The organism is Streptomyces lasiicapitis (assembly GCF_014646335.1).
Lineage (GTDB): Bacteria > Actinomycetota > Actinomycetes > Streptomycetales > Streptomycetaceae > Streptomyces > Streptomyces lasiicapitis.
In genome coordinates, this window is sequence record NZ_BMNG01000015.1 from 1 (window position 1) to 230686 (window position 230686).

Consider the following 230686-nt stretch of genomic DNA (forward strand, 5'->3'; position numbering starts at 1 on the left):
CAGACCGCCTTCCCTGCCCCGCTCGCCGCCGCGGCTTGACTTCTAGCGACGTGAGGCGTCTTTCAGCAGCTTCTCCAGCTGCTCGTCGAGGTCGATCTCGCCGCGGGTGACGGCGTTCTCGATCCAGTCGGCCGCGGCGCGTACCCGCGAAAGTCCGCGCCCGATCGTCTCGCGCTCGCCGTCGTCGTAGTGCTCACCGCGCAGGTTCGGCACGATCCGGCCGGCCGTCGCGACGAACTGCGCGCAGGCCGCGACCAGGTCCATGAACTGTGCACTGTGTTCCATGCGCTGCAACTGCGGGGCAGCCTCCTGGTGCACGAACTGGGCCTGCTGGCGGAACCGGTCGAACTGCGCCTCATTAACGGCATGCCGAGCCGTGTCATCGGCCATGGCCTTGTTGGCGACCGCCGGACGGCGCAGGAAGTCGGTGGTCACCACCCGCCGCGACCGCGTCGTCGGCGGCCAGGTCATGGATCGCCTCCACCTTCTCCTGGACGCTCTCCGGGGAGTCGACCTTCCAGCCCACCACCCGTTTCGCGCTGTCGTGCGTCCACCTCGGCGGACCACCGCGCGGGTTGGGCGGGGGGTTGTTGACCGCCTCGAAACGCTCCTGCTCATCGGGGATGCTGGCCAGGACCTTGTGGATGGTGTGCGAGACGTCCGCCCGCCGGCGCTCCTTCGGCCAGCGCGAGGACACCCACCGGTGTCCCCGGACCGTCGTATAAGCCAGGCCGACGTCTTCGGCGAACATCCGGATGGCCTCGCTGACGGTGAACAAGTCGTCCTTCCCGGACGGATTCGCACCCCCATACGAGCGCATCGGCTCGATCTCCATGGCCGCATCCCCGAGGCGCCACTGGGCGCTGCTCATCGTGGCCACCCAGTCCCGCCCCAGCTTGACCAGCTCGTCGTAACGATCCCGGGTCACACTGCCGACGTTTCCGGACATCCGCACCCACCCCCACGGGCCGGGCGCGGCGCCCTTCATGCCGTCAACTCGCCGCGAACACCCGTCACTTTGCACCATCCGGCGGTCCGGGAACGGTTGCCAGGGCGCACGGGCCCGGCGCGTGGAGCAGCCCTGCCGTGACGGGGCGCGCGGTCTCACACCCCGCCCGGCCGCGTGCGCCGCCGGATTAGGCCCGTTTGCGGCAGCAGGGAGAGCAGTACCGTGCCGAGACGGGATGTTCCATCCCAACCGTCCAACTCGCCCCGCACTCCGGACAGTTCACCGTCCGGGCCGCCTGGACCGCCTCGGTTCCCGCCCGCGTGCGCCGCAGCCGGCGCCAGTGCCTGGAGCGGCACGCCGACGAACAGAACGCCGCCGTCGACTTCGCCGACGGCATCAGCGGACCACCGCACCCCCGGCACAACCGCGGCCCATCATCGCGGTCGTCCGTGACCACAACCAGCCTCAGCCGAGGAACGCCGTCCCTGCGCATGCGGCCACCGTACGAAACGAAAATGGCCGTCGGGAATCCCCCACCGCGAGGCTATCCGCGGTTCGAGTCATAGCCCCACCGAGCCCGGCCGTCTTTGCCCATGAAGCATTTGGCGGGCCGTCCGTCTTCCGTGGTGCCGAGAGCGCCGACGGGGGAGCAGGCGTATCCGAACTGGACATCCGTCTGGCCGCCAGAGCTGCTCCCGCCGCTTGTCCCGCTGCTGCCGGAGCCGTCGCCGCTGCCTGCGGCGGGCTGTGCAGTGACGGTCACCTTCACCGTCTTTGTCGCGGTGACCGTGGGCGCGGGCTTCGCCTTCGCCGTCGCGGTGGCGGTGGCGGTGGCGGTGGCGGTGACGGTCGGGCCAGGGCTGGCCGTCGCGGGTTTCGCGCCGTCTGTCGTGTTGCCGTCGCCGCTGGCTCCGGCGCCGATGCCGATGCCGAGGAAGAACGCGAAGCCGAGCGCGGGCAGGACGTACCTCTTGCGCGCCCATCTCGGAGCCAGGCGCGGCGGCTGCTGCGGTCTGGGCGGCCACATGTACGGGGTTGGTCATCTCGTCCCCCTGCGGGCGGTTCTGGAGGGGATGACGGTACTGCCGGGGAGATGATGTGTCCGCTATCTGCGGGAGCAGTGGCCATCCTGTGATGGTCTGTCGCGCTCGTCCGCTACTGATGAACCGCATCGGCCGGCACGGCGGCTGGAGCGACTGCTCCACAATCCTGACGTCGACCGCTGGGGCGACAACCTCCCCATCGGCATCGGTCTATAACGGTCTGTCACAATCCGGCACCGAACCACCGATCCTCCCCCAAGCCCACCGCGAGCCGGGACCATTCCGTGCATGAAGCGATCGCGGACCCGCCGGGTAGCCGTCACCTATGCTGCCCTGCAGATCGCGACCGCGGCGCTGGCGCTGTGGCTGACCAAGCAGTTCCAGGTGGCGCGGATGTCCGCCACGCTGATCGCCCTGGCCCCGACCCTGCCCGGCGCCTACCTGACCTGGGCCGCCTACCACAACGACCGCCGCGAGGCCGCGGCCGACACCGACGCGAAGGCCACCATGCTGGCCGCCGCGGTGGCCCCCGCCGAGACCCGGCAGCGCGCCCAACTGATCGGGCCCGGCGCCCACCGCATCGATGTGGCCTTCCACTACCGGACCGAGCCCGCCAACAACGCCACCGGCGCTGCCCCTGAAGGCCGCCTCACCAACGTCGTCGCCTACTACCGCAACCTGCGCCCCGCCCGCCTGGTGATCACCGGCGAACCCGGCGGCGGCAAGACCCTGCTGGCGCTGGACCTCCTGCTCGGCCTGCTCACCCACAACGCTCGCACCGCCGCCGACCCCGTCCCGGTCCGCCTCTCCGTGGCCGGCTGGGACACCGACCGTCCCCTGCCCGAATGGCTCGCCGACCAGATCCACCAGCAGTTCCGCGACCGCGGCCTCACCGCCGCCGACGCGGGAATGCTGGTGGACCAGCACCGCATCCTGCCGGTCCTGGACGGCCTGGACGAGATGGACACCGACACCACCCCGGCCGCCCGCCGCCGCGCCGTCGCCGCCCTGCAGCAGCTCAACGCCTACCAGCACCCCACCGGCAGCGCCCCGGTCATCCTCACCTGCCGCACCACCCAGTACGAGCAACTGGCCGCCCTGGACATGCGGATGCGCGAGGCCGCCCACATCCAGATCGCCCCCGTCCCCCCAGCCCAGGCCGCCGCGTATCTGACCGCCCGCAGCACCCGCCCCACCCGCTGGAGCCCCGTCATCGACACACTCAACACCGCGCCCGGCGGGGCCCTGGCAAAGGCCCTGAGCACCCCCTGGCGGCTCAACCTCGCCGCCACCGCCTACGAAGAACGCCACCCCGACACCCTCGGCTACCTCCGCGACCCCGCCGACCTGCTCACCCTGCCCTCGCCCCACGCGGTCCGCGACCACCTCCTCGCCCTCTACCTGCCCGCCGCCACCAGCCAGCACCCCACCCGCCCCGGCCGCTACCCGCCCCACCAGACCCACCGCTGGCTGGCCGCCCTGGCCACCCACCTGGCCACCACCGACCCCGCCTCCCCCGGAAGCGGCACCGACCTCGTCCTGCACCAGCTGTGGCCCATGGCCGGCGCCCACCGCGTCCGCACCACCGACGCCCTCCTCATCTGCCCTCTCGCTCTTGCCTTCCCTGCCCTGTACCTGGCTACGACCCCTGTCGACTTCTCGCTCCGCATGTTCCTCGGCACCGCACTTACGGCATGGCCACTTGCGGCTGTCTGGCAGGCCAGCCGCGCCACCGTCCGCACTCCCCATACAGTCCACCTCCACAGGCTCCGGAGCCCTACTCACCTCCGCCGCCTGGCCAGAGATCTCGGGTTCGGCCTCACGCTCGGGCTTGCGTTGGGGCTCGTGGTCGAGCTCGTGGCCGGACTCGTAATCGCGGTCGCGGTCGGGCTCGCCCTCTGGCTCAAGGATGTCCTTACGGAACCACTGAGCTGCGACGCTGCGCCCACGGACCCTCGCTATCCAGTACGCGACGATCTCGCCGTCGGGCTCGCGTCCGTGCTCGCGGTCGGCCTCGCAATAGGGCTCCTTTCCGGGCTCGCGAACGGGCTGACGGTCGGGCTCGCAATCGGTTCGATGGGGCTCATAGTCGGGGTCCCGCTCGGGCTGTACGTCTTTTCCGGAGCAGGCCGCCGCTACGTGGTCTTACTCTGCTGCTCCCGCGGCCGACTGCCCTGGCGGCTCGGTGCCTTCCTCCACTGGGCTTACGAGGCGGGCCTGCTGCGGATCTCCGGCATGGCGTACCAGTTCCGTCACCGAGAACTGCAGGACTGGCTCGCTGCCCAAGCCCGACTGCGCTGAGGGCCTGATCCACACCGGAAGATCACTTAACTTGTCATGCAGGGCTCAGACACAGCTTCTGAGCGTCGTGGGCCTGGGCGTCGTCGCCGTCCCGGCAATGGATCTGCAGCTCAGCCTGCCCGGCGACGAAGCACAGCCCACCTCGACCACCCAGCGCCGCGCCTATGACGCCCTCGCCGACGGATTCGGCCCCGGCTTCAACGGACCCTTGACCGTGGCCATCGACGCCAAGAAGGCCGATGACCCGAAGGCTGCCGTTGCGCAGGCCACAAAGACCCTCAAGGCCACCGACGGCGTGGTGGACGTCTCACCGGCCATGTTCAACAAGGCCGGTGACACCGCCATGGTCTCCGCCGTGCCCAGTACCGGCCCCAGCGCCACCGCAACCAAGAACCTCGTCACGACCATCCGCGACGAAGCGGACAAGGTGGAGGCCGACGCGGGCGCATCCATGCTGGTGACCGGTCAGACGGCGATGAACATCGACGTCTCGAACAAGGTCACCGCCGCGCTCATCCCCTACCTCGCAGTGGTCGTGGGCCTCGCCGTCCTGCTGCTGATGATCGTGTTCCGTTCTGTGCTCGTACCACTCAAGGCAGCGCTGGGCTTCCTGCTCTCGGTCGCCGCGGCATTCGGCGTGATCGTCGCGGTGTTCCAGTGGGGATGGCTGGCCGATCTGCTCGGTGTCACGCAAACCGGCCCGGTGATGAGCATGATGCCGATCTTCCTGATCGGCGTGGTCTTCGGCCTGGCCATGGACTACGAGGTCTTCCTGGTGACCCGCATCCGGGAAGCCTACGTGCACGGCGAGCGGCCCTCTCAGGCCATCGTCACCGGCTTCCGGCACAGCGCCCGGGTCGTCGTGGCCGCCGCCGTCATCATGATCGCGGTGTTCGCCGGCTTCGTCGGCATGACCGACTCCATGATCAAAATGATGGGTCTGGGCCTGGCCGCCGCTGTCTTCTTCGACGCCTTCATTGTCCGGATGACCATCGTCCCGGCGGCCCTCGCCCTCCTGGGCCGCACAGCATGGTGGCTGCCGCGCGGGCTGAGCAAGGTGCTGCCGGACGTGGACGTCGAGGGCGAGAAGCTCACCCGGCGCCTCAAAGCCGATCCCGCCCTCCCGGCACAGACCACACCCCGGGAGGAGGAGCCGGTGGACGTATAGCCCGCAGCCGCCCCGCCGGGCTGCCCGCGCCACCACGGGCAGCCCGGCGCAGCCCGCTGCGGGCCCGACCGCCAAGAACCCAAGCCGACGATGAAGCAACGACCGGCCAAGGAGATCGCGTGATCGCCGACCTGCGGCCGTGGGCCCGCGGCCATCCCCGGATGGCCGATGCCACGCTCACCGTGGCACTCTTCGGCATCACGGCCGTCTCCACCGCCATGGACCAACCACCCCGCATCGCCCAATGGCCGCCGCTGCCCGCTGCGGTCATCGCCGCGGTCTCGGCCGCCATCTTCCTTGCGCACCGCAGGTTCCCGCGCCTGACGGTGACCGCCACCACCGCATGCAGCGCCGCCCTGGGCGCGATGGGCCCCTGGCTGGGCTACGAGTTCGGCTCCACCATCGCCGCCACCGCCATGGCGGCGCTGTACTCCCTTGCCCTGCGCACCGACCGACGCACCGCCGGGCGGGCCACCGCCGCCTGCGTCCTTGCCCTGCTGGCCGTCTCCGTCATCTGGGCACCGGACGACACGCACTTGCAGCCTGAGCAGGTCGGACTCGTCGGCTTCACGCTCCTGTCCAGCGCCGTGGCCGACTCCACGCGCAGCCGACGCGACTATGTCATCGCCGTGGAAGCACGCGCCGAACTCGCCGAACGCACGCGCGAGGACGAAGCGCGCCTGCGCGTCAGCGCCGAGCAGATGCGTATCGCCCGTGAACTCCACGACGTCGTCGCCCACCACATCACCCTCGCCCACGCCCAGGCCGCCACCGCCGACTATCTGCTGGCCGCCAAGCCGGACACGGCGCAGTACGTGATGCGCAACCTCACCACCACCCTGGTCTCCGCACTCAACGAACTCCGGGCAACGGTGGGACTGCTGCGCGAGGCCGGCGATGCCACGGCCCCGGCGGAACCCGCACCCGGCCTGGCCCGGCTCCCCGCGCTCCTCGACTCGTTCGAGCACGCCGGCCTGACCGTCCACCTCACCTGTGACGGCACTCGGCAGCCACTGTCACCGGGTGTCGACCTCACCGCGTACCGGATCGTTCAAGAGGCACTGACCAACGTCACCAAGCACGCCCTGACGACCACGGCCTCGGTCCGCCTCGCCTACACCGGCCGCCTCCTGACCCTCACCGTCAGCGACGACGGACAGCAGCAGGCGCAGACACGTGCGGCCGGCTACGGACTGATCGGCATGGGGGAGCGCGCCCAGGCCGTCGGCGGACGCCTGCGCGCCCGACCGAAGTCCGACGCCGGATTCGAGGTGGTCGCGGAGCTCCCCACCGACGCTCCCCACTCCGCAGACGTCCCGCTCACCGCCCACGAGGACAAGGACAACGCATGACCATCCGGGTGCTCCTCGCCGACGACCAAGCACTTCTTGTCGGCACCTTTCAGATCCTCATCGACGCCAGCGACGACATGGACGTCATCGGCGTCGCGGGCGACGGCGCCCAGGCTGTCGAGGTGACCCGCGCGACCACACCGGATGTCGTGGTCATGGACATCAGAATGCCGGGACAAGACGGTCTGGCCGCCGCAGAAGAGATCACTGGCGACCCGGCCCTCGACGACACCCGCGTCCTTGTCCTCACCACTTTCGAGACCGACGAGTACGTGACCAGAGCATTGCGCGCAGGTGTGAGCGGCTTCCTGGGCAAGGGCGTCGGCCCCGCCGAATTGCTCAGCGCCATCCGTACCGTAGCGGCCGGGGACATGGTCCTGTCCTCCCTGGCGACCCACGCCGTGGTCACCCGCTACCTCGCCGGCCCCGACGCTGCCGTCGCAACGCCAAACGAACTCCAGTCCCTCACCCCCCGGGAACGTGAAGTCCTGGCACAGGCCGCCAAAGGCCTCACCAACGATGAGATCGCAGAAAGCCTGTACGTCAGCCCACTGACCGTGCGCACCTTCATCCAGCGCATCATGACCAAGCTCGGCGCCCGCCACCGCGCCCAACTCGTCGCCATCGCCTACCAAACCGGCTTCGTACGCGTACACCAACCGCACACGCAACCGGGTACGAGTACATGACACGCCTACCAACAGGCCCCGCCGAGTTCACCACCAGACCTTGCACGAGCATCAGCATCGCTGCCTTCCTGGTGCTGGTCGCGGGCCGGTCGGTCTCGCGGTGCTCGGCCCGTTGTGGATCGTGATCGTCACCAGCCTCTCTCCCAAACCCGTCATCGACCGGGTCGGCGGCCTGGTCGCGATCCCCCAGGACATCACCTTCGTCAACTACACCGAACTGCTCGGCGGCGGAGGGGTTTATCTGTAGGTGTCAAGTGAGCACACAGGTAGCAGCGTTGAGAGCAGAATCAGCTATGTAAGGCACGAGGCGCTTGTCACCTTATCCGCTCTGCCGCAGGGCGGTTCAGCCACGTTCGGTGGGTGTCGGCGCCGGTCGCGCGGTCGAGGGTGCTCTACGCGATGCAACTGCGCGATCTTGCTCAGCGAGGTTGCAAAGGCAGCCGGATTCGGTTCACCTGCCCCAGCGGCGCCGCACCCGAGGCCCCGCCACCGGGAGTAGCGGGTGTTGCAATGGCCCGCCGGACGTCATCCGTGAGGCCTGCTCGACGAATCCCGCGCCGTTGGCGACGGCGCCGCCCGCACTGACGGTGTTGACCACACGTGGGGAGCGCAGGTTGGTCGCGATCAAGTTGAGTGTCGGTGAAGCACGCTAATCTCCCAGATACTTCCATTGCAATCTGTTAATGAAGGCGGCGCGACGGGCTCCCCCTGCGTTCCAGTCGTTGTTCGGATCCAATGCGCCTCCTGGACCATGGCATTGAGCGCAGAACTGATTGACGTTCTCCCCGTTCTGAGATCGCTGCATGTTCCTCTCCATCAACACCGGGTCGATGGCGACCCAGCCTTGTGGTCTCATCTCGTAGACCATGATGGGGACGGCAATTATCAGCCCAACGCCGGATGCGGCTGCGCCCACTTCTGCTACGCCTGCCGCGCCGAACGCTGCCCCACCAATCTGCAGGCCTCCACCTACCAGACTGGCGTTCCCACTCGTGATCTTCCCCGCGGTGACGATTCCGGGGTCCCTCTTTCTGTCCACGCTGGCGAGCATGAATACGCCGCCGACGGAATTCAGGGCGCCCGCGCCGCCGACGAACCATCGCGCCGACGAACTCATCCCCGCTGCTTCAGAGAAAGGCAAAGCAGACGGTCCCGGTTCTCCCGTCATGACCCATCTTGCTTGTCTACCCGCCGCCTCTGCTACCTCCGCAGTGGTAGCACCTGGGTTCACGGCGCGTATCTGGTCTTCGATTTGAGGAATGAGGAATCGATCGGCGAACTTGTGTTCGTTGCCGTAGACACTCCCGCTCAGGGCAGAGTATGTCGTTCCTCCCCCAGCGGGATCAACCAGCAGCGTGGTGGCAGGCAATGCGTTGCGGGACTGTAACGGCGACAGGTTCAGGTTCATCACGGCCGGGTCCATGTTCGAGGCCGCCGCGCTTAGCTCTTTCGTCCAATGCTGCACCTGTGTCCCGGGGGGCATCACGTTGGCGAGTCGATAGGCTTGCCGTGCCTGTGCAGCGGCCGCAGCAAAATCAGTTCCAGGCGCCGCCACAGGCATGCCAGCGGCGGCCACCGGGGATGACGGAGCGGCGGAGCGCAGGAGAGTGCCGGCCAAGGAGAGTCCCCCGCCGACGCTGGAGGAGCTCGACGAGAGGGAAGAGCCGGGTGGCGACAGGTTGCGCTCACTCTCCGGGAGCGACTGCTGCAGCGCCGCTTCACGCGCCGTGGGCTGCGTGGGGTCGATGCACGACTGCAGTGTCGGATCGCAGGTCGTCCCGGTCGGGTCGCTGAATGTCAGCGGGTTGTTCCGGCCGTAGGAGAAGAGATTCACTCCGTCGGCCATGCTGTCCGGGTCGGCGCTTGTCCAGCGTCCCAGCCACGGCGGGTAGTACCTCGCCCCGTGATAGTAGAAGCCGCTCTCCTCGTCTCGCTCCTTCCCCGTGTAGCGATACCGCTTCGTCGTTTCCGTCTGGCTGCGCACGGCTTGATAGGTCGAGGCGCCGTAGGGTGCGTATTCCTCGTAGGAGATGATCTGCGCGTGATCGTCCAGCTCGAGACTGGTCGAGCCGAGATGGTTGCCGAGCTGATACCGGATGAGACGCCTCGGCGCCTGGTCGCTTCCCGCGCGGTCGAGCGTGCGCGTCTCGACGAGCGCCAGGCGGCCGGTGTCGTCCATCACGTGCAGCGTCTCGCGCTCGAACGTCGACGTCTGTTCGCCGTCGAGGTTCTCGCGCCTGCGAAACAGCTCGAACCCGCCGAGGTAGATGCGCTCTTCGACGAGGCTCGATGTTTTCTCCCAAACCTTGCGCACGCGCTGGCCGGAGGCGTCGTAGACGTAGTAGGCTCTGCCGCCGCCACCAAGATCCGTCTCGTGCAGCTGATCCCTGTAGTCCCAGCGCATGTTGGGTTCCGGTGAGCCGCTGCCGAGGTGCGGCATACGAAGCATGTTGCCGTGGGCGTCGTAACCATCGGCGCCGGTGCTGTACGTCTCTGTCGTCGCCCCGATCGTGGTGCTTGTCAGGCGGTTACTCTGCTTCCCAGGCTCGAGCTGGCTCGTCTCATCGTAGGCGTAGGTCCTCGTCCACCCGGATCGAGCCGGATCACTGCCGCGGTGTTGCATCGAGAGGATGTTGCCCGCGACGTCGTAGGCGTACCGCTCGAGGTAGTGCCCCATCGCGTTGCCGTCGTTGGGGTGCGGCAAGCCGACGCGTGGGGCGTCGTCGTAGGAGTACGCGTTCGGCGTGCCCGCCTGCCCCACGTGCTCGCGCCCCGTGGCCTCGATCAGTCGGTAGATGGCGTCGTAGGTGTAGTCGGCGCTCGGCTCCACGCGGGTGTTGCGGAAGTAGATCGTCTGCTGGGCTTCGTCGCGGATGGAGGTGATGTTGCCCGCCGCGTCGTAGGCGTAGTGGAGATTCTGCACCTGGCAGCCTGGCCAGCCGGCCGGCGGCGGCTGCGGGCAATCGCCAGGAAATGTGGCGGCATCGCGGCGGGTGAGCAGTTGCGTGAGGCGGAAGGTCAGCAGGTCGTAGGTGTAGGTCGTCGTGGCGCCGTTGCCGTGGACGATCCGCACGCGTCGACCCTTGGCGTCGTAGTCGATGTCTGTGACCGCGTGCAGGTCTGCTGTGGTGGGATCGAGGAGATGGCCTGGCTCGGCACGCTGGTCGAGCCAGGCATCTACCTGCTCCAGGAGGTTGGCGTCGTTGTAACGGTGCTGAACGACGTTGATCTCCGCCCCCGGCTGATCACTGTGCGGCGCGATCGACTGTGTCACACGGTTGAGGGCGTCGTAGCGGGTGTGGCCCGTAAACGTCTGCGGCTCCAGCGGCAGGGCCCCGGACCAATCCAGCACCGCGCTGTACTCCACCGCCAGACGGCGGCGGCTTTCCAGCAGATTGCCTTTGAAATCGAAGCGGTCGCTCGCGACGACGCCTGCCTGGTCGTCGACCTCGGCTACCTTGCCGCGCAGGTTGTCGTCCTCCGGGTTCGGGCGTCCCTCACCGTAGATGTTCCGCACGACGACCAGCTCCGGGCCTCCGGCTTCGCCCAGCAAGGAATCTGTTGGCCGCCGCAGCGGGTCGTAGGCGATCCGCATGCGGCGGTCGCGGCTATCCCAGGCGTAGAGCGACTTGCCCGCGACATCGTTCAGCATCCAGCGCTCGCCGGCCTCCATGCTGGCTTGGTGGACCGGGTTGCCGAGCATGTCGTAGGCGTAGCGCATGACGACGCGATCTCTGGCGTCGATGATCTCGCGCTGGTTGCCTTCGATGTCGAGGAAGACGCGCGTCGCGTGGATTTGCTCGACGGGCGGATCCGTTGTCGGCGTATCGCTGTACTTGGCCTTGTTGGAGGCCACCGTGAGGAAGGTGCGGCCCAGCGGGTCGGTGTGGGCGACGGTCGGCGTCGCAGAATGAACTCGCGTCTTCTCGGCGGCCCGCGTCTCGTTCGCGCGATCGGTCGGGTCCGGATAGCGCGCCGCAAAGGCTGCTCCGTTGGCCGTATCGGTGCGCAGCGCGTGCCAGGTCGGCAGGTAGTCGGCGTTCGGTAGGCGGGCGAAGAAGTCGGCCACATCGGCATCGGTCTTGGGGTCGGCGATCAGGACCGTGTCGTTGACGTCCCAGGTCTCCTGTCGCCAGGTGTCGAAGATGGCCTTGTCCCAGGTGTGCTCGGGGTGCAGGGTCGCGATCGTTCGTTCGACCGGGTCGTAGAAGAGTACGGGGCTCACGCCGATCTTGACGTCGAACTCGAAGTGGTGGGTGTCGGTGAAGAACGGCTCGTACTGGCGGACGGGCTTGCCCTTGTTGTTGAAGACCGTCCAGTCGCTGCCGACCCAACGAGGGCTCACATCGTGCGGCGTCGTCAGGGGGTGGTCGTCCGGGCCCAGGATGATTCTGCCACTGTCGTCGCGTCGGGGCACGGGACCTGACTCGGCCTGGATCTTCTTCTGGATCTCCCGGCCGAAGCCGTCGGAGTACGAGAGGCTGACCTGGATCTTTGACTGCTGGCCCGCCGGAAGGTCGCTCAGGTGGGTCTCGCGGGCGATGGTGGCGGCCACGGCGGGCGGCTTCGTGGCTGGGTCGGGTTCGCGCCAGTACGCGGTCAGGTCATAGATCACGCGGGTGGTGGCGTCGGCGAGCAGGGTTGCCGCGACCGGGCCCCTCGGATCGGCCAGGAACTGGTCGATCTCGGCGTGGGTGAGGTCGGGGGCGAACCCGTCCAGCGCATCACCCTCCACTGCGGCCGGCGTTGGCTTGCCCATGACCGCGGTGCCGACGACCATGCCGAGGGCGTCGAAAGCGACCGCTGACCGGTTGCGGTTGGCATCCATCAACAGCTCGGGCTGCAGCACACGGTAGTCCTGCGCGCGACGGACGAGCCGCTGATCGGGGCCGGCGTCCCGCTCACCTGCAGTGACCCGGTTGTCCAGCGCGTCGCGCGTCTCTTCGACCAGGAGGTCGTACGCGTCGTAGGCCACGAAGCTCTCGGAACTGACCGCATCGGTATGGAATGGATCGCGGTACCGGTGTGGCAGGAAGAAGTGCTGCCGGGCGTACGCCAGCTCCTGTGCGGGCGTGTCGCCCGAGTCGCTGGAATAGAAGACCCGCCCGGACGGAATCCACCAGTTGCCGTCGCTCTCGGTGTGCACGTAGCGGCCTTCGTTCGCCAGCATCGCGTCGAGGACGCGGCCGCCGTAGACCTCGGCGACCAGGCCTGGCGTGAAGGCGAGCTTGTAGCTTTCGTAGGGCAGCGCCAGCGACTGCAGCACGCCTTGCGGTAGAGACCCGCTGAGGTCGTTGCGCCGGTAGTAGGTGCGCACGTGCTCGATCAGACGCTTTTCCAGACGGCCGGGGGTGGCCTCCTGCTCGTAGTCGAGCGGAACGGCCGTGGACGCCGCCTCCAGGACTTCGTTGAAGGTGAAGCGGCCGCGCCCCGGCAACAGCCTCAGGCCGGTCAGCTCGTGGGTGCGCGACTCGCACGAAACCGGTATGCGGTGATGATCGGCCTCATCGACAGCATTCGTATAGGTGGTCTCGGTCGCCGAAATCCAGGTCTTCGCCTGCGCCGCCTGAGCGATCGGGTCCAGTGCCGGGTCTGGTTGACGCCGTCCGTATCCCACGGTGGCCGACTGTTCCACGTTCCCGTAGTCGTCGACCGCGAGCGTGAACGCGTGAGTGGTGCGCGGATCCGTCGGAATGCGTTCGTAGTGGCGGGAGATCGCCTCCAGAGGGTGGGTGAGGAATACGGCATGCCGGTTCGGGCCGCGGTCCTGCAGCAACCGGATCGTCAGGTTCTGCTCCGTGACCGTGTACGGGTGGACGGACTGCGGTGTGCCGTCGTCGGCGTAGACCTCCTGGCGCAGCATGGATCCCTTCAGGGCCCGGCAGGCCTCGCGCCGTGCGCCGGTGTCGAGCCCCTGCGGCAGCACCGTGTCGGGCAGCAGCATCGCTGCTGCCTCGGCGTCGGTCAGCCCCGGTTCGCGGTAGTACTCGGTGGCGAGGTGGGCCGAGACTTGTTCGCCCGGGCGGAAGACCCCGGTGTGGTACCAGGTCACCGTACGTGCTGGCGGCACGTGGGAGGCCTCGTCCTCGTTCGTCGCCGCGGTGCCCCGGGCCAGGTCCCGGTAGGTCTCGGTGTCCGACTGCTCGATGCGGCCGAATCCACGGAACTCGCGTTCGACGCCGTCGAAGTATCCGTGGGCGTAGCGGAACCGGCTGACGAACCGGTTGCCACTGATCCGGTCGATGGTCTCAACCCTGCTGACGCAGTGCACGGGGAACGGAAGCCGGGTGGCCCACGGCCGGCCGGCCTTCAGATCATGGAGGTAGAAGCGGGTGGACGGCGCGTACTCGACCGCGGTCTCGCTGCCGAGGTTGTTGACCGACCGGATGAGGAGATGCGGTTTGGTGCCGCCCATCAGGTCGATGTACCGCACCGGCGTCCGGCTGTCTGCGGGCGCAGGCGAAGACCACACGAGGCAGGCCGTGCCGTTGCCGAGCAGATCCGCGACCTGGACCGCGCTGAACTGACTGACGGGCGGAAAGCCCCGCAGGCGAAGCGGATCCGTCAATCGGTTGCCGGATTCATTGACATACAGCCGTACGCCGTCGCGGCCGAGGTAGATGATGTCCGTCGCGTTCGAGCCGTCGATGTCGGCGAGCCGGATCCGCCGCTGGTCGAAGGCCTCCGTAGTGTCGAACCAGGGCGAGTTGCGCAGGATGATGCGCGCCCCGAACCGGCCGTGCCCCAGACTCGGCCAGTAGGCGACCTGCCCGTTGCGGATCCGCACCAGGTCGACGAGCCCGTCGCCGGACATGTCGGCCAGGTACACCGCCTGCTCGGCGTCGGCGAAGACCAGTCGCGGCCCAGCACCATCATCGTCCGGCTGCGGAACCCGTTGTCCGGCGGCGAACCCGCCTTCACCAAGCGATCCGTACCAGGTGAACGAGTCACCTTCAGTGACCAGGATGTCGGCCAGTCCGTCGCTGGTCAGGTCGACGAACCGCAGATTCGGATCATCGAACCGGACCGCGGGGACAGCGCAAAGTGCTCGGTACGCCGTCCAGCTGCCGTCCTCAGTGCGGCTGCTGAAACCCGGCGAAGGCCCGTCCAGCACGGCGGCGTCCAGGCGTCCGTCGCCCTGCAGGTCCAACAGTTGACCGCGGCCGGTGCCCGGAGTGACCGCGGCGGGCGCATCGCGCAGCGGAGTCAGCGGCCCGAGCCGACCGTCACCGAGATTCGCCTTCCAGTACCAGGTTCCGCTCTGCACCGTCAGCGCCCCCGGCAGGCCGACGCCGTCCAGGTCGATCCACTGGTAGACGTGCCCATCAAGGCCAATCGGCAAGTTGCGCTGGCTCTCGTCGTCCAAGGTGTGCACGGTCTGGTCGATCGTCGGCTTGCTGTAGGTGAACTCGACCGGCGGCATGGAACTGCGCAGGTACCGGCCGTCCGGCTGGCGGAGGTAGCCGGACTGGGTGACCGACATCAGGAACGACGCGATGCGCGTGCTCCCTTGATGGGCGAGTTGCTCCTCGGGAGCCACTTGGCTGTCGGCCTTGAGGTCGCGGTAGCCGAACTCGGTCGACCGGACCAGGTAGGGGTCGGGGCCGAGGTCCGGGATCCGGTGGAACATCAGCACGGCCGCGCAGCGGCGATGGGTCCGGATCTCGAATCCTGCCCGGTAGCTGGAGAACGGATCGGGCCGCACCGGCCACGTGCCGGACGCATCGACCGATGCGTCGGCGTAGTGGTGCTGTGCGTCCGCCGGCACTCCGGGATCGGGTGGGCGATGCGTGAGGTGACCTTCGGCGTAGTCGAGAACGGCTTCGAACATCCAGTCGCTGGCATCGGCCTGGACCAGCCGCGAGGTCCGGTTGCCGTAGAAGATCCGCTTCAAATACCGCATGCGGACGTGGTCTCGGACCGTACTGCCCGGCAGTGGCGGCTCGACGCCGCGGTCGTCCTCGGGCACGTACTCGTAGACGATCGCATTGCCCCGGTCGTCATAGCTCTCGCAGATCAGCCACTCAAAGGTCCGTGCACCGTCCTCGATCCGGCTCTCGAGGGTGCGGCCGTAGAGCGTGGTCACGTTGTCCCGGCTGATCGAACGCCAGTGTGTCTCGCCGGTCGCCGTGTCCACCCAGCGCTCGATCCGGGCGAAGAGCCCCTCGATCCGCGGGCGGTACCGGTGGACCCTGAACCCCGGGAAGGTGGCGGTGTCGGCGTGCCGCGTGCCATCGGTGTTGAGCACCGGCACGAGATCCTCGGCACCGGAGAGGAGGAACACATCGGATTCGTCCGCATCCGCGTATCGCGGCAGTCCCTTGTCGGTCTTTCGCCTGATGGCCGGTGTGTTCAGGGACCAGCCGAATCCCCACACGCCGTTGCCGTTGCCGGAGTCATAGCCGAGAGAGAGCGATGGCCCGAATCCGGACCGCCCGGGCGACAGCGGGATCGGGATGCTCATCGAGGCTGTGCCGGTCACCGGATTGGTGCCGAATTTCTCGCCGATCCCCTTGATCGCGCCGCCTCCCTTCGGCGTGCTGATGACGGGAAGCGCGGGTTGCGGGCTCGCTCCGGTACCGGTCTCCGCGGTGCTGCCGGAACGAATGCCGGCGCCGGAGTAACCACTCGGTTGGCCCGGCGAAGGCGTGCCCGGCTGGCCCGGGTTCTCCGGGATCGCACCGGGCAGGGCTGGGCTGGCCATCACCGGAGGGTGAAGCGCTCGACGACCCAGACCTGGCTGATGCTCGCTGTGAGATCGGCGATGTTCAGCTTCAGGCTGGTCACGGGCGCTCCGACATCATGCGCCGCGAAGACGGCAAGGGCATCTCCGGCCGGCGCACCGGCTGTGAAGGAAACATCGACGCCCCCCTGGACGGCAGTGACCTGGTCCGGCGTGAGATCGCCTTCAACGAACAGGTAGATGTCGCTGGCCACGACCTCCTCCGGGTCCCGCCCCTGGGTGTAGAACGGCAGGGTGCGCGTGATGTCGGGCAGCTCGACGACCCGCTCGGTGGCGGCCGCCGGTGGGTGCATCCCGGCGTACCAGGCATCCGCGAACTCGTTGATCACGTCGAAAGCCGTGAAGAGCCCTTCGGTCTGGCTCAGGTCCTCGACGTCCTTGCCCCAGTCGAGCAGAGCACCCTCCGCCGCCGTGCGCAGCGCGTCGCCGCCGTCTCGGCTTGTGTACCGCAGCCGCATGGTGACATCGGTGATGGACCGGTAGTCGAACTGGCGGAAGTTCCGGGGGAGTTCGAGCCGCCAGGAGCTGATCACGCCGGCGCCCTCCCCGAACAGGAAGCGCTCGCTGTTCAGGTTGAGGTCGAAGGCGCCGCTCTCCGATTCGGCCGAGCTGAACGCTGCCGCGGTGAGCGGAATGTTGGTGGTGGCGAAGCGCGGATCGTCCTCATCGGTGCTCTGCGGGTAATCACCTGCGTTCCTGGCCTCCGGTGTGGCCCGGTACTGGTGCTTGAGCAGCCTGACGGTCGCGTTCAGTCCGGTGTGGGGGCCGATCGTGCACGGGATGCTCAGGCCCACGGTCTTGATCCGACGCTGGTAGTGCCCGCAGTAGTCCATGTCGAAAAGAACTTCCGGCAGCGAGAACTCACAGACACCGGTCTCGCGCAGGGTCATCAAGGCGGCGGGATCGAGCTGGCGCAGCGAGATCGACTTGGTGATCTCGAAGTCGTGGCCGCGGGAGTTCTGGTAGGCCGACTCCAGTTGTTTCAGCCCCTGCCAGAGCTTTTCCCCGGCGAGCAGCCCGTCCCGGGCCGGATCCCAGTAGCCGAACTGGATGAACCCCGGGCCTGTGTAGGCACGTTCGAAGCGGAACAGTTTCTCGGCCTTCTTCGCCAGCTCGTAGGCGAGTGTGTAGGCCTGATAGTGCAGGCCACTGAGCTGGCCTTCCATCCAGGTGTAAAGCGCCGGCCCGCTGTATTTGCTCTCCAGGAAGTCCAGCACCGCCTGCGAGTTGTCGATCGCGGCCTGCTGGTTGGTGATCTCCTTGCTGGCGATGTCGATCCGGATGTCCTGCGCGACCATCTGCTTGTCGATGTTGGTGATCTCGTGCCCGGCGATGTTCGCCTGCTGGACCCGTTCCTGCAGCTGCCTCTGCAGGGCCGCCTTGCGCCCGGCGTTGGTCGACTCGAACGACGTGCTATTGGCCGCGACCTGCAGCTCGCGCGCGATGGCCTGGGTGCCATTGCCGAGATTCGCACCACCCCACTTGATTCCAGCGCCGACGCCGATCGGCGCCGCCTCGAGGGCAAAATTCGGGATGGCATGGAACACGCTGGCCAGTGCCTCGATGTGCCCGATCACGGTTTGCCAGTCCCGCGCCTCGGCGGCCTTGTCCAGCTCCAGCTTCTCAAGCGCATTGACCTTGAGCCCACCGACGTCCACCGGAGCCTCGATGAGGTCGGGTAGTTCAGCGTAATCGGTGGTCTCGCTGGGCAGCTTCGACAGATCCTCACCGAGCAGGTTCAACTGGTGGGTGAGCCGGTACACGGCCGCCCCCCGGCTCGCCGCCAGGGTGTCCCGCGCCTTGGTGGCCTCTTCCAGTTGCTGCGTGCGCACCTCCATGACCAGGCCGTTGATCGCGTGTTCGTGAACTGTCCGCAGATGCTGGAGTGCCTCACCGTCGCCCTTCTCCTTCGCCGCGATGAATGCCGCGCCGAGCGATTTCAGCTCGCTGCAGCTCTCCAGCGCCTTCTGGATCAGGTATACGAATCGGTAGTCCGGGATCGGCGTGTCCAGATCGTTGAGCACGCTCGAGATACTCAGTCCTGCCGCTGCGGCCGCCACGAGCAGGTTCGGATCCAGTGGGGCCTCGAACAGGGGCAGTGGCGAGTAGACGCCGTTGATGTCCTGGCACGCGCGGATTTTCGCCAGTCGGTCGTCGATCGTCGTGCGCAGGGCTTGGATCTCGGGGTTGGCCGGGATGCAGAAGTACAGACTGGACGCCGACCCGAACAGGTTGGCCGGTTGCGGCTCGGTGACCGGCTGGCCCTCCGGAAGATCCTTGGGGTCGGGCAGGTCGGGCTGGTTGGTGAACGGGAAGGCCAGCTCCAGATCGACCAGTGCATTGCTGAACGCGTCCCACCGGTCAAGCAGCGAGCGGTACGTCGCTGGCTCGGTCTTCCCGCGCTTGGGGATCTTCTGCCCGGCCGGGCCGTAGAGGTGTGACGCCATCACGTAGCACTGGATGGCCATCGGGATGGTCTCGAGTGTGTTCTGCCGGAAGTAGTAGTCGCCGTACTCGATCCAGATCCGCACGTACTGCATGGCTGCCCAGCGTTTGTAGGCCGAGATGCGGCCGCGGGCCACGACATGCGGGTTGAACGGGTTGTCGCGCCATTCGCTGAGGTCCTGATCCGGTGTGTTCGGCTGCAGTCGCAGGAACAGGTCCTGGGCGTCTCGGTCGATCTCGGTCAGCCGCAGGGGAAGGAAGCGCCATACCGGATCTTGTTCGGTGCCTTTCGCCATCGGACTGACGATCCAGTGCATGACGCTCAGCGCGTCGTCGAACTGTCGCGCGGTGAGTAGTCGCTGTGCCAGCAGCATGAGGGCGTGGAAGCCGAGTTCCCAGGTGTAGAGGGAGACTGGCGACCGCAGTTCGTGGAAGAGCGAGACGGCGTTCTGCCCGTACTGGCCGTAGCGCTCGTCGAACGGTGCGGCCTGGAGGTAGTAACGGAACAGTCCCTCAACGCCCTGCGTGTTCAGTGTGCCGAGTAGGGGTGGGACGTCCGCGTGGTCCAGGTGGTCATCGGCGTTCTTGTAGTACAGCACCATCGATTGTGGATCCCGCACTGCGAAGGGGCGGTCCGTGTACACCGGACCGCCGGTTTCCAGTGCCTGCATGGACCTGAGCGCATTCGCACGGTCCCAGTGGAAGGTCAGTGGCGGACGGGAGGCCCACTCCGCTGCGGTGCCCCTCGCGCTCACATGGTGACCGCTGAAGACGAACCGCCCCCCTGTGCCCCCGTCGCCTGCATAGACGTCGATCAGCGCCGAGTCGCGGGTGATCCGTGGCACGAAGATGTAGGCGCCGATGTCAGGTAAAGCAGCAGCCTTCTCCGAGTACAGCGCGCCGGTGGACAGCCGCTTCGGCGACCACTTTCCGTCGCGGAACTCGCTGTAGTTGAGCTTGATCTCCCAGGAGAGCAGGCTCTGGGCGTCCCCTACTGCTTGGCCGCCCACCGTGTTGAAGGAGTCGCTCGTTGATGCTGCGGCCGGCGGGTCTGTTTTGCGGTTGAACTGTGGAAAGAAGATCAGCAGCCGGCCCCGGAAGACGACCGGAATGAGGTAGCAGCCATTCCGGTTCGCCTGCCCCCGGAGCACGTCGTAGCTGGGCACGTCAACCGGAACCCGCTGCCAGGGGTGCCAGTGGACTTTTGCCGTGTCCAGGACCCGGTAGTAGAACAGGTGGGGCGCGGACTGGGTGCGGGCGAAGATGTGTACCTTTTGCGTCGTGTCGTCGACGAAGAGGCCGGCCGGTTCGAGCCGGGCAATCTCGTCCAGCCCATCGATGTACGCCCGCAGTGCCGCTTCGATCGTGTCTTGGGTGATGTCTTTCTGCAGTAACTGTGCCTGCAGTGCGTCGTAGATTTCGGAGGTGTCGTCGCGTAGTTCGGCCCGCAGATAGCTCTCCGGGTTGACGGCAACTTTCCGGTTGGCCTCCCAGACGCGGTACTTCTGCATCCATGCCCAGCGGCCTCGGTCCAGCACCGTCCCGTCGACTCCGTGGTCCCGCTCCAGGCCCAGCAGGCACCGCTGGATGTAGGACTGCACACTGGAGATCGCCTGTTTGATCCGTGAGGTGTCCCGGCAGGTGCCCATCTCGACGTCGATGAGGAAGAACTCGAAGAGGCTGTCCGAGTCGGTCACGCCCCAGTCACGCAGTTCGGGTTGGATGACGAGGTAGTCGACCAGGGCGCGGCGCTGATGTGCGCGCAGTTCGTCGTACAGCGGTTCCACCGCCTTCTCCCAGTCCTCCTGGGTGAACCGGCCTCGGTAGGCGGCCTCGATGCTGCTGGCCAGTGCGTGTGCGGGCCAGAACCGCGAGCCCGGATCGGCCCACGAGAACAGCTGCGGCACCTCGGCCCGGGTGGCCTCCACGACCTCCAGGGCGCGGGCCATCCGGATCAGCGTGATCTCGTTGCAGAACGACGCGGGATCTTGGACGTTGAATCCGGCCGGCGCGAGCAGGGCCGAAACCGGGGCTGGATCCCAGCCCGTCGCTGTCACGATCCGGTCGGTCAGCTGCGCCGGGTCGGGCGCCGTGCCGGTGGCCCAGCGAAACAGACCGGTCATGGCTTCGCCGTTGCTCGTGATCGTATTGCGCAGGTGGGTGTACGCGGCCAGCCGCCGCCAGCCATCGAGCCTGGGGCGATCGAAGTCCCAGCCGCCGAAGTCGCTTTGGTGCTGGTCGAGCCAGCTCGTCTCATCGCCGCCGAGGCCGTGGGCGTTCACCACAATGCCCGTGCGCCAGAGCTTGACGAGCACCTCGCTGACTCCGGCCGCCATGTGCTCGGCGAGCAGGGCCGATCCGGGAATGGCGGCGGTCGGGTGTCCGGCGGTCCGCCACTTCAGCTGAGCTAGCGGGATGTCGTGGGTGTCGAAGGGGATCAATGTGCCGGAGCGCAGGGAGATCGGCTGGCTCAGCCACACATTGGAGGGGTCCTGCTGCTGGGTGTCCAGTGGCAGAGCAGCACCACCGATCGACAGGGCGGCCGGCTCGGTGTCGAACCCTGCGGCCTCGAAGACGTAGTCGTCAGTGGCGGGCACCGTCAGGTATCCGTGGAACCCCGCTCCCGCCGACCCCGTGTTCTTCAGGGCCAGCAACGCGTCCATGGCTGATCGGCCGGCCGCGGTGGTGAGCACGGTGGAGAGCAGGACGTCGGTCACCGGCCCGTCGATCCCCGAAGCGCCGGAGACGGTGTCGACGATGAGCTTGTGCGCCAGGCGCTTGCGCAGTTCCGGAAGCAGCACCTGCAGGAACGCCAGCCGCTTCAGCACCGCGGTTAAGGGCTCGGTGGCTGGCGGTTCGCCCGCGCCGGGTACCGGCCAGACGTCGCCGCCCAACAGGAGGTCGGCCAGCGCCTGCTGTGCTGCCTGATCCGCGGCCAGCGGCGCTATCACGGCGTCGAAGAACGTCTTTGGCTGAACCGCGAGCCGATTCAGGGCGGCACGCCATCCCGGGAGCGGGGAGAGCGCCTCCACCAGGGCGCGGTCGTTGTCGTCGAGGATCCCGGTCACCGAGAGGGTGCCGGATGGCGCGGGCTGTCCCGGCTGGGCGGCCGGTGATGTGTAGGTGACCCGTCCCGCCAGTGCTGGCGGGAGCTGGATGGCCAGGCCGGCGGGCGCATTGGTGGTCCAGGACCAGCTTCCCTGCAATAGGCCCTCGATCTGGTTCACGACCGGCTCGTCGAACAGCAAGCTGGCCTCGGTGCGGGCGCGCTCCAGCGTCGCGAGCGCCTCGTCGTCATCGCCCAGATCCGTGTGCTGCTGATCGATGGTGGTCAGTCCGTCGGCGAGCGTCTTGGTCAGGCGGAGCACCGTGATCACTGACGGTGCGAGCGGGCGCCGGATGTCATCGTGTGCGGTCAGAGCGAAATCGAGCTGTCGCAGCGACAGTCCGGCCTCGTCGGCGCGCTGCCAGTCCTCGAGGAAGGTCCAGGTCTTCTCGGCGCTCACGAAGGGATCACCGAACACCGCCCGGAGCCGGATGAGGTCTGGTGTCTTGAGCCTCAGCCAGCGGCCCAGCACGGCGTAGCGGAACAGCGCGGACAGTGTGTGGACCGTGAGCTCGTCCGGCAGACCCAGTTCGGTGATCAGGGCGGTGGTGTCCTGCGCCCCTAGTCCGAGCGCGGCCTGGAGCCCGGCGAGGTGATCTGTGATCGGTCCGGCCGCCGTCAGGAACTGGCCGTGGGCGTTCGGGCGGAAGACGTCATCGGTGCCCAACACGTTGTGGCGCAGGAAGACCCGCGTATAGAGCGAGTCGTCCCCTGCTGTGTCGATGTCATTCCAGAACGTCAGTACGCGGTCGAGGTCAAGGCCGGTCCGCTCCATGATGCGGTGCACGAAAGTGATCTCGTGCAGGAAGCCCGTACTGATCCGGGCCCGAGCAGGCAGCGGCGGGCATCCGGCTTCGTGCTTGCCGCAGTCTCCGGTCGCGCATTCGCAATCGTCCTCGAGCTCCCAGGCGAGGGAGTCGGTCTCGTCGCTGTTCTCGATTTCGTGCGGATCCTCCTGCGCCGGGTTGTCGCTGGTGCCCAGTCCGGCCAGCGCCTGGTCCGTTTCGGGCACCGTCCAGCCAAGTGCCCGCCACAGCCGGGCGAACCGCTGGATCCGTCCGTACTCCGCCTCGGTGACTGCGGACCCGTCCAGGTGGATCAGCCGCACCGGGTCCAAGTCGCAGGAGTCAGCCGGCGGCAGCCAGCGGATCCGTGTACCCGGCAACATCCCACCGGGTTCTCCCCAGCGGGGCGAGGGGGGCCGGACCAAGAAGCCGTTCTCGTCAGTCCCGCCGATCACGAGCCCCTCGGGGCTGAGGATCTGGATGCTGCTCAGCACTGCCCCGGCGGTAAGAGCCGCCTTGCCCTCCGGGTCCACGCCCCCGATGGGAGCGCCGTCGAGGTCGGTGATGGTGCCAGCATGGTCGAGGTGCCCGATCTTGCCCCAATCCTCCATGCCAATGGGTCCGTACAGGTCACCGGCGATCGGCAGGCGCGGGCGTTCGCCGGAGTCCAGGACAATCAGCCGGCCGAGCCGCTCGAACCAGCAGTGGACCCATGCGGTGATCTCCGCGCGGGTGAGCCTGTCCGCCTCCGTAGGCGGTCCGCACGCCTCGTCCTGGCTCAGCCGCCGCCAGAGCCCCGAAACCACACTCTGCTGGGAGACCAGGAACTCGATGACCTTGGCGAACCGCCGCTTCGGATCGACGGTTCCGGTGTCGAGCAGGGTTTGCAGGAACCGGTAGCTCGCCTGGATCGCCAGCGTCAGCCTCAGCGCGGGCCCGCTCGGCATCACCGGGTTGACGAACCGGGTCCGCAGGATCTCGACGAGTTCGCCGTAGGTCAGGCCGGTCCGGGGCAGCAACTGGTCCTTCACGAACGTGAGCCCCAGATGGCGGGTCTCGTCGGCATCCAGCATGTCGGCCGCGGACCCGTACCCGAAATACTCGTGCGTCGCACGGAAGCCGATCCGCCGTCGGTACTGCCGGGGACTGATCGTTGCGCCACTGCACAGCTCGAGATAGGCCCTAGGCGGAAACGCCTCACGGGTGAGGATGACGTACTGCTCCTGGGTAAGACCGAGGAACTCCGCATCCGCCGCGCGCTGCCGCAGCGCTGCCCAGAGCTCCCGCATCCTCGGAAGGTCGTCCGGGTCCGCCTTCTTCGTGTCTTTGGCCGGCGGTCCGCTGCGGAACCGGTCGAGCACGTCGAACCGCGTGGTCTGCATCGCACGCAACCAGATCCGCATCCGGTCGATCGGCTGGTGATAGGGCAGACCGATCGGGTAGACCGCGCTTTTCAGGATGCAGTAGGCCTCCTGGCTGATGTGCTGCGGCTGCGCCTGCAGTTCACCGCTGGTCTCGGTGCGCACGTTGAAGGTTTCGAGCGTGACCTGCTTGGGGTCGTGCGTGTCCTGAGCGTATTCGCCGAGATGGACGACGAAACTCTCCATGATCTCGTTGACCAGGTCGATGTACGGCAGCACCACATTGGTGTTCTCACAGGTGAGTTCTAGGCAGCCCAGATCCGGCCGACGCCGCAGCAGCTTCTCCAGCGGTGTCCCCGCGATCCCCGGCACGGCCGGCTGGTCCGGGTCCAGGTTGTTGTTCCGCAGATACTGCAGCAACTCCACAAAATAGGCGGCCGGACTGTAGACCGACAGGCAGTCGTCGCACGCGCAGAAGTCCAGATCGCCGAACAGGCCCTGAACGTCGAGGGTGGCCCCGGTGGTGTCGGCTGCTGTCTGCACCCGCTCGAGCCGCTCGCGCTGAGAGAGCGTGCCGTCGGCCAGCTGCATCCCGGAGCCGGTGATCTGCTGGCGCATCGCCGCGAGCGCGTCCTCGTTGCGGATCTGCACCCGAACCGCGTTCTCGTGCGTCACAACGGCCGTCGCCGGATCCAGCTGGCCCCGCACCCGGCGGAGGAACTGGTCGCGCGGCGTCATCGCCACGGCCATGGCTGACCGGTTGCCAGTGCGGATCACCGCAGCTACGGCTTCCGGCGTGGGACTGATCGCCTGCACGCGTTGCAGAGTCTTGAGCCCTTCGATCACGCCCGCCCGCTGGTCCTCCGAGACACCGTCCAGGGCATCCGGGGCCTGGAGGGCGGAGGTGAGTGAGTTCTGCCGCAGATCGAACCCGGCGCCCAGATTGTCGAGCACCCGCACCACTCCGGCCTGCTCAGCGGCATCACCCACGGAGATCTCGTCGTCCTGCACCATCCGCTGCAGGACCGCGGTGGGCTCGCGCCGGAACAGTCCGGTGCGAAGCTGCTGGGCGAACGCCCTACGGCGTTCCTGTGGCGTGTCGCCGGGCAGAGCAGTTGGCGGCCTGGAGCTACCGAGCGCTGCCACTAGGTCGTCGAGTCCGTTCTGCAGGGCGATCGTTCGGAAGCTGGGCACGGTCCCCGGAGCCGCCAGCGCTGCCTCCAGCGGCCGATGGGCGCCGCTCCAGGCGACAAACTCTTCGGCGGCAGCGACCTCGTCGGGCTTGGTGTCGTCTGGGGCCAGCCGACGGATGGCAGCATCACGAGCATCCATGTGCAGTCCCCGTTCGGCTCTTCCCGGTCGGTTGAAGCAGGCCTGGACTGACCAGGAACAGCGCTTCGATCGTGGTGTCGCGAAGCACGTCGGCCAACGCGGCCGAGGCCCGGAACGAAGCGTTGAGCGTCAGTTGATCCCTGTCCGTGTCGGCGGGCGGTAGCTCCCTGGTCTGCGGGAAGGTCTTCGGCCGTGGGACTCCTACCGACAGGGACCATTCCGCTATGTCTGCTTTCAGACGGGCCTCGATATCTACAGCACTGGTGAGTCCGCCATGGGCAGTTGGTGTCCAGCCAGGGTGGTACGCCACGGCGCCAGGACCGTGGACCGTGAGGGAGGGAGTGCGCTCCAGGCCGGTCTCGCAGCCGGTCTGCGGTGACCGGGCACGCATGATCAATCTGTTCACAGCCATACCGCGCCCTCCCCCCATGACGGCCACGTCGAGTTCCTACGTTCCCGCAGTGTGGCCGGGAGCCGGAGCCAGGACAATGCGACGTTCGGCGTATGCGCGGGCAGATCAATTTTCGCCTACACCTGAGGGCGAATCGCTCGAGACTACCTGGTGCAAACGCAGCGCCTGCGCCCCACTGGCGCCACATGTTTTTGCATCCTTGTGAACAATCAGAGGTCCAGGCGCACGCTCGCCTACGCTTTCACTAGCCATGGGAGCCGAGTGTGGTCGTTGAGATCGGTCCGTGTTCCCTTCCAAGCAAGGCACACTCCGAGGTTTCCGGCTGCCCGACCATTGACCACGCTGAGCTGTCGCAGCACAGTGTCCAGCATGGACCGATCAGCGGGGCCCTTCTGGCCCGGCAGCGCGCGCTCGGCACTACTCGCAGTGCCGGTGGTACTGATCGGCTTGCTGATACTGCTCGGCGTGATGCGCGCGAGTATGGACTGGCCGAGCGAAAGAAATGAGGGGAAGATCCTGATCGGGATCTTCTTACTTGCGATTCTGCCGGTATTGCTTGTTCTCTTCGGAAGCCTGGCCGATGGCGGAGAGGTTGAGGCATTCGGTATTCGCGTCCAGTTCCCGGCTGCGGAGCGTCAGGCTCGAGAAATCGCAGTCTCACCACGCATGGGCCTTGCTCCCGGAGTTCCATTGAACGACAGCAGTACCGCAGCGATCCTGGACACTCTGCAAGAAGCGGCACGAAGCGACGTGGCGGTTGTTGACCTGGAGGACGGTAGGGCATGGTGGGAGACAAGGCTCTTGGTGCTCTGTGCCGGCGCCGTGCGGCTTGAACGACCCAAGGCGATAGTCTTCTTGGCGACCGTCGGCGATTCCGGTGCGGGCACTTTTCAGGGTTGGGCTACGCCGGCTGCACTTCTGGACCGATTGCTTTCCCGCCCGGCTCTGCGCAGGTCGTACGAGCGGGCCCTGGCTGTGAGTCGTCAATGGGACCAAGCCATAGCTGGCACTGAAGGCGGCATTCCCACCCTCCCCTTCGCCTCTCCGGCCGCCATTGGATACGCGCATTTCTTCTTCCCCGGTCCGGGCGGGGAGCGAAACCCGTTTGCCTCCGAGCAGGTCCTGGCTGTCGAAGTCGGAAATCTGGAGAGCAGGCGAGAGCACGGCGTCCTCACCACCACACGCCTCAAGGAACTATTCCAACCTGTGCTACGACGCGAAGCCGCTGTCGTTGACGCGCGTCCGAACAGCCCCGAGTCCTGGCAGCAGAAAACACTGGACACGGACGAGCAGTTCATTCCGCTCGTGCATAAAAGGGGGTGCTACGAGTGCCTTCTCTCCAGGGAGCAAGCCCTGAATGAAATACTGCGAGCTCTCACCACGGTCGAGACGAACTGACCGAGCTATTACAGCGTGACCATTTACCAAGTGGCCGTCGAGAGTTCCTGTGCATAATCGAAGGTCACCGGTTCTCGGCCCGAATCATGTGACGCAGACTTTCCCGGGCGCCCACGAGATCGTCCTGGGTCTCGCTAAGCTGCTCGTTCAGTTGCTTGACCTGAGTCAGGGCGTTGTCACGCTCAACCTGCAGACGCTGGTTCTCCGCGGTGAGCTCATCGACGCGGGTGCCGAGGTCGGCGGCGCCGAACTGGTCGAGCTGCTGGCCGAGGTGGCGGCGGACGGCGCCCTTGAGCCGTTCGACTTCTTCGCGCAGGCGTCGGTTGTCATCCCGGAGGAGCTGCTTCTCCAGCTTCCATCCCGCCGGCTCCCTGGCGCCCGCGCGGGCACTCCCGGCTGCGGCGCGTCCCTGACGGTGCCGGGCGGCCTCGATGTGCTCGCGCATGCCGTCGGCGTAGACGAGCCAGTGCGAGACATTCGCGGCGCGAGCGACCCCGGTGAAGGTGACCGGTTCGCCGTCTGCGATCAGCTGGTCGACAACAGACAGAACACGGGCACGTTTGTCGCGTGAGTCCTTCTGCCGCGCCTCGCGCAGCACCTGGGCGGGGGTGCGGGGTTCACTCATCAGTGCTTCTCCGGGCGGGGATGGAGGGGACGGGCAGGACAGGCGTGGAAGCCGCGGCACGGACCTTGCGCAGGACGGCGGAGGCCTCTTCGAGGTGGCGGCGATCATCGTCCGGCATCAGCTCGATCTGCTGGCGGAGGCTGGTGACGACGCTTTGGAAGGAGTCGATCTGGTCGCTGAGGTTGCGCACGACGAACTTTGCGGTCCCCAGTGCCATGGCCATCTCACGGTCGGCTTTGAGGGCCCGGATGTGATCCTCGACCGCGGGAAGGAAGGAAGGGTCGGGGCGATAGAAGGCGCACCCGGAGCACTGAAACCGGATCGGGCAACGGCCCCCGCCAGCCTTCACGTTGGACGGCTCGGTGCAGTTCCCGAACGGCACGGCGACCGAGCGGGCCTCGTACGCGGTCGCGGACGGTGTCGGCGCTGGATTGCCGGACCGGTCGACGACGTGCTGGCGCATCGTCTCGACGGCCTTGCGGCGCTTCTCCAGCGAGACTTTGAAGTAACCCATGGTGGTATCTGCTGATTTATGATCCATGAGGTCGCGCAGAGTGTTCAGTTCGGTGCCGGCGTCCGCGTGCCGCTGGGCGTAGGTGTGGCGGAAGGCGTAGGCGAAGATCCGGCTGCGGTCGAACGGCAGCAGGTCACCGTCCTTGTCCACAGTGTCGGTGAGCAGTTCCGGCAGCCCGTCGACCCAGCGCCGGAGCATCTTGGCGACAGTGTCGGCATCGATGCACGCGTCGTATCCGTGGCGTGCGGTGGGGAACAGGAAGGTCCTCGATCGGGCGGAGACCTTCAGGGTCCGGCGGATCGCCAGCCACTCCTGGATGGCGAAGGCCGTCTCCCTGCCGATCTCCAGGCGGCGTCGATTGCGGCGGGCCTTGTGGTTGTCCCATATCAAGATGTACTCGCTGTCCTGCGCTTCGAGGCAGTCCATCCGCAGCCAGCGCACTTCCCACGGACGGCGGCCGGTGTCACGCAGCAGGATGTAGACGGTGCGCAGCATGGCCTTGACCACATCGGGCGCCATGTCGCCGTAGGCAAAGTCGTCGCCGATCAGGTGAATTTGCGCGTCGAGCTGGGCTACGACGCACTCCGGGATGGCCTTGCCTGCCATGTCCTCGGCGGGGTCCTCATAGGGGATCTTGTGGTGCGGGTGGCGGGCGAACACGGAGGCGACATGGTCGAGGATCTGAAGGCGCCGTCCGAAGTCGAGCAGTTGGCAGAAGTGTGAGAGAAGTTCAGCGCGGGATGCGTAGGCGAGGGTGGCGGTACCGTCCTGGCGCTTTCGGTCGCGGATCGCGGCGACGACCGCGTCCATGTCCGTGACCTTCAGCGCGCCGGGATCGTGCCCGCCGCCGGGGCGCGCGGACAGAGCCCGTGATGCCGACAGGCAGCCCTCGAAGGTGCGCCGGAAGTCGTTGTTGTCGGGGGTGGCCTCCTTGACCCAGTCGGCGAGCAGGCGGCGCAGCCACTCCTGTCGGATCTGCGTGACGTCCAGACGGCGTGAGTGCACGCGAACACCGGATCGTGTGCGTGAGCGCAGCCCGAGGTCGCCGAGTTCCCAGACCGGCCGGTCCAGCGGGTCGACGCCGCGGAAGCGGTCGAAGGCTCCGCGTATGAGTCGTACGACGTCGTTCCAGTGGGCCTCGCAGTTGCGATCGAGGTATCCGAGGTCACCGAGCCTCTTGTCGGTGAGCTCGGCGATGGACGTAACTCCTTCGAGTCCCCGGACCATCAGCCGCATGGCGACCGGGCTGAGGGTCGGGCGCTGCTGGTCACGTTCCGCCAGGGCGAAGCGGAGTTCGTGGCGCAGCACTTCGGGCAGGGCGACGAGCGAGAACTGGAAGCCGGTCAGCCACGGCGGCTGTACGGCGGCCCACTCCTCCAGACCGTCGTGAATCGACCCCTTCATACCCGTCGCGTTCCGGTGACGGCGCCAGCGATCACGGTGGTACGTGCACAGCAGCACCCGGCCATGGGCGCTGCCGGAGCAGGCCCCGACCAGGCACGGTGCGCCCGGTGGGAGCGGCTCGGCCTCGGCCTGAAGCCACGCCTCCAGCGCCAGGGCCGTCTTTCCACTGTTCCGGTGGTAGCGCCATTTCACATAGTGCGGGGTGCACGCGCCCCGCGACTGGGCCTCCAGGGCGCAGCGCACGCCGTCACGCTCGACCGAGCACGGCGGCCGTTCCCCGGGCAGGGAACGAACCAGGGCCCGGCGGCCGACCTTGGCGAACTCCTCGCGGCTCAGACCGCTTTCAAGGAACTGCTCGTAACAGGACCGGCACAGGTGCCGTGTCGCGCGGACTGCGACGTGGCAGCCGGCGCTGTTGCATCGCCATATCGCGGTCTCGACCTTGTCCGGATCCCCGGTGAACAACCAGTTCACCGCGTCCCATTCATCCGGCCGCCAGTCTGACTCAGTGTTCTCGATCAGCCAGGCCATCCACCCTGCGCGGTCTACGGGCAGCGTTACGACGCCGACCTCGGCTATGGCGGCCGTCATCTCGAGGCTCATCGCGCCATCTTCCGGCGCCAGGCGTCCGCGCGCTCGACCGCGGCCCGTCGGCTTCCCTCGTCGACATGCACGTACGGGGCCATGGACGACTCGGACATGTGCCCGAGGAGGTCGGAGACCACCGACCGGTCGGTGCCCTGGCGAATCCACTCGGTGGCGGCACTGTGACGGATCATGTGGGGCCGGGCAGTCAGGTCCGCCCGCCGAGCGAGCCGGTCGAACAGCCCCTTGACCCCGGAGTACGTCATCGCCGCTCCGAGCGGCTCCCGGAAGAGGTTCACCAGCGCCTGCTCGGTGAAGTCGGCCTGCGGGACCGCCATGCGCTCGTGGAGGTAGTCGGCGTAGCAGATGCCGAGCTCGGCAGTCACTGGGACGGCGCGCGGCTTCCGCGACTTCGCCCACGCGCCGTTGCTGTTCAAACGGCGCCGTACGTGCACATGGGGGCCCTTGACCTGGCAGCCGAAGGCCTGCGAGTCGGCCAGTAGATGCATGTCCTCACGGCGCAGCCCGAGCGCCTCGCCGATCCTCATGCCGGTGCACCACAGCAGGAGCACCAGGAAGCGGTCCCGCGCGTGCCGGGTCGCATCGATGAGGCGGGTGATCTGCTCGACCGTCAGCCACTCGATCCCCGAGTCGACGCCCCGGAGCTTGAGTATTCGCGAGCGGATCGTGCGGTGCTGGTCGTTCTCTCCCGGGTTGAAGCCCTTCGGCAGATACCGCAGATAGCGGGGCTCGGTCAGCTGCTCGGCGAGTTCGGGATCGACCCACTGCATGCGTACGCCGAAGCTCAGGAACTCGCAGACCGTGCCCACGATGGCGTTCGCGGTGTTCTCGTCGCGGAACCGCTCCGGCCCGCCCCCGCCGCGGGCCCTCGACGGCAGCGGCTCTTCCACCAGCCAGTGCAGGAAGCGCGCAAGCTGCCACACGGTGATCTGGGCCCATTCCAGGCGGTGGAAGGTGCAGTACGACAGGTACAGCGCCGCCCGCCCGGCGTACGTCCTCTCCGTGTTGTAGGCCCGGCCGGCGTCTCGCAGCCCTGCGAGAAACAGCGAGCCTTCGCGGTGGAGGGCGTAGTCATCAGCTCCTACGATCACCCACCCTGTCTTGTCCTGGGCCAGAGTCGCCCGCTCTGCACGAAACGACGTGACAAACGTGCCTGTGATGCCGAACACCCCTTTGGATACCGATGATCCGGCCAGTTCAGCATGCATGTGGCTGACGTGGCTGTTGGAAAGATCACGGTGAAGATAACCAGGTCAGCAGGGCGATCATGGTGTCGGTCGGTGTCACGCTCTTCGGCAAGCTGTTCTCGATGGCGGTGTCTTCGGGGCCGGGCTCATTCCGACGTACCTTCTGGTGCAGTCGCTCGGCCTCACCGACACCTATCTGTCGCTGGTCCTGCCGAGCGCGGTCAGCGTCTTCAACATCCTCGTCCTGCGGGCCTTCTTCATGGGCATCTCGCCCGAACTCACCGAGTCCGCCCGCATCGACGGGGCCAGTGACCTGCGCATCCTGCTGACCATCATCATGCCGCTGTCGCGCGCGGTCCTTGCCGTCATCTCGCTGTTCTACGCGGTCGGGTACTGGAGCGCCTGGTTCAACGCCTCCATCTACCTCACCGACCAGGAGATGATGCCGTTGCAGAACGTGCTCATCCAACTGGTCCAGAAGAACACCGAGGCACCCACCGGCCTCCAGCAGGCGGTCCGCACCGGTCAACTCTCCTCGCTGGGGCTGCAGATGGCCGTCATGGTCCTCGCGCTGATCCCCGTCGCGGTCGCCTCCCCCTTCGTCCAGCGGCACTTCAAGAAGGGCATGCTCACCGGAGCCATCAAGGGCTGACACCCTTTGGCCCGGGTCCCGGACTCCTCTCCGGCGTCGCGGAGCCGATCGATCTCGTCGCCGGAGAGGACCACGTCCTCGGCCAGGGACGTGGTAGCACCCCCACGATTCACCCTGTCGCGTGAGCAGGTCTACCGCTTGGTGACGCAGCCGCCCAGCCGACGCCGAGCCAGGCTCGTCGGACATGGCGGCGCCGACCCGGCTGAGAGCTGCCGCGGAGCTGCGCACCGACCGTGACCGGTCGGTGCGGACTCGGTCTACCGGTTCGCGGCTTCGCGAGAGGCGATCCGGTTCGTGCGACCGACCGCGCGGCCCAGCGCGTTGCGCACCGCGAGGCCCGGCCGGGTGCGGGGCACCATGAGCCTGGAGAGCAGACCGACGCGTCGCTGGCGCGGACCTACCTCACGGCGGAGCCGCGACTCGTAGGCGGCGAAGGCGCGGGCGTGATCACCGGGATGGGCGGCGAGCTCTTCCGCGAGGGCGTACGCGCCCGCCATCGCCATGCTGGACCCGTCACCCAGCAGGGCTGTCGCCGCCGCCGCGTCCCCGAGCAGTACGACCCGTCCGCGGGACCACGAGGGCACCCGGATGGTGGTCAGGGGGTCGAAGAACGGAGCCGGGTGGTCGAGGAACGCCGCCACGAGTTCCGGTGCCCGCCACCGCACATCGGCGTAGGCGTCGGCCACGGTCTGCTTGTGAAGGGCGATGTTCTTGCGGTCGTGGGGCGCCGGCTGTGCGGCCCGGAAGGTGAAGATCGCGAGCGGAGTGGTCCGCGAGGGGTGGACGACCAGCATCCGGTTCGGCACGGTCAGCATCGTCATCTCGCTCGGGTCCTCGATGGCGTCGGGTTCCAGCGGCACGGTCGCGCCGTACAGGCCCAGGTCGCCCGCGAACTGCCGCTCGGGTCCGAATACCAGGCGCCGTACGGTGGAGTGCATCCCGTCGGCACCGACCACCAAGTCGAAGCGCCGTGGCGCGGACCGCCGGAAGGTGACGTCGACCCCACCTCCGTCCTGGTCGAGAGCGGTGACCGTGTCGTCGAACAAGAACTCGGCCTCGGTCTGCGCCGACCGGTGGAGCACCTCGGACAGGTCGGCTCGGGTCACCTCGACCGTCGGCGCCTCGTCCGAGGTGAGCGGGAGTCGCAGGATTCGCCTGCCGCCGGGGTCGAGCAGGGTCAGTGACCGATTGCGGGTGGCGAGCCCGCGGAGCTGCGGGAGTATGCCCATGCGGTCGGCGACCGGGATCGCGGGCCCCTTCACGACGATCGCGCTGCCACCGGAGCGCAGCTGCCGGGCATGTTCGACGACCGTCGGCCGGTAGCCGTTCCGGGAGAGCCAGTACGCGAGTGCGGGCCCTGCGATTCCGGCTCCGACTATCAGCACCTCGGGCTTCTTCATGACGATGACCTCTCGGAGTGTCGATGACCAGGTCCCCGGCGAGTGCCGGGGCAGGGTCTCAGGGCGCGGCGGCACGGGGCAGCGCACTCGGACCCAGGTACGAAAGATTTCGTACCTCAGTGGAGCACGGCCTTCAGGTACGATTCAAGTCGTACCTGAAGGGGGTGCCGCGTGACCGGGAAGAACCTGGTCGGCCCGGAGGCCGATGCGCTCGATCTGGGTGCGGTGTTTCGCGCCCTCGCCGACGAGCACCGTCGTTCGGTGTTGACGCAGTTGGCCGCCGACCGCAGCGACAACGAGCGGGGCTGCAACTCGTTCGATCTTCCGATCTCGAAGCAGACCCAGACCCACCACTTCCGCGTCCTGCGCGAGGCAGGTCTCGTTGACGAGATCGACTACGGCAACCGCAAGGGCATCCGCCTGCGACGCGCGGACATCGAGAAGAGATTCCCCGGGCTGCTCGCCCTCCTGGGGGCAGAGCCTCCCGGCGATACCGCTCCTCGCTGAACACAGGTGAGCACAAGTGTTCGCGCTATGGCCCCTCGGCCCCTGTCGTGTCCGTGTACTGAGGTGCCGGTGCCCTGATCGCCTGGGAGGTGGCGATCAGGGCACCGGCCGGGTAGGTCAGGATTCCTTGACAGCCGTGCCGGAGACCGAGCCTGCGGACTTCGTGACCTTGTACTTCACTTTGGCGCCGCTGTGGAAGTGGAAAGTCAGCGTCGCCGGTTCGCCGTCGCGCAGTGACTTGAGGAATGCGGTGGTCAGGATGATCGTGCCCTTCGGGTAGTCCGGGGAGAAGGCCACGTTGAACTCCTGGTACGGAGTCCAGTCGGCCGGGCCTGCGTTGGTGCCGTCGGCGTACGTGGCCTCCATGGTCGCCAACTGGTCACCTTGGTGCTTCGTGGGAAGGGCGAACTTCTCGGCCGTGCCTGTGGCGTGAGCGCCGGTCAGCCGGGTCAGGGCCGGTGCCGTGAGGGTGAGCCGGTCCTTGAAGACGGTGTAGTCCCGGCCCTCGGCCAGCTTGGTGTCTCCGTGCCACAGGCCCCGGAACTGGGTGCCGTTGCGGTTCAGGGTGAGCGACTTGGCCGTGATCGGGCTCGACTTGGCCACGAAGACCTTGTCGAAGGAGGCGGTTCCCGAGCGGGTGGTCCAGCTCGACTTGATCCAGGCGAAGAGCGCGGGGTCGCGCCACTTGAGGGTGTCCCGGTTCAGGTAGGCGAAGCCGGGGTCCCACAGCGCGGTGGTGACACGGGCGGCGCGTGCCGCGTGTCCGACGTGCTCGTAGTACTTCAGCGCCTCGCCCCGCTCGATGCGGGAGGGGTGGTTGTCGTCGGGATAGGAGAGCAGGCCGTACTCGCCGAGGTAGACGGGGATGCCCTTGGCGACGAAGGTGTCGTGCATGCGGGCGAAGGCGTCGTCCAGGTCGTTGCGGGCGTCGTCGCCGTACCGGGTGCCGCCGGCGATGTTCACGCTGAACGGGAACCAGCTGTAGTAGTGCACGGTGGCGACGACGTTGGTGTCGCGCAGCCCGCTGATCGTGGTGTACAGGTCGTCCATGAGGTCCTGGGAGGGAGTGCCGACCTGCGTGGTCAGGATGAGCAGGCGGTCCTTGTTCCCACCGCCCGAAGCCCGGACGATTCTGTGGAACGAGGTGTTCAGCTCGTTCATGAACCGGGTCTTCTGCGCGGCCGTGGCGTCGTCGAAGGTCGGTTCGTTGACGCCTTCGAGGAGCAGGGTGCGCGGCTCGTCCCGGAACGTCGCGGAGATCTGGGTCCACAGGGCGTTGAAACGGGCGAGTACGTTGTCGTGGTCGGTGGAGATCTTCGAGATCCACTGCCATGAGTCGTGGTGGACGTTGAGCACGACGTAGAGGCCCTCGGCCTGTGCCCAGTCGACGACCTGCTTGACGCGGCTCATGTACGCGGCGTCGACGGTGTAGGGCGCGGCGGCAGACATGTGGTCATGCCAGGTCACAGGGATGCGCACGCTCCGGAAGCCCTGCCCCCGGACGGTCTGGAACAGCTACCTGGTGGCCTTGGGGTTGCCCCAGGACGTCTCGTCCGGAATCGCGTCCAGGGTGTTGCCCAGGTTCCAGCTCGGCTGCATCGCCGCGACGGCGTCCATGGCGCGCGCCGGGACTCTGACCGTGGATTGTGCCTGCTGCGCCGTACCGTCGGGTGCGGCGAGCGCGGTGCTGCCGGACAGTCCCAGGACGACGAGCAGCGCCATCAGCAGGCCGGCCAGGCGTCCGGGGCCGCGGCCGCGGCGGTGTGCGGGTTGTCGTATGTCCGTCATGCGGTGTCCCTTACGGTCGGTCGTGCCTTTCGGACGGTGGGTTCAGCGGTCGAGGGGCTCGTAGTCGAACCAGTCGAAGTGGACGGTGCCTGTCGCGGCGTACACGCCGATGACCCGGCCGGTGAAGCCGCCGGCGACCTCGGTCGACAGGTAGCGGCCGTCGAGGGTCGCGAGCTCGGTGAACGTGCCGTCCGGCTCCTCGATGCCGAGGGAGACGACATCGGGTCCGGTGCACGGCCCGTGGGGTGTGGGCGGTCGCGTCGTGACGGCGAGGACCACCGGTCCGGCGGGCACGGACCGTGCGGCCACGACCGTGCGCAGCGAGCCGACGCGCGCGACCACCCGCACCCGCGTGCCGGACACCTCGATTTCGTAGTGGTGCCGCTCGTCGAGCCGGACGGCGAGGCCACCGCCTCCCTCCGCGGCGTCGACCAGAGTGCGCGCCCGGCACGACAGATGCTGCTGGCGCCGTCCGGTGAACACCACGTCGGGCTCGTCCAGGGAGCCGCCGCGTGCGTGGAGCGTCAGCCATCCGGGGCGCTCCTTGGTGGTGCAGTGTTCCGCGGGCCGATCGCGCACGGAGATCCAGGACGGCCGCAGTTCGGCGAGCTCGAAGTCGTCCCGGTGCTGCTCGACCGGGCCGGGGGAGAGCGGCCACGGGATCGGGCAGGTCCAGGGCGACCTCGCCGACGACCGGCCAGTCGTCCACCCAGGTCACAGGGGCCAGGAAGGTCTCCCGGCCGAGCACGTGCCAGCCCGGCGTGCCGCCGCCCGGCCGGACGCCGAGCAGCACCATCCACCAGGAGCCGTCGGGGCCCTGGACCAGGCAATTGTCGAAGCGCTTCGCCTCCTAGCGCAAGCTAACGGACAGGTTTCGTGGGGACAAGGGTATTTGCCGCGTACTGCCTTTCCCCGCTGGGTAATTGGCAGCCCGCAACGGCAATGGCAGGCATGAATCGCATCGACGGGCCGGGCGCTCATTCTCGATCCGGTATCAGGAGCTCCTACGGAACGTCTTCCCGTAAGTGAAGTCGGCGGGGAGAATGGTTGAAGCGCTTCGAAAACATTGTGGACACGCTCGGAGGGTGCCCCGTAGGGTCGGTGCGTCCGAGCACCCCAACTGGCGTTTCGCAGCGAACGACGCACCGCCTGCAAGCTCAGGAGCCGCCGCATGGTCACCCTCGCCGAGGTCGCCCAGCACGCCGGAGTCTCGGCCAGCACGGTGAGCTACGTCCTCAGCGGCAAGCGCTCCATCTCGCTCGGCACCAAGGAGCGAGTGGAACGCAGCATCCGCGAGCTCGGCTACCACCCCAACGCCGGCGCCCGCGCGCTCGCCAGCAGCAAATCCAACGTGATCGCCCTGATGGTGCCGCTGCGTACCGATATGTACGTCCCCGTGATGATGGAGATCGCGATCGCCGTCGCGACCACGGCGCGCGCCCACGGCTATGACGTGCTGCTCCTGACCGGCGAAGAAGGCGCTCCCGCCGTACGCCGCGTCACCGGGAGCGGTCTGGCCGACGCCATGATCGTCATGGATGTGGAGCTCGACGACGAGCGCCTGCCGCTGCTGCGCGCGGGCGACCGCCCCTCGGTCCTCATCGGACTGCCCGCCGACACGGACCAACTGACCTGTGTGGACCTGGACTTCACGGCCGCGGGCGCACTGTGCGTCGAGCACCTCGCCGGACTCGGCCACCGTGACATCGCCGTCATAGGCGAGGACCCCGCCGTCTACGAGCGCCACACCGGCTTCGCGGAGCGCACCCTGGACGGACTGCGCACCCGCGCCCGCGATCTGGACGTACGCCTTCTGCACCGGCCCAGCGTCGGAGGCTATGACGCGATGGCCGCGACGCTCGCCCGGATCTTCGACGAGCGCCCCGCCACCACGGGCTTCGTCGTGCAGAACGAGTCGGCCGTCGAGCCGCTGCTGGCTCTGCTGCGCCAGCAGGGCCGCGCTGTTCCCGAGGACGTCTCGGTGCTCGCGATCTGCCCCGACCAGGTCGCGCTGCAGGCGTCCGTCCGGCTCAGCTCGGTGTCCATCCCCGCCGAGGAGATGGGCCGCCAGGCCGTCGAGCGGGTCATGGCCAAACTGCAGGCCGGCGGCGAGGGCGGCGTACGACTGCTCGCGCCGGAACTGACGGTCAGGGCCAGCACGGGGCCCGTCTCCCGGTGACCGCCGGTCGACGCGGCGAGTGCGCGTCGGGGAGAGGGCCACGGTCGCGTGCCCGCCGTCCCAAGCCAGGTCCAGGCGCGCCCCGAACCGGGTCCGCATACCCCGCAGTTCGCCCGTGGGCGCAAGGCGCGGCGGCGAGCAGCAGCAGGCGGTGGTCGGGTGTGGACTGGACGAGGCCCTCGATGAGGACGGCGGGCAGGGTGTGGGCGGCGTCCGCGTTGTAGACGTCGCGGCGTGGATAGTGGGCGCTCATCAGCGAGTCGTGGAAGAAGTCGCCCTTGAGCACGGCGGCCAGGGCGTTCGCCAGTTCCTCGGCCAGGCTGGAACTCACCTCGCTTCGGCTTCTGGAGCCATGACATCGGCGGCTTCGAGGGCACCCCCGACCCCGCGGTGTTCAAGCGCTGGCTGGCCTTCGGCCTGCTGTCCTCGCACAGCCGGCTGCACGGCAATGTCTCGTACCGCGTGCCCTGGGCCTTCGGGGACGAAGCGGTGGACGTGACACGGAAGTTCACCCGCCTCAAGCACCGCCTCATGCCCTATCTCTACGGGGTCGCGGCCGAGGCCCACCGCACCGGCGTACCGGTGATGCGCCCGATGCTCCTGGAGTTCCCCGGCGACGCGGCCTGCCGCGGCCTCGACCGCCAGTACATGCTCGGGCCCGACCTCCTCGTCGCTCCGGTGTTCAGCGCCGAGGGCGAGGTCGAGTTCTACCTGCCCGCCGGCACCTGGACCCACCTGCTCACCGGCGAGACCGTCGAGGGCCCCTGCTGGCGCCACGAGGTGCACGGCTTCGACAGCCTGCCGCTGTACGTACGCCCCGGCGCGCTGCTGCCCTGGGGAGCGGACGACAAGCGCCCGGACGGCGACTGGCTCGACGCGCTCACGCTGCTGACCGGCGCGGATCTGGGGGAGGGCGCGTGCACGGTGCCGGGGCCCGACGGGGAACCCGCGGCGGTCTTCCGCGCGGTGCGCGAGGGGGACGGCGTACGGGTACGGGCCGAGGGAACGCGGCGGCCCTTCACCGTACGGGAGGCCGCCGCCGGGGTGGAGGAGCTCTTGCTGCACCCTTAGAGCCCGTCTTTTGAACCCCCGCCTGCGCACCGACCGCCGCTGCGCCCGCGCTCCGCGCGATCGACGGGGGTTCACACAGTTCTCACCGGTGCGACCGGCATCTCGATCGTGTCGGGCGCGCGCACGGCGATGCGCTGTGGGTCGACCGTACTCAAGCCCGGCGGCCATCAAGCCAGGGCGTGCGGCCTGCCCGCCGTTCGGCCCATGTTCGAGCCCTCCTGACGTATGGCTGGGCGGGGCGTGCACCGCCACGCTGTGCGGAGGTCTGGCGAGACGGTGTCGGGGGTTCGCATGGCGTGGTGCTTGAGGGGACTCTTCGCCGTGCTCTTGGTCGGGCTCCTCTCTGGCTCCGTGGTGACGGAGGCGTACGCAGTGGTGTCGTCGACCACGTCCGATGACTCCTGCGACGCTCGCGGACTGCTAACGGCGACCGTCGCGGCACAGCTGCGCATCGACCATGAGGACCGCACCTACGCCAAGGCCTCCGCCACCATGACGCTCACGGTTCCCATGTCCTGGAAGCCGGCTGCCCACCTGCTCCTCAGCACCGGATCCGACAGGTACCGGCGGGCCATGCGCTGCCTGGCCAGGGGAGACCACGACGGCGTGGAAACCCGCTGGGAGGAGTGGCGGGCCAAGGACCCCGCAGTGACCCCCGCGACCGCCCCCTCCGGTCAGGAGTCGTCCCGCAAGAGGTGGTTGGAGGTCCGCCTGTCCGCCCACGCCTGGGTCGCTCAGCGCGGCACCGTCCGGGTCGGGCCCTGGACCGTGGAGGTGAGCAAGGCCCGCTGGGACGTCCGGTTGGCCCCGCCCGAGAGCTTGAACCAGGCGCGGTGGCACGAAGTCACCGTGGACCCCGGCCGCCCCGGCGCCCGCTCGGCCGCGCCCCGTGCCACCACGAAGGAGGACGGCGGGGCGCTGGTGTGGCGGCCCACCCGCGCCCATGGAGCCCCATCGGTCGAGGTCAGGATCGAGCCCGCCTGGCCCCGCTCCTTCTCGGCCCTGGACGACTCACCGCCGTACGCGGTGTACAGCGCCGTGGGCGGCCCGCTCTGGCCGATCGCCGTCGTCGTGGCGGTGTGGTGCGCGCTGATCGTGCTGCCCCGGCACGGGGTGCCGGATCCCGTCGAGAGCAAGGCCGTCAGCAACCTGCGGAACTGGAGCCTGACCCTGCTCGGCGTCGCGCTCACCGTCCAGGGCCGCGACGTGTACCTCGCTGCGGTCGGTGCCTTCGAGAACACACCGGACTGGGCGCGCAGTGCGGCGTACGCCCCCTACGCCTGGCTGACCTCCGCCGTGGCCGGAGCGCTGCTGCTGCGCTTCGCCCGGCCGCCCCGCGCCGTGGCCCTGCTCGGTGCCGTGCTCGGTGTGGGCGCCGCAGTGCCCGTCCTGCTGCCCGGGGTGGTGGGGCTCGACCCGGAACGGTTCGTGCAGCCGTCCGGCCCCGGGTACTTGACTGTGGGCGTCGTGTGGGGCGCCGCTGTCTGCTCGTTCGCCCTGCCGCTGCTGGGCGGCGCGCTCGCGGTGCGTCGTGTGGCCGTGGACGGCGGCCTGTGGCGGCCGCGACACCAACGCCCCCGTACCTGGCTGCTGATGGCCGGGGTCGGCGCGGTCGTCGCAATCATCGGCATCTGCTACGCCGCGACCGCCGAGCGGGACTGGAACCGCGCCAGCTGGCTCTCCCCACGCTTGGATCCGACGGGGGGCTACGGTGCCTGGCACCAGGCGGAGCTGCGCAGCAGCCTGCTGTGGTTCACCGAAACTTCCCAGTGGTGGTGGTTCGGGATGTGGTGGGTGCTCAGCGGTCTGGCCATCCTGGCCGTGCTGCGCAGCCGGGCAGTGAGGGCCGCGCGGGCCACCACCCTGGCGCGGCGCGGCCCCAAGGCCGTGGACCGGTTGCTGCTCCTGCTGCTGTTCCCGGTCATGGCCGCGATGGACATCGGCGTGTACACGGGCAGTGAAGTCGTCGCGTGGTCGTGGTTCTTCCTCAACTTCTTCGCGCTCGCGGGCATCCTGCGCCTTACGGGGCGCCGAGTGGTCCCCGCCCGGCCGTTGAGCGTGTCAGGGGAGCCGCTCGCCACGACGCTGTCCGCCACGCACCGCGCCCGGCTGCTGGACCGGGCCCGCCGCTACCGAGAATTGCACGCCGGGCTGCGAGGCGCGGCCTCGGGACAGACCGACGAGGGCGCGGCGGCACGCCGCGACATGGAGACCCGGCTGCGCCGACTGCATCGCTGGCGCGCGTCGACAGGGAGCCCCGACCGGCTGCCCCGCGACGTCTCCGTGGTGGATGCCGCCCTGGCGCTGGGACCCTGCGACACCTGGTGGGAGAACGGGGTTCGGGCGGCCCGCTTCACCCAGCCGGTCGCCCTGGCGTTCAGCGGCGTCCTGGTCTGGGACAAGCAACTCCGCGGCGACGCCCTGACCAACACCTTGTACGACCGGCTCGGACTGCCGGACGTGGTCACCCAGTTCGTGCTGTGGCAGGTCGGGTACGCGGCGGCCGGATTCCTCCTGGGCGCGCTGTGGCAGGAACTGCCCGGTCGGCGCGGCCCGGCCAAAGCCCTCGCGCTCGCCGCCGCCTACGCCATGCCGATCGGCCTTTTCGCCCTCGGCAACTGGAGCCTGGGGGAGGAACAGACGGCCCTCGCCTTCGCCGCGGCGTCCATGCTGCTCATCCTGACCCTGACCGGCGTCCGGATGGACTTGGAGACGTTCCGCAGCGAGCTTCTGCCCGGGCGCGGCAGCCTGAGCCTGCTGCCCGTGGTGTACCAAACGCGCTACCTGTCCATCCAGTTCGCCTGGGTCCTCGCGCAGGCCGCGGCAATCGCGACGATCGCGCAGTTCTTCGCGGACAACGGCGGTCCGCCCTGGGCGTTCCCCGGCGTCAGCCCTTGAGCCCCGCTACCGCCCGGGGGCGACGTGCGGCGAGCGTGCGTGCCGGGACGAGGTTTGTGACGGTTCTTGTGAGCCCTCGTCGTATTTCAGGGGGATGTCCGCGCTGCTCTGCCAGCGGCAGAACAGCGGCCGGACCGGGCTCGACGATCACTACAGTCCAGTCTCATGACGACGATTACGACGCGTACGGTCGAGTACCCGGCCGACGGTCTGACGATGATCGGGCACCTCGCGCTCCCGGCCGGTGTCGACCGCCGGCCCGCGGTGCTGCTCGGACCAGAGGGCACGGGGCTCAGCGACGTCGAGCGCCGCCGGGCCGATGCTCTCGCCGAGCTGGGATACATAGCGCTGGCCTTCGACCTCCACGGTGGGCGCTATTTGAGCGACCCCGAGGAGATGCTGGCCCGTTGCATGCCACTGCTCTCTGATCCCGACCGGATGCGGGGCATCGGCCATGCGGCGCTCGACGTGTTGCGCGCCGAACCGCGGACCGATTCCGACCGGATCGCCGCCGTCGGCTACGGCACCGGGGGCGCCGTCGGGCTGGAACTCGGGCGCGACGGCGTCAACCTGCGCGCGATCGCGACAGTCAACGCAACTACCACGGGCCGACCGGGCGAGGCGGCGCGCATTCGCTGCCCGGTGTGGGCCGGGGTCGGGTCGGAAGACCCGATCATGCCGCCCGCGCAACGGAACGCGTTCACCGCTGAGATGCAGGCCGCGGGCGTCGACTGGCGCCTCGCGGTCTACGGCGGCGCCTTGCATGCCTTCCACCATCCGCCGGTCGACCACCCCACGGTCCCCGGCGTCGGCTACCACCCGCAGCACGCGCAGCGAGCCTGGCGCGACGTCGTCGACCTGCTCGCCGAGTGCCTGCCCGTGACGGAGGGATGACCTCGGTCAGTCGATGCCTTCGACGATGCGGAAGTCGCGCTCGACGCCGTCGGAGAGGGCGACCAGCGCCTCCTCTCGGCGGCCTCGCGTAACCGCTCCACGATCTGCTCGTACCGATCCGCGCTGACGCTGCCGACCATCTCGGAATCGGGCACCACACCCACCCCTTGCCAGGCCGGAGCACTGTCAGGCCACTGCGAACGGAGCGCTCGTGGGGATTGAACCCTCCATCGTGGCGCGTGTACGAGATCAATAAGGGTTTAAGCATGGGTTCTTAGCGGTTGAAAGAGTGGACCGTCGTCGACCGGTAGGTCTGTCCCGGCCGCAACACCGTCGACGGGAACGACGGCTGGTTCGGCGAGTCCGGGAAGTGCTGTGCCTCCAGGCACAGTGCGTCGCCCTGCCGGTAGACGCGGCCGGACGGGCCGACGAGCGTGCCGTCGAGGAAGTTGCCGGAGTAGAACTGCAGCCCCGGCTCCGTGGTCGCGATCCGCAGAGTGCGCCCGGAGGCCGGGTCCCGCAGCGCGGCAATCCACTCCGGGCGCGCTGAAGTTCCCTTGTCGAGGACCCAGTTGTGGTCGATGCCCTGGCCGTGGAGCAGCTGTGGGTGCGCCTCCCGCAGGTCCTCGCCGATCGGCTTCGTGCGGCGGAAGTCGAACGGGGTGCCCGCGACGGGGGCCAGTTCACCGGTGGGGATCAGCCCCGAGTCCACGGGCGTGTAGCGGGACCCGTCGATCCGCAGCTCGTGGTTCTCGATCGTGCCGCTGCCCTCACCGGCGAGATTCCAGTACACATGGCTGGTGAGGTTGACGACGGTGGGCTTGTCGGTGGTGGCCGCGTAGTCGATGCGCCAGTCGCCGTGCCGGGTGAGGGTGTACGTCACCTTCACCCTCAGCGTGCCCGGGTAGCCCATCTCGCCGTCGGCGGAGGTGTAGTGGAGACGCAGGCCGACGTCCGAGCCCGTGGTGAACGGCTCGACGTCCCACACATGCTTGTCGAAGCCCTTGGTGCCGCCGTGCAGGCTGTTCTCGCCGTCGTTGACGTCGAGTTGGTGTGCCTTGCCGTCGAGCGTGAACCGGCCCTTGTCGACGCGGTTGCCGAACCGGCCGATCAGGGCGCCGAAGTACGGGCTGTCGGCGACGTAGTCCGCGAGGCGCTCGAAGCCCAGGGAGACGCCGGCGTACCGGCCGTGGCGGTCACGGATCCCCAGGTACTGCACGATGCCGCCGTAGGAGAGCACCTTCATGCGGGTGCCGCCGTTCGCCAGCGACCAGCGGTACACCTCGGTGCCGTCGGCGAGCTTGCCGAAGAGTGACCTCGTCGGCATCGCGCCTCCCGTGGCACGCGCGGTGCCGGCGGTCGCGGCGGCGACCCCCGCCGCCGTGGCCCCGGCTATGACGGTACGTCTACTCATGTCCATGTGTGCCTCCTGCTGGAAAGTTGACGGGACCCTGCTGGGCGGTGCGGCGGGCAGGGCAGGCGGGAGCCGAGCGGCGAGGGGCGGGTCACGGGACTCTCGTGTTCGATATTTCGTCATGCGTTCGAAATGTTGGCGAGACCGTATTGAGGGGTTCGGGGCGGTGTCAATGGGCGGGTGCGGTCTGGATCTCCTTCGGAGGTGGCGCGGCATGTTGATCACCATGCAGTGATGGGATGTATCGCTCTCCCAAGGCTCCCGCTCTTGATTTACGGTCCGCCATGAACTGGGAAGTTGTGGCTAGGTGAACGAAGGGCTGGACGGCGTGCCACTTCGACTCTATGCATACATCCCATCAATACTCTGTGCTGAGACTACGGGCCGGGGCTGAATCGCCCCTGCCCTCACTGGAGTTGCCGCCATGTCGGCCGCCCTGCCCGCCTCCCCGGCGCCCCACGCTCCTGCCCGCATCGTCGCCCTGGACGTCCTGGACGTGCGTTTCCCGACGTCCGAGCACCTGGACGGCTCGGACGCGATGAACCCCGAGCCCGACTACTCCGCCGCCTACGTCGTCCTGCGCACCGACGCCGACGACGGACTCGAGGGCTGTGCACTGGCCTTCACCACCGGCCGCGGCAACGACGTCCAGGCCGCCGCCATCGCGGCCCTCGCCCCGCACGTGGTGGGCCTCGCGGTCGAGGACGTCTGCGGTGACCTCGGCGCGTTCGCCCGTTCTCTTGTGCACGACCCCCAACTGCGCTGGCTGGGACCGGAGAAGGGGGTCATCCACATGGCCACCGGCGCGGTCGTCGACGCCGCCTGGGACCTGGCCGCCAAGCGAGCCGGCAAGCCCGTGTGGCGCTTCCTCGGCGAGATGTCGCCCGAGGATCTGGTCGCCCAGGTCGACTTCCGCTGGCTCAGTGACGCCCTCACCCCCGAGGAGGCGACGGAGATCCTCCAACGGGCCGAGCCCGGCCGCGCACAGCGCATCGGCCGCCTCCTCGACCGGGGTTACCCCGCTTACACCACCACCCCCGGCTGGCTCGGCTACTCCGACGAGAAGCTGGCCCGCCTCGCCCACGAGGCCGTCGTCGACGGCTTCACCCAGATCAAGCTCAAGGTCGGCGCGGACCTGGAGGACGACGTGCGGCGCATGCGCACCGCCCGCGAGACCGTCGGCGACGGCATCCGCATCGCCGTGGACGCCAACCAGCGCTGGGACGTCCAGGCCGCGATCGACTGGATGCACGCCCTGGCGCCGTACGACCCGTACTGGATCGAGGAACCCACCTCGCCCGACGACATCCTCGGCCACGCCGCCGTCCGCGAGGCCGTCCGCCCCATCAAGGTCGCCACCGGCGAGCACATCGCCAACCGGGTCGTCTTCAAGCAGCTTCTGCAGGCCGGCGCGGTCGACGTCGTGCAGATCGACTCCGCGCGGGTCGGCGGCGTCAACGAGAACATCGCGATCCTGCTGCTCGCCGCGAAGTTCGGCGTGCCGGTCTGCCCGCACGCCGGCGGCGTGGGCCTGTGCGAGATGGTCCAGCACCTGTCGATGTTCGACTACGTCGCCGTCTCCGGCACGACCGAGGACCGCGTCATCGAGTACGTCGACCACCTGCACGAGCACTTCGTCGACCCGGTACGCATCGCCGACGGCCACTACCTCGCGCCGACCCCGCCGGGACTGAGCGCGCAGATGCACCCCGAGCCCCTCAAGGAGTACGCCTACCCCGACGGGCCCGTCTGGACCTCCCGTGTCTGACGCGCAGGACCGCTGGGCCGCCCCTGCCGAAATGCCGCCGGACGGCCGCACCGCCGACATCCATGCCTACACCGATCTGCCGCCTCCCCTCGGCGCCCGCGCTGAAAGGACCCTGGCGACACGATGACACTCGCCGTCCGATACACCGCCGCCCGCACCCTGGACACGGCTCCCGCACCCACGGTGCCGCCCCGGACCCGGAGAGGTGGAACTGACCCCCGCCTACGTCGGCATCTGCGGCACCGATCTACACATCTTCCACGGTGACATGGACGCCCGGGTCCACACCCCCGCCGTCCTGGGTCACGAGATGTCCGGCCGCGTCGTACGCGTCGGCCCGGGTGTGGAAGGCTGGCATCACGGTGACCGGGTCACCGTGATGCCGCTGCGCTGGGACGGCACCTGCCCGGCCTGCCTCAGCGGCCATCAACACATCTGCCGGAGCCTCGACTTCATCGGCATCGACTCCCCGGGCGCGACGGGCGGGCGCTGCCCGCCACGCTGCCCCGCACCGGCTCGCCTCACCCGCGCATGCCGCTCAGCCCTTCGTCTCGCGGGCCGCGGCCGCGAGTGACTTCGCGATCGCGTCGTACGCCGGTTTGCGCCGCAGGTTTCCGTTCCAGGGCAGGGCCGCGCCCTCGCCCGGGAAGACCGGCGGAATCCAGGAGTGCCGGTCGGAGTAGCCCCACAGGGTGATGCCGACGCACCGCCGCACGGCCAGACACGCGTCGGTGACCCGCCCGTAGAACTCGGCCTGCCGGGCGAGCTTGGCCGTGTCGGACGGCAGGGGCATACGTATGTCGAGCTCGGTGAGGGCGACGTCGAGGCCGAGGTCGGCGAAGCGCTGGATGTTCTGCCCCATCTGGTTGGGGAAGCCGTACTGCAGCGCCAGATGGGCCTGCATGCCGAAGCCGTCGATCGGGACGCCGGCGGCCTTGAGCTGCTTGACGAGCCGGTAGTACGCGTCCGACTTGGCGCCGGTCGCCTCGACGTTGTAGTCGTTGAGGTAGAGCTTGACGTTCGGGTCGGCGGCGCGGGCCCAGCGCAGGGCGTCAGCGACGTAGCCGGGGCCGAGGGTCTTGTAGAAGATGCTCTGGCGGTACGTGCCGTCCTCGTTCATGATCTCGTTGGCGACGTCCCAGGCGAAGACCTTGCCTTTGTAGTGCGTGACCACCTGGGTGATGTGGTTCTTGAGGATCGAGCGGAGTTCGTCGGCGGTCCAGGTGCGGGAGGTCAGCCAGCCCGGCAGCTGGCTGTGCCACAGCAGGGTGTGGCCGCGCACCGAAAGTCCGTTGGCCTGGGCGTAGTTGACGATCTCGTCGCCCCCGGTGAAGTTGAAGACGCCGCGCCGGGGTTCGGTGGCGTCCCACTTCATGCTGTTGCCGGGGGTGGTGGAGCCGAACTCGGTGCCGAGCAGGTTCGCGTACGGGGTGTCGTCGAGCTCGGGGTTGTCGACGGCGGAGCCGAAGTAGCGGCCGCTCTGGCGGGCCAGGTCGTCGAGGGTGACGGCCTGGGGCCGCTCGGCGTCCGCCCGGGCGGCGGGTGCGACGGCGAGGCCGAGCAGCAGGGCCGCCGCGGTGGCGTAGGCGGCGGTCCTGGTGCGGCGTGGGGGTGTGCGCATGGTGCGTCTCCTCAACTGTGGTGTGGGGACGTGCGGTTGACCTTGCGCTGAACTGACGGGCTGCTTACTTCACGCGCATCTCGCACCGCATCCGGCGCTCGTGCCCGACCTCCCGTACCGGGCCCGTGAGGGTGAGCGGCACGGTGTGGTGGACGTGGGCGCTGGACGCGGCGACGCGCAGTTCGAGGGCGCCGGGTTCGACGACGCGGCGTTCGTCCGCGCCGGTGTACGCGGCGAGGTCGGCCGGGAACGTGGCGTGCACCTCGGCCGAGGCCCCGGCGTCGAGCGGGACCCGGGCGTAGCCGACGAGCCGGACCTCGGGCCGGGCTACGGTGCCGACCGGGTCGTGGAGGTAGAGCTGGACGACCTCGGTGCCGGGGCGGTCGCCCGCGTTGCGGACGGTGAGCCGGAGCGTGGTCTCGCCGTCGGTGGCCAGCTCGGGGGCGTCGCACTGAGGGGTGTCCCAGGTGAACGTCGTGTAGGACAGGCCGTGGCCGAACGGGTAGAGCGGTGTGGGGTCCACGGTGCTGGGGAAGCCGTGCCGGCCGAGCGGCGGGGCCAAGTACGGGGCGGGCTGGCCGCCGGGGCTGCGGGGTACGCCGACGGGCAGGCGGCCGGACGGGTCGACACGCCCGGACAGGACTCCGGCGACGGCAGGGCCGCCCTCCTGCCCCGGGAAGAAGGCCTGGACGACGGCTGCCGCCCGCTCCGCCCAGCGGCCGAGGGCATAGGGCCTGCCGCTGAGGACGACGATGACGACCGGCTTGCCGGAGGCCATTGCCGCGTCGAGCAACTCGGCCTGTCCGTAGGGCAGGTGAAGGTCCTCGGCGTCGCAGCCCTCGCCCGACGAGCCGCGCCCGAACAGACCCGACCGGTCCCCGACGACGGCGAGGCAGACATCGGCGGCCGCCGGGTCATCGCCGAACACGGAGCCTGGCAGTTCGGTGCGAAGGGCCTCGGCGAGCGTCGGAACCTCGACTCCGGTCGGCAGGTCGGGGTGGTGGACGCCGACGTGCCGCGGGAACGTGTAGCAGCCGAGCATGGCCGCCTGCTCGTGGGCGAGCGGACCGAGCAGCGCGATGCGCGTTCCGTCGCTCAGCGGCAGCACCCCGGCGCCGTTGGCGAGCAGGGTGACCGACTCCTCGGCCACCTGCCGCGCCAGCTCCCGCAGGTGCGGGGGGTCCAGGTCGACGGAGGCGTCGCCGGTGGCAGGGTCCCAGTCGGCGTCGAGGAGGCCCAGGTCGCACTTCTGGGTGAGGACGCGCAGCGCGGCCCGGTCGAGCAGTTCCTCGGGCAGCGGATCCGCGGGGCTGAAGCAGCGGGCCGCCGGCAGTTCCACGTCGACACCGGCCGCGAGGGCGAGCCGAGCCGCTCCGCCTTCCCCGTCGACGACCCGGTGCGCTTCCTCGAGCAGCGAGACGCCGTAATAGTCCGAGACCACAGTCCCGGTGAACTCCCATTCCTCGCGCAGGAGTTGGGTGAGCAGCCCGGCATGGGCGTGAGCGGGCAGGCCGTCGATGTCGTTGTAGGCGGGCATCACGCAGCGGGCTCTGCCGTCGCGCACCGCCATCTCGAACGGGGGCAGGATCACGTCGGCGAGTTCGCGGGGGCCGAGCGACGCGGGCGCGTGGTTGCGGGCGGCGCGGGACGCGGAGTACGCGGCGAAGTGCTTGAGGGTGGCGACGATCCCGGCCGCCTCCAGGCCCCGTACGTACGCGGTGCCGATGGTGCCCACCAGGTACGGATCCTCGCCGATGGCCTCCTCGGTGCGGCCCCAGCGCGGATCGCGTACGACGTCGAGGACGGGCGCGAGTCCCTGGTGGATGCCGACGGCGCGCATCGACGTGCCTATGGCCCGCGCCATCTCGGTGATCAGGGCCGGGTCGAAGGTGGCGCCCCAGGCGAGCGGGGTCGGGAAGACGGTGGCCCGCCATGCGGTGAACCCGGTCAGGCACTCCTCGTGGGCGAGCGCGGGCAGGCCGAACCGGTTGCCGGCGCGGATCGTCCGCTGGAGTGCGGTGAGCCGCGCGGCGCCCTCGGCCGGTTCGACGGGCACGGTGCCGAAGGGGCGGGTGAGATGGCCGAGGCCGTACGGCAGCAGGGTGTCGAGGGCCGCGCTGCGGGCGGCGTACTCGTGCTGGCCGGGTGCCACGTCGACGGCCTGGCCGGCTGCGGGCTCGGCCCCCAGCCACACGCTGGAGAGCTGAGCGGTCTTCTCCTCGGTGGTCATCCGGGCGAGCAGATCCGCCGCCCGGACGTGGGCGGACAGGGTGGTGTCCTGCCATGGCTCGACCATGGAACTCCTCAAGTGCGCTGTGAACGTGGGTGGGTCGGGGCAGGCGGCGTCAGTCCTTGGTCGCGCCCATCGTGATGCCGCCGATGAGCTGCCGTTCGGCCACCGCGTAGAAGGCGAGCGCGGGCACCATGGCGAGGATCAGGTAGGCGAAGACGCGGGCGACGTCGGCGGAGTACTGGCCCTGGTACTGCTGTACGCCGACCGGGATGGTCCACCAGGTCTGGTCGCTGAACACGAGCAGCGGCAGCAGGAAGTTGTTCCAGCTCGCCACCACGGCGAGGACGGACACGGTGCCGAGTGCGGGCCGGGCCATCGGCAGCAGGATCCGCCAGAAGAAGCCGAACGGGGAGCAGCCGTCGAGGGTGGCCGCCTCTTCCAGTTCGCCGGGGATCTCCCGGAAGAAGCCCCGCAGGATGACGATGGTGAGGGGCAGCCCGAACGCGGCCTGCGGCAGGATCACCCCCCACGGGTTGTCGAGCAGCCCGAAGGTGCGCAGCAGGATGAACAGCGGCAGGATGGCCACGGCGAACGGGAACATCAGGCCGATCGTGAAGAGCGTGAACAGCAACTCCCGCCCACGGAACACGAATCGGGCCAGCGCGAAGGAGGCGAGGGCCGCCGTGCCGACGGTGAGGACGGTCGTGCCGACGGCGATCAGGGTGGAGGACCCGATGGACCGCCAGAAGGTGCCGGACCTCAGGATCTCCGTGTAGTTCGACGTCACCCAGGGCGAGGGCAGGCCGAAGGTGTTGCTGGAGAGCTGATCGGTGGACTTGAAGCCGGAGACGAGCGCGTAGAGGAGCGGCGTCACCATGACGACGCCGACCACCCAGACGGTCACGTACAGGGGGACGGAGCGCAGCCTGCGGCGCGGTGCGGGGGCCGTCATCGGGCGGATCGCATGTTGGTGAGGGCTCCTTCGGTGTCCCGGCGCAGCACGAAGCGCTGGTAGGCGAGGGCGAAGACGAGGCTGATGAGGAACATGGCGATGCTGATCGCGCTGGCGTAGCCGACCTGGAAGCGCTTGAAGCCGAACTGGAAGAGGGTGACGGCCATCGTCTCGGAGTGGTGGTCGGGCCCTCCTTGGGTGACCACCCACACCAGGTCGAAGAGCTGGATGGCGCCGATGACCGACAGGAAGACGCTCATCCGGATCGTGGGGCCGAGCAGCGGCAGGGTGACGTGGCGGAAGCGCTGCCAGGGTCCGGCCCCGTCGATGCGGGCGGCCTCGTGCAGTTCGGCGGGGATGCCCTGGAGCCCGGCGAGGTAGAGCATCATGTGGAAGCCGAAGTACTTCCACATCATGACCAGGAAGAGCGTCGGCAGCACGGTGTCCTGTCCGGCGAACCACAGTCCGCCGAGCGCGTCGAGGCCGATCGAGCCGAGCACTTCATCCGCGAGCCCGTCGTCGGGCGCGAAGATCATGCCGAAGAGGATGCCGGTGATGACCTCGGACAGGACGTACGGGGCGAAGAACAGCATCCGGTAGAAGGCGCGGCCGCGCAGCTTCTGGTTGAGCAGGACAGCCATCGCCAGGGCGAACGGCAACTGGAGTGCGAGGGACAGGACGACGAGGAGCAGGCCGCGCCACAGATCCCCGAGGAAGACGGGGTCGTCGAGGAGACGGCTGAAGTTGCCGAGGCCCGTGAAGTCCGAAGGGGCCCCGAAGCCGCCCCAGTTGAAGAAGCTGACGTACAGCGCGTACATGATCGGCAGCAGGACGAGCAGCCCGAACAGGGCGAGGGCCGGCACCGTGAAGAGGACGGCGGTCAGCCACTCCCGCACCCGGCGGCGCCGCGGGCGCCTGTTGTGCGGGGAGACGCCCGGCTCCTTGGCGAGCGGCGGGTGCTCGTCGCGTGTGTGCGTCGAAGTCGTCGTCATTTACTGGCTCTTGGCTACCTGGGTGATAGAACGCGTGACCTGCTCCGGCGACTTGGACCCGGCGATGAGGGCCGCGACGGAGTCGTTCACTTCCTGGCCGACCGCCGGCGGCAGGGCCTGGTCGAGGTAGAGCTGGAAGCCGGTGGACTTGCCGAGCGTGTCGGAGACCGCCTTGAGGTTGGGGTCGGTGAGCGCGCTCCTGGCCTCCTTGACGACCGGCATCAGGGCGCCCTTGGTCACCAGGATGCGGTCGGATTCGGCCGTCATGAAGAACTTCAGGAACTCGGCTGCCGCATCCGGGGCGCCCTTGCGCACCGCGTAGCCGCCCCCGCCGCCGAACACGTCGGTGGCCGCCCCGCTGCCGCCCGCGACGGCGGGGAACGGGAAGAAGCCCAGGTCGTCGCCTATGCCCTTGCCGGCGTCGGCCTGTACGACGGGCGCCCACTGGCCCATCAGCTCCATGGCCGCCTTGCCGTTGCCCATGGTGGCCGCCTCGCCGTTGGGCGTGGAGTAGCCGGCGCCGAGGAAGCCCTTCTGGAAGGGATCGAGACCGACCAGATCCTTGAGGTGGCGGCCCGCGGCGACGAAGGGGTCGCCGGTGAAGTCCTTGCCGTCGATGGCCTTTTGCATCCCGTCGACGCCTGCGGTGCGCATCGACAGATACGCCCAGTAGTACATGCCGGGCCACTTCTCCTTGCCGGCGAGGGCGAGGGGCGTGATCCCGGCGTCCTTGACCTTCTGCACCGTGTCGAGGAAGTCGGCCCAGGTGGAGGGCGGGGCGGCGATGCCGGCCTTCTTGAAGAGCGCCTTGTTGCACCAGAAGCCCACGGCCCCGATGTCGAAGGGCACCGCGTAGGTCTTCCCGTCGAACTCGTACGGTGCCCTGGACGCGGGGACCAGGGTGCCGGACCACGGCTTCACGGATGCGGTGAGGTCCTCCACGAGTCCGGCGTCGATCTGCTGCTGGAGTACGCCGCCGCCCCACGTGTGGTAGATGTCCGGAAGCTTTCCGGAGCTGGTGAGCGCGGTCATCTTCGCCTTGTACGCGTCGTTCTCCAGCGTGACGAGCTTGATGCGCACGTCGGGGTGGGCGGCCTCGAAGTCCTTGGCCCGCTTGGGCCACAGGCTCTTCGAGGGCTCGGTGGTCTGGATGTTCCACCACTCCACCACGGTCCGCCCCGAGCTGTCCGTGGAGCCGGAACCGGAGTCCGAGCAGGCGCTGAGCGCCGTCGCGCCCAGGCCGGCGGCGGCGGTCGCGGCGAGGAACCCGCGGCGGTTGAGGGCGGGGATGGTGCTCGGCGTCTGGGCGCCTCGCTCGACAGCTCGCATCGCACACCTTCCGGAAGTATTCCGAAAATTATCGGGAGACGGTCACGGAAGTTACGGACACGAGACGAGGGTGTCAACGGCCTTAACAAAACGGGCCGTTGACACCCCCGGGATGGTCGCCGACGCGCTACGCGCCGCGCGGAGCCGCCGTACTGGCCCTGACCACCAGTTCCGTCGCCAGCTCGACGCGCGGCGACGCGGGCTCGACGGAGCGCGCGAGGTCGAGGACGGTGCGGGCCCCCAACTTCCCCATCTCGGACAGGGGTTGGCGGATGGTGGTGAGCGGCGGCGCGGACCAGCGGACCTCCGGCAGGTCGTCGAAGCCGACGACGCTCATGTCCTCGGGCACCCGAAGGCCACGCCTGCGCAGCGCCTCGATCGCGCCGAGCGCCATCTGGTCGCTGGAGGCGAAGACGGCGGTGGGCGGCGCGGCGAGGTCCAACAGCCTGCCGCAGCCGGTGAATCCGGACTCGTGATAGAAGTCCCCGGGCACGATCAGCACGTCCTCGACCGGTACGCCCGCCACGTCGAGCGCGGCCCGGTAACCGTCGAGCCGGGCCCGCGAGCAGAGCAGCCGCGGCGGGCCCGCGATGAACCCGATCCGCCGGTGCCCGAGCGCGAGCAGATGCTCGGTCGCGGCCATCCCGCCCGCCCAGTTCGTGGCGCCGACGGTCGGCGCCTCGGTCGCGGGTGAACCGGCCGGGTCGATCACCACCAACGGCACGCCCAGGCGCCGCAGTTCCTCGTGCAGACCGGGCTCGAGGACCGACGTCACCAGGATCACGCCGTCGGAGGCGCGGGCCCGCAGATTGGTCATCCACTGCCGCGCCGCACCCGCCCGGTCGTGGATCGCGGAGACCACGGTGCCCACGCCCGCCTCGTGCGCGACCTCCTCGACGCCCCGGATGATCTCCACGGCCCAGGGGCTGTCCAGGTCGTTGAAGACCAGGTCGAGCAGGGCCGCCCGGTCACCCGGCGCCCCCGGCCGGCGCTGGTAGCCGTGCCGGTGCAACAGGTCCTCGACCCGGGCCCGGGTGGCGGGCGAGACGTCGGAGCGCCCGTTGACCACACGCGAGACAGTGGGTACGGACACCCCGGCCTCCCGCGCGATCTCGGTGATCGTCACCTTGGCCGGCCCCTCCGGGCCCTGCGTGGCTGTCCTGCGCTGGGCGCCTGCCCCGGCCATGATCCCCACCTCCGTCGACACCTCCACCCGAAAGAACTCCGGATGTCTTCCGGAACACCGTAGGACACGCCGGTGAGTTCGCCGTAGTGGTGGTACGCCGATGCGACGGCGGCCGGGCCCGGGCGGGATCATCCGCCCGGGCCCGGCCGACCGGTGGTCAGCCGGTGGTGGTCCGCTCCGCGGCGTAGGCGGCGAGCCAGGCCAGCGGGGCGTTCCAGTTGATCGCCACCTCGTTGGTGGAGTACGAGCCGATGTCGTCGATGTAGCAGGCGGCGGGCGCGCAGCCCTTCAGCTTCTCCTCCGCCACCGGGTCCTGGAGCCCGCTGTTGGGGCCGCCCGCGAGCGAGCCCGCCGGAGGGTGCGGCAGCGAGGCGTCCAACTGGTGGGCCCAGAAGCGGTGGTGCTGGTTGCGCGAGGACGTCTCGCCGTAGCCGGTGATGTAGGACTGGCCGAGGGCGTTGCGGCCGAGCAGGTAGTCCATGGTCTCCAGGGCGCCGGTGCGGTAGCGCTCCTTGCCGGTCAGTTCCCCCGCGACGGCCAGGACGATCGCGTCGCCCGCGACCTGGCCGTTGGAGCCCCAGAAGTAGCCGTCCGCCGGGACGGGCACCGCGTAACGCTGGGCGGCCATCCGGGACAGGTAGCCGTCGGCGGCTGCCGTGACCGAGGCCCGGATTCGGTCCCGGTCGGCTGCGGGGAGGCCGCCCGGGACGGTGGCCAGGGTGAGCCGGCCGAGCGCGGCCGTGTCCGCCCAGCCGAACCCGTAGGCCGAGAAGGCGGTGGGGGAGGTGTGCCAGGTGGAGCCGGTGACCGCGTCCCGGTAGCCGCCCTCACCGGTCGTGGCGTACAGCTCGGCGGCCGCCCAGTAGAACTCGTCGGTGACCTGGGAGTCGCCGTAGGCACCGCCGCCCGTGCTGTCCGAATCCGGCGCGTACAGGGCCGGGTTGGCCCGGGCCGCCGTCCACGCCCGGCGGGCGACCGACAGGCAGCGGTCGGCGAACGCGGCGTCGTAGGGCCTGAAGACCCGGGCGCACTGAGCTGCGGCTGCCGCGAGGTTGAGGGTCGCCGCCGTGGAGGGACGGTGCAGCTCGCGGACCTCGGCGTCCTGGTCGGGGCGCATCGGCATGCCGGTCCAGGCCGCGTCATGGACCTTGTGGAACGCCATGCCCGCATACGGCTTGCCCGCGGGCACCTGCATCCGCATCAGGAAGTCGAGCTCCCAGCGCGCCTCGTCCAGGACGTCGGGTGTGTCGTTGCCGCGCTCGGGGATGCGCAGGGTCGAGTCGCCGAGCGCCGCGTCCTTGCCCGCCCGCTTGGCCCGCTCGAAGGAGTTGACCACCAGCCAGGTCGAAATGCCGCCGTTCACCACGTACTTGCCGTGGTCGCCCGCGTCGTACCAGCCGCCCCTGACGTCCTGCGTGTAGTCGCACACGGTGGCCTGGCACGGGACGGAGGTGTCGCCCTTGTTGGGCGCGACACCCAGGTGTCCGGCGGGGCGCGCGTAGGCGGAGCCCACCAGGGAGGTGGCGAGGGGGACGCCGCTGCGCTGGTGGTGGAAGAACGCCATCGCGTCGGAGCGCAGACCGTCGTAGAGGTTCGCGCGGATGTCGAAGGGCACGCTGCCGCTGTCGTCCACCGCCAGGACGTATCCCGAGCCGGACCTCCGGTACGAGGAGAAGTCGGCCAGGTGGACGGCCTGCCCGGAGGGGGTGTCGGCGCCGCGCGGGACGGTCGCACCGGAGGCGACCACCTTTCCCGACGCGTCGCGCAACCGCCACGTGAGCGACTGCGTCGCCGTGGTGACCACGGTGGCGCGCTTGGGACCGTCCGGCAGGTAGCCGAGCTGGTTGACGCGCACGGCGGTGGTTGCGGGGGCCGCTGTCGCGGTGGGCGCGGTCAGGAGGCCGCCGACGAGGAGGCAACCCGACAGCGCGATCGCGGAAAGGCGTCCGGGGCGGCGTAAGGGAGGGGTGGGGGACATGAGCGGCTCCTGTGTCGAGGGTGGTCAGCAGGTGGAGTTGGTCTGGGTGAGCAGGCCCATCCGCCACGGCAGGCGGAGGTAGTCGCCCCCGGCGCCGGGGTCCATGCCCTGGTAGACGTACTGCAGTCGGCACGGATTGATGGTCAGGGTCTGGTCGTTGCCGGCGCGGACCAGCTCGCCGTGGCTGATGTCCTGCGTCCACGTGCCGCCGGGGAAGGTGACGTTGTTGCGGCCGGCGAAGGGTTCGTTCTCGGTGGCGGCCAGGGGCGCCCAACTGCCGGTGAGGCCGGTGGAGGTGAAGGAGCGGAAGTAGCGTCGGCCGGAGGAGCCGATGGCCTCCTGGAGGAGCAGGTACTGATCGCTGCCGGCGACCTTGTACACGTTGGTCGCCTCGAACAGGTTGAACTTGCTGTCCGACAGCACGATGCGCGTGTCCGTGAATCCGTTGGGGAAGTTCGCGAGGCTGGTCCGGGCGCGGTAGATGTGGCCGTTGTCGTCGCTGAAGAACAGGTGACAGCTGGTGGTGTCGCAGATGACCCAGAAGTCGATCCAGGTGCCGTCGCCCTTGTTGTCCTTGACGATCTGCGGTTCCTCGGAGATGAAGGTGCGCGGCGCGGACCAGGAGCGCGGGTCGGCGGGGTTGGTGCTGGTGGAATAGGTGGGCGGACCGGTCTGGTAGACCATGTACCACAGGTTCTGCGGCGCGAAGTAGAACACCTGCGGCGCGGCCCGGTAGCCGGGGCCCATGGGCGAGGTGTCGAGGTAGGTGTGCGGCGCGGAGGCCGCCTTCGGCCAGTCGTCGAAGTTGAACTGCACCAGACCCCAGCCGGAGGGGCTGGCGGTCGTCGCGAACGTCAGCCACTGGTTGTTGTGCCGCACGACGGAGAAGTCCTTGATCGCCAGGGCCTGCGGGTGCTGGGCGTCCGGCTTCGGACCGGCCAGGACGCCGCTGGAGGACCACCGGAACGTCGACGGCAGCGCGCCGCTGCCGCTGCCGACGCGGACGAGTCGCCACTGCTGGTTGGCCCCGCCCCGGTCGGAGTGCTGCACGACCTTGGCGCCGTCCGCGGTGGAGGCACCCTGGACCTCGAGGGCCTTGCCGCTGTTGCGGTTGATCAACCGGACGTATCCGTCCGAGGAATCGGCGAGCCGGAACTGCTGGTTGGTGCCGTTGAGGTCGCTCCACTGCACGACGTCCGCCCCGTCGGCGGTGGAGTAGTTGTGGACGTCGAGTACCTTGCCGGAGTGCTGCGCCTTGAGCCGGTGGTTGCCGTCGCCCGAGCCGACGAACTGGAATCGCTGGTTAGCCCCGTCGTAGCGGGTCCACTGCTGGACGGACGCCCTGTCGGCGGTGCTCGCGCCCGACACGTCGAGCGCCTTGCCGCTGGCCCGGTTGACCAGCACGTACCAGCCGTTCGGATCCACCGTGGCCGCCCGCGCCGTGCCGGTCGCGCCGATGGCGGCGAGGAGTGTCGCCAGCAGAGCGGTCACCGTGGCGAACACCGCCGTCCGCCTGCGGTGTTGCCACCAAGCGGTCGTGTGGGATGGGTCCTTGCGCGTCATCTGCAACTCCTCAGCTCCTCGTCGAGTACGGTCGTCCGTCCGCCGGGGCGCGTGCCGCCCGGCGGGCACTGTGGGCGTACCAGGGCTGGGAGCGCTCCCATGGGTCGAAATATCGAACAGCGGTCGGTGAGTCGAAGGTTCGAGGCGGACAGTAATGACGCTTGGGAGAGTCGTCAACGGGTGCGGACTGAGTGAAGTACCCCGGTCGGGCCCGCGGCGAGGGCTGCCCGGGGACCAAGCTCGCCGACACTTTCGAGAACCTCACCCAATCCGGTCCGTACTGAACCGCTCCGTTCTCCCCGAACGGCTTTCCCACGCATACGCGTTGCGAGGGGCAGCGGCCCGGCACCGCCGCCGCGCCGACCACTCGATGTCTAGAGTTCGCAGGTGATGGCCAATTGGAACACACTCCTCGGCGGGCACGGGAAATTCACCGCCGCACCACTCACCGCCAACTGCCGCACTCTCGCCGAGCTGGCCCAGCACGCCTGCGTCGGGGTCAGCCCGTTCAACTCCTATTTCAAGCGAGCACGTGTAGCAGACCTGTGCCAATGGGCGCTGCCCCGCTTCGAACGGGTCCACTTCCACCTCCCCGACGTCCCCTCTCAATACACCCTCACCGCCTTGGGGATGCCCGCGGACAAAGCCAGAAGGCGGGCGCACGAGAACGGGCTGAAGATGCGCAATCGCATCCGGGACGGGCTCTTCGACGCCACCGGGCGCGAGGACACCGAGCTGTGTCTGCTCGACTGGGAGCACCTGCGGGCGAACGAGGCTTTCCAGCGCCTGTACCGGCAGGCCCAGCACTGGTTCACCGCCGACCTCGCCTTCCGCGACATGTGTCTGAACGCCTCGCGCTGCGTCCTCGCCCACCGCATGCCGGGGGAGCCGACCGAGGCTCAGGTCAATGAGGCGGTGCGGTACTTCCTCGCCGACATTCCCCTGCTCATCGACACCCCGCAGATCGCGGGTGTGGAGAGCTCGGTGTACGTCTACCACCGCACAACCCCGTTCGTCGAAGCCCTCTTCGGAAATCGCCTGCCCTGGTCACCCAGCCCGCACCAGGGCTACCTCGTGCTGTGTCCCGCGGACGGCGGCGAATAGGCCCAGTACCCACACGCGTACGGGGCCAGCCGGGCCTTCCGAGGCGGCGACGTCATTCCCGGCACCGACCTGGCATCCGTCGCCCAGCCCGGCATCGGTGCCGCGATCTGGCTCCACGCCACCGACGTCCAGGCCATCCACGACGCGCTCACCGCCGACGGCCACACGATCGTCTCCGCACCGATCGACGGCCCCTTCGGCCGGACATTCACCTTCGCCGACCCCGATGGCTACCAGGGCTCTTATGGATCGGCTCAAGGTGCTTCGTGGAGGAGTAGCGGAGATGGAATTCGCGGAATTGGCGGCGGAAGCGCGGGCGGAGACTGAGGCCGCCGCTGCGGAACTGCCCCTGGAGGATCCAGAGCTCCTCCTGGCTTCCGCGTCGTCTGACGACTCACTGCAGGACCTCATGAACGCATTGCGCGATTCCGCTCAACTGGCGCCGGGAGCCGCAGTGGTTCAGGGCCGGGCTTTCCTGGTCCGACGGCTGGAAGCCCTCGCGGACGAGTCCGGCATCACGCGCCGGACGCGCGGTACCGTCACGGCCGTCCACGTTCGCCTCGTGCTCGACGGCCGTCGCTCCAGAGGGCTGCCTGATTCCACGGCGCGGTCCGTCTCACAACTGCTCCGGTTGAGGAACGAGAACGTCGGCCCGACCGTTCTACCGGAGATCACTGTGCCGACAGCCCTGGGCTACGGCGTCCTCATCCGTAGGCAAGGCGTTCCGAGGGAGCACACGTGACCGCCCGTCACTACAACGGGTCTGCTGTGGGCTACAGCCCGTGCTCGCGTGCTAAATAGCCGTAGAGTCGCGGCAGTTGACGGGAGGGACGCACGATGATTCATGACCTGACCGAGCTGAGCCGCGCCGGCCGCGTGCTGAGCGAGGCTCTGGCCCTGCTCAAGGGCGAGCGGGAACGCCTGGAGCAGCAGCACGATCGAGTCCGGGACGGGGACCACAGTGCTGGCAGCCCTCAGCAGACGCTGCATGGACTGCGTGATCTGTCCACGGGTGTGAGCACGGCGCTCGAACACGTCGCCCTGGCCGCCGGGTTCATTTCGCTCGGCCTGGATTCGCGGGCCGATCACGCGGTGAAGATGGCGCGCATGAAGCCGGTGGGGGTGCCCTCCGGCCTCGACCGCATGGCACGTCCACTCGGGGAGGCCACCGTGCGGGCGCTGGAGATGATCCGCGGCCTCGACGGCTTCTTCGGCGGGGATCTCGGGCTCGCAGTCGACGTCGCCCTCGCCGCTCCGCAGGCGACATATCCGCCACAGGACTGGGCGGAGTACGAGCGCCAGCAGCGCCACCGGCCGCAGTGATCCGGTCGCGGCGGGGGGACGGCCAGGAGGTCGGCGCAGGAAACGCAGCATGGCAGTGAACCCGGGGGAGCCGGCGAAGGGCTGCTGTCCGCCGATCTTCTCGTATCCCCACCACTCGTAGACGGCTTGGGCCTTACTCCGAAACCCGAGCGCTACGGGGCCTGAATCCCGAACGCCGCGCTCGCTACCGTCCCGAGTGGAAGCTCCGGCCTCGGCCCGAACCCGAAGTGACCCAGGGGGAGTTGCGGTGAGCGAGGTGCGGCTCCTGGTCGGTGTTCGACTGTTTCCGCGTTCGACTGTTTCCGCCCGGGCGCAGGTGGTCTTCCTGGATCATGGCGAGCGGCGTTCAGCCCGGGCGCCGCGCTCTGATGATCGCGATGGAGGGGACCGTATGGCAGGCGGAGCTTTCACCGATTTCTCCGGAACGTACGAGCCGGTCAGCAGTGAGGGGTACGACAAGTACCTGGAGTCGATCAGGGTCGACGCGGCGACCCGGGAGGTGCTGGCGTCGGACCCGCAGACGGTGAAGATCGTGCAGGAAGGCGACCACTACACGTTCACGAGCACCGTTGCCGCCAAGGCGTCCGTCCTGCAGTTCACCCTCGGCCAGGAGTTCGTCACGAACTACGGGTACGGCGACGACCGCCAGGCCAAGGGGATAGCCCGCCGCGACGGGAACCGCATCATCCTGCAGCGCAAAGGCGGCGAATCCGAGACCACGGTCGTGTACAGCATCGATGACGAGGGCTTCGACGCGGTGTTCCACGGCCCGAACGGCGCCACCGCCAAGCGGCGCTACCGGCGCCTGTCCTGACCGGAGACCACCAGCGAGCGGGCTCCGGCCGGATGCCGGGGCCCGCTCGCACGCTGCGCCGACGGTGGTCGTCGGTGCGGACAACGACCTCGGAGATCAACGGAACCGTGTCGTACGCGCCCGGCAGCAGGCGGGCCCGCCGTATGGGGAAGGTGGCCGCGTCCGGTCAGGGGCGCTTGGTGGCGATGATGGCGGCGCCGTGCTCCCGGGAGCGAACAGCGCCTCCAGCCCCTCGCACCTGTGTTGGCCCACGGGCGTGCACACCGGTGGGATCGGCCGGCCCGTCCCCACCAACCTGTGCCAGCACTAGGTTCACGGCGAAGGGCTGTCGACCACACCGGGGCCGGGAGGACGGCGGTCTCCCGGCCCCTCGTCCGTCAGGCGGACGGCGTGGCCGCTACCTCTGGCGAGAGGGCGGACTGGCAGCGGGGGCCTTGGGCGCGGTGGCTGAGGTGACGGACTTGGTGCCCGTCACGCCATTCGATGCCCCGGACTCGTTGCCCACGGCGTCGACTCCCCTCACTTCGTACACGTACGTCAGACCCGGCTCGCCCTTCGTGTCACGGAAGGTGAGCGATGTCGTCGAACCGACCTTCGTGCGCGGGGCGTTGGGGCTCTCGGCGCGGTACACCACGTACTTCACCGCGTCCGAGTCACCGCTGCGCCACGTCAGCGTCACACCGCGCTCGTCCTCGCGCACACGGGTGAGGTCCCGCGGCGCAAACGGCGCGACGGTGTCCCGGGTGCCGCGGCGGGGCTCGGTGTAGGGAGAGACGTGGCTGGCGTTGTCCAGGGCGCGGACCTTGTAGGCGTACTCGACGTCGCCGTCGGCGTTGTCATCGACGTACGAATCCGTGCTCACGGTGGCGAGCAGCGCGTAGGGACCGACGTCGTCCGGTCCGGTTCCCTCGGCCTCGGCGCGGTACACCTCGTAGGCGGTGGCCGCGGAGAGCTTGCTCCAGGACAGGGAGACGGCTTCACGGCCGGATGCGACGTGGAAGCTCTCGGGAGCGTCGTAGAGGGGGTTGTCGGGTTGGTCCGGGTCGTCGCCGACACGGCCTGCGGAGCTGGCGGCCGTGGCGGGCGCGGCGGCGTGGGCAGCGCCGGTGAACCCGAGCGCGAGGACGACGACAGCGGCCGCCGAGGCGACGGCTGCGGGTCTGAGACGGTGATGCTTGGACACGGCTGGCGTTCCCTTTCCGATGGAGCTACGGACAGGCGTACGTGAGTACAAGGTGCAGTCGTGTGGGGGGAGTTGCTGGTGCTGTGGGGGCAACGAACTGTAGCTGTGTACGACCGGGATGCGGGAGGCGGCGCGCCATGCCGAAGATCCTCTGCGTCGAGCTGAGTGGCGATCAGCGTCGCGACTCGCACACGTTGCCGGCACGGCGTGACCTGACCTGGCATACCCGGTGGCGCTTGGAGCGGTAGGGCAAGTTCAGGGCTCGGATTACGTCGTACCCCTGGCCCCACCCCCACAAGGGTGGGGCTGTCCATACCTCCCGCCAGGGGGGCTCCGTCATGGTCACCCAGCGCACTCCCATGGGTGAATGATCTTGGGCCGGACACACCGTCCGGCCGACCGTTCGACATCACAACACACCTTGCTAGCAAGGGAGTTGCCTGCTTCGAACGGCCTCCAAGGCATACGAGGAACCACCATGACGCAGCTACGAAACTCCGCCTCCACGCGCCGCCGTCTCGCCCTTGGCTCCGTGGCGGCAGTCGCCGCCACGGCGGCACTGGCGATGCCGATGTCCACGGCATGGGCCGCCCAGTCGGACGTCCGAGCGGCCGGTTCCGGCCGGGCGGACCTCCAGCGGGGCCTGGACGACGTCGTCCGCAAGGACGGACTGGTGGGCGCCGAGGCCACCTTGGTGAACGGTCACGGGAGAAGCTCCGTGCGCAGCGGCACCGCCGAACTCGGCACCGACCGACCGGTGCCGCGCCAGGGCTACTTCCGAATGGGCAGCAACACCAAGACCTTCGTCTCGACCGTCGTGCTGCAACTGGTCGGCGAAGGCCGCATGCGACTCACCGACACCGTCGAGGACTGGCTGCCCGGAGTGGTCAAGGGCAACGGCAACGACGGCAGCCGGATCACCGTGCGCCAACTGCTGCAGCACACCAGCGGGCTGCCCGACTACATCCAGCGCCTGCCCATCCTCGACGGAGACCGGTTCCAGAAGCACCGCTTCGACCGCTACCAGCCGCGCGAACTGGTCGACATGGCCCTGCAGAAGCCGCCCACCTTCAAGCCCGGCAAGGGCTGGAGCTACTCCAACACCGGCTACATACTCGCCGGGATGATCATCGAGAAGGTGACGGGCCGTCACTGGAGCGACGAGGTCCGTGCCCGGATCATCGAACCCCTCGGCCTCAAGCACACGTTCTCCGCGGGCACGCGCACCAGTCTTCCTCGGCCGCACGCCAAGGGCTATCACCAGTTCAAGCCCGGCGCCCCACTGGTCGACAGCACCAGGATGAGTATGACCTGGGGCAGCTCGGCGGGCGATCTCATCACCACCTCGAAGGACCTCACGCGCTTCTGGCAGGCCCTGCTCGGCGGCAAGCTGCTGGGGCCCAAGCAGCTGGCGCAGATGCAGAAGACGGTGCCGACCCCTCAAGAGGGCGACGCGGCGCCCATGAAAGCAGGGCTCGGCATTTTCTGGACACAGCTCAGCTGCGGCGGCGGCGCCTGGGGCCACGGCGGGACCACCATCGGTCATCTGAACGCCAACGGCTTCATCGACAAGGGCAAGAAGGGAGTCATCGTGATGCGCTCCACCAACCTGAACAAGGAAGACCGCGACAAGCGCACAGACCGGCTCGTCGACGCCACCTTGTGCAAGATGAAGTGACCGCACGGACCCCTCGCTCCTCCAAACGCCGGCGGCGCTGCTGGGCCCCGTAGAGCGACTTGTGGAGTGTGGCCTGAGGGGCGGCGGGGTCTCTACGGTGGCGTGACACCGCAGAGCCCCGCCAGCGTCCTCAACTGCAGCCACAGAACCAGCCGTTCATCGGCGTCATCGACGTCGATCCCGAGTTGCCGACCGACCTGCTTCAGGCGGTAGCGGCAGGTGTTGGGATGGACGGAGAGCGCCTTGGCCGCACTCGCCACGTCGCAGCTCGCGTCGAACCACGACACCAGGGTGCGGGCGTACTCGGTGCCGTGCTCGGCGTCCGCCGCAAGGACATGCCGCCAGGCACCCACGCTCAACTCCCGGCGCTCCCGCATCACTTCGGAGAGCCGCAGCAGCGTCACCCGAGGCCGCACTTCGTCCACCGTGGCCACCGGCAGCGCGTCGTGCAGCAGCCGCAGGACCACATCCGCGTCCGCACGCGAGTCCGCCACACCACTCAGGTCCGGCACCACCCCGCCGAGCGCCGCCCGCACCGGCACCCGCAGCGACCGCCCGGCCCGGCGCACGATGTCCTGCGCCAACTGCCGGTGCTGCTGGTGGACCGTCACCGTCTCCCGCTCCCGCGGCCCGCGCGCCCCGGGCACAGACAGCAACGCGTACACCACCCCGTCCAGGAGCACACACGCGTGCCGCCCGTTGCGGGCCTCGCACTGCAGGCGTACGACGTCGAGGAGCCGGAGGGAGGTGCGCTCGGTGTCCGGCGCGCTCGCCGCGAAGTCCAGCATGAACGCGGCCACGCGGACCGCGTCGAGGCCCAGGCGGTGCGCCGCCGCCGAGGCGTCCGCCGAACCGTCGAGCAACCGGCGCAGCAGGTCGGTGTTCTGATGGCGGGTCAGTTCCTGGGCCGCGCGGGCGCGCAGCAGGAGCAGCGCCGCCGTGGACGCGCCCTGGGTCAGGGTGTCCTCGGCGTCCGGCGCGTGCGTACCGCCGTCGACCACCCAGATCGAGCCGAGGGTCTCCCCACCGGCCCGCACCGCGATGGCGAGCCGGGGCAGGTCGCCCGCGGTGAGCGGGGGCAGCCGCACCGGCCCGAGCGAGGCGAACACCGACCGGTACTGTTCCGAGTTCTCCGGGCTGCCGGGGACCTGAAGACCGAGGATGCCCTGGCGGCGGCCCTCGTCGACCGGTTGGCCGGGGACGGTGGAGTAGGCCAGGATCCGCTGGCGCGGGTCCTCCAAGGTGGTCGCCCCGCCGGTCGCCGCCGCGATCGCGTCGGCCAGCGCGAACAGGTCCGCGAGACCACCGCCCTGAGCGGGCTGGCCGCCGATCGCCGATGCCAGCATCAGGTGCACGTGGTGCCACGCCGTGTCCTCGTCGATGGCCAGCGCCGCCACACCGTGTGCCTCGGCCTCGCCGGGGAGGCCCGGCGGCACGTCCGTGCCCCGCACCACGACCCCGGTCATCCCGGCTTCCGCCGCGGCCCGCAGCAGCGGCCCGGCGTCGGCCGCCCGCACGCCGACCGCGAGCAGCAGGGCGCCGGGCGCATGGGCCAGCGGGACGTGCGCGTCGTACAACAGCACCTCGGTGACCGGGACGTCAGGTCCGGCGGGCGTGGTGTGCAGCCGCAGGGGCGGGCTGCCGACGACGTCGATCAGGTCGCCGAGGGTGAAGGCGTCCATGGGTGCTCCTCACCGCATCGGCTCGGATCCGGCCGGGTCCCCGGTCCACAGCCGCTCGAAGGCCTCTTTCGTGGCCGTGAGCAGCGCGGCGTCCGGGGGAGCCGGGTCGTCGACGTTCTCCGGATGGTGGCAGGCCACCTGCCGGCCGTGCCGCACCTCAAGGAGTGGCGGCTCGGTCGTCCCGCAGAGCTCCGTGGCCTTCCAGCACCGCGTGTGGAAGCGGCAGCCGCTCGGCGGAGAGATCGGCGAGGGCACGTCGCCGTTGAGGAGGATGCGCCCGCTCTTGGCGTTCTTGCGCCGGGGGTCGGGGATCGGGACGGCCGACATCAGTGCCTTGGTGTACGGGTGCATCGGCGCCCTGTAGAGCGAGTCACGGTCGGCCAGCTCGACGATCTTGCCGAGGTACATCACCGCGATCCGGTCCGAGACGTGCCGGACGACCGAGAGGTCGTGCGCGATGATCACGTAGGTCAGGCCCAGCTCCTGCTGGAGGTCGTCCAGGAGGTTGACGACCTGCGCCTGGATCGACACGTCGAGGGCGGAGACCGGCTCGTCGGCGACCACGAGTTTCGGGTTGAGCGCGAGTGCGCGGGCGATGCCGACGCGCTGGCGCTGACCGCCGGAGAACTCGTGCGGATAGCGGTTGTAGTGCTCGGGGTTGAGACCCACGACCGACAGGAGTCGCTGCACCTCCTTCCTGACGCCGCCCGCGGGCGAGACGCGCTGCAGCCTGAAGGGGGCGCCGACGATCGTGCCGATGGTGTGGCGCGGGTTCAGCGAGGAGTAGGGGTCCTGGAAGATCATCTGTACGTCGCGGCGCAGCGGCCGCATGGCGCCGACGCCGAGGTGCGTGATGTCCCTGCCCTCGAACTCGACCGTCCCGGCGCTGGGTTCGAGCAGCCGCGTGATCAGCCTGCCCATCGTCGACTTGCCGCACCCGGACTCGCCGACGACGCCCAGCGTCTCACCCGGCCAGACCTCGAAGTCCAGCTCGTCGACCGCGCGCACGGCGCCGGCCTGCCGCTGGAAGAGGCCCTTCTTGATCGGGAAGTGCTTCCGCAGTCCCGTCACCTTCAGCAGGGCTTCACCGTCGTGCTTCTTGGCAGGGACGAGGGCGGGGGAGGGGCCGTCGCTCCGCTCGGAAATCGTCATGGCTGCGTCCTCGGTTTCTCGCTCACAGCTTCGGCGCGATCTCTTCGGCCCAGATGCGCTTCTGCTGCTCGGCCGACATGTGGCAGGCGGCCCAGTGCCGCCCGCCGACCTCGGTCAGCTCGGGGCGGACCGTGCGGGTGACGTCGTCCTTGGGGACGTCGGCGTACGGGCAGCGCGGGTTGAAGGCGCAGCCGGACGGGCGGTTGATGAGGGAGGGCGGGGAGCCCTTGACCGGGATGAGGCGTTCCTGCTGGTCGCGGTCGAGCCGCGGCATCGAGCCGAGCAGGCCCCAGGTGTAGGGGTGCCGGGGCTCGTGGAACAGCTCGTCCGCCGGGCCGCGCTCGACGCAGCGGCCGCCGTACATCACCAGGATGTCGTCGGCCAGCTCGGCGACGACACCCAGATCGTGGGTGATGATGACGACCGCGGAGCCGAACTCCCGCTGCAGGTCGCGGATCAGGTCCAGGATCTGTGCCTGCACCGTCACGTCCAGGGCGGTGGTCGGCTCGTCCGCGATGAGCAGCTCGGGGTTGTTGACCAGCGACATCGCGATCATCGCGCGCTGGCGCATGCCGCCGGAGAACTCGTGCGGGTAACTGTCCACCCGCTTGTCCGGCTGCGGGATGCCGACCCGGTCGAGCATCTCGACCGCCCTCCTGCGAGCGGCCTTCGCCCCGACGTCGTGGTGGATCCGGTACGCCTCCACGATCTGCTTGCCGATCGTGTAGTACGGATGCAGCGCGGACAGCGGGTCCTGGAAGATCATGGCCATCTCGCGCCCGCGGAGTCTGCGTACGTGGTCGGGGTCGGCCGCAAGCAGTTCGGTGCCGTCCAGCCAGATCTCGCCCGATATCCGCGCCTTGCGCTTGCCGTACTGGCCGGCGGTGTGCAGGCCCATGACGGCGAGCGAGGTCACCGACTTGCCGGAGCCGGACTCGCCCACGATGCCGAGGGTCTGGCCCTTCTCCAACTGGAAGCTGAGCCCGTCGACGGACTTCACCAGGCCGTCGTCGGTGGGGAAGTGCACCTTGAGGTCGCGCACGTCCAGGAAGGCTGTCATGCGAGCCTCACTCGGGGGTCGATCACGGCGTACAGGACGTCCACCGCGAGGTTGGCGAGCAGCACCGCGAGAGAAGTGATCAGGGTGACGCCCAGGACGATGGGCAGGTCCTGGTTCCTGGTGGCGTCCAGTATCGCCCGGCCCAGGCCCGGCAGGTTGAACGTCGACTCGGTCAGGATGGCGCCGCCGATGAGGGCGCCGAGGTCCATGCCCAGCATGGTGAGCAGCGGCGTCATCGTGGAGCGCATGGCGTGCTTGCCGACGACGGTGTGCTCGCGCAGGCCCTTGGCGCGGGCGGTGCGGATGTAGTCCTCGCCGAGCACCTCCAGCATGGTGGCCCGGGTGATCCGGGCGTACATCGCCGCGTAGAGGAAGGCGAGGGTGATCCAGGGCAGGATCATGCCGCCGAGCCAGCCGGTGAAGCTCTGCTCCAGCGGCACGTACTGCGCGTCGAGCCACTTCAGGCCGAAGGCGAAGACCGCAAGGGAGAGCAGGCCGGTGAAGTAGATCGGCAGGGAGACACCCGCGAGGGCGACGACCATCGCGCCCCGGTCCCACAGGCTGCCCCGCTTGAGCGCGGACAGCACACCGGCCGCGACGCCCACGACGACCCACAGCACGGCGGCACCCAGCGCGAGACCAAGGGTCACCGGCAGGCGGTCGGTGAGCACCGGCCACACGGCCTGTTCGCTGCGGAAGGAGTAGCCGAAGCACGGCGCGGCGCAGTGGGTGACCTCACCGCCGGCCGCGTAGGTGCGGCCCGCGAAGATGCCCTTGAAGAACTCCCAGACCTGGACGAATATCGGGTCGCTCAGGCCGAGCTTCTCGCGCACCGCCGCAACGGCGGCCGGGTCGGCCTGCTTGCCCACGAAGCTGGAGGCGATGTCGACGCCCGCCCACTCGGGGACGAGGAAGAAGATGCAGAAGACCACCATGATGATGACCACCAGCATCACCGCGGCGGCGAACAGCCGCCTGATGAGGTAGGCGAGCATGACTCAGCTCGCGTTCTTCAGGCCGAGGTTGACGAAGTCGTACATACCGCTGTAGCCGTCGGTGGTGTACGCGTTCGTCAGCTTCGGGGAGCGCCAGTTGAGGAACTTCTCGAAGGTGAAGGGCAGGTAGTACGCGCCCTCCATCACCTTGTGGTTGATCTCCTTGGCGATCCTGGCCTGCCCGCCCTCGTCGAGCTCCTTCACGTAGGAGTCGAAGAGTCCGTCGATCGACTTGTCCTTGATCAGGGCGAAGTTGTTGTTGCCGCTCTGAAGGATGTACTTGCTGCTCCACAGCGGCAGACCGAAGCCCTGGACCGTGCCGAAGTCCGGCGCCCAGCCGTCGATGACGATGCCGTACTTCTTCTTCTTGACGTTGGCGGGGCTGCCGACGATGCCGGCGGTCTGCGCGCCGTCGTACTGGTCGATCTCGGCCCGGATGCCGATCTTCTTCAGCGATGCCTGGAGGGACTCGGCGGTGGCGACCTCCACCTGCTTGTTGTTGCGCACCGCGATGGTGGTCCGGAAGCCGTTGGGTCGACCGCAGGCCTTGAGCTCTTCCTTGGCCTTCTCGACGTTGCCCTTCTTGCCGGCGGCCCCGGCGATCCCGTACGGGTCGTACTTCTGCCCCTCGGCGCCCGGCACGGACGGCGGGAGCATGTTGGTGGCGATGTCACCACCGGCGAGCGGGCCACCGCGCGCGTTCTGCAGCGAGACGTGGTCCGCACCGTGGATCACGGCCTTGCGGCAGTGGATGTTGTCGAACGGCGGCACGCTCCGCGGGAAGACCGCGTAACGGATGTAGCTGGTGAGCGGGTTGTCCAGGTTGCCCTTGTGCTGCTTGAGGGCGGTGGTGCGGCCCTGCGGCGACGGACCGGTCTGGTTGAGGTCCAGATGGAAGTCGCCGTTGATCAGGCGCTGGTCCATGTCATTGGCGTTCGCGAAGAACTTGGCGCTGATGGTGTCCGGGTACGCCCTGCGGATCGGGTCCGAGGCGGACGCCCACTTCGTGTTGCGGACCAGCTTCAGGCTCTTGCCCGGCGCGTACGACGCGAACTTGTACGGGCCGCTCGAGAACGGCTTGAGGGCGTACTTGGACTTGGTGTCCTTGTCCTGGCGCACCGGGGAGGCCGACGGTGTCGCGAGCATCTGCGCGAAGTCGCTGTTGGCCCGCGGCAGGTGGAAGACGATCGTCTTGTCGTCGGGCGTCTCGATCGACTTCAGACCCAGTCTGTCGGCGGACTTGTCCTTGTAGGGGCCCGGGTACTCGCCGTCGGGGTCGAGGACGTCCTTGAGGTAGACCGGACCACCGGACAGCACGTCCTGCGCCCACTGGCGCTCGATGCCGTACTTGATGTCCTTGGAGGTGATGGGCTTGCCGTCCTCCCAGGTGATCTTGTCGCGCAGCTCGAAGGTGTAGGTCTTGCCGTTGTTCGAGATCTTGCCGGCGTTCGTGGCGAGATCCGGCGTCAGTTCCGCGCCGGCCTTGCCGGGCTCGGTCTTGTACGACAGCAACTGGCGGCTGTAGTAACGCATGAAGTTCCAGGCGAAGCCGTAGTAGCCGCGCGTGGTGTCCCAGGAGTCGGCGTCCTGGGAACCGGCGAACTTCAGCTCACCGCCCTTCTTGGTACTGGCGTTGAGGACCTTGTTGTTCGCGGCGTCGTAGCCGGCCGCGTCCTCCTTGTCGTCGCCGCACGCCGCCGTGGTCAGCAGGGCGGCGGTCACCGCGGCAGCGGCCAGGGTCTGCTTGCGCCGCCCTGGTATGCGTTGGGTAGTCACCATCTCGGATCCTCCGGAATTGAGGTGAAACACCGTGTGAGTGCCACGGGCCGCTGAGGGCACCGCAGTTCAGCGGGAGCCCTTCGGGTCCAGCGCGTCCCGCACGCCGTCGCCGAGGAGATTGAAGGCAAGGACCGTGATGAAGATCGCCATGCCGGGCACGACCATGTACATGGGGTCCGAGTCGTAGTAGTCGATCGCCCTCGAGAGCATCTGACCCCAGGAGGCCGTGGGTGGTTTGACGCCCACGCCCAGGAAGCTGAGTGCCGCTTCGGTGAGGATGTTGGTGGGGATCATCATCGTCGTGTACACGATGATCGGTGCGACGAGGTTGGGCAGCAGTTCCTTGAAGAGGATGTAGAAGCGCCCGGCGCCCAGTGACCTGGCTGCTTCGACGTACTCCCGCGTCCGCAGGGAGAGGGCCTGGCCGCGCACCACGCGTCCGATGTAGGGCCAGCCGAAGAAGCCGATGACCAGGATCATCACGAAGACGCGCACGCTCGATCCGGTAAGGCCCAGCATGTCGTTGGGCATGACGGAGACCAGCGCGATGATGAAGAGCAGTTGCGGGAAGGCGAGAAGGCCGTCCATGACGCGGCTGATGACCGTGTCCACCCAGCCGCCGAAGAAGCCCGCCAGGATGCCGAGGACGGTGCCCAGGACGACCGCGACCACGGCCGAAAGGAAGCCGACGAGCAGCGAGATCCGGGCGCCGTACAGGATGCGGGCGAAGATGTCGCGGCCGTTGACCGGCTCGACGCCCAGGAGATGGTCGCCGCTGATACCGCCCAGGGAGCCGGTCGGGGTGCCGAACAGCGGGTTGATCAGGTCCTCGTGGTGGGTCTCGGGGTCCTGGCCGACCAGGCCGGCGAGCACCGGGGCGAGCAGGGCCACGACGATGAGGAACAGGACGACGACGCCGCCCGCGAGAGCGAGCCTGTCGCTCTTGAGGCGCTCCCAGGCGATCCGCCCCAGGGAGCGCCCCTGAACGGATGTGCCGTCCGCGGCGCCGTCCTTGGTGCCGTCCGAGCTGAACACCGCCGTCTCTTCGGGCATGTGGGGGGCTGCCTCAACGGATGGCTCGGGAAATGGCGTTTTCATGGGCAAGGGCCCCTCTCAACCGGCGTTGGCGGGAGTTCTGGTAAACCTGGCCGGTACACGCTTTCCTTGCGCCACCGAATAGGGCAGAGACCGGTCAGCGGATGTCGTGGATGAGTTTCTCGATGACGGAATCCACCTTTTCCGAGTTGAACCTTTCCGAGCCGACCATGAGGGTCACGGCCCGGCGGCCGTCCTCGGTGACGGCGTTCCTGAATTTGTGGCCGCTCTCCATATAGCCGCTGTGCCCCCAGGTGACGAAGCCCGGGGTGCGCTCATAGCGCTCGACTCCCAGGCCGTAACCCTCGCCCGCATCATCCGGAATGGTCTTTTTCATTTCGGCGAGCTGAGCCGGGGCAAGGAGTTTCCCGGACCACAGCGCGGTCCAGAACGCGGTCGCGTCGGCACTGGTGGAGACCAGCGCACCCGACGCGTCGGCCGCGGAGACGTTCCACGCCGTCTTGTCCACCAGATTCCCGCGCTGCACCACGTAGCCCCGCAGGTCCGGCTTGGGCAGCGAGGTCCGGTCGCCGGGCCAGAAGGTCCCGCGCAGTGCGAGGGGCTTGATGAGCCGCTTCTTGATCTCGGCGCCGATACTGCGTCCCGTGACCTTCTGGACGATCAGTCCGGCCAGGTTGTAGTTGGTGTTGGAGTAGGAGAAGCCGTCCGGAGTCCTGTCCTCGGGCGGGGGCAGCTTCAGCGCCTGCCTGACCGTCTGCAAGGGCTCGAAGTGATCCCAGCGGTGCGCTTCCAGGTCCTCCCAGAACGGCGCTTCGAGGTAGTCGGGCAGGCCGCTGGTGTGCTGCAGGAGCTGCCGGACGGTGATCTTGCGCCCGTCATAGTGCTCGGTGCGGATCAGACCGGGCAGATAACGGTCGACGGAGTCATCGAGCTTGATCTTGCCTTCGCCGACGAGCTGGAGCACGACCGTGGCCACCCAGGTCTTGGTGTTGCTGGCGATACGGCTGTGCTCATTGCCGACGACCTCGCGGCCCGTCCTCAGGTCGGCGAGGCCGACACCGCCGTTCCAGACACCGCAGCGCGGACTCTTCACTGTCACGCTGATGCCGGAGGCGCCCACTCCATTCAGTGCCTTCAAAGCTGTCTGTATGGGCTTGGTGTCACACTGTGGTTTCGCGACCGACGTGGCGGTCGGCGTCACCAGAGAGGCTGTGAACGCCAAGGCAAAGACGGCACTCGTCCTGCCTCGCATAATGTCTCCTTTTCCGTGCTGATGCGTGCGGCGTTTAGTCGGTTCCGCTAGTTGGCTCCGCCTCGTGCCAGGGAGAGCGGCCACTGCCTGGCAAAACTCCTTGCGGGCAGCTTGCGCGTAGTCTTTCTCCTGTTCATGACCGCGTGCATGCGGTGCCAGTCCAGAGATCCCGCACATGTTTTGTGCGTCCGGCCAAAGAGGTGAGGATGCTCGATACCGGGGTTCCCGACCTCCGACAAGTCCTCGACGTGTTGGGCTCAGCGCTGCTGCGGCCGTTGACCGAACTGCCGGAAAGGCCGGTACCCGTGTCGGGCGTGCTCATCTTCGAGCGACGAGCCCCGCTGCCCCTTCCACCCGTCAGGGACGCGATTCTGCTCGCCGTCGGCGTGGGAGCGGCCGAAGCGCAGGCGAAGGAGCTGGTCGATGCGGCGACCGAGGCCGGGTACGCCTGCGTGGTGGTGAAGAGTTTCGGCGAGCCGGTCACCGACCTTGTGGACGCCGCCCAGCGGTCCGGCCTCGTGCTGCTCGCCGCCGATGAGGCCGTGGCCTGGCACCACTTGGACGCCATGGTCTCCTCGGCCCTTGCGCCGACGGTGCGCTTCGCCCAGGCCGCGGGTACCCCGGCCGTCGGTGATCTGTTCGCCCTGGCCAACGCGATCGCGGGGATGGTGGGAGGCGCCACCGTGATCGAGGACCCGCACCGGCGCATCCTCGCGTACTCGACTCTGCCCGGCCAGGCCGTCGACGAGGGCCGCAGCCAAGGCATTCTCGGCCTTCAGGTGCCGGAGGGCCCGGAATACGACGAGCAGTACCGCGTGCTCACCCAGGCACGGCACACGTGCCGGTTCGCCGCCTTCCCCGGAGGGCTGCCTCGTCTCGGTGTCGCGGTCCGCGTGGGCAGCGAGGTACTGGGTTCGATCTGGGTCGTCGATGCCGACGGCCACCTGGATGCCACCGCCGAACAGGCCCTCTCCGATGTGGCGGACATCGTCTCGCTGCATCTGCTCGCCGCCCGCACCGCGGTCGACGCGGTCCGGGGCAGGCGCGCCGACCTGTTCCGGCGACTGCTCGCCGACCCGAGCAGCGTCAGCGCGGTGGCCCCACAGCTCGGCCTGGACCCGAACCTGCCTGTCGTGGTGGCCGCGTTCGCCGTCGCCTCGATCGACGCCGAGGACGTCCTCACGGCACACACGGCAAACCGTCTGGCCGACCTGGTGAGCCTGCACTGCGAGGCCCGCTACGGCAGGCACGGCTGCGCGTTGATCGACGGAACGGTCTACGCGCTGCTGCCGAGCGGACCTTCACCGAACGGGCCTTCACCGAACGGGCCTTCACCGAGCGGGCCTTCACCGAGCGGGCCTTCGCCGAGCGGACCCTCGGCGAACTCCCACCGTGAACTCGTCGCCGACATCGCCCGGCGAGCCCACGGCGCGCTGCGGGTGCGCGTGCGGGCCGGACTCGGCTCGCTCGTCCCGGGACTGGGCTCGATCGCGAGCTCACGCGCCGACGCGGACCTCGTCCTGCGGGCACTCACCGACCGGCCGGGTGACCCGGAATGGTGCCAGGTGGCCACGATCGACGAGGTGTGGGCCAGCGCGACGCTGTCCGCCCTCGCCCACATACTGGCCACGCACGAGGTGCTGCCCCGCAGTATCGGTCCGGCGATCCGCGCCCACGATCTCAAGCACGGCACCACCTACGCCTCCACCCTCCTCGCCTACCTGGACGCCAACAGCGACGTCGTGACCGCTTCCAACCAGCTGTCCGTACACCCGAACACGATCCGGTACCGGCTCGCCCGCGCCGAGGAAATCTTCGGCTTCGACTTCACCGACCCGGACGAGCGCCTGGTGCTGTGGCTGCGGTTGCGACTGGGCGATCAGCTCGGCTGGTGAGCAGTGAAGTACGCCTGAAGCACGGCCCTGGAGGTCAGTTGAGGCTGCCTCAGGACCGAGTTCCCCGGCTACACCCTGGGCCTCGTGAACAAGGCCGTAGAGCATGGGCATGCCCGTGACAGTTACTCACGCCTGATCGAGCACTTCAGGAAGTAGCGCGTGCGAGGTCCCCCGGGCGCGGGTGCTCGGGCCCGCTCCTGACCTTCCAGTGCGCCGGCAGGACTGGCGTGGGTGGGGGCCGTCCTGCTCTGCCAACGCAGCGGCCTACCGCCCTTGCGCTTCGCACGACTGATCACCAAGTAGACCCGTACACCGGGTTAGTCATTCGATCCCGAGGGGGCCGATGCCCAGGTCCTCACGCATGCGGCCGCGCATCTCAGCCATGGCCGTGCGCCGCTGTTGGGTGAAGGCCCTGTCCTCGGCGGAGCCGACTGCAACTCCGCGGGCATAGGCGTCGCGCATCCGACGCAGGCTGTGAAACGCCTCGTTTCCGGCCGCAACGACGAGCGGCGGGCCCACGAGCCAGAGCTGCTCGCTTGCCGTGTGCAATCCGGTCCCACGGAAGGCTTCGCGCACCGCCGCATCACGCGCTGACTCGGACATGTGATCGCCGCGGGCGACAGCCCGTATCTCTTCCCCCGCGTCCTTCAGAGCGGAGGCGTACTCGGTATACACAGCGCGCCGCAGTTCCAGAGCGTGTCGTGCTTCCTCGCGCCGCCACCTGTTGCGATCGGCGAACAGGGTGGCAGCGATGCCGATAGCGGCACCTGCCAGGGTGGAGAGCAGAGGCATCCAGTCCATGCGCCGCATGCTGTCTCAATCACTGCTGCGACACCAGCGGCCCCACGTTCGGGCGGTTGCCGGGCGGGGGGACCGGTCACAGCTTGTCGTAGATGTGGGCCAGCCCCCGGAGGACCTCGGTGGCGGCGTCCAGGTCCCGAGGATCCAGATGGTGCAGCGTCTCGTTGAGCGCGTCGGCCAGGAGCTGTTCACGTTCGCGGTGGCGTTGCCGTCCGGCCGCGGTGAGGGTCACGACGACGGTCCGGCGGTCTCCCTCGCGGCGCTCCCGGGTGACGTAGCCGGTCTGTTCGAGGCCGTTGACCAGCTGGGTGGTCGCGGCACCGGTGGTTTCGGTGCGTTCGGCGAGCCTCTTCACCGGCAGCGGGCCCTCTTCGGCCAGCACACGCAGGGCGCGTGCGTGGGTGAGGGAGAGGGCTCCGGGGGTGCGGGTGGCCCTCCCTCGCAACCGGGCGTCGGCGGCGCTGAGGCTGTAGGCGGCCCGAGCCAGGGCGTCCAGCGACGCACGGCGGCCGTGGGCGGATGTCTGGGCTTCGGTCACGGGGGTCCTTTCGTGACGGCGGAGGCGGGCGGCTTGACAGCAGAGTAGCGTAAGTACTTACTAGATAAGTACTTAGCTAAGTGCTGGTCGCTTGGCCGATCTCCTCGAACGAAAGGATCACGTCATGACCATGCGTTCCACCGGGCAGAGCTGGGCCCTGGACATCGCCCTCGCCCAAGGCGGTTTCGACGCGCTGCACCCTGCCGCGAAGGGCACCATGGAGCAGCTGGGGCACGACCACACAGACTTCGACAAGGTGTTCGCGCAGGTCCGAAGCGGCGCGATGCTGCCCAAGGCGTGGGCGACCGTCGCCGCCCAGGCCGAGGAGCGCGCCGCGCACCATGAGGCGGGAGGCTTCGCCCGGACGGCAGCCGACCTCTACCTCCGGGCCGCGGTGATGTGGGGGCGCGCCCAGTACTCCATCTTCGACGCGGACGACCCCCGCAAGGCCGCCTTCCGCCGGAGCTGCAACCACTGCGTGGCCCGTCTGGGGGAGCTGCGCGACAACCGGGTGCGCCGCGTCGTCCTCGACTTCGAGGGCAAGCACATCTACGCCCTCCTGCACCTGCCCGAGGGCGAGGTCCGCAACGCCCCGGCCGTCATCCTCGGCCCCGGAATGGACATGATCAAGGAGGACTACATCTACGCCGCCGAGCGCTACTACACATCGCGCGGTGTCGTCGCCCTTTCCGTCGAAGGCCCGGGTCAGGGCGAATCACGCGCCAACGGCCTGACCGTGGACCTGACCAACTACGAGCGGGCCATCGGCCGTTACATCGACTTCCTCGCCGAGCTGCCCGAGGTCGACGCCCAGCGGATCGGCATGTTCGGGATCAGCATGAGTGGCTACTGGGGCATGCGCGCCGCGGCCGCCGACACCCGGCTGGCGGCCATGGCGGGATTCGAGGGTGTCTCCGGGGACTTCGACACGATCTTCAACCGGGCCCAGCCCACCTTCAAGAACAACTACATGTACATGGCCGGATACGCCGACGAGGGCCTCTTCGACACGGAGTTGGCGCAGCGTATGCCACTGGGCGCCCTCGTCGCCGAGATCACCTGCCCGGTCTTCATGGGCATCGGCGAGTTCGACGAACTCACGCAGCTGGAGCAGGCGCTCGCCACGTACGAGCGGATCCGCGCGCCCAAGGAGATGCGTGTCTACGAGAACGAGTTCCACCCGCTGGGCGGCGCCGCCGCGGAAGTCTTCCGCTTCGGGGCCGAGTGGCTGGAGAGGGCACTGTCCGGCGAACTCGGCACCCCGGGCCGCGATGTACGGCACTACGTCCACAACGACGGCCGCACCACCGACGGAACCGCGAACCCGAGCTGGTGGCGCGGCACCACGCCACGGCAGATAGCAGAGGCAGCCGCAGCTGCCGCCTGAGCGTCGATGCGGCCCGCCTCAACGCTCAGGCGCACCGACGGGCACCGGCCGACGAGTCGGTGCCCTTGGCGCCTGGTGGGTGAGCTTGCTGCCGATGCCACGCCCCTGATAGTCGTGACCGACTGCCGTCACGGGCGCGGTGAGCAGGCTCAGTTGGGCTGCACCCTCGTCTGGGCCCTGACCGTGCATGCCGTCCTGCGCAGCCGTCCCGTGCGAGCTGCCTATGTCCGGGACCGCAACGTTCCGTGGCATCGCATCCTGTGCGACGCTCCGCGCGGCAGGCAGACCGGGCTCTCCATGGCCCATACGGCTGGGGCAACGTGGACCTACTCGTTCCCTCCGGAGCAGCATCAGGATTCATTGAGTCAGTCGAAGGTGCCTTTGCCTATGTACGAGTAGAGCTGACCCGGGCATTTGGTGTCGATGAAGTCCCGATGCCCCTTGACATGGCGCCCCTTGACGTTGGCGCCTGCTCGGTCGTAGGCCCGGACCCAGTCGGCAACGGCCTTGATCTCGTCCAGCATCGCTTGTGGCGGCTGAGGATCATCGGATCCGATCAGGCCGCAGATGGCGTAATAGCGTTCGTTGTGCCACCGGGTGCCATTGGCGCCTGGCTGATAGCCGAGGCCGCGCCCGACAAAGGTGTACCCGTGGTGGCAGACCAGGTAGTTATAGGAGATGTCCCAGTACTTCTCGCCGCCAACGAGCGGCAGGGGATTTTGGTGCACGTGCTGGATGCGCCGCACCTGGAAGTAGCAGTCGTCCCAATGAGGTATAGCTGTGTCGGGGGTGTGCTGCGGACGCATCTCCTTGCCCCCGCCCTCGTAGTGGATTGCTATTCCTCCCCATTCCGGCCAGAAGTGGGTGGTGTCGGTCTGCGCGGGCTCCGCGGCCCTCCACTCCGTGCGGGAGATGAACCTCGGTATCCGCGGCGTTGAAAGCGGTTCAGCGTCGAAGGCCTCATTCCCCGTCTCGCCGGGCGGCCTGGTCAGCTTCTGCCCTCCGACCACTTCGGTCCGCTGCGCCCACTCTCGTTCGGTTAACTGCCAGTTCGGCCTTCCTGTACTCACCCTGCCCCCCTTTGATCGATATTTGATCGATTTTGAATATCAATGTAGCGAGGGTGAAGTGATGGGGCGTAGACCACTTCCAGTCAGGCCGTCACCTCGGCCACCGTCTCCCGAGCGATCCGCAACCGCGCACGGAGCTGTCAGGTGGAGTGGTGACGTGCTCAGCCGGTGGGCTGTGGAGTGTCCAGTGATCGGGCGAAGTCGGCGAGCGTGCGGAAGTCGCTCTCGCGCAGGCCGATTCGCGGGTTGACGTGGTGGAGAAGCCCGGGACCCCGGTGGTGGGCGGTCACGTACACGTCGTCGAGGCCGCTCTGCTCGTCGTCCACCCAGGCGAAGGGACGGCCGCCCGCGTAGTCCACCAGGGGGCCAGTCTTCCAGTGGACCCCGTCGGGGCGTTCTTGGAACAGGGCGTCGCCGAACTCGACGAAGGGGAGTTCGGGAAGGCCGAGCACTGGGGCGATCCACCGGTTGGCGTCGTCCATCCACGTGGTGGCCCAGCACAGTTCGTAGTTGAGCCGGAGCAGGGCTCGTCCGTGCTCGGGGTTGAGCCAGACCCGCAAGGGCCGTCGCCGGACCGAGAGTCCTGCGTGTTCGTTTGGGGTCCCGCTGTCCCCGGGCACTCTGAGTGTGGTGTAGCCGTCGGGGCGTCTCTCTGGCTGGGCCGCGTAGGGGTTGAGCGGCCCGTCCACATCGAGGAACAGCAGTGGCCGGTTCACGAACTCGAACTCTCCCTTGTTCAACATCAACTGCGCTGTGGCGGACCGCATCATCAACCAATTCGGCCCACGGCTCGCGCTCCAGCCCCACCAGAGGCGAGGGCGGCCGTCGAGGAGCCGGCGCTGTACGGGTCAGGCACGACGCGCCCCAAGCACGGCCCCACAAGCGCGCCGCCCCCGTCAGCAGCGCCCCGCGGACGGAGCCCCCGTACTCTCGCGCACCACGAGATGCGTCGGCACGAGCGTCGTGCCCTGCTCGCCGGACCCGGTGCGGATCTGCCGCAGCGCGCTCTCCACGAGCAACTGGCCGACCTGGTCGAAGTCCTGGTGGATGGTGGTCAGGGGCGGGAAGAAGGAGGACGCGTCGGGGATGTCGTCGAAGCCGATGACGCTGACGTCCCCGGGGATCGAGCGGCCCTTCTCGTGCAGGGCGCGCATGACGCCGAGGGCCATCTGGTCGTTGGCGGCGAACACGGCGGTGCAGTCCGGCTGTTCGGCGAGCAGGAGCCCCGCCCGGTAGCCCGATTCCGCGGTCCAGTCGCCGCGCAGGGCGGTCGGCACCTCGCGGCCCGCCGCCTCCAGCGTGGCGCGCCAGGCGCCTTCGCGGCCCTGGGCGGCGAACGACTCCTCGGGTCCTGCCACATGCCACACCGTCCGATGGCCGAGGGCGAGCAGGTGGTCCACCGCGGTCCGGGCGCCGCCCACCTGGTCGGTGTCCACCACGCTGTAGCGGTCGCCGGCGTGCGAATCGGCCACGACGATCCGTACGTTGGGCGGCGGGACCAGGGACGACGCGTCCAGGAGGTGCACCTCCATGATGGCGATGATCGCGTCCACGGCGAGTTCGCCGAGGCGGGAGAAGGCGCCGCGCACCTCGTCCTGCGTCGGCACCGCGACCGGGAGCAGCGTGACCGCGTACCCCTCCTGGGCCGCGGAGCGCGCGATGGCGTCGAGCGTGTGGACGTTCCCCGTGGTCGACAGCGTGAACGTGACGACGCCGATGGTGCGGAACTCGCCGCGGCGCATGGCCCGCGCGGCGCTGTTGGGGCGGTAGCCCAGCTCCGTCATCGCCTCCAGGACCCGCGCGCGGGTCTCCTCGGTGACGCCGGGGAAGCCGTTCGAGACCCGGGAGACGGTCTGGCCGGAGACGCCGGCCAGGCGGGCGACGTCGATCATGGACGCGCCCTGTTTGCGGCGGGGCGCCCCGCCGCGGCGGCCCGGCGTCCGGCGCCCGCCCGCAGGTGTTCCGCTGGTTGTCACTCGCACCCTTCCCCGCACTCAAAGTCGAGTCTCGCGCAGCCCCTTGACCCTCCGTTGCGGCGCAGTGTAGACATCTCCCACTCAATGTTTACGTAAACATAACACGACCAGCGGCCCTTTCCGGCCACGGATGTTTACGTAAACATCGCAAGGCGCGCCCCCGTCGGGCGCGAGGCGAGCACGAGGGGACTTGTCATGGCAACACTGCAATCCGCGGTCGTCGGACGCGCGGGCCCGCCCCCGCCGCGGCGGCCCCGGCGCTCCTGGACAGGCTGGGGGTTCGTCGCCCCGTTCGCCCTGGTCTTCGCCCTGGTCTTCCTGGCCCCCATCGCCTACTCGATCTACCTCAGCCTCTTCCAGGACCGGCTGATCGGCGGCACCACCTTCGTGGGCCTGGACAACTACCAACGGGCCCTGGACGACCCCGAGTTCTGGGAGGGGCTCGGCCGGGTGGCGCTGTTCCTCGCCGTCCAGGTGCCGATCATGCTGGGGATCGCGCTGCTCGTGGCGCTCGCCCTGGACAGCGGCCGGCTCTACGGCAAGAGCTTCTTCCGCATAGCGATCTTCCTGCCGTACGCCGTGCCCGCCGTGGTCGCCACCCTCATGTGGGGCTTCATGTACGGCACCCGGTTCGGACTCGTCGGCGACGTGAACGACGCCTTCGGCGCCAAGCTGCCCGACCCGCTCTCACCGGACCTCGTGCTCGCGTCCATCGGCAACATCGTCACCTGGGAGTTCGTCGGCTACAACATGCTGATCTTCTACTCCGCGCTGCGCGTGATCCCGCACTCCCTGTACGAGGCCGCGGAGATCGACGGCGCCTCCCAGCTCCGCGTCATCACCGCCATCAAACTCCCCGCGATCCGCGGCGCGCTGGTCATCGCCACCATCTTCTCGATCATCGGCAGCTTCCAGCTCTTCAACGAACCGAGCATCCTGCAGGACCTCGCGCCCAACGCCATCACCACCTCGTACACCCCCAACCTCTACACCTACTCACTCTCGTTCAACGGACAGCAGCAGAACTACTCCGCGACCGTCGCGATCATCATGGGCCTCATCACCATGGTCATCGCGTACATCGTCCAGCTCCGCGGCATGCGCAAGGGAGCGTGACCCATGGCCACCCCCACCAGGACCGCCGCCAGAACCACCCGCGCCACGGGCCCGAGACACGCACCGCCGCCCCGTCTGCGCACCCCCCGGCGACAGCGCCACAGCCTCGCCCGCCCCCGCCGCAGCGTCCCGCTGACCCTGCTCACCGGCCTGGTCGTGCTCTACACCCTCGTGCCGCTGCTGTGGCTCGTCATCAGCGCCACCAAGTCCCAGGAGGGCCTGGCCGATTCGTTCGGCCTGTGGTTCGGCGGTGACTTCTCCCTCTGGGACAACGTCAAGGAGACCTTCACCTACAACGACGGCGTCTTCACCCGCTGGCTCCTGAACACCCTGCTGTACGTCGTCCTCGGTGCCGGAGGCGCCACCGTCCTCGCCGTCCTCGGCGGGTATGCCCTCGCCAAGTTCGACTTCCCCGGCAAGCGCGTCGTCTTCGCCGTGGTGATCGGGGCGGTCGCCGTGCCCGGCACGGCCCTCGCGGTGCCGACCTTCCTGATGTTCGGCGAGATGGGCCTGACCAACACCCCCTGGGCCGTCATCATCCCCTCCCTCATCTCGCCCTTCGGCCTCTACCTGATGTGGGTCTTCGCCACCGAGGCGATCCCCGCCGAGCTCCTTGAGGCCGCGCGCGTCGACGGTGCGGGGGAGCTGCGCACCTTCGTCCAGGTGTGTCTGCCGCTGCTCGCGCCCGGGATGGTGACCGTCCTGCTGTTCACGATGGTGCAGACCTGGAACAACTACTTCCTGCCGCTGATCATGATCAAGGATCCCGACTGGTATCCGCTGACCCTGGGCCTCAACAGCTGGAACGCCCAGGCCTCCACGGCAGGCGGCGAGCCCGTCTTCCATCTGGTGATCACCGGCTCGCTCCTCACCATCCTGCCGCTCATTGCCGCCTTCCTGCTGCTCCAGAAGTTCTGGCAGTCGGGCCTCGCCGCAGGAAGCGTCAAGGAATAGCCCCTGCGCTCGCGCCCGACCCGGCCTTCGTCCACTCCCGTTCACCGATCCGCACGTCCAGCCAAGGGGAACACGTCCATGCCGTTGCACACCCGCCGTGCCCTGCGCGGTCTCGCCGTCGTCTGCGCACTGACCCTGGGAGCGGCCGCCTGCGGCTCCTCCGACGACGGAGAGAGCCCGAAGAACGTATCCGGAAAGGACATCGACGCGGCCCTGAAGAAGGGCGGAAAGATCACCGTGTGGGCCTGGGAACCCACGCTGAAGAAGGTCGCCGAGGACTTCGAGGAGAAGCACCCGGGCGTCGAGGTCGACCTCGTCAACGCGGGCACGAACGACAAGCAGTACACCGCCCTGCAGAACGCCATGTCCGCCGGCAAGGGCGTCCCCGACGTCGCGCAGATCGAGTACTACGCCCTCGGCCAGTTCGCCCTGAAGGAATCGATCACCGACCTGTCCGGCTTCGGCGCGGCCAAGCTCGCCGGCAGCTACTCCCGCGGCCCCTGGAGCGCCGTCAACCAGGGCGGCGACAAGACCTACGCCCTGCCGATGGACTCCGGGCCGATGGCGCTGTTCTACAACAAGAAGCTCTTCGACAAGCACAACATCGCCGTGCCCACCACCTGGGACGAGTACGTCGATGCCGCCCGCGCCCTGCACAAGGCCGATCCCAAGGTGTACATCACCAACGACACCGGCGACGCGGGCCTGACCACCAGCCTGCTGTGGCAGGCGGGTTCACGGCCCTTCGACGTGAAGGACAAGACCGACGTCGGCATCAGCTTCAAGGACAAGGGAGCCGCCGCCTACACCGGTACGTGGCAGAAGCTGATCGACGACAAGCTTCTGGCGCCCATCACGTCCTGGAGCGACGAGTGGTACCAGGGCATGGCCAAGGGCACCATCGCGACCCTGGCCATCGGCGCCTGGATGCCCGCCAACCTCGCCTCCGGCGTGAAGTCCGGCGCGGGCGACTGGCGCGTGGCCCCGCTGCCGCAGTGGACCAAGGGCGGCAAGGCCAGCGCGGAGAACGGCGGCAGCTCCCTGGCCCTGCCCACGGCCAGTAAGAACAAGGAACTCGCCTACGCCTTCATCGAGTACGCCAACCACGGAGCCGGTGTCCAGACCCGCATCAAGAACGGTGCCTTCCCCGCGACCAACACCGATCTGACGTCGGACAAGTTCCAGCAGACCAAGTTCCCCTACTTCGGCGGGCAGAAGGCCAACCAGGTCTTCGCCGAGTCGGCGGCGCGCGTCCCGGACGACTGGAAGTACCTGCCGTTCCAGGTCTACTCCAACTCCGTCTTCAACGACACCGCGGGCAAGGCGTATGTGTCGGACACCCCGCTGGCCGACGGGCTGAAGTCCTGGCAGCGCAAGTCGGCCGAGTACGGCAAGCAGCAGGGGTTCACCGTCCACGAGTGATCCGCTCGCCGTACGCCGCACGCGCCCACGCCGCCCGCGCTTCGACAGACGCTCCGACGACGCTCGAAAGACGAGAGTGACGATGACCCGTCGCACCACCTTGCCCCGCCTGCTGCCCGCACTGGACGGCGGCAGCCGCGCCCGGCTCGCCTACGGCGCCGACTACAACCCCGAGCAGTGGCCCCGGGAGGTGTGGCACGAGGACGTCCGCCTGATGCGCCGGGCAGGGGTCAACATCATCTCGCTGGGGATCTTCTCCTGGGCGCGCGTCCAACCCGACGACGACGTCTGGGACTTCGCGTGGCTCGACGAGCTGATGGACCTCCTGCACGCCCACGGCATCGCCGTCGACCTCGCCACCGCCACGGCCTCACCCCCGCCGTGGCTGACGACGGCGCACCCGGAGATCCTGCCGGTCACAGCCGAGGGGGCGACGGTCTGGCCCGGCGCGCGGCAGCACTGGCGGCCGACGTCGCCGGTGTTCCGTGAGTACGCGCTGCGGCTGGTCTCCGCGATGGCGAAGCAGTACGCGGGCCATCCGGCCCTGGCGGCCTGGCACATCAACAACGAACTGGGCTGCCACAACATCTACGACTACTCCGACGACGCCGCCCGCGCCTTCCGGCTCTGGCTGCGCGACCGGTACGAAAGCCTGGACCGGCTCAACCACGCCTGGGGCACGGCCTTCTGGTCCCAGCGCTACAGCGACTGGGAGCAGATCCTGCCGCCCCGCCTCGCCGCATCCCACCCCAACCCCACCCAGCAGCTGGACTTCAAGCGCTTCTCGTCGCACGCGCTGAAGGACTATCTGTGCGCGGAGCGGGACATCCTGCGCCGCCTCACCCCCGAGACGCCCGTCACCAGCAACTTCATGGTGATGGGCGGAACCAAGGGCATGAACTACGCCGACTGGGCCCGCGAGGTCGACTTCGTCTCCAACGACCACTACGTCCACCCCGGCCCCCAGGACCGCGACGAGCTGTCGTTCTCCGCGAACCTCATCAGCGGCATCGCGGGCGGGCGGCCCTGGTACGTGATGGAGCACTCCACGAGCGCCGTCAACTGGCAGCCGGTCAACGTCGCCAAACGCCCCGGAGACCTCGCCCGCGACTCGCTGCTGCACGTCGCCCACGGCGCCGACGGCATCTGCTTCTTCCAGTGGCGCCAGTCGGCGGCCGGAGCGGAGAAGTACCACTCGGCGATGGTCCCGCACGCGGGGGAGGACAGCGCGGTCTTCCGCGCCGTGACCGAACTCGGCGCCACACTGGACGAGTTGGCTCCGGTCGCCGGTTCCGAGCGCGAACCCGCCGCCGTCGCGATCCTCTTCGACTGGGAGTCGTGGTGGGCCAGTGAACAGGACTCCCACCCCACGTCCCGCCTCGACTACCGCCAGGAGGCGCTCGACTGGTACTCCGCGCTGCTCGCGCTCGGCATACGCGCCGACGTGATCACGACGGACACCGACCTCGCCCCGTACCGACTGCTCATCGCGCCCGTCCTGCACGTGGTCCCCGGCGACCTTGCCGATCGGCTCACCCGGTATGCGGAGGGCGGCGGCCACCTGGTCACCACGTACTTCTCCGGCGTCGTCGACGAGAACGACCACGTGTGGCTGGGCGGCTACCCGGGCGCGCTGCGGGATCTGCTCGGCATCCGCGTCGAGGAGTTCGGACCGCTGCTCGACGGTGACGCCGTGTCGTTGGACGGCGGCTTCACGGGCACGCTGTGGGCCGACCGCGTCGACGTCACCGACCCGGCCGTGGAGATCCTCGCCCGCTACGGCTCGGGGGAGCACACCGGCTGCGCGGCCGTCACCCGCCGTCCCGTCGGCAGCGGCTCGGCCACCTACGTCGCCACCCGCCTGGGCCCGGACGGACTGACCGGGCTCCTGCCCCGCCTCCTTGAGGCGGCCGACGTCCACAGCGAGCTGCCCGCCACCGCGCGCGGCCAAGTCGAGCTCACCGTCCGCCGGGCCGGGGGCCACCGCTACCTGTTCCTGGTCAACCGCACCGATGAGCCGGCGGCCCTGCCCGGCCTGGCGGGGGACGTACTCACCGGTGACCTCGGGGGCGCGCGCACCGGCGCCGGAGACGAACTCCCCGGCGGCCACGAAGACGCACCGCAGAGCCACCTCACCCTGCCCCCACGCGGAGTCGCGGTCCTGCGCGAGCCCGCCCCCTGACAGCACGGCGCCCCACCCCGAAGTGACAACTCCAGAAAGGATCACGATGGCACACGGCACCCGCAAGCGGCCACTGCCGACCGTCCTCGGCGTCACCGCCCTGGCCGCGGTCACCGCACTCGCCACCGCCCCACCGTCACCCGCGGCCGAGCGCACGGCCGCCGACTCCGTCACCGTCCGGCCCGACCCCGTGAACGCGCAGCAGAAGTTCGAGGGATGGGGCACCAGCCTGGTCTGGTTCGCCAACGCCACCGGGGGCTATCCCGACGAGATCCGCAACGAACTCGCCGAGCTGCTGTTCGGCGCCGACGGACTCAACCTCAACATCGCCCGCTACAACATCGGCGGCGGCAACGCCCCCGACGTCAAGGACTACCTCCGGGCCGGTGGCGCGGTCGAGGGCTGGTGGCGGGCCCCGCAGGGCACCACCCGCGAGGACACCGAGTGGTGGGACCCCGCGAACCCCGCCCACTGGAAGGGCGACGCCGACAAGCCCCAGCGCTGGTGGGTCGACCGGATCAAGTCGAGGATCGACCACTGGGAGACGTTCAGCAACTCGCCCCCGTGGTTCATGACGAAGAGCGGATACGTCTCCGGGGGCTTCGACGCCAACGAGGACCAGCTCAAGACGGACTTCGTCGACGACTTCACCGCGTACCTCGCCGGCGCCACCCGGCGCCTGGAGAAGGCGCACGGCATCAAGGTGAAGACGCTCGACCCCTTCAACGAACCCAACACCGACTACTGGAGCACCAAACTCGGCCCCGACGGACAGCCCGTCGGCGGCCGCCAGGAGGGCGCGCACATGGGCCCGGGGCTCCAGCAGCAAGTGATCCGCTCGCTGGCCCCGGCGCTGCGGAAGTCCAAGACCCGCGCGAAGATCTCGGCGATGGACGAGACCAACCCCACCAAGTTCGCCGAGAACTGGAACTCCTACCCGGACGAGGTGCGGCGCCTGGTCGACCAGCTCAACGTCCACACGTACGGCACCGCGGGCCGCACCACGGTGCGGGACCTGGCCAAGGCGGCGGGCAAGCCGCTGTGGATGAGTGAGGTAGAGGGGGAGTGGGACCCGGACGGGCAGGACTTCGAGGACATGAAGTCAGGCCTCGGCCTGGCCCAGCACATGGTCGACGACCTGCGCGAACTGGAGCCCACGGCCTGGGTGTTCTGGCAGCCCGTCGAGGACTACAACAACATGAAGCCCGGCGGTGAGAGCGCCAAGGGCGGCAACTGGGGCAGCATCCAGCTCCCCTTCGACTGCACCGCCGAGGACACCCTGAAGACCTGCCCCATCAGGACCAACACCAAGTTCGACACGGCTCGGAACTTCACCCACCACATCCGTCCCGGCGACCGCCTGATCACGGTGGACGACGGCTCCAGCGCGGCGGCGCTCGACGCCGACGGCAAGGGCGCCACGGTCGTCCACGTCAACTCCTCCGGCTCGGAGCGCGCGGTGACGGTGGACCTGTCGAAGTTCGCCTCCGTCAGCCCGAACGCCACCGTGACACCGGTGGTGACGAGCGCCGACGGCGCACTCGAACGGCACGACCCCGTCCGGGTCACCGACCGGCGTGCCACGGTCACCGTGCCCGCCCAGTCGGTCACCAGCTTCGTCGTCGACGGGGTCTCCGGCACTCGCTAGGACGCCACACGCCGGGCGAGGACATGCACAAGGGGCGCCCGGGTCCGGCGGTGACGCGAGCCGGACCCGGGCAAGCACGTGCTGGTCGTTCAGGCGGGCTTGGTGCCGACGCAGTTGCCCGCGTGGCACCTGCTCAGCCAGGCGGCGAAGTCGGCGTCGTAACGGGTGCCGATGGTGGTCTTGAGGAAGGTGCGGGCACCGGCCCAGTCTCCCTTGCGGTAGTGGCCGAGCAGCGTGGCCACGTCCTGCGGATGGGACTGGAGCAGGTAACGGACCGCCAGGTAGCCCCACTGGTAGGTTCGGGTGGTGTTGGAGTTCTCGTAGGTGGTGTCGAAGAGGGTGCTGAGCCGGTACGTGTTCTTGCCGGCCTCCTTGATGGCGGCGTCGTAGGTGACGTTGCGGTAGTGGTACGAGACGTACTCCGCGAAGCCCTCGACCCACATGACGGTCGGCGTCTTCATGCCCTCTTGGAAGTCGCCGTACATGTTGAAGCGGCCGTCGAGATAGTGGGTGTACTCGTGGTTGAGATTCCAGATCGCGAACGTGGGCCGCAGCCACTCCGCCTCGTACGCGATGAACCGCGGCAGGTTCCCGGCCTGGGCCGGATTGCCCTCCAGGTACATGCCGCCGTTGTTGGTGTCGATGCCGAAGAGGACCCCCGCGTAGGTCTGGTAGTCGGTGCTGGAGTCGAAGGCCACCACTTCGAGAGTGGTGTTCTTGTCGTTGGCGACGGGACCGTTGTCCTTGGCCACGCGGTGGAAGTAGGCGTCCTGGTTACGCAGGCTGGTGCAACTGGCCCCGAGCTCGGCCGCGGTCATCTGCTGGGCGACGATGCGCAGGCTCGGGGAACAGGTGTGCTTGACCTTCAAGACGGCGTTGCGGATCTGGTTCGGCAGGTCGCAGGTGCCGTAGGACGAGCAGTTGGCCTTGTCGTACGAGTCGGTCATCTCGGCCACGCCGACCCAGAGCGGCGCGGTGCGGCCGGTGATCCGGGTGCGGTCGAGGAGCTGCTTGGCCAGCGGACGGACCGCGGGCCGGAGTGCGTCGTGCTGCAGGAAGCGGCCCAGTTCGCGCCCGGCGTTGCTCGCCAGGTAGGACTTGTCGGTGCCGAGCAGGTTGTCGTGGGCGACGGCGAAGTCGCGCAGCTGGGTCAGGAGGCTCGGGTCGGCCTGTACCGCGGAGACGAACTCCGGCAGGTAGTGCCCCCGGAACAGCACGGTGTAGGTGTTGTTGACCGCCGAGACCATCCACCAGAAGCGGTCGTACGACGAGTCGTAGCCCTTGAGGAGACGCTTGACGACGTTGAGGAAGCGGGCGTTCTCGCGCGCACTGTCGATCAGCGTGACCGTCTCGGCCAGCGTCTCGCCGTTGGCCTCACTGACGTCGAAGGCATGCGACGAGCGGAAGAAGGCATCCAGCGCGCCCTGTATGGCGCTCTTCAGGGCAGGGCCGTAGGCGCCGACAGTGTCCGGCTGCCCCCACTGCACGTAGTAGCCGGCGCGCAGATAGAGCACGACCTGGGTGATCGACGCACTGTTGTTCCCGGGGTACCCGGCGGAGGCGGAGCGCAGCGCGTCGGCCACCGTGACCATCTGCTGCTCGCGGAAGAGTGCCCTGGCGTCCGAACCGCTCACGCTGAACAGCGTGTTGATGCAGGCGGTTTCTGAGCCCTTGATCTGCCGGACCAAGGCCTCGCCGGTCTTCGAGGCGAAGTCGGAGACCCTGCACTCCGCCTTGGGGCTCTTGCCCGATGCCTTGTGCGGCGCCGCATTGGTGAGCGGCAGGGTCGGGTGCTTCGAGACGTCCTCGGTCGGCTTCGCCGCGTGCTCGGGTTTGGCGGTGCGCACATCGACGGCCGAGGTGAGGGTGGCCGGTCGCGGGGCGGAACTCGGCGGCGTCTCGGGTGACTTGGGCGTCTTGGGCGTCTGGGTCGGCATCGCGGGCGGCGCTCCGGCCGCGGTCGCTTGGCCGGTGGTGGCGAGCAGAGTGAGGCCCAGGCACATGGCCAGGAGGGATATCAGGAGTTGGGCCAGTGGCTTTCGTGTGGGCGATCTGTGTGTCAACGGAACCTCCGGGTCGGTCGGCGGCCGTGCGTGAGCATGGCCATGGGGGTGCGGACCGTGGCTGCGGCGGGGAGCCGAACACGCCGCTGCCGTGTCATGTCCACGGAGAATGGTGCGTGACATGTACCATGGCACATGTCACACGGCAGCAGAAGGGTTGTGTGGATACGCGAGGGAGCTGACGGGGCATCAAAAACGGTTCAGCCTGGCTGACGTGGCGTGATGCGCGTGTTGTGGGGAACCGAACGGCGCACCAGGGGCAGCAGATCAGCGTTGACGGCTACGCCCACGCACCCAAGCCGAAGACCTCGATGGCGCGAACGCGTCGAACCCGCTCGGAGTCGCTCTGGGCGGGGACTGCGTGGGCGATGTCACCATGTTGCGCGCCGAGCCCGACGTGTTGGGCCCGGTAGCGTCCGGCTCGAGGGTCCGCACCAGGCAGGTCGGAAGGCGGGCCCTTGCCCGGATCACATCCCCATCGTCGACCCCTGGCCCCCACCGAGAGGTTGAGACCCATGCCCCAAACTGACGGTTCCCCATACCCCGTTCAGTCCGACGTCTTGGTCCGCCAGGCCGATCTGGGCCGCGACGGCTCGGCCGACGCGATCGGCGTGGCCCGCTGGTTGGAGGACGCCCGGATACGGCTGCGCCTGCGCCGCTTCGAACGGCTGGTGGCCTCCGGCGGGTTCGTTCCGTTCCAGATATTTTTTGTGAACCAGCAGGTTGAGCGACTTCGTCCCGCCGGCCGGGCAGGTGCTCAGGCCCAGGTCCACACCGGTGTGCGCCGCATCGGACAATCGTCGTTCACCTACGAGCAGGCTGCCTTCATCGACGGCGGCCGTGTGGCGAGCGGGGATGCCACCGTCGTGCTCGTCGGCGCAAGTGGCGCCCTCTCGCTTCCGGATGAGCTGGTCGAGGACCTCGGCGAGTTGGCGTTGCCCGAGTCGAGCGCCGCACCCGCGGTCCGGCCGGGCCCGGAACGCAGCCGGCGAGACCACTATCCGTACTTCGCCCCGCTGCTCGCGCGCATAGGGGATGTCGACTCCAACCAACACGTCAACTACATAGCCCTGGCCACCTATTACGACGAGGCGGTCGCCGCGTTCGTGAGGCACGCGGCGGGAACGGCCGGAACCGATCCGGTACCGGACCTGCCTCCGCAGTCGTTCCGAGTGCACTACCTCGGCGAGGTGACCTATCCCGGCCGTTACGAGGTAGGCGTCGTCGTACGCTCCGTCGACGCCGACTCCGTGTCCTACGAACTGGGTGTCTTCCGTGACAGCGAGTGCCTCGGGGTGGCCGAGGCGGTCGGACCCCGTGGCGATCTGAACGCCGAGTCCTTGAAGGCGTGGACCGGCTGACCGTGCTCTCACAGAGCGCGGGCCACTGGCTGAGGCCCAGCAGCCCGGCGACGGACGGCCGGGTCGGCCCCTACGCGGAACCCGGCACCACGAGCCCGCTCTCGTAGGCGACGACCACGGCCTGCGCGCGGCTTCTGAGGTCCAGCTTGGACATGATGCGGTGCAGATGCGTCTTCACCGTGCCGTCACTGAGGAAGAGTTCGGCGGCGATCTCATCATTGGTGAGGCCGCGTGCCACCAGGCTGAGGACGTCGAGTTCACGCGCGGTGAGCTGGGCCAACTGCTCGGGCCGGCGCAGCGCGGCACCGGGACGGGGCGTGAACGCCTCGATGAGGCGGCGCACGACCGTGGGCGCGAACAGCGCGTCGCCACCGGCGATGGTGGCGATGGCGCCGAGCAGGCGCTGCGGCGGGGTGTCCTTGAGGAGGTAGCCGCAGGCGCCGATGCGCAGCGCGTCGTACACGTACTCGTCCACGTCGAACGTGGTGAGGACGACGACACGCGGTGGCGGAGCGAGGTCCAGGGCGAGGATGCGCTCCGCCGCGGTGAGGCCGCTGATGCCGGGCAGCCGGACGTCCATGAGCACGACGTCGGGCCGGTGCCGCTCGGCCAGGGTCACGGCCTCTTCGCCGTCCGCGGCCTCCGTGACGGTGGTGAAACCGGGCGTGGCGCGCACCAGTGCGGCCACTCCCGCCCGGATCAGGTCTTGGTCGTCGACAACGAGAACGCTGGTCATGTACGAGCTCCCCCTTACGGTTCGCCGCCGTCTGGTGCGTCAGGCACCGGAGGCGCGGCGCTGTTCGGAAGGGTGAGCCGGACTTCGTACCCCCCTTCACGCCGCGGCCCAGCGGACAGCGAACCACCACAGAGGTTTGCCCGTTCCTGCATCCCGATCAAGCCGTAGCCGCTCTTCGGCGCCGAAATGGCCGGTTCATGGCCGTCTCCGCGGGTCCTCCCGTTGTCGCGCACGGCGACCGTCACGCGGTCCGGTTCGTAGGTGATGTGTACATACGCACTGGTGGGCGCTGCGTGCTTGACCACGTTGGTCAAGGCCTCCTGGACGACGCGGTACGCGCACAAGTCCGGGCCCAGGGCCAGCTTTCGGGCAACGCCCCGGGTACGGACGGTGACGCTGACGTCGGCCGCCTTGAGCCGTTCGGCGAGCTCGCCGACCCGGCTGAGCCCGGGCGGAGCGTGCCGCGGCGCGCCACCCCCCTGCTCGTCACAGACGTCGTCCACGCGCAGCATCGACAACAGGCGCCGCAGCTCGTCCAGGGCCTCCCGGCTGGAGCTTGCCACGGCGGACAGGGCCGACCGTGCCGTCGTGCCGTCGGTGTCGAAGACGTACGCGGCCAGGCCGGCTTGCACGGAAATGGCCGACAGGTGGTGGGCGACGACGTCGTGCAGTTCGCGGGCGATGCGGACCCGCTCGCCGAGGACGGCGTTGCGCGCGTGCGCTGCCTGCTCGCGCGCCAACTGTGCGCTGAGCCGCCGCAGTTGACGATTGCGCTCTGTGACCAGGCGCATCGCGTGCCCGAAGGCCAGAGCGATGGCCGGGATGAGAATCCCCTGGGCGAGGATCAAGAGCGTGGGAAGGCGCCCGGACACCCCGCTGTACATGATCACGGCGCCGGTCAGCGAGGACCAGGCCAGCGCCACGCGTGGCGCGCGCACCGCGGCCACACTCACCAGGGCGATCATCGGCGCCCACCAGTTCAGCGAGGGCTGGTAGTCGAGCGCGAGATATCCGGCGTACGCCGAGCAGGAGACGACAAGAGCCGCCACAGGGGCCGAGTGGCACAACGCCAGGGGCAGCGCGACCAGACAGGTGAGCAGGTAGGCCCATGTGTCGAACGGCGCCCACCCCTCGGGGTGGTACTCGTGTCCTGCGACGCTTCCGCTCACCGCGACCCCGCCGGCCAGTGCGGCGTAGACGATCTGCTGAACGGGCACGGACCGCACTGATCTCACCTGCATCGGGGGATGGTAGGCCCGCGCGCAACTCCTGTCGTCAGTCCCACGGTTGACCCGCCGTCAACTAGGGATGTCCGCCGAGGCGGCCCGTGGACAGGGCACCGACAGTGATGGTGACCGGCTTCAGGCACCCTGAGCCGGGTGGGTGGCCTCCCAGGCCGCCTCGATCATCTGGAAGATCTCGTCCACCGCGGCGTCCGGATCGGCGGCCTCGCGCGCCAGCGCATAGGCGTCGATCACGAACCGCGCGATCGTCCGGCAGGCCGTGGTGCTCTGCGGCAGGCCGGGATCGGCGGCGAGGGCCGCCGCCAGGGACTCCGCGTGGCGCAGCCGCATCGACTCCTCGTACTCCCGCAGGGCAGGTGACCCGTCGATCATGCGGTAGAGCGGGGCGCTGCCCTCCGCCGTGCAGTGCCGCACCAGGGCGTGGACCTCGCGGCGCAGGGCGGGGATGAGCGGCTCGTCCGGTGCCCGGTCGGTGACCGCCTGCGTGAGGCGTTGCTCGAAGGTGTCGTCCTGCTCGAACACCAGGGCCTCTTTCGAGGCGAAGTGGGAGAAGAGCGTGGTCACGGCCACGTCGGCCTCGGCGGCCACGTCACGGATGCCCACCGCGTCGTACCCGCGCTCCAGGAAGAGCCGCAGCGCGGTGTCGGCGATCTTCTGCCGCGTCGCGGCCTTCTTGCGCTCACGGCGCCCGGTCGTCGGCATGGTCACCTGCGCAGACTATCAGGTGCAATACTGAACCCGTTGTTAAATCCTAACCGTTAGGGTTACGGTCTCCGCATCACTTTCGGCGACGCGTTTGAAGGAGCAGGCATGTACCGCCCCCGCATCGACGCAGGCGTCCAGATGACGACCCGGGACGGCGTCACCCTCACCGCGGACCTGTACCGCCCGGCCGAGGACGGCCGCTGGCCGGTGCTGCTGCACCGCACCCCCTACGACCGCAGGGATTCCTTCCGGCTCTCGGCGATCGTGGCCGACCCGCTGTGGCTCGCCCGCCAGGGCTTCGCGGTGCTCGTACAGGACACCCGCGGCCGGTTCGAGTCCGGAGGCGAACTCGACTTCATCACCCAGGAGTACGACGACTCCTACGACGCGATCGACTGGGCGGCGGAACAGCCCTGGAGCAACGGCGGCGTCGGGATGTACGGCTCGTCCTACCTCGGCATGACCGTGCTGCAGGCCGTCGCCGCCCGCAACCCGCACCTCAAGGCGGCGGTCGCGATGGTCGCCACGGTCGACATGCGCCACACCGCCCGTCCCGGCGGGGTGTTCGAGCTGGCCTTCCTGACGACGTACGCCCTCGGCATCGCCCTGGAGGGCCTCGACCACACCGCGCTGAGCGCGGCCGAGCAGGAGCACGCACGCAAGCTGCTGACCGAGGCGTTCGCCGACCGCCGCGCCACCGTGAGCCGACTGCCCCTGACGGGCATCGCCCCGCTCGACGACAGCCGCATCGCGCCGTTCTGGACGGACTGGCTGCGCTCGCCCCACGACGCCTTCTGGAACCGGCCCAGCCTGCTCACCGAGCCCGAGCGGGTCACCATCCCGTTCCTGCAGATCAGCGGGTACCGGGACTTCACGAGCCCCACGCAGTTCCGGCTCGCCACCGCGCTGGCCGGCAACGAACGAGCCGGCCTGATCGCCGGGCCGTGGACCCACATGGGCACCTACGACGCGTTCGGCCAGCTCGGCGCGCGAGTGCTGCCCGACGCCGCCGCCGGCGTTCCCACATGGAGCCCGGTGCTCGCCGCGTTCTTCGACCGTCATCTGCGCGGCGGCGACGGCTCGGCCTACCCCGCGGCCGCGCGGCACCTGTCCGGACCCGAGCCGGTCAGCTACTTCGTCGGCGGGGCGAACACTTGGGCCCACGCACCCGCGTGGCCGCCCGCGGCGACGGTCGAGGAGTGGACGCTCTCGTCCGGCGGCGACGCGCGAACGGCGAACGGCGACGGCCGGCTGACGCGCGCGGACGGCAACGGCGCCGCCGGCTCCGACACGTTCACCGCCGACCCGCACGACCCGTTCCCCACACACGGCGGGGCGATCCTGCTCGAAGGGGCGCCCGCGGCCGCACCAGGCGGGATCCAAGACCAGCGCGCGGTCGACGGGCGCAGCGACCTGCTCGTCTACACAAGCGCCCCGCTGCCCGAGGACGTGACGATCGCCGGACAACCCGAACTGCTCTCGTTCCTCACCAGCACCGCCCCGGACGCGGACGTGTGCGTCACCCTCGTGGACGTCGAGCCCGACGGCTTCGCCCTCAACGTCTCCGAAGGCGCGCAACGGGCCCGCTACCGCGACGGCGGCGACAGCGACTGGCTCGACCCCGAGGAGGCAAGGCGTGTGACGGTCACCCTGCACGACGTCGCGCACCGGTTCGGCCGCGGCCACCGCATCCGCGTGCAGATAGCCGGATTCAGCTTCCCGCGGTACAGCCGCAACCTGCACACCCGCACCGCTCCCGAGTTCGGCACCCTCGACGAGGCGGTCGCCGCACGGCACACCGTGCACCACGGCGGTACGACACCCTCCTCACTGCGCCTGCCGGTGCTCGAAGCATGAGCAACACCCCCCACAACTACCGCCACAGCAACCGCGAGGAGCCCTCGATGCCCGAGATCGTCGTCATAGCCCGTCTCCAGGCCAAGCACGGACGCGGCCCCGAGCTGCTCCAGTTGTTCTCCGAGCTGGCCCCCCAGGTGTTGGACAGCGAGCCCGGCACACTGCGCTACGCCTTCTACGTCGAGCCGGACTCCGACCCACTGCGGGTGACAGTGGTCGAGAAGTACGCCTCGCGCGCCGCCCACGAGGCACACGGCACCGGCGTGCTGACCGCGTACCTGCCCCAGCTGCTCGACCTGCTCGACGGCGCTCCCGACATCGTCGAGCTGCGCCAGGCTCCGCTGGCGGTCTCCGTCGGCGAGGCCGAGGCCGCGCGGCTGAGCATCTGAGGTGGTCGGCGGCACCGTGCAGGTGGAGTCCGGCCGCCACCGCTGGATGTCGCGTCAGCCCGTGACCCTGGGCACGACCAGGCCACTTTCGTACGCGATCACCACCGCGTGGGTCCGGTTCTGCGCACCGAGCTTGGTCAGCACGTTCCCGACGTGCGTCTTCACCGTCTCCAGGCTCACCCCGCACGACTCCGCGATGTCCGGGTTGGACCGGCCGGTGGCCATCAGGCGCAGCACCTCCTCCTCCCGGCCCGTCAGCGCCGCCTGCGGCAGCGCCTCGGCGGAGCCTCGTGGGCGGGCGGTGACCATCTGGCGTAGCACCGCCGGGAAGAGGATCGCCTCGCCCGCCGCGACCACCCGCACCGCCTCCGCGATCTTGGGGACGGGGAGGCGCTTGAGCACGAAGCCGCTGGCCCCGGCGCTGAGTGCGGCGGTGACGTAGTCGTCGTTCTCGAAGGTGGTGATCACCACGACTTTCGGCGGGTCGGCCGGCCCGGCGAGGAGCTGCCGGGTGGCCTCGATGCCGTTGCGGCGCGGCATCCGTACGTCCATCAGGACCACGTCCGGCCGCAACTCCCGTGCCCGCTCGACCGCTTCGACGCCGTCGGCGGCCTCCCCGACGACGTCGATTCCGGGCTGCATGGCGAGCAGCGTGCGCAGACCGCTGCGGGTCACCTCGTCGTCGTCCGCGATCAGGAGTGTGGTGCGGCGGGAGGCGTCGGCGGTGTCAGCCGTGACGGCTGCGCTCGCGTCGGGGCCGGTCGCGACCGCTGCGCTCGCTTGTGAGCCGATCATGCGGACAAGCGTACTGGTAGCCGGACCGCGAGCCGCCAGTGCTCCGGACCATCCGGACCGGCCTCGATCTCGCCGTGCAGGAGCCGCGCGCGCTCAAAGAGGCCGGGCAGGCCGTGCCCGGACGTCGGGAAGGCAGCCGGGCTCATTCCGCTCCCGGCTCCGGTCCGGTTGACCACCTCGAGCTCCAGCGAGTCCGGCGTGGCCGCCACCTTGACCCGGATCGGACCGCCCGCTCCGTGCCGCAGCGCGTTCGTCAGCCCCTCCTGCAGGATCCGGTACGCCGCCCGGGAGAGCGTCCCCTGCACCTGCGCGTAGTCGCCCGACAGCTCCGGCTCCACCACCGCGCCCGCGTGCCGCAGCCGGTCGAGCAGCTCGGGTAGGTCCGCCAGGGTGCGGGTCGGCGCCGTCCCTGCCTTCTCCTCGCGCAGCATGCCCAGCACATAGTCCAGGTCCTCGAGGGCGGCCCGGGTCGACTCCTCGATGCTGCGCAGGGCGGCGCGCGCCGCCACCGGGTCGGCGGAGAGCACCTCGCCCGCCGCCGCTGCCTGGATCGTGGCGGCCGTCAGGGTGTGCCCGATCGAGTCGTGCAACTCGTGGGCCAGCCGGTTGCGTTCGGCAAGGGCCCGTTCCCGCTCGGCCGCCAGCGCGAGCCGCTCGGCCGAGGACGGGCCGAGGAGCCTGGGCGCCAGCCACCGCAGGGCGTACGTCACCGCCGGGCACAGAGCCGCCGCGAGCAGCAGACAGCAGAGCGCCGTCGCCCAGCTCTGCCAGCCGCTCTCCGCCCGCAGCGACCAGCCGTTCACACTCACCCCGGCCTCCGCGCCGGCCCAACCGCCGGGAAGGAGCAGGCTCGCGACGAACAGCAGGATGCTCAGCTGCGCCCCCGCCCACCCCAGCACCACGTGCGAAAGGAGCCAGAGCGGGGTCCGCAGGCGATCGGCGCCCGACGCGGTGGAAGAAGCCGCCCCGTCACCGGGCGAGCCCGCTCGCCGACGCTCGCCCTCGGGGTCCGGCAACGGCACCCCCAGCATCCGCCGGGCGCAAGCGATCAGCACCCGCCGCGTGGTCCGAGCCAGCCCGATCACACCGATCAGTACGGACCAGACCAGCACGGTGAGAGCGAACTGCACTCCCACGGGTGCGGATGGCAACGCCATCGCCGGCAGTGCGGCGAAAGGCAGCAAGGGAAGGCTCGCCAGCGCGCCGCAATAGGCGAAGAGCGCACCCGAATACGTGGAGCCGCGCAGCAGCGGCCGGATTCCTCTGAACATGGCCAGGCAAGTATGACCGGACGGCTGACCGGCGGCCTCCCTCGATCGGGGGAGGGAATTCTCCCGCCTTCCCGCGATGTGTCCGTGGGCCCTGAAATCCAGAATCGGGGTCTCACCAGTTGACGGGACGAAAGGACGGGCTGATGAACGCCCAGGGAATCGAGACGCCACGGAACCACCCGGTGTCCGCTCAGGACCAGGCCGTACGGACTCGGACGGCACCGAACGGAATGGCACTGAACGGAATGGCGCCGAACGGAAGGGTGCCGAACGGAACGGCGCCGGGCCTGACAGCGCCGAGGAACAGCCTGGCCACGGCCGCCATGACACTCGGCATCGTCGGCCTGTGCACCTCGGTCGTCTTCATCGGCGGCCCGCTCGCCGTGATCGGCCTGATCCTGGGCATCGCCGCGCTGATGACGGCCAAGCGGACCGGCGTGGGCCGGGGCAAGGCCGTCACCGCCGTGGTGACGTCGTCCCTCGCGATCGTGGTGTCCGGGCTGGTCGCCGTCGTCATGGCCTGGTACGCGAACAAGACGCAGGAGTGCTACCAGCCCGACAGCTTCCACCAGTACACGCAGTGCGTCCGCCAGCACCTGAACTGAAGCGTCTTCCCGTTCCCTCACCGGTGAACCGGCTGCCCACTCTCCTCGAACTCCTCATTCTTCTTGACCTCCTCGACCTACTCGACAAGGACGAGCATCACCGTGCGAAACAGAAACACCCGTATAGCCACCCTGCTCACCGTCGGCCTCGCGGCGGCTTCCCTCGCGGCGCTGGCGCCCGAAACACTCTCCGCCCCGTCCAAGGCATCCGACGCCTCGGCCGTCAAGGAGCCCTTGCGGCAGTACACGCAGCAGAAGCTCCAGTGGAAACGCTGCGACGCGAAGGGCCCCGACACCTTTCAGTGCACGACGCTCAAGGTGCCGCTGGACTACCGCGACCCCGGCGGCAAGACGATCGGCCTCGCGATGTCCCGGCTGAAGGCGGGCAGCACGAAGGAACGTCGCGGCGTTCTGCTGCTCAACCCGGGCGGCCCCGGCGCACCGGGACTGCGTCTGCCCGTCGACCCGCTCATGAAGTTCCCCGCGGAAGTGAAGCGGCGCTACGACCTCATCGGCTTCGACCTGCGGGGCATCGGGCGGAGCACCCCCGTCAGCTGCGGTCTTACCGCGGACGAACAGAGGGACAGCCCGTACAAGCCCGAGACCTTCGCGAAGGACAGGGACCGGGTACGTACGGTCGCCGGGAAGTGCCGGGCCAGGGCCGGTGACAAGCTGCCGCATGTCACCACCCGCAACGCCGCTCGCGACATGGACGTCATCCGCGCCGTGCTGGGCGAGAAGAGGATCTCCTATCTGGGGGCCTCCTACGGCACCTACCTCGGCGCGGTCTACATGCAGCTGTTCCCCCAGCGGGCCGACCGGATCGTACTGGACAGTGCGACCGACCCCACGCGGATCTACCGGGGCATGTTCCAAGACATGGCGAAGGCCGCCGAACAGGCCTTCACCCGCTGGACCGCGTGGACGGCCCGTCGGCACCCGGCCTACGGCCTTGGCGACACCCCTGCCAAGGTCCGCAAGACCTACTGGGATCTGATCGCGCGGGCGAACCGCAAGCCCATCCCTTTCGAGGGGCAGGCCCTCACCGGCGACGACATCCGTGCCGACAACAGCACGTTCTTCCACGTACGGAAAGCCGCCGAACGCATCGCCGGGCTGAAGGACGCGGCCGAGGGCAGGAACCCGGCTCCGTCCGGCACGCCCGGTCGGGCCCAGGAGCCCGATGACAACTTCACCTCCATCGCCTGGTCCTTCATGTGCGCCGACACCCGCACCTGGTCGCACGACCCCGAGCGCTACCGCCGCGAGGCGATCCGCGACAAGGCCCGGTATCCGCTGTACGGCGACTTCGCGGCCGCCATCACACCCTGTGCCTTCTGGGAGCGGGGCAGCGAGCCGCAGACCAGGATCGACAACAAGGTCGGTGCGCTGATCACGCAGAACGAGTGGGACTCCCAGACGCCCCTCTTCGCGGGCCGGGCCATGCACCGGGCCCTGCTCGGCTCCCGGATGCTCACCGTCGCCGGCGGCGAGGGACACGGTGTCCTCTACGCGCCCGACGGCAACCCCTGCGCGGACAAGGCCGCAACGGTCTACCTGACCACGGGCAGGCTCCCCGCCAAGGACCTGACCTGTCAGGCCACGACCGGGCAGAAGTAGCAAACCCCGCACGTTTCCCGCCCCAACACCTCCTAGCTGCCCGGGAAAGATGCGCTCCATTGAGCCTCCAGTTACCGGGCCCGTAGAGGGCAGCACCAGATTGTCGCACGGGCCCTCACATGCTTCGACCAGTTTTGGCGTGATGTCGCCTATGGCTGTCGATTGAGCTTCCGTTTCCATTACGGGCGAGCTGACCTGGTGGGAGCATCCTCCTACGACCGTAGCGGGGGCTACGCGTCAACTAGGCGATCTGGTCGTGATGTTGGCCGACTCTCATCTGCCTGCGTCACACGCACCAGTGCCAAGGGGGGCATGGTGACAGGTAAGGAATGGTGGCTACCGGTTGTCGTCTGTGCGGGCGTCACATGGGTAGCACTGCTGGTTCGTTTCTGGGGGGAAGGCCGACTGCTCGCGACATGGACGTCACGGCGCTGTGCCGTGGTGTTCGTGGCGTGGACGGCATGGCTCGCGGGCATGGCCAGCTTTTGGCTCACGCCGTATGCCTCGCACATCCCACCGGCTCTGGTGGGCGCCGTCGTCGGCTGGGCTCTGGTCTCCTCGGTCGGCAAGGAGCAGGAAAAGCAGATGCAGACTGCTCCGCTCGTGAAGCTGCTGACCTTGTACGACTCGGTACTACTGGAGCGACTGGCCGAGCAGTTGAAGTACGACGAGGCCATTTGGTGCGAAGGACTGGCGCAGGGGTTCTGTGAGAGCTTCGAGCTGCAACGCTTCGTGGACGGCGTCCGCTACCAACTCCTGCTGCGAGTGGACGTACCGGGCAGGCCTGTGCAGCGGCGCGAACGGCTACGGAAAGAGATCAATGCCCGGCACAAGGAGGCCCAGGACGCTGTCCAGGAATGGGCGGCCCAGGAGCAAGCCATAGAGAAGCAGAGCAGATACACGCACAGCGACACCTTGACCGAGACGCAGCGCAAGTGCCTTTACGCCCGCGGTGAGGCGGAGCAGCGGTGCTGCATTCTTCTCAGCATTGCCTACAGGAACGGCAAGCGATCAACGGATCGCGGGATCACGGAGCGCAAGTCCAGGCTGGCGCATGACAGGACGCAGCACGGGATGACATGTGACCGTGCGGGTAGCTGAGGCCTCGCCTCGGGCCGTAGGCGCACCGAACCGGAGTTCTCACTCCACCGGTGCGTAGGGGCGGACCGGTCCGTCCTCGGTTCTTGCCGGCCCCCGGGCGACCGGCTGCTCGGCCGGGGGTGGCTCACAGAAACTGATCACCACGCTCCTGTCCAGAGCCCCGGCTATGTTCGCCAGCGAATGCAGCGTGAGGTTCTCATCACCCGAGAGGATCTGGCTGACTCTGCCGGGCGATACGCCCATGCGCTCGGCAAGCTGCGTTCGGGGTATGCCCTTCGCGGCCAGCAGGCCTGCCACCATCACCGATACATCGCGGGCGAGCTGCGCTCCCGTTAAGTCGTCGGAGCGCCCTCCTGTGAGGCCTGCCAGCCATCCCATCGCTACCCCCAGCGATCTTGGTGCTCGACCGGATTCTCTCCACTGAAGCATGCCACCTTTAGGCACGCCTAAAGTCCGCATAAGGCAAAGTCGTGGCTGCCGGCCAAAGAGCAGTCCTCTCCGGGGCGTTGTGAGCAGGAGTGACACGTCTAGCGACTGTTTTCGGCCAACCCCTTTGGCTGACAGGGGTCTTCGCCAGCGGCACAGTCCAGCCTGCCGACCGAACCCCGAGACGTTGGCTGTGGGGGTGTTCCGTCCCTGATGTCCAGCGATGTCCAGCGGTTCTCAGCAGGGCGGCCAGTTGCGCAGCGCGGCGTCAGCCGTCGCCTGGAGCTCCGTGCGGCTGACGTCGCTCGCGGCTTGGACGGCGATGCCGAAGGCCAGGGTGGTGACGTAGCGGGCCAGGAGCGCTGGATCTGCCTGCGGGGGCAGGTCGCCGTCGTCGACGGCTTCCTGGAACCGCTGCCGTAGGCGGCAGCAGCCGTTGTTCCGCCAGGCGGCGAGGAGGTCACGGACCGCCTGTCCGGAGTCGCCGACGGCCAGGGCGCTCTGGACTCCCATGCAGCCTTGGGGGCGGGCCGGGCTCGTGGTGGTCCGGATGGTGCCGGCCAGGATCGCGGTGGCGGTGCCCAGCGCGGTCGGTTCTCTCAGGGCGCGGTCCAGGTACGCGCTCGGGCCTTCGGTGTAGCGCTCCAGGGCTTTGCGGAAGAGCTCCTCCTTGTTGCCGAAGGCCGCGTACATGCTGGTGGTGGAGATGCCCATGGCTTCCGTGAGGGTGGCCAGGCTGGCGCCCTCGTAGCCGTGCTCCCAGAAGACCAGCATGGCGCGCTCAAGTGCTTCGTCGGTGTGATCGATGCGGAACTCGAGGGTGCGCATGTCTTCATCACCGGCCGGCGCAAGACGGAACTCGACGCGGCGGTCGAAACGATCGGCTCGGCGACCGCCGTGATCGGCGACATCGCCGACCTGGCCGATCTGGACCGGCTCTACGAGGCGGTCCGGGACCGTGGTCAGGGTCTGGACGTCCTGTTCGCCAACGCCTCCGTCGCCGCGTTCTTTCCGTTGGAGCAGATCACGGAGGAGCACTTCGACACGCTCTTCGGGATCAACGTCCGGGGCACCCTGTTCACCGTCCAGAAGGCGCTGCCTCTGCTCAACGACGGGGCATCGGTGATCCTGAACGGCTCCACCAACGTGGACGTCGGCGCGGAGGCGTTCGGCGTGTACGCGGCTTCCAAGGCCGCCACGCGGTCCTTCGCCCGGACCTGGGCCAATGAACTCAAGGGCCGCGGGATCCGCGTCAACGCCGTCACGCCCGGCCCGACCGACACCCCTGGCCTGTCGGGACTGGCTCCCGATCCGGAGCAGGCCGTCGGCCTGCGGCAGCACCTGGCGGCGCAAGTCCCGCTGGGCCGACTCGCGCACCCGGAGGAGATCGCCGCCGCCGTGGCCTTCCTCGCCTCCGGGCAGAGCAGCTTCATCACCGGTTCGAGCTTGTACGTCGACGGCGGCATGAACCACATCTGACCTCGACGACGACGACGGCCTGCCGGTCCGAGCTGGTTCCAGCAGGCGAGCCGGAGGGCCCGAGCTGGCCGACGGGTCGCGCGAAGACCGGTCGCCGAGCTCCGCAAGGAGCACCTGCCGCGATCCAAAGTCGTCAAGGCCTTCACCCATATCCGGACCCCCGCATCACCACGGCGGGCCGAGTGGCGGGCACGCCCCGCCGACTCGCGCTGTCGGCCTCCAGCGACTTCCCCGAAGCCGTGGAGCTCGTGACGCGCCTGTACGACCAGTTCGGGTTCGACACCGTCGACAACAGCCCGCTCAGCGAGTCATGGCGCAGCGGTCCCGGCCAACCCGCGTGGAACGCACACGAGCACCAGTCCCGCGACGAACTCATCGCCAACCTCGCCAAGGCGAGACGGACCGCCTGAGCCGAGCCTCACCTGGAGGCGACTTCCTGACCGGGCAGTCCTGACCGGGCAGTGGGGATGGTCAGGTCAGGTCGAGGAAGCTCCACCGGGCGTCCGGCTGGGCGCCGCTCAGCCACTTGCCGCAGTTCTGGAGCACGACCGGGCTCGACGTGATGTGCTGTGTGCCCGTCCCGAGGTCGCGCAGGAAGCGGTCGATGGGGCCGCGGCGGATCGCCGCCGAGCCGGCCCAGCGGTGCACGATGCCGCCCACCTCGTACGCGGTCGAGGTCGTGTGGTTCAGGACGAGACGGATCAGAGTGTCCTGCTCCGTGCTCGGCAACTCGCCCTGGTCCAGGGTCTGTTCGACGTCCTGCCAGACCTCGTTCGCCCAGGCCCGGGCTGCCCGGAGCCTGGCCTCCGCCGTCGCGTACTCGGCGTGGAACTGGGAGGTGTCGACCGCGGCGCCCCGCGAACCGCTCCGCGCCGCGGCGACCCGCTTCAGCTCGTCCAGGAGCCGCCGGCCGACACCGAGGGCCCAGCCGGTGTGCTCGATCGCTGACAGGTTGACCAGGCCGAGGCGGTAGAGGGCGCCGCCGTTGACCGGGGTGTCCGTGGTCGCGACGTAGGTGTACTCGTGCGGTACGTACACATCGGTGCAGTGGTAGTCGACGCTGTGTGTCGCGCGCAGCCCGAGCACGTCCCAGTTGCCGTCCATGGTCACCTGCGACTTCGGCATCGCCAGGACTCGCAGCTCACCGCTGCCCTCGACCTGGATCGCGCTGTGGATGTGGGTGGCGTGCGCCATCCCGGAGGCGAACTGCCACTGGCCGCTGACGCGGTAGCCGCCCTCCACGGGGACGGCCCGGCCGGGGCGTGTGCCGTGCCCGGAGAGCAGCGCGTACTTCCCGTTCGGTACGTCGGGGAACAGTTCGGCCGCCGCATCCCCGGCGAGGTACGCGGCGGTGGTCCCGGTCATCATCTGCAGCGCGAACATGGTCCACGCGGCCGAGGCGTCGTGGTAGCTCACCCGCTCCGCCGTCTCGATCAGCTGCCGCGGCGCGAACTCGTATCCACCGAGGCTCAGCGGGAGCTCGGCCCGCACGATCCCCGTGTCCAGCAGTGCCTGCGCCGTGTCCTCCGGCAGCCTCCCCAACTCGTCGGCAGCGTCGGCCCGTTCATCGAGCGTCCCCCCGAGCGCGTCGATCCGCTCCAGCATCCCCGCCAGTTCCGCACTGACATGCAGCCGACCCTCGTCCCCCATGGAAATCCTCTCCTCGCGGCCTGTCTCCCGATCGTCCCACGCACCCTCCCGAGGCCGGTGCTCCGCAAATGGGTCCTACGGTTTCCTCCCGGTTCCTTTCGCACCCAAAAGTGCCTTCTTGTGCGTTGCGTAACGGCAATTTACGGTTCCAGGAAGCCAGAAGGAGGAGGCGGGTTCCTGTTCGGCCCGCCTTACAGGGAACACAATGAGCATTCTCAAGACATACGCCCGCCTCTATGCGGACAGCGTCGAGCAGCCCCTTCCCCTGCTCCAGCAGCTGACCGGTTCCGAGGAGCCCGACTTTCGTTTCATGGACGGCGAGGTGCAATTGGTGGGCATAGGTGACTTCTTGCTGTTCGCCGGCCCTCCAGAGGAACGCGCGAAGCACATGCATGGCTCCGCGACGGTCGTCGTCACCGACCTGGATGATCTGACAGCGACCCTGATTGCCGCCGGAGCAGTGATCACCGAGGCTGCCACGCCGGCTCCCACAGGCCGCTATCTGTACGCACGTCATGTCGGAGGGCCGGAAGTGGAATACGTGGAATGGAAGCCGGACCTGGTCCAACGCATTATTTCCAAGTGCCCGCGTGCGCCTGGCGGGCCATAGCCGTGGCGGGCGCCTGAGTCGCGATGGCAGGAACGAGGATGTCGACGGTCTTCGGGGGCGGTTGGCTCAACGGAATGCGTGCCTGGTCCTTGAACTCGCCGATCTCACATGGATGTTCCTCGATGCGGGCGAGGGTGTCGTGGCGGTGATCCGTCAACCGTTTGCTCAGACGGGAAGTTCGGTGATGCTGAGGGCGCCGTCGAACTCCACGACCCCGAGCACCCCGCATCCCAGTACGCACGCGACTACAAGAAGGCCGTCGCCGCGCGGCTCGCCGACACCGCCCGCGAAGCCGGCGCCGCCGAGCCTGGACAGCTCGGCGAACAGCTCGCGCTGCTCATCGACAACGCCATCCCCGCCACGGCCGGCGAGGACCGACGACGGGAGGAAGTGTCCAGTTGACTTGGCACGCCGCGGCCGGGATGGACGCGCTGCCGGTAGCGCGGCTGCTCCCGCTGGTGCGCGACACCAGCCACCCGGCACCTGGCCTGGACCTGCTGGCTTTACGGAACTGGGCCGCCCGCCTGCTGAAGGCCGCAGCAGAAGCCGCCGGGGCACCCTGCCACCGTCACCCGATCTATGGCCACGCTGAAAATGCTCACTGACCGTCAAAGCGTGGTGCCGTAGGAACCAGCGTCATCGGGTTTTGTGACACTGCTTTGGCGGCTCGCTCGATCTTCGCGCACTGGGCTTCCCGGAAGGTCGCGTCGCGCTGTGAAGTCGCGTACTGGGCTGTTGTGCCTGTCGACTCGTCGAGTTGTTCGCGCAGGATGTCGGCGTGGCCTGCGTGCCGGCTCGTCTCGGTGAGCATATGGACCAGGATGTTGAACAGCTTCACGTGAGGGCGTGGCCACCAGGGCACGTGGCCGGGGGAGTCGATGGCGAGGGCGGTGATCGTCGCGTCTGAGTGCTCCCAGACGCGACGGTAACGGTCGACGATCTCGCCGCGCGTCTCGTGCTCGGTCGCCCACATGTCGGCACCGTGTTCCCCGGCGTCGTCCCACCGGGGCAGAGGCTCAGGGAACGGCCGGTCGAAGACCTCACCGAAGTACCTGGCCTCGATCACGGGGCATGAGCCTGGCATGCGCCGTCGGCGGGCTCAACCTGCGGTCACCACTGCTGTCTGCCCGCCGCTGGCGGAGCCGAAGCCGTCGAGACTGGAAGCGCGGGCAGCAAAGGCGGCCGCCGAACCCGTGACGAGCCGACGCTTCAAGTTACGCCGTAACTACCGACACCCCCGCGTCACGGAACCGCGCGGCCGTCTCCTCGGAGACAGCCGTGTCGGTCACCAGCGTGTCCACCCGTTCCGTCTCGCAGATGCGTGCGAACGCGCGGCGGCCCAGTTTTGTCGCGTCGGCCGCGACCACGACCCGTGTCGCGCTCTCGCACAGCAGCCGGTTGATCGCCGCCTCGTCCTCGTCGTGCGCGGTCGCTCCGTGTACGACGTCGAAGGCGCCGACACCGAGCACCGCGACGTCCATCGTGATCTGGCTGAGTACGCCGCCGGCGAGCGGGCCCGTGAGTTCGTACGACTGGGGGCGGGCCACCCCGCCGGTCACCACGATCTTGAACTGTGGTCGCACGGCCAGCTCGTTGGCGATGTTGAGCGCATTGGTCACGATGGTCAACGCCGGTGATCCGGAGGCCAGTTCGGGCCGAACGGCGAGTGCTCGCGCGACCTCTGTGGTCGTCGTCCCGCCGGTGAGGCCGACTGCCTCGCCCGGGGCGATCGCATCGGCCACCGCCTTCGCGATCCGCTGCTTCTCCGAGGCCTGCCGGGCGCTCTTGTAGCGCAGCGGCAGCTCGTACGAGACGCCGTGGACGACCGCGCCGCCCCGGGTGCGTACGAGCATCTGCTGCTCGGCGAGCTGGTCGAAGTCCCGGCGGATGGTCGCGGCCGAGACGCCGAGCTCCGTCGCCGCCTCCTCGACGTCCAGGCGGCCCCGGTCGACGAGCAGTTCAAGGAGCGCCTGCCAGCGGGCATCGCGCGACATCCGCACCCTCCACTCAGTTCCCACGCACGGTCTGTTCACTGTCCGTGATGACCTTAACCCACGAGTGAATGCTTGATTGTGCTTGAAACATGGCTATAGATTGCAGAAACAAGCATCGGGGCGTCATGGGGCGCCAGACTCGCAGGGTGGAAGCCGGCCATGAGCCATGCCGAGAACGAACTGATGAGCCAGCCCGAGTGCTGGGCACGTACCGCCGAACTGGCGGCGCGGTACAAGGACGTGCTGTCCGCGCCCGGCGAGCGGGTCGCCGTGGTGGGCTGCGGTACGTCCTTCTTCATGGCGCAGGCCGTCGCCGCGCTCCGCGAGGGCGCCGGCCTGGGGGAGACCGACGCCTTCGCTGCCTCCGAGTTCCCCGCGGCACGCTCGTACGACCGGGTCATCGCCCTGACCCGCTCCGGCACCACGACCGAGGTGCTCGACCTGCTGGCGCGGCTGCGCGGCAGCGTCCCCAACACCGCGATCACCGCCGACCCCGCCACCCCGGTGATGAGCGCGGCGGACGACCTCGTGGTCCTCGACTTCGCCGACGAGCAGTCCGTCGTCCAGACCCGCTTCGCCACCAGCGCCCTGACCCTGCTCCGCACCCATCTCGGCCTGCACACCGAACAGGCCGTCGCCGACGCCCGCACCGCGCTCGCCGAGCCGCTGCCCGAAGGGCTCGTGGAGTGCTCCCAGTTCACCTTCCTCGGCCAGGGCTGGACCAACGGCCTCGCCCAGGAGGCCGCGCTGAAGATGCGTGAGGCGTCGTTGTCCTGGACCGAGGCGTACCCGGCCATGGAGTACCGCCACGGCCCCATCAGCATCTCCACCGACACCACCGCGACCTGGATGCTCGGCACGGCACCGGCGGGGCTCGCCGAGGAGGTCGAGGCGACGGGCGCGCGGTGGATCGAGGGCACCCTCGACCCCCTGGCCGAACTCGTGCGCGCCCAGCGCCTGGCCGTCGCGGTCGCCGCCTTCCGCGGCCTCGACCCGGACCAGCCGCGCCATCTGCGCCGATCCGTCGTCCTCGACGCCCGCTGACCGGGACGGGAGGAGACCTGATGCCGCTGGCACAGACCGGCACCCTCGTCGCCGAGGCCGCCGCCAAGCGCCGCGCCGTCGCGGCCTTCAACATCATCACCCTCGAACACGCCGAGGCCGTCGTCGCAGGCGCCGAGGCCGCCGAGTCCCCGGTGGTGCTCCAGATCAGCGAGAACGCGGTCACCTACCGCTACGGGCGCATCCTGCCGCTCGCCCGCGCCGCGCTCGCCCTCGCCGAGGCCGCGAAGGTGCCGGTCGCCCTGCACCTCGATCACGTCAAACAGGACGCGCTGCTGCGGCAGGCCGCCGACGCCGGTTTCAGCTCCGTGATGTACGACGCGTCCCATCTGCCCTACCACCGGAACCTGACCGCGACCCGCGCCGCCGCCGACTGGGCGCACAGCCAAGGCCTTTGGGTGGAGGCGGAGTTGGGGCAGGTCGGCGGGAAGGACGGCAAGCCGCCGCTGGACGCGCACGCTCCCGGCGCGCGCACCGGTCCCGAGGAGGCCTGCCAGTTCACCGCCGAGACCGGCATCGACGCGCTCGCCGTCGCCATCGGCAGCTCGCACGCCATGACCTCACGCACGGCCGCCCTGGACCACGCCCTGCTCACCCGGCTCGACGAGGCGCTGCGGGTGCCCCTGGTCCTGCACGGCTCCTCCGGCGTCCCGGACGACGAGCTGGCCCGCGCGGTCTCGGGCGGCATCGCCAAGGTCAACATCGGCACGGCCCTGAACATCGCCATGACCAACGCGATCCGCGCCTACCTCGCCGACCACCCCAAGGCAGTGGATACCCGCAGCTACCTGACCGTGGGCCGCCAGGCCATGGCCACAACCGCCACGCGTCTGATGGGGGTGCTGAACGCAGACGTCTGAGCCCGTGAAGCGGCGATGCGCGGTGACGGGCGGCGTGCCGAACGTCGGTGGCAGATGCCGCCAGGCACAGCCGCCGGTCAGCGCGCACACCACTGTCGTGAACACGGCCCGCTCGTCACACGGAGCGGTCCCACCACCTTGCGGACGACCAGCGACCTCTAGGCCCCTCTAAGCCTTGACCGGTGCGGCCGACCTGGCGGCCTGCTCGATCTTCGCGCAGTAGGCCGCACGGGCTTCCTCGTCGATCTGCTGCTCGTTATCGGGGCGCACCCCGGTCCGGCCGTCGACGCTCTCGCGCAGGATGTCGGCGTGCCCGGCATGCCGGATGGACTCGCCGAGGACATGGACCATGATGGCGAACAGGTTCGTGTTGGGAGAAGGCTCCGGCCACCACGGCACGTGGCCGGGGGCGTCGAGGGGAAGCTCGTCGATCGTCGCGTCCGAGTGTTCCCACGTGCGCCGATAGAACCCGATGATCTCTTCGCGGGTCTCGTCCTCGGTCGCCCACTGATCGCTGCCGTCGTAGTCCTGCCACCGGCACAGCGGTTCCGGGGAAGGGCGGTCGAAGACCTCGCCGAAGTACCTGGCCTCGACGGTGGCCACGTGTTTGACCAGGCCGAGGAGGTTGGTCCCGGTCGCGGTCAAAGGCCGGCGGGCGTCGTACTCGGACAAGCCGTCGAGTTTCCAGAGCAGCGCCTCGCGGTCCCGCCGCAGTCTCCCGTGCAGGTTGTCCTTCGCGAAATCATCGATCATGCGGCATGAGCTTGCCATGGGGTCACGTGAGACGACCTCTCAGTCGCGCTCGGGCCAAGTCGGGCCCTGGTCGGTCCAGATGACGCCCTTGTTGCGGCACAGGCAGAAGGGGTGGCCGATCGGGTCGGTGTAGATCCGCCAGCCGTAGCCGTTGGGGCCGATGAAGTCCTGCCTCAGCGTCGCGCCGAGGTCGAGGACGCGGCGCTGCTCGGGCTCGATCTCGTCCACTTCGAAGTCGAGGTGGAACTGCTTGGGGTGCTCGCTGTCGGGCCACTGCGGAGCGCGGTAGTCGTCCACCCGGATGAATGCCAGCTCGATCTCGCCGAACTGGATGCCGGCCCAGTCCTCGGAGCTGCCTTCCTTGACCGGACGGCCCGTCACCTCGGAGTAGAAAGCCGCCAGCTTCATCGTGTCCGGGCAGTCGATAATGAAATCGGTGAGTCGCAGCATCCCGTGATCTTGCCACAAGCTCACGCCCGACTTCGAGAGCAGGATCTAAGCAGCTCCGCTGAGGTGCGGGAACAAAAAGTTCCCGGGGCGAGCGGCATCACCCCGGCCCCGTGCGGCCGCCTCCCGGCCCTGTGCGGCTGCCCCGCGCGCTCAGTGCGCGGATCGGCCCGATCAGCGTCCGATAGACCGGCCGCACCACACGGCCGGAAAGACGCCGGTGCCGTTCCTCCTGCCAGACCCTCGCCCTGCGATGTGCCGCGATGGGCGACCACCGATCCGGATCCGGGGGCTGGGACGTGTGGAATTCGACGCGGCAGAGGTGCTTCGTACTGACGAAGCCGTACTGACTGGGGCTGACGAGCCGCACCGGAGCGCCGTGGTCGCCGTCGAGCGGGCGCCCGTCGAGACGGTCGGCGATGAGTACGTCGTCGGCCAAGGCGTCCTCGAGCAGCACGATCGACCGGTGGCCGTCGAGACCTTCGAAGACGACGTGGCTGATGGACGTGCCCGGCGCGAGCAGCGGTTCGACCTGTGTGCGGTAGAGGGCCCCGAACTTGACTCCTTCCCACAGCAGATCGGTGGCCGACCATCCGGCGACGCAGTGGAAGTCGGCTCTGAGCTCTTGTCGCGGCAGCTTCGCGAGGCCGGCCACGGACAGGGTGAAGTCCTCGGTCAGGGCTCCGCTCATCTCGATCACCGGGTCGGCGGGGACGGGCGGAGGCGGGTGCTGGAGATGGGTGCCGAAGCGTGGGAATCCGTCGACTCCACGCTGGCCTGGGGGAAGCGTCATGGCGATTCTCCATCGGGTGCGACCGAAGTGCCTGGACGGGTCGGGCGGGAGGGGCAGGTGAGGCGGGTGGGGCGACTGTAGCCCGGCTCCGGTGAACCTCCCCCCAACCGCTCACCGGAGCCGGACGTCCGGCCGCCGCCTCGCGGCGTCGGGCCGACACTTCGTACGCTAGGACCTCCACCGCACAGGAGATTCAAGGGGCTGAGATGCAAGTCACTTGGTCGATCGGGGAACTTGCCACGCGTACGGGGTTGTCGGTGAAGGCCATCCGCTATTACACCGACGTCGGCCTGCTGCCGACGGCCCCGCGCAGCCAGGGAGGCCATCGCCGCTACCCGCCGCAGGCGCTGGAACAGCTCCAGTTGGTACGGCAGTTGCGCGCCCTTGACGTGCCGATCGCGGCCATCACCGACGTCGCGACGGGGGAGTCCCGTCTCGGTGAGCTGGTTGCCGAGCAACTGGAGAGCACGCAGACGCAGTTGGCGGAACTGCGGTGGCGCGAGGCGGCGTTGCAGGCACTGGAGGAGTGCCACGGCCCGGAGCGACTGCGCCGCCTGCACCTGCTGGCCAGGGTCCAGCGCCGACCGCGGGACACCGCGGACTTCACCCGGGCGTGGCAGCGCGTCCTGCCCAAGAGTCTGCCGCCGCGCCTGGCCGACACCGTCATGGCACAGGCCGTTCCCGAGCTGCCGCTCGACCCCACACCCGATGCCGTACTGGCCTACGCGGAGCTGCACTTGCTCATGGCGGAGCCCGCGTTCCTGGACTACTGGGCCGCGTCCCACGTGCCGGACAAGGCATCGATGTACGCGGCGCTGCTCGACGCCTCGGTGTGGGCCACGCCCGCCGTCGCCGCCGGGCGCGCACCGCACAGGTGCGAGGCGCTGGACGCCTTCTGCCGTGCCTGCGCCCGAGCCCTCGACATGGACGACACCTCCGACTTCCGCGCGTTCATGGCCGCGGGCGTGCAGACCACAGTTCCTCTGATCCGCCGCTACTGGCAGCATCTGGAAGCCCTCACCACCGCCCCCGGGCCGAGCCTGGGACGGACGCACTGCTGGCTGTCGGAAGGGGTCATCGCCGAATACGGCGACGGGCGGCCGGGCGGAGCGTCACTCGTCGAAGACACCAAGGCGGTGCGCGATGGCCGCCGCCTCCCCTCGGCCTGAAGCGCCCAGCTTGGCCAGGATGTTGGAGACATGCACGCTCGCCGTCTTCGGCGAGATGAACAGCTCCTCGGCGATCTGCCGGTTGCTCCGCCCGGCGGCGACGAGCCGCAGCACGTCCCGCTCCCGGACGGTCAGTCCCAGCGCCGGAGGCGGAGCCGCCTCCCTGTCGGCCTGCCGCAGCGGGATCCGAGCGCGGCCGGCCAGCACGGTGATCTCCGTCTCCAGCGGCGCCGCTCCCACCTCCCGCGCCACCGCCTCGGCCTGCCGCAGCAGCTCCCCGGCCGCCTCGCGGGACCCGTCGCCGCCCTGGACGATCAGGGCCTCCGCGAGCCGCGACCGGGCGGTGGCGAGCAGCATCGGAGCCTCCAGCTGCTCGGCGGCGGTGACGGCCTCCGTCCAGCGGGCGGTGGCGTCCCGGCCCTCGGCGGTGAGCAGCTCGGCCTCGACCATCAGGGCCTGCGCGGCCCACAGCGGTGCGGACTGGGGCTGGCCCGCCATCCCCTTACGGATCCGCTCCACCGCCGCCTCCCGCCCCACCTCGGACACCGCGAGCCCACGGGCCCGCGCCTCCGCCGCCGCGGCCTCGTACAACAGCGGCCAGCCATAGCGCTGGTGGCCGGACGGGATGCCCTCGCCGACCTCCGCCTCAAGGAGGGAGCGTACGTCGAGGATCCGGCCGTCGGCGGCCGCAAGGGCGATGGCGAACTTGGCCACGGTGAGGGTGTGCTGCGGCTCCGGGTAGGGGCCGGTGGGCCAGCCGGCGGACTCCGCCAGGAAACGCCGGGTCTCGTCGTACACGCCCCGGACCAGGGCCAGTTCGGCCCGTTGCTCGGCGACCTGCCCCCGGGTGCGGGCGCTCACCCCGCGGCGGCCCAGGGCCCGGTCGAGCACCGCGTCGGCATCGGCCCACCGGCCGAGCTGGGCGAGGGACTCGGCGAGGTTGCCGTCGACGAACGAGGCGATGTCCGGCAGCCCGTGCCGCTCGGCCAGGGCGGTGCCCTCCTCGGCGACCTCGACGGCTTCCGCGAAGCGACCGATGCCGTGCAGCGCCGTGGACAGGTTGCCGTAGCCGCGCAGCACGACGTCCGTGTTGCCCGGCGCCAGCTCCCGGGCGCACACGTCGCGGGCCAGCTCGAGCCCCGCCTCCAGGTCGCCCGAGTCCATGATGAGCCAGGCCAGGGTGTGCTGCGCGGCGAGGCCAGTGGTCTCGGCGCCCGTCAACCGGCAGAGCTCCACCGCCTGTTGGGCGATTTCGAGCGCCGTCGGCCCCGGCTGGTGCACCGCGTACCAGTACGCCGCGTTCGTCAGCACTTCGGCGTGTACGACGGACGGCGGCAGGCCCTTCACCAGCTCCTGGGCGTGGCCGATCTCGTCCCAGCCGTCGGAGCGGGAGAGGGCGCGCATCAGCCGATGGCGCTCGGTCCAGAACCAGGCCGCCCGAAGGGGGTCTCCCTCGCCCGGGCGAGGCCGGGAGCTCGGGGAAGGGGCACCCTCCAGCTTGCGCAGTGCCCGCTTGCAGATCGCCAGCGCCCGCTCCCGCTCTCCCGCGAGGCGCGCGGCGACGGTGATCGCGGCGAGCAGGTCCACGAAGTCCCCGGCCGTGTCCGGGGAGATGGCCGGGCACAGGCCGTCGTCGACGCCCTGCCGCATCGTTTGGCGGCGCAGCTCCTCGGGAGTGTCGTCCCACAACTCCAGGGCGCGCTCAAGGAGTTGGTGCTGCTCGGCGAAGGCGTGCCGGCCGCGGGCGGCGGCCGCCGCGGCGATCACGGCGGGCAGCGCCCGTGCGGGGTCGCGGGCGTCGAACCAGTAGCCGGCCAGGCGTCCGGCCCGCTCCTCGGACCGTACGAGCGACGGGTCGGACTCCAGGGCCTCGGCGTAGCGGCGGCTGAGCCGGGAGCGCTCGCTGGGCAGCAGGTCGCCGGCCACGGCCTCGCGCATCAGGGCGTGCCGGAAGCGGAAGGACTCGTCCTCGGCGCAGGGCTGCAGGACGGCGGCGGCGACAGCCATACGCAGGGTCGCGATCAGCTCGTCCTCGGCGAGTCCCGTGACGGTGGCAAGGAGAGGGAACTCCACCTCGGAGCCGCCCTCCGCGGCGATCCGCACCACGCGCTGCACCTCGTCCGGCAGCGCCTCGACCCGGACCAGCAGAAGGTCGCGCAGCGAGTCGCTGATGCCGCCGGGGGAGCCTTCGAGGATGCTGCAGGCCAGCTCCTCGACGAAGAACGCGTTGCCCTCGGAGCGGTCGAAGATCCGGTCGAGGACCTGCTCGGGCGGAGCCTCGCCGCGGATGGCGGCGAGCTGGCGGCGGACCTCGGCGCGGTCGAAGCGGAGCAGTTCGAGGCGGGTGACGGTGTGCAGCCGCTCGTACTCGGCGAGGGCGGGCCGCAGCGGGTGGCGGCGGTGCAGGTCGTCGACGCGGTAGGTGGCGACGATGAGCAGGCGGCTGTCGGTGAGGGCGCGCAGCAGATAGCTCAGCAGCTCGCGGGTGGAGCGGTCGGCCCAGTGCAGGTCCTCCAGGACGAGGACGAGGGTGCGGTCCGCGGCGAGGCGCTCAAGGAGGCGGACGGTGAGTTCGAAGAGCCGGGCACGGCCGTCGGTCTCGAGGTGGCCCCGGTCCATCTCGCCGAGTTCGGGCAGCAGCCGGGCGAGCTCGCCCTCCTGGCCGGCGACGGCGGCGTCGAGCTCCGCGCCGAGCCGGCGGCGCAGGGAGCGCAGGGCGGTGGAGACGGGGTGGTACGGCAGGGCGTCGGCGCCGACCTCGACGCAGCCGCCGAGGGCGACGACGGCCCCGCCCGCGGCGGCCCGGCCGAGGAACTCCTGGATCAGCCGGGTCTTGCCGACGCCGGCCTCGCCGCCCACGAAGAGGGCGCGGGGCTCCCCGGCGTCCGCGCGGGAAAGGGCCTCGCCGAGGGCGGTCAGTTCGGCGCTGCGGCCCACGAAGACGGGGCTGATATGGCTGCTCTGCACGGTGCCGAGCATCGCATGTCGCGCGAGGTGACGGACAACCGTTTCGACGGCGGCAGGCGCTGCCGCGGCTGGGTGCTTGGCCGCGGGACGCCCCTGCTCCGTCACGCGGCCGGGCCGTAGCGCTTGCGGCTGTCGGCGCCGGAGGCGCTGTCGGCGGCGGTACGTGCCGCTTTCGCGGCCTTTGCCGCCTTCTCGGCCTCGCGTACCAGGCGGCGCCGCGCGGCACGGGCAAGGATCTCGGCCTGGCGAGCGGTCTGGAACTCGTGGTGCAACACGGCGGTCTCCTTGGACGAACTGGTCACTTGCTGTACTTCCAGCGTCGTCACCAAGGTGGGGGCGCCACATCGGGAGGCCTGCGGATCGTGGCGGAGGGTGGGGGCCTTAGGCCCGAGGCGGAGGGACCTTAGAGGGACCTTAGGGCTGCCGGGTGGTGGCCGAGCTCGGGGCCGTGCGCGGAGCGTGGCCGGATCGGAACCCCTTTGCCGTGAAGCGCGTCCTTGGGAGGACACGGCTCGCGGTTCGGCGGGCCCGCGCCCATGGGGAGGGCGCATGGGGTGGGTGGAGTGGCTGGTTTTCGGGGTGGTGTGCCTGGGGGCCGGGGTGATGCTCATGGGGGCGTTCGCGCTGTTCGACGAGGGGCAGCCCGCCGGCGGGTTCCTCGTGCTGCTGCTCCTGGGCGCCGGAGGCTGGTTCGTCTTCCAGGACTGGTCCTTGACCTGGCAGGAGGCGGCGTTCGGTGGGGTGTGGCCCGCGGCGGCCTTCTTCGTCGGGGTCGGTGTCTTCGTGGCTGCCGATGGCGAGCCCGGAGTGGCCACCTTCTTGATCGTGGTCGCCGCGCTTGCGGTCGGGGCCTACTTCGCTGTGCCCCACTACGTAGAGGATGCGAAGGGGGCGCGGGGGCCGGGGCCGGTGGCGGCGTCGCAGCGGCCTGCGCCGCCTCCGAAGCCGACGTCGACGCAGTCCCGGGCCCCGTCCGGGACCCCGTCCGCGCCAGCCAGCCCGTCGCCCACGTCATCGCCGTCGCCGACGTCCTCGCCCTCGCCGAGCCTCGCGAACTCGCCCGGCGCTTCGTCGGCGCCCGCCCATGACGGCGTCTCTTCCTCGACGGCGGCCGGGACATCCTTCCCGGAGCGGTGGGGGCCGTGGATGACCTTCGTCGGGGCCGGTGCCGCGGTCCTCCTGGCCGGTTTCCAGATCCACGAGATCATCGATCGCCGTCGGGAGCGCAGGGGCAAGGCCTAGCGAACTGTCCTGTCAGGCAAGCTCTCAACTTCGTTGCCCTACGGTCGAGCCGGAGGGGGAATGGCGGGAAGCGGTTCGCCCCGATCGGCGCGCAGGCCGTCGAAGGAGAATCGTCGGTGTTCACACCGGGGCGCAGCAGGCCCGCGGCGCGGGTGCACAGCTCCTCGATGACGAGGCGAAGCTGCTGGATGCCCTCCAGGTCGGGGTTCACCCAGGTCAGCGCGGAGTTCTCCAGGATCGCGGTGTGGTCGAGAAGCCCTGGCGCAGACCAACCCCCGCGGGAGCACGTAAGAAACCCCCGCGGCTTCCGGGAAGAGACACACGCCCCTGCAGCACCGTCCCGATGAGGGCCTGGGACGCTCACGGGGCGGCCTGACCTGCAAGATCCACCTTGCCGGTGAGGGCGGAGGCTGTCGCCCGCCGGGTTGGCGGACGACAGCGGACTCGGCCTGGCGCACTGGGCCTCGTACGACGCACACGCGCAGCTGGGAGTGCGCCCCATTGCTTCGAGGGAACCGGATGCGCACCACCGGCCGTGGTTCAGGCCCGGGTGTAGCCGCCGTCGGCGAAGAGTTCGGCACCGGTGACGAACGACGAAGCGTCCGAAGCCAGGAAGAGGGCGGCCTCGGCGATTTCCTCGGCGTCGGCCAGCCGCCCCAGTGGCACGGTGGCCTCGGCGAACCGATCGGCGTCGGGCCCCGCGACGCCCAGCAGGCCAGGGGTCCGCGTGGGTCCCGGGCTGAGCACGTTGACCCGGAATCGGCGCTCCCGCGACTGCCGGGCCCAGTTGTGCACGAGGTTGCTCACCGCTGCCTTCGAGGCGCTGTAGACCTCGAGTTGCTCATTGGGTCGCACGCTGTTGCTCGAGCCGACGACCAGGATGGAGGCGTTCTCCGCCAGCAGCGGAAGCGCCTTCTGGACGGTGAACAGTGGGCCCTTGACGTTGACGGCGAGCGTCAGGTCGACGTTCGCCTCGGTGTGGGCGCCGAGCGCGGCGTCCGCGACGATTCCCGCGTTGGCCACCAGCACGTCGATGCGTCCGGCCTCCTCGCGGACTCGCGCGTAGAGCGCGTCCAGGTCGGCCAGGACCGAGACGTCGGATCGTACGCCGGTGGCCGCAGGGCCCATCTCCTTGACTGCCGCTTCGAGTCGGTCGATGTCCCGGCCGGTCACGAAGACCCGTGCGCCCTCCCGGACGAAGCGGTGGGCGATGGCCAGCCCGATCCCGCTGGTCCCCCCGGTGATCACGGCCACCTTCTCCTGCAACACGCCTGGCATGTCGAACCCCTTCGGTTGTGGAATGGATCGTCCACAACGTAGGCAGTAATGGACGATCGAGTCAAGAATGGATAGGCTGAGGCCATGCCGAGACCACGCGCATTCGACGAACGCCAAGTCCTGGAGCGGGCCCGGGAACAGTTCTGGGCGACGGGCTTTGCAGGAACCCGGATGGACGACATCGCCCAGGTGACCGGCCTGGGCAAGGGCAGCCTGTACGGCGCGTTCGGCGACAAGGGCAAGCTGTTCCACCGTGTGTTCGGCGACTGGTGCACCGCAGTCGTTGAGGTGGCCGAAGCGCGGCTGGCAGGTGGCCCGGACGCAGAGGCCTTGGCCCGGCTGTCGGGATACGTGCACCTCATGGCGGAGAACACCGCCTCCGACACCACGCGCCGCGGGTGCCTGTTGGCCAAGGGCGCGGCGGAACTGGCCCAGCAGGATCCGACGGTCGCCGGACGGTCGGCCGAGACCATGACGGCACTGCTGACCCTGCTGCGGACGGAGATCACCGCCGCCCAGCGCCACGGCGACATCGATGGCGCTGCGGATCCGGAGCGGTTGGCGGCACTGCTGCTGACGGTGGTCCGAGGTATCGAGGCGGTGGGCAAGGCCGGCCTGGACCCGGAGACGCTGCGGAACATCGCAAACACCGCACTGGCGGTCCTGCCCGTGCCCGAGGGGCGGAAACGTCTCGCAACCGGGCGCAGTCCGGCCCGCGAGAACTAACTTGGTGCCATCACGGCCACATGATCCGCCGGACTCTGCGCTGCGCACGGCTCTGGAGAAACGCGGCATCGGCTACCAACTCGCGGTGGTCTGCTCAGCCGAAATGACCACCGGTGCGGCCACGTTGCGTGCCGACGCTACGTCCCTCAGTGACCGCTCGGGCCTCGCCGCCGGCCTGCCGAGGGTGTTGCAGTGTGCGGATCAGCGGGCGATCGAGATCGCGAAGGGCGCGAATCCGCTGGACCGAATCACGTGCGGTACGAACAGTATTGCGGCCTCCGTGGCGCGGGCGGTCTGGATCCCGCCGAGATCAGTGATCCACTCCTTGCGCCAGCCGAGGTTGATGAGCAGTTCACGGACGGTCTGCTTGGCGTGCGGGTCCTCGCCGGAGAGGAACGCGGTTGGCGTCTGGGTGAGCATGGCCGGTGCGGTCATCACCGGGAAGAGCATGGTGTTGAGCGTCTTGACGACGTGCGTTTCGGGGAGCGCTTCCTGGAGTTGCTCGGCGAGGCTTGAGCCGGGGTGGACCAGGTCGGCGGGCAGTCCGTCCGGTCCGTCGACGGTGGCGTTGGAGACGTCGACGAGGATCTTGTCGCGCAGTTCCTCGCGCAGGGCGACGAGCCGGTCCAGCGAGCCGGCGCCCGGGGTGGCGTTGATGACGATCTGGGCTGTCCGGGCAGCGTCGGCGGCGGCGCCCGGCGCGCGGTCCGCCACGGTCACCTCATGCCCTGCCCGGGTGAGGGCGGTGGCCAGGTTGCCGCCGACGCGGCCGTTTCCGAGAACTGCGATGGTGGTCATGGTGATCTGGTCCTTCCGTACGTGCAGGTTGTGGTGCGCGGTCAGCGCGAGAGCGTGGCGGCGGCCACGGCGTGCACGCCGGGCGCGGCGGCCAGGAAGCTCTCGCTCATCGGGGTCCAGGGGCGGCCCTCGGCGTCGGAGATCTGTCCGCCGGCCTCGGTGACGAGCAGCGCCCCGGGCAGCAGGTCCGCGCGGGCGCCGGCGAATTGCCAGAAGGCATCGATCCGGCCGGCGGCCACGTTCAGCAGGTGCAGGGTCGCGGGCACGGCGGTGCGGACGACGAGTGCGTCGAAGAGCATCGCGGTGATCGAGGAGCCGACGCGCCGCACGACCTGCTCGTCCTCGTCCGGCCGGGCCTGGCTGGTGGCCACGATGCTCAGGCCGAGGTCCGCGGTCTGGGAGACGTGCAGCGGCCGGCCGTCGAGGTGGGCGCCCGCGCCGGTGAGCGCGGTGTAGGTCTCGCCGGTCAACGGCAGGTGGACCGCGGTGAGCACCGGCTGGTTCTCACGCACAAGGGTGGCGGTCACCGCCCACTCCGGCAGGGCGTGCAGGTGGTTGACGTTGCCTTCGGCCGGATCCACGACCCACCATTCACCGGGCGGCAGCGCCCCGCCGTCCAGTTCGTCCTCCACCCAGCCGGCGTCCGGGCGCAGGCGGGTGAGGCGGGGGCGCAGGACGTCGAGGGCCGTGTCGTCGTTGGCGGCGAGCGCACGCATCAGCTCTTCGCGGGTCTGGTAGCGGACCACCTCGCCGAAGCGCTCGCGCAGCGCCGAACCGGCCGCGCGCACGGCGATCGCGGTCTGGCCGAGCAGGTCGGCGTCGGAGGCGGCGACGTCAGTGGTCTGAAGCGTTTCGGACATGGTGGAACTCCCGTATGAGGAGGGGTGATGAGGCCGGTCGAGGGCCGAACTGCGCGTTGGTTCTCGCGCTTTCGCCTCAACGGTAGGCAGCCCCGTCATTAACTTCAAATGCATGTCAAGCACGGCTAGGATTACTCACATGCAATTGGATTTGAACCTGCTAGCCGCGCTCGACGCGCTGCTGGAGGAGGGAAGTGTGGCCGGGGCGGCCGCGCGCCTGCACGTCACCGCCCCCGCGATGAGCCGGAGTCTGGGCCGAATCCGGCGCACGACCGGGGATCAGATCCTGGTGCGCACCGGCCGCACGATGACCCCGACGCCGTATGCGATCGCCGTCCGCGAACAGGTGCACGAGCTGCTGCACCAGGTCCAGGGGGTGCTGGCACCGAGCCGTGAACTCGACCTGGCAACGCTGGAGCGCACTTTCACACTCCGCTGGCACGATTCCCTGGTCGCCTTGAGCGGCCCCGCTCTGCTCGCGGCCGTGCGCGGACAGGCGCCGGGCGTGCGATTGCGCTTCGTCGCGGAATCGAGCATCGACACCCCCGAGTTGCGGCGCGGCGAGGTCGACCTGGAGGCGAACGCCAACCGCCCGAACGCACCGGACGTCCGTGCCGAGAACGTGGGCGAGACCCGCCTCGTCGTCGTCGTGAGGCAGGGGCACCCCCTCACCCGCGTCAGGACCGTCACCGCAGAGCGGTACGCCGCCGCTGAGCACGTCACCGTCTCGAGACGTGGAAACCTCAGCAATGCCCTTGACGACGCCCTCGCGCAACTCGGCCTCACCCGCCGCGTGGTGGCGACCGCGCCCACGGAAGCGGCCGCGCTGGAGTTCGCGCGCGGCTCCGATCTCCTGATCAGCGTCCCCGAAGCCACCACGCGGTCAGCGGTCGCCGACCTCGGCCTGGTCGTTCTCCCCCTCCCGCTCGAACTGCCGTCGGCACCGATATACCTGTCGTGGCATCAGCGCTACGACACCGACCACGCCCACACCTGGCTGCGCGGGCTGGCGCGAACCGCGCTGGCCGTGTCCGGAGCGTCGCGCTGCCACAGCACGTAGATCAGGGCGAACAGCCCGGCCGGGATCATCGCGGCTCCCGGCAGGACCAGCCCCGTGCCGGCCTTGTCCCGGGTGTGAGCCACCAGCCGCGCCCCGCCGGCGGTGACGACGACGGCGACAAGGAGAAGAGGACGGGCGCACGGCGAAGGCCGGTCGGCCTAGGGGCGGCGGGCGATCCAGGTGGTGCGTGTCGTGCGGACGCTCAGGTCACCGCGGCGCACGATGCCGAGCGGGTGGGTCTCGTCCAAGAGGGCGTCGAGGGCGGCCAGGTCATCCGCTTCCATCGCGTCGTCGGCGTGGGAGCGCAGCTTGGTCAGACAGACCTGCGCGTAGCGGCCCAACGCCGGACCGGCATGGGAGGCGGTGAGGCGGATCTCAAAGGGGCGGCGCGCATCCACGGTGAAGCCGGCGTCCATGAGCGTCCGGTCCCATTCGCGCGGCGGTTCGGTGTTCGTCACGGTGTGCAGCCGTGCCTCCAGCCCAGGGCGGCCAACGCCGGCGTCCTCGGGCAGGAAGCGCGGGAAGAAGTCCATCTCGCTGACCGCGAGCAGACCGCCCGGCCGCAGCTGCCCGTACGCCTGAGCCAGCGTCCGGGCGGGATCGCTCAGGTGGTGCAGGAAGGCAGCGGCCCACATCAGGTCGTACGGCTCCCCTTCGCCGGACAGGGGCCATGGCTCGTCCAGGTTCGCCTCCAGCGTGCGGATACGTCCTGCGACGCCGTGCGTGGCTGCCTGCTTCTGCAGCCGGTGCAGCATCTGGGGCGAGATGTCCGCCGCCGTCACCGACGCGGCGGGGAACCGGTCGGCGAGCGCGAGACTGCCGGTGCCGGGACCACTGCCCACGTCCATGATCCGCGCCGGGACGGAGTCGGCGAGATTCGCGATCCAGTCGGTCAGCTCCGTGAGGTACGGCTTGAGGACCTCGGCGTCCAGCTCCAGCAGCTCCGCCATCGCGACGTCGAAGCCACCCGCACGCTCGTGCCCGATGTGACCGTGAGTGGCGTGGTGTGTACTCATGCGCCGACGGTATGACGATCACTGCCGGCAGGTCATACGCTCTTGCCGGTGAAGCAAGAATCGACTCTCGACGCCCTCGTCAGGATGCGGATCCGGTCCCTGCGCAAAGCACGCGGCTGGTCGCTGGACAACCTCGCCGAACGCTCCGACATCAGCCCGTCCCAGCTCAGCCGGATCGAGACCGGGCACCGCCGCATCAGCCTTGACCAGCTCACCGCCATCGCGAGTGCCCTGGGCAAGTCCGTCGACCAGCTCGTCGAGTCCCCCGACGACTCCGATGTCGTCATCCGTCCCGACCGCGACGAGGACCGGGGACTGACCACCTGGCTCCTCAGCGGCGACAACGGCCCCCAGGGCCTGACCGTCGCCAAGATGCGCATCACCGACCCGGCGGGCGCCGTCGCGCCGGACGACCTCGGAGTCCACCCGGGCCGGGACTGGTTCACCGTACTGTCCGGCACGGTCGTCCTCTACCTCGGCGAACGCGTCATTCGCGTCGAGGCCGGACAGGCCGCCTCATTCTCCACCATGACCCCCCACACCCTGCGCGCCGACCGCGGGCCCGCCGAGGTCCTGTGCATCCTCGACCATAACGGCGAACGCAACCACCTCCACGCGAGCCCGTGACCGTCGCGATCGCCAACGCCCGGGGAGCGCCTGTGAGGGGTTGGTCGCGTGTGCGTGCGCGTGGACATGTGCGCTTCCGTGAGCTGGTGCGTCGTGATCTCAGGTGGGTGTGTCGCCGGGGGCGGTGTTCTGTGGGTGGGGTCGGGTGGGTGGGGTCGGGTTATGTGGAGGTTGGGGGTCGGGTGCCGGTTTCCGATGGGGTGGGTACTTGATCGGTTCGGGTTCCCAGTACCAGTCTTCCCCTTGGTGGACGGCGCGGCCGGGAACGGGGTTGGGTCCGCCGTCGCGGCCGGCGTGCCAGTGGATGAGGGCGATCACCGCGCTGAGGAAGAGGACCATGCCGAGGACGGTCCACGCTGCCGGGTCCCCTTCGGCGAGCCGTGGCCCGCCTGTGGTCCATAAGAAGCGTGCGAGCCGCCAGGCCGCCATCACCAGCACATACCCGAGCCCGAGGGCAAAGGGCAGGAAGACCAGCCCGATGCCCAGACAGCCTTTGTCCACGCTCCCGCGTCTCATCGCGCCCCCCTTGCCGCCCCGCCCGCTGCTGGGTGTTGCCGGGGCGGGGCATACCCGCCCCGGGCGGGCCCGACACCGGCTACCGACCGTGCCGCCTCGGGGCAGCACCGGGAGGCAATAGCCGGCCGGAGCCGCCCTGAGGACCGGTCACTTTCGCCAGAACAGGTGGTGCGTCACACCGCTCGGGCTCGGCACGACCTCCAGGTGGAACCGGTCGAGCAGCTCATCGGGTGACTCCCAGAGCCGTAGCCCGGACCCGAGTTTCACCGGCGAGACCGCCACATGCATGGTGTCGACGAGGCCGGCGTCGAGGAACTGCCGGATGGTGGTGACCCCGCCGCCGAGTCGGACGTCCTTGCCCCGCGCCGCCTCCCGCGTCTGTTCGAGGACCGTGGCCGGGTCGCCGTCGACGAAGTGGAACGTGGTGTCGGAGAGCGTGAACGACGGACGCTTGTGGTGGGTCATGACGAACACCGGGGTCCGGAACGGGGGCTCGTCCCCCCACCAGCCGCGCCACTCATGGTCGTTCCAGGGCCCGCGCTGGGGCCCGAACTTGTTGCGGCCCATGATCTCGGCACCGATGTGGCGGTCGTAATCCCGCGTGAAGTAGTCGTCGAGGCCCCGACTGCCCCCGGGGTCGGTGCGCATAGGCCAGCTCGCCGTGGCACCGGCCCAGGCGAACAGCCTCGCGGGGTCCACGGCGAGGCCGAACGGGTTCTCCAGGCTCTGGTCCTCGCCGGCGGCGATTCCGTCACTGGAGACGTTGAAGTTCTGAACTCTCAGCAGCTGGGCCACGTGATCCTCCTGCGATGTCGACAACGGTGGTGAGACTCTCCGGTCCGGGAAAACTCATCGCTACGTCCGTGACCAGTCAGAAACCGGGCTACCTAGTGTCCCGACCTGTGAAGTTGGCGAGGTTCGGGCAGTCTGCCGTGGTGCGGGGACGTCAGCCCCTGCGGAAACCCTCGCGCCATCTGTTCGATCACCGAAGAGACTGTCACAGATAGCGGCTCAGCCCTCTGCAGTAGCGGGTGCGGAGACGTCTTGAGTAGTGCAGCCAGGCGAAGGCGCGTTCGGCCACCCGGCGGATCTTGCCCAGCCCGGAGCCGTTCGGGAGCAGGTGGCAGCAGCGGGGGCCACGCGCTCCCACAGGTCGTCCGGAACGAGATCAGCAGGACGGCGCGCAGTGCCGTGTCGCCTGCGGACCGGCCAGGACATCGAAGCCGTACCCAAAGGCGGCGAGCCCCGCGACGGTCGCCGCCAGCCCGAGGGCGGTACGCCACCGGCCCCGTACCGCGAGGAAAATGGCCATGGCGGCGGCGGTCCCGCCGAGCATCAGGACCGGCAGGCCCAGCCAGAGCAAGTCCGGGTTGGTCTCACCCTCGAAACCGCCGAAGAGGCCCCTTCGGCCGTACGGCAGCCAGACCGCGAAGCCCGCGAGCGCGCCGACTGCCGCCGTCAGGCACCCCGCGGCGCCGGTGACGGCTTCGCGCCGGGGCGTCTGCTCAGTCTCCATACGCGGAGAGACGCCTCGCCGGGGCTGGGAAGTTCCGCTGCCCCCGGAACAGGCACAGCAGCGGGGCCACGCGCTCCCACAGGTCGTCCGGAACGAGATCAGCTCGCACTCGGACAGCCTGCCGACCAAGGTCGTCGAGCATCAGGCCCGCGGCTCACCTCGATCTGAAACGATCAGTAAGGCCTGTCCGACGGATCAGGTCGGCGGGGCAGCGTGGCCATGCTGCCTCCGCGGCATGGCCGTCCGGACGGTACGGCATTCCTTCATGAGGACGAGAACCAACCGGATACCTTGACGTGCCGGTTCGTCAATTAGGCGTAGAACAGCCCGTGTTGGCGCAGTTCGCCTCCGAATGGCTGTGTACGCGCCTAGGCATCGGTGGCGGTCCGGCCTAGGTTTCCCGTCTGGTCCCGGACCCCGGCCATTGCTGTAGACGAGGCCGCGAGAGGCGTTGAACTGGCCCCGCCTCTCGCGACCTGGCACCTTCACTCCGCAGCAGGAGCCCGAGATGTCCACCACGGTCCACCGCGGCACCACGTCGCCGTACGCGCCGGAGCAGACACCACCGCACTGGAGTCACTCCCGGACAGAGGCAACGACGCCCATGGCCTGGACCTGCACCGCACCCCGGACGGCCACCTCCGCCTTGCCTGCCGCGGCCTGTGGGCCGAGCCGAAGCCCACGCGCTGAAACGAGGCCGCCCCCGGCCTGGGAGGTCGACCCATGTGGGCTGTTGGGTAGCCTGCGGTCGTGGCAATCGGATCGAACACCGACGACTGGCTGCAGGACACGCGGCGTTCCTGCGACACCGTCGCCGCGAGCTACGCGGAACAGTTGCGCAACCTCCTGGACGAAGCCCCCGAGGAGAGCGCGTTTCTCAGGCTGTTCGCCGACCTGGTGCACACCAACGGCGGCGGCCCGGTCGCAGACGTGGGCTGCGGATCAGGGCGCATCACGGCCCACCTGCGCCAACTGGGCGTGGACGCGTTCGGCATCGACCTGTCGCCCGGCATGGTCGAGGTGGCCGGCGTGACCACCCCGCTCTCCGGTTCGAACTCGGCTCCATGACGGACCTCCACCTCGGCGATGGTTCGATGGGCGGCTTGGTCGCCTGGTACTCGCTGATCCACGTCCCCGACGACGAGATCGACTTGAAGTCGTCGCCCTCACTTCATTGATCTGCGGAAATCCGTCAGGGAGGTGTTCTGGCCTGCGCGATCCGCCTTTCTGACCCTTTCACCGTGCTGCCTGTTGATGCGGCCGATCCTCCCCAGCCGCTCCCCAATGGGGCTTCGTTCTCCCCAGATTCTCCCCAGCGAGGGGCGCTTCGGTAGAGGCATCGCCCCTGGTCGAGCCCGGTTTCCGGCTTGTCACGGTGGCTACGCACGGCAACTGAGGGCGCTTGGCCGGGAGGGTGCGCAGATTGCGCACGCGGCTCGGCTGGGTCGGACTACGCGGCCGAGCAGGGCGACGGTGCCGGCGAGGCCCACCGCAATCCGGCTCGCTTTGGAGCGCGTCGCATTGACCGCCGCGCTGGGGATCACCACCGTCCACGTCACGGACGAGGGCGCGCCGAACAGGCGCTGCGCCTGAAGCACGCTTGTCGTCCATAGGGCCAGCCTGGTGTCGCAGCGCTGTTGGCCGGCCGGGGCCCTGGTGCGCGGGTGGCGGCCGGGCAGGCTAGTTTGCTTGGATGAGTCTTCTTGATGATGTGGCCGAGCGCGATGGCTGGCGGTGCTGGGTGTGTGACGAACCGGTCGACCCCGACGAGTCGGTCAACGACCCGCGGGGGCCCAGTGTCGACAGCCGGACCGCCGACCGGAAGGCCAAGGTCGCCGAGCGGCTCGCGCACCGCGGGTGCAATAGCCGCAAGGGTGCGGTCAAGGTGGTCATCGCCTGGCCGGAGCGCCTGTACGTGGTCGAACCCGCGCCGCTGATCGCCGTTGGCGACAGGCTGGAGCGCAAGGGGGGCCGCGAGATGGTGGGCCGTTGTCCGACCAGGAAGGACGCCCAGGAGGCGGCGGATTGGTTGGTGGACCGGTTCTCCCGACTGCTACCGGGGTTGCCGGTGACCGCCGACATCGAGGCGGGCGGCGGCCAGTTCCTCGTCATCCTGGCCACCGGCCGCCGCTGATCGGGGATCACCCCCAGCCCAAGACGGCCGACGCCGGGGCGCAGTGGCCGGAGAAGGCGAACGGGCCTGTGATGCCCCGCTAACAGCAGGAGCGCAGCAGTGCGGGCCACCCCCGCCGGGTGGCGGCCCGCACTGCTGTGTTCACTCCGCGGAGCGATCGGGGCTCCAGACGGCTGGCCCGCCGCCGCGCCACTCGATGAGCAGCGGGTCGTCCAGGGACGTTTTCCGGGTCCAGTCCTGCCCGCCGCAGGAACTCCAGGAGGTCGCGGGGGCCCAGGGCGCGGCCGAGGATGGGGTGCCGGCCTCGGGCTGTGTTCGCGGCCAGGGGCGAGGGACTGGCGGGCGGTGTTTACGGCCCGTCCGGGACGCCGAGCGGCACGGTGAACCGCGGCTCCCAGCCTTCCTCCGTCAGCACCACCAGCTGGACCGCCGTCGCTCGGGTGTGCAGCGGCAGCAGGCTGTCGATCGCAGCGCGGACATGGGCGGCAGCTGTCGGGTTGTCCGCACCCATAGCGACCGTGACATGGGCGGCGGGCTGCGCCCCGAAGCGGCCCTTGTACGGGCGCAACCCGGGCCACTGGGTGCGGAACGTATCGACGATCGTTTGGAGTCCCGGAACGGCGACGGCGACGAAGCCGGATGCCGTCACGACCTCCTCCAAGAGCAGATCAGCTGCCGGAAAACTCGCAGCCAGGGAACGCACGCCCTTCTCGTCCTGATCTGTCAGCGCCGATTCCGGCACGAACGGGTAGAGGAGCGAGACGTGCGCCGGCACCCCACGACGAACCAGAGCCGGGTCGATGCGCGACGCCGCATCGAGGAGCGGGGCGGCAGCGGGCAAGACAATAACGACGGCAGTGGTCCCTGGCTCTGGCACGCCGTCATCATCGCAGGCCAGTGCGCAGCTGATGAATGTGCCGCTTTCCAGGGCTTTGCGTGTCGCCTGACCGGGATCTTTGAAGATCAGCGTCCAGTGTTCCAACTGGAGTCGGGCCTTCAGGAGGACTTCCGCGCCAGCGGCTACCCCACACGCGGTGGTCGAGTACGTCGACGACCAGGGCTGCATGCACGAGTTGCAGGACCAGCGAACGGGGCGCTCGGGGCCGCGTGTGGGGAGTCCGGCCCCGGTGATCTACCTTCCCGGCACCCCGGGGACCGCGCGGATCGACATCGCCCGGAGAGGCTTGTGGAGGATCGTGCCGAGCCTCGCGTTCGGCTGTCTGTTCGCGAGCCTCGCGCTCTGGGAGCTCGTCCGCCGCTGAGCCGACACGCAGGCGCAGTCCGTTCGCGTCGTACAGCAGGCGCATCCGGGGGCTCGAACGGGCCTCACCCTGGAAGCGCTCCCTTGGGCTCGACGGCGCACACCACCTGCAACGCGCCGAAGACGGTGCACGAGAAGCTCCAGCCCGACGGCATCCGCCCGCGGTGAGCGCGCGCCGCCCAACCGAGTGGGGTGAATCCTTTCGCGGTGCTCGTGCCTCTCTAACCTGTGCGGACAGCAGCGTCGGCACAGGAACCGGAGGTTTGTCGTGATCATTGGTGCCGTCATCGCGGGGGCTGTGCTCATCTGTACGTGTGCTTTCATCGTGCGCCGTCAGCGGGGGCGCTCGCGTGGCTGACTTCACATGGCCCGGCGAACAGTTGATCGCCGCGGCGCAGAAGGGCGACGTCGAAGCCACAGCCGCTCTGGTGAGCGGCTCGCACCCGCACGTACAGCGGTTCGCGTATTCGTTGTGCGCCACTCCCCAGGACGCCGAGGACGCCGCGCAGGAAGCACTGATCATCCTGTATCGCAAGATCGGAATGCTGCGGGCCTCGGGCGCGCTGGCGTCGTGGATGTTCCGCATCGTGCGCAACGAGTGCCTGCGGCGGGCGCGGCTTACGCTGCGCAGCCAAGGGCCGGTCCCGGACACCGTCGTGCCGTCGTTCGAGGACGAGGTGCTGCAACGTCTGGAAGCAAGCCGGGTGGCGAAGGCGATCGCCGAGTTGCCCGCCGACCAACGACGCGTGCTGATCCTGCGGGACATCCAGGGCTACAGCGGACGGATGGTCGCCGACGCGCTCGGCCTCAGCACCGCCGCGATGAAATCGAGGCTGCATCGCGCCCGTGCGACGGTTCGCCAGGCCTTGCAGGCGACACCTGATCCTCTTCCGGGAGTCGGCCATGACTGACAAGCAGAGCTTCGCCAGCACCTCGCTGCCCCGGCACTTGGTGCGTGGCACCCTGGGATTCGGTGCCCTGGCCGCTTCGGTCCTGCTCATCCCGGTAGTCGGGCCGGCCAGCCTCCTGCTGGCACCCTGGGGCTGCTCGCACTGCGCGGGTGCCCCCTGTGCTGGACGATCGGGCTGCTGCAGACCATCTCCAACGGCCGACTGCGGCGATCATGTGTGAACGGCCGCTGCGAGCTGTCCGCCGCCCGGCACGCCCGCTGAGCCGATAGGCGACGACCCGACTGCCCACGACGCAACGCCACCTACCCGGCGCCGTTTCAGGAAGCTGCTGGCCCTTCTCGCCCCAGCCAGAAGGGCCAGCACGCAGGTGCAGGCCGGTGCAGGCGAGTAGGGGAACAGTCGTCCATCTACGCGGCTCAGGTCTTGATCAATGTTTCGAGCGCCACATAGCGTCAGGGTGGTGGACACAACGCACAGGCCCGCAGCCCGGGTCGTCTGTCTGGACGCCGCCCATCGCCTGCTTCTCCTCCACTGGCGTGATCCGTTCGACGGGACATGGCTCTGGGAGCCGCCCGGTGGCGGCATTGAGCCGGGCGAGACGCCGCTGGCGGCGGCACGACGTGAACTGGCCGAAGAAACCGGACTAGACCCGGCCGCGGTACTTGATCGCTCCGTGCCAGTCGACCGTGACGTGCGGTGGAACGGCAAGCAGTACACCGGGACGGAGCATTTCTTCGTGGCGCAGTTCGCCGACGAGCAACCCTCGCTCGTGCGGACCGGCCTGCTCCCCGACGAGCAGGCCAACCTGGGCACACACGCGTGGATGGCGTGGTCGGATCTGGGCTCGCTGCCAGACCCGGTTGAGCCGCCGCAGTTGCTGGCCGTGCTCGACGCCCTGGTGCCGGAGGGCCCGTGGCTTGATCGTGATCGTCCATGACCGGCGGTCACAACGCCTGCCGCATGAGGGTGAGTTGGACGGTGGCCTCGTGGCGGACGGCAAGCTTCTCGTAACGCGTCGCGACGCAACGGGCCTGTTTCAACAGGCCGATCCGGCCCGAAGGCTTTCCCCGAGGGCGGAGATCCCGGCGCCGTCTTCTGCCTGGCGGCACCAAGCCCCGCCCCCGGTCAGGCTGCTTTCGCGTCCTCACCGGCCAGGAAGGGATGCAGCAGCGTGAGCAGGGCGCGCGGGCGGTGCAGCGGAATGATGTGGCCGCAGTCCTCGATGACGTGTCCGGTGAGATCGTCGGTGACCGGGCGGAGCTGGCGTTCCAGCGCAGCACCGACGGGCTGGGAGCCCAACGCCATCGTCGGCACCGTCAGGCGGGCGGTGGCGACCGCCTGCTCGATCTGTACCGCGCTTTCGGGCAGCGCCCGGTAGTACGAGAACGCGCGGCTCAACGCCTGGCGGCCGGTGTATGCGCGGACGAAGGCGTCCCGGAGGGCGGGGCGCACCCCGTCGCCGAGCGTGCCGGCGCGCAGAAACCAGTCGACGTACGCGGCCTCGTGGCCCTCCAATACGGTCTCGGCAAGGCCGGGCTCGGCGGAATGGAAGCCGAACCACCACGGCGGCCCGTCGGCGAGGAAGTCCTCGGCGCCGGGCAGCGTGCCCAGAAGGGACTCCATGACGACCAGGCGCCGGACGAGACCGGGGCGGCGCAGGGCGAGGAGGAAGGCCGGCGCGGTACCCGCGTCGATGCCCACCACCGCGGCCGAGGACACGCCGAGCGTGGTGAGAAGCGCCGCGGCGTCCTCGGCCAGGGTGCCCGCGTCGTACCCGGAGGCGGCCCGGCTGCTCGCGCCGAACCCGCGCAGGTCCGGCGCGATGACGCGGTAGCGGCCGGACAGGTCGGCCATGACGTCCGTCCACAGCTCCCAGGTGTGCGGGAAACCGTGCAGCAGCAGTACGGCCGGGCCCGATCCGACGAGAGCGACGTTCAGTTCGACACCGTTGACGGGGACGCGCCGCAGTTCGGGCATGGAGGGGCTCCAGGTATGTGGTGAGGAATAGTGACCAGCTCACGCTATGGAACTATCCTGGTCCGTCCAAGACGGCACTTTCCCTTCAGGTGGTGAGCCCCGAGTGACCACATCGAGGCCCGGCGAACCCGGCAGGCGGCCCGGTGAGCGGGGTGATGTGATGGATCCGCGCTGCCCGGCCCGCAAGTTGCTCGACCGTATCGGCACCAAGTGGACGTCGATGGTGGTCAAGGTGCTGGCCGAGGAGGCTCCGGACGAGCTCCGCTTCGCGGAACTGCGGCGCCGTATCCCTGGCATCTCACAGAAGATGCTGTCCGTCACCCTGCAGAGCCTGGTCCGTGACGGTTTGGTCGCGCGCCGAGTGGAACCCACCGTGCCGCCCGCCGTCCACTACCGGCTCACCGAGCTCGGCCTGTCCCTCGAAAGACCGCTCTCCGCCCTGCGGGTCTGGGCCGAGACACACATGCCGGAGATCGACCGCAGCAACCAGCTCGCCGACGAGTCACCCCCCGGCTAGGGACCGGTGTCTTTTGAGGCGGTCAATTCCGCACTCGGCCGCGTGCCGCTCGCGGTGGTCCATCGGGTCGAACTTCGGCGGCCGACCGCCAAGCGAGCTACGTGATCTCCCTGCCCTAGTCGTGGTAGTCGTGGATGCGCCAGCCGACGCCGGGGAGTTCCTCGAAGAGTTCGGCCGCGACGAGTTCCTCGGCCTGTTGTCGTGGTGCCCGTGCGTCGACCACGAGTCTGAGTTCCTTTGAGGTGATGACGCGGTCGGTGGGGTTCCCCGCGGACCAGCAGATCGCGGAGACGTAGAGGCGGAACGCCCCGTCGGAAAGGAACCGCACCCTCCAGTTCCACGGGAACCGTTCGTCGATGTGTGCCCACGGCATCGGCGTCTCTTTCGTCGGCGTTGGCTGCTCCTCGGCTGTGCTCGTCCCGTATACAGGATGTCTATGGAAACGCACGGGGGCTTTGGTGGATTCGCCTCATGGTTTGTGAGGGATGGCGTATCCGCGGTTTGTGGCGTAGGCATGGGCAGGCCGACAAGCAGGCAGGATGAGCCTCATGGGCGAGCATGAGCGGACGGACTTCAACGACCTCGTGCGCGAGCGCCGGGCCGAACTGGGCATCAGCCTCCGGGAGTTGGAGGCGCGGTCCGTGGACCCGGAGACCGGTGAGCAGGCCCGGTTCGGATGGATCTCCAAGGTGGAGAAGGGACGGGGGGTCGACGCCCCGCCCCCTGCATTGCTGCGCGCGTTGGCGGCGGGTCTCGGGCTTCCGCTGCGCGTGCTCCAGGAGGCCGCGGCGGCGCAGTTCCTCGGCATGACGTCGTACGTATGGAGCGAGGACCGTACGACGCGGGTGCTCGCCGCGCACATCGAGGAGATGTCGGACGCCGAGCGCCGGCAACTGGCGGACATCGCGGAGACGTTCGCCCGCAGGCGTGCGCGGAGTGAGGGTGCGACGGGGTAGTGCGGGGCGCGCGTACGCAGCGATTCGCTCTGGCCGCCGAAGTGGGCGGTGTGGCACAGTCGGTGATCCGCCGCCTGGGGGGCGCAGCCGGATCCCACCGCTCACGGTCTGTGCCGTGTGGCGGTGACGAATGTGGCCGTGAGGGGCTGGGATGGCAGACGACGCGCAGCGATGCGACGAGTTCGACGAGTTGGGCGAGTTGAGTGAGCCGCGTGCGGAGTTCGACATGGAGTTCGTCGACTGGCTGCCGGGCGGCAGGGCCGTGGTCCCGGTGGAGAGCCAGGGACGGTTCACCTGGCTCGTGGTGCGCGGCCACATGTCGGAGCAGGCGCGCCGCGAATTCGTACGGGAGTTGCAGCACATCGTGGGACGCGGGCTCTGGCGGCAGAACTGGCCGTCAGAGGCGGACTAGGGCCGGCCGGGGCCAGGAGCGCGCCAGGCAGGCCCGGCGCGCTCCTGGCCGAGCGCGCGGCGGTCAGTTGCTGTCTTCCAGCGTGTGACGCAGAGCCTTGGCGAAGGCCTCGGGGGCTCCGTGCTGGCCGTACTCGCCGCCGAGGAATCCGCCGTGGTGGCTGGGGAACACCGCCGGTGCGAGGCCGAGCCGCTCGGCGATCCGCGTCGCGGCACGGGCGGCCAACTCGCCCTCGGACTCCTGGCCGACCGCGATGACGATGCGCGTGGGCGCGCTCTGCAGCGCGGTGAAGTCGGGCTGGTGGCCGGTGCAGGTCAGCAGGTTCTGGCCGAGGAGCGGGTCGTCGCGTGAGCCGTCGTCCTGGGTCGGCAGTCCGAAGGCGGCGGGGTCGGGCGCGGGCTCGTCCGCCCAGTCCGCGGGGAAGAGGCCCTTCCGGCCGGACACCGCGATGAACTTCGCCATCGCCGGGCCCATCCCGTCGCGCAGATAGGTGGCGTGGATGTCCGCGATCACAGCGAGCGCGGCTTCCCGGTCCGGGAGGACCTGCGCCGCCGGTGGTTCGTGAGCGACGAGCGTACGTACGAGATCGCCGTGCCGTTCCACCAGGGCGAGTGCGTTGACAGCGCCACCACTGCTCGCGAACACGTCCACCGCCCCGGCGTCGAGGGCCTCGATGACGTGCCGCAGATCGTCGGCGTGCTCCTCGGGCGTCGACTGGGCCGCCCCGTCGTGGCGTTGGCTGCGGGCCGTACCGCGCGGGTCGTAGGTGACGACGGTCCGGTCGGTGAAGTACGACGCCAGCGTGGTGAACCCGACGGCGTCCATCGGTGAGCCGACCAGGAACAGGATGTTCTCGTCCGGTGTGTCGCCGGTCGGGGCGCTGCGGATGTCGTATCGCAGGGTCGCCCCGGGCACGGTCAGCTCGCGGGTCTCTACCTCGGCCATGATGGTCTGCTCCTTGGTGGCATCGGCGCCGCGTCGGTGTGCGCGTCGTTGTGGAGGTAGACCGCCGAGGCCGGCGGAAGTCATCGCTCCTGCGCCGCCGGGGGATGGGTCGGTGCTCAGTTCCCGGGTGTCCGAGGGCGTTTGGAGCGCGGGGTACGTGCCAGGGCCTCCAGTTGGTCCACCACCTCGGCGATCGGCTTGCGCGTGTCGATCTCCACCGTGGCCGATGAGCGGAGCAGGGGCTCTACCTCGGCGGTGTCCGCCTCGATCCGGGCGCGTTCCTCGGCGGTCTTCCCGAAGGGGTTGGTGTCGCGGCTGGCGATGCGTTCGAGCATGACCTCCAAGGGTGCGCTGAGCAGGACGATCTCGTCGAAGCGGGGAGAGAAGTCGACCTGGTTCAGCACCGTGCCCGCGAGGAACAACGGCTCGCCCGAACGCTCGTGTTCGGTGAGCAGCGCGTCGATCCGGTCCTCACGCCAGAGCGGTTCCGTGCCGATACCGTCCGGCAGCGGGACGTCATGGATCCACCCCCCGACGTCGGTGTCCACCACGCGAAAGCCCCGCTGCTCCAGCCCGTCCAGCGCGGTCGATTTCCCCGTACCCGACATGCCCGTAATGAGAATTGCCGTCACCCGGGCATCGTATCGATCAATGTCGATCAAGACTTGTGTCACAGATCATCGACAGCGACAACCAAACAGTCGCCTTCCCCGCTCTTGCACGGCGGACCGACAGTCCCGGTCCGCCACTCGCATCAGCCCGAGGAGACTTCCGCCATGCCTGAGACCTCCCCTTCCGTGACCCGGCGTCGTCGTGGCCGGGTCACGGGACTCGCCGTGACCGGCACGGTTCTCGCCCTGGCCGCCCCGGCCACGGTCGGCCAGGCCTCCGCCGCCCCGGCCGACCCGGTCTCCGTGCTGAAGTTCACCGCCAAGGAACGCAAGGACGCCCTCGCCTACTGGACTCCCGCCAGAATCAAGGCCGTCGGCAAGTCCGTCGACCTCGGCCCCACCGGACCCAAGGCCAAGCCGTGGCGCGGCACCACGCCGAAGACCGTGGGGCGGCTCTTCTTCGTCAACGCCGGCGGCGCCGACACCTGGTGCACCGCCACCGCCGTGAAGAGCGCCAACAAGTCCGCCGTGATGACCGCCGCCCACTGCGTGCGCCGAGGTTCTTCTCCCTTCAACACCAACTTCGACATGGTGTTCGTGCCCGCCTACCACAAGGGCAAGCAGCCCTACGGCGCGTTCGCCGTCCGCTCCGCCGCCACCCCGCGCACCTGGGAGACGGACTCCACCGACGACATGGCCACCCTCGTCGTCGACGCCAACAAGAAGAACGGCAAGAAGCTCACGGACGCCGTGGGCGGCCAGGCCGTCGCCTTCAACCGCCCCGTCGGCGACACCATCTCCGCCTTCGGCTATTCCGCCACCCGCCCCCAGCTCGGCGAGGAACTCCTGCGCTGCAAGGGCAAGGCGAAGAAGAAGCAGGACGGTGCGCAGGCCATTTCCTGCGACATGACCGGCGGCTCCAGCGGCGGCCCCTGGCTGGCCGACTTCAACGCCACCACCGGCAAGGGCGTCCTGGTCTCGGTCAACAGCGCGCTGGACTCCATGACCCCGACCGAGATGCAGGGTGAGGTGTTCAAGGGCACGGCGAAGAAGGTGTACGACCGGGCCCAGAACAGCTGACGCAGCGGCTCGCGATCAGCCGTACGCCGGTCCGGTCGACGCGCAGGCAGGGGCCAGGCAGGCCTGGTTGGCCGTTGGCCCGCCGCCTGGGCGTGACCGTCAGCGGCCCCGGCCTGCGTTGAGCCGCGCCGCCTGGCGCGTCAGATGGTCGCGCTCGGCGAGGTTGGGTGCCTGCTGGGCCGCCTCGGCGTACAGCCGCGCGGCCGTCGTCAGGTCGCCGTCGCGCTCGTGGAGGTATGCCGCGACCGCGGCGCGGCGGGGCACGGGATGTCCCCCGTTCGCAGAGCCGGGGGAGGAGCCGTCGAGCTCCGCGAGCGCCGCCAGGCCGGCGCGCGGTCCGTCGGCCTCCCCGACGGCCACGGCGCGGTTGAGCCGGACGACCGGGCTGTCGGTGAGGCGTACCAACTCGTCGTACCACTCGACGATTTGTACCCAGTCGGTCTCCTCGGCGGCGGGCGCGTCCGCGTGGAGCGCCGCGATGGCGGCCTGCGCCTGGAACTCGCCGAGCCGGTCGCGGGCGAGGGCCGCCTGCAGGATCCCGACGCCCTCGGCGATCGAGGCGGTGTCCCAGCGGCCGCGGTCCTGCTCGGCGAGCGGCACCAGGCTGCCGTCGGGCGCGGTCCGGGCCGCGCGCCGGGCGTGGTGGAGCAGCATGAGGGCGAGCAGGCCCGCCACCTCGGGGTGGTCGATCGCGGCCGCGAGCTGCCGGGTGAGCCGGATGGCCTCGGCAGCGAGGTCGACGTCGCCGGAGTAGCCCTCGTTGAAGACCAGGTAGAGGACGCGCAGCACGGTGGCGACGTCGCCGGGCTTGTCGAACCGCACGTCGGACACGGTCCGCTTGGCCCGGCTGATGCGCTGCGCCATGGTCGCCTCGGGCACCAGGTAAGCCTGGGCGATCTGGCGGGTGGTGAGCCCGCCCACGGCGCGCAGTGTGAGCGCGACCGCGGACGACGGCGTCAGCGAGGGGTGGGCGCACAGGAAGTAGAGCTGGAGGGTGTCGTCCACCTCGGGCGCGGGACCGGGAGCCGGTTCCTCGTCGACGAGGTCCTCACGGCGGCGGCGGGCGGTGTCCGCCCGCGTCGCGTCGAGGAACTTGCGCCAGGCGACCGTGACCAGCCAGCCCTTCGGATCCCGCGGCTGGTCGGTCGACCAGCCGCGGACCGCCTCGATGAGGGCTTCCTGTACGGCGTCCTCGGCCGCCGCGAAGTCGGCTCCGCGGCGGACGAGGATGCTGAGCACGTTCGGCGTGAGGCTCCGGAGCAGGGCCTCGTTCACTTCAAGGGCCACTGATGTCACTCCGTTCAAGGGCCACTGGTGTTACTCCGTGATGGTGGGCGACACACCGTAGAACGGGCGCAGCTCCAGCCACTCGTGGATCGGCTTGCCGCCCGCTCCGGGGGCGGCCGACAGCTCCCCGGCCAGTTCGACGGCGCGCTCGTAGCTGTCGACGTCGATCACCATCCAGCCGGCGATGAGGTCCTTGGTCTCGGCGAACGGGCCGTCGGTGACCGGCGGGCGCCCCTCGCCGTCGTAGCGGACCCACGTCCCCTCGGGGGCGAGCGCCTGACCGTCGACGTACTCGCCCGTCTTCTCCAGCCGGTCCGCGAAGTCCTGCATGTACTGCATGTGAGCCGAGATCTCCTCCGGCGTCCACTGGTCCATGGGGGCGTTGTTGACCGCCGCCGGGGCGCCGCGGTAGTGCTTCAGGAGCAGGTACTTGGCCATGGTGTTCTCCTTGGTGCTGGTGCGGCCCATTGTGGCTGCTTTCACTGCGGGGACGGAGCCGGTCACGGGTTCTCGACATCACCGGCGAAACTTTTTTTGTCGGGCCCCTGTGCACTTCAGTCGGCCTCTTCGCGCTCAGTCGGGAGGGCGACCTCGTATCGGGCGGGCCATCCCGTGTACGCCCGGCAGCGGCAGCCCTATGATCACCAATTGTGCGAGTGTGGTTACCGTCGGTCGTGGGCTGTGTGGGGTGGTTCGGCGCCGAGCGGGACCGCACTCGTGCACTGAACCCATCGGAGAGCAGGGCCAGGCGGGTACCCCACCACGCGGCCCGCCCAGGCGCGAGGAGACGACACATGGCGAAGGCGAAGTTCGAGCGGACCAAGCCGCACGTGAACATCGGCACGATCGGGCACGTCGACCATGGCAAGACCACGCTTACCGCGGCGATCACCAAGGTGCTGCACGACGAGTTCCCGGACCTGAACCCGTTCACGCCGTTCGAGGACATCGACAAGGCGCCGGAGGAGCGTCAGCGCGGTATCACGATCTCGATCGCGCACGTCGAGTACCAGACCGCCGCCCGTCACTACGCCCACGTGGACTGTCCCGGTCACGCGGACTACATCAAGAACATGATCACCGGTGCCGCGCAGATGGACGGCGCGATCCTCGTGGTCGCCGCCACCGACGGCCCGATGCCGCAGACCAAGGAGCACGTGCTCCTGGCCCGCCAGTCCGGCGTTCCGTACATCGTTGTCGCCCTGAACAAGGCCGACATGGTGGACGACGAAGAAATCATGGAGCTCGTGGAGCTCGAGGTCCGTGAGCTCCTCTCCGAGTACGAGTTCCCGGGCGACGATCTGCCGGTCGTCAAGGTCTCCGCGCTCAAGGCACTTGAGGGCGACCCGGAGTGGACCAAGACCGTCGTCGCGCTGATGAAGGCCGTGGACGAGAACGTCCCGCAGCCGAAGCGTGACGTCGACCAGCCGTTCCTCATGCCGATCGAGGACGTCTTCACGATCACCGGCCGCGGCACCGTCGTCACCGGCCGGATCGAGCGCGGCGTCCTCAAGGTCAACGAGACCGTCGACATCATCGGCATCAAGACCGAGAAGACCACCACCACGGTCACCGGCATCGAGATGTTCCGCAAGCTGCTCGACGAGGGCCAGGCAGGCGAGAACGTGGGCCTGCTCCTCCGCGGCATCAAGCGCGAGGACGTCGAACGCGGCCAGTGCATCATCAAGCCCGGATCGGTCACCCCGCACACCGAGTTCGAAGCCACGGCCTACATCCTGTCGAAGGACGAGGGCGGCCGGCACACCCCGTTCTTCAACAACTACCGCCCCCAGTTCTACTTCCGCACCACGGACGTCACCGGAGTCGTCACCCTCCAGGAGGGCACCGAGATGGTCATGCCGGGCGACAACGCCACCATGAACGTCTCGCTGATCCAGCCGGTCGCCATGGAGGAGGGCCTGCGCTTCACCATCCGCGAAGGCGGCCGCACCGTCGGCGCCGGCCAAGTCACCAACGTAGTCCGCTAGGCGGATCCCGCCCGTCTCTGGTCGCCCTGTTCCAGAGCCGACAGACGTGACCCCTGCAGCCGACCGGCCCTACCGGCCGGCTGCAGTCACGCAACTCGCGTGCTGCACCCTGTCAGTCCGCCGCCGGAGCCACATCCAGCACGGCGAAATCATGGTCCGCCCAGATCAGACGGGACGCCTCCTCCGGATACGGAGCCGTGTGCGACTCCGCGCCGAAGACGCGGGTCAGCCGCTCCTCCACCCGGTACGGGGCCCAGCCCGGGTCACCGGTCGCGGCGAACGCCGCCCACGCGGCCCCCATCTCGGCCGAGAGCGCGACGGCCTCGTCCGACGGTCCCTCGCCCAGGAGCAGCGTCGCGATCCCGTCGTGCAGCGTGCCGAAGACAAGCGGCACATCGAGCCCGTGGCAGGCGCCGAGGACGCCTCCCAGCCCCGTCGCCTCCCAGGTGAGTTCGTACGCGTACGTGGTGCCGCCGCCCTCGGCATGCGCCTGGGCCAGATGGAGGCTGGGCATCCGGAACACCCAGTCCGACATCACCAGGTCCCGCAGCGTGGTCGGGTCACCCGCTGCCTGCCCCGCGCGATAGGCACGCCGACCGGCCTCCCCGGGAGCGAACCATGCCAAGGCGTCCGCAGCCTCTTCCTCGGACACCAGGCCGAGTTGGCCCGACAGCACGGTGAACAACCGCGTCTCGTCACGGGTATGACCGACCATCAGATCTACCTCGGCACTCTGCCCCGCCCGGAGCGCTTCCCAGGGAGGGCGGGGGAGCACCTCACCGTCGACCACGGGCGCGAACGGCATGTGCGCGCGTGCCGCCTGCCCCCAACGGGCCTCGTGCTGAGCCATCTTGTGCAGTACGGCGTCGGCCGCGTCCCGCAGCGCCTCGGGGGTCGCCGCGGCCATCCCGGCCGACGTGGGCGGCGATGCCAGCTCGGCCGCGACGGCGGTGCCGATGTCCGCCGCCAGCGCGGTGCTGTAGAAGGGTCCCGGCACGCTCTGCGCCACCGCCCGGTGGAAGAGCCCGGACGCGCGGGGCATGGCGAGCAGCGCGGCGATCGCGCCCGCACCCGCCGACTCCCCGAAGACCGTTACTCGGTCCGGGTCGCCTCCGAAGGCCGCGATGTTGTCCCGTACCCACTGGAGCGCGGCCACCTGGTCGAGCAGCGCGCGGTTGGGCACCGCGCCCTCGAAGTGACCGTAACCTTCCGCTCCCAGGCGGTAGTTGAAGGTGACGACCACAGTGCCGCGCCGGGCCAGTGCCGTACCGTCGAAGGTCGGGCCGGCGCTGGTGCCGAACAGGTAGACCCCGCCGTAGATCCACACGAGCACGGGCAGCAGCTCCCGACCCGGATCGGGCGTCCAGACGTTCACCGTGAGCCAGTCCCCGGACCCCGCCACGCTCTCGGGCCCTCCCATGGGCCCGAATGCCTGGGACTGCGGGGGAGACTCACCGAAGGCATCGGCGGGTCGCGTCCCCTCCCACGGCAGCGCGGACACCGGCGCCGCCAGCCGAAGCGAGCCGACCGGCGGCCGCGCGTACGGGATTCCCCGGAAGACCGCCACCCCGCCTTCCCACCGTCCGCGGACCATCCCGCACTTCGTACGGACGTCGGGCACGCGCGCACAGCCGGATTCAGTCACGCCGGACTTCCTTCCCTCACGGAGTGCCTGCCGACACCTCGCGGTACGCGGCGGTCGCGATCTGGACGAACGAGCGGATCAACGGATTCGTGTCGCCCTCGTTCCATGCCGCCAGCACGCGGCTCGGCGGCATGTCGATGAGCGGCACCACCGTGAGCCCCTCCGCCGGTTCGTGGTGCTGCAGAGTCATGCCGACCGTGCCGTTCCAGAGAACGGCCTGCTGGCACTCCTGGACGGCGCGCACCACCGGTCCGTCGCGGAGTGCGCCGCCGTTCCAATACGCCTGCCACCGAGGGTCGGTGCCTTCCGGGAACCGGAACCAGCGGCGGTCTGCCAGGTCGGCCAATTTCAGTCCGCTGCGGCGGGCCAGCGGATCGTCGGCGCGCAGCAGCGCCCCCACCGGGTCGACCCGCAGCTCGCGCACGCTCAGGCCTGTCTCGTCGAACGGCCCTCGGGTCAGGGCGACATCGACGAGGCCCGCGTGCAGGCCACAGGTGGGATCGGGCAGGTCGGTCTCGCGGACGCGGACCTCGACGCGCGGATGCCGGCGGTGGTACGCCCTGGCCAGCCGGGTCGCGCCCGGGTCGGCGCTGTCGCCCAGGATGCCGACGGTGAGGGTCGCGGCGCCGGCCGCGGCGGCCACGCGTACGCGGACCCGGTCGGCCTGGGCGAGCAGGGCGCGCGCCTCGTCGAGCAGCACCGCACCCACCGCGGTGAGCGTGACACCGGCGGACGACCGCTCGAACAGGGCGGCCCCGACCTCGGTCTCCAACTGCTTGATCGCCCGGCTCAGCGGCGGTTGACTCATGTGCAGCCGGGTGGCGGCCCGGCCGAAGTGGAGTTCCTCGGCGACCGCCACGAAGTAGCGCATCGTACGTAGCTCCATGCTGCGACGATACCCGCACGGTATCGGGAACGCGGAACGGGTCTTGGACAGTTGAGGCGCCCTGAACGTGAAATCGAAGTATGACGAACGAACCGAAGAAGAACGCACCGAAGAAGAACGCACCGAAGTCGAACGCACCGAAGACCAGCGAGTCGAAGGCCGTCAGTGAGCCGACCACCGATCCCGTCGTGTCGGTGGTCGGCCCGGACGACGGCGAAACCATCGTCCTGGGCACCACCCGCATGCGCGTACTCGAAGACGGCAGCAACACCGGCCACCGCCTCGGGCTCGCCGAGTCCGTGCTCGCGCCGCACACGCCGGGACCGCCGCAGCACCGGCACGCCCAGCACGACGAGGGTTTCTACGTCCTCTCCGGCACGGTGCGGTTCACGATCGGAGACAAGGACTACGACGCGAGCACGGGCACGTTCGTCATGGTCCCGAACGGTGCCCCGCACACCTTCGCCAACACGACCGACCAACCGGCCGTCATGCTCAGCACGTTCACGCCGGACCTGTACGTGCAGTACTTCCGGGACCTGCAGGACATGATCGCCGACGGCCAGGGGCTGACCCGAGAGGCGAACCTCCTGGCGATGAGCCGCTACGCCACCGAGCCGGCCACGGGCGGGCTGTAGGGGCTCCTAGTGCGCACGCACCAGGACACGTGAGCGGCTGATCCCGCCGCACCAGGTGAAGACGGCGGCGGGAGACGATGCCCGGCGGGGCGCCGCAGGGAAGCGTAGGAGGCGCGTAAATCTCGCGCATTCCCCTTGCCTAGCGGTGTCTGGAGTGATCATCAGGTGGCGACTTTTCTTTACCGGATCGGACGGTGGGCCTTCCGGCGGCGGCGGCTCGTGGGTGGTCTGTGGCTGGGTGCCCTGCTGCTGGCCGTCGCCGCCGCTGCTGTGGCGCCGGCCGCGGAGGAAGAGGACCTCTCCATGCCCGGCACCGAGTCGCAGAAGGCGTTCGACCTGCTGGACGAGCGGTTCCCCGAGAGCAACTCCCAGGGCGCCGAGGCCCGTTTGGTGTTCCAGGCCCCGGACGGGCAGCGGATGACGGCCAGGGAGAACAAGGAGGCCGTCAAGGACACGCTCGGCTCGCTGGACGGCGGCGACCAGGTCGCGTCGGCCACCGACCCGTACAAGACCGGCGCTGTCAGCAAGGACGGCAGCATCGCCTACTCCACCATCACCTACACCGAAGACTCCGTCGACCTGACCGAGTCGACGAAGAGCGCCCTCGAGGACGCCGCGAGCAAGGCCCGGGACACGGGCCTGACCGTGGAGATCGGCGGCTCGGCCCTGGAAGCGGAAGAGGCACCGGGCGGCACGACGGAGATCATCGGCGTGGTGGTGGCGGCCGTGGTGCTCGTCCTCACCCTCGGGTCGCTGGTCGCGGCCGGACTGTCACTCCTCACCGCCTTCGTGGGCGTGGCCATCGCCTTCGGCCTGGTCTCCGCGCTTGCCGTGCCGCTGGGCCTGACGGACACCGTCGCCATCCTGGCGCTGATGCTGGGCCTCGCCGTCGGCATCGACTACGCGCTCTTCATCACCTCACGCTTCCGCGACGAGCGAGCCCAGGGCAGCGAGCCGGAGGAAGCCGCAGGGCGGGCGGTGGGCACGGCCGGATCCGCCGTCGTCTTCGCCGGCGCGACCGTCTTCATCGCCCTGGTCGGCCTCGGGGTCGTCGGCATCCCCGAACTCACCAAGATGGGCCTGGGCGGCGCGGGCGCCGTGGCCCTCGCCGTACTCGTCGCACTGACCCTGGTCCCCGCGCTGTTCGGCTTCTTCGGCCGACGAGTGCTGTCCCGTACCGCACGCAAGGCCACCCGGCCGGGAAACGAGCGCGCGACCACCGCCGAGCGGCCCGGTCTCGGCACCCGCTGGGCGCGGTTCGTGCTGCGCCGTCCCGTGGCCGTCCTGCTGGTCGCCGGACTCGGCCTCGGCGCCGTCGCCCTGCCGGCGCTGAGCCTCGAACTCGGGCTGCCCGGAGACGAGTCCAAGTCGGTGGAGACCACCCAGCGCCGCGCCTACGACCTGCTGTCGGACGGCTTCGGCCCCGGCTTCAACGGCCCGTTGACCGTGGTCGTGGACACATCGGAGGCCACGGACACCCGGGCCGCCACGGACCTCGTCGTCAAGACCGTACGGGGCGTGGACGGGATCGCGTCGGTCGGTGATCCGGCGCTCAGCAAGACCAAGGACACGGCCGTCCTCACCGCCGTACCGAAGACCGCGCCGAACAGCGGCGAGACCAAGGACCTGGTGCAGGCGATCCGGGGCGCGGTCTCCGGCGTCGAGGCCGACACGGGCGCCGGCGTCCTGGTGACCGGCAAGACCGCGATGAACATCGACATCTCCGAAGCCATGTCCGACGCCCTCATCCCCTACCTGACCGTGGTCATCGGCCTGGCCGTGCTCCTGCTGATGGTGGTCTTCCGCTCGATCCTCGTCCCCATCAAGGCCGCGCTCGGCTTCCTGCTGTCGGTGGGTGCCGCCTTCGGCGTCCTGGTCGCCGTCTTCCAGTGGGGCTGGGCGGCGGACCTGCTGGGCATCGAGCAGACCGGCCCTGTCATGTCGCTGATGCCGATCCTCGTCATCGGGATCGTGTTCGGCCTTGCCATGGACTACGAGGTCTTCCTCCTCACCCGGATGCGGGAGGCGTACGTCCATGGCGCGTCCCCCGGCGAGGCCATCGTCAACGGGTTCCGGCACAGCGGACGCGTGGTGGCTGCCGCGGCGATCATCATGGTCAGCGTGTTCGCCGGATTCATCGGGATGAGCAACCCGACCATTCAGACGATGGGCGTCGGCCTGGCCGCCGCCGTCGCCTTCGACGCCTTCGTGGTGCGGATGGCGATCGTGCCCGCGGTACTCGCCCTGCTCGGCCACCGGGCCTGGTGGCTGCCCCGTATCCTGAACCGTGTGCTGCCGAACGTGGACATCGAGGGCGAGAAACTGAGCAGGCATGTCCCGGCCCCCGCGGCCGTGCCGGACGCGGCGGCGCAGCCGCTCCCCGTCGGCCGGCACCGGTACTGAGCCGGTCATGACGCACACGGACGGCGGTGGCCCGCGATCACGCGGCACGTGGTGGCGTGAGGGCGCGGTCACGGCGACGGCGTTCGCGCTCTGCCTGCTCGGCGGCGTGCTGCGCGACGACGACGGCCCGCTGTCACCGCCGTCCGTAGCCGCCTACTTCATCGCCGTGGTGTCCAGTGCCGTGCTGCCGCTGCGGCACCGGGCACCCCTGGCCGTCATGGCGGTCACGGCCGCGTGCGGTGTGCTGGTTCCGCCGCTGGGCCTCCTGCTGAGCCCGCTCATCGTGGCCCCCGCCGTGATCACCGCCTACTCCTACGCACGCACCGTGCGCAACGAACGGCGCGCGGCGAGCGCGGTGTTGTCCATCTCCGTGGTGCTGCTGCTCGCCGCCACCCCCCTGTTCGGCGCCCTCTCGTGGAAGGACGCGAGCAGGGTGGGGGCGGTGGCGGCGTTCCCGCTGGTGGCCGGCGTACTCGGTCGCTCGGCGCAGAACCGGCGGGCATACCTGGCCGCCGTGGAGGAGCGGGCCCAGCGCGCAGAGGAGAGCCGGGACAGCGAGGCGCGCCGGAGAGTGGCCGAGGAACGGGTGCGCATCGCCCGGGAACTGCACGACCTGGTGGCCCATCAGATCACCCTGGCCAACGCGCAGGCCACGGTCGCCGCCCACCTCTTCGACACCCGCCCGGAGCAGACCCGCAAGAGCCTCAAGGAACTTGTCGAGACCACCAGCGACGCGCTCGACGATCTGCGGGCGACGGTCGGTCTGCTGCGCCAGTCCGAGGACACCGAGTCCGGGGACACGGCCGCGCCCGCCGAACCGGCGCCCGGCCTGTCCCGCCTCCCCACGCTCCTGACGTCCTTCCGCCGCGCGGGCCTGGAGGTGTCGGTGCACGAGGAAGGCACGGCCAGGCCGCTGCCGCCCGGGGTCGACCTCACTGCGTACCGCATCGTCCAGGAGGCCCTGACCAACGTGACCAAACACGCGGGTACCGGCAGCGCCCGGGTACGCCTCGTCTGGGACCGCGATCACGTGACCCTCACCGTCGCGGACGACGGAAGGGGCGCGGGCGCCCGTACGGCGGCGGACCGCCCGCCCGGCTACGGTCTGATCGGGATGCGCGAACGTGCCACCGCGCTCGGAGGACACCTCTCCGCAGGCAGGCGCCCGGAGGGCGGCTTCCTCGTCTCCGCCCAACTGCCCCTCCCGCCCGCCAAGGACACGACGCGGACGACTGACGGAGCAACAACTGTCGAGGGGAAGATGGCTGACGGAGCAACGACCACCGAGGGCCGGATGGCCGACGAGGCAACAACCACTGAGGGACGGATGGCCGACGGAGCAACAACTACCCAGCGGGGACGGATGGTCGACGAAGCGACAGCCGACGGACGGACGGCTCGCCGAGGCGGCGACACAGGGGCCGGGGACACGCCATGACACTCCGCGTACTGCTCGCCGACGACCAGGCCCTGCTGCGCGGGGCCTTCCGCCTGCTGCTCGACTCCGCCGACGACATCACCGTGGTCGGCGAGGCCGCCGACGGCAGGGAGGCGGTGAGACTCACCCGGCAGTTGCGCCCGGACGTCGTGATCATGGACATCCGTATGCCCGAGGTCGACGGCCTCACCGCCACATCGGAGATCTGCGCGGACCCGGACCTGAGCGCCAGCCGCATCCTGATCCTCACCACGTACGAGACCGACGAGTACGTCGCCCAGGCGCTGCGCGCGGGAGCGGGCGGCTTCATCGGCAAGGGCATCGGGGCCGAGGACCTGCTGGACGCCGTACGCACGATCGCGGCGGGCGACACGCTGCTGTCTCCCGCCGCGACCCGCTCCCTGGTCTCCCGTTTCCTGGCCACACCGAACGACGCTCCAGCACGCCACCCCGAACAGCTCGCCGCGCTGACCCCGCGCGAACGGGAGATGGTGGCCCTGGTCGCAACCGGCCTGTCCAACCAGGAAATCGCCGAGCAGATGTTCCTCAGCCCCTTCACCGTCCGCGCCCACGTACAGCGCGCCATGACGAAGCTGGAGGCCCGCGACAGGGCTCAACTCGTCGTGATCGCCTACCGGACGGGCTTGGCCCAGGCCGCCCCCGAGGGCGGCACCGACCGCCTGTCGTAGTCCCCGATACCGGGGGCCTTCGGCGGCTCCAGGCGGCTGGCCGCGCACACCCCGTTGCTGGGCCTTCGCTACCCCGGTCAGTCGCCCTGGCTGTTCGCTTGCCTGGGCAGGCAGAACATCAGCGCCCACATCACAGCGAGGGTGCCACCGACCCACCAGAGCACGTTGGTGAACGCGTCGCGATTGAGTCCGTCGTCGTGTGAGCCGCTGGTAGCGGCGAAGAACACGAGGGCGGTCAGCGCGGTTCCCAGGGAGATGCCCAGGTGCATGGCGGTGTTGAACAGGCCCGAGGCGGAACCGGCGTTCTCGTGCGGAACCTTGGCGAGTGACATGTCGGCCAACGGCCCGCCGACCATGCCGAGGCCGAAGCCGATCAGTACCACCGGGGCGGTCATCGCGAGGAGGGTCAGGTCGGCCTGACTGCTGATCTGGAGTCCGTAGGCGACCATCGAGACGAGCGCGATCAGGGCTCCGGCCTGGGGCAAGCGGCGACCGAAGCGCCCGGCACTCCTAGCCGCGACCGTCGCACCGGCAAGCTCACCGAGGGCGAGCAGCACGAAGGCCACGGCCGCGTGAAAGGGGCTCATGCCCAGGCCGCGCTGGAGGTAGAGCGTCCAGGTCATGAAGAACAGTCCGCACAGCAGGCCGAGCATCAGCTGTGCGGACAGCCCTCCAGTGAACTGTCGCCTCCGGAAGAGGGACAGCGTCACGAGCGGGCCGTTGTCCTGCTTTCGCTGCTGATGGCGCAGGAAGACGCCCAGCACGAGAAGGCCGGCGGCGAGCATGGCGAAGCACCACAGCGGCCAGTGGTGGGTGTGGCCCTCGGTGAGCGGGAAGAGGATCAGGACGATGGCCAGTGCGGACACCAGCATGCCGGTCAGGTCGAGCCGGTCGGCCTTCTGCGCGGTCGACTCGGGGATGAACCTGCGTCCCAGGATGATCACGGCGAGGCCGACGGGCACGTTGATCAGGAAGATCGGCCGCCAGGACAGTCCGAACAGGTCGGCCTCGGTGAGCAGGCCGCCCAGGACGGGCCCCAGGACGTTGGCGAGCGACAGGATGGCCCCGTAGAGGCCAAAGGCCCGGCTGCGGTTCTCACCCTCGAAGGTGACGTGGAGGGTCGCCAGGACCTGCGGGATCATCAGCGCCACTCCCACGCCCTGGAGCACGCGGGCGCCGATAAGTACGCCGGGGCCGGTGGCAAGGCCGCACAGCAGCGAGGCCGCGGTGAACACGACGGTGCCGATGAGGAGGATCTTGCGTCGGCCGCGGATGTCGCCGAGGCGTCCGCCGGTGATCAGCCCGACGGCGACCATCAGGGAGTATCCGGCGGTCAGCCACTGCGTCGCGGCCGGTCCGGCGCCGGTCGACGACTGGATCGCGGGTAGAGCGGTGAGGACGACCGACTGGTCAAGGATGTCCATGAGCTCGGCGACCAGGAGCACCACGAGGGCGATCCGGCCGGCCAGGGCCATCTTCGGCGGCCGGCCCGACGGGGTGAGAACTGGGATTTCGGCGGTGTGCTGCGGCTCGTTGCCAAGCGCGGGGGAAGACACTGGTGGGGACTCCTGGTCCAAAGGAATCGGGAGCCCTGCCGACAACGGCGCCGGGGCCGGAAGACACGGAACCCGGGGCAGACGGCAGAGCTGCACCCGGGAAAGACAGGAAACTGCGGGGGTGGGTGACGCAACTCAGGCCAGCGCGACGTCCGCCCCCGGACACGTGCGAAGACTCGGCACGTGGGGGTAATGCGGACGGCTACATGGCCTGGGGAATACGAAGTCACCTCAAGAGCAACACAGAAGGAACAGGAAGTCCGGTCGCTGCCGCCGAAGCCTCCGGCGCAGGAACTTGTCTACGGTACGACACCCCCAGGCCCCCTCGCACAACAGATATCGGGCTCGCCCTGCCTGATCGGCCAGGCGCGAGCCACACCCACGACGTCGAGCGCCCCCTGCCCGCGCTGCCGGGCAAGGAGCGTCGAGGTACTGGCTCAGCCGGTAGACCAGGCCGTGAGCCTGGACGGTATGGCCACCGGTGATGACCAGAGGTTAGGGCGTACCGATGGTCAGGACGCCGGCTAGGAGCCGACGACGCAGGCCGGTTAGGTTCACGCGGCGCTCACGCGTGCCGCGGCCAGCTCGGCGAAGGCGTCTTCCCACACATCGCGGATCACGCTACTGATCAGGGTCCGCAGCACCGGCCACTGGCCGATCAGCAGGTCCCGGTTGAGGAAGGTCTCCAGTTCCTCGCGCTGCCCCTCGGCCAGGACCGTGCGGTACAGGCCCATCCGGGCCCGGGGACGGTCCATGTCGAAGGAGCGCCGGCCGGACCAGGCCACGTGCAGCGGCAGGCCGACGGTGCCCTGCGTGGGGCCCGTAAGGTCCGCCAGGCGCGCGGGCAACCGCTTGGTATACCGCGTGCGCAGGACCTCGGCGGCGTTGGGGACCGGTGCAGTCGGCGATCCGGGGGCCATGGTGCTGATTATCGGCTGTCGGCCCGGGCTGGTCAGCGTGGACGACCGAAGCAGAACCAGAGAGCTGCAGGCGCTGCTTGCCCGGGCATGAGACCACGAGTGTTCGACAGATCAACTTGATGCAGGCGGGCCCTCGGCAGCGTTGCCCCGGCCAGGTGGGTCTCTGGCGGCCCAGCTCCGGCCAAGTTAGCCTTCGGCGGCGTCGCCCCGAACAGTCTGGCCTCGGTCAATGCCGTCGGGGATGCCCGCGCTCCGGCAGCGGTCCGGTGCCTCGGTCCACGAGTGCGGCACATACAGGGCTCGGTCGATGGCGGCGTGTCCGCGGGCGGCGGAGTAACGAGATAAACGGCGACCTGGGCGTTCTCGACTCGGCCGGCCGTGCCGGTGTACTGACGCTGGACGCCGACGGTCGCGGTGCCCTCCTTCAAATCGCCCGTCTCGTCGACCACGAGCACCGCATCGGGGTCGCGCAAGTACTCGACCACGTAGGCGCGTATGTCGTCTGTCGTCACGAATCGCGTCGGCGTCCCATTTCGCCCGGTGGAGCAGGTGCTGCATGCCGTCCGGAGTGGCATCGCCCGCGTGCTCGGCCAGGGTCCAGCAGTTCTTCCTCCAGTTCTTCCTCGGCAGGTTCGACAGCAGCCCGGAGACCAACCGCCGCACCCGGCGACGGGGTTCAACTCGGGAGAACCGGTCGGCGATCCGGCTCATCAGTCCTTCGAATGCCTCCTGCCAGTGGGCAGGCACTACGCCGGCGTCCGAGGCCGCCGCGTGATCATCGGTTGTCCACACAACACCCCATGATCAACGGCGGCCTCGGACGCCACCGAAGCCAGTAGTCGGGCCCCTCGACTCGGTAGCGAACGTCGACACCGGCAACGAACCGCAGCTCACACACGAGCCGACGGGCGCCGTCCGGCGCCAAGCGGTGCGGCGCCAACAGCAGCTCCAGCTCGTCATAGCGGGCGTCGACCCCGCCGTGGCCCGGATGGCTCTCCTGTCCGACCTCGCCCGCCTCACGGCGCTCATACCACCTGGCGTAGATCGCCCACTGCTCGCGCTCCAGCTCCGCCACCGCCTCGCTTGCGGGCCAGACCTGGTACTCATCGACTTCATGGCTGTGGTCGTAGACGTGCATCTCGAAGTAGTGAGGCTTCCCGTCGATGTCAGCAAGGCCGGCCCACGGTCCGTCGTACCACTCCGACTCGGCGTACACACGCTCGAAGCCGTCCGCGATCAGCTGCTCTTCGCTCCAGATCTCAGCCACGCAGGCAGGCTACTGGCGAGCAGTCTCCTTATCCATGATCACGATCTACGGCTGGAGTGTTAGGGACTGTCCGGCGCCCCAGTCCACTCGCGCGTCACGAAGGCCTGGGTGGACTCCGGCTGCCGCACCGCCGCCACCAATTCACGGCGCCCGCCTGGGCATGAACGTCCAGCAGGTCCAACGCCCGCCCGGGATCCGAGGGTTCAGGGTGATCGCGCGACGCCGGACCATCGAGCGGGGCATCGGCTGGCTCATGCACCACCGCAGACTCGCCCGCTATTGCGAGCGACACCTGCACCGCTCTGAGGTCACGATCCACCTCGCGATGATGGTCCTCAACATCCGTACCGGAACCAGGAGATCAGCGACACATAGAGCGCCCTCCACGCAGAGGTGATTCCTAGAGCCGACTGGCAGCCGCTACCCCCAGTTCAGCGACAGAGCCCAAGAAGTGAACCAGAGCCGCTCATCACCCTCAGAGCCATTCGGGCAGCGTAAGCGCCGAGTGGGCCGGTCGTGCCGGCGCAGCGGGCATGGTGACCAGGTCGCGCAGCATCATGTTGCGTTGCTCCAGGGCCCGCACCGTGGTGGGGAAGAGCGTGGCCCCGCCGTTGTCGACCAGTGCCTGGTTCATGGTGACGAACTCGCGGACGTCGCGTTCGTAGGCGGCGAAGGCCGTGGTGTGGTCGCGATGCGTGGCCAGGGCGTGGGCGAGCATGTACGCGCCGGTCAGGGCGAGGCTTGAGCCTTGGCCGGTGAGGAACGACGGTGCGTACGCGGCGTCGCCGACGAGGGCGACGCGGCCGCTCGACCAGTGGGGCATGCGGATCTGAGCGGCCGTGTCGAAGAACAGGTCGTCCGCTTCGCGCATGGCGTTGAGCATGTCGGGGACCTTCCATCCCGCGTCTGCGAAGACCGTGGCGACCAGGTCGCGTTGGGCGTCGGGGTCGCGGAGGGCGTCGGACGGCGGTTCGGGTTGGTGGAAGTTCAGGAAGGCGTGGAGCTCGTCGCTGTCGCCGACGGCGTAGAGGGCCGCGGCTTTCCCCGGGGTGTTCCACATCATGAGTTCGCGGGAGAGCCCGAAGGTGTTCGGCATCGTGAAGATGGCGAAGCAGTAGCCGAGGTAGCAGTGGAACTGTTCCTCGGGGCCGAACAGGGACTCCCGGGTGTGTGAGTGCATGCCGTCGGCGCCGATTACCAGGTCGAAAGTGCGCTGTTGGCCGCTGTGGAACGTAACGTCGACGACGCCTTGATCGGACTGGTCGAGGGTTTCTATCGAGTCGTCGAAGAGGAATTCCACGTCGTCGCGGACTATCTCGTACAGGGCCGTGGCCAGGTCCCCACGACGTACCTCGACGTCCTGGCCCTCGACACTGCCGGCGACGGCGCTCGGGGCGACCGAGGCCACCTCGCTGCCATCGGCGTTGAGGAAGGTGCAGCGACGCGAGTCGATGTGCGCGTCGCGCAGTCGCGGCAGTATCCCCATCCGCCGGACCACCTCAATCGCCGTACCGCGTACGTCGATCGGGTAGCCGCCCCCGCGCAGCGCGCCTGCCTTCTCCACTACTGTGACCGCGAATCCGGACCGGTGCAGCCAGTAGGCGAGGGCGGGGCCGGAGATGCTGGCGCCGGAAATCAGGACTTTGCGCTTCGCGGTAGTACGGACGTCCATCGAAAGACCGGTAGTACCGGTAGTAGATGTCATGCCTGGGCTCCCTTTTCCTTCGTCATACGGACAACGAGCAGTGACAGTGCGGCGATCAGGCCGGCTGTGACGAAACCTGTGGTGAAGGCCGATTCGGTCGGCAGGCCCGTCGCCGGGTCGGCCCCGGCGTCGAGGATCGCGGCGCCGACCTGGGCGCCCAGGGCGACACCGATCACGCGGGTCACCACAAGCAGGCTGGTGGCGATGCCGGTGTCCCTGGTCTCGACGGCGGTGGCCGCGCGAGTGAGCAACGCCGTGGCAGCGACGCCCGCGGCGATCGCGGTGAGCACCTTCGCGAGGACCAGCTGCCATTCCGCGGAGTGCATCGACGCCAGGGCGATCGTCGTGGCCGTCGTGACGACGGCGCCCACGACGAGCACGGTACGCAGACCGAGACGCCGCGCCGCGACCCCGCCGACCGAGTCGCTGACCGCCCCGGCGATGGCACCGGGCAGCAGGAACAGCCCGATGTCGGTGGTGCTGAGCCCGAAGCCGTGCCCGTCGGCCGGCAACGCGAACAGCTGCGGGAGCAAGAAGGCCACCATCCCGAAACTGGCGGTGATGACCAGGGTGAGCACGCATGAATGCCACATGGCGGGCTTCGCCAGCATGCGCAGATCGACCATCGGCGAGACCGCCCGGCGCTCGACGACGACCCATCCGGTCGCGAGCGCGACCACGACCACCGCGACGGCACCGACCCCGAAGGGCGGCAGGCCGTCGCCCGTCACCCGCACGAACCCGATCATGAACGCGAGCAACGTGCCGCTCAGCAGCACCATGCCAGGCCAGTCGATCCTGCTGTCCGACTGGATCGGCGGATCATGCGGCATCAGCCGCATCACGACCAACGTCGTCGCGATGATCGCGATCGTCGGCAGCCCGAACATCCAATGCCAGGACAGCCCTTCCGCGAGCGGCCCGGCGAACAGCGTTCCCACCATGCCGCCACCCGTGAACAGCGCCATGACCAGGCCGAGCGCCACCTGTGACTCTCGTGCGGGGAGGTGTTTGCGCACCAGGATGAAGGAGAGGGGCAGTGCGCCCACCATGACGCCCTGCAACACCTGCCCCAGCAACAGCACCGGCAGGTTCGGCGCCAGGGCGGCCAACAGACCACCGGCCGAGACCACGGCCATCAGCCAGACAAGGACCCGCTTACCGCCGTAGCGGTCGCCGAGCTTGCCCGCCACGGGTGCGATGACCGCGCCCGTGACGAGTAACGTGTTGCCGATCAACGCCCCTTCGGACGGACTGACCCCCAGCTCACGTTGCAGCAGCGGGAGCGCGGGCTCCACCACTGACTGCAAGGTGCCGAGGGCCAGCGCCAGGATGCCGAGGGCACCGATCGACAGCCTCCCGATACGGACCGGAGCAACCACAACTGCGGACATGGACGCCGCCCTCTTCATCGTTGGATTCAGGTGCCTCCAACGCTTCCCTGTGGCGTCCCGCCGGGCATCGTTCCCCGCCGCCGTCTTCGCCTGGTGCGCCCGGACCAGCCGCTCCCATGTCCTGGTGCCTGCGCACCACAGGCCGGGCAAATGCGGTTCACCCGTCGCCCCGGGTCTCCGTAGCCTGCGGGCATGAACATCCCGCACCGAGCCCTCACCGCCGCCGACCAGGAACTCATCGACCTCGCCCGCGCCGTCGTCGACGCGAACACCGACGGTGAGGACGGCATCCACACCGTGGGCGCCGCGGTCCGTGCCGCCGACGGCAGCACGCACATCGGCATCAACGTCTACCACTTCACCGGCGGCCCCTGCGCCGAGCTGGTCGCGCTGGGCAACGCACGCGCCTCCGGCGCCCACCGGCTCACCACCATCGTCGCCGTGGGAAACAGGGGCCGGGGCGTCATCGGCCCCTGCGGCAAGGACCGCCAGGTGCTCCTCGACTACCACCCGGAGATCCGCGTCATCCTTCCCACGGCGCACGGCATCGCCGGCGTCCCCATCAAGGACCTGATGCCGTACGCCACCGCATGGAGCCCCGACGGCGGATCGACGGCGTACGGAGACGACGCGTCGTCGGCCAGGACCTAGACCTTCAGATCGGCCAGGATCTAGACCTTCAGATCCGTACGGAGCACGGAGAAGATCACCGAATCACGCCACTGCCCGCCGAGCCACACCGCGGAGCGCAGCACGCCCTCCCTGACGAAACCCGCCTTCTCCAAGGCACGCTGCTCGGCGAGGTTGGCGCAGTCCGTCCAGGCCTGGATCCGTTCGGCCCTGGTGTGGTCGAAGAGGTACTCCGCCAGCAGCCGCTGGGCTCGGGTGCCTGTGCCGCGGCCGCGCGCGGCGGGCACCAGGCCGATCGCCAGACTCCAGCCGGTGAAGGCGTCGGGCCCCCAACCGCCCGGGAACCACTTGACCCGGCCCACCGTCACACCGCCCTCGGCGACCGCGAGCGTCCCGCCGTCCTGACTGAGCAAGCCGTTCTCCGCGAAGCGGCGGCGCAGGTCGGCCGTCGACTGGTAGCCGAACCACGCGTGGGTGCCGACCCCCTCCGGACCGCTGAACTCCCGCTCGAACAGGTCGAGATCGTCGGCGGTGACGGGGCGCAGTGTGACCTTCTCCGGCACGGAACGGCTCCTTGTCCTCTGGGCCACACGGTTCGACTTCGGATGGCCATTGCGGGCGGGCGACGACTTCTGACGTCGCCACACACCGAGACACGCGCCGACGAGCCGCCGGTTGCGTACGTCCCCGAAAGATCCGCAGGACTGGCCCGCCCTGAGTCCGCCGGACTTGCCCGCCCCGCTCAGAGCCCGCGTCCGCCCTCAGCCGTGGTCACGTGGTGGCCGACCGCGGTTCCCGCGTCCGGACCCTGCGGGCGAGCCGGCCGAGGAGCACGGCGTTGAACAGGCCGGCCAACGCCGTGCCGACCGCGAAGATCGACGGGCTCAGCCACGTCAGCGAGGAGTACTCCGCGGGCACCGACGCCAGGAAGGCGAGGACGCCGAGCGGTGCCGTGGCAAGGAACGGGTAGAACCCGGCGAGCCCGGGGTCCGGCCCCACGTACCAGGCGCCCAGGTAGAACCCCAGCGACGCCGCGACCACGCCGAGATACGCACGCGCGAGCCAGGTGTCCGTGGCGAGCGCGAGCAAGGCGTGCAGGCGCGGGCGGGAGGCATTCGTCATCGCGGGTTCCTTCGGGTCGGTCCAGATGGTGATCTCCACTGTGGGCCGGTGGGGGAGCTCAGGCCTGAGTACGGGTACTCATCGTGGACGACGCGGGTGCCGTCGCTGTCGACGTTGAGCGGACTTTTAATCCATTGGTTGTGGGTTCGAGTCCCACACGGTCTACGGAAGAGCGCAGCTTCAGAATCGCTCTGACCTGCGCGTACGAGGGCCCGGCGGGGGACTCTCGGCCGGGTTGCCCCGCCCGCCCCGACTCTCTGCCCCGCGTGCGTGCCCGATGCGTGCCCCTCGGCGCCGGTGCGCTTCCGGGGGACGAGGCTCGCGGACCTCTCGGCAAGCTCCTGGCTCAACTCGGTGAACAGGCTCGTGTACGTGTCTCCGGTGAGCTTGATCGTGGAGTGCCGCAGAACTGCCTTCACGTAGAAGATGTCGCGGCTGGCGTCGTAGGCGAGAGATGCCGCGACATGGCGCAGATCACGGAGATTGATCGGCGGCAGGTCGGTGCGGGCGAGGATGCGGCGGAACGCGTCGGACAGCTTCTCGGGGTGCAGCCACGACCCGTCTGCATCGGTGAGCACCTTCCCGGTGTCGTGCCACACCTTGCCCGCAGCGAGGCGGGCCCGGCGCTGTTCCTCCTGGCGCGCTCGGCGCCGCCGCAGGACGGCCGCGGTCTCGCTGTTCCAGCGAGATGGTGTCCGCGCTTCCCTCCGTCTTGGGGGCGCTCTCGTAGGGCTCCCACCCGTCGACAACGATCTCGATCGTCGGCGTGATGGTGGCGGCGTCGAGGTCGACTTCGGCCCAGGGCTGCCCGACCGCTTCGCCGCGCCGCAGCCCTCGGTGCCCCAGGAGGTGAAACGCCGCGTGATGGCGGCGGCGACTGCGAGCGCGACGCCGACTCCGGCCGCGGTCTGCGGGATGCCCGCGGCCTCGATGATGAGCGGGAGTCCGGCGGCGAGGGCGAGCACGTTCTGCACCACCGTGCGGATGGTGCGGCGGGTTGCGTCGGTCATGGGAGTACCTCGTTTCGTAGAGAGGGAGGGGGAGCGGGCCGGTTGCAGTGGGCCGGCGATCCGTCGGGCGATGGCGGGGTCAGACGTTGGGGACCTTGAGGGCGGCCCACTGACGCGGGCCGGGCCACCCGTCGCAGTGCTGCGGGTCGTCGCCGAGCTTGCGCTGCCACTTGCGGGAGCTGGCGCGGTCGGCGTCGCTCCACTGCGGTCCGGGGCCCTCGGCATAGGCCGAGCAGCCCTCGGCGACCAGGCGGCGACCCATGGCCGTGACGATCGGCGAGCGCGGCGCGGTCTTGAACCATGCGGCTCCCGGGAACGGCTCGAACTGCCGCGGGGGCTCGGGCTTGCTGCTGCCAGGACGCGGGGCGCCCTGCTTGACCCACGCGTACAGAGGTCCGCCGGGGCGCGCGGTCGGGTATCCGTCGCGGTGCCCTCGGATCTCTCGTCCAGCATCGCCGCTGGAGCGCAGCCACTCGATGGCGTCGCGCAGTCCAGCGAGCTGGGCGTCGGGCGGGGTGGTCAGTCCGGAGTTGCCGAGCATGGCGCACACCGCGTAGTGCCGGATGTTCAGCGTGGCGTTGCCGTTGGCGCCGGTCTGTTTATGAGCGCCGCGGCCCTCGTACACGTAGCCGTGCGGACAGACGACGGCGTTGTACGCGATGTCGCTGTAGTTCTCCCGGGGGTTGGCGAGGTGGCTGGCTGAAGGGCGCGGACGCGGCCGGCGCACTTGCTGTGGTTCTCCGGGCGGGCGAGGGATGCGGGTATGGCCGTCCCCTCATAGTGGATCTTTACGCCGCGGGTGCTGCGTATGTAGGTGAGTTGGTAGCGGGAGGGGCGGGCGCGCCAATGGGCGCGGGTAACGAACTTCAGGACTGCTCCTGGGTATGAGAAAGGCCCTGGCTGACAGGGCACAGGGCATACGGGGGCGAGACCGGGTGGAACGGGAGAATCCGGATGCGTAGAGCATGTGGTGAGAGAGGGGTGACAGCCGGATTTGTCAGTTATGGCTGGACTTCAGGTGCAGACCAGCGGATACAGTGCCTCAATCGTTGATCAATTTTGGGGGGGGGGAACCCATGAAGAAATCGCGCTTGCTCAGCATTGCCGCAGTCTCCGCACTGGCTCTGGTGCCAGTAATTGGCTTGCCCGGGACGGCTTCCGCCAGGGTGGGGCAGAGCAGATGCACGTCACACCAGCAGCTTGAGGTTGATACCTCCTGGGCCAATACTGACTTCCGCATCATGCTGTGCGCTCAGGACGACAGCCCGACCGGAGCGGTTCGCGCTGTCGCGGACATCTGGTGGACCGACGGCGGCAGTAACAAGTTCAACAACGTCGATCTCCATCTGCGGACGGAGAAGAATGACGTCAACAAGAAGGGCGCTGTATGTGACCTCACGGCTGAGGTCAACAAGCACGGTGCTAGTTCCACGCTGTGCCAGGTGGCATGGCTTCATGGAATTTCCTCGGCTGGAGTCACTGCCGATGCCACGCTCATCTACGACATAAAGGACGATGGCGTGGGCGAGAAGCGATGGGACCTCGGCGGAAGTCCTGCGCTGCGGTAAGAACTTGGTGGGTGGACAAGCGGTGCTCTGCTTCCCAGGTAGGAAGCAGAGCACCGCTGCGTTTCTTGGGGAGTGGCCCTCCTCCGCCCTGTTTCGTCGTCCCACACAAAGCGCGCCGTGCCGTCGTGCCCGCGGATTGCTTCGGCGTCCTCCAGGCGCCCCCAGAAGACGATGCTGGGGCGGTCGCCGCGCAAACACCTGCAGCGGCTTGACACAGGGCATTGAGGCGCCCCGGCGCGGTGCGCGGGGGCCTGCGGAGTGGCGGGGTCAGGTGAGGTCGGCGGCGGAGGTGTTGGGGGTGGTGGAGTTGTCGTTCATGGCGGCGTTGCCGGTCCATGTGGAGCCGCGGAAGTCGTTGCCGTGGCGGTGGAGGAAGGCCACGTTCTGCTCGGCTGAGAAGGGCATGGATGGCCTCGGCACCGGAGCCGTAGGGGCGGACCTTGTTACCGGTGACGGTGACCGACGAAGCAGGAGACGACAGGCGGATGCCGTAATACGTGGCGGTCTTGGCCCGTCCGGGCGCCCGCACGTAGTTGGTCTTGAGTTGGATGTCGTTGCCGTCCGAGACGAGTAGCCCGGTCTGGCCGATCTCGCGGACCTGGTTGGCGGTAGCGCTGGAGTGATCGCAGCGGGTCAAGGCGATGCCGTTGGCGTCCACGCCTCAGAGCTGGTTGCCGGTGACGGTCAGGTTGCCGCTGTCACCGGCAGATATGCCCGTGCCGGTGATGTTGGTGATCACGTTGAGGCCGATGGTGGCGCGGCTGGTGCGCTGGACGCGGATGCCGTTCTGCCCCTTGGCGTTGCCGTCGAGGGTGTTGCCGGTGACGGCGAGGTTCAAGATCAGGCCGGAGGTTTCGCCGAGGGCGGTGATCACGTCGTCGTAGCCCGTGCCGCCGCGGAAGATGTTGCCGGTGACCGCCGCATCCCGCATGTCCTGCGAGGCGTTGGTCTGCGTGCCGTCGGGGGTCTTGGTGTCCTCCTTGTCCGTGAGGATGACCGCGCGCAGACGCTCCCCGGAGCCGCACCCCTGGAACGTGCACGCCGTGACGGTGGTGTCTTCCCAGTTGTAGGCCGAGACGCCGTACTGGGGGATGTCCTCGAAGGTGCACCCGATGATCTTGATGCGGCGGTGCCATCGGGTGATGGTCGCCGAGTGCGAGCCGATCCCGCGCGGCCATGCCGTCGTGCCCGCGGTGCCGGACGCGCCGAAGTAGCAGGTGCGGATGGTGATGTCTTCGCAAGCCACGTGATCGTAGGGGCCGAAACCCCCGAACACGCCGCTGCTCTTGGCCAAGTCGACCTGTACGGCCTCGCTGAAATCCCGCTCCCCAGTGTCGACGTACCCGAGGAAGCGGCAGGTGTCGACGGTGCCGCGCTTGGTCGAGTTGAGCTCGATGGCGTGGTATCCGGCGACGTCGCGTATTTCGAGGTCACGGATGGTGATGTCGCGGGCATGGCCAATGCTGATGCACATGGCCGCGGCGCTGAGTCCCGGCGCGGCGCCCTGGCAGTCCCAGACACCGCCCTCAATGGTGATGTTGCCGTGCCCGGTGTATCCGCCGAACCCTTGGTCGCGGTCGCCGTTGAGCAGCATCGTTTCGGCGATGCCGCGTACGAAGCGTGCGCCCGGCAGCAGTGTGAGCCTTGTGTTGCGGTAGATGCGCAGGGGGAGGCTGGCCAGGAGGTAGGTGCCGGGCGGGACGATGACCCATGCCCCGCTCAGCTTCTTCACGGTGTTCAGGGCGGCTTGGATGGCCGGGGCGTCATCGGTGACGCCATCTCCGACCGCTCCGTGCGAGGTGACAGTGACCGACTCCGAGAGTCGTTCGAGCATGTACTGAAGGCGTCCGGCGGTCACCTGCATGCCCGGCAGCCACTGGGCAACGGGCGTAGACAGAGCAGCCTCCTAAGGCAGAATTTGGGTAGGCGCGAATTCGCGGCGACCTCAAGGGGGAGATAGCTTCGCCTGCTGTGTGTTTGACAGCAGGCGAAGTGTGAGGGTTTTGTTGTCGTGGAATCATAAATTGGAACCGTGCCCTAGGGGTGCGGTTGCCTGTGGGACCGCATGAACATGATCTGTCCGAGTATGGCTGTCGCTATACCGCCAAGACTTCCAGCCAAGTAAGCGACAGCTTTAATGATCTCGGCAGCGCTGTTGGCGCTGGTTACTGGCTCGCCGGGCCCGCCACCTGTTCCGGAGCCAGGTGGCTGGGGCTCAGGTGACGACGGAGCGGTGGGCAGCCCGCTGGAACCGCCGTCGCTGGCACCCCCGTTGCTGTCGCCCCCGCCTGTGGGGCCGCTGTCACCGGTGCCCCCTCCAGAACTTGAACCAGGAAAGCTCGGTGGCAAATTCGAGCCGTCGCCCCCGCCTGTGTGGCCGCTGCCACCGGTGCCCCCTCCAGAACTTGAACCAGGAAAGCTCGGTGGGGAGTCCGAGTCTCCTGTGAATCCGGTGGCTTGGAAGAACAGAAATGCCCCAGCTGTAACAGCTGCGATCAGCAGGCCGATACGTCGAAGTCGACGTCCCCGGCGCTCTGCGAAATTCTGTGTGGCCTTACCGGCCGATCCCATGAAGTGAGAGTAAGGCACTGGACGCTGACTGCGATGGCGCAGGGCGCACATTCCACAAACGGTGATCTGAGTACCGGCTAAGGCATCGTCATTCACGATGTCCTGTATCCGTCGAGTTGATGTTTGGGATCGGACTGGTGAGGCGGTCGGTGCGGCGAACCTGTCGGCCCCCACCTATAGCGCAGTGATCGCGAGCCGGGCGAGCTGCACGGCGGCGCTCGCTCGATGTGCGAGGGCAATGCCGTTGTCGGCTCGGCTGAGGGTGAGTTGCCGGCGCCCCCCCCGGGAGCGGATTGCACGGCGGTGATCGTGAGCCGTTCGCCGCCGATGCGCACCGTGATCGGGTACAGGTCCGGATTTCTGCTGCTCAGGGGCCAGGGCGGCCCAGCCGTGGTGATGACCTCGGGCGTTGTGGCGTGCGCGTCTAGAGGCGCGGCGAGAGTGCAGTCGTCGGGTCCGGCGGTGGCGTACTCGGCGTGGTCGCTGGTGGCGACCAGCCACGGGCCGCCCGGCGCGCACGAGAACGCGAGCTCCCAGGTGCGGACTCCGAGCGTTTCGGTGTAGCCCTCGACCAGCAGCTCGACGCGCTCGGGCGGAAGCCAGGGCGGGGGGTTGGTCATGGCGATGCGGTGGCCGACGTCGACTGCGGACGCGGGCCCGGCCAGGTGCGGGGCCTCGTGCAGGGCCACGGTCACGGCTGGGTAGCGGGCGGCGTCCCAGGTGCCGCGGTGCAGCCGCCACCAGGCCACCGGGGTGCACTGGTCATCCGTGGCGAGGTTGGTTGTGACCTGCTCGGCGTAGCGGCCGATGCCGCGGGGCGGGGCCTGCACGGACAGCGGTCCGCTCTCGCAGACCGCGCGGGCGAAGGAGCCGCCCGACCGTTGCACGGTGATGTCGTTGCGTACGGCCTGGTCGTCGTCGACGGGCTCGAGTGGGGCGACGACTTCGCGCGCCGTGTAGTCGAGGGTGAGCGCGGCGGGTTGGGTGTAGTGGCTGGCCCGGGTGCGGAAGGCCAGGCCGAGCAGGTCGCGGGGTTCGTAGAGGCGGCCTTCGTCGGTGTCGGCCGCGTCCTGCATGAGGTCGAGCAGGGAGGCGACGGCTTGCGCGCCGATCTTCGTGGGCGTTGCAGTGGAGTTGCCTTTGTAGGCGAGTGGTATCTGTTCCTCGCGGGCCAGGCGCTGTATCCGGGAGTGGGCGGCTTCGCCCTGCCAACCGATCATGGCGGACCCGGTGTTGGCGTAGGCGGACTGTCGGTTGGCCAGGGTGACGTGTCCGACGGCTACCTCGCCGGAGGCGCCGCCGCCCACGGTGACGTGGGTGATGCGGCCGAGGACGCCGCCCACAACGGAGCCTTCCCAGCTCGGCATGGGGCCCCCGCCGTTGAGGGTGTAGGCGTCGAGGTCGAAGTAGTACATGCGGTACTTCGCGACTGCGTCCTCGGTCAGTTCCAGGCCCAGGCTCAGGCGCCGGCCGCTCAGGAAGTCGCCGCCGCCGATCACGCGCACCAACTCGTGCCCGTTGGTCATGCGCCCGTACAGGGAGAGCCGGTTGCCGGTGCGCAGGGCGATGGTCCAGCGGGAGATGAGTCCGGTGCCGGTGAGGGTGCACAGCGGGATCTCGGTCTCGGGCGGGGTCTCGGGGATGGCCACGAACAGCCGCAGGGAGACTTCCCGGTGCTCGGGTAGCGGGAGACGACGCCGGTCAGTGAGCCGGCGGCGAGGGTGGGCAGTGCGTCGGATGCGGTGTACGCGTTGTAGGCGGCCGGGCGTACGCCTGCCGTGGTGATCCGCATGGGCGGAGCCGAGGGCAGCGCGGACGCGAACTCCGTTGCCCCGCTGCCGCCTTCCAGCGGCCAGTACGCCACGATGCTCGTGCGGGACGGATGGGTGAACTCCCTGCGCATCGCCGAGTGCAGCGGCGCGGCTCCCTGTCCCAGGCGGCGCAGGATGCCCGCGGCGGACACGGACACAGTGACGTCGTGCGGGGTTCCCCAGCGCACCGGCCATGCCGGGACCTCGCCCACGAACCGCACCAGGCGCGGGCCCGCGGGGTCGGGCTGGACGGACACGCGTACGGGAGTGTTGCGGCCGAGCAGTCCGTACAGGTCGCTGCGGGGGTTCCGGGGTGAGTAGCGGCCGGTGCGGTTGTCGAGGACGAACGAGCAGGCGCTCGCGTCCGTGCGGGCGCCCTCGTCCGGGCGCCCGCGCGTAATGGTGATCGGCGACTGCGTGAACACGTCCGCGGTGATGTCCACCCACGTCTCGCCGAGCAGCAGCTCGACGCGCACGCCGAGCGAGGTGTCGGGGAAGGCCACAGGCTCACCCCCGCTTACTAGAAGCTGTGATGAACCCCGCCGCAGGAAGCGTCACTGGGTGCGCACCAGTCAAATGGGAGCCGATGAGGCAAACAGGAGTGCAACGGCCGCTGCTAGAGCGCCGTGCTCAGGCTCCCTCGATGACGCCATGGACAGCCATGCAGTAGTAGGTCCCGCTGATGTCCTGGATCACCCCGTTCCTCGCGGCACATTCCGAAGCCGAGATGGGCCCGGGCTCCGCCGCGGCCGGCGTCGTTCCGATGATGGCGAACGCCAGAGCGATGCAGGACGTGGCAATGAGGGAGGTGGTTCGGCGGCGCATGGTGGCCCCTTTCGTGGATGGACAGCCTGTTGCCCAACTCAAGCTCACGCACCGGCCCTACGTGGCCGCTCCCTTGACGCAAGACCCAAAAGAGTGGGGCGACCCCCCGGGTGGCTCAGCGACGAGCTCTTTGAGGGGTGACGCCGACCCTCAGATGAACGAAACCGGCCCTTCGCCTCGTTCGAGATCAAAGCGCAGGGATATCGCACAGCTTCTTTAGGTGCCGAATGCGGTTTGTACGCTGCCGCGGCCGTCGAGGCGGACCATGCGGCGGATGAGGCGCTTGAACTCGGCGTCGGCGCCGGTGACGTCGAGGACCAGGCGGCCGCCGCCGACCGCGGCGCCGGTGGGCGTGCTGGTCTGTGCGGTCACGGCTGCGGCCGTTGCCTGCCCGGGGGTGGGGGTGGTGACGAGGTTGCGCATGGTGCGGTCGACCGCGGGGGTGCCCGACTCGATGCCCTCGACGATGCCCGCGGGAATCCACCGGCCCACCTCGTCCGCCATCAGGCGTGAGGGGCTTCCGATGCGCAGGGCGCGTGCGACGGGGCCGGGGATGACGGACTTGGCCCAGCCGGTGATCGTGCTCTTGAGCCATCCGCCCATGGAGCGGATACCGGCCCACAGACCGCGCACGACGTCGCGGCCGTGCCCGCGCAGCAGCCCGCCGAGGCTGCCGATTCCGGCGGCGATGCTGCGAGGGAAGCCACGGACCCAGGCGACGAAGTCGGCGGCCCTCTGGCCGGCGGCCGTACGGAAGGCCTGAAAGCCGCTCACGGCCGAGCGGCGCAGACTGCCCGGAAGCCCCGCCAGTGCGGACGCGGTACGTCCCGGCAACCCGGAAAGCCAACGGGTCAGTTCGGTGACCTCGCCGACGGCGGCGTCCTTGGCGCTGCCGAACCACTCGCCGAGCCGTCCGGGCAGGGAGCCGAACCACCCCAGCGCCGTGCCGATGGCCGAAACGGCCGTGTCGGCGGTCGACTTGATGAAGCCCCACGCCGTGGACCAGGCCGTCTGAAACCACGTCGTCTTGGTTGCGATCAGCACCACTACGGCGACCAGGGCGACAATCGCGGCGATGATCCAGAACACGGGCGAGGCGAACATCGAGGTGTTCAGGGCCCATTGGGTGCCCGTCCAGATGCGGTTACGGGCGGCCACGACCGCTTGTGCCAGGGCCCATGCCTTCGTGGCCACGGTGACCGATCCGAGCACGATGGCGAACGCGGTGAGCACCGGGGTGGGGATGCCGCTGATGATCTGTGCGAGGACCAGGGCGACCTGTGTTCCGATGCCGGTGAGCGGCGATAGCGCGACCAGGAGCTCGATGGCCGCGCCGCCGAGGTCGCCGAGGGTTTCGCCGCCCTGGCCGGCCAGGTTCAGGAACGAGGCGAAGCCCTCGCTGTCGTCCAGCGAGGTGCCCCAGTCGGCGAATGCGGCGGACATGTCCACCAGGCCGCCGGTGACGCCGGCGGAGGCGGGCAGGAAGGCTTGCAGCAGGCCCGCGAACCCGATCGCGAAGTTCTTGACGACGGTGAGGATGTCGCGCAGCGCGGGCCCGGCGACCGCGCTGGTCTCGCTCGCCCACTCCCTGACCTCGGCTGACTTGATGCCCGCGGAGATGTCGTCGAAGAACCCGCCGAACGCGCCCGCAGCGGCCTCGACGAACGGCGTCAAGGCGGGCAACGCATCCCGCATGAGGGTGAGGCCCTTGGTGACCACGGGCATCGTGGTGGTGGACAGGCTGTCCGACCACGCCTTGTAGTCCGATTTGAGGCCGATGAATGCCGACGCGGCTTCCCGGGTTGCGGGTGGGAGCCTGGCGAGGGCGTCGGTGTAGGCCTGCTGTTTCTCGGCCGCGTCGGCGGCGCTCTCGGCGGCGGCTTTCTCGGCTTCGGCGGCGAGGGTGGCGACCTCCTGCACGGCCTCCATCTGCGGCCCGACCGCAGCCGAGAACGCCTTGACCGGCAGGCCTGTTGCGACAGCGCCTGCGGCCAGGCCGCCGAGTGCGGCTGTTCCCGCGGCCACGGCCGGGGCCGCGCCGCCGACCAGGGCCAGACCCTTGGCCGCGCGGGATGGCCCCGGAGCGGACGTTGTCGCCGAGTGCGCCGCCCATAGCCGCGGACTGGGCGACGAAGTGCCCGCGCAGGTCGCGCAGGCGCCCGTCGGTGGTGCGGGCGAGGTCGTCGAGTCCGGCCCGGGTGCGGTCCAGTCCGCGCTGTGCACCGGAGTCGTCGAGGTCGATGAAGCCGGTGAGTTCGCCGACAGTCAGCGCCACGCGCCCCCACCTCCTGTCGTGCTGGTGGTGGGCGCGGCTCGTCTACGGCGGGCTAGCCGTGTGGTGTGGAGAGCGGCCGGGCGAGGAGCGGGATGTCACTCGGACGGCCCATGCCGGCAGGGCCCTGGCGGGCGGAGCCGTGCGGCAGCGTCGAGCATGGCCAGAGGCGCCGTGATGCTTCCGGCGCCCTCTTCCCGCCTTCGATGCGTGCAGAGCCGAAGGCCGACAGACAGGGATCACGTCATGGCAGAAGAGCAGGGCCGACAGAAGGACCAGCCCAGTAGGAGTACCGCGCCGAGCAGGAGCAAAGGGAAGGAGGACCCTGCCCTTCGCGCGTGGGCGAAGAGCCAGGGGCTCAGCGTCAACGATCGCGGCCGCGTCCCCCCTGAGATCAAAGAGGCGTACGAGAAGGCGAAGCACAACATGTGACACGCCCCCTCGGGCACTGCTGCGAGAGCGAAGTCAGCAACTAGCGCGAGGGTTTGTCAGGCGATGCCAGGTGGCGGGCGAGGCGGGAGTCGGCCGAGAGTAGGCCGAGGACGCGCACGCGCAGCCACCGCCAGGAGCGGGCGCGCATCAGACGCCGGTGGCCGACGTCGACGCCGTACGCCTCGTGCAGGTCCGCTTCAATGAGAGGCCACTGGTCGAGGAGTTGGGGCCAGGTCAGCGACGCTTGCGCCGTGCGCGGCCCGGTGCCGGCCGGCCACTCATACCACTCGTGGAGGCCGCTGACTTCGTCGTATTCGCCCCGCCCGATCGGCGCTCCGCACGGTTCGGGGCCAGTCGAGAAGGGTCGCCGCCCGAGGCCCACACGCGCTCGGCGGCGGCCTTGTCCTGCACCACCCACGCAATGGCGGTGCGCGCGGCGTGCTGAGGGCGGGCCACGTCACGCCGTCGGCGAGCATCTCGTCGTAGGCGTCGCCGAGCAGGTCGCGGTACAGGTCGCCCTCGGCCGCATCCCCGAGGGCTTGTTCGTCGACCTGCCCACCCGACGCGGCGACGGCGGCGGCCTGCACGATGGTCTGCACGCGCAGGCCGGTTTCCGCCGAGGGCGCCGGAATCGTGTACCGGCGTCCGCCGATGGGGAGGACGAGGGTTTCGTCGAGCAGCTCGTCGAGGGCCTCGAACGCCATTACGCGGCCACCTCTTTCAGGGTCTTGTCGGTGGCGGCGAGCGTGAGCGTGCCGCCGCCCGCGGGCGGCGCGACCGGATTGGCGATCTTCTTACGGGGCCCCTTGCCGGTGAGGGTGACCTTGACGGTGTCGAGGTCGTCGGCGGCTCCGCCGTCCGGCTCCCAGGTGACCAGGGCGTACCCCTCGTACGCCTCGTCGCGGCCCTCGCGGTCGTAGTAGCGCACGTGCACACGCGAGGCCGAGCCGAAGTTCTCGCCGGCCAGCCGCAACTTCTCCTGAGCGGCGTTGAAAGCACGGGTCGTGGGGTGGCAGCGGTGCGCGACCTTGGCCTCGATGGACCAGGCGAGTTCGGTCACGGTGCTGTCGGCCCACCCCTCGTCGTCGTAGGTGGTGCTTTTCTGCTGGGTCGGTTCGACCTCGGGGGCGAACTCCTGCACCCCGGGGACGAGAGACCACACAGGCGCGGTGTCGGTGCCCGTGTTCAGTTCGAGCCGGTACCGGCGGGCGAGCGCGGTCTCGGTCTCCGCCGGGGGCGTGGGCGTACTCACGGGCGGGGCTCCTCATATTCGAGGCGAGCATGCGGCCGGTGGCCGAGCAGCCGGTAGTTGCTGGTGCGCTCAAGGCGGCCGACGGTGTCGGCGCCGAGCGGGGCGGTAGAGACGCGGCGTGCGAGTGTGATCCGGGCCGTGGGGAGGGCGAGGTGACGCAGACCGTGCAGGACGGTGAACACGTCCTCATCGAGGGCGGCGACCTCGCGCGGATCGGGTCCGGCGCGGGTCCGCACCTGCACCGCGAACGCGCAGTCGGTCAGGGCGGCCGACTCCTCGACGCCGTACACGGTCAGGCAGACGACGCGGTTGGGCTGCTCGGGCATGACGGTGTCGGTGATTGCGGTCTCGCCCGCCGCGTACACCCCATCGGGCCGGTAGACGGCGACGTACTGCTCGGTGAGCAGCCGCGCGAGACTGTCGATCACCTCTGCCGTGACGCTCACCGCAGCGCCCGCCGCACCTGTGCGGCGATGATCGCCTCGACGGTGGCGGCCTCGTCGGTCATCGGTCCTTCGAGGTACTTCGCGGACCGTCCGGGCGCGTGCCGGTAGGTGAGCTCTTCATGTGAAGTCGTGCTGGGGGGTGCAGCGCAATGACGGAGTGTGGGCGCCCGCCCTCATGGGCGGGTCCTCACCGTTCCGAGCCGAGCGCCGCGGCTCGCACGCGCTCCGCAGGCGGTGAGGTAATTGCCTCACCGCGCCGGATCGAGCGGGAGCGAGGGGGACTCGGGGAGGTTGAATCACCCAGAGATGTCCGGTTCCCCGGCAAGACCGCAGGTGAGATGAGTCACCGTTTTAGGTTCGAGTCCCACCCGCCGTAACCGGCTGCACCCGGAGGGGCCGCGGTCTGCGGTACGGCAGGGTGCGGCCGGTGAGTCTCTGTACACGGTCGGGGAGGGTCCGGTGGAGCTCTCGGCCCTGGTGACGCAAGGGGCGTCAGTTGACGGAGCGGTTTGTCCTCCCAGTGGGGCTTGCGCAGCTCGTGCTTGAGGATCTTGCCGGCGGGTGAGAGCGGGAGCTCGGTGACGAACTCGGTGGTGCGGGGAGCCTTGTAGCCGGCGATGAGCGTCTTGCAGTGCTCGCGCAGCTCCCCGGCGGTGGCGGTGGTGCCCGGCTTGAGGATGACGATGGCGTGTACGCGCTCGCCGTACGCGTCGTCGGGGACGCCGATCACCGCGCCGGCGGCGACGGCGGGGTGCTGGGCCAGGGCGTTCTCGACCTCGGCCGAGTACACGTTCTCCCCGCCGGTGACGATCATGTCCTTCAGGCGGTCGACGATGAAGACGTAGCCCGCCTCGTCCATATAGGCGCCGTCACCGGTGTGATACCAGCCCTCGCGCAGGACCTTGTGGGTCTCTGCCGGGTCGTCCAGATAGCCGCTCATCACGTGCCCGCCACGGATCACCACCTCGCCGACCTCGCCGCGCGGCAGCGCCGCCCCGTCCGGGCCGACGATTTTGATCTCGGTGTGCGGGGCGGCCCGGCCCGCCGAGCGCAGCCGGGTGCCTTCGACGTGGTCGGCCGGGGTGAGCAGGGTGGCGAGAGGGGCCACCTCCGTCATGCCGTACGCCTGTGTGAAGCCGGCTGCGGGGAAGGCGGCCATGGCGCGCTTCAGCAGCGCCTCGGGCATGGGGGAGCCGCCGTAGGTGAAGGGCCGGAAACCGGACAGGTCGTACGAGTCGCGGTCCGGGTGGTCCACCAGCATCTGGATCAGCACCGGCGGGAGCATGGCCACCGTCGCGTGGTGCCGCTCGATCGCCCGCAGCGCGGCCAGCGGCTCGAACGCCGGAATGAAGACGTGGCTGCCGCCGACGAGCAGCTGGGCATTCCAGCAGGCCAGGGCCGCGAGGTGGAACATCGGTGCGGCGTGCAGCGTCGTGCTGCCGGGCGCGGCGGCCGGGCTGCCCGCCTGGCCGCCGAGCGCCGAGATGATCATGTTGGCGTGGCTGAGCATGGCGCCCTTGGGGAAGCCGGTGGTGCCGCCGGTGTAGAAGATCCCGGCGAGTGTGTCGCCGCCATGGCGTCCGTCCTCGACCGGCTCGGCGTCGGCCAGCAACTCCTCGTACGACAGTGTCCCTTGGGGAGGTGCCTGCTCGCCGCAGTGCACCACGGTGTCCAGGACGTCGAGCAGCTGGCCGGTGATCGGGGCGAAGGTGTTGTCGACGAACAGCGTGCGGGTGCGGGACTGTTGGAGCGATTAGCGGATCTCGGGCGTGGCCCAGCGGATGTTGACCGGGTTCACGACGGCGCCGATCCACCAACTGGCCAGCAGGAACTCGTGGAAGCGGTCGGAGTTGAGGCTGAGGATCCCGACGCGATCGCCCTGCTGGACGCCGAGCCCGCGCAAGGCGCCTGCCAGCCGTGCGATGCGGTCGGCGGACTCTCGTACGGTGCGCACCCGCCCGCCGTAGATCGTGAACGGGCCGTCGGGATTCTGCTGGAGCGCCCGGTGCACGGGCTGGGTCAGGTACATGGCCGGGTCTCCTCCGGTAAGCGGGAGATGCGCTCGTGCGCGCTCATGTATGTATCCCTCCGGAGGCTAGCGAGAATTAACTTAGGCGGCTGTTCGGGCAGTTACAAGGCGTACGACAGGCTGTCGAGGATTAACTTGGTAGCCTGACGCGCATGACCAGCCAGCCCGTCAGACGTCCTCGGGATCGCAAGCAGACGATCATCAGGACGGCGGCCGAGCTCTTCTCGGAGAAGGGCTTCCACGGCGTCCACCTGGGAGAAATTGCCACCGCGGTGGGGATCTCGACGCCCGCCCTGTACCGGCACTTCAAGGGCAAGAGCGATCTCCTTGCACGGGTGCTCGCGGAGGACTGTGACCGGATCCAGCGCATCGCGGGCGCCGCGGACAGTGCGCAGGGCGCGCTGCGCGGGCTGGCCGAGGGCGTGGCCGAGCGCAGGGAACTCGCGGTGCTGTGGCAGCGCGAGGCGCGCAACCTTCCCGAGGAGCTGCGCGACGCGTGTCAGGAGCAGATGCGGAGCGTCGGCGAGCGGGTCGCCGGACTTCTCCGGCGTGAGCGGCCGGAGCTCTCGGCGGGCGGAGCCGAGCTGCTCGCCTGGGCGTCGCTCCGTGTGGCCGCCAGCCCCGGCCACCACCGCGTGCCGTGTACCCCCGCCCGACTGCAGGAGCGGATGGAGCAGCTGTCGGTCTTGGTGCTCCACCACGGAACCGTCCACGAGGACGGCCCCGCCCACGCCCCCGCCAAATCCGCGGGCGGCGGTCTCGCCCCGGCCTCGCGGCGGGAAGCCCTGATCGGTGCGGCCACCGAGCTGTTCGGCAGCCGGGGGTTCCATGAGGTCAGCCTCGACGACATCGGCGCCGCGGTCGGCATCGCGGGCCCGAGCGTGTACAAGCACTTCGCCGGCAAGGGCGAGATCCTCTACGAACTCCTGAACCGTGGCGCGGCAGTGCTGCAACTCGTCCTGACCCGGGCCATGTCGACCGCGCGCACCCCGCAGGAGGCGCTGGACGCCCTCGTACGCGGCTATGTGGAGGTCGTCGGCGAGCACACCGAGATGTTCAGCGCCCTCGTCACCGAGGTCATCAACCTGCCCGACGACCAGCGCCACGCCATCCGCCGTATCCAGCACGACTATGTGGCCGAGTGGGTGGAACTCCTGCGCCAGGTGCGCCCGGACCTTGACCGCACGGACGCGCGGCTGACCGTGCAGGGCGTGCTCGGGATGATCAGCGACGTGTGGGGGATCCCTCATCTCCGCCGCCGGCCCCGGCTGGCGGAGGAACTGGCCGGGCTTTCGCGGCTGTTGTTCTCCTGCTGATTCCGCTTGTTGTTCTGCTGCGCGGTGAGCGAGCGATGGCGGTCATGCGCCGTATCGGGCAGCTCCTAGCCGCCAGCCGGGGCCCAGAACGGCGCGGGCAACGCCTCGACCTCCAGGGCGGATTGGCGGAAGTCGGCGGCGACCGGGAGCAGCGCCGTGTACACCGGGTTGCCGTCGGCGGCCAGGCGGTCGATGACTTCGGCGTTGGTGCGGGCACGTGTGGCCACTACGGCTGCGAACGCCGAGCGGTCGCCCTCGTAGCCGTACGCGTCGAGCAGCAGGTGCAGACGCCGGGAGCGGTCGTCGAAGGCGGTGAAACCGGTTCGCTCGGCCAACTCCCGGGACTGCAACGGCACCCAGGTCAACGCGATGAATGCCAGCTCGAATTCGCGTGATGAGGGGCCCGCTGTGTCCCAGTCGAAGAACCCGGCGAGATCGCCGTCGCGCCACACCGCGTTCCAGGGGGCGGCGTCATGGTGGCCGATGATCAGCCCCGGCCGCCATGTCTGCCCGGCGAGCCAGCGTGCCCCCGACGGCGGCACGAACGTCTCCGTGGCGTCGTGGAGTCGGCGGGCCCATCTGCCGACACTCACCAGTGCGGCGTCCGTACGCACCCAGGCAGGCAAAGGGAGGTCCGCACCCGTGGTCTCGCCCACGAGGTGGGTCAGGATCTCGCGCCCTTCGGCGTCCACCCCGAGCACCTGGGGCGCCTCGCGGAACCCCACGGCCTCCAGGTGGCGCAGCACCGCGTGCACGGCGGGTGTCCAGGGCTGTACGGGGCGGCGGACCGTGTCGCCGACGCGCACCGCACCCACGGTCTTGCCGCCTGGCAGGCGCTGTTCGTCCATGGCCCGGTTGTATCGCAGGCCGATCGTCCACGCATCCGCATTTCCCGGGCCCAGGGGAGGGGGCGGGGGCCGGAGCACCACCAGGTGTCCCGGCCCCCGTAGAGCTTCCGGTCAGGACGCGGGCAACTCCCCACGCACCGCACGCGCCGCGGCGACGAGGTTCTCCAGCGAGGCGCGCGTCTCGGGCCAACCGCGGGTCTTCAGGCCGCAGTCGGGGTTGACCCACAGGCGCTCGGCCGGGATGGCCTCAAGTCCCTTGCGCAGCAGGGCAGATGCTTCGTCGGTGCTGGGCACGCGGGGGGAGTGGATGTCGTAGACACCCGGGCCCGCCTCGCGCGGGTAGCCGTGCTCGGCCAGTTCGCGCGCGACCTGCATGTGCGAGCGGGCCGCCTCCAGGCTGATGACGTCAGCGTCGAGGTCGTCGATGGCCTGGACGATGTCGCCGAACTCCGCGTAGCACATGTGCGTGTGGATCTGCGTGGCGTCGCGTACGCCGCTGGTGGTGAGGCGGAAGGACTCGGTGGCCCAGTCCAGGTAGGCGGGACGGTCGGCGGCGCGCAGCGGCAGCGTCTCGCGCAGCGCGGGCTCGTCGACCTGGATGACCGAAGTGCCCGCCGCCTCAAGGTCGTTGACCTCGTCGCGCAGGGCGAGGGCGACCTGCCGTGCGGTGTCGCCGAGCGGCTGGTCGTCGCGGACGAAGGACCAGGCGAGCATGGTGACGGGCCCGGTCAGCATGCCCTTGACCGGGCGGTCGGTCAGGGAGTTGGCGTACGACGTCCAGCGCACCGTCATCGGCTCGGGACGGGAGATGTCGCCGGCGAGGACCGGCGGGCGCACATAGCGGGTGCCGTAGGACTGGACCCAGCCGTGCTGGGTGGCGAGGTAGCCGGTGAGCTGCTCGGCGAAGTACTGCACCATGTCGTTGCGCTCGGGCTCGCCGTGCACCAGGACGTCGATGCCGGTCTTCTCCTGGAAGGAGATGACCTCGCGGATCTCGTTCTCGATCCGCTCTTCGTACCCGGCGGTGTCGATGCGTCCCGCGCGCAGGTCGGCGCGGGCCGTGCGCAGCTCGTTGGTCTGCGGGAACGAGCCGATGGTGGTCGTGGGAAGCAGCGGCAGCTTGAGGTGGGAGCGCTGGGCGGTGGTCCGCTCGGCGTACGGCTGCGAGCGGCGGCCGTCGGCGTCGGTGACGGCGGCGGCACGGGCGCGTACGGCCGGGTCGTGGGTGATCGCCGAACCGGCGCGGGAGGCCAAGTCGGCGCGGTTGGCGGCGAGTTCGGCGGTGATGGAGCCGGTGCCCTGCGCCAGGCCCTTGGCGAGGGTGACGATCTCGGTGGTCTTCTGCTTGGCGAAGGCGAGCCAGCGCAGGATCTGCGGGTCGATGTCCCGCTCGGCCGCTGCGTCGATCGGCACGTGCAGGAGGGAGCAGGACGCGGCCACGTCGACCCGGTCGGCCAGGCCGAGGAGCGTACCCAGCGTGGACAGGGACTTCTCGAGGTCGTTGATCCAGATGTTGCGGCCATTGACCACACCGGCGACCAGGCGCTTGCCGGGCAGCCCGCCCACGGACGCGAGCGCCTCGAGGTTGGCCGCGGCGGCGTCGGTGAAGTCCAGGGCCAGGCCGTCGATCGGGGCCTTCGCCAGGACGGGCAGGGCATCGCCGAGCCGGTCGAAGTACGAGGCGACCAGGAGCTTGGACCGGTCGGTGAGCGCGCCGAGGTCGCGGTAGGCGCGGGCGGCAGCGTTGAGCTCGGCCGGGGTGCGGTCCTCGACCAGAGCGGGCTCGTCGAGCTGCACCCACTCGGCGCCGGCCGCGCGCAGATCGGCGAGCACCTCGGCGTACACGGGAAGGAGCCGGTCAAGCAGGGTGAGCGGCTCGAAGTCGGCGGACACGCCGGGCGCGGGCTTGGCGAGCAGCAGATAGGTGACCGGGCCGACCAGGACCGGGCGGGCGGCGAGGTCCAGCGCGAGGGCCTCCTTGAGCTCGGCGACCTGCTTGGCGGAGTCGGCGGTGAAGACGGTGTCGGGGCCCAACTCCGGGACCAGGTAGTGGTAGTTGGTGTCGAACCACTTGGTCATCTCCAGCGGCGCGACGTCCTGGGTGCCGCGGGCCATCGCGAAGTAACCGTCGAGCGGATCGGCGTCGACGGCCGAGCGGTGCCGCTGAGGGACAGCGCCGACCATGACACTGGTGTCCAGGACATGGTCGTAGTACGAGAAGTCACCGGTCGGCACCTCGTGGATGCCGGCGTCGGCCAGTTGCCGCCAGGTGGAGCGGCGCAGCTCCGCCGCGGTCTCCTTGAGGGCGTCGGCGCCGACGCGGCCCTTCCAGTAGCCCTCGATGGCCTTCTTCAGTTCGCGGTTCGCGCCCTGGCAGGGGTAGCCGTACACGGTGGCCCGTGCTGCCGCGGCTGCGGACTTCGCTGTCACGGAAATCTCCTTCGCGAGATGACTCCTGAGAATCCCGGGGACGGGACACGGACGCGAAGGGGTGACGAAACCGGACGGAACGCACTGGCGCCACTGGCGCGGTGCTCCGCCTGGTTATGCACGCCGACCCGCCCACGAGGTCACCGGGATGTCCGCACGCGATCGGTCACGTGCGGGCAACGGGCAGGTCTTCGGACTCGCGGGCACATCTGCCGGGGCAGATTCCTACTGGCCGTCGCTTCCCGGATCCGCGGCCGGATCCAGTGCTCATGACGGCGGTCGTTCCCGCTCACCGCTGCGGGGCAGTCCCGGATTCCCACCGGGTTCCCTCTTACGACGCGCCTGCCTGGGTGACAGGGCGAACCAGCTGCACAGGTCAGCCTAGGGGGCGGGTGCCGTCTTGGGCAGTACCGCCCACATGTCGGACCGTGACATGAGACACGGATTCGATCGTGGAGACAGGTGTGAAGGGGCGCGGAACAGTGCACCACCCTGTTCCGCGCCCCTTCACAGCAGCCGCAGGCCCCTCAGCCGACGGCGGACCCGGGCCCCTCAGCCCCGGTCGTACGTGTGGAACCCGCGGCCGCTCTTCCGGCCGAGCAGCCCCGCCTCCACCATCCGCTGGAGCAGCGGCGGCGGGGCGTACAGAGGTTCCTTGAACTCCTCGTAGAGGGATTCGGCGATGGACGCGACAGTGTCCAGGCCGATCAGGTCGGCCAGCTTGAGCGGGCCCATCGGGTGGGCGCAGCCCAGCTCCATCCCGGCGTCCACGTCGGTCGCGGTGGCGAACCCGGACTCGGCCATGCGGATGGCCGAGAGGAGATACGGGACGAGCAGGGCGTTGACGACGAAGCCGGCGCGGTCCTGGGAGCGTACGACGGTTTTGCCCAGGGTGTGCGTGGCGAAGTCCTCGATGACGGAGACCGTCTCGGGGTCCGTGTGCAGCGAGGAGACGACCTCGACCAGGGGCAGGACCGGGACAGGGTTGAAGAAGTGCAGTCCGAGGACGCGGTCGGCGCGTCCGGTGGCCATGCCCAGGCGCATGACCGGGATGGACGAGGTGTTGGTGGCGAGGATCGCCCCGGGGTCCTCGACGATCTTGTCGAGGGCGGCGAACACCTCCGTCTTCGCCGCGGTGTTCTCGACCACGGCCTCGACGACGAGTTGGCGGTCGGCCAGGTCGTCGAGGCTGCCGGTGAAGACCATCCGGGCCAGCGCGTCCTCGGCGGAGATACGGTCCAACTTGCCGCGCTGGACGGCGCGTTCGAGGGAGACGGCGATCCGCTCGCGGGCGGCACGGGCGGCGACGGCGTCGGCCTCGCACACCACGGTGTCCAGACCGGCGCGGGCGCACACCTCGGCGATTCCGGCGCCCATCTGGCCGCCACCGACGACGCCGATGCGGCGGATGGCTGTGGTCATGATTGTCCCTCCGGGCGGTGGTCGCCCTCCGGGCGGCGGTCGACGAGGTGGCGGCTGTAGGCGTCGTTAGTGAAGAAGGCCGGCAATTCCCGTGCGAGGGCGGTGCGTTCGAAGAGCGCGCGGATGTCGTCGACGGGAGCCCAGGGGTACTGCGCGCCCAGGGAGTCGAGTTCGGCTTCCATCAGGTCTACGACCGTGGCGCGTTCGACGACCCGGTGCCGCAGCCACTGCCAGATCTGCACCCGGGCGATCTCGGCGGTGGCGGCGTCCTCCATCAGCCCGTCCAGGGCGACGGCACCCTGCCCGCGCAGCCACGCGGCGAAGTAGCGCAGGGCCACCGAGATGTTCGTACGGACACCCTCGGGGGTGGGCGGCGCGCTGACGCGGCGCACGGACAGGAGCTGAGCCGCCGTCACCTCGACGTCGTCGCGGGTGCGTTCGATCTGGTGCGGACGGCTCTCGAGCACCCCGTCGAAGACCTCGCGGCAGGCGGGGACGAGCGCGGGATGGGCGACCCAGGAGCCGTCGAAGCCGTCCTCGGCCTCGCGTTCCTTGTCGAGCCGCACCTTGGCGAGCGCGGCCTGGTGGGCGTCGGGGTCCTTGCTGGGCACGTGGGCGGCCATGCCGCCGATGGCGTGCGCGCCGCGCTTGTGGCAGGTGCGCACGAGGAGTTCGGTGTACGCCCGCATGAACGGGGCGGTCATGGTGACCTTCGCCCGGTCGGGGAGAAGGAAGTCGGTGCGGTGCCCGAAGGTCTTGATGAGGCTGAACAGGTAGTCCCAGCGCCCGGCGTTGAGGCCGGAGCTGTGCTCGCGCAGCTCGTAGAGGATCTCCTCCATCGCGACGGCCGCCGTGATGGTCTCGATCAGGACGGTGGCGCGGATCGTGCCGCGGGGGATGCCGAGCAGATCCTGGGCGAGCACGAACACGTCGTTCCACAGCCGTGCCTCGCCGCGGCTCTCCAGCTTCGGCAGGTAGAAGTACGGGCCGTGTCCGGCGTCGATCTGCCGCTGGGCGCAGTGGAAGAAGTACAGCCCGAAGTCCACAAGCGACGCGGGCGCCGGGTGGCCGTCGAACTCCAGGTGGTCCTCGGTCAGGTGCCAGCCGCGCGGGCGCACGACGATGGTCGCGAGCTGCTCGCCCAGCTCGTACCGCTTGCCCTCCGGTGTGGTGAAGTCGATGCGGCGCTCGATGGCGTCGAGCAGGTTCAACTGACCGTCGACGACGTTGTTCCAGGTGGGCGAGGTGGCGTCCTCGAAGTCCGCCATCCACACCCGCGCGCCCGAGTTGAGGGCGTTGACCGTCATCCGGCGGTCCGGCGGCCCGGTGATCTCCACGCGGCGGTCGGTCAGGCCGGGCGCGGGGGGCGCCACGCGCCAGGAGTCGTCGGCGCGGATACGTCCGGTGGTGAGCGAGAAGTCGAGCGGGGAGCCGGACGCCAGCCGGTCCCGCACCCGCATGCGTTCCTTGAGGATTTCCAGGCGGCGGTCACCGAAGGCGTCGACGAGACGGCCGACGAACTCCAGCGCCGCGGGGGAGAGGATCTCGTCGTGGCGGTCACCCGGCTGGCCGAGGACCCGGACGGTGACGGTCGGAGCGATGGTGGTCATGGAGGTCTCCTCAGCGGGAGCGGGAGCGGGACGGAAGAGGGCGGGCAGGGGAGGGAGCGCGGCAGGCGCGCCCCGTAAGGGGCGCGGGGAATTGCGCGCTCAGCCCCCACCGACCCGCGGACGAAGCACTCAGGCGTCGTTTCCTAGTGGAACTGCTCCGCCTCCGTGGACCCGGCCAGCGCGGTGGTGGACGAGGCCGGATTGACCGCGGTGGACACCAGGTCGAAGTACCCAGTACCGACCTCCCGCTGATGCTTAACGGCAGTGAACCCGTCGGCCTGCGCGGCGAACTCCCGCTCCTGGAGGTCGACGTACGCGGTCATCCCGTGCTCGGCGTAGCCGCGGGCCAGGTCGAACATGCCGTGGTTCAGAGAGTGGAACCCGGCCAGGGTGATGAACTGGAAGCGGTAGCCCATCGCGCCCAACTCCCGCTGGAACTTGGCGATCTGGTCGTCGTCCAGGGCCGCCTTCCAGTTGAACGACGGCGAGCAGTTGTAGGCCAGCATCTGGTCCGGGTGCTCGGCGTGGATCGCCTCGGCGAACTCGCGGGCCTGCGCCAGGTCCGGGGTGCCGGTCTCGACCCAGATCAGGTCGGCGTACGGGGCGTAGGCGAGGCCGCGAGCGATGACCGGGGCCATGCCGTTCTGGACGCGGTAGAAGCCCTCGGCGGTGCGCTCGCCGGTGACGAACTGCGCGTCGCGCTCGTCGACGTCGCTGGTGAGGAGGTTGGCGGCGAGCGCGTCGGTACGGGCCACGATCAGGGTGGGCACGTCGGCGATGTCGGCGGCGAGGCGGGCCGCGTTGAGGGTACGGACGTGCTGGGCGGTGGGCACCAGGACCTTGCCGCCGAGATGGCCGCACTTCTTCTCGGAGGCGAGCTGGTCCTCGTAGTGGATCCCGGCGGCGCCGGCGGCGATCATCGCCTTGGTCAGCTCGAAGGCGTTGAGCGGGCCGCCGAAGCCGGCCTCGGCGTCGGCGACGATCGGCGCGAGCCAGTCCACGTCGGAGTCGCCCTCGCTGGTGGCGATCTGGTCGGCGCGCAGCAGCGCGTTGTTGATGCGGCGCACCACCTGGGGAACGGAGTTGGCCGGGTAGAGCGACTGGTCGGGGTAGGTGTGTCCGGCCTGGTTGGCGTCGGCGGCCACCTGCCAGCCCGACAGGTAGATCGCCTGCAGGCCCGCCTTCACCTGCTGCACCGCCTGGCCGCCGGTCAGCGCGCCGAGCGCGTGGATGTAGTCGCGCTCGTGCAGCTGCCGCCACAGCCGCTCGGCGCCGCGCCGGGCCAGCGTGTGCTCCTCGCGGACGCTGCCGGAGAGCCGGACGACCTCCTCGGCGGTGTAGGTGCGCTCGATGCCCTTCCAGCGGGGGTCGCTCGCCCACCGCTGGGCCAGCTCCTGGGCCGTTTCCGTCGTCGTCCCTGCCTGCGCCATGACCGTCTCCCGGAGACTCGTGACTCGAATCGTGAACTGTGAATCGTGAACTATGCGAATGTCTGGCACTGAGTGCCTGACTGGCTTCCTGACTGGCTTAGGGGGTGCGGCTCGCAGGCTCCTGGGTGAGCCATCTGAGCAATGTCGCCGAGCTGGACGGAGGGGGCCGGGGTCTCCGACGTCAGGGCATGAATCGCGCCCGGTTTCCGTTCCGCCCGCTGGAGTCCGGCGAGCCGCAGTACGACTCTGGCAGCGGCACTCAGTGCCAACAAGAGTGGAAGGCTGCTAAGTTCTGCGCATCTTGGTCCGCCGTTTTGCCAACTCTGTTAACGCCACAAGCCGTGTGGGCGCGGCTACCATCGCCCAGCAGTGCGGATCATCAGCGCGGACCATCGCGACGCGACCGGACAGGAGCCACGGGTGAGCAAGACGTACGCGGGCACGAGGCTGCGGCGGCTGCGCGAGGAGCGGCGCATGAGTCAGGCCGACCTGGCCCGCACCCTCGACATCTCGCCGAGCTACCTGAACCAGATGGAGCACGACTCCCGCCCGCTGACCGTGCCCGTACTGCTGCGCCTGACCGAGGCCTTCGGCATCGACCCGGGCTTCTTCTCCGAGCGCGACACCAGCCGCCTGGTGGCCGACCTGCGCGACGCGCTCACCGGCGAGGTCTCCGCGGGCCGCGTGTCCGCGACCGACCTCTCGGAGCTGGCCTCCCGCATGCCCGCCGTGGCGAAGGTCCTCGTCGACCTCGGCCGACGCAACCAGCACCTCACCGAACAGCTCTCCGAAGCCGCGGAGGGCCGCGGGCCGGGCACGGAGGCGCAGCCACGCTCCGCCCACGAGGAGATCCGCGAGTTCTTCTACCGCCGCCAGAACTACCTGCACGACACCGACCTCGCCGCCGAACAGCTCGCCGCGACCATCGGCATCCGCCCCGGCGAGGTCGTCCGCGCCCTGTCCGCCCGCCTGACCGAGCACCACGGGGTGCGCCTGGCCGCCGACTCCGACCTGCTCCTGCACCACTACGACCCGACGGCCCGCGTCCTGCACCTCTCCGGCCGCCTGCGCCCCGGCCAGCAGGCGTTCCGCATGGCCACCCAGCTCGCGCTGCTCGAGTACGCGGACGAGATCTCCGCGCTCGCCTCGGAGGACTTCGGGCCGGACTCCGCCGCCTGGCCGCTCGCCCGCATCGGCATCGCCAACTACTTCGCCGCCGCGCTGATCCTGCCGTACCGCCGCTTCCACACGGCCGCGGAGGAATTCCGGTACGACATCGAGCGGCTGACCGACCACTTCGGCCTCGGCTACGAGACCATCTGCCACCGCCTCAGCACGCTCCAGCGGCCCCGCCTGCGCGGCGTGCCCTTCTCCTTCGTGCGCGTGGACCGTGCGGGCAACATGTCCAAGCGCCAGTCCGCCAGCGCCTTCCACTTCTCCCGCGCCGGCGGCACCTGCCCGCTGTGGAACGTGTACGAGGCGTTCGCCGCCCCCGGCCGCATCCACGTCCAGGTCGCCGCCATGCCCGACGGGCAGCGCTATCTGTGGACCGCCCGCGCCGTCACCCGCCACCGCGGCGGCTGGGGCGAGCCCGGCAAGACCTTCGCCATCGGCCTCGGTTGCGAGATCCGCCACGCCACCCGCCTCGTCTACTCCGACGGCCTCGACCTCGACAACGTCTCAGCCGCCGTCCCCATCGGCATGGGCTGCCGCCTGTGCGAACGCACCGACTGCCCGCAACGGGCCGTGCCGCCCCTGGACCGCCGACTGGCGATCGACGAGAACAGCAGCACGTTCGTTCCCTATCCCGTGGCCCAGGCCGCGAAGGGGATCGACGAGACCCGCCGACACCCCGCCTGAATTCGAGGACTCCGCACACCTTGCCGCCGGACCTCGTCGTTCGAGGCCCGGCGGCAAGGTATGCGTTGGGGAATCGCTTCGGCGTTCGTCGCTATGCGCGGACGGAGTGCACTGTCATGTCGCGCGTATCGCGGCTAGATACTTGATCCGCCGCCGGAGGTGTTGTTCCACCAGGCGCTGTAGGAGTTCAGCGAGTACCGCTTCTGCACGCCGCTGGTCGAGGTGATCTCGAGGCCGAACTGCATCGTGTCGAAGGTGGTGTCGCGCAGGAGGTTCTGCGACGCGGCCCATCGCCAGACCGCCGAGGCGTCGATGCTGCCGGTGTTGGTCTGCTGGGCGGGGATGAGCTGCAGGACGTTCCAGCCGGGATCGACCTGCCAGACCGACGCGTAGAGGATGCCGCCGATGGTCACGTTGGACGCGATCTGCCTTCCCCAGCCGCCTGCCGTCCCGGACCAGCTGGTGAAGACCATGATCTCGTCCTGGTTGCCGGTCGACCAGAGGTCGCTCGTCCAGTTCCAGTGGTCACTGCCGGAGACGGGAGCCGACGACGTGTTGTACCAGAAGCCCGCCGAGTTCAACTGCGACAGCGGCGTCTGGGGCCGGACCGAGGTGTTCGGGTAGGACTTGATCCCGCCGCCGGAGTGGTTGGCGTCGACGTGCCAGGACTTGATGCTGTTGACGGTCTGGCACTGCGTTCCGTGGGTTTCGCCCCAGACGTTGTTGTAGATCGTCCAGGTGCCCTGGGTGTACTGACCCCACCGGTCGCAGGTGGAGTCCTGGGCCTGCGCCGGGGCCGTGAAGCTCAGTAACCCGGCGACCACGGCGACGATCAGGGCCAGTCGACCGAACCCGGCCGGCTTGCTGCTGCTGGATTTAAGGGCTTGCCATCTCATGTGTCCCTCCAAGGACGGCTATGGGTTGTTCCGGCCCCCCGCAGCATGCGGTGCTGCTCGCGATGATGGGTGGCTCGTGTCGTCGAGGTGGCGCGCTCAAGAACTGCGGGAACGGTGCTCGGTCCCCTTACTTCCAAGCACCGGGGTTGCCAGACGCAGGTACGAAGTGTCGAAGCGCTTGCGTCTGTGGACAGTAATGATGGGGCTTCTGAACAGCAAGGATCTGCGCAGGAAGACACACTTCTTTCACTGGCGGGCATCGATGTCGAAGCGCTTCGAAGAACATCGACCGCGGACTGCGCGAACTTCGGGGCTGCACAGGCCTACTTACCCTGTCCGCCGTCGCGACCGGGGACCGCTCAGAGTCGCGGCACCCTCGTACGCTCCAAGGCCTTGCGGGCGGCGAGATAGCCCGCGATCTTGAATGCCAGCTCGTGGGAGCCGAACGTATGGGCGCGGGCACGCCGCAGCACCACCCGGGTGGCGATCACGATTCCGTGCTCGGGCAGGCTCAGTTGCTCCTCGATCCCCGCGGCGGCGGCCGCGAAGAAGCGTGGCAGGTCCTCGGCAGGTTCGTACTCCACCGTCAGCCCTTGGGCCACCTCGAAGACGAAGCCGCCGGCCGCGGGCTCGAAGTCCACCGCGATCTCCGCGAAGTGCGGCGCGCAGTTCTGCTTCTGATGCAGCACGTGCACACCGCGGATCGGGTACGGCGGAAACCGGGGCGGCACTGACGTCATGCTGGAACGCTACCCCCTGCCGGGTGCCCCGCCTCGGCCGTCGGCCCTACCGGGCACTGGCAAGTGGTCCGGGCCTGCCCTCGGGACCGGACCGGACCACTCACCGCGTGCTACTCCTTGCTAGGCCGCTTGGCCCGCCGGGTGGAAGTTGATGCGTTCACGGACGACGGGGAAGCCGGCCTTGGTGAAGTTCGCGGCCATGGGGAAGTTGCCCCGGTCCGTCGCTCCGGTGACGAACTCCGCGCCCTGCTCGACGAGGTGGTGGGTGCACTCCGCGAGGAGGTCGTAGGCGTAGCCGCGACCGCGCTGTTCCGGGACGACTCCGATGAAGCCGATGGTCGGTCCTGAGGGGTTGTGGGCCGGGATGTGGATGCCGGCCAGGTCGCCCTGCGGCGTGCGCGCGATCTGCCACCACTCCCGTGGGGAGGGGCACCAGTGGAAGAAGTCGAGTTCCTCCTGGGCGGCTTGGTCGAGGCCGCCCTCCTTGATGGCCTTGAGCGCGTGGGCGTCCAGGGTGGTGGAGTGGATGCGGCGCAACGCGTCGAAGAACACGGTGTCGTCGGGTTCGGCGCCGAAGCGCAGGCGTCCGGGCCGCTCGGGCAGACCTCGCTCGGGGGTCCAGCGGTACAGGAAGCGTTCCACCAGGAGTTCGTACCCTGCGGCTCGTGCGGCGGCGAAGCGCGCCTCGGCGGCGGCGCGCAGGTCGGTCTTCTCCCTCCAGTCGCCGGGCAGGTTGATCTCGAGTTCGACCTGCCAGGGAGCGGAGCGCAGGAGTTCGGCCCCGGCCTCCTCCTCGCCCTCGGCCACGTCGAACCAGTTGATGTTGACGGGCTCCGAGTCGTCGGGGCCGCCCCACCACGCGCCGCGTGCGACGACCTCGCCGTCGCGCAGGGCGACGCGCTTCCAGTCGGTGCGGAACCGGGTACGCCGATGGCCTTCACGGGCGCCCAGGGGGTCGGGGAGTGCGTCGAAGAGATGAGCGTCGCGCGCGGAGAGCGCGCGGATGACCAGATCGGTCATGGATTCCTCCGGGATACAGGCTGCTTGGAGCGCTCCCGGTCAGAACTGACGAACCACGCCGGGACAGCGGAAGAGGGAGCGCTGAAAAGGTGTGAACTGCACGGCACTCGCCTCCTTCCATCCGTCTCAGGGCGTGAGCCACACAGTAGTGATCTCCCGCGCGTACGTCCACGGATTTCCGTGACATCAGCACTTGCTGTGCTGGGTGTCTTCCCGCCGCCCTTCCTGGAACGCCGGCGCCGTCCGTGACGACGTCCGTGAATATGTCGTCGAGCACCTCCACGACGATGCAGCGGTACTGGTCGCCGACGAGACCGGCGACGTGAAGAAGGGCACCGACACCGCCGGGATCCGACGCCAGTACACCGGCACCGCAGGACGGATCGAGATCTCCCGGGTCGCCGTCTGCCTCGTCTACGCCGACGCCCGGGAACACACGGCGGTGGATCGGGAGCTGTACGTCCCGCGCTCCTGGACAGGCGACCTCGACTGCTGCCGGGCGCCAGGGCTCGGCGAGGACACCGTCTTCGCGACCAAGCCGGAACTGGCCCGCACTACGATCGAACGATTCACGGTTGCCGGAGCGATGGGGGCGCACGCCTGAGCGTGAACTGCCGTGACACGCCTGTCGGTGCCGCTTGTCTGCCGAACACATGGAAAGCCGTCCGCCCGCCATCGGCAGAGGTCGGGACGGGCACACATCACACCGCCTCCGCCGATGGTGGGCACGGAATGGCGTGGACGTAGCTGAAGACCATGCTGGCGGAGCCGATCCACACGTGAGGCCGGACGGCTTCGGCGCCCATGGCCGTGCCGCAGTCCAGGCAGAAGATCGGCCGGAGCCCGGCTCGTTGCCGCGCGCCTTCGTGGGCGTGGCGGAGAGTCTGGGCGGTGTCGCACGGTGTGGTCTGGCAGATCGCGCAGTCTACCGTGTGGTCGTTCCAGTCCAGGTACGTGATCAGGGCGTGGCCCTGGATGTCGTAGCAGGAGGGGCAGGCGTGTGGGTGCCAGGTGTCGGCGCTGCCGAGGGCGACGCCTTTACCGGCGAGAAGCTCCTGCGGGCACAGCGAACACGCGGAGGAATTCGGCGACGTTGCGCCCGCTCACTGCGACGGCTCTGCGTCTGCGCGTCGGAGGCCTTCAGGGACGCCCACTGCGCCGCCGTCCAGGCCTTGCGCAGGCGCATGCCTTCGAGGCAGTCCGCGCGGACGTGGCTTTCGGGGCAGCGGCGCAGGTGCTCCGTGTAGGCCGCGTAGAGCTTTGTGATCTGGTCGTCGAGGTCGGACGTGGCGTTCACGGCTCGACCGTCCTCATGGTGTCGGCGAGTGTGAGGAGCGCACGCAGGCGGGTGGTGGAGCACAGGTTTCCAGGGCGGCGCGGGGGCACGACCCAGTGCGTGATCATCGAGAGGTTGCCGATGCGCGGGACGACGAGGAAGCTGCCCTTGCCGAGGCGTTGTTCCTCGCCGTGCCACTCGGCTTCTGGTGCCACGAGTACGTAGTAGTCGCCGCTGGATGCCCGGAGGTCGCGGACGACGGGTCCGCACAGCCAGTCGTCGAGGGCCGTGGCCACCGTCTTCGGGTTTTCGCTGCACACGGCGTCGTGAATGCGCTCGGCCGGGACGCGTACGGCGTCGAACCGTACGCCGAGGGGCAGCAGCGTGACGCCCCGGTTCGCCCACTCTGCCACTGCCTCGCGGGGGCTGGGATGCGCCCTGGCGAACCAGTCGGCGATGGCGCCGCGGTCCGGTGAGTGCTCCCGTGCGCTGCTTCCCGGGCCTGGTGCGGGGGCCGTACTCTCGGCCATGTCGACTCCCTCATAGTCGGCCACGCCCGGGGCCGGTGACACGGCCGCCTGGGTCTTTGCTGGAACCTTCGACGCCAGGAGCGCAGCGCGCAGCGTCGCTAGCAATGTGCAGATCTTTGCAACATGCTTCTGTTGCGCGGGCGTTGACAGCTTCGCGCCCTTGACTCCTCCGCCAGCGCGCGAAACGGTGACGCAAAGAACTGCAAGGCCCGTGGATGGAGGCTGACGTGCCACTACTGTTCGTCGGAATCGACCCAGCCACCGAGAAGGACAAGAGTCCCACCGTGTGGGTCGACCAGGAGAAGCAGGAAATCGTCTTCCAGGGCTGGAGGCCGGAACCCGAACTCGAAGCGGAGTGTGCCGCGTTCGAGTTGCCGGGCCACGCGAAAGGGATCCCCGACGACGAAGCCGTAGTCCGTATCCCAGCCAGGATGGTGCACATGGTCAGGGAGGCGTGCGATGCCGTCGAGCGCGCCGACGTTCGCTGAACTCCTCGCGGACTGCACGCGCTCCGCTATCCACCTGGAGATGCGGGACCAGTACGGCATCAGCGACGAGTCCGGCGCCTTCAGCACATGGCAAAGCACCGGCCAGCGCGACACGGATCCCGAGTCGGAGAACTGGGCACCCTGGGTCGACCTCATCTCCAGTGCGATCGCCCGCGGCGTCGCCGTGCGGCGAGCGCGCATCGTGTCCGAGCCGGTCACCGACTACATCCGGTGGGAGCACGCCGGAACGGTGGTCAACGTCGCAGCCGGTGAACAGGTGCGCTGGCTAACACGACGCCGCGCCTCGGACATCGCTCTGCCCGGCAACGACTTCTGGCTGTTCGACGACCGCCTGATCCGCTGGAACCACTTCACCGGCGACGGCGCTTGGGCGGGAGAGGAGTTCTCCGACGATCCGGCCGTGACCAAGCTGTGCGCCGACGCCTTCGAGGCTGTATGGGCGCGCGCCGTCCCTCACGAGCAGTACGAGATCCACTGACCGTACACACCGGTAGGCCAGCTCATGTCCTTCTCCCCGTCCTCGTCGGCCCAAGCCGCGCGCGAGACCGTCGCCGTACGGCTGCGTGGCCTCCGCAAGGAAGCGGGGCTGTCGATCGTTGAACTGGCCAGCCGCTGCGGGTGGCACTACTCCAAGACCTCCCGCATCGAGAACGCCCTCACCGGCCCCTCAACGACGGACATCCGCCGGTGGTGTGCCGCCGTGCAGGCCCCGGACCAGGCGCAGGGCTTGATCGTGCAGTCCCTCAACGCCGAGTCGATGTACAGGGAATGGCGTCACCAGGTACGCAGCGGGTTGAAGCACCTCCAGGACGGCCTGGTGCAGTTCTACCGGGAGACCGAGTGGTTCCGCGTGTACTCGTCCACGGTGGTCCCAGGCCTCTTGCAAACCGAGGGCTACGCGGCGGCGGTCCTGACCATCGCGGCCCGCTTCCACGACCGGCCCAGAGACGACATCGCGGAGGCGGCGCGCGCACGCATGGACCGGTCACGCGTCGTCCACGAGCCAGGCCACCGCTTCGTGTTCCTCCTAGAGGAGTCCGTACTCCGCTTCCAGATCGGGGACGCGGACGCGATGGCGGCCCAACTCGGCCATCTGCTGACCGTGGGCGCGCTGCCGACGGTGTCGCTCGGCATCGTCCCTATGGCGGCACGCGAGCGGGCGCAGTGGCCGGAGGAGACCTTCCACATCTACGACGACACGCTTGTATCCGTGGAGTTGGTGTCCGCCTCGGTGAACGTCACCCAGCCGTCCGAGATCGCCCTCTACTCGAAGACATTCGAGCGCTTGCGCAGCATGGCCGTGTACGGGGCGGACGCGCGGGCGCTGATTGTGAAGGCCATCGACGCCCTGCACTGACCCCGGGCATGACGAGGGCCTCCAGGTGCCGCAGGACGCGGCGGGAGTCATCCGACTCCACGACCGTCCAGAACGTCACCGCGAGGAGCCGCCCGTACCAGAACTCAGGAACGGCTCGGTCGGCGGCGACGGTGTCGATCCACGGTCGGTCGGAGACCTCCTCGTCCCACACCACGCGCAGGTAGGCGCCCCCGAGTGCGGCGCACAGTTCCCCGCCCTCCAACAGGGTGGGCTGGAGGCCTGACTTCATCAGGTCGTCGAGCCGCGCCTGGGTGGGAGTGCCGTCGGACACGAGCTTGGGCGGTTCGGAGAACAGCAGTCCGGACGAAGCGCGCGCGATGCCTCCGGCGAGCGGCACGTGTACGGGACCCAGGGCCAGGAGCCGCGCTGGCCCTGCCGGAAGAAGTCGCGATGGCGTTCCTCGCCTTCTTCCTGCCGGCGCCGGTTCGTGTCCTTCCCCTGTGCCTCATCGGGCCCGCGGGGATCGGTGCGGTCGTCACCGGCTTTGTCGACCTGCGCAGGATGCGGGGCCGGGAAGGGGCCGATCCCTACCGGGCGCGTACGGGTATCGCGCTCGGCACAGCGGCCATCGTGCTCCCGCTGGCCGTTCTCCTGTGGCTGCTCTGGGCGATGAGCCAGATCTAGGCGTAGGAGCCGCCACGCCTGAGCCGAGCTCACGGGGAGCACGACGGTCACCATGGAATGGACGCCCCCGTACGTGCAGGAGTGGGTGGAGCGGTTCCAGCGGTGCGAGCCGGGAGAAATGGGGCCTCATCGCGAGCACCCAGGCGCCAGCATCGTGACCGATGGTGCCGCGATGCGTCTGAGCTGTGTTCGCGATGGCCGGGCGCAATTCGGTGGCGTCCGGAGTGGATGTCAGGCAGGCTCGCGCGCATGGTTTCGGTGGTGCAGAACGTGGCGATCGACTGTGCGGATGCCTATGAGCTGGCCCGGTTCTGGAGCAGGGTGACTGACCGTCCACTGCATCCGGAGGACGGGCCGGGTGATCGGGAGACCCAGGTGCTGCTGGCGGAGGGCCCGGTGCTGCACTTCAACCAGGTGCCCGAGCCCAAGAAGATCAAGAACCGGGTCCATCTGTGCTTGCGCCCTGAGACCTCGCGTGAGCGTGAGGTGGAACGGCTGCTGGGCCTCGGCGCGACCTTGGTCACCGATCAGCGGAATCCCGATGGCTCTGGCTGGGCAGTCCTTGCCGACCCCGAAGGCAACGAATTCTGCGTTCTTCGCAGCGAGTCCGACCGAGCCGCGATGAATGCCTGACGCTCACGGGCCATCCTGGTCGGCCTTGTCCCGGATGGTGCAACGGATCCTGCGGTGACGCAGAGAGGCACGGTTCCCGCCATAGTCGTATAACCCGAACAACGCTCCTGATTCCAGTGCTTCGGAATAAGAAACGAGCCATTCCGGGGCGTGAGAATGGTCCACTGGCGATCAGGGAGTGGGGCGCGAGGACCATCATCTCCCGGGCGCTGCCCACGAGGTCGGCAGCGAAATCTGCTCACCCCTGTGGCGCGCGGTGTGGCTGGTCTTCGTCTGTGGGCATTTATTCGTCATGGCGGACGCTCGGATCCCTCCGCGAGAATGCCGTGCGACGAGGCTGGTTCGGGTTTCCCGGCCGACCGCTGACGTTCTTCATCTGCTACCCGCCGGGAGCCGTGATGAGTCAGAAGCCCGAGGACAGGACTCCGCTCTGCATCGCCCCCTTCGTCTCGCTGGCCGTCTGGGCCGATGGCGAGTCGGTCATCTGCTGTGAGGACAAGGGGCCGCAGGCCGGTCGTCTGGGCTTGGTCGACGACATGTCCGGCCTTGTCAACAGCGAGAAGATGCGTATCGCCCGCCGGCAGTTCCTGCGCGGTGAGGTGCCGGCGGGCTGCCGGGCATGCCTCGACGAGGCGACGCGCCAGCCGACCGTGCACACCTACTACCAGGAAAAATTCAACTGGCGGGATGTCGCGGAGGCCTACGACGAGACGACGGGCGACGTCAGCCGGACGCAGTATCTGTTGATCGCCCTCAGTAACCTCTGCACCTACAGCTGCCGAATGTGCTTCGACAAGCTCAGTACGCGGCTGAATTCGGACCGCCACCGAATGCTGGGCGTGGAGCCGGTCGGGTACCGGCGCAATGACATCGACAAGGTCATCAGCTTCATCCGGGCGAACCCGATCCGCATCGTCACGTTCCACGGCGGCAACCCCATCAACGAGCCCCGTTTCCTGGACGTGCTGAACGAGCTGTCGGACGATGTGTCCGTGGAGATCATCTCGAACGGTTCCACGCTGACCTCAGGAAACGTCGACATCCGCCCGTACCTGTCCCGATTTGGGCACGTTCATTTCAACATCAGCCTGGACGGCACACGGCGGGCAACCGAATACGTACGCATGCACAGCGACTTCGACGACGTGTTCCGCCATTTCACCGATATCAAGTCACTGCCCAACACGACCGTCAACCTGCACAACACGATCACCAACCTCAACCTCTTCGACCTGCCCGCGTACTACACGATGGCCCTGTCGGGGAAGTTCGCCGACGCCGACTCGATCTCCAGCTACATCGCCACAGTGCCGGCCGTCCACCGCATCTCCACGCTCCCGCCCGCGCTCCGGCAGCTGGCGCGCGAGCGCATCGAGGACTTTCTGCACGGGCTTGGCGACGCGGGTGGCACGACGCCGAAGGACGCGTACGACTACAAGGCGAACAACGCGCGGGCGTACGCGCGCAACGTCCTCCACCGGATCGACTCGGTTCCCTACTCCCCGCTCCTCTTCGCCGAGTTCCTGGACCTGACCCGCAGGACCGACGCGTTCTACGGCGTCGATCCGCTGCCGGAGTACAGCGATTACCTCGCGCCCGACGCGTCCGGAGCGCCCGACGTGTCCGATGCGTCCGGCTCATCGGGGCCGCCCCGCGCGAGCTCCGCACCCTCATCCGCGTCCCAGCCTGTCGCTTCCGATGCGGTGGCGGCGAAGGGAGTCGTCGTGTCGCACCCCGCCCCCGAGCCCGCCGAAGGCCTCCAGGTCCTCGCGGGCCCCTGCCCCTACGTCGGCCAGCGTTCCTTCCGGGTGTCCGAGTGCATTTACGCCTGGAACGCCGCGTACTTCCAGAACTGCACCGCCGTCACGGTACGGATCCAGCTCAACCCCGACGCGGGGATCAGCGCCGCCACGATGGCGACACTACGCACGACGTGGGAGACCGGCATCGAGAACAAGTGGAGCAACCACTTCGTCTGCGCCGGGCCCTACGGCACCTCCACCATCACCGTCGACGTGCAGTGGGTGACCTCCAGCCCCCACCACGTCGTCCGGGTACGCCAAGGCCCCGCCCAGAGCAACATGACGACGTGGGACACGTCCGACACCGGCGACGTCGCCGCGCACGAGTTCGGGCACATGCTCGGCAATCCGGACGAGTACACCGATGCGAACTGCCCGAGCCGCAACCCCGTCAACACGGGAACGGTCATGGACAACAACACCGGACCGGCGCTGCAGCGCCACGTCAACCGGATCTGTGTCTCGGCTCCACTCGCGGCCGAGGTCTTCTCGATCGGCCTGGATCTCATCTAGGCCCGACCGCTTCACGACGAGGACGAGGACGACATGAGGGTAACCATCGAATCCTTTACGCGGCCCGACGTCGAGCGCATGAGGGCCGCGGTCGCACGGCTGGCCGGTGGGCCGGCGGGCGATCAAGAGGGCGCTGCTGCCGACGATGTGACGTTCGACCTGTACATCTTCGGGGGCTGCCCGGGGCAGCGGGTCGAGTTCCGGGCCTCGGTCCCTTCCGGGGGCCAGGCCGAGGTGACCCACGTGGACGAGCTGCGGGACGTCGACGAACGGTTCTCGGAGGCGGTTCGCCCCGAGGAACTGGCGGCCCTGGCAGGGCAGTTGGACGTCGCGTCCCTGATGGAGCTCCCGTCGAACGCGGACGAGGGGTACGTGCCGGACTCGCTCGTCGGCTCGGTCGCCATCACGTCGGCGAACGCCCGGATCACGCTGTGGTTCCCCGTCGAGGACGAGGATCCCCCGGAGGACGACGAGGTGGCCATGAGGATCGACCGGGGGCAGGTCCCGTTCGTACTGCGCGCCTCGATGGCTCCCGCGAGCGTCCGCCCGGCCTTCGCCCAGTTGGCGGAGGTCGTCAACCGGCTCACCGGCCGCGCGCAGCTCTGACGCCGGATGAAGGCCATCCACGTCAACTCCACCTTGCCGTCCGTGCCGTACCTGGGGCGGCTCAAGGGCCCCGACGGCTACGAGGTGGAGGACTTCGAACTCCTCACGACCCTCCTCTCGGCCGCCGCCTGGCGCCGCTTCAACGGCCCGATCAAGCTGTACACCGACCGTGTCGGGGAGGCGTACTACCGGCGCCTCGGGATGACGGAGTTGTGGGACGGCGGAATCGACACGGACGTACTGGAGTCGCTGCCCCCCTCCATCAACCACGACGTGTTCTGGACGGCCGGACGCGTCGCGGCGCTCCGGGCGGAGACGGCCCCCTTCGTCTCGCTGGACACCGACCTCGTCGTCTGGGAAGCGATCGACACCCTGATCACCTCGGATTTCATGGCGCTGCACCAAGAGCCCCTGCACCACGGCGTGTACAGACCCCGGTGCGAGCTGAGCACGCCCACCGGATACATCTGGGAGGAGTGGGACTGGGAGGCGGTCCCGTGCAACGCCTCGCTGACGTACTACGCGGCTGACCGGCTCACCGAGACGTTCCATGCCAAGGCGATGGAGTTCATCCTGGGGAACCCGATCCGGCGGGAGGCCGAGAGCCGTCTGCCGGTCCACGACGTGTTCGTGGCCCAGCGGCTGCTGCCGATGTGCGCGCTGAGACTGGGGGTGCGACCGGCGTACTTCCTCGACTGGCCCAAGCCCGAGCTCAACAGCGAGACGATGGCCGACGGCGCGAGGAACCGACTGGTCACCCACGTCTGGGCGTACAAGGACGCGCTCAAGAGCGACCTGGACTGCCGGGAGTCATTCTGCCGGCGGTGCGTGGCCCGGATCAGCCGCGACTACCCCGAACTCGTGGGAATGCTGCGCCACATGCCCAGCATCCGGCGGTATCTGTCGTGAGGGGGCGGCCGTGAAGGCGATCCACGTCGTTTCCACCCGGCCGACCACGAACTACTACGTCTCGCGAGCCGAAGGCTCCCCCTACCGGCAGGAAGACTTCGAGGTCCTCACGACAGTCCTGTCGGCCCTGGAGTGGCGTCGGCACAACGGAGTGATCCGGCTCTACACGGATCCTCCGGGCCAGGAGTTCTACGACCGGCTCGGACTTCTGGACCTGGACCTCTGGGACGGCGGGGTCGACGCCCGACTTCTGGAGTCGGCGTCCCAGACGATCAACGGCGGTGTCTTCTGGTCCTTCGGGAAGATCGTGGCGCTGCGGCAGGAGGCAGCGCCGTGCTGTGTCATGGACATCGACCTCATCGTCTGGGACGGCATCGGGCAGCTCGTCACCGCGGAAGTGATGAGCCTGCACGAGGAGTCACTCGGCTTCGCCGCCTACGTCGGCCGGGACCGCCTCGTCGCACCACCCGGATTCGACTGGAGCGGTCTCGACTGGTCGGTCGCTCCTTGCAGTGCCGCGCTGCTTGTCTTCACCAAAGACGCTTTCAAGGACGCATACGCCGACCGGGCGCTGTCGTTCATGGCGGGCAATCCGGTCCGGTCGGAGCCCGACAGGTCGGTGCCCGCACACCCGATCTTCGCGGAGCAGCGGCTGCTGCCCATGTGCGCGAAGGCGAGCGGCGTGCGCATCGGTTCGTTCCTACGTGACTACACGGGGGCCGAGCTGTGGTCCGGGCGGAAGAACAAGACATTCACCCACCTGTGGAACGCGAAGTCCCTCCTCCACAACAACCCGAGTAGGAGAAGGGAACTTTGCGCGCGGTACGCCCACAGAGTGCGACGGGACTACCCGGACGTCGCGAAGGTACTCGCGAGGTCCGAGCTCCTGCGGGAACACTTTCGTACGGCTGACGGCCTCTGACCGAGTGCCGGCGCCCGGCCGCGTTCACCGAGGGGCGGCCAGCACTGCCGCGAGGCCTTCTTGGAGATCCTTGACGAAGTACTCGGGAACCTCCAGCGACGGGAAATGTCCCCCGGTTTCGGGCGCCCTCCATCGGACGATCTGCCGGTACCGCTCCTGCGCCCAGACACGCGGAGACTTCTCGATGTCGCGGGGATACATGGTGATCGCCGACGGGACGTCGACCCGGAGTTCGGGATCGAGCGAGTTGTGGCTTTCGTAGTAGATGCGGGCCGCCGACGCTCCGGACTGCGTCAGCCAGTACAAGGTGACGTCGTCGAGAATCCTGTCCCTGGAAATCGTCTCGAACGGGCTGTCTTCGGTGTCCGACCACTCGGCGAACTTGTCGAGGATCCAGGCGAGAAGCCCGACCGGTGAGTCGACGAGCGAGTAGCCGATGGTCTGCGGCCGGGTCGCCTGCTGCTTCGCGTACGCCGCGCGGTGGCGCCAGAAATGGCGGGTCTCCTCGGTCCACTCGCGCTCGGCCGCGGTCAGCCCGTCCGTCGTCAAGCCGGGCGGTGCCTGCGCGGTCGTGGTGTGGATGCCGAGAACGTGCGCCGGGAACCTGCCGCCGAGAACCGTGGTGATCACACCTCCCCAGTCGCCGCCGTGGGCCACGAACTTGCCGTAGCCGAGCCTTCCCATCAGCTCCACCCAGGCGGCCGCGATCTTCTCGGTTCCCCACCCGGTGGTGGCCGGCCTGTCGCTGTAACCGAAGCCCGGCAGCGACGGGATCACGACGTGGAACGCCGGCGCGTCCGCGTCTTTCGGATCCGCCAGCTCGTCCACCACATCGATGAACTCGGCAATGCTGCCTGGCCAGCCGTGCGTCACGATCAGCGGAGTGGCATCCGCGCGCGCGGACCGGCGGTGCAGGAAGTGGATTCCCAGACCGTCAATGGTCGTACGGAACTGGCCGATCCGGTCGAGGCGCTCTTCGAACGACCGCCAGTTGTACCCGGTGCGCCAGTAGTTCACGACATCGACGAGGGCGGCGAGCGGAACGCCCTGTTCCCACCGGCGAGGGCCGGGCGCGGCGCGATGGACCGTCTCGGCCTCCGGCAGTCGCGCCGCGGCCAGTCGCGCGCGCAGATCCTCGAGGTCGGCGTCGGTTGCGTGGGCTTCAAAGGCTTGTACGTCGCTGGTGGGACGGGGCATGAGACCTCCTGGCCGTCGCGGAACCGGCTCTGACCTTCGAAGAACCGGCTAAGGCGGTTCCACTATGCCGCGCCTCCAAGCCGACGCGCAACCGGCTAAGGTGGTTCCATGCGTGCTGGCTTCCCTGACTTCCGCCTCGGCAATGTGCTGGCGACCAGCTTCACGGGGACTCTGTCGGAGCGTCATGGCGACGCCGTGGAGCGCATTCCCACGCCGCAGCGACTCGTCGACTGGCTGGCAGTGAGCGGCCTCGCCGTGGACTCCTGCACCACTGCCCAGCTCGACCTCGCGCGGGAACTGAGGGAGTCGATTCATGCCGCCGCGACAGCGGCCGCGATCCAGGACGCTCTGCCTGCGGCTGCTGTCCGAGTCATCAATGACCGCAGCGCTCAGGGCCGGGCCGCGGCGATCCTGACGCCCGAGGGCAAGCGGCGATGGCGGCTCAGCTCGGCTTCCCCCGTGGAAGATGCCCTCGGCGTGATCGCCGCCGACGCGATCAGCGTCATCGCAGGCGAACGAGACGGAAAATTGGCCCTGTGCGCCTCACCCACCTGCCAAGCCGCCTTCTTCGACACCAGCCAGAGCCGCACCCGTAGATGGTGCGACATGAACACGTGCGGGAATCGTCAGAAGAAGGCGCGATTCCATGCCAACCAGCGCAGATCCCCCAGATCGGCGGAGTGATCGTCACCTCGGTACGTGGGCGACGCCGCGTCGGGTGATCACGGGCACGGCAGGATCAGCAGGACGGCGCGCAGTGCCGTGTCGCCTGCGGACCGGCCAGGACGTCGAAGCCGTACCCAAAGGCGGCGAGCCCCGCGATCGCCGCCGCCAGTCCGAGCGCGGTACGCCACCGGCCCCGTACCGCGACGAAAATAGCCAGTGCGGTGGCGGTCCCGCCGAGCATCAGGACCGGCAGGCCCAGCCGGAGCAAGTCCGGGTTGGTCTCACCCTCGAAACTGCCGAAGAGGCCCCTTCGGCCGTACGGCAGCCAGACCGCGAAGCCCGCGAGCGCGCCGAGTACCGCTGTCAGGCACCCCGCGGCGCCGGTGACGGCTTCACGCCGGGGCGTCTGTTCAGTTTTCATGCACGGAGAGACGCCTCGCCGGGGCTGGGAAGTTCCGCCTGCCGACCAAGATCGTCGAGCACAAGACCCGCGGCATGCTGAGCGGATCACGGACTTCGCGCTCCGAACGAGTTGAGGCGAGACGGCTCGTCTTGTTATAGTCGGGGCATGGCTTTCCTCTTCTTCGTCTGAGTCCGGGCACGGCCCCTGTCGCCGTTTCTGCTGCCCGTCGACCCTTCGCATGCCCAGGGAAGTCCTATGCGCGACCGCGCACATACCACCCTGCCCACCACCGCCCCCGCTGTGGCGCAGCTGTCCGTCAAGTCCGTCACCAAGTCGTACGGCACCCGGACCATCCTCGACCAGGTCACCTTCACCGTCCGGCCGGGTGAGAAGGCCGCCGTCATCGGCGAGAACGGCTCCGGCAAGTCCACCTTGCTGCGGCTGCTCGCCACGGCCGAGACGCCGGACGCCGGGGAGGTCACCGTCCGTTTTCCCGGCGGAGCCGGCCACCTCGCCCAGACCCTCGACCTCGACGCGGACTGCACCGTGCAGGACGCCGTCGACCTCGCTCTGACCGAACTGCGCGACATGGAGCGAAGGCTCCGTGCCGCAGAGGAGTCCCTCGCCGACGCGTCGGACGAGGAACTCGCCGCGTACGGCGAGCTGTTGACCGCGTATGAGGAACGCGGCGGATACGAGGCGGACGCCCGTGTGGATGCCGCCATGCACGGGCTCGGCCTCGCCCGGATCACCCGGGAGCGCCTGCTCGGCTCACTGTCCGGCGGCGAACAGTCGCGCCTCGCGCTCGCCTGCGTCCTGGCCGCCGCCCCCGAACTGCTGCTCCTGGACGAACCGACGAACCACCTCGACGCGGCGGCCGTGCGCTGGCTGGAGGAACACCTGCGCGCACACCGCGGCACCGTCGTCGCGGTCACCCACGACCGCGGCTTCCTGGAGCACATCGCCACCACGATCCTCGAGGTCGACCGGGACGAGTGCACCGTGAACCGGTACGGCGACGGCTGGGCCGGCTACCGCGCCGCGAAGGCCGCCGCCCGGCGCGGAGCGGAGCAGCGGTACGCGGACTGGGTCGAGGAGGTGGCCCGCGCAGAGGAACTCCTTGAGGCCGCGGGCAGGAGGCTGGCCACCACCGGCCGCGACCCGAAGCAGGGCTTCGGCAAGCACCGCCGCTCCAGCGAGGCGAAGCTCGGCGGGCAGGTGCGCTCGGTGCGGGAGCGCCTGGCTTGGCTGCGGCGCAACCCGGTGGCGGAGCCGCCGGTACCGCTCCGGTTCACGACGGCGCTGCCGTCGCCAGCCGGCGGCCCGGTCCGGGGCGCACTCGCCGAGCTCGACAACGTACAGATCGGGGAACGGCTGCGCCTGGACGGGCTCCTGGCGATCGAGCCCGGAGGGCGCCTCCTTGTCACGGGCGAGAACGGCGCGGGCAAGACGACGCTGCTCCGCGTCCTGGCGGGCGACCTGCGGCCGGACGCGGGCACGGCGCGCCGCCCCGCCCGGATCGGCTACCTCGCCCAGGAACTGCCCGCGCACGCCACGCGGCTGCCGCTGCTCGCCGCGTTCGCCGTCGGGCGTCCCGGGCTGCCGGACGAGTACGCCGAACAGCTCCTGTCCCTGGGCCTGTTCCGCGAACAGGACCTGCACGTCCCGGTCGCCGCCCTGTCCGTGGGACAGCGGCGGCGGCTGCAGATCGCGACCCTGGTGACCCGGCCCGCGGACCTCCTCGTCCTCGACGAGCCGACCAACCACATCGCACTCGACCTGGTCGAGGACCTTCAGGCGGCGCTCGCGGCGTACCCAGGGGCGGTGGTCGCGGTCTCGCACGATCGCGACTTCCGTGCGCGCTTCGAAGCCGAGCGGCTGGAACTGCACGCCGGTCGTCGGTGCTGACCCGCTCCGGCCCAGTCCGCCCCGCCCCGAATCGCTCGGCATCCGTCAATCCACTGAAACGAGGGATCCATGACCACCTTCCTGACACCACAACAGCGCGCCGACCGCACCTCCGCTGCCGTCGAGGCAGCCGTCGCGGCCGGGCGTGAGCGCGGCCTGACCGTCACCGAGCCCACGGTGCTCCACGACGTCTTCTCGGTCGTCGTCCACCTGGCCCCCTCGCCGGTCGTGGCCCGGATTCCCACCGTCCTGCCCCGCCCGGACGACCACCTGGCCGCGCTCGCGCGCCGCCAGCAGGACGAGCTGGACGTCACACAGTGGCTGGCCGACCAGAAGATCCCCGTGATCGCGCCCAGCCCGCTCGTGCCGCGCGAACCTGTGCGGCGCGACGGGTTCTCGATGACGTTCTGGCCGTTCGTCGAGGAGGCCCGGGACAAGGAACCCGACTACGTCGCGAACGCCGAGAGCGTCGCCGACCTGCACGCGGCACTGTGCGCCTACCCGGGCCGCCTGGAGTTCCTCTCCGCGGCCGACCCGCGGTTCATCGCGGACAGCCTCGCCCTGCTCGACCAACATCCCGACCTGATCGGAGCGGCCGAGCTCGACCGGGCCCGCCGCGAATGGCAGTTCCTCGAACCCCTCGTACGCTCACGCAGCGCCTTCGAGGCTCGGTTCCCCGGCGTCGACCTCCAGCCCATCCACGGCGACTCCCCGCCCGCGAACATCTTCAACGCGGTGGACGGCGACCTCTACGCCGACTTCGAACTGGTCACCCTGGGGCCCGTCGAGTGGGACCTGGCCGCTCTCGGACCCGAGCACGAAGCCGCCTACAACCGCGGCGCACGACGCAACGGCACGAGGCCGCTCGACGAGGAGGTCCTGGCCTTCGTCAACGCCCTGGGCATGGTGCGGGTCATCGCCACCCTCACCCTGGTCCCGCAGCTTCCGGAACTGATGGAGTACCTCAAGCCCGCGGTCGACCACTGGCGGACGACGCCGTTCGCCGCCGGCATGAGCACCTGATACCGCTCAGGTGAGGAGTTTCGCGAGCACGGCCATCTCGGTGGGTGGGTCGATGACCGGCTGGATGAGGAGTTCGTCGATGCCGGCCTGTTCCAGGGTGGTGATGCGGGTGAGGAGGTCGTCGCGGGTGCCGACCAGGGCCAGGGTGTTCATCAGGGAGGGCAGGACCAGGTCCCGGTCCTGTGGTGTGATGCGTCCGAGGTAGTTGGGGTAGAGCTTGGTGTGCCGGTCGGGTGCGGTGGCGGTGGTGCCGCGCCGGTCGAGGAGTCGGTGGACCGCGTCGCGTTCCTCGGGGCCGAGTTGCTCGGCGAGGGAGGGTGTGTCGGCGGCTGTGTCGGCGGCGAAGGACAGCAGCGACAGGACGAGGTGGCCCGTGGCGTCCCGGGCCGCGTCGCTGTGGGGGTCCTCGTCCTCGTCGAGGAGGTGGAGCGAGGTGACCACGTAGGAGTCCGCCCGGGAGTCCGTGTGGGTGTCGGGGGCGTGGGGTGTGCCCTGGGCGGCGTGGCGGCGGGTGTCGTGCAGCGCGTGCCAGGCGGTGGGGTCAAGGAGGCCGAAGGAGATGAGGCCGGTGCCGCGGCGGCCGGCGACGGCGGCGGCCTTGGGGCCGAGCAGCGCGGCCACGACGAACTCGATCGGGTCGGCGGTGTTCACGTGCGCCCCGGCGTGCAGGAACCGGATGTCGCGGACCCGGTCGCCTTCGCGGTACTCGGTCGAGCGTCCGGCGCACAGGTCCTGCAGTGCGCGGGTGAAGTTCTCCAGCCTGGCCGCCGTGGTCGGCCGCATGGCCAGGGTGCGCCGGGCGGTGTTCCCCGTGCCGACTCCGCAGATGATCCGGCCCGGTGCCAGGGCGTTGAGGCTGGCGAGCCCGCTCGCGGTGGCCGGGGCCGAGCGCAGCGCCGGGGAGGTCACGCCGATGCCGAGCCTGATGCGGCTGGTGGCCTTCGCGCACAGGCTCAAGGCGACGAAGGGGTCGCCGTGGACCATCGGGGTGTCGTTGACCCAGAAGCTGTGCAAGCCCAACTCCTCGGCCTGCACGGCGAGTTCCTCCACACCGGGCTGCGCGGCGACAACGACGCCTGCACGCATCAAGACCTCCAAGGTGTGCGGAGCGAATCGAACTTGCTCAGCATGGCAGGTCCCGGCGCAGGGCAGTTGCGGAGTCGTGTGATCTCTTTGCGTCGCAGGGCGGGGTGGCACCGGGCACGGGACGCCCCCGGCATACAGCTGTTGGATCAGCCGGACTCGGCGGTCCGGGCGGGGCGCCCCGCCCCGACTTGCCCCTGACGCCAACGTCAGCTTTTAGCGTGGTGGGCGTCGGCGCCCGCCGAGCATGCACCCCACTGATCTCACGAACGGCCGGTCCAGGCCGTGTGGAAAGGCAGAACGTCATGCGCGCAGTCCGGTATCACGAGTACGGCGGTGTGGAGACCCTGGTGGTCGAGCAGGTGCCGGACCCGCATCCCGGACCCGGCGAGATCCGCGTCCGCGTCGCGGCGGCCGGCGTCAATCCCGTCGACTGGAAGGTGCGTTCCGGTGCGGTGCGCGAGGTGCTCCCCATGGACCTGCCCGCGATTCCCGGGCGTGATGCCGTCGGCGTGGTCGACGAGATCGGTGCGGGCGTGCAGGGGGTGAGCATCGGCGACCGTGTCTTCGGTCTTGGCGGCGTCACCGGCGCGACGGCGGAGCTGGCCGTGCTCTCGGCCTGGGCCCCCGCGCCCGCCACGTGGACCGACGAGGAGGCCGCCGGCGCCGGTCTGGCATCGGTGACCGCGATGGGCGGGCTGAAGGCGCTCGGTCCCCTGCGCGGGCGCACCCTGCTCGTCGAGGGCGCCGCCGGAGGCGTGGGCAGTGCCGCGGTCGAGATCGCGGTGGCTCAGGGCGCCACCGTGATCGGGACGGCCAGCGAGCGCAACCACGAGTTCCTCACCTCCCTTGGAGCCGTTCCCACCACCTACGGCACCGGCCTCGCGCAGCGCCTCGCCCGCCTGGCTCCGGACGGCGTCGACATCGCGCTCGACACCGCGGCCTCCGGCTCCCTGCCCGATCTCATCGCGATCGTGGGCGACCCGGCTCGCGTGTCGACGATCGCCGACTACGCCAACGCGCAGCGCCTTGGCGTGCATCTGGCCAACGCGGAGAACGACTCCACCCTCCTCGCCGAAGCGGGCGAACTCGGCCGACAAGGCCGCTACACACCGCGCATCGAGCGGACCTACCCCATCGAACAGATCGCGGAAGCGCACGCACACGCCGAGCGCGGACACACACAGGGAAAGATCGTCGTCAGCATCTGAGCTTGCCCACCTCGTCGCGATCCGGCCAAGGCTTCGATGAGGACCGACCCGGCAGTCCTCAGCCGCCCACCAGCATTGCCACCAGGCGCGTCATGGGGGGCCGCGGGTCAGGTGTGCCCGGCCAACTGGTCATCAGCAGGTGGTGGGCGGTGCCGACGATGGCGAGCGCCACGGTGCTCGGGTCGGCGGTCTCCGCCACCCGGCCGAGCCGCTGTTCGGCCGCCAGATAGGTGCTGATGGCTTCCTCGATCGCGGCGAGGCCGGGCGCCCCGCCTTCCAGGGCCTCGCGGATTTGCCGCGTGGTGGCGGGTCGGCTCATGGCCAGGCCCGAGAGAGCCGGACCAGCGGAGTCGAACAGCGCGAGGGCGACGGCGTTGAGGTTCCCCGCCACCGTGCCCTGCCCGGTGAGCTGCGACAGCGTCTGCGCCTGCGCCGCCGTCCGCGCGAACCGGTCGAGGCAGAGATCGGCCACGAACTCGTCGAGCCCCGCGAAGTGCGCGTGCAACAGCCCCTTGGCGCAGCCTGCCTCGGTGGTGACGGCCCGGCTGGTGAGCGCGCCGGGGCCGTCCCTCTCCACGACGCGCTCGGCCGCAGCGAACAGCCGCTCGCGTACGTCCGGCGTTGCCACTCCGCGCGGTGACATGGGCCTCATTTCCGTTCCGGTGCCGCTGCCCTCACTGGGCGCAACTTCGTGAATGGTACCGGGGATTGCGGGTTTGGGCATGTGCCCATACTGTTTGGGCGTATGCCCATTCTCCGTCGTTCACCACAGGAGGCCCCCGTGCAGGACGTTGTCAACACCGAGCAGGCGCAGGCATGGAACGGTCCGGAAGGCTCCCACTGGGCCCGCAACCAGGACCGCTGGAACGCCGTGAACGAGGGCTTCAACGAGCCGCTGCTCGATGCCGCCGGGATCACCGGGGACCACCGGGTCCTCGACCTCGGCTGCGGCTCCGGGCAGACCACACGCCTCGCCGCACTCCGAGCGCCCCGGGGGCGCGCGCTCGGCCTCGATCTGTCCGGCCCGATGCTGGCCGAGGCGCGGGCCCGCGCGGAGCAGGAGGGCATCACGAACGCCTCCTTCGTGCAAGGCGACACCCAGGTGTACCCCTTCGAGGAGGGCACGTTCGACGCGGCAGTCAGCCGCTACGGGGTGATGTTCTTCGCCGATCCGGTAGCGGCTTTCGGGAACCTCGGCCGAGCACTGCGGCCCGGCGGGCGCCTGGCGTTCGTCTGCCCGGCCGATGCCACGCTCAACGGCTGGGTTGCGGCGATGGCGTCGCTGCGCGACTTCCTGCCCGTCGGCGACTTCGGACGGCCGGGGCAGCCCGGCATGTTCTCCCTGGCCGCCCCGGACCGCATCCGCGAAGTGCTCACTGCGGCCGGATTCGTCGGCATCGGCATCAACCAGGCGCAGGCGTACGGGACATGGGGACACGGAGCCGAGGACGCGGCGTCGTTCCTGCTGGGCACCGGCCCCGGCCGCCACCTGATGGAACAGACCGACCCGGCCACGCGCTCCCGCGCCCGCCGCACCCTGACGGACCATCTGCGCGCCCAAGAGGCGCCGGACGGCACAGTCCGGCTGCTCAGCACGTCGTGGCTGGTCACGGCGGACCGCCCGGCCGACCCATCGGACATACCCCAGTGACTTGAGCTACGTACGTGTCTGCACCGGATAAGGCACATACGTCCGCCGGTCGGGGTCGACCGCCAGGCGGCCGCCGGCCGGGGGCCGGGCACGCTGGGCGCAGTCGCGGCGCTCGCAGATGCGGCAGCCCAGGCCGATGGGGGTGGCGGCCCGCGGGTCGTCCAGGGCGATGCCCTCGGCGTAGACCAGGCGGTGCGCGTGGCGCAGTTCGCAGCCGAGGGCGACGGCGAACTCCGCGCGGGGCGCGTGGTGCCCGGCGCCGCCCCTGACCACCGTGCGCGCCACCCAGAAGTAGCGCTTGCCGTCCGGCATTTCGGCGACCTGCGTGAGCACGCGGCCGGGGGAGGAGAACGCGGCGTACACCGTCCACAGCGGGCAGGTGCCGCCGAGCCGGGAGAAGTGGAAGTCGGTGGCGGACTGCCGCTTGGAGACGTTGCCCGCCCGGTCCACCCGCAGGAACGAGAAGGGCACCCCGCGCCGCCCGGAGCGCTGGAGCGTGCTGAGGCGGTGGCAGACGGTCTCGAAGCCGACGCCGAAGCGGGCCTGCAGCAGCTCGATGTCGTAGCGCAGTTCCTCGGCGGCGGACTGGAAGACCGTGTACGGCATCAGCAAGGCGCCGGCGAAGTAGTTGGCCAGGCCGATGCGGGCCAGGGCCGTGGCCTGCGCGGAGGTCAGTCCGGCCGCGTCGACCAAGGTGTCGAGCAGCAGTCCGCACTCCAACAGGGCGATCTGGGTGGCGAGTTGGAAGGCGCGTTGGCCCTCCGTCAGCCAGGGGGACAGGAACAGGAGGCGGCTCGCGGGGTCGAAGCGGCGGGCGTCCGCGGAGCGCTCGGGTGCCGCCTGCACCACCGTGACCTTGTGGTGCTCGGCCAGCCTGCGCCGCAGGATGTCGGCCGCGGGGCGCGCCGAGTCGAGTCCCCACGCCCGCGCCGTGCGTTCGGCCGCGCTGTCGAGCGGTTCGATGTGGTTGTGGTGGGCGTAGAAGAAGTCCCGCACCTCGTCGTGGGGTTCGGTGCGTGGGAGGGCGGCGGACGGCGTGGTCAGGGCGTCGGTCGGAGCGGTGGCGGAGGCCAGTGCGGCGACCTGTTCGGAGGCGTCCCGGTAGCGGTGGTGCAGGGCCACCAGCGCACGCGCCACCTCGGGGTGGTCGCGGGCCACCTCGGCGGCCTCCGCCACCGAAGCCGAGACCCCGCTGGCCTCGTCGGCGAGGGCGGCCCGCAGGTCCGTCGCGAGCCGCTCCTCCTCCGCCTCGGAGAAGAACTCCGGCTCCACGCCGAGGACTTCGGCGATGCGGAGCAGCACCGGGGCGGTGAGCGGACGCTGGCTGTGCTCGATCTGGTTCAGATAGCTCGTCGAGATGCCGAGCGAACGGGCCAGCTCGACCTGGTTCATGCCGCGTTCGGCGCGCAGCCTCCGCAGTTTGGCGTGCGCGTAGATCTTTCGTACGGGAGGCCGTGCCATGGGTGATGCGTCTCCGTTCCGCTCCCGGTCCGCGCGGCGCCCGACCGGCCCGCCGTCACCGCTCACGTCTGCCGCGTTCGTGTGAAGTTACCATCCGCATCTTTTGTAAAATTCGCAGTTTCGCAGCCAGCGGCCGTACGGATTTCGCAGATTGGAGCCGTGGCCAGGGGACCCGCCGGTGGGAATGATCGGTGCTGAAGACAGCACCCACTCGGCGAGAAGACACACCCACCCAGCGAGGAGTCCCGTGATCGACCACCAGGTACGCGTCCACCCCAGCGCCGACCGGCTGCCCCGCGAGGAGCAGCTCGCCTGGAAGCTGGCCGCCGTCGCCACCGGAACCCAGGAGGCCGCCGACCTGGACGCGGCAGCTGTCGCCATGGCTGTCAACCGGGTCATCGACAACGCCTCGGTCGCGGTCGCATCGCTGCGCCGCCGCCCGGTCGCCGTGGCCCGCGCCCAGGCCCTCGCACACCCCGCCCGGTCCGGCGCCGGTGTCTTCGGAGCGGAGCCGGGGCTGCGGGTGCCGCCGGAGTGGGCGGCGTGGGCCAACGGCACGGCGGTGCGCGAGCTGGACTTCCACGACACCTACCTCGCCGCCGACTACTCCCACCCCGGCGACAACATCCCGCCGCTGCTCGCCGTCGCCCAGCACACCGGCCGCTCCGGCGCCGATCTGCTGCGCGGCATCGTCGCCGCGTACGAGATCCATGTCGCGCTGGTGAAGGGCATCTGCCTGCACACCCACCGCATCGACCACGTCGCGCACTTGAGTGCGGCCACCGCCTGCGGGCTCGGCGCGATGCTGCGGCTGCCCACGGAGACCGTGTACCAGGCCGTCGGACAGGCGGTGCACACCACGACCGCGACCCGGCAGTCCCGCAAGGGCGAGATCTCCAGCTGGAAGGCGTTCGCCCCGGCCTTCGCGGGCAAGGCGGCGATCGAGGCCGTGGACCGGGCGATGCGCGGCGAAGGCGCCCCGGCGCCGATCTACGAGGGCGAGGACGGCTTCCTCGCCTGGATGCTCGACGGCCCGAAGGCCTCGTACACCGTCTCCTTGCCGGAACCGGGCGAAGCGCGCCGGGCCATCCTCGACACGTACACCAAGGAGCACTCCGCCGAGTACCAGGCGCAGGCCGTCATCGACCTCGCGCTGCGGCTGCGCGCGAAGGCAGGCCCGCTCGACCGGGTGCGCTCCCTCGTGCTGCACACCAGCCACCACACCCACCGTGTCATCGGCTCCGGCGCGAACGACCCGCAGAAGTACGACCCGGCGGCCAGCCGCGAGACCCTCGACCACTCGGTGCCGTACATCTTCGCCGTCGCCCTGGAGGACGGCACCTGGCACCACGAACGCTCCTACGCCCCGGACCGCGCCCGGCGTCCCGAAACCGTGGACCTGTGGAAGAAGATCTCCACGGTCGAGGACCCGGAGTGGACCCGCCGCTACCACGACCCCGACCCCGCACGCCGTGCCTTCGGCGGTCGGGCCGTGATCACCCTCGACGACGGCAGCGTCATCGAGGACGAACTCGCCGTCGCCGACGCCCACCCGGCCGGCGCCCGCCCCTTCGCACGCGACGGCTACACGGCCAAGTTCCGCACCCTCACCGAGGGCATCGTCGAACCGGCCGCGCAGGAGGCGTTCCTGGACGCGGCGGGGCTCCTGGCCGAACTGGACACGCCGGGGCTCGCCGATCTCTTCCCGGCCGTCGACACCGACGCGATCACCGCGTACGACGCCCAGCTCCCGGAGGGCCTGTTCTGATGCTGCACACCCGCACCACACCCGCCCGGCGCCGCCGGGCCCTGCGCGAACAACTCGCCTCAGGGCGGCTGTTGAGGATGCCGGGGGCGGTCAACCCGTACTCGGCGAAGCTGATCGAGGAGCACGGCTTCGAGGCCGCCTACCTCTCCGGCGCCGTCCTCGCCGCCGAGCTGTGCCTGCCTGACATCGGCCTGACCGCGTCCACCGAGATCGCCGCCCGCGCCCAACAGGTCACCCGCGTCACCGACCTGCCCGTCCTCATCGACGCCGACACCGGCTTCGGCGCACCCGTCAACGCCGCCCGCACCGTGCAGCTCTTCGAGGACGCCGGGCTCGCCGGGCTGCACCTGGAGGACCAGATCGCCGTCAAGCGCTGCGGCCACCTCGACGGCAAGACCCTCGTCACCCGCGACGAAATGGTCCAGCGGGTGCGCGCCGCTGCCGACGCCCGGCGCGACGACGACTTCCTTCTGATGGCCCGCACCGACGCCCGCGGCGTCGAGGGCCTGGACGCCGCGATCGACCGGGCGAAGGCGTACGTCGACGCCGGCGCCGACGCCGTCTTCCCCGAAGCACTGGCCGACGAGGCCGAGTTCGCGGCGTTCCGCAAGGCCATCGACGTACCGCTGCTCGCCAACATGACCGAGTTCGGCAAGGGCCCGCTGCTCAGCACCGCCGCGTTGGAGAACCTCGGCTACAACATCGCCCTCTATCCCGTCACGCTGTTCCGCCTGGCCAACGGCGCCATCGAGGACGGACTGCGGACGCTGGCCGCCGAAGGCACCCAGGAGTCGCTGTTGCCGCGCATGCAGACGCGCTCGCGGCTGTACGAGGTCCTTGGCTATGAGGAGTACGCCGCGTTCGACTCGGCGGTCTTCGACTTCACGCTGCCGCCCGGGAGTTGAGCCTGAACGCGCAGTCTGACCGCTCCCTTTGTTTGGAGGACCCATGACCGCCACAGCCCCGTCCGCCACACCGGACATCCACCGCGGCCTCAACGGTGTCGTCGTCGACACCACCGAGATCTCCACCGTCATCCAGGAGACCAACTCCCTGACCTACCGCGGCTATCCGGTCCAGGACCTCGCCGCCCGCTGCTCCTTCGAGGAGGTCGCCCACCTGCTCTGGTACGGGGAGCTCCCCGATGCCGCGCAGCTCGGCGAGTTCCGGGCCCGTGAGCGTGCCCTGCGCCCCCTGGACCGCACCACCGCGGACCTCTTGGCCCGGCTGCCCGAGACCTGCCACCCCATGGACGTGCTGCGCACCGCCGTCAGCTTCTTCGGTGCGGAGGACCCGGCCGAGGACGACGACACCCCGGCCGCGAACCGAACCAAGTCCCTCGCCCTCCTTGCGAAGTTGCCGACGGTGGTCGCCGCCGATCTGCGCAGGCGCCGCGGACTCGCCCCGATCCAGCCCGACACGTCCCTCGGCTACGCCGAGAACTTCTTCCACATGTGCTTCGGCCGGATCGCCGAGCCCGAGGTGGTCCGCTGCTTCGAGATCTCCCTCATCCTGTACGCCGAACACAGCTTCAACGCCTCGACGTTCACCGCCCGCGTCGTCACGTCCACGCTCTCCGACCTCTACAGCGCCGTCACCGCCGCGATCGGCGCCCTCAAGGGGCCGTTGCACGGCGGTGCCAACGAAGCCGTGATGCACATGCTCAACGAGATCGGCGACCCGAGCCGGGCCGAGGCCTGGCTCGACGAGGCACTGACCTCGCAGCGCAAGATCATGGGCTTCGGCCACCGCGTCTACAAGCACGGCGACTCCCGCGTACCGATCATGCAGGAGGCCACCGACCGACTCGTCGCCCGCGCCGCCGACCCCGAAGTCACGCGCCTGGCCACCCTGCACGCCGCCCTGCGCCACGCCATGATCACCCGCAAGGGCATCCACCCGAACCTGGACTATCCCGCCGGGCTCGCCTACCACCTCATGGGCCTCGACATCCCCGCGTTCACACCGATCTTCGTGATGAGCCGCATCGTCGGCTGGACCGCGCACATCACGGAACAGTTGGCGCACAACGCGCTGATCCGTCCCCTGGGCGCGTACACCGGGCCCGGTCAGCGGAGCGTGCCGAACCTCGGCTGACGTAGCGTGCCGAACCTCGGCTGAGGTACGGACATGTGAGCCTCGGTCAGCGTGTGAGGAGCCGGATGAGTTCGTCCCGGCCGCTCACTCCGACCTTGCGGTAGACCGCCCCGAAGTGGTCGTTCACGGTGTGGTGCGAGAGCTGGAGGATGCGGGCGATCTGCTTCACCCGACCGCCTTCCAGGGCGCACTGGACGACCGCCAGCTCCCTCGGGGTGATGCCGTACCAGGTGGACATCGCGGTGAGGAGGGCGTCGGCGGGAGCGGGCTGGATGGTGGCGGCCACGTGCCCGGACAGGGGGCCGTCCAAGGGCTGGGCGCTGACGGCGATCCAGCCCTGTGCCGTGGGCACGCACGTGGTGGTCCGCGGGTCGCCTCGCCGGGCCGCCGTCAGCGGGCCCCAGAGCGGTGTGACCGTGCGGCCGCCGTCGGCGTGCAGGGGGTCCGTGGCCAGGTGCCGCAGCCAGGAGCGCGCGTCGGGTGTGGCGGAAGTGATCCAGTTGCAGTCGTCGATGAGGAGGGTGCCGGGGCCGAGACCGCCCCCGTGCGCCCCTCCCAACCGTCCTCTTCCGCTCACGAACTTCCGTAACGCGGCGGCCAGACAGGGCCCAAGCCCCGCCGCGCAGTCGGCGTCCTCCGTCGTGAACGGACGGCGTCCCGGACCGCGCAGCAGGGTCAGTCCGCCCCACGCCCGGCCGCGCAGCGTGAGAGCCACGCGGAGCTCGTCGGCCACGCCCTCCTCGGCCATGAGCTCGTGCAGCGGTGCCGTGACCTCGTTCATCGGGGAGCCGGTGCCGAACACTCGCGCCGGGCGAGGGTCGTCGACCAGGGCTGCGAAGGGGTTGAGGTCGTGGTCGGCCCGATGGCTGGTCTCGAGCCGAAAGCACGCGTACGGGCTGTAGCCGTGGCGTCGCGCCGCGAAGGCCGGGGTGCCGGCGACCGGGTCCAGGCCCATCAGCCAGAACCCGTCGTGCGGCAGCACATGCCCGACCAGACGCGACATCTCGTCGGCCAGGTCACTCAGGCCCGCGCCGGCCTCGGAGGCCGCGTCCAATACGGACCGGCCCACCGACTCCAGGTTCCAGGTCACTTCCTGAGTATGCATTCCGGGCTCCGGCCTGTGGGACGTACGCGTCACAACATCCGGGGTCACAACATCCGCGTCACAACATCCGTGTCAGAACGTTCGGTTCGAGACCCATGTGGCCTGGCTCTCCGGGTTGGCCAGGTCGGTGCTCACCCCGCTGAGACGGCGGTCGCCGTCGAGGGAGCCGATGTAGCGGCCCTTGCTGCCGTTGCTCCAGGAGATGACGAATTCGATGTACGTGCCGTCCACGAAGCCTTGCTCGAAGGTGCCCGTGATGTTTCCGAACGACGCGGTGCCGCTGAGCTTGCCCTGGGCGTCCTGGCTCACGTGGACCGTGGGGTGATGCCCGTTGCTCTGGGTGATGCCCCAGGTTCCCGAGGCGTCGAAGGCGGGAGCGTCCTTGATGGATGAGGCGGGTGCCTGTGCGTGGGCGGGTGACGCGAGGGCGGCGGGGGCGAGCGCGAGGCCGCCCAGGCTGATGGCGAGCGCCGCGGTGACGGCGTGGACAGCGAGTCTGGCCTTCATATGAAGTCCCTTCATGGCAGGGCAAGTTGTGCCCGGTTCCGTTGGCCCAAGTAACCCCCGGTGCCGCGCTCGTCCTCAACCCCCGAAGGCTCGGGATACCGGACTGTTCCGCACTCGAACACCATGGGGCGTGCGCGATGTACTCAGGCGTTCACCGAGTTCAGGGCATGAAACGTGCTGCGGTAGAAGAGCAGCGGCTGAGCGTCGGGCCGCTGGTCGACGCTTTCGACGCGACCGAGGAAGAGGAGATGGTCGCCGCCGTCGTGGCAGGCCCAGGGTGAGCAGAAGAACGTGGCCAGTGAGCCGAGGAGGGCGGGGGCCAGATGCCGCCCGGGTGCGGGTTGCCACAGGGGAGTTGAGCCGTGGCTCGTGGGCCTGCCCGCGAAGCGCAGCGCCAGGTCGTGCTGCTCCTCGGACAGCACGTTGACGGTGAAGGGGCGGCCGGGCAGCAGACGGGCGGCCTTCGAATCGCGGTTCAGCGAGACGAGTACGAGGGGTGGGGCCAGGGAGACGGCCGTGAACGCGCTCACGGTGGCGCCGTGGAGTTCCTCGCCCACCGCGCAGGTGACGACGGTGACGCCGGTGGCGAAGTGGCCTAGGCAGGTGCGGAGTTGCTGGGGATCGATCGCCACCGGGTCTCCTTGCCGTCGAGTGTCGAGTGTCGAGTGTCGAGTGGGCGGAATTCGTGCGGGTCAGCTGGTCCAGCCGTCATCGGGGCGGTCGAACCAGAGGTGCACCTGGCCGGTGCCGATGGCGTTCTCGTACGCGCTGTAGCGGCGGGCGGGAGCGCTGCACCGGGAACCGCCGAGCGCACCCGCGAGCATCAGGTAGTGCCCGAAGCGGCCTTCGGGGGAGTGCTCGGCGTACTCCGGCATGGTGGCGACGACCTGGTCGTGACGGCCGGCCTCCAGCCACGCGATGCGCTGTTCGTCGGCGGCACGGGCCTGAGGGGTGACGATGTTTTCCGGGTCCCCGGCCATCCGGTTGCGCAGTTCGGACAGGGGCCAGAAGCGGTGGGAGAGGCCACCGGAGGCGATCACCAGGACGCGTCGGGAGAGCCCGGCGACAGCCTCCGCGAGGGCGGCTCCGAAGCGCAGGTATTCCTCGGTGGTCGCGGTCTGGCAGACCGACATCGAGAGCCAGGGCATGTCGGGGCGGCCGAGGTGGCTCCAGAGGTTGAGCGTGGCGTAGTGGAGGGGGAGGTACGGGTCGTCGTTGGTGCTCAGCCAGAGCGTGTCCTTCGCGGCCGACGCGGCCACGGCGTGGGCCAGTTCGGGGTCTCCGGGGATGGCGTAGCGGATCCCGCTGAGTTCGCTGGGCATCTCGTCGGCGGTGAAGTACCCGGAGCGGTGGGCGTGGGCGGTGACGACGGTCTCGGTCGTGGTGGCCCAGTGCGTGTCGAGCACGAGCACGGCGTCGTGAGCGGTGGCGTCGATCACCTCGCGGCGCAGTCGGGCGAGGCCGGAGGCGAGCGTGAAGTCACGGCCGCCGTTGGCCTCGATGCGCAGGGATTCGGGGAACATGATGACGGGGGCGTGGGAGAGCAGTCCCGCGCCGACGATGGTGCCCATGGGCGGTGCGCCTTCCTGTTCGGGAGGGTTTCAGAAGGGGACGAGGTCCGGGAGGCGGCGGGTCACGGGACGAGAAGGAGCTTGCCCGTGGTCCGGCGGGCCGCCAGGTCGGCGTGCGCGTCCCGCGCGCGGGCGAGCGGATACGTCCCGCCGACGGTGATGCGCAGGGTCCCGTCGGCGATGTGGGCGAAGATCTCACCGGCACGCCACGTGAACTCCTCGACGGTGGCCCGGAAGTGCTCCAGATAGGGCCGGGTCAGGGTGAGCGAGCCGCCCCAGAGGAGCCGCATCACGTCCACGGGCGGCACGGGCCCGCTGGCACCGCCGAAGAGGACCAGCGTGCCCCGGCGGCGGAGGCTGTCCAGGCTCGCGTCGAAGGTCGCGGCGCCGACGCCGTCGTACACGGCATGCACGCCCTCACCGGCGGTCAGCCGCCGGACCTCGGCGGCGAGATCCTGACCGTCGCCATCGCCGTAGCCGTCGTAACGGATGACGTCGTCCACGCCGTTCGCCTCGGCCAGCTTCTGCTTCTCGGGGCTGGAGACCGTACCGAGCACCCGTACGTCACGACGCTTGAGCAGCTGGGTGAGGAGCAGCCCCACTCCGCCCGCGGCGGCGTGTACGAGAACCGTCTCGCCTGGCTGCGCGCGGTAGGAGTCGTTGACCAGGTAGTGGGCCGTCATGCCCTGTACGAGCGCGGCGGCGGCGGTGTGCAGGTCGATGCCGTCGGGGACGACGATGGCTTTGTCCTCGGGGACGAGGACCTGCCCCGCGTAGCTGCCGAGCACGGTGGTCCAGGCGACCCGGTCGCCGACCGCGAACCGGGTGACGCCCGGCCCGACGGCCAGCACCGTCCCGGAGCCCTCCTCGCCGGGCACGGCGGGCAGCGGCAGCGGATAGCGGCCCTCACGCCGGTAGATGTCGATGAAGTTGACGCCCGCGGCGGCGAGTTGGACCAGGATCTGGCCGTCCCCGGGTGCGCTCGGAGCGGGCCTGTCGACGGGGAGGAGGACGTCGGGGCCGCCGGTCTCCCGGATCTCGATGGCCGGAACCGTGGGGGTTGTCGGGGGCGACGGGGCTGTCGGGGGCGTCAGGTTCGGTGCCGCGTTGGCGGATGGCATCAGTTCACTCCTTGCAGGGTGCGGCGGTGGTCGGTGTCCAGATCGACGTCCACCCGGTAGGCGCGGAGCCAGTCGCCGAGCCGGACGGTGGACTCCAGGAGGATGCGTTCGAACTCGGAGAGGCTGCCGGTCCTGGTCCTCTCGGTGAGCCGGTGCACCGCGCCGGGGTCCAGATACGCGGCGAGCGGGGCGTCGTCGCCGAGGGCGGCGGTGGTGAGGCTGCCGATCAGGGCGCGGTCGTACGCGGGGTCCTGGATCGAGGGGTACGCGGCCTTGGTACGGCGCAGTACGGCCGGCGGCAGCAGATCGGCGACGGCCTCGCGCAGCAGGCCCTTCTCCTGACCCGTGCAACTCTTTATCGCCCAGGGGACGTTGAACAGATACTCCACGAGGCGGTGGTCGCAGAACGGCACCCGCCCCTCCAGGCCGTTCGCCATGCCCATCCGGTCCTTCTTGTCGAGCAGGATGGGCAGCCAGCGGGTGAGCGTGAGATGGCCCAGCTCGCGGGTGCGCCGCTCCTCGGGATCCTCGCCATCGAGGCGGGGGACCTCCGCGAGCGCGCTGCGGTAGAGGTCGGCCTGGTAGGTGGCCAGGTCGATGCCCTCCACGAACCAGGGACGGAAGAGCGCGCGGGGATCGAGGCCGCGGTGCGCGCCGAGCCGCAGCCAGGGAAAGGTCTCGGCGGCCCGCGCGCCCGGGTCGGAGAACCACAGATACCCGCCGAAGACCTCGTCGGCACCCTCCCCGGAGAGCGCCACGGGCGCGTGCTCGCGGACGGCGGCGAAGAGCTGGTGCAGGGAGACGTCAAGGTCGGCGAAGTTGAACGGCAGGTCCCAGGCCGCGAGTACGTCACCGCGTACGGCCGGGTCGAGGAGCCGGGCCCGGTCCAGGGTGATCGTGTGGTGGTCGCTGCCGACGTGAGCGGCGACCGCGCGGGCGTAAGGCCCGTCCGGGGTGGGGCGGATGGGATCGCCCCGGAAGTTCTCGCTGTGGCCGGTGAAGTCGACGGCGAAGGTGGCGAGGCGCCCGCCGTCGGCGGCGCGGACGCGCTGCGCAAGGGCCGTCACGGTGCTGGAGTCCAGGCCGCCGGAGAGCAGCGCGACCAGGGGGACGTCCGCGACCATCTGGCGGGGAACGATGTCCTCCAGGAGCTCGCGGACCGTGGCGGTGGTCGTGGCCAGGTCGTCGGTGTGAGGGCGGGCCTCAAGAGCCCAATACCGCTCCTCGCGCAGGCCGTCGCGGCCCACCCGCAGCAGATGGCCGGGCTTGAGCTCGCGCATGCCGCGGAACGGCACCCGCCCGGGAGTGCGCAGGAACAGCAGCGCGTCGCACAGCTCCTCGGCACAAGCGCCCGGCCTGACCAGCGGGTTGGCCAGGATGGCCTTGGGCTCCGAGCCGAAGAGCACGCCCTGCGGAGTCGGGTGGTAGTAGAGAGGCTTGACGCCGAGCCGGTCGCGGACGAGGAGGAGCTCCTCGCGCGCGGTGTCCCAGATGGCAAGGGAGTACATGCCGTTGAGGCGGTGCACGAAGTCCGCGCCCCACTGGAGGTAGGCGCGCAGCGCCACCTCGGTGTCGCCGGCCGTGCTGAACCGGTGTCCGTGCAGGGCGAGGTCGCCGCGCAGCTCGCGGTAGTTGTAGATCTCACCGCCGTACGAGATCACGGCACGCGGCAGGTCGCCGCGCGGTCCGCGCTCCGGCGTTGCCATGGGCTGGGCGCCGCGCTCCAGGTCGATGACGGCCAGGCGGCGGTGGCCGAGCGCGGCGTGGGTGTCGAGCCAGGTTCCGCCGGCGTCGGGCCCGCGGCGGACCAGGGTCCGCACCATTGCGTCGAGCGTGGTGGCCTCGGCGGTGAGGTCGCGGGAGAAGTCGACCCAGCCGGTGATTCCGCACATGGTCCGCTCCTTGATTGGTTTGTGCGCGGGGTCTCAGTCCTGCTCCGGCCCGAGCCAGGGCCCCCTGCGCCAGCCGTCGGTGTCGTAGTCGTCCAGGCACTCCTGGACCAGCGCCTCGTAGCGGTCGAGGCTGCCGCGGCGCGTGGCCCAGCGCAGCGCGTCGAGGCGGACCTGTTCGCCGGTTCCGGAGTAGTTGCGCTCGTACAGCTCGTGGCGGGCGCCGAACTCGGTGCCGATGGTGTCCCAGACCAGCTTGAAGAGCTTGATCCGCTCCAGCGCGGAGGTGTCGGCGCCCCGGTAGTAGCGGTCGATGAGCGGACGCAGTTCGGGGTCGGCGAGGTCGCGGACGCTGGAGGGCACGACCAGGGGCGCGCCGCCCAGCAGGGTCTCGAAGAGCTCGTGCACCTGGTTCCAGACGCGGGGGCCCACCATGCGCATCGCCGAGGCGTGCTCCAGGCGCGGCAGCACCGTGCCGCCGGGGCCCGGCTCCGGGTCGTACGCCATGGCGGAGGTGAGCGCCCCCACCAGGTCCCGCAGCGTGACCAGCTCACCAAGCCCCGCCTGGACGCCGCGGAAGGCGTCGGTGCCGTTCGCCCGGGTGGCCCGCGCGAGCAGCCCCGCCATCAGCTCCAGCTTGACGCCCAGCCTGATCCCGGACTGGAAGTTGTAGAGGTTGGGGAAGCCGGAGACGGCGTAGAAGCCGGTGGCGCGCTCGATGTCGCGGTGGACGAGCACGTCCTCCCAGGGAATCAGCGCCTCGTCCATGACCAGCACGCTGTCGTTCTCGTCGAAGCGGCTGCTGAGCGGATGGTCGAAGGGGCTCTGGGCCCGCCGCTCGTACGGAGTGCGACAGATGAGCCGCACACCGGGATTGTCCATCCGTACGAAGAAGACCAGCGCGAAGCGCTCCGCCTCGCCCTGCGCCAACTGCGCCGAGCCGACCGGCGCGACGAACCCGGCGTTGGTCAGCGCCGACCCCGTACCGAGCATCTTCGCCCCGCTGACCACCACCCCGGCGTCCGTCTCGCGCACCGCGTGCACGAAGACGTCCTCCATGTCGTGGATGGCGCGCTTGCGGTCGACCGGCGGGTTGATGATGACGTGGTTGAGGTGCAGCGCCTTGCTCGCGAACTTCTCGTACCAGGCGCTGGCGTTGGCGGCGAACGGTCCGTAGTAGTCGGTGCTCACGCCGAGTCCGGCCATGAAGGCAGCCTTGTACTCGGGGGTGCGGCCGAGGAAGCCGTAGCTCATCCTGGCCCAGGTGGTGATCGCTTCCCGGGCGCGGACGAGGTCGGCGGGGGAGCGGCTGGGCTTGAAGAAGTGATGGGTGCGGATGCCGGTGCCCGGGTCCACGCCGGTGAGCACGTCGGCGGTGGCGGGGTCGTGCAGGGCGTCGTAGAGCCGGGCGATGGAGCGGGCCGAATTACGGAACGCGGGATGCCGGGTCACGTCCTTGACGCGCTCGCCGTCCACATGGACGGCGCGGCCGTCGCGCAGACTCTCCAGGTATTCGTCCCCCGTCATCAAGGAGTTGGTGCCGGTTGTCGGGGTGCCGGTGGCCGGCTGCGGCGGCCGACTTTGCCGCTGTGCGGGGCCCGCGCCGGTCATCGGACGAGCCCGGGGTTGGCCAGCGGCGGCTCGCCGAGTACCTGGACGCGGCGCAGATGCCGGGGCGCGCCGCTGGTGAAGGCGTTGCGGCCGTGCAGGAGCGTGTAGTTGTCGGTCACCACCACGTCGCCGGTCCGCCACTCGTGGGCGTAGAGGTGCGCGGGGTCGTAGAGGGCGGCACGTATGCCGCGGTGCAGCTCGGCCAGCTCCAACTCGTCGGCGAGACCGGTGAATTCCAGGTCGGGGTGGTTGATGAAGTCGTCGCCGGCCTCGGCGGTGGGCTCGTGGTAGCGGATGACCGGCGTGCCGTGGACCGGGTGGGCGGTGACCACGGGGGAGCTGGTGGTGCTGTCGTAGAACTCCATCGCCCGGTGATAGGTCCCGGTGGCGCGGGACCACAGGGCGCGGGTGTCCGGATCGGCGTCGGCGAGCACGGCGGCGGTGTCGGAGAAGGTGGTCTCGCCGCCGTTGCCCTCGCCCGGAGCGTGCACGCACTGAAATATCTGGAACTCCGGGATGTGGTCCCGGTACATGCCGTCCCAGTGCATCGGCATGTGGCTGTGGCCGAAGATGTGATCGGCCGGGTCCTGCTGCTGTACGAGTTCGAGGACGGTCCCGAACGGCCAGAGCGCGGGCTCTCCCCACCCTTCCGCGTACGTGGCCAACTCGTCGGGACCGGTGAATGTCGCGAAGCCGCGCAGCACGAGGAGACGGTGCTCACGGACGAGGTCGCGCAGCGGCGCGACGGGAACGTCGGTCAGCGGGCGGCTGTGATCGAGGGCGTGGACGGCGAGCCCGAAGGGCTTCAGAGGGGTGCTCGTCAGCCGCCGGTCGTCGAGCAGGTCGTGGAGCGGGTCGTGGAGCGGGTCGTGGAGCGGGTCGTGGTCAACAGGCATGGCGGGGCTCCTGTCGGGGGTCGGGGATGGACGCGGGTGCGGGGACGGGCACGGCGGTGGCTGCGGCGGCGGTGGCCCGGGATTCGGGGGAACGGGCTTCGGGGGAGCGAGGGAGCACGAAGTGGCTGGGGCGCCCCCGAGCCGTGACAAGCCGGGCCCCCACCGCCTCCGCCGCGGCCCGCTTCATCAGCGTGAAGCGCCCCTCGCCCGTCTCCACGGCGGCGCTGTGCCAGGGGGTGAGCCACACGTCGGGGGTGTCTGCCAGCAGGAGCCCGATTTTCCGGGTGCCGCACGGCTGAGGGTGGATGGAGAGGCGTACGGCGTCGGGGAACAGCTCACCGAGCAGCTCGTCCCAGGCACGGCTGCGCGCGATGACGCCGTAGGCGAGTTCGCGGCTGCGGCGCTGCAGGGCGGCGCGGCTGCCCGTGTACTCGGGGGTGGACAGGTCCTCCAGCATGAAGCGGGTGATGCCGCGGTACATGTGGACCAGATCACCGCCCCCGCGCACCTCGGCACGCAGGTCCTCCGGACGCGGACCGCGGCCGGTCGTGAGCGCGCCGCGCATCCGCGTGGGATCGGCGCCGGGATAGACGTCGTCCAGGGTGTACTGGTCGAGATGGACGGCGCCGATCCGGTCGATCATGCGGTTGAGCTCGTGGGCGTAGCGGGTGACGTCGTCGTCGCTCACGCCGATCAGGTCGTTGAAGACCCGTCCGTCGGAGCAGATGCGGATGCGGGCACCGGGCGGGTAGACCTCGGCGACGCGCTCGCAGAGCGACTCCAGGAATCTCAGGGCCAGTTCCTCGGCCAGGTCGGGCAGCGGGCCGAGGACCTTGGCCGGGTTGGGGGACTTGGTGGGAAAGGCCGGGAGCAGGAAGTCGATCGTCAGGCCGCGCGCCATGGTCTTCGCGACCGCGTCCCGGTGGTGTCGTACACACCGCAGGCAGACCCTGCCGGTGCAGCCGCCTCCGCGGAGCCGCCGCTGGAGGACAAGCACCTCGCGGACCACCTCGATGGCGGCCAGTTCGGTGTCGAGCGTGGCGAGTTCGTACACCGCGCCTCCTGTCGTGGACTCCCTCCACCCTGGACACGGGGCGCACATGAAACGCACAAAGCCCATGTGGTGCGGTGCGTCCCGGTGGACCGCAGGCGTCTCGGCGGGCTCAGTGGAAGGGACCCGCGCGACTCCTGCGGTCCTGGCGGACTCAGCGGCTCAGCTCCCTCGACTGTCCCGGTCGCGTCGGCGGCTGAGTGCCGTACGCGGTGAGCGTTGCCGTGCGCCATGGCGCATCCCCACCCGATCAGGTGAGCATGTGGTGACTTCATGTCACATTCGGCTACTGAGAGGCTGTTGGAGATGCTGGTCGACTGGTCCACCGAGACCTTCTTATTACGCCTGCACCGCATTCCCGGCCTGGTGGCGGGCGCCTCGGCGGGGAGCCCGGAGGGCACCCCCGTGGTGCTCGGACCGGAGACCGGCGCCGACGGCGAGCGGTGGGTGGCCGAGCGGTTCCGGGTGATCAACCACCGGATCCGGCACGCCGCCACGGGCCTCTACCTGACCGCCGAGGGAACGGGCAAGGGTGCCGCCGTCACCCTGCGGCCCAAATTCTCCGACACCGGCAGCGATTCCTCGTACTGGCGGCAGGCGTGGCGAGCCTTCGTCCAACGCGACACCGGTCGGCTGATGGCCATCCACGACTCCTCCAACTGCCTCCTCGGCCTGGCCGACCCGGCTGCCGAGCGGCCGGGTGGACCGCTGGTCCTGGAGAAGGGTGCCGGAGCCGAGGACCGGTCCTGCACCGCCTGGGCGCCCGCGCCCGTCGCACCACCGGAGCCCGCGCCCGCTCCGGCACCGAAGGCCGCCGACCTGCCGGTGGGGACGGGACGGGTCCGGGTGCCGGCCCGCCGCTACGAGCGGCACGGGCGGATCATCGAGGAGATCTTCGGGGAGACGATCTTCCGGGAGGTTTCCGGCGAACTCCTCGCTCCGGGCACGCGCATCGGGACCTTCGACTTCGACCAGTACGCCCAGGGCGACTGGTACGCGGAGGGCCGGGAGGGCAGTCTCGTGACCTTCACCGACAGCTACGAGACGGCGGGTGCCGTGCGCAAGGCCTTCCACCGGCTGCCGGGGGAACCCGCCCGCTACGTGGACGCCGACGAGGTCGACGTCCACTACGTCCCGCCGAAGCTCGTCGCCCGCACCAACTTCCCCGCCGCGCTCTTCGACGACGTCAGTGGTGCCCTCGTCAGGACGCCGTACCGGCTGGCCAACGGGCACGGCTTCTACAACCGGCCGCAGCGCCGCGAGGGCCTCTACTTCCCCAAGCGCGACGGCGCCGGCACCGTCGTGCAGTGGAACAAGACCTGGATCGCGGACAACGACACCACGTCCAAGGTCTTCCTCTGCTTCGACGGCCGCTACTTCATCGACCAGATGGACATCACCTGGGCCGAGGACGGGAAGAGCTGACCCGCTCGCCCGACCCGTACGGCGACCATCCCACGGGATGCGAAGAGGGCCCAGCCGCTGGTTGCGGCTGGGCCCTCTTGCTGCCTGAAGCATCTGTTCTTGTGCGGGCCGCGCCTGGGCTCTGGCTCAGCTTCTGGTGTGTAGTTGCACATGCCGTAGCGGCATGTGGTGTCGTCGAGGGCACCACAGCACGAAAGGCCCTGTCTGCGATGTACCCCTCCGCCACGCCTCCCCGCGAGGTCAAGATCGGCGATGCCGCCGCCTTCGCCGGAACCACCCCGCGCGCCATTCGTCACTACCACCAGATCGGTCTGCTGCCGGAGCCCGAGCGAGGCGGAGACGGACGCCGCCGCTATGGCTACGACGACATGATCCGCCTGCTGTGGATCCGCAAGATGTCCGAGGCCGGCATCAGCCTGGACGACATGCGGGCCGCCTTCGACGAAGCCCGGGACGTCGAGGACGTCCTGGGCCGGCTGGAGGAGACCCTGGCCGCCGAGGAGGCCGACATCAAGCGTCAGCGCGCGGCAGTCCAGCGCCTGCGGGTCGTGGGCAGCCCACTGGGCCTGCTCTCCCCGTTGGTCACGGACCGGCTCAGCCACCTGCCTTCCGGCGCACTGCGCTCCTCCGACCTGGACGCCCTGCTGGTCACGGAACGGATCTTCGGGCCGCTGGGAGCCGCGATCCAGGCCAGCGTGTTCATCACCCTGGCGACCCATCCCGGCCTACGGGCCGAGGCAGACCGCCTCGACGCGGCCGACGCCGCCCTCGATGACACCGTCGACCCCCACGACCCGCAGGTCGAGGAACTCGCCGCGCAGCACTGCGCCCACCACGAGGCCCTGCTCCAGGCCATTGAAGCGGCCGGCCTTGACGTGGCCGAGGAGAAGCTCTTCGAGATCTACGACGCCGAGGCGAGCGGCGAGGAGGACGTCCAGATGAGTGCCTTCGAAGCGGTGACCAAGATGCCCTATGGCTTCTCCGCGGCACGGACGCGGTGCATGGAACTCACGGCACGGCTCCTTGCCGGGGACCTCTCCGCAGGCAGCTGATCGCTGGTGTGGCCGTGCGTGAGGATCCCGGATCGGCCACCGACCCTGGGATCATGCCGCGAATGCTTGTCCGGCACGACAGCCGGTGTGTTCCGCACCGCACCCCCCCAGCTGCGCGGCACTGGGTATTGTTCCGCCGGGGTTCGACCGGGCGGCGGGTCCGGTCAGGAGGGGGAATCGTGGCCACAAGTGGTGAGCGTGCGCGGATCGTTCCGACGGAGGGCGACCATCGCGTCACACCCGCCGAGCTGTTCTTCGACCTGGTCTTCGTGTACGCCATCACACAGGTCACCGCGCTCATGGCAGCCGACCCGACCCCGCTGCGGCTGCTCGGCGCGGGCGTCGTGCTCGCGCTGCTGTGGTGGTGCTGGTGCTGTTTCGCCTGGCTGGGGAATGTGGTGCGAGCCGACTCCGGGGCGGTGTTCGGGGTACTCGTCGCGGTGATGGCCGTGGTCATGGTCGTCTCGCTGACCGTGCCCGACGTGTATGCGGACGCCGCCGGCGGGCTGCCGGTGCCGCTCGTCTTCGTACTCTGTTACGGGGCTGTGCGGGTGCTGCACCTCATCACGTACTGGATGTCCGACCCGGATGACTCGGTGCTCCGGGCCAACTTGCGGCGGACCGCGCTGCTCTCCGTGGCGCCGCCGTTCGCCCTGCTCCTGGCCGGCAGCGCCTTCAGCGGCCTCACACAGGTTCTGCTCTGGCTCGGCGCCGTGGCGGTCGACTACTTCGGGATCTACCTCGTCGGCGGCTCCGGCTGGCGCGTGGCCTCACCGGGGCATTTCTCCGAACGGCACGGGCTCATCGTCATCATCGCCCTCGGCGAGTCGATAGTCGCCATCGGAGTGGGCGTGTCCGGGTTCACTCTGACCTGGCCCGTATTGGGGGCGGCTGCGGTGGGGCTGCTCGTGGTGGCGGGGCTGTGGCGGGTGTACTTCGGGCAGGTGAGCACCGCGGCCGAGCACCGGCTCGCGGCATTGGGCGGCGATGACCAGACCCGCTTTGCACGCGACGTCTACACCTTCCTGCATCTACCGCTCGTCGGCGGGGTCGTGCTCACCGCACTGGGAATGAAGAAGGTTCTCAAGCAGGTCGCCGACACCGGGCACTACGACCTGTCCGAGCCGTTGCACGGGGTGGTGGCCTGGGCGCTTCCCGGCGGTGTGGGGGTGTTCCTGGCCGCCGCCGCGGCGATCTTGTTGCGCACTGCCGGGCAACGGTCCGTGCCGCTGATCGCCGGCGGCGCGCTCTGTCTCTGCGCGGGGGCGGTGGTCGCGGTGGTACCGGCGCTGGTTGCGCTTGTGGTGTTGGCGGGGGTGGTGGCGGGGGTGCTGGCTCTGGAGGGGCAGCGGACCGTGAGCGCGAAGCCTGCTCCGCCTCAGGTGAGTTGACCTCTCAGGGCCGTGAGGCGGCACCTTCCGGTGTGCGGGCCGGCAGGAAGGCACGGTGGCCGCGCCTCGTCCTCGTTCGGGCTCGCGTACGACGCGGGCGCGTGCACGGCCAGATGAGACGTCGGGTCGCCCGGGGGCGAGATCCCCGCGGGCGACCCGACTTCTGAAGCCCCGCACGACCGCTGCGGTCCTGATCCGCTCAGCGACTGAGGCCGCCCGACCGTTGAGATGCCGGTCGGCCCAGAGGCCGAGGCCCCGCTCGCTCGACCGTCGCTGCCCGGAGGGCTCAGCAGCCGTCGTCGTCCAGTTCGCGCAGAGCGCGCTTCTCCCAGCGCGGCATCCGCAGCGCACGAAACGCGGCCAGAGACGCCACGAACTGGCCCCGCGCACGCTCCCCGTCGCCGAGCGCGGCGTACGCACGCCCCCGCATGAACGCCGTGAGCGCCTCACCGCGGTCCTCACCGAGCTCGGCGAACACCTCGGCGGCCTGCGTCAGCGGCCCGAGCGCCGCGGCGGCCCCCTCCGGGTTCCCCGGATCCTCGGCGAGCCGCAGCCGCCCGACGGTGATGAGCGCGTACGCCTCGCCGGGACGGTGCCGCACCCCGCGGTAGTACGGCAGCGCTCGGTCAAGGTGTCGGGCCGCCGACCGGTACCGGCCGAGCGCGGTCTCGGCGACGGCCAGCGCCTGCAGGACATCAGCCAGTGCCAACGGCTGCCCAAGCCGCTCCGCGGCCTCGAGCGCCCGCTTCAGCACCTGCTCCGCCTCCGCCTCGCGCCGCCCGCAGATGAGCGCCGAGCCCAGACTGCGCAGCGCGAGGACCGAGCCGCGCAGATCACCCAGCGTGGCCAGCGCGGACACGGCCGCGGCGGCATCGGCGCGGGCCTGTTCGGCCATGCCCCGGTCCGCGACGGCAAAGCTGCAATAGACACGGAGGTACGCGGCCAGACGGCACTCCCCGAGCGCGTCCGCCTGCTCGATGGCGGACGCGAACCAGCGCATCGCCTCCGCCGCCCGGCCACGCCCGGCACCGGCGCGGGCCAACGAGCCCTGCGCCATGGCGATGCGCCTGCGATCACCGTCGACCGACGCCCGCTCCAGCACCGCCTGCGCCATCCGTTCCCAATCGTCCCACCAGTTGCGCAGATGGCACACGTCGTCCAAGGCGGCGGCGAGTTCACTCGCGCGCTCGCCGTGCCCGGAGCGCGCGGCGAACTCCACGGTGGCCACGAGGCCGCTGCGTTCGTACTCCAGCCAGTCGATCTGCGCGTCCGCCCCCGCGTCGACCAGCTTCCCCGCCGCGCCCCGGACCCGGCGCAGCCAGCCGTCCAGGACACGTGCGACCATCTCCCGCCGCCGCTCGGGGGACTCCTCCTCGGCGGCGCGCTCCGCGGCGTACGCGCGCAGCAGGTCGTGCATGCGGTACCGCGGCCGGCCCGCCGGGTCGATGCGGTCGGCCCGGATGAGGTTGGCGTGGACGAGGGTGTCGAGGATGTCGTCCACGCGGTCGTCGGGCTCGACGCACTCGTCGGGTTCCACGTGCTCGACGGGGTTCATGCGGTCTTCGGGTTCGCTGCGCCCGGCATCGCCGGACAGCAGAGCAGCCGGTGCCCAGTACGGGACTTCGCCGGTCGGCAGCAGCCCGAGGGCGCGGAACATCCGGGCGGCCTCCGGGGCGAGCCCGTGGTACGCGGTGGCGACACAGGCGCGTACGGCCAGGTCGCCTGCGCGCAGCTCACCCAGGCGGCGCCGCTCGTCGGCCAGCCGGTCGGCGAGCCAGCTCACGGGCCGGTGCGGATGCCCGGCGAGCCGGGCGCCGGCGACCCTGAGGGCCAGGGGGAGGCCCGCGCAGCCTGCGAGGAGGCGCGAAGTCGCCTGGGGGTCGGTCGTGAAGCGCCGCGCGCCGGCGATGCGGTCCAGCAGGGTGTGCCCGTCGGCGGCGTCCAGCGGTTCCACGTCGAGCAGGTGCGCGCCGGGCAGCGCGGTGAGCCGCGCGCGACTGGTGATGAGCACCCCGCAGCCGCCGTCCCCGGGGAGCAGGGGCCGGACCTGGGACGTGTCCCGGACGTCGTCCAGGACCACAAGGACGCGGCGGTCCGCGAGCTTCGACCGGAACAGCGCGGCCCGCTGGGACTCGGTGCTGGGGATCGCCGATCCCGGTACGCCGATGCTGAGCAGCAGATCCGCGAGGACGACGGTCGGCGGACGGCGCGCCCCGCGAACGCCGCCGGGCTGGACGTAGAGCTGCCCGTCGGGGAACGTGCCGCGGAGCCGGTGGGCGAGCTGGGTGGCCGCGGCGGTCTTGCCCACGCCCGGCAGACCGGTAAGGATCACGGTCGGCACCGGCACCGGTGAGCCATCGACGTACGACGGCGACAACAGCTCGGAGGCGCGCGCGAGCAGCCGCTCACGCCCGACGAAGTCCGGTATCCCGGCAGGCAGTTGACAGACCGGCCACACCCCGACAGAGCGCCCTGGCCGAGCCGGTGACGATCCGCCGCCCAGGGGGAGACCGCGAGCGAGCACGTCCTGGTGCACCTGCCGCAGCTCGGCCCCGGGGTCGAGCCCGAGTTCGTCGCGGAGCACGCGGCGGGCACGGGCATAGGAGCGCAGCGCGTCCCCCGGCCGCCCGCAGCGATACTGAGCGGTCATCAACAGCACCCACAGCCGCTCGCGCAACGGATGCCCCGCCGTCCACGCACGCAGCGCCGGAACCAGCGCGTCGTGCTCGCCGAGAGCGAGACGGGCCGCCGCGTAGTCCTCGAAGGCGGACATCCTGGACTCCTCAAGCCGCGACGCCTCGATGTGCAGTGCGTCGTGCTGCGCCAGGCCGTCGAAGGCGGCGCCGCGCCACAAGTCCAGTGCGGTACGCAACTGTTCGGCCGCCGATCGATGATCACCGTCGGCCAGGGCCGCCCGCCCCCGTGCCACGAGCTCATCGAAGAGCCGCAGGTCCAACTCCCCCTGCTGCACCCGCAGGAGGTACCCCTGATGCCCGGGGCTGAGCCGGTCGCCGTCCGAGGCGGCGTTGAGCGCCCGGCGCAGCCGAGCCGCGTAACTGCGTACGTTCGCGCGGGCGGAGGCCGGTGGGTTCCCGGCCCACAGCATTTCGCAGAGCCGGTCCGTGGGGACGGGCGTGTTCGCGCTCAGGAGGAGGCACGCCAGGATCGTGCGCGGCTTGGGCCCACCGAGCGGGACCGCCCCGTCGGCGCCGACGGCTTCGACGTGCCCCAGAGCCCTGAACTCCATGCGGCGTAAATCCACGACGACAATCCCCTCCGTCCCTTTCGAGAGGGAGCACGTCCCCGCAGGAATCTGCCCTTCGCGGCACCGGGGCACCCCGTGAAGCCGAACTTGGCGGCCGAACCGGAGCCGCTTCGCGGGCTGGGCGACCTGGCGCACCGGGCCCGGCGGGGAGCGTCCGTGGGAACAGGCGCCCCGGACGCCGGACAGGCCCGTCGGCCGGGCTTGCCCCCGGCGGGGTGACTCGGGGCAGGAACTGCCGGGCCGGTGCCGGGCGTCGGAGAGGCCAGATGATCGTTTTCACTGCGGAGGGGTGGATCCATGCGCCATGGTCGGCCGACTGACGAGCAGCTGAAGAAGACCTTCGTCGCCGTGCTGGGCGATGTGCTGACCGGGCAGGGCGTCCGGACCTGCACCGGGCTCGACGAGTCCACAGACGCAGCGCTGTGGGCGATCGCCAAGGCCTACCCGGAGGTCTCACTCGACCTCGTCGACGCCGCGCGAGCGGCCTTCGCCGGGCAATTGGACGGCAGTAACGCCGCGCGCTGGTACGAGGACTTGAAGCGCCGGTTCGAGGCGATGGAGAGCGAGGCGGCGCCCGGGGCCGCTGGGGTGCCTGGTGCGGATCGAGCCATCGGCGACTGATGTCGGTCCACACGCCCTGCGCGTTACGGGGAGGTAGTCCGGCTCGTCTCTGAAGCGGCGCAGCCTGACCTCCGACTCTTATGCGGCTTCACGCAGCTGCTGGCAGAACGATATTCAATTATCCCCATCGGCTCCCGCCGACGGCGGGCACGGAATGGCGTGGACGTAGCTGAGGACCATGCTGGCGGAGCCGATCCACACGTAGGGCCGGACGGCCTCGGCGCCCATGGCCTTGCCGCAGTCCAGGCAGAAGATCGGCCGGAGCCTGGCTCGTTGCCGCGCGTCTTCGTGGGCGTGGCGGAGGGTCTGGGCGGTGTCGCATGGTGTGGTGTGGCAGTTCGCGCAGTCCACCGTGTGGTCGTTCCAGTCCAGGGACGTGACCAGGGCGCGGCCCTGGATGTCGTAGCAGGACGGGCAGGCGTGGGGATACCAGGTGTCGGTGCCGCCGAGGGCGACGCCCTTGCCGGCGAGAAGCTCCTTCGGGCACCAGATGCACACGTTGCCGCTGCGCTGCTGCGGCGTGAGCTCGGCACCAGCAGGGACAGCGAACACGCGGAGGAGTTCAGGGACGTTGCGCCCGCTCACTGTGACGGCTCTTCGTCTGCGCGCCGGGCCGCTTTCAGGGACGCCCACTGCGCCGCTGTCCAGGCCTTGCGCAGGCGCATGCCTTCGAGGCAGTCCGCCCTGACGTGGCTTCCGGGGCAGCGACGCAGGTGCTCGGTATAGGCCGCGTAGAGCTTCGTCACCTGGTCGTCGAGATCGGACGTGCCGTTCACGGGTCGATCGCCTTGAGGGTCTCGGCGGTCGCGAGCAGTGCGTGCAGGTGCGCGGGGTCGCACAACTGCCCGCGTCGCTGCGGTGGTACTGCCCAGTACGTGACGGGCGAGACCTGCTTGCCGATGCGCGGCACGGCTAGGTACGTGCCGGTCCTGAGCCGGTCCCCGGGCCCCTCCCACGCGGCGTCCGGTGCCACGAGTGCGTAGTAGCAGCCGCTGCCCGTGCGGGTGTCGCAGATGACGGGGCCGTGCAGCCAGTCGGCCAGGGCCTGTTCCACCACTTCCGCCCGGGTGGTGCCCACTGCGGCGTGGACGAGCCGGCCGGGGACGCGGATGGCGTCGAAGCGCTCGCCGAGCGGCAGCAGCGCGATCCCGTGGTTGGCCCACTCCGACATGGCCTGCCGCGGCACGGGGTGCGCCCTGGCGAACCAGTCAGCGATGGCACCACGATCGGGCGTCTGCTCCCGTGCGCTGCTTCCTGGGCTCGGCCGGGTGCCCTTGATCTCGGCCATGTGGACTCCTCGTATTCGGCCATGCCCCGGGGCCGGCCACACGGTCGCCGGGGTGTCGTGTCTCCCGACCCTAGGAACCCCTTCACCGGTCCGGCTACGAAGTTGCACCGAATTACAAGGCAGTTGCAGGCACCTGGTCATGACCGCGTGCGCCCTTGACCACGCGACCCACGAGCATGACGCTGGTGTAAATCACTGCAATCGACCAGCGCGGGAGGCCAGCCACCATGACCATTCACTTCGTCGGGATCGACCGCGAGACGGACGAGGACGGATGCCCCACAGTCTGGGTAGACACGACAGCGCAAGACCTGCTGATCCAGAGCTATCAGGCAGACGACGAGACGACCGTGGCATGCGACGCGCTGTCCCCGGCCCGGGCACCGATCCCACCCGGCGAAACCGTCGTCAGGATCCCGAAGCGGATGATCCCGATCATCAGGAAGGCGTGCGATGAGCTCGATCCCGGAGTTCGCTGAACTCCTCGCCAACGCCAGGAAGTCGGCCGTCCACTTGGAGATGCGGGACGCCTACTACAGCAACCCCCGCTTCGAAGCCTGGCGGGACGGCCACCGCGTCGACTGGGTCGACCGGGCCTCGTGGTGGCGTCCTTTTCACCAGGACATCGCAGACGCCGTCGCGCGCGGCGTCGTCATCCGTCGCGCCAGGATCGTGTCCGAGCCGGTCACCGACTACATCCGCTGGGAGCACTACCAGACACGCGCCAACCTGGAGGCCGGCGAGCAGGTGCGCTGGCTGCCCCGGCAACGGGCTTGGGACTTGCTCCTGCCGGGCAGCGACCTGTGGATCTTCGATGGGCGGTTGATGCGAGTGCACCATTTCTCCGGTGACGGCGAGTGGGTCAGCAAGGAGCTGTGCGACAGTCCGGCCGTGGTCGACCAGCACGCGGCCGCCTTCGAACGAATCTGGGAGCGGGCTGTCCCACACGACCAGTACGAGGTCGAGTAGCAGGCCATGTCCACGTTTCCCACTTCCAGCGTGCAGGAAGCGCGCACAGCTCTCGCAGCACGTCTACGGGAGCTGCGGCTGGACGCGGGCATCACCGGCAAGGAACTAGCGAGCCTGTGTGGCTGGTCCGTCGCCAAGTCCTCGCGAATCGAGAACGCCGTCACCGCTCCCTCCGACGGAGACATCCGCGCCTGGTGCACGGCGTGCGGCGCCGACGGCCAGGCGGCCGACCTGATCGCAGCCAACCGCCAGGCGGACTCCATGTACGTCCACTGGAAACGGCTCCAGCGCACGGGCATGAAACAACTGGCGGAGACCTCGACCAAGCTTTACGAGCGCACCCGCCTGTTTCGCGTGTACGCCTCCCACGTCATGCCCGGCTACCTCCAGACGCCCGGCTATGCGACGGCGCTCATGGGCACGATCGCGGGCTTCCGAGGCACGCCGGACGACGTGCGCGAGGCGGTCGAGGTCCGCATGCGGCGAGCCCGGGTCATCCACGAAGGCGACCATCGCTTCGCGACGCTGATAGAGGAGAACGTCCTGCACCATCGAGTCGGCAGCCAGGACGTCATGGCCGGCCAGCTCGGCAACCTCCTCGCTGTGATGTCCCTCCCCTCCATGTCGCTGGGCATCATCCCGGCCGCGGCCGCGCGGGAAGGCGTCATATGGCCGTTCGAACAGTTCACAGTCTTCGACGACGCGCGCATCCACGTCGAACTGCTCGCGGCCAAAGTGACCGTCACGGCACCGGGGGAACTCGACGTCTACCTCCGGGCGTTCGCCCGGCTCACGGAGCTTGCCGTACACGGAGCGCATGCGAGAGCGCTCATCGTGAAGGCCATTGATTCACTGAAGTGACCCCGGCACGACGACTGGCCGGTGCTGGGTAGAGCTGCGTCGGCCACTGCGAGTGGTGCCCGTGCTCGAGGCGGCTGGTCCTGACGGAGTTGTCGGCCTTGAGGTACCGGGCGTTGCCCGCAGTCGCCGAGGCCCTGGAGCGCGCCCGCGATTAGTCGGTGGGGGTCGTGGCCGACCGGATCCACTGCAGGCAGCGTTCGGCGCCGGATGTGATCGGCGTGGCGCAGACCTCGGGGTTCGTCCACGGGTGGTGGTCGACGAGGTGCTTCTCCAACTGCGGGTATCGGTCGGTGGTGGTCTTGAGGAGCAACTGCCATTCCTCTCCCGTGCCGAACTCCCCGTTGTGCCAGAACACGGAGGTGACAGGGCCGATGACTTGGGCGCCCGCGGCGAGCCGGTCGCGCACGGCGGTGCGAGCCAACTCAACGGCCTGCTCTCGGGATTCGGTCGCAGTCGATACCTGCACGAAGTCAGTCATGGCGGTGAGGGTAGCCGTGCGCGGGCACAACGAAGAGCCCCCTCCACCCGGAGGTGAAGGAGGCGCGTGTTTCAGCGGGCGAGCCGTGCAAAGAGGCCGGAGCCCACTCCGATCACTCCCGAGAGGGCTGCGCCGTGGGCAACCTCCTGTGCGAAGCAGCCGTTCACCCGGCAGCCCCATCGAGCAGCCGATGGAAACGCAGCCGCAGTGCCCGTTCCGTGCTGGCCGCCAAGCTGGCGATGCCGGCCAAGATGTTGCCCCACACCGGCAGGTCCACGGGCGCGGTGAGGGTTCCGGTGTACTGGGAGATGGCCTCGGGCCTGGTGAGTTGTTCGGCGATTTGCGGGACCAGGATCGCCAGGGCGGTGACCAGCACGCACAGCGAGAGGAGACCGATCCCGCGGCTCAGCGCGGGGTGTTCGCTGTCGAGGCGCGCGCGGCGCCCTTCGGCGGAGTGAGGGTCCGGGACGAGTTGAAGCTCGGCCCCCTCGGCGGTGACGTAGTGGCAGCGCTTGAGGCCGAAGGTGCTCATCTTCACTTCGACGGTGCCGCCCTGGACAGGGAAGACGGCGGGGAGTTTGGACTCGGCGTGCAGCTTCCCGTCCAGATACAGGTGGGCCTTGACGTTGCCGGACGACTGGTTCTGCCAGTGCCTGACGTCGACCGCGTACACCGTGGGCCGACCGCCGTCATCCACCACCCGCAGATAGAACAGCGCCCGGAAAGGCAGCTGCCACCAGCGGAAACGCTTCAACTCCCGCCCGTCCCCGGGCGTGACCCGCCGCACGGCCCGACGGTGGCGCCACTCCTTGATCATGCCTGCACTCCCGTTGGTCATGACTGCGCTCCCCTTACTCGCATGACTTCGCTCCCCTACTTGGTCGGCTCGGCCGCGCAGGCGAGGTCCTTTGCCGGGCGCTGTCCGGTGGTCAGGAACGCGGTCGCCGCGTCGTTGGCGCACGTGTTGCCGCCGAACGGGTAGACGCCGTGCCCGCCCTGGTCGGCGGTCACCAACTTGGCCCGCCTGCCGAAGGCCTGCCGCAGCTCCTCAGCCCCGACCCGGGGCGTCCCCGGGTCGCGTTCGTTCTGCACCATCAGTACGTTCGACGGGCCCTGGTCATCGATGCGCACCGGCGGCTCGGGACGCTCGTGGGGCCAGAGCGCGCACGGTCCGATGGATCCCGTGGACCCGCCCACCAACGGGTACTTCACCCGGTCGATCGCGGCACTGCGCTGGTACGCCCCGACCTTCGTGGGCCAACGCGAGTCACCGCAGACCACGAGGAGACGGCTGGCAAGGAGGTTCTCCGAGGCCGACGGGGGCGGCACCGGCTTGCCCTTGTCGAGTGCCTGCCAGGATTCGGCCAGTGTGGGCATCAGGCCCTCGACGTAGAGACGGTCGAAGGTCATCCCGCGAAACAGCGTCCCGTTCATGCCGCCGACCGGCTCGGCGTCGAGACGCCTGGCGAGTTCGTGGAACTTGGCGGTCACCTGCTCCGGAGTGGCGCCCAGACCGTACCGGGGGCGCGCGGCGGCGAACTCGGCGAAGTCCGGGAACCGGTCCTCCATTCCGCGACCGAGCCGGCGGAAGGCCTCGATGTCGTAGCCGCCGGGACCAAGGTTGCTGTCGAGCAGGATCCGGTCGCCGCGCCCGGGGAACATCGCGGCGTACACCGCGCCGAGGTAGCTGCCGTAGGACGTGCCGAAGTAGGAGGCCCGCGGCTCGCCCAGCGCCGCGCGGATCCGG

General features: G+C 69.5%; 189 protein-coding genes, 19 pseudogenes and 1 riboswitch (1 of these 209 cut by a window edge). Of the genes and pseudogenes, 90 read left to right on the plus strand and 118 right to left on the minus strand.

Going from position 1 to position 230686, the window contains the following annotated elements:
* Positions 1-42 precede the first annotated feature (42 nt).
* The 3 genes from IEY91_RS42405 to IEY91_RS30360 form a co-directional block, all read right to left on the minus strand.
* Positions 43-435, minus strand: a complete 393-nt coding sequence (locus IEY91_RS42405; RefSeq protein WP_268240931.1) for a DUF6192 family protein — start codon at positions 433-435, stop codon at positions 43-45.
* On the minus strand, positions 380-928 hold the full coding sequence (locus IEY91_RS42410; protein ID WP_268240932.1) for a DUF6192 family protein: 549 nt from the start codon (positions 926-928) through the stop codon (positions 380-382). Before IEY91_RS42410 ends, IEY91_RS42405 begins: the two co-directional genes overlap by 56 nt.
* A gap of 565 nt (positions 929-1493) precedes the next feature.
* Positions 1494-1976: a hypothetical protein gene (locus tag IEY91_RS30360; RefSeq protein ID WP_189176405.1), complete on the minus strand. Its 483-nt coding sequence runs from the start codon at positions 1974-1976 to the stop codon at positions 1494-1496.
* Positions 1977-2280: 304 nt separating this feature from the next.
* Between IEY91_RS30360 and IEY91_RS42415 the strand changes: the two genes are divergently transcribed.
* From IEY91_RS42415 to IEY91_RS30385, 5 genes and pseudogenes are all read left to right on the plus strand, one after another.
* Entirely contained in the window at positions 2281-4293 is a 2013-nt protein-coding gene (locus tag IEY91_RS42415) for an NACHT domain-containing protein (protein WP_189176406.1), read from the plus strand.
* 55 nt (positions 4294-4348) lie between these two features.
* Positions 4349-5461, plus strand: a pseudogene (locus IEY91_RS30370) (MMPL family transporter); the annotation flags it as partial.
* A gap of 119 nt (positions 5462-5580) precedes the next feature.
* Entirely contained in the window at positions 5581-6813 is a 1233-nt protein-coding gene (locus IEY91_RS30375) for a sensor histidine kinase (protein ID WP_229697315.1), read from the plus strand.
* Positions 6810-7502 (plus strand): response regulator transcription factor, encoded by a 693-nt coding sequence (locus IEY91_RS30380; protein ID WP_189176408.1) that lies wholly within the window; start codon positions 6810-6812, stop codon positions 7500-7502. Before IEY91_RS30375 ends, IEY91_RS30380 begins: the two co-directional genes overlap by 4 nt.
* A 94-nt stretch (positions 7503-7596) precedes the next feature.
* Positions 7597-7740 (plus strand): annotated as a pseudogene (locus IEY91_RS30385) (carbohydrate ABC transporter permease); the annotation flags it as partial.
* A gap of 411 nt (positions 7741-8151) precedes the next feature.
* On the opposite strand, the gene IEY91_RS30390 reads toward IEY91_RS30385, so the two are convergent.
* A complete protein-coding gene (locus IEY91_RS30390) occupies positions 8152-16206 on the minus strand; it encodes a SpvB/TcaC N-terminal domain-containing protein (protein ID WP_189176409.1) in 8055 nt (2684 codons plus the stop codon).
* Complete coding sequence (locus tag IEY91_RS30395) at positions 16206-25274, minus strand: Tc toxin subunit A-related protein (protein WP_189176410.1); 9069 nt, start codon at positions 25272-25274, stop codon at positions 16206-16208. Before IEY91_RS30395 ends, IEY91_RS30390 begins: the two co-directional genes overlap by 1 nt.
* 781 nt (positions 25275-26055) lie before the next feature.
* Here IEY91_RS30395 and IEY91_RS30400 point away from each other — a divergent pair.
* Positions 26056-27084, plus strand: a complete 1029-nt coding sequence (locus IEY91_RS30400) for a hypothetical protein (RefSeq protein WP_189176411.1) — start codon at positions 26056-26058, stop codon at positions 27082-27084.
* A gap of 64 nt (positions 27085-27148) precedes the next feature.
* Here the strand turns inward: IEY91_RS30400 and IEY91_RS30405 are convergent, their stop codons facing one another.
* The 3 genes from IEY91_RS30405 to IEY91_RS30415 are packed head-to-tail and all read right to left on the minus strand — an operon-like array spanning position 27149 to position 31324.
* Entirely contained in the window at positions 27149-27709 is a 561-nt protein-coding gene (locus tag IEY91_RS30405; RefSeq protein WP_189176412.1) for a DUF6262 family protein, read from the minus strand.
* A complete protein-coding gene (locus tag IEY91_RS30410; protein ID WP_189176413.1) occupies positions 27702-30230 on the minus strand; it encodes a tyrosine-type recombinase/integrase in 2529 nt (842 codons plus the stop codon). Before IEY91_RS30410 ends, IEY91_RS30405 begins: the two co-directional genes overlap by 8 nt.
* Positions 30227-31324 (minus strand): tyrosine-type recombinase/integrase, encoded by a 1098-nt coding sequence (locus IEY91_RS30415; protein ID WP_229697316.1) that lies wholly within the window; start codon positions 31322-31324, stop codon positions 30227-30229. The genes IEY91_RS30410 and IEY91_RS30415 overlap by 4 nt, the downstream gene beginning before the upstream one ends.
* 158 nt (positions 31325-31482) lie before the next feature.
* On the opposite strand from IEY91_RS30415, the pseudogene IEY91_RS30420 reads away from it, so the two are divergent.
* A pseudogene (locus IEY91_RS30420) lies at positions 31483-32072 on the plus strand (carbohydrate ABC transporter permease); the annotation flags it as partial.
* A gap of 257 nt (positions 32073-32329) precedes the next feature.
* Here the strand turns inward: IEY91_RS30420 and IEY91_RS30425 are convergent.
* A complete protein-coding gene (locus IEY91_RS30425; protein WP_189176415.1) occupies positions 32330-33472 on the minus strand; it encodes an FAD-dependent monooxygenase in 1143 nt (380 codons plus the stop codon).
* Positions 33473-33643: 171 nt separating this feature from the next.
* Between IEY91_RS30425 and IEY91_RS30430 the strand changes: the two genes are divergently transcribed.
* Entirely contained in the window at positions 33644-33979 is a 336-nt protein-coding gene (locus IEY91_RS30430; protein ID WP_189176416.1) for an ArsR/SmtB family transcription factor, read from the plus strand.
* A 117-nt stretch (positions 33980-34096) separates the two neighbouring features.
* Here IEY91_RS30430 and IEY91_RS30435 read toward each other — a convergent pair.
* A pseudogene (locus IEY91_RS30435) lies at positions 34097-35767 on the minus strand (cellulase family glycosylhydrolase).
* 42 nt (positions 35768-35809) lie between these two features.
* Positions 35810-36593 (minus strand): annotated as a pseudogene (locus IEY91_RS30440) (beta-xylosidase family glycoside hydrolase); the annotation flags it as partial.
* Positions 36594-36938: 345 nt separating this feature from the next.
* Between IEY91_RS30440 and IEY91_RS30445 the strand changes: the two are divergent.
* On the plus strand, positions 36939-37946 hold the full coding sequence (locus tag IEY91_RS30445) for a LacI family DNA-binding transcriptional regulator (protein WP_189176417.1): 1008 nt from the start codon (positions 36939-36941) through the stop codon (positions 37944-37946).
* On the opposite strand, the pseudogene IEY91_RS30450 reads toward IEY91_RS30445, so the two are convergent.
* Positions 37932-38301, minus strand: a pseudogene (locus tag IEY91_RS30450) (glycosyl hydrolase family 95 catalytic domain-containing protein); the annotation flags it as partial. The gene IEY91_RS30445 and the pseudogene IEY91_RS30450 overlap by 15 nt on opposite strands.
* On the opposite strand from IEY91_RS30450, the pseudogene IEY91_RS30455 reads away from it, so the two are divergent.
* The 3 genes and pseudogenes from IEY91_RS30455 to IEY91_RS30465 form a co-directional block, all read left to right on the plus strand.
* Positions 38283-39017 (plus strand): annotated as a pseudogene (locus IEY91_RS30455) (glycoside hydrolase family 31 family protein); the annotation flags it as partial. The pseudogenes IEY91_RS30450 and IEY91_RS30455 overlap by 19 nt on opposite strands.
* Positions 39018-39338: 321 nt before the next feature.
* Positions 39339-41915 carry a DUF6185 family protein gene (locus IEY91_RS30460; RefSeq protein WP_189176419.1) on the plus strand — a complete coding sequence of 859 codons (2577 nt, stop codon included), beginning with the start codon at positions 39339-39341 and terminating at the stop codon, positions 41913-41915.
* A 165-nt stretch (positions 41916-42080) separates the two neighbouring features.
* Entirely contained in the window at positions 42081-42809 is a 729-nt protein-coding gene (locus tag IEY91_RS30465; protein ID WP_189176420.1) for a dienelactone hydrolase family protein, read from the plus strand.
* Between the two features lie 6 nt (positions 42810-42815).
* Here IEY91_RS30465 and IEY91_RS42770 read toward each other — a convergent pair.
* Together IEY91_RS42770 and IEY91_RS30470 are read right to left on the minus strand one after the other, a co-directional pair.
* Positions 42816-42937 (minus strand): annotated as a pseudogene (locus tag IEY91_RS42770) (DUF1330 domain-containing protein); the annotation flags it as partial.
* A 146-nt stretch (positions 42938-43083) separates the two neighbouring features.
* Positions 43084-44229 (minus strand): aldose epimerase family protein, encoded by a 1146-nt coding sequence (locus IEY91_RS30470; RefSeq protein ID WP_189176421.1) that lies wholly within the window; start codon positions 44227-44229, stop codon positions 43084-43086.
* Positions 44230-44647: 418 nt separating this feature from the next.
* Here IEY91_RS30470 and IEY91_RS30475 point away from each other — a divergent pair, with 418 nt between their 5' ends.
* Both IEY91_RS30475 and IEY91_RS30480 read left to right on the plus strand, forming a co-directional pair.
* A complete protein-coding gene (locus IEY91_RS30475; RefSeq protein WP_189176422.1) occupies positions 44648-45991 on the plus strand; it encodes an enolase C-terminal domain-like protein in 1344 nt (447 codons plus the stop codon).
* Between the two features lie 123 nt (positions 45992-46114).
* Positions 46115-46469 (plus strand): annotated as a pseudogene (locus tag IEY91_RS30480) (alcohol dehydrogenase catalytic domain-containing protein); the annotation flags it as partial.
* A 60-nt stretch (positions 46470-46529) separates the two neighbouring features.
* Here the strand turns inward: IEY91_RS30480 and IEY91_RS30485 are convergent.
* The 8 genes from IEY91_RS30485 to IEY91_RS30520 form a co-directional block, all read right to left on the minus strand.
* Complete coding sequence (locus IEY91_RS30485; protein ID WP_189176423.1) at positions 46530-47612, minus strand: endo-1,4-beta-xylanase; 1083 nt, start codon at positions 47610-47612, stop codon at positions 46530-46532.
* Between the two features lie 64 nt (positions 47613-47676).
* Positions 47677-49908, minus strand: coding sequence for a glycoside hydrolase family 3 N-terminal domain-containing protein (locus IEY91_RS30490; protein WP_189176424.1), 2232 nt, complete (start codon positions 49906-49908; stop codon positions 47677-47679).
* 49 nt (positions 49909-49957) lie between these two features.
* Complete coding sequence (locus IEY91_RS30495) at positions 49958-50797, minus strand: carbohydrate ABC transporter permease (RefSeq protein ID WP_189176425.1); 840 nt, start codon at positions 50795-50797, stop codon at positions 49958-49960.
* On the minus strand, positions 50794-51789 hold the full coding sequence (locus IEY91_RS30500; RefSeq protein WP_189176426.1) for a carbohydrate ABC transporter permease: 996 nt from the start codon (positions 51787-51789) through the stop codon (positions 50794-50796). The genes IEY91_RS30495 and IEY91_RS30500 overlap by 4 nt, the downstream gene beginning before the upstream one ends.
* Positions 51790-53118 carry an extracellular solute-binding protein gene (locus IEY91_RS30505; protein WP_189176427.1) on the minus strand — a complete coding sequence of 443 codons (1329 nt, stop codon included), beginning with the start codon at positions 53116-53118 and terminating at the stop codon, positions 51790-51792.
* A 127-nt stretch (positions 53119-53245) separates the two neighbouring features.
* On the minus strand, positions 53246-54304 hold the full coding sequence (locus IEY91_RS30510) for a LacI family DNA-binding transcriptional regulator (RefSeq protein WP_189176428.1): 1059 nt from the start codon (positions 54302-54304) through the stop codon (positions 53246-53248).
* Positions 54305-54461: 157 nt separating this feature from the next.
* Positions 54462-56282: a glycoside hydrolase family 9 protein gene (locus IEY91_RS30515; RefSeq protein WP_189176429.1), complete on the minus strand. Its 1821-nt coding sequence runs from the start codon at positions 56280-56282 to the stop codon at positions 54462-54464.
* 24 nt (positions 56283-56306) lie between these two features.
* Positions 56307-57845: a non-reducing end alpha-L-arabinofuranosidase family hydrolase gene (locus IEY91_RS30520; protein WP_189176430.1), complete on the minus strand. Its 1539-nt coding sequence runs from the start codon at positions 57843-57845 to the stop codon at positions 56307-56309.
* 390 nt (positions 57846-58235) lie between these two features.
* Here IEY91_RS30520 and IEY91_RS30525 point away from each other — a divergent pair, with 390 nt between their 5' ends.
* The 5 genes and pseudogenes from IEY91_RS30525 to IEY91_RS30545 all read left to right on the plus strand — a co-directional run bounded on the left by IEY91_RS30525 (position 58236) and on the right by IEY91_RS30545 (position 61086).
* Entirely contained in the window at positions 58236-58949 is a 714-nt protein-coding gene (locus IEY91_RS30525) for a tRNA-dependent cyclodipeptide synthase (protein WP_189176431.1), read from the plus strand.
* Between the two features lie 48 nt (positions 58950-58997).
* Positions 58998-59186, plus strand: a pseudogene (locus IEY91_RS30530) (VOC family protein); the annotation flags it as partial.
* 46 nt (positions 59187-59232) lie between these two features.
* Complete coding sequence (locus IEY91_RS30535; RefSeq protein ID WP_189176432.1) at positions 59233-59691, plus strand: hypothetical protein; 459 nt, start codon at positions 59233-59235, stop codon at positions 59689-59691.
* A 95-nt stretch (positions 59692-59786) separates the two neighbouring features.
* Positions 59787-60272, plus strand: a complete 486-nt coding sequence (locus IEY91_RS30540) for a hypothetical protein (RefSeq protein ID WP_189176433.1) — start codon at positions 59787-59789, stop codon at positions 60270-60272.
* Positions 60273-60663: 391 nt separating this feature from the next.
* Positions 60664-61086 carry a lipocalin/fatty-acid binding family protein gene (locus tag IEY91_RS30545; RefSeq protein ID WP_189176434.1) on the plus strand — a complete coding sequence of 141 codons (423 nt, stop codon included), beginning with the start codon at positions 60664-60666 and terminating at the stop codon, positions 61084-61086.
* A gap of 397 nt (positions 61087-61483) precedes the next feature.
* Here IEY91_RS30545 and IEY91_RS30550 read toward each other — a convergent pair whose 3' ends face one another.
* Positions 61484-62269, minus strand: a complete 786-nt coding sequence (locus tag IEY91_RS30550) for a fibronectin type III domain-containing protein (protein WP_189176435.1) — start codon at positions 62267-62269, stop codon at positions 61484-61486.
* A 478-nt stretch (positions 62270-62747) separates the two neighbouring features.
* On the opposite strand from IEY91_RS30550, the gene IEY91_RS30555 reads away from it, so the two are divergent.
* Entirely contained in the window at positions 62748-63947 is a 1200-nt protein-coding gene (locus IEY91_RS30555; RefSeq protein ID WP_189176436.1) for a serine hydrolase domain-containing protein, read from the plus strand.
* 92 nt (positions 63948-64039) lie between these two features.
* Here the strand turns inward: IEY91_RS30555 and IEY91_RS30560 are convergent, their stop codons facing one another.
* The 7 genes from IEY91_RS30560 to IEY91_RS30590 all read right to left on the minus strand — a co-directional run bounded on the left by IEY91_RS30560 (position 64040) and on the right by IEY91_RS30590 (position 72770).
* Positions 64040-65629, minus strand: a complete 1590-nt coding sequence (locus tag IEY91_RS30560; RefSeq protein WP_189176437.1) for a PucR family transcriptional regulator — start codon at positions 65627-65629, stop codon at positions 64040-64042.
* A gap of 9 nt (positions 65630-65638) precedes the next feature.
* Positions 65639-66781: an ABC transporter ATP-binding protein gene (locus IEY91_RS30565; protein ID WP_189176438.1), complete on the minus strand. Its 1143-nt coding sequence runs from the start codon at positions 66779-66781 to the stop codon at positions 65639-65641.
* A 22-nt stretch (positions 66782-66803) separates the two neighbouring features.
* Complete coding sequence (locus IEY91_RS30570) at positions 66804-67841, minus strand: ABC transporter ATP-binding protein (RefSeq protein ID WP_229697317.1); 1038 nt, start codon at positions 67839-67841, stop codon at positions 66804-66806.
* On the minus strand, positions 67838-68836 hold the full coding sequence (locus IEY91_RS30575; protein ID WP_189176439.1) for an ABC transporter permease: 999 nt from the start codon (positions 68834-68836) through the stop codon (positions 67838-67840). The genes IEY91_RS30570 and IEY91_RS30575 overlap by 4 nt, the downstream gene beginning before the upstream one ends.
* A 3-nt stretch (positions 68837-68839) precedes the next feature.
* The gene (locus IEY91_RS30580) at positions 68840-70612 is read right to left on the minus strand and encodes an ABC transporter substrate-binding protein (protein ID WP_189176608.1); all 1773 of its coding nucleotides are present in this window, start codon (positions 70610-70612) and stop codon (positions 68840-68842) included.
* A 69-nt stretch (positions 70613-70681) separates the two neighbouring features.
* The gene (locus IEY91_RS30585; RefSeq protein WP_189176440.1) at positions 70682-71713 is read right to left on the minus strand and encodes an ABC transporter permease; all 1032 of its coding nucleotides are present in this window, start codon (positions 71711-71713) and stop codon (positions 70682-70684) included.
* A 94-nt stretch (positions 71714-71807) separates the two neighbouring features.
* The gene (locus IEY91_RS30590; protein WP_189176441.1) at positions 71808-72770 is read right to left on the minus strand and encodes a serine hydrolase domain-containing protein; all 963 of its coding nucleotides are present in this window, start codon (positions 72768-72770) and stop codon (positions 71808-71810) included.
* A gap of 359 nt (positions 72771-73129) precedes the next feature.
* Between IEY91_RS30590 and IEY91_RS30595 the strand changes: the two genes are divergently transcribed.
* Positions 73130-74818, plus strand: a complete 1689-nt coding sequence (locus tag IEY91_RS30595; RefSeq protein WP_189176442.1) for a PucR family transcriptional regulator — start codon at positions 73130-73132, stop codon at positions 74816-74818.
* A gap of 321 nt (positions 74819-75139) precedes the next feature.
* On the opposite strand, the gene IEY91_RS30600 is transcribed toward IEY91_RS30595, so the two are convergent.
* Together IEY91_RS30600 and IEY91_RS30605 are read right to left on the minus strand one after the other, a co-directional pair.
* The gene (locus tag IEY91_RS30600; protein WP_229697318.1) at positions 75140-75619 is read right to left on the minus strand and encodes a hypothetical protein; all 480 of its coding nucleotides are present in this window, start codon (positions 75617-75619) and stop codon (positions 75140-75142) included.
* Between the two features lie 76 nt (positions 75620-75695).
* The gene (locus tag IEY91_RS30605) at positions 75696-76157 is read right to left on the minus strand and encodes a MarR family winged helix-turn-helix transcriptional regulator (protein ID WP_164327362.1); all 462 of its coding nucleotides are present in this window, start codon (positions 76155-76157) and stop codon (positions 75696-75698) included.
* A gap of 124 nt (positions 76158-76281) precedes the next feature.
* Between IEY91_RS30605 and IEY91_RS30610 the strand changes: the two genes are divergently transcribed.
* Complete coding sequence (locus IEY91_RS30610; protein ID WP_164327363.1) at positions 76282-77544, plus strand: alpha/beta hydrolase family protein; 1263 nt, start codon at positions 76282-76284, stop codon at positions 77542-77544.
* 6 nt (positions 77545-77550) lie between these two features.
* Positions 77551-77943 carry a DUF6615 family protein gene (locus IEY91_RS42830; RefSeq protein ID WP_506005028.1) on the plus strand — a complete coding sequence of 131 codons (393 nt, stop codon included), beginning with the start codon at positions 77551-77553 and terminating at the stop codon, positions 77941-77943.
* Here the strand turns inward: IEY91_RS42830 and IEY91_RS30615 are convergent.
* The 3 genes from IEY91_RS30615 to IEY91_RS30625 all read right to left on the minus strand — a co-directional run bounded on the left by IEY91_RS30615 (position 77910) and on the right by IEY91_RS30625 (position 80506).
* Entirely contained in the window at positions 77910-78614 is a 705-nt protein-coding gene (locus IEY91_RS30615; RefSeq protein ID WP_189176444.1) for a peptidoglycan recognition protein family protein, read from the minus strand. The two genes, IEY91_RS42830 and IEY91_RS30615, sit on opposite strands and share 34 nt — an antisense overlap.
* Before the next feature lie 161 nt (positions 78615-78775).
* Positions 78776-79330: a hypothetical protein gene (locus IEY91_RS30620; protein WP_189176609.1), complete on the minus strand. Its 555-nt coding sequence runs from the start codon at positions 79328-79330 to the stop codon at positions 78776-78778.
* A 180-nt stretch (positions 79331-79510) separates the two neighbouring features.
* The gene (locus IEY91_RS30625) at positions 79511-80506 is read right to left on the minus strand and encodes a LacI family DNA-binding transcriptional regulator (RefSeq protein ID WP_164327366.1); all 996 of its coding nucleotides are present in this window, start codon (positions 80504-80506) and stop codon (positions 79511-79513) included.
* A 279-nt stretch (positions 80507-80785) separates the two neighbouring features.
* On the opposite strand from IEY91_RS30625, the gene IEY91_RS30630 reads away from it, so the two are divergent.
* The 5 genes and pseudogenes from IEY91_RS30630 to IEY91_RS30650 all read left to right on the plus strand — a co-directional run.
* Positions 80786-81706 (plus strand): carbohydrate ABC transporter permease, encoded by a 921-nt coding sequence (locus tag IEY91_RS30630; RefSeq protein ID WP_189176445.1) that lies wholly within the window; start codon positions 80786-80788, stop codon positions 81704-81706.
* Positions 81707-81709: 3 nt separating this feature from the next.
* Entirely contained in the window at positions 81710-82660 is a 951-nt protein-coding gene (locus IEY91_RS30635) for a carbohydrate ABC transporter permease (protein ID WP_164327368.1), read from the plus strand.
* Between the two features lie 78 nt (positions 82661-82738).
* Positions 82739-84082, plus strand: a complete 1344-nt coding sequence (locus tag IEY91_RS30640) for an ABC transporter substrate-binding protein (protein WP_189176446.1) — start codon at positions 82739-82741, stop codon at positions 84080-84082.
* An 82-nt stretch (positions 84083-84164) separates the two neighbouring features.
* Positions 84165-86264, plus strand: coding sequence for a beta-galactosidase (locus IEY91_RS30645; protein WP_189176447.1), 2100 nt, complete (start codon positions 84165-84167; stop codon positions 86262-86264).
* Positions 86265-86310: 46 nt separating this feature from the next.
* A pseudogene (locus tag IEY91_RS30650) lies at positions 86311-87903 on the plus strand (glycoside hydrolase family 30 protein); the annotation flags it as partial.
* Between the two features lie 98 nt (positions 87904-88001).
* Here the strand turns inward: IEY91_RS30650 and IEY91_RS30655 are convergent.
* Positions 88002-89915 carry a collagenase gene (locus IEY91_RS30655; protein WP_189176610.1) on the minus strand — a complete coding sequence of 638 codons (1914 nt, stop codon included), beginning with the start codon at positions 89913-89915 and terminating at the stop codon, positions 88002-88004.
* Between the two features lie 620 nt (positions 89916-90535).
* Between IEY91_RS30655 and IEY91_RS30660 the strand changes: the two genes are divergently transcribed.
* A complete protein-coding gene (locus IEY91_RS30660) occupies positions 90536-91336 on the plus strand; it encodes a hypothetical protein (RefSeq protein ID WP_229697319.1) in 801 nt (266 codons plus the stop codon).
* A 70-nt stretch (positions 91337-91406) separates the two neighbouring features.
* On the opposite strand, the gene IEY91_RS30665 is transcribed toward IEY91_RS30660, so the two are convergent.
* The 3 genes from IEY91_RS30665 to IEY91_RS30675 form a co-directional block, all read right to left on the minus strand.
* Positions 91407-92072, minus strand: coding sequence for a response regulator (locus tag IEY91_RS30665; RefSeq protein ID WP_189176450.1), 666 nt, complete (start codon positions 92070-92072; stop codon positions 91407-91409).
* Between the two features lie 14 nt (positions 92073-92086).
* Positions 92087-93313, minus strand: coding sequence for a sensor histidine kinase (locus tag IEY91_RS30670; protein ID WP_189176451.1), 1227 nt, complete (start codon positions 93311-93313; stop codon positions 92087-92089).
* 120 nt (positions 93314-93433) lie between these two features.
* Positions 93434-94024, minus strand: a complete 591-nt coding sequence (locus tag IEY91_RS30675) for a TetR/AcrR family transcriptional regulator (protein ID WP_164327376.1) — start codon at positions 94022-94024, stop codon at positions 93434-93436.
* A 102-nt stretch (positions 94025-94126) separates the two neighbouring features.
* Here IEY91_RS30675 and IEY91_RS30680 point away from each other — a divergent pair, with 102 nt between their 5' ends.
* The gene (locus IEY91_RS30680) at positions 94127-95878 is read left to right on the plus strand and encodes a CocE/NonD family hydrolase (RefSeq protein ID WP_189176452.1); all 1752 of its coding nucleotides are present in this window, start codon (positions 94127-94129) and stop codon (positions 95876-95878) included.
* Positions 95875-96267, plus strand: a complete 393-nt coding sequence (locus tag IEY91_RS30685; RefSeq protein WP_189176453.1) for a putative quinol monooxygenase — start codon at positions 95875-95877, stop codon at positions 96265-96267. The genes IEY91_RS30680 and IEY91_RS30685 overlap by 4 nt, the downstream gene beginning before the upstream one ends.
* 54 nt (positions 96268-96321) lie before the next feature.
* Here IEY91_RS30685 and IEY91_RS30690 read toward each other — a convergent pair whose 3' ends face one another.
* Both IEY91_RS30690 and IEY91_RS30695 read right to left on the minus strand, forming a co-directional pair.
* The gene (locus tag IEY91_RS30690) at positions 96322-97062 is read right to left on the minus strand and encodes a response regulator transcription factor (RefSeq protein WP_189176454.1); all 741 of its coding nucleotides are present in this window, start codon (positions 97060-97062) and stop codon (positions 96322-96324) included.
* Positions 97059-98333, minus strand: coding sequence for a sensor histidine kinase (locus IEY91_RS30695; RefSeq protein WP_189176455.1), 1275 nt, complete (start codon positions 98331-98333; stop codon positions 97059-97061). The genes IEY91_RS30690 and IEY91_RS30695 overlap by 4 nt, the downstream gene beginning before the upstream one ends.
* A 323-nt stretch (positions 98334-98656) precedes the next feature.
* On the opposite strand from IEY91_RS30695, the gene IEY91_RS30700 reads away from it, so the two are divergent.
* From IEY91_RS30700 to IEY91_RS30710, 3 genes are all read left to right on the plus strand, one after another.
* Positions 98657-98938, plus strand: a complete 282-nt coding sequence (locus IEY91_RS30700; RefSeq protein WP_189176611.1) for a DUF4190 domain-containing protein — start codon at positions 98657-98659, stop codon at positions 98936-98938.
* Positions 98939-99040: 102 nt separating this feature from the next.
* The gene (locus IEY91_RS30705; RefSeq protein WP_229697320.1) at positions 99041-100558 is read left to right on the plus strand and encodes an alpha/beta hydrolase; all 1518 of its coding nucleotides are present in this window, start codon (positions 99041-99043) and stop codon (positions 100556-100558) included.
* 312 nt (positions 100559-100870) lie between these two features.
* Positions 100871-101659: a hypothetical protein gene (locus IEY91_RS30710; protein ID WP_164327381.1), complete on the plus strand. Its 789-nt coding sequence runs from the start codon at positions 100871-100873 to the stop codon at positions 101657-101659.
* 39 nt (positions 101660-101698) lie between these two features.
* Here the strand turns inward: IEY91_RS30710 and IEY91_RS30715 are convergent, their stop codons facing one another.
* Both IEY91_RS30715 and IEY91_RS30720 read right to left on the minus strand, forming a co-directional pair.
* Entirely contained in the window at positions 101699-102037 is a 339-nt protein-coding gene (locus tag IEY91_RS30715) for a helix-turn-helix domain-containing protein (RefSeq protein ID WP_189176456.1), read from the minus strand.
* A gap of 285 nt (positions 102038-102322) precedes the next feature.
* A complete protein-coding gene (locus tag IEY91_RS30720; protein ID WP_189176457.1) occupies positions 102323-102913 on the minus strand; it encodes a TetR/AcrR family transcriptional regulator in 591 nt (196 codons plus the stop codon).
* Here IEY91_RS30720 and IEY91_RS30725 point away from each other — a divergent pair.
* Entirely contained in the window at positions 102884-103564 is a 681-nt protein-coding gene (locus tag IEY91_RS30725; RefSeq protein WP_229697321.1) for an SDR family oxidoreductase, read from the plus strand. The two genes, IEY91_RS30720 and IEY91_RS30725, sit on opposite strands and share 30 nt — an antisense overlap.
* 182 nt (positions 103565-103746) lie before the next feature.
* Complete coding sequence (locus IEY91_RS30730) at positions 103747-103974, plus strand: NAD(P)-binding domain-containing protein (protein WP_229697322.1); 228 nt, start codon at positions 103747-103749, stop codon at positions 103972-103974.
* 61 nt (positions 103975-104035) lie between these two features.
* Here the strand turns inward: IEY91_RS30730 and IEY91_RS30735 are convergent, their stop codons facing one another.
* Entirely contained in the window at positions 104036-105214 is a 1179-nt protein-coding gene (locus tag IEY91_RS30735) for an acyl-CoA dehydrogenase family protein (RefSeq protein ID WP_189176459.1), read from the minus strand.
* A 205-nt stretch (positions 105215-105419) separates the two neighbouring features.
* Here IEY91_RS30735 and IEY91_RS30740 point away from each other — a divergent pair, with 205 nt between their 5' ends.
* Positions 105420-105824 (plus strand): VOC family protein, encoded by a 405-nt coding sequence (locus tag IEY91_RS30740; protein WP_189176460.1) that lies wholly within the window; start codon positions 105420-105422, stop codon positions 105822-105824.
* Positions 105825-105932: 108 nt separating this feature from the next.
* The gene (locus tag IEY91_RS30745; protein ID WP_229697323.1) at positions 105933-106226 is read left to right on the plus strand and encodes a hypothetical protein; all 294 of its coding nucleotides are present in this window, start codon (positions 105933-105935) and stop codon (positions 106224-106226) included.
* A gap of 196 nt (positions 106227-106422) precedes the next feature.
* Here IEY91_RS30745 and IEY91_RS30750 read toward each other — a convergent pair whose 3' ends face one another.
* Complete coding sequence (locus tag IEY91_RS30750) at positions 106423-106890, minus strand: mycothiol transferase (RefSeq protein ID WP_373288054.1); 468 nt, start codon at positions 106888-106890, stop codon at positions 106423-106425.
* A gap of 148 nt (positions 106891-107038) precedes the next feature.
* On the minus strand, positions 107039-107818 hold the full coding sequence (locus IEY91_RS30755) for a DeoR/GlpR family DNA-binding transcription regulator (RefSeq protein ID WP_164327389.1): 780 nt from the start codon (positions 107816-107818) through the stop codon (positions 107039-107041).
* A gap of 159 nt (positions 107819-107977) precedes the next feature.
* On the opposite strand from IEY91_RS30755, the gene IEY91_RS30760 reads away from it, so the two are divergent.
* The gene (locus tag IEY91_RS30760; RefSeq protein ID WP_189176462.1) at positions 107978-108862 is read left to right on the plus strand and encodes an SIS domain-containing protein; all 885 of its coding nucleotides are present in this window, start codon (positions 107978-107980) and stop codon (positions 108860-108862) included.
* A gap of 20 nt (positions 108863-108882) precedes the next feature.
* Entirely contained in the window at positions 108883-109740 is an 858-nt protein-coding gene (locus tag IEY91_RS30765; RefSeq protein WP_189176463.1) for a class II fructose-bisphosphate aldolase, read from the plus strand.
* A 168-nt stretch (positions 109741-109908) separates the two neighbouring features.
* Here the strand turns inward: IEY91_RS30765 and IEY91_RS30775 are convergent, their stop codons facing one another.
* The 3 genes from IEY91_RS30775 to IEY91_RS30785 all read right to left on the minus strand — a co-directional run bounded on the left by IEY91_RS30775 (position 109909) and on the right by IEY91_RS30785 (position 111733).
* A complete protein-coding gene (locus IEY91_RS30775; RefSeq protein WP_189176464.1) occupies positions 109909-110493 on the minus strand; it encodes a DinB family protein in 585 nt (194 codons plus the stop codon).
* Positions 110494-110532: 39 nt separating this feature from the next.
* On the minus strand, positions 110533-110943 hold the full coding sequence (locus tag IEY91_RS30780) for a VOC family protein (protein WP_189176465.1): 411 nt from the start codon (positions 110941-110943) through the stop codon (positions 110533-110535).
* Positions 110944-111040: 97 nt separating this feature from the next.
* Complete coding sequence (locus IEY91_RS30785; RefSeq protein ID WP_189176466.1) at positions 111041-111733, minus strand: molybdopterin-dependent oxidoreductase; 693 nt, start codon at positions 111731-111733, stop codon at positions 111041-111043.
* A gap of 206 nt (positions 111734-111939) precedes the next feature.
* On the opposite strand from IEY91_RS30785, the gene IEY91_RS30790 reads away from it, so the two are divergent.
* A complete protein-coding gene (locus IEY91_RS30790) occupies positions 111940-112902 on the plus strand; it encodes a helix-turn-helix domain-containing protein (RefSeq protein WP_189176467.1) in 963 nt (320 codons plus the stop codon).
* Here IEY91_RS30790 and IEY91_RS30795 read toward each other — a convergent pair.
* Together IEY91_RS30795 and IEY91_RS30800 are read right to left on the minus strand one after the other, a co-directional pair.
* Positions 112846-115869: a helix-turn-helix transcriptional regulator gene (locus IEY91_RS30795; protein WP_306309928.1), complete on the minus strand. Its 3024-nt coding sequence runs from the start codon at positions 115867-115869 to the stop codon at positions 112846-112848. The two genes, IEY91_RS30790 and IEY91_RS30795, sit on opposite strands and share 57 nt — an antisense overlap.
* Before the next feature lie 101 nt (positions 115870-115970).
* Positions 115971-116144: a hypothetical protein gene (locus IEY91_RS30800; protein WP_189176469.1), complete on the minus strand. Its 174-nt coding sequence runs from the start codon at positions 116142-116144 to the stop codon at positions 115971-115973.
* A gap of 274 nt (positions 116145-116418) precedes the next feature.
* Between IEY91_RS30800 and IEY91_RS30805 the strand changes: the two genes are divergently transcribed.
* Positions 116419-117111, plus strand: coding sequence for a hypothetical protein (locus IEY91_RS30805; protein ID WP_189176470.1), 693 nt, complete (start codon positions 116419-116421; stop codon positions 117109-117111).
* Positions 117112-117388: 277 nt separating this feature from the next.
* Positions 117389-117535 (plus strand): annotated as a pseudogene (locus IEY91_RS30810) (IS5/IS1182 family transposase); the annotation flags it as partial.
* 116 nt (positions 117536-117651) lie between these two features.
* Here the strand turns inward: IEY91_RS30810 and IEY91_RS30815 are convergent.
* The gene (locus tag IEY91_RS30815; protein ID WP_189176471.1) at positions 117652-118389 is read right to left on the minus strand and encodes an SDR family NAD(P)-dependent oxidoreductase; all 738 of its coding nucleotides are present in this window, start codon (positions 118387-118389) and stop codon (positions 117652-117654) included.
* A gap of 84 nt (positions 118390-118473) precedes the next feature.
* Between IEY91_RS30815 and IEY91_RS30820 the strand changes: the two genes are divergently transcribed.
* The gene (locus IEY91_RS30820) at positions 118474-119115 is read left to right on the plus strand and encodes a TetR/AcrR family transcriptional regulator (RefSeq protein WP_189176472.1); all 642 of its coding nucleotides are present in this window, start codon (positions 118474-118476) and stop codon (positions 119113-119115) included.
* Between the two features lie 201 nt (positions 119116-119316).
* Here IEY91_RS30820 and IEY91_RS30825 read toward each other — a convergent pair whose 3' ends face one another.
* Both IEY91_RS30825 and IEY91_RS30830 read right to left on the minus strand, forming a co-directional pair.
* Positions 119317-119913: an NADPH-dependent F420 reductase gene (locus tag IEY91_RS30825; protein WP_189176473.1), complete on the minus strand. Its 597-nt coding sequence runs from the start codon at positions 119911-119913 to the stop codon at positions 119317-119319.
* A gap of 41 nt (positions 119914-119954) precedes the next feature.
* A complete protein-coding gene (locus IEY91_RS30830) occupies positions 119955-120773 on the minus strand; it encodes a 3'(2'),5'-bisphosphate nucleotidase CysQ (protein WP_189176474.1) in 819 nt (272 codons plus the stop codon).
* Between the two features lie 139 nt (positions 120774-120912).
* On the opposite strand from IEY91_RS30830, the gene IEY91_RS30835 reads away from it, so the two are divergent.
* Entirely contained in the window at positions 120913-121833 is a 921-nt protein-coding gene (locus IEY91_RS30835) for a LysR family transcriptional regulator (RefSeq protein ID WP_164327402.1), read from the plus strand.
* Positions 121834-121991: 158 nt separating this feature from the next.
* Here the strand turns inward: IEY91_RS30835 and IEY91_RS30840 are convergent, their stop codons facing one another.
* Positions 121992-122849 (minus strand): class I SAM-dependent methyltransferase, encoded by an 858-nt coding sequence (locus IEY91_RS30840; protein WP_189176475.1) that lies wholly within the window; start codon positions 122847-122849, stop codon positions 121992-121994.
* Positions 122850-122933: 84 nt separating this feature from the next.
* Between IEY91_RS30840 and IEY91_RS30845 the strand changes: the two genes are divergently transcribed.
* Complete coding sequence (locus tag IEY91_RS30845) at positions 122934-123476, plus strand: helix-turn-helix domain-containing protein (protein ID WP_189176613.1); 543 nt, start codon at positions 122934-122936, stop codon at positions 123474-123476.
* 99 nt (positions 123477-123575) lie between these two features.
* Here the strand turns inward: IEY91_RS30845 and IEY91_RS30850 are convergent, their stop codons facing one another.
* The 4 genes and pseudogenes from IEY91_RS30850 to IEY91_RS30865 all read right to left on the minus strand — a co-directional run bounded on the left by IEY91_RS30850 (position 123576) and on the right by IEY91_RS30865 (position 125508).
* Positions 123576-123992 (minus strand): hypothetical protein, encoded by a 417-nt coding sequence (locus IEY91_RS30850; RefSeq protein WP_189176476.1) that lies wholly within the window; start codon positions 123990-123992, stop codon positions 123576-123578.
* A gap of 147 nt (positions 123993-124139) precedes the next feature.
* Positions 124140-124787, minus strand: coding sequence for a dihydrofolate reductase family protein (locus IEY91_RS30855; protein ID WP_189176477.1), 648 nt, complete (start codon positions 124785-124787; stop codon positions 124140-124142).
* 223 nt (positions 124788-125010) lie between these two features.
* Positions 125011-125148 (minus strand): annotated as a pseudogene (locus IEY91_RS30860) (IS5/IS1182 family transposase); the annotation flags it as partial.
* A 12-nt stretch (positions 125149-125160) separates the two neighbouring features.
* A complete protein-coding gene (locus IEY91_RS30865) occupies positions 125161-125508 on the minus strand; it encodes a hypothetical protein (RefSeq protein ID WP_164327405.1) in 348 nt (115 codons plus the stop codon).
* Between the two features lie 756 nt (positions 125509-126264).
* On the opposite strand from IEY91_RS30865, the pseudogene IEY91_RS30870 reads away from it, so the two are divergent.
* Together IEY91_RS30870 and IEY91_RS30875 are read left to right on the plus strand one after the other, a co-directional pair.
* Positions 126265-126656: pseudogene (locus tag IEY91_RS30870) on the plus strand (class I SAM-dependent methyltransferase); the annotation flags it as partial.
* 545 nt (positions 126657-127201) lie between these two features.
* Positions 127202-127642: a hypothetical protein gene (locus IEY91_RS30875; protein ID WP_164327406.1), complete on the plus strand. Its 441-nt coding sequence runs from the start codon at positions 127202-127204 to the stop codon at positions 127640-127642.
* Between the two features lie 349 nt (positions 127643-127991).
* On the opposite strand, the gene IEY91_RS30880 is transcribed toward IEY91_RS30875, so the two are convergent.
* A complete protein-coding gene (locus tag IEY91_RS30880; RefSeq protein ID WP_229697324.1) occupies positions 127992-128624 on the minus strand; it encodes a 2'-5' RNA ligase family protein in 633 nt (210 codons plus the stop codon).
* Positions 128625-128676: 52 nt separating this feature from the next.
* On the opposite strand from IEY91_RS30880, the gene IEY91_RS30885 reads away from it, so the two are divergent.
* The 3 genes from IEY91_RS30885 to IEY91_RS30895 all read left to right on the plus strand — a co-directional run bounded on the left by IEY91_RS30885 (position 128677) and on the right by IEY91_RS30895 (position 130751).
* Positions 128677-128904, plus strand: coding sequence for a DUF3592 domain-containing protein (locus IEY91_RS30885; protein ID WP_164327407.1), 228 nt, complete (start codon positions 128677-128679; stop codon positions 128902-128904).
* A gap of 349 nt (positions 128905-129253) precedes the next feature.
* Entirely contained in the window at positions 129254-129814 is a 561-nt protein-coding gene (locus IEY91_RS30890; protein WP_189176478.1) for an RNA polymerase sigma factor, read from the plus strand.
* 460 nt (positions 129815-130274) lie between these two features.
* Positions 130275-130751 carry an NUDIX hydrolase gene (locus tag IEY91_RS30895; RefSeq protein ID WP_306309929.1) on the plus strand — a complete coding sequence of 159 codons (477 nt, stop codon included), beginning with the start codon at positions 130275-130277 and terminating at the stop codon, positions 130749-130751.
* Positions 130752-130939: 188 nt separating this feature from the next.
* Here IEY91_RS30895 and IEY91_RS30900 read toward each other — a convergent pair whose 3' ends face one another.
* Positions 130940-131791 carry an alpha/beta fold hydrolase gene (locus IEY91_RS30900; RefSeq protein WP_189176480.1) on the minus strand — a complete coding sequence of 284 codons (852 nt, stop codon included), beginning with the start codon at positions 131789-131791 and terminating at the stop codon, positions 130940-130942.
* Between the two features lie 103 nt (positions 131792-131894).
* Here IEY91_RS30900 and IEY91_RS30905 point away from each other — a divergent pair, with 103 nt between their 5' ends.
* Positions 131895-132308: a winged helix-turn-helix transcriptional regulator gene (locus IEY91_RS30905; RefSeq protein ID WP_229697326.1), complete on the plus strand. Its 414-nt coding sequence runs from the start codon at positions 131895-131897 to the stop codon at positions 132306-132308.
* 115 nt (positions 132309-132423) lie between these two features.
* Here the strand turns inward: IEY91_RS30905 and IEY91_RS30910 are convergent, their stop codons facing one another.
* The gene (locus IEY91_RS30910; protein ID WP_189176481.1) at positions 132424-132681 is read right to left on the minus strand and encodes a hypothetical protein; all 258 of its coding nucleotides are present in this window, start codon (positions 132679-132681) and stop codon (positions 132424-132426) included.
* 175 nt (positions 132682-132856) lie between these two features.
* Here IEY91_RS30910 and IEY91_RS30915 point away from each other — a divergent pair, with 175 nt between their 5' ends.
* Both IEY91_RS30915 and IEY91_RS30920 read left to right on the plus strand, forming a co-directional pair.
* On the plus strand, positions 132857-133264 hold the full coding sequence (locus IEY91_RS30915; protein WP_229697327.1) for an XRE family transcriptional regulator: 408 nt from the start codon (positions 132857-132859) through the stop codon (positions 133262-133264).
* Between the two features lie 151 nt (positions 133265-133415).
* Positions 133416-133676, plus strand: a complete 261-nt coding sequence (locus IEY91_RS30920) for a hypothetical protein (protein ID WP_189176483.1) — start codon at positions 133416-133418, stop codon at positions 133674-133676.
* 63 nt (positions 133677-133739) lie between these two features.
* Here the strand turns inward: IEY91_RS30920 and IEY91_RS30925 are convergent, their stop codons facing one another.
* Together IEY91_RS30925 and IEY91_RS30930 are read right to left on the minus strand one after the other, a co-directional pair.
* Entirely contained in the window at positions 133740-134621 is an 882-nt protein-coding gene (locus tag IEY91_RS30925; RefSeq protein WP_189176484.1) for an alpha/beta fold hydrolase, read from the minus strand.
* Positions 134622-134737: 116 nt separating this feature from the next.
* A complete protein-coding gene (locus IEY91_RS30930; protein ID WP_229697328.1) occupies positions 134738-135283 on the minus strand; it encodes an AAA family ATPase in 546 nt (181 codons plus the stop codon).
* A 114-nt stretch (positions 135284-135397) separates the two neighbouring features.
* On the opposite strand from IEY91_RS30930, the gene IEY91_RS30935 reads away from it, so the two are divergent.
* Positions 135398-136312: a trypsin-like serine peptidase gene (locus tag IEY91_RS30935; RefSeq protein ID WP_189176485.1), complete on the plus strand. Its 915-nt coding sequence runs from the start codon at positions 135398-135400 to the stop codon at positions 136310-136312.
* A gap of 99 nt (positions 136313-136411) precedes the next feature.
* Here the strand turns inward: IEY91_RS30935 and IEY91_RS30940 are convergent, their stop codons facing one another.
* Both IEY91_RS30940 and IEY91_RS30945 read right to left on the minus strand, forming a co-directional pair.
* Complete coding sequence (locus IEY91_RS30940) at positions 136412-137587, minus strand: RNA polymerase sigma factor (RefSeq protein WP_189176615.1); 1176 nt, start codon at positions 137585-137587, stop codon at positions 136412-136414.
* Between the two features lie 42 nt (positions 137588-137629).
* Complete coding sequence (locus IEY91_RS30945) at positions 137630-138037, minus strand: YciI family protein (protein ID WP_164328846.1); 408 nt, start codon at positions 138035-138037, stop codon at positions 137630-137632.
* A gap of 356 nt (positions 138038-138393) precedes the next feature.
* Between IEY91_RS30945 and tuf the strand changes: the two genes are divergently transcribed.
* A complete protein-coding gene (gene tuf / locus IEY91_RS30950; RefSeq protein WP_189176486.1) occupies positions 138394-139587 on the plus strand; it encodes an elongation factor Tu in 1194 nt (397 codons plus the stop codon).
* Positions 139588-139699: 112 nt separating this feature from the next.
* Here the strand turns inward: tuf and IEY91_RS30955 are convergent, their stop codons facing one another.
* Positions 139700-141232, minus strand: a complete 1533-nt coding sequence (locus IEY91_RS30955; protein WP_268240933.1) for a carboxylesterase/lipase family protein — start codon at positions 141230-141232, stop codon at positions 139700-139702.
* Positions 141233-141248: 16 nt separating this feature from the next.
* Positions 141249-142118 carry a LysR family transcriptional regulator gene (locus tag IEY91_RS30960; RefSeq protein WP_189176487.1) on the minus strand — a complete coding sequence of 290 codons (870 nt, stop codon included), beginning with the start codon at positions 142116-142118 and terminating at the stop codon, positions 141249-141251.
* Between the two features lie 80 nt (positions 142119-142198).
* Between IEY91_RS30960 and IEY91_RS30965 the strand changes: the two genes are divergently transcribed.
* The 4 genes from IEY91_RS30965 to IEY91_RS30980 all read left to right on the plus strand — a co-directional run bounded on the left by IEY91_RS30965 (position 142199) and on the right by IEY91_RS30980 (position 147286).
* Positions 142199-142756, plus strand: a complete 558-nt coding sequence (locus tag IEY91_RS30965; protein WP_189176488.1) for a cupin domain-containing protein — start codon at positions 142199-142201, stop codon at positions 142754-142756.
* A gap of 165 nt (positions 142757-142921) precedes the next feature.
* Positions 142922-145159, plus strand: a complete 2238-nt coding sequence (locus IEY91_RS30970) for an MMPL family transporter (protein WP_189176489.1) — start codon at positions 142922-142924, stop codon at positions 145157-145159.
* Positions 145160-145166: 7 nt separating this feature from the next.
* Entirely contained in the window at positions 145167-146597 is a 1431-nt protein-coding gene (locus IEY91_RS30975) for a sensor histidine kinase (protein ID WP_189176490.1), read from the plus strand.
* Entirely contained in the window at positions 146594-147286 is a 693-nt protein-coding gene (locus tag IEY91_RS30980) for a response regulator transcription factor (RefSeq protein WP_189176491.1), read from the plus strand. Before IEY91_RS30975 ends, IEY91_RS30980 begins: the two co-directional genes overlap by 4 nt.
* A 77-nt stretch (positions 147287-147363) precedes the next feature.
* Here IEY91_RS30980 and IEY91_RS30985 read toward each other — a convergent pair whose 3' ends face one another.
* The 6 genes and pseudogenes from IEY91_RS30985 to IEY91_RS31015 all read right to left on the minus strand — a co-directional run bounded on the left by IEY91_RS30985 (position 147364) and on the right by IEY91_RS31015 (position 154128).
* Positions 147364-148842: an MFS transporter gene (locus IEY91_RS30985; protein ID WP_189176492.1), complete on the minus strand. Its 1479-nt coding sequence runs from the start codon at positions 148840-148842 to the stop codon at positions 147364-147366.
* Positions 148843-149396: 554 nt separating this feature from the next.
* Positions 149397-149762, minus strand: a complete 366-nt coding sequence (locus IEY91_RS30990) for a hypothetical protein (protein WP_189176493.1) — start codon at positions 149760-149762, stop codon at positions 149397-149399.
* Between the two features lie 225 nt (positions 149763-149987).
* Positions 149988-150473 (minus strand): annotated as a pseudogene (locus IEY91_RS30995) (IS701 family transposase); the annotation flags it as partial.
* Between the two features lie 64 nt (positions 150474-150537).
* Positions 150538-151029 carry a hypothetical protein gene (locus IEY91_RS31000; RefSeq protein ID WP_189176494.1) on the minus strand — a complete coding sequence of 164 codons (492 nt, stop codon included), beginning with the start codon at positions 151027-151029 and terminating at the stop codon, positions 150538-150540.
* Positions 151030-151504: 475 nt separating this feature from the next.
* Positions 151505-152701: an FAD-dependent monooxygenase gene (locus IEY91_RS31010; RefSeq protein WP_373288059.1), complete on the minus strand. Its 1197-nt coding sequence runs from the start codon at positions 152699-152701 to the stop codon at positions 151505-151507.
* Positions 152702-152730: 29 nt separating this feature from the next.
* Positions 152731-154128, minus strand: a complete 1398-nt coding sequence (locus tag IEY91_RS31015; protein WP_189176497.1) for an MFS transporter — start codon at positions 154126-154128, stop codon at positions 152731-152733.
* Positions 154129-154320: 192 nt separating this feature from the next.
* Here IEY91_RS31015 and IEY91_RS31020 point away from each other — a divergent pair, with 192 nt between their 5' ends.
* Positions 154321-154779, plus strand: a complete 459-nt coding sequence (locus IEY91_RS31020) for a cytidine deaminase family protein (RefSeq protein WP_189176498.1) — start codon at positions 154321-154323, stop codon at positions 154777-154779.
* A gap of 20 nt (positions 154780-154799) precedes the next feature.
* Here the strand turns inward: IEY91_RS31020 and IEY91_RS31025 are convergent, their stop codons facing one another.
* From IEY91_RS31025 to IEY91_RS31040, 4 genes are all read right to left on the minus strand, one after another.
* The gene (locus IEY91_RS31025) at positions 154800-155321 is read right to left on the minus strand and encodes a GNAT family N-acetyltransferase (RefSeq protein WP_189176499.1); all 522 of its coding nucleotides are present in this window, start codon (positions 155319-155321) and stop codon (positions 154800-154802) included.
* Between the two features lie 208 nt (positions 155322-155529).
* Positions 155530-155880: an SCO4225 family membrane protein gene (locus IEY91_RS31030; RefSeq protein ID WP_189176500.1), complete on the minus strand. Its 351-nt coding sequence runs from the start codon at positions 155878-155880 to the stop codon at positions 155530-155532.
* Positions 155877-156890 carry a site-specific integrase gene (locus tag IEY91_RS31035; protein WP_189176501.1) on the minus strand — a complete coding sequence of 338 codons (1014 nt, stop codon included), beginning with the start codon at positions 156888-156890 and terminating at the stop codon, positions 155877-155879. The genes IEY91_RS31030 and IEY91_RS31035 overlap by 4 nt, the downstream gene beginning before the upstream one ends.
* Before the next feature lie 79 nt (positions 156891-156969).
* Positions 156970-157617 carry a peptidoglycan-binding protein gene (locus tag IEY91_RS31040; RefSeq protein ID WP_229697329.1) on the minus strand — a complete coding sequence of 216 codons (648 nt, stop codon included), beginning with the start codon at positions 157615-157617 and terminating at the stop codon, positions 156970-156972.
* 349 nt (positions 157618-157966) lie between these two features.
* Here IEY91_RS31040 and IEY91_RS31045 point away from each other — a divergent pair, with 349 nt between their 5' ends.
* Entirely contained in the window at positions 157967-158458 is a 492-nt protein-coding gene (locus IEY91_RS31045; protein WP_189176502.1) for a hypothetical protein, read from the plus strand.
* On the opposite strand, the gene IEY91_RS42835 is transcribed toward IEY91_RS31045, so the two are convergent.
* The 5 genes from IEY91_RS42835 to IEY91_RS31060 all read right to left on the minus strand — a co-directional run bounded on the left by IEY91_RS42835 (position 158389) and on the right by IEY91_RS31060 (position 165690).
* The gene (locus tag IEY91_RS42835) at positions 158389-158673 is read right to left on the minus strand and encodes a hypothetical protein (RefSeq protein ID WP_506005029.1); all 285 of its coding nucleotides are present in this window, start codon (positions 158671-158673) and stop codon (positions 158389-158391) included. The two genes, IEY91_RS31045 and IEY91_RS42835, sit on opposite strands and share 70 nt — an antisense overlap.
* A 52-nt stretch (positions 158674-158725) precedes the next feature.
* Complete coding sequence (locus tag IEY91_RS42035; RefSeq protein ID WP_229697330.1) at positions 158726-158863, minus strand: hypothetical protein; 138 nt, start codon at positions 158861-158863, stop codon at positions 158726-158728.
* Between the two features lie 256 nt (positions 158864-159119).
* Positions 159120-160292, minus strand: a complete 1173-nt coding sequence (locus IEY91_RS31050) for a glycosyl hydrolase family 28-related protein (protein WP_229697331.1) — start codon at positions 160290-160292, stop codon at positions 159120-159122.
* Between the two features lie 829 nt (positions 160293-161121).
* Positions 161122-162678, minus strand: coding sequence for a hypothetical protein (locus tag IEY91_RS31055; RefSeq protein ID WP_189176503.1), 1557 nt, complete (start codon positions 162676-162678; stop codon positions 161122-161124).
* Between the two features lie 1203 nt (positions 162679-163881).
* Positions 163882-165690: a phage tail protein gene (locus IEY91_RS31060; protein WP_189176504.1), complete on the minus strand. Its 1809-nt coding sequence runs from the start codon at positions 165688-165690 to the stop codon at positions 163882-163884.
* 574 nt (positions 165691-166264) lie between these two features.
* Between IEY91_RS31060 and IEY91_RS42775 the strand changes: the two are divergent.
* Positions 166265-166369, plus strand: a pseudogene (locus tag IEY91_RS42775) (Lsr2 family DNA-binding protein); the annotation flags it as partial.
* A 234-nt stretch (positions 166370-166603) separates the two neighbouring features.
* Here IEY91_RS42775 and IEY91_RS31070 read toward each other — a convergent pair.
* The 5 genes and pseudogenes from IEY91_RS31070 to IEY91_RS31085 all read right to left on the minus strand — a co-directional run.
* Positions 166604-167073, minus strand: a pseudogene (locus tag IEY91_RS31070) (DUF7426 family protein).
* On the minus strand, positions 167073-167621 hold the full coding sequence (locus IEY91_RS31075) for a phage tail tube protein (RefSeq protein WP_189176505.1): 549 nt from the start codon (positions 167619-167621) through the stop codon (positions 167073-167075). Before IEY91_RS31075 ends, IEY91_RS31070 begins: the two are co-directional and overlap by 1 nt.
* Positions 167618-168067: a minor capsid protein gene (locus IEY91_RS31080; protein ID WP_189176506.1), complete on the minus strand. Its 450-nt coding sequence runs from the start codon at positions 168065-168067 to the stop codon at positions 167618-167620. Before IEY91_RS31080 ends, IEY91_RS31075 begins: the two co-directional genes overlap by 4 nt.
* A gap of 343 nt (positions 168068-168410) precedes the next feature.
* Positions 168411-169007: a class I adenylate-forming enzyme family protein gene (locus tag IEY91_RS42040; protein WP_373288064.1), complete on the minus strand. Its 597-nt coding sequence runs from the start codon at positions 169005-169007 to the stop codon at positions 168411-168413.
* Positions 169005-170096: pseudogene (locus IEY91_RS31085) on the minus strand (AMP-binding protein); the annotation flags it as partial. The gene IEY91_RS42040 and the pseudogene IEY91_RS31085, both read right to left, overlap by 3 nt.
* A gap of 152 nt (positions 170097-170248) precedes the next feature.
* On the opposite strand from IEY91_RS31085, the gene IEY91_RS31090 reads away from it, so the two are divergent.
* Positions 170249-171412 (plus strand): TetR/AcrR family transcriptional regulator, encoded by a 1164-nt coding sequence (locus tag IEY91_RS31090; protein ID WP_189176507.1) that lies wholly within the window; start codon positions 170249-170251, stop codon positions 171410-171412.
* A gap of 65 nt (positions 171413-171477) precedes the next feature.
* Here the strand turns inward: IEY91_RS31090 and IEY91_RS31095 are convergent, their stop codons facing one another.
* The 5 genes from IEY91_RS31095 to aceA all read right to left on the minus strand — a co-directional run bounded on the left by IEY91_RS31095 (position 171478) and on the right by aceA (position 179152).
* Positions 171478-172260, minus strand: coding sequence for a phosphotransferase (locus IEY91_RS31095; RefSeq protein WP_189176508.1), 783 nt, complete (start codon positions 172258-172260; stop codon positions 171478-171480).
* Between the two features lie 111 nt (positions 172261-172371).
* Positions 172372-174690, minus strand: coding sequence for a 5-methyltetrahydropteroyltriglutamate--homocysteine S-methyltransferase (gene metE / locus IEY91_RS31100; protein WP_189176509.1), 2319 nt, complete (start codon positions 174688-174690; stop codon positions 172372-172374).
* Between the two features lie 165 nt (positions 174691-174855).
* Positions 174856-175073: riboswitch (cobalamin riboswitch) on the minus strand.
* A gap of 169 nt (positions 175074-175242) precedes the next feature.
* Positions 175243-176112: a 3-hydroxybutyryl-CoA dehydrogenase gene (locus IEY91_RS31105; protein WP_189176510.1), complete on the minus strand. Its 870-nt coding sequence runs from the start codon at positions 176110-176112 to the stop codon at positions 175243-175245.
* On the minus strand, positions 176109-177722 hold the full coding sequence (gene aceB / locus IEY91_RS31110; RefSeq protein ID WP_189176511.1) for a malate synthase A: 1614 nt from the start codon (positions 177720-177722) through the stop codon (positions 176109-176111). The genes IEY91_RS31105 and aceB overlap by 4 nt, the downstream gene beginning before the upstream one ends.
* A 143-nt stretch (positions 177723-177865) precedes the next feature.
* On the minus strand, positions 177866-179152 hold the full coding sequence (gene aceA, locus IEY91_RS31115; protein WP_189176512.1) for an isocitrate lyase: 1287 nt from the start codon (positions 179150-179152) through the stop codon (positions 177866-177868).
* Between the two features lie 420 nt (positions 179153-179572).
* Here aceA and IEY91_RS31120 point away from each other — a divergent pair, with 420 nt between their 5' ends.
* Positions 179573-181012, plus strand: coding sequence for a short-chain fatty acyl-CoA regulator family protein (locus IEY91_RS31120; RefSeq protein ID WP_189176513.1), 1440 nt, complete (start codon positions 179573-179575; stop codon positions 181010-181012).
* 134 nt (positions 181013-181146) lie between these two features.
* Here IEY91_RS31120 and IEY91_RS31125 read toward each other — a convergent pair whose 3' ends face one another.
* From IEY91_RS31125 to IEY91_RS31135, 3 genes are all read right to left on the minus strand, one after another.
* Complete coding sequence (locus tag IEY91_RS31125) at positions 181147-181908, minus strand: glycoside hydrolase family 12 protein (RefSeq protein ID WP_189176514.1); 762 nt, start codon at positions 181906-181908, stop codon at positions 181147-181149.
* A gap of 359 nt (positions 181909-182267) precedes the next feature.
* Positions 182268-182648 (minus strand): hypothetical protein, encoded by a 381-nt coding sequence (locus IEY91_RS31130; RefSeq protein WP_189176515.1) that lies wholly within the window; start codon positions 182646-182648, stop codon positions 182268-182270.
* A 120-nt stretch (positions 182649-182768) separates the two neighbouring features.
* Positions 182769-183668 carry a GNAT family N-acetyltransferase gene (locus tag IEY91_RS31135; protein ID WP_189176516.1) on the minus strand — a complete coding sequence of 300 codons (900 nt, stop codon included), beginning with the start codon at positions 183666-183668 and terminating at the stop codon, positions 182769-182771.
* Between the two features lie 187 nt (positions 183669-183855).
* Between IEY91_RS31135 and IEY91_RS31140 the strand changes: the two are divergent.
* Positions 183856-184263: pseudogene (locus IEY91_RS31140) on the plus strand (transposase); the annotation flags it as partial.
* Positions 184264-184961: 698 nt separating this feature from the next.
* On the opposite strand, the gene IEY91_RS31145 reads toward IEY91_RS31140, so the two are convergent.
* Positions 184962-185474: a hypothetical protein gene (locus tag IEY91_RS31145; RefSeq protein ID WP_229697333.1), complete on the minus strand. Its 513-nt coding sequence runs from the start codon at positions 185472-185474 to the stop codon at positions 184962-184964.
* Positions 185475-185701: 227 nt separating this feature from the next.
* Here IEY91_RS31145 and IEY91_RS31150 point away from each other — a divergent pair, with 227 nt between their 5' ends.
* The 9 genes from IEY91_RS31150 (at position 185702) to IEY91_RS31190 (ending at position 193370) form a co-directional block, all read left to right on the plus strand.
* The gene (locus IEY91_RS31150) at positions 185702-185962 is read left to right on the plus strand and encodes a hypothetical protein (protein WP_164327439.1); all 261 of its coding nucleotides are present in this window, start codon (positions 185702-185704) and stop codon (positions 185960-185962) included.
* A complete protein-coding gene (locus tag IEY91_RS31155) occupies positions 185934-186461 on the plus strand; it encodes a DUF6879 family protein (RefSeq protein ID WP_189176517.1) in 528 nt (175 codons plus the stop codon). Before IEY91_RS31150 ends, IEY91_RS31155 begins: the two co-directional genes overlap by 29 nt.
* 24 nt (positions 186462-186485) lie before the next feature.
* The gene (locus IEY91_RS31160; protein ID WP_189176518.1) at positions 186486-187340 is read left to right on the plus strand and encodes a helix-turn-helix domain-containing protein; all 855 of its coding nucleotides are present in this window, start codon (positions 186486-186488) and stop codon (positions 187338-187340) included.
* A gap of 411 nt (positions 187341-187751) precedes the next feature.
* Complete coding sequence (locus IEY91_RS31165) at positions 187752-187985, plus strand: hypothetical protein (RefSeq protein ID WP_164327442.1); 234 nt, start codon at positions 187752-187754, stop codon at positions 187983-187985.
* 249 nt (positions 187986-188234) lie between these two features.
* Positions 188235-188618 carry a VOC family protein gene (locus tag IEY91_RS31170; RefSeq protein ID WP_189176519.1) on the plus strand — a complete coding sequence of 128 codons (384 nt, stop codon included), beginning with the start codon at positions 188235-188237 and terminating at the stop codon, positions 188616-188618.
* A 398-nt stretch (positions 188619-189016) separates the two neighbouring features.
* Positions 189017-190933, plus strand: coding sequence for a twitch domain-containing radical SAM protein (locus tag IEY91_RS31175; protein WP_189176520.1), 1917 nt, complete (start codon positions 189017-189019; stop codon positions 190931-190933).
* 33 nt (positions 190934-190966) lie between these two features.
* Positions 190967-191539, plus strand: a complete 573-nt coding sequence (locus IEY91_RS31180) for a hypothetical protein (protein ID WP_189176521.1) — start codon at positions 190967-190969, stop codon at positions 191537-191539.
* Between the two features lie 6 nt (positions 191540-191545).
* Positions 191546-192448, plus strand: a complete 903-nt coding sequence (locus IEY91_RS31185) for a hypothetical protein (protein WP_189176522.1) — start codon at positions 191546-191548, stop codon at positions 192446-192448.
* 10 nt (positions 192449-192458) lie between these two features.
* The gene (locus tag IEY91_RS31190; protein WP_189176523.1) at positions 192459-193370 is read left to right on the plus strand and encodes a DUF6734 family protein; all 912 of its coding nucleotides are present in this window, start codon (positions 192459-192461) and stop codon (positions 193368-193370) included.
* 24 nt (positions 193371-193394) lie between these two features.
* Here IEY91_RS31190 and IEY91_RS31195 read toward each other — a convergent pair whose 3' ends face one another.
* Positions 193395-194567, minus strand: coding sequence for an epoxide hydrolase family protein (locus IEY91_RS31195; RefSeq protein ID WP_189176524.1), 1173 nt, complete (start codon positions 194565-194567; stop codon positions 193395-193397).
* Positions 194568-194675: 108 nt separating this feature from the next.
* Here IEY91_RS31195 and IEY91_RS31200 point away from each other — a divergent pair, with 108 nt between their 5' ends.
* Positions 194676-195251: a CGNR zinc finger domain-containing protein gene (locus IEY91_RS31200; protein WP_189176525.1), complete on the plus strand. Its 576-nt coding sequence runs from the start codon at positions 194676-194678 to the stop codon at positions 195249-195251.
* Positions 195252-195306: 55 nt separating this feature from the next.
* Here the strand turns inward: IEY91_RS31200 and IEY91_RS31205 are convergent, their stop codons facing one another.
* The gene (locus IEY91_RS31205) at positions 195307-195654 is read right to left on the minus strand and encodes a hypothetical protein (protein WP_189176526.1); all 348 of its coding nucleotides are present in this window, start codon (positions 195652-195654) and stop codon (positions 195307-195309) included.
* 237 nt (positions 195655-195891) lie between these two features.
* On the opposite strand from IEY91_RS31205, the gene abc-f reads away from it, so the two are divergent.
* Both abc-f and IEY91_RS31215 read left to right on the plus strand, forming a co-directional pair.
* Positions 195892-197544 carry a ribosomal protection-like ABC-F family protein gene (gene abc-f, locus IEY91_RS31210; protein WP_189176527.1) on the plus strand — a complete coding sequence of 551 codons (1653 nt, stop codon included), beginning with the start codon at positions 195892-195894 and terminating at the stop codon, positions 197542-197544.
* Between the two features lie 69 nt (positions 197545-197613).
* Positions 197614-198567 (plus strand): protein kinase family protein, encoded by a 954-nt coding sequence (locus IEY91_RS31215; RefSeq protein ID WP_189176528.1) that lies wholly within the window; start codon positions 197614-197616, stop codon positions 198565-198567.
* Positions 198568-198573: 6 nt separating this feature from the next.
* Here IEY91_RS31215 and IEY91_RS31220 read toward each other — a convergent pair whose 3' ends face one another.
* Positions 198574-199653 (minus strand): LLM class flavin-dependent oxidoreductase, encoded by a 1080-nt coding sequence (locus IEY91_RS31220; protein WP_189176529.1) that lies wholly within the window; start codon positions 199651-199653, stop codon positions 198574-198576.
* A gap of 302 nt (positions 199654-199955) precedes the next feature.
* On the opposite strand from IEY91_RS31220, the gene IEY91_RS31225 reads away from it, so the two are divergent.
* On the plus strand, positions 199956-200861 hold the full coding sequence (locus IEY91_RS31225; protein ID WP_189176530.1) for an NADP-dependent oxidoreductase: 906 nt from the start codon (positions 199956-199958) through the stop codon (positions 200859-200861).
* A gap of 58 nt (positions 200862-200919) precedes the next feature.
* Here the strand turns inward: IEY91_RS31225 and IEY91_RS31230 are convergent, their stop codons facing one another.
* Complete coding sequence (locus IEY91_RS31230; protein WP_189176531.1) at positions 200920-201504, minus strand: TetR/AcrR family transcriptional regulator; 585 nt, start codon at positions 201502-201504, stop codon at positions 200920-200922.
* Positions 201505-201642: 138 nt separating this feature from the next.
* On the opposite strand from IEY91_RS31230, the gene IEY91_RS31235 reads away from it, so the two are divergent.
* Positions 201643-202512, plus strand: coding sequence for a class I SAM-dependent methyltransferase (locus IEY91_RS31235; protein WP_189176532.1), 870 nt, complete (start codon positions 201643-201645; stop codon positions 202510-202512).
* Between the two features lie 6 nt (positions 202513-202518).
* On the opposite strand, the gene IEY91_RS31240 is transcribed toward IEY91_RS31235, so the two are convergent.
* A complete protein-coding gene (locus IEY91_RS31240) occupies positions 202519-203973 on the minus strand; it encodes a short-chain fatty acyl-CoA regulator family protein (protein WP_189176533.1) in 1455 nt (484 codons plus the stop codon).
* A gap of 247 nt (positions 203974-204220) precedes the next feature.
* On the opposite strand from IEY91_RS31240, the gene IEY91_RS31245 reads away from it, so the two are divergent.
* From IEY91_RS31245 to IEY91_RS31255, 3 genes are read left to right on the plus strand one after another with little or no spacing between them, the layout of a single operon-like run.
* Complete coding sequence (locus IEY91_RS31245) at positions 204221-205741, plus strand: MmgE/PrpD family protein (RefSeq protein WP_189176534.1); 1521 nt, start codon at positions 204221-204223, stop codon at positions 205739-205741.
* On the plus strand, positions 205741-206646 hold the full coding sequence (prpB, locus tag IEY91_RS31250) for a methylisocitrate lyase (RefSeq protein WP_189176535.1): 906 nt from the start codon (positions 205741-205743) through the stop codon (positions 206644-206646). The genes IEY91_RS31245 and prpB overlap by 1 nt, the downstream gene beginning before the upstream one ends.
* A 43-nt stretch (positions 206647-206689) precedes the next feature.
* The gene (locus tag IEY91_RS31255) at positions 206690-207838 is read left to right on the plus strand and encodes a bifunctional 2-methylcitrate synthase/citrate synthase (RefSeq protein WP_189176536.1); all 1149 of its coding nucleotides are present in this window, start codon (positions 206690-206692) and stop codon (positions 207836-207838) included.
* Positions 207839-207884: 46 nt separating this feature from the next.
* Here the strand turns inward: IEY91_RS31255 and IEY91_RS31260 are convergent, their stop codons facing one another.
* The 9 genes from IEY91_RS31260 to IEY91_RS31300 all read right to left on the minus strand — a co-directional run bounded on the left by IEY91_RS31260 (position 207885) and on the right by IEY91_RS31300 (position 217592).
* The gene (locus IEY91_RS31260; protein WP_189176537.1) at positions 207885-208943 is read right to left on the minus strand and encodes a helix-turn-helix transcriptional regulator; all 1059 of its coding nucleotides are present in this window, start codon (positions 208941-208943) and stop codon (positions 207885-207887) included.
* A gap of 72 nt (positions 208944-209015) precedes the next feature.
* Positions 209016-209450: a hypothetical protein gene (locus tag IEY91_RS31265; protein ID WP_189176538.1), complete on the minus strand. Its 435-nt coding sequence runs from the start codon at positions 209448-209450 to the stop codon at positions 209016-209018.
* 143 nt (positions 209451-209593) lie between these two features.
* Positions 209594-210082 carry a flavin reductase family protein gene (locus IEY91_RS31270; RefSeq protein ID WP_189176539.1) on the minus strand — a complete coding sequence of 163 codons (489 nt, stop codon included), beginning with the start codon at positions 210080-210082 and terminating at the stop codon, positions 209594-209596.
* Between the two features lie 60 nt (positions 210083-210142).
* Positions 210143-211021, minus strand: a complete 879-nt coding sequence (locus tag IEY91_RS31275; RefSeq protein WP_189176540.1) for a DODA-type extradiol aromatic ring-opening family dioxygenase — start codon at positions 211019-211021, stop codon at positions 210143-210145.
* Positions 211022-211083: 62 nt separating this feature from the next.
* Entirely contained in the window at positions 211084-212142 is a 1059-nt protein-coding gene (locus tag IEY91_RS31280) for a quinone oxidoreductase family protein (RefSeq protein WP_189176541.1), read from the minus strand.
* Positions 212142-214034, minus strand: coding sequence for an asparagine synthase (glutamine-hydrolyzing) (gene asnB, locus IEY91_RS31285; protein ID WP_189176542.1), 1893 nt, complete (start codon positions 214032-214034; stop codon positions 212142-212144). Before asnB ends, IEY91_RS31280 begins: the two co-directional genes overlap by 1 nt.
* Positions 214035-214067: 33 nt before the next feature.
* Positions 214068-215558, minus strand: coding sequence for a 4-hydroxyphenylacetate 3-hydroxylase family protein (locus IEY91_RS31290; RefSeq protein WP_229697334.1), 1491 nt, complete (start codon positions 215556-215558; stop codon positions 214068-214070).
* A gap of 80 nt (positions 215559-215638) precedes the next feature.
* Positions 215639-216538: a TauD/TfdA dioxygenase family protein gene (locus IEY91_RS31295; protein WP_189176544.1), complete on the minus strand. Its 900-nt coding sequence runs from the start codon at positions 216536-216538 to the stop codon at positions 215639-215641.
* Positions 216528-217592, minus strand: a complete 1065-nt coding sequence (locus tag IEY91_RS31300; protein ID WP_189176545.1) for an L-tyrosine/L-tryptophan isonitrile synthase family protein — start codon at positions 217590-217592, stop codon at positions 216528-216530. The genes IEY91_RS31295 and IEY91_RS31300 overlap by 11 nt, the downstream gene beginning before the upstream one ends.
* Positions 217593-217895: 303 nt before the next feature.
* Here IEY91_RS31300 and IEY91_RS31305 point away from each other — a divergent pair, with 303 nt between their 5' ends.
* From IEY91_RS31305 to IEY91_RS31315, 3 genes are all read left to right on the plus strand, one after another.
* Complete coding sequence (locus IEY91_RS31305; RefSeq protein ID WP_189176546.1) at positions 217896-219014, plus strand: RICIN domain-containing protein; 1119 nt, start codon at positions 217896-217898, stop codon at positions 219012-219014.
* Between the two features lie 209 nt (positions 219015-219223).
* The gene (locus tag IEY91_RS31310) at positions 219224-220066 is read left to right on the plus strand and encodes a MerR family transcriptional regulator (protein ID WP_189176547.1); all 843 of its coding nucleotides are present in this window, start codon (positions 219224-219226) and stop codon (positions 220064-220066) included.
* A gap of 179 nt (positions 220067-220245) precedes the next feature.
* Positions 220246-221457, plus strand: a complete 1212-nt coding sequence (locus IEY91_RS31315; RefSeq protein WP_189176548.1) for a low temperature requirement protein A — start codon at positions 220246-220248, stop codon at positions 221455-221457.
* Positions 221458-221743: 286 nt separating this feature from the next.
* Here IEY91_RS31315 and IEY91_RS31320 read toward each other — a convergent pair whose 3' ends face one another.
* A complete protein-coding gene (locus tag IEY91_RS31320) occupies positions 221744-224704 on the minus strand; it encodes an AfsR/SARP family transcriptional regulator (RefSeq protein ID WP_189176549.1) in 2961 nt (986 codons plus the stop codon).
* A gap of 315 nt (positions 224705-225019) precedes the next feature.
* On the opposite strand from IEY91_RS31320, the gene IEY91_RS31325 reads away from it, so the two are divergent.
* Positions 225020-225343 carry a hypothetical protein gene (locus tag IEY91_RS31325; RefSeq protein WP_189176550.1) on the plus strand — a complete coding sequence of 108 codons (324 nt, stop codon included), beginning with the start codon at positions 225020-225022 and terminating at the stop codon, positions 225341-225343.
* A 114-nt stretch (positions 225344-225457) separates the two neighbouring features.
* Here IEY91_RS31325 and IEY91_RS31330 read toward each other — a convergent pair whose 3' ends face one another.
* The 3 genes from IEY91_RS31330 to IEY91_RS31340 are packed head-to-tail and all read right to left on the minus strand — an operon-like array spanning position 225458 to position 226631.
* A complete protein-coding gene (locus IEY91_RS31330; protein WP_189176551.1) occupies positions 225458-225895 on the minus strand; it encodes a hypothetical protein in 438 nt (145 codons plus the stop codon).
* A gap of 29 nt (positions 225896-225924) precedes the next feature.
* On the minus strand, positions 225925-226119 hold the full coding sequence (locus IEY91_RS31335) for a hypothetical protein (RefSeq protein WP_189176552.1): 195 nt from the start codon (positions 226117-226119) through the stop codon (positions 225925-225927).
* Complete coding sequence (locus tag IEY91_RS31340; protein ID WP_229697335.1) at positions 226116-226631, minus strand: hypothetical protein; 516 nt, start codon at positions 226629-226631, stop codon at positions 226116-226118. Before IEY91_RS31340 ends, IEY91_RS31335 begins: the two co-directional genes overlap by 4 nt.
* Positions 226632-226858: 227 nt before the next feature.
* Between IEY91_RS31340 and IEY91_RS31345 the strand changes: the two genes are divergently transcribed.
* The 3 genes from IEY91_RS31345 to IEY91_RS31355 are packed head-to-tail and all read left to right on the plus strand — an operon-like array spanning position 226859 to position 228461.
* A complete protein-coding gene (locus tag IEY91_RS31345; protein ID WP_189176553.1) occupies positions 226859-227110 on the plus strand; it encodes a hypothetical protein in 252 nt (83 codons plus the stop codon).
* Complete coding sequence (locus tag IEY91_RS31350) at positions 227085-227600, plus strand: DUF6879 family protein (RefSeq protein ID WP_189176554.1); 516 nt, start codon at positions 227085-227087, stop codon at positions 227598-227600. The genes IEY91_RS31345 and IEY91_RS31350 overlap by 26 nt, the downstream gene beginning before the upstream one ends.
* Positions 227601-227606: 6 nt before the next feature.
* Entirely contained in the window at positions 227607-228461 is an 855-nt protein-coding gene (locus tag IEY91_RS31355; protein ID WP_189176555.1) for a helix-turn-helix domain-containing protein, read from the plus strand.
* Positions 228462-228612: 151 nt separating this feature from the next.
* On the opposite strand, the gene cutA is transcribed toward IEY91_RS31355, so the two are convergent.
* The 3 genes from cutA to IEY91_RS31370 form a co-directional block, all read right to left on the minus strand.
* Positions 228613-228939: a divalent-cation tolerance protein CutA gene (gene cutA, locus IEY91_RS31360; protein WP_189176556.1), complete on the minus strand. Its 327-nt coding sequence runs from the start codon at positions 228937-228939 to the stop codon at positions 228613-228615.
* Positions 228940-229102: 163 nt separating this feature from the next.
* Positions 229103-229756 (minus strand): hypothetical protein, encoded by a 654-nt coding sequence (locus tag IEY91_RS31365; RefSeq protein WP_189176620.1) that lies wholly within the window; start codon positions 229754-229756, stop codon positions 229103-229105.
* Positions 229757-229812: 56 nt separating this feature from the next.
* Positions 229813-230686: the 3' portion of an alpha/beta hydrolase gene (locus IEY91_RS31370; RefSeq protein WP_189176557.1), read on the minus strand. It continues 623 nt past the right edge of the window; the window shows 874 of its 1497 coding nt (coding positions 624-1497); the start codon falls outside the window, past its right edge — the gene reads right to left on this strand; its stop codon occupies positions 229813-229815.

Excerpts from the sequence above, each read along its gene's own strand:
- IEY91_RS30360 (WP_189176405.1), bottom strand. The coding sequence starts at position 1,976 with ATGTGGCCGCCCAGACCGCAGCAGCCGCCGCGCCTGGCTCCGAGATGG.
- IEY91_RS42415 (WP_189176406.1), top strand. The coding sequence starts at position 2,281 with ATGAAGCGATCGCGGACCCGCCGGGTAGCCGTCACCTATGCTGCCCTG.
- IEY91_RS30380 (WP_189176408.1), top strand. The coding sequence starts at position 6,810 with ATGACCATCCGGGTGCTCCTCGCCGACGACCAAGCACTTCTTGTCGGC.
- IEY91_RS30390 (WP_189176409.1), bottom strand. The coding sequence starts at position 16,206 with ATGGCCAGCCCAGCCCTGCCCGGTGCGATCCCGGAGAACCCGGGCCAG.
- IEY91_RS30395 (WP_189176410.1), bottom strand. The coding sequence starts at position 25,274 with ATGGATGCTCGTGATGCTGCCATCCGTCGGCTGGCCCCAGACGACACC.
- IEY91_RS30400 (WP_189176411.1), top strand. The coding sequence starts at position 26,056 with ATGGACCGATCAGCGGGGCCCTTCTGGCCCGGCAGCGCGCGCTCGGCA.
- IEY91_RS30405 (WP_189176412.1), bottom strand. The coding sequence starts at position 27,709 with ATGAGTGAACCCCGCACCCCCGCCCAGGTGCTGCGCGAGGCGCGGCAG.
- IEY91_RS30410 (WP_189176413.1), bottom strand. The coding sequence starts at position 30,230 with ATGAGCCTCGAGATGACGGCCGCCATAGCCGAGGTCGGCGTCGTAACG.
- IEY91_RS30425 (WP_189176415.1), bottom strand. The coding sequence starts at position 33,472 with ATGAAGAAGCCCGAGGTGCTGATAGTCGGAGCCGGAATCGCAGGGCCC.
- IEY91_RS30445 (WP_189176417.1), top strand. The coding sequence starts at position 36,939 with ATGGTCACCCTCGCCGAGGTCGCCCAGCACGCCGGAGTCTCGGCCAGC.
- IEY91_RS30465 (WP_189176420.1), top strand. The coding sequence starts at position 42,081 with ATGACGACGATTACGACGCGTACGGTCGAGTACCCGGCCGACGGTCTG.
- IEY91_RS30470 (WP_189176421.1), bottom strand. The coding sequence starts at position 44,229 with ATGGACATGAGTAGACGTACCGTCATAGCCGGGGCCACGGCGGCGGGG.
- IEY91_RS30475 (WP_189176422.1), top strand. The coding sequence starts at position 44,648 with ATGTCGGCCGCCCTGCCCGCCTCCCCGGCGCCCCACGCTCCTGCCCGC.
- IEY91_RS30485 (WP_189176423.1), bottom strand. The coding sequence starts at position 47,612 with ATGCGCACACCCCCACGCCGCACCAGGACCGCCGCCTACGCCACCGCG.
- IEY91_RS30490 (WP_189176424.1), bottom strand. The coding sequence starts at position 49,908 with ATGGTCGAGCCATGGCAGGACACCACCCTGTCCGCCCACGTCCGGGCG.
- IEY91_RS30495 (WP_189176425.1), bottom strand. The coding sequence starts at position 50,797 with ATGACGGCCCCCGCACCGCGCCGCAGGCTGCGCTCCGTCCCCCTGTAC.
- IEY91_RS30500 (WP_189176426.1), bottom strand. The coding sequence starts at position 51,789 with ATGACGACGACTTCGACGCACACACGCGACGAGCACCCGCCGCTCGCC.
- IEY91_RS30505 (WP_189176427.1), bottom strand. The coding sequence starts at position 53,118 with ATGCGAGCTGTCGAGCGAGGCGCCCAGACGCCGAGCACCATCCCCGCC.
- IEY91_RS30510 (WP_189176428.1), bottom strand. The coding sequence starts at position 54,304 with ATGGCCGGGGCAGGCGCCCAGCGCAGGACAGCCACGCAGGGCCCGGAG.
- IEY91_RS30515 (WP_189176429.1), bottom strand. The coding sequence starts at position 56,282 with ATGTCCCCCACCCCTCCCTTACGCCGCCCCGGACGCCTTTCCGCGATC.
- IEY91_RS30520 (WP_189176430.1), bottom strand. The coding sequence starts at position 57,845 with ATGACGCGCAAGGACCCATCCCACACGACCGCTTGGTGGCAACACCGC.
- IEY91_RS30525 (WP_189176431.1), top strand. The coding sequence starts at position 58,236 with ATGGCCAATTGGAACACACTCCTCGGCGGGCACGGGAAATTCACCGCC.
- IEY91_RS30535 (WP_189176432.1), top strand. The coding sequence starts at position 59,233 with ATGGAATTCGCGGAATTGGCGGCGGAAGCGCGGGCGGAGACTGAGGCC.
- IEY91_RS30540 (WP_189176433.1), top strand. The coding sequence starts at position 59,787 with ATGATTCATGACCTGACCGAGCTGAGCCGCGCCGGCCGCGTGCTGAGC.
- IEY91_RS30545 (WP_189176434.1), top strand. The coding sequence starts at position 60,664 with ATGGCAGGCGGAGCTTTCACCGATTTCTCCGGAACGTACGAGCCGGTC.
- IEY91_RS30555 (WP_189176436.1), top strand. The coding sequence starts at position 62,748 with ATGACGCAGCTACGAAACTCCGCCTCCACGCGCCGCCGTCTCGCCCTT.
- IEY91_RS30560 (WP_189176437.1), bottom strand. The coding sequence starts at position 65,629 with ATGGACGCCTTCACCCTCGGCGACCTGATCGACGTCGTCGGCAGCCCG.
- IEY91_RS30565 (WP_189176438.1), bottom strand. The coding sequence starts at position 66,781 with ATGACGATTTCCGAGCGGAGCGACGGCCCCTCCCCCGCCCTCGTCCCT.
- IEY91_RS30570 (WP_229697317.1), bottom strand. The coding sequence starts at position 67,841 with ATGACAGCCTTCCTGGACGTGCGCGACCTCAAGGTGCACTTCCCCACC.
- IEY91_RS30575 (WP_189176439.1), bottom strand. The coding sequence starts at position 68,836 with ATGCTCGCCTACCTCATCAGGCGGCTGTTCGCCGCCGCGGTGATGCTG.
- IEY91_RS30585 (WP_189176440.1), bottom strand. The coding sequence starts at position 71,713 with ATGAAAACGCCATTTCCCGAGCCATCCGTTGAGGCAGCCCCCCACATG.
- IEY91_RS30595 (WP_189176442.1), top strand. The coding sequence starts at position 73,130 with ATGCTCGATACCGGGGTTCCCGACCTCCGACAAGTCCTCGACGTGTTG.
- IEY91_RS30600 (WP_229697318.1), bottom strand. The coding sequence starts at position 75,619 with ATGGACTGGATGCCTCTGCTCTCCACCCTGGCAGGTGCCGCTATCGGC.
- IEY91_RS30610 (WP_164327363.1), top strand. The coding sequence starts at position 76,282 with ATGACCATGCGTTCCACCGGGCAGAGCTGGGCCCTGGACATCGCCCTC.
- IEY91_RS42830 (WP_506005028.1), top strand. The coding sequence starts at position 77,551 with ATGCGGCCCGCCTCAACGCTCAGGCGCACCGACGGGCACCGGCCGACG.
- IEY91_RS30625 (WP_164327366.1), bottom strand. The coding sequence starts at position 80,506 with ATGATCGACGTCGCCCGCCTGGCCGGCGTCTCCGGCCAGACCGTCTCC.
- IEY91_RS30630 (WP_189176445.1), top strand. The coding sequence starts at position 80,786 with ATGGCAACACTGCAATCCGCGGTCGTCGGACGCGCGGGCCCGCCCCCG.
- IEY91_RS30635 (WP_164327368.1), top strand. The coding sequence starts at position 81,710 with ATGGCCACCCCCACCAGGACCGCCGCCAGAACCACCCGCGCCACGGGC.
- IEY91_RS30640 (WP_189176446.1), top strand. The coding sequence starts at position 82,739 with ATGCCGTTGCACACCCGCCGTGCCCTGCGCGGTCTCGCCGTCGTCTGC.
- IEY91_RS30645 (WP_189176447.1), top strand. The coding sequence starts at position 84,165 with ATGACCCGTCGCACCACCTTGCCCCGCCTGCTGCCCGCACTGGACGGC.
- IEY91_RS30655 (WP_189176610.1), bottom strand. The coding sequence starts at position 89,915 with ATGTGCCTGGGCCTCACTCTGCTCGCCACCACCGGCCAAGCGACCGCG.
- IEY91_RS30665 (WP_189176450.1), bottom strand. The coding sequence starts at position 92,072 with ATGACCAGCGTTCTCGTTGTCGACGACCAAGACCTGATCCGGGCGGGA.
- IEY91_RS30670 (WP_189176451.1), bottom strand. The coding sequence starts at position 93,313 with ATGCAGGTGAGATCAGTGCGGTCCGTGCCCGTTCAGCAGATCGTCTAC.
- IEY91_RS30680 (WP_189176452.1), top strand. The coding sequence starts at position 94,127 with ATGTACCGCCCCCGCATCGACGCAGGCGTCCAGATGACGACCCGGGAC.
- IEY91_RS30685 (WP_189176453.1), top strand. The coding sequence starts at position 95,875 with ATGAGCAACACCCCCCACAACTACCGCCACAGCAACCGCGAGGAGCCC.
- IEY91_RS30690 (WP_189176454.1), bottom strand. The coding sequence starts at position 97,062 with ATGATCGGCTCACAAGCGAGCGCAGCGGTCGCGACCGGCCCCGACGCG.
- IEY91_RS30695 (WP_189176455.1), bottom strand. The coding sequence starts at position 98,333 with ATGTTCAGAGGAATCCGGCCGCTGCTGCGCGGCTCCACGTATTCGGGT.
- IEY91_RS30700 (WP_189176611.1), top strand. The coding sequence starts at position 98,657 with ATGACACTCGGCATCGTCGGCCTGTGCACCTCGGTCGTCTTCATCGGC.
- IEY91_RS30710 (WP_164327381.1), top strand. The coding sequence starts at position 100,871 with ATGGTGACAGGTAAGGAATGGTGGCTACCGGTTGTCGTCTGTGCGGGC.
- IEY91_RS30715 (WP_189176456.1), bottom strand. The coding sequence starts at position 102,037 with ATGGGATGGCTGGCAGGCCTCACAGGAGGGCGCTCCGACGACTTAACG.
- IEY91_RS30720 (WP_189176457.1), bottom strand. The coding sequence starts at position 102,913 with ATGCGCACCCTCGAGTTCCGCATCGATCACACCGACGAAGCACTTGAG.
- IEY91_RS30735 (WP_189176459.1), bottom strand. The coding sequence starts at position 105,214 with ATGGGGGACGAGGGTCGGCTGCATGTCAGTGCGGAACTGGCGGGGATG.
- IEY91_RS30740 (WP_189176460.1), top strand. The coding sequence starts at position 105,420 with ATGAGCATTCTCAAGACATACGCCCGCCTCTATGCGGACAGCGTCGAG.
- IEY91_RS30745 (WP_229697323.1), top strand. The coding sequence starts at position 105,933 with ATGGATGTTCCTCGATGCGGGCGAGGGTGTCGTGGCGGTGATCCGTCA.
- IEY91_RS30755 (WP_164327389.1), bottom strand. The coding sequence starts at position 107,818 with ATGTCGCGCGATGCCCGCTGGCAGGCGCTCCTTGAACTGCTCGTCGAC.
- IEY91_RS30760 (WP_189176462.1), top strand. The coding sequence starts at position 107,978 with ATGAGCCATGCCGAGAACGAACTGATGAGCCAGCCCGAGTGCTGGGCA.
- IEY91_RS30765 (WP_189176463.1), top strand. The coding sequence starts at position 108,883 with ATGCCGCTGGCACAGACCGGCACCCTCGTCGCCGAGGCCGCCGCCAAG.
- IEY91_RS30775 (WP_189176464.1), bottom strand. The coding sequence starts at position 110,493 with ATGATCGATGATTTCGCGAAGGACAACCTGCACGGGAGACTGCGGCGG.
- IEY91_RS30780 (WP_189176465.1), bottom strand. The coding sequence starts at position 110,943 with ATGCTGCGACTCACCGATTTCATTATCGACTGCCCGGACACGATGAAG.
- IEY91_RS30785 (WP_189176466.1), bottom strand. The coding sequence starts at position 111,733 with ATGACGCTTCCCCCAGGCCAGCGTGGAGTCGACGGATTCCCACGCTTC.
- IEY91_RS30790 (WP_189176467.1), top strand. The coding sequence starts at position 111,940 with ATGCAAGTCACTTGGTCGATCGGGGAACTTGCCACGCGTACGGGGTTG.
- IEY91_RS30805 (WP_189176470.1), top strand. The coding sequence starts at position 116,419 with ATGGGGTGGGTGGAGTGGCTGGTTTTCGGGGTGGTGTGCCTGGGGGCC.
- IEY91_RS30815 (WP_189176471.1), bottom strand. The coding sequence starts at position 118,389 with ATGCCAGGCGTGTTGCAGGAGAAGGTGGCCGTGATCACCGGGGGGACC.
- IEY91_RS30820 (WP_189176472.1), top strand. The coding sequence starts at position 118,474 with ATGCCGAGACCACGCGCATTCGACGAACGCCAAGTCCTGGAGCGGGCC.
- IEY91_RS30825 (WP_189176473.1), bottom strand. The coding sequence starts at position 119,913 with ATGACCACCATCGCAGTTCTCGGAAACGGCCGCGTCGGCGGCAACCTG.
- IEY91_RS30830 (WP_189176474.1), bottom strand. The coding sequence starts at position 120,773 with ATGTCCGAAACGCTTCAGACCACTGACGTCGCCGCCTCCGACGCCGAC.
- IEY91_RS30835 (WP_164327402.1), top strand. The coding sequence starts at position 120,913 with ATGCAATTGGATTTGAACCTGCTAGCCGCGCTCGACGCGCTGCTGGAG.
- IEY91_RS30840 (WP_189176475.1), bottom strand. The coding sequence starts at position 122,849 with ATGAGTACACACCACGCCACTCACGGTCACATCGGGCACGAGCGTGCG.
- IEY91_RS30845 (WP_189176613.1), top strand. The coding sequence starts at position 122,934 with ATGCGGATCCGGTCCCTGCGCAAAGCACGCGGCTGGTCGCTGGACAAC.
- IEY91_RS30850 (WP_189176476.1), bottom strand. The coding sequence starts at position 123,992 with ATGAGACGCGGGAGCGTGGACAAAGGCTGTCTGGGCATCGGGCTGGTC.
- IEY91_RS30865 (WP_164327405.1), bottom strand. The coding sequence starts at position 125,508 with ATGGAGACTGAGCAGACGCCCCGGCGCGAAGCCGTCACCGGCGCCGCG.
- IEY91_RS30875 (WP_164327406.1), top strand. The coding sequence starts at position 127,202 with ATGAGTCTTCTTGATGATGTGGCCGAGCGCGATGGCTGGCGGTGCTGG.
- IEY91_RS30900 (WP_189176480.1), bottom strand. The coding sequence starts at position 131,791 with ATGCCCGAACTGCGGCGCGTCCCCGTCAACGGTGTCGAACTGAACGTC.
- IEY91_RS30910 (WP_189176481.1), bottom strand. The coding sequence starts at position 132,681 with ATGCCGTGGGCACACATCGACGAACGGTTCCCGTGGAACTGGAGGGTG.
- IEY91_RS30915 (WP_229697327.1), top strand. The coding sequence starts at position 132,857 with ATGGGCGAGCATGAGCGGACGGACTTCAACGACCTCGTGCGCGAGCGC.
- IEY91_RS30920 (WP_189176483.1), top strand. The coding sequence starts at position 133,416 with ATGGCAGACGACGCGCAGCGATGCGACGAGTTCGACGAGTTGGGCGAG.
- IEY91_RS30925 (WP_189176484.1), bottom strand. The coding sequence starts at position 134,621 with ATGGCCGAGGTAGAGACCCGCGAGCTGACCGTGCCCGGGGCGACCCTG.
- IEY91_RS30935 (WP_189176485.1), top strand. The coding sequence starts at position 135,398 with ATGCCTGAGACCTCCCCTTCCGTGACCCGGCGTCGTCGTGGCCGGGTC.
- IEY91_RS30945 (WP_164328846.1), bottom strand. The coding sequence starts at position 138,037 with ATGGCCAAGTACCTGCTCCTGAAGCACTACCGCGGCGCCCCGGCGGCG.
- tuf (WP_189176486.1), top strand. The coding sequence starts at position 138,394 with ATGGCGAAGGCGAAGTTCGAGCGGACCAAGCCGCACGTGAACATCGGC.
- IEY91_RS30960 (WP_189176487.1), bottom strand. The coding sequence starts at position 142,118 with ATGGAGCTACGTACGATGCGCTACTTCGTGGCGGTCGCCGAGGAACTC.
- IEY91_RS30965 (WP_189176488.1), top strand. The coding sequence starts at position 142,199 with ATGACGAACGAACCGAAGAAGAACGCACCGAAGAAGAACGCACCGAAG.
- IEY91_RS30975 (WP_189176490.1), top strand. The coding sequence starts at position 145,167 with ATGACGCACACGGACGGCGGTGGCCCGCGATCACGCGGCACGTGGTGG.
- IEY91_RS30980 (WP_189176491.1), top strand. The coding sequence starts at position 146,594 with ATGACACTCCGCGTACTGCTCGCCGACGACCAGGCCCTGCTGCGCGGG.
- IEY91_RS30990 (WP_189176493.1), bottom strand. The coding sequence starts at position 149,762 with ATGGCCCCCGGATCGCCGACTGCACCGGTCCCCAACGCCGCCGAGGTC.
- IEY91_RS31010 (WP_373288059.1), bottom strand. The coding sequence starts at position 152,701 with ATGGACGTCCGTACTACCGCGAAGCGCAAAGTCCTGATTTCCGGCGCC.
- IEY91_RS31015 (WP_189176497.1), bottom strand. The coding sequence starts at position 154,128 with ATGTCCGCAGTTGTGGTTGCTCCGGTCCGTATCGGGAGGCTGTCGATC.
- IEY91_RS31020 (WP_189176498.1), top strand. The coding sequence starts at position 154,321 with ATGAACATCCCGCACCGAGCCCTCACCGCCGCCGACCAGGAACTCATC.
- IEY91_RS31030 (WP_189176500.1), bottom strand. The coding sequence starts at position 155,880 with ATGACGAATGCCTCCCGCCCGCGCCTGCACGCCTTGCTCGCGCTCGCC.
- IEY91_RS31035 (WP_189176501.1), bottom strand. The coding sequence starts at position 156,890 with ATGACCGACGCAACCCGCCGCACCATCCGCACGGTGGTGCAGAACGTG.
- IEY91_RS31045 (WP_189176502.1), top strand. The coding sequence starts at position 157,967 with ATGAAGAAATCGCGCTTGCTCAGCATTGCCGCAGTCTCCGCACTGGCT.
- IEY91_RS42035 (WP_229697330.1), bottom strand. The coding sequence starts at position 158,863 with ATGCCCTTCTCAGCCGAGCAGAACGTGGCCTTCCTCCACCGCCACGGC.
- IEY91_RS31050 (WP_229697331.1), bottom strand. The coding sequence starts at position 160,292 with ATGCTCGAACGACTCTCGGAGTCGGTCACTGTCACCTCGCACGGAGCG.
- IEY91_RS42040 (WP_373288064.1), bottom strand. The coding sequence starts at position 169,007 with ATGAGCGGCTATCTGGACGACCCGGCAGAGACCCACAAGGTCCTGCGC.
- IEY91_RS31090 (WP_189176507.1), top strand. The coding sequence starts at position 170,249 with ATGACCAGCCAGCCCGTCAGACGTCCTCGGGATCGCAAGCAGACGATC.
- IEY91_RS31095 (WP_189176508.1), bottom strand. The coding sequence starts at position 172,260 with ATGGACGAACAGCGCCTGCCAGGCGGCAAGACCGTGGGTGCGGTGCGC.
- IEY91_RS31105 (WP_189176510.1), bottom strand. The coding sequence starts at position 176,112 with ATGACCACAGCCATCCGCCGCATCGGCGTCGTCGGTGGCGGCCAGATG.
- aceB (WP_189176511.1), bottom strand. The coding sequence starts at position 177,722 with ATGACCACCATCGCTCCGACCGTCACCGTCCGGGTCCTCGGCCAGCCG.
- aceA (WP_189176512.1), bottom strand. The coding sequence starts at position 179,152 with ATGGCGCAGGCAGGGACGACGACGGAAACGGCCCAGGAGCTGGCCCAG.
- IEY91_RS31125 (WP_189176514.1), bottom strand. The coding sequence starts at position 181,908 with ATGAGATGGCAAGCCCTTAAATCCAGCAGCAGCAAGCCGGCCGGGTTC.
- IEY91_RS31130 (WP_189176515.1), bottom strand. The coding sequence starts at position 182,648 with ATGACGTCAGTGCCGCCCCGGTTTCCGCCGTACCCGATCCGCGGTGTG.
- IEY91_RS31135 (WP_189176516.1), bottom strand. The coding sequence starts at position 183,668 with ATGACCGATCTGGTCATCCGCGCGCTCTCCGCGCGCGACGCTCATCTC.
- IEY91_RS31145 (WP_229697333.1), bottom strand. The coding sequence starts at position 185,474 with ATGGCCGAGAGTACGGCCCCCGCACCAGGCCCGGGAAGCAGCGCACGG.
- IEY91_RS31155 (WP_189176517.1), top strand. The coding sequence starts at position 185,934 with ATGCCGTCGAGCGCGCCGACGTTCGCTGAACTCCTCGCGGACTGCACG.
- IEY91_RS31160 (WP_189176518.1), top strand. The coding sequence starts at position 186,486 with ATGTCCTTCTCCCCGTCCTCGTCGGCCCAAGCCGCGCGCGAGACCGTC.
- IEY91_RS31165 (WP_164327442.1), top strand. The coding sequence starts at position 187,752 with ATGGCGTTCCTCGCCTTCTTCCTGCCGGCGCCGGTTCGTGTCCTTCCC.
- IEY91_RS31170 (WP_189176519.1), top strand. The coding sequence starts at position 188,235 with ATGGTTTCGGTGGTGCAGAACGTGGCGATCGACTGTGCGGATGCCTAT.
- IEY91_RS31175 (WP_189176520.1), top strand. The coding sequence starts at position 189,017 with ATGAGTCAGAAGCCCGAGGACAGGACTCCGCTCTGCATCGCCCCCTTC.
- IEY91_RS31180 (WP_189176521.1), top strand. The coding sequence starts at position 190,967 with ATGAGGGTAACCATCGAATCCTTTACGCGGCCCGACGTCGAGCGCATG.
- IEY91_RS31185 (WP_189176522.1), top strand. The coding sequence starts at position 191,546 with ATGAAGGCCATCCACGTCAACTCCACCTTGCCGTCCGTGCCGTACCTG.
- IEY91_RS31195 (WP_189176524.1), bottom strand. The coding sequence starts at position 194,567 with ATGCCCCGTCCCACCAGCGACGTACAAGCCTTTGAAGCCCACGCAACC.
- IEY91_RS31200 (WP_189176525.1), top strand. The coding sequence starts at position 194,676 with ATGCGTGCTGGCTTCCCTGACTTCCGCCTCGGCAATGTGCTGGCGACC.
- IEY91_RS31205 (WP_189176526.1), bottom strand. The coding sequence starts at position 195,654 with ATGAAAACTGAACAGACGCCCCGGCGTGAAGCCGTCACCGGCGCCGCG.
- abc-f (WP_189176527.1), top strand. The coding sequence starts at position 195,892 with ATGCGCGACCGCGCACATACCACCCTGCCCACCACCGCCCCCGCTGTG.
- IEY91_RS31215 (WP_189176528.1), top strand. The coding sequence starts at position 197,614 with ATGACCACCTTCCTGACACCACAACAGCGCGCCGACCGCACCTCCGCT.
- IEY91_RS31220 (WP_189176529.1), bottom strand. The coding sequence starts at position 199,653 with ATGCGTGCAGGCGTCGTTGTCGCCGCGCAGCCCGGTGTGGAGGAACTC.
- IEY91_RS31225 (WP_189176530.1), top strand. The coding sequence starts at position 199,956 with ATGCGCGCAGTCCGGTATCACGAGTACGGCGGTGTGGAGACCCTGGTG.
- IEY91_RS31230 (WP_189176531.1), bottom strand. The coding sequence starts at position 201,504 with ATGTCACCGCGCGGAGTGGCAACGCCGGACGTACGCGAGCGGCTGTTC.
- IEY91_RS31240 (WP_189176533.1), bottom strand. The coding sequence starts at position 203,973 with ATGGCACGGCCTCCCGTACGAAAGATCTACGCGCACGCCAAACTGCGG.
- prpB (WP_189176535.1), top strand. The coding sequence starts at position 205,741 with ATGCTGCACACCCGCACCACACCCGCCCGGCGCCGCCGGGCCCTGCGC.
- IEY91_RS31255 (WP_189176536.1), top strand. The coding sequence starts at position 206,690 with ATGACCGCCACAGCCCCGTCCGCCACACCGGACATCCACCGCGGCCTC.
- IEY91_RS31260 (WP_189176537.1), bottom strand. The coding sequence starts at position 208,943 with ATGCATACTCAGGAAGTGACCTGGAACCTGGAGTCGGTGGGCCGGTCC.
- IEY91_RS31265 (WP_189176538.1), bottom strand. The coding sequence starts at position 209,450 with ATGAAGGCCAGACTCGCTGTCCACGCCGTCACCGCGGCGCTCGCCATC.
- IEY91_RS31275 (WP_189176540.1), bottom strand. The coding sequence starts at position 211,021 with ATGGGCACCATCGTCGGCGCGGGACTGCTCTCCCACGCCCCCGTCATC.
- IEY91_RS31280 (WP_189176541.1), bottom strand. The coding sequence starts at position 212,142 with ATGCCATCCGCCAACGCGGCACCGAACCTGACGCCCCCGACAGCCCCG.
- asnB (WP_189176542.1), bottom strand. The coding sequence starts at position 214,034 with ATGTGCGGAATCACCGGCTGGGTCGACTTCTCCCGCGACCTCACCGCC.
- IEY91_RS31290 (WP_229697334.1), bottom strand. The coding sequence starts at position 215,558 with ATGACGGGGGACGAATACCTGGAGAGTCTGCGCGACGGCCGCGCCGTC.
- IEY91_RS31295 (WP_189176544.1), bottom strand. The coding sequence starts at position 216,538 with ATGCCTGTTGACCACGACCCGCTCCACGACCCGCTCCACGACCCGCTC.
- IEY91_RS31305 (WP_189176546.1), top strand. The coding sequence starts at position 217,896 with ATGCTGGTCGACTGGTCCACCGAGACCTTCTTATTACGCCTGCACCGC.
- IEY91_RS31310 (WP_189176547.1), top strand. The coding sequence starts at position 219,224 with ATGTACCCCTCCGCCACGCCTCCCCGCGAGGTCAAGATCGGCGATGCC.
- IEY91_RS31320 (WP_189176549.1), bottom strand. The coding sequence starts at position 224,704 with ATGGAGTTCAGGGCTCTGGGGCACGTCGAAGCCGTCGGCGCCGACGGG.
- IEY91_RS31325 (WP_189176550.1), top strand. The coding sequence starts at position 225,020 with ATGCGCCATGGTCGGCCGACTGACGAGCAGCTGAAGAAGACCTTCGTC.
- IEY91_RS31340 (WP_229697335.1), bottom strand. The coding sequence starts at position 226,631 with ATGGCCGAGATCAAGGGCACCCGGCCGAGCCCAGGAAGCAGCGCACGG.
- IEY91_RS31345 (WP_189176553.1), top strand. The coding sequence starts at position 226,859 with ATGACCATTCACTTCGTCGGGATCGACCGCGAGACGGACGAGGACGGA.
- IEY91_RS31350 (WP_189176554.1), top strand. The coding sequence starts at position 227,085 with ATGAGCTCGATCCCGGAGTTCGCTGAACTCCTCGCCAACGCCAGGAAG.
- IEY91_RS31355 (WP_189176555.1), top strand. The coding sequence starts at position 227,607 with ATGTCCACGTTTCCCACTTCCAGCGTGCAGGAAGCGCGCACAGCTCTC.
- cutA (WP_189176556.1), bottom strand. The coding sequence starts at position 228,939 with ATGACTGACTTCGTGCAGGTATCGACTGCGACCGAATCCCGAGAGCAG.
- IEY91_RS31365 (WP_189176620.1), bottom strand. The coding sequence starts at position 229,756 with ATGATCAAGGAGTGGCGCCACCGTCGGGCCGTGCGGCGGGTCACGCCC.